The sequence below is a fragment of the Vibrio sp. 1069 genome (assembly GCF_033340555.1).
In genome coordinates this window covers 1-230,686 of the sequence record NZ_JAWOWP010000004.1, presented here as the reverse complement: position 1 = coordinate 230,686, position 230,686 = coordinate 1, and the positions used below count along the sequence as shown (strand labels likewise).

General features: G+C 44.8%; 226 protein-coding genes and 2 pseudogenes (1 of these 228 cut by a window edge). 108 read left to right on the top strand and 120 right to left on the bottom strand.

Going from position 1 to position 230,686, the window contains the following annotated elements; all coding sequences use genetic code 11:
- From secY to rpmE, 23 genes are all read right to left on the bottom strand, one after another.
- A protein-coding gene (gene secY, locus R7040_RS09085) for a preprotein translocase subunit SecY (RefSeq protein WP_005379562.1) crosses the window boundary here: on the bottom strand, nucleotides 1-606 show its 5' end (the start). The gene continues 729 nt to the left of window position 1, outside the view; 606 of the gene's 1,335 nt are visible here — the first part of the coding sequence; the start codon lies at nucleotides 604-606; its stop codon lies beyond the left edge, outside the window.
- 20 nt (nucleotides 607-626) lie between these two features.
- Entirely contained in the window at nucleotides 627-1,061 is a 435-nt protein-coding gene (gene rplO, locus R7040_RS09080; protein WP_005383155.1) for a 50S ribosomal protein L15, read from the bottom strand.
- Between the two features lie 5 nt (nucleotides 1,062-1,066).
- On the bottom strand, nucleotides 1,067-1,243 hold the full coding sequence (gene rpmD, locus R7040_RS09075; protein WP_005379565.1) for a 50S ribosomal protein L30: 177 nt from the start codon (nucleotides 1,241-1,243) through the stop codon (nucleotides 1,067-1,069).
- Nucleotides 1,244-1,250: 7 nt separating this feature from the next.
- Entirely contained in the window at nucleotides 1,251-1,754 is a 504-nt protein-coding gene (gene rpsE / locus R7040_RS09070) for a 30S ribosomal protein S5 (protein ID WP_004745894.1), read from the bottom strand.
- A 14-nt stretch (nucleotides 1,755-1,768) separates the two neighbouring features.
- On the bottom strand, nucleotides 1,769-2,122 hold the full coding sequence (rplR, locus tag R7040_RS09065; RefSeq protein ID WP_005379568.1) for a 50S ribosomal protein L18: 354 nt from the start codon (nucleotides 2,120-2,122) through the stop codon (nucleotides 1,769-1,771).
- A 9-nt stretch (nucleotides 2,123-2,131) separates the two neighbouring features.
- On the bottom strand, nucleotides 2,132-2,665 hold the full coding sequence (gene rplF, locus R7040_RS09060) for a 50S ribosomal protein L6 (protein WP_005379570.1): 534 nt from the start codon (nucleotides 2,663-2,665) through the stop codon (nucleotides 2,132-2,134).
- 13 nt (nucleotides 2,666-2,678) lie between these two features.
- Nucleotides 2,679-3,071, bottom strand: coding sequence for a 30S ribosomal protein S8 (gene rpsH, locus R7040_RS09055; RefSeq protein ID WP_005379572.1), 393 nt, complete (start codon nucleotides 3,069-3,071; stop codon nucleotides 2,679-2,681).
- 29 nt (nucleotides 3,072-3,100) lie between these two features.
- Nucleotides 3,101-3,406 (bottom strand): 30S ribosomal protein S14, encoded by a 306-nt coding sequence (gene rpsN / locus R7040_RS09050; RefSeq protein WP_004410442.1) that lies wholly within the window; start codon nucleotides 3,404-3,406, stop codon nucleotides 3,101-3,103.
- Nucleotides 3,407-3,423: 17 nt separating this feature from the next.
- Nucleotides 3,424-3,963, bottom strand: coding sequence for a 50S ribosomal protein L5 (rplE, locus tag R7040_RS09045; protein ID WP_005379573.1), 540 nt, complete (start codon nucleotides 3,961-3,963; stop codon nucleotides 3,424-3,426).
- Nucleotides 3,964-3,986: 23 nt separating this feature from the next.
- Nucleotides 3,987-4,304 (bottom strand): 50S ribosomal protein L24, encoded by a 318-nt coding sequence (rplX, locus tag R7040_RS09040; RefSeq protein ID WP_005379574.1) that lies wholly within the window; start codon nucleotides 4,302-4,304, stop codon nucleotides 3,987-3,989.
- A gap of 13 nt (nucleotides 4,305-4,317) precedes the next feature.
- Complete coding sequence (gene rplN / locus R7040_RS09035) at nucleotides 4,318-4,689, bottom strand: 50S ribosomal protein L14 (protein ID WP_004410450.1); 372 nt, start codon at nucleotides 4,687-4,689, stop codon at nucleotides 4,318-4,320.
- Nucleotides 4,690-4,851: 162 nt separating this feature from the next.
- A complete protein-coding gene (gene rpsQ / locus R7040_RS09030; RefSeq protein WP_140367210.1) occupies nucleotides 4,852-5,106 on the bottom strand; it encodes a 30S ribosomal protein S17 in 255 nt (84 codons plus the stop codon).
- Nucleotides 5,106-5,297 carry a 50S ribosomal protein L29 gene (gene rpmC, locus R7040_RS09025; protein ID WP_005379576.1) on the bottom strand — a complete coding sequence of 64 codons (192 nt, stop codon included), beginning with the start codon at nucleotides 5,295-5,297 and terminating at the stop codon, nucleotides 5,106-5,108. Before rpmC ends, rpsQ begins: the two co-directional genes overlap by 1 nt.
- Nucleotides 5,297-5,707 carry a 50S ribosomal protein L16 gene (gene rplP, locus R7040_RS09020; protein WP_005379577.1) on the bottom strand — a complete coding sequence of 137 codons (411 nt, stop codon included), beginning with the start codon at nucleotides 5,705-5,707 and terminating at the stop codon, nucleotides 5,297-5,299. The genes rpmC and rplP overlap by 1 nt, the downstream gene beginning before the upstream one ends.
- An 11-nt stretch (nucleotides 5,708-5,718) precedes the next feature.
- Nucleotides 5,719-6,417, bottom strand: coding sequence for a 30S ribosomal protein S3 (gene rpsC, locus R7040_RS09015; protein ID WP_005383161.1), 699 nt, complete (start codon nucleotides 6,415-6,417; stop codon nucleotides 5,719-5,721).
- A gap of 18 nt (nucleotides 6,418-6,435) precedes the next feature.
- Entirely contained in the window at nucleotides 6,436-6,768 is a 333-nt protein-coding gene (gene rplV, locus R7040_RS09010) for a 50S ribosomal protein L22 (protein WP_005383164.1), read from the bottom strand.
- A gap of 10 nt (nucleotides 6,769-6,778) precedes the next feature.
- Nucleotides 6,779-7,057, bottom strand: coding sequence for a 30S ribosomal protein S19 (rpsS, locus tag R7040_RS09005; protein WP_004394525.1), 279 nt, complete (start codon nucleotides 7,055-7,057; stop codon nucleotides 6,779-6,781).
- Nucleotides 7,058-7,078: 21 nt separating this feature from the next.
- A complete protein-coding gene (gene rplB, locus R7040_RS09000; protein ID WP_005383168.1) occupies nucleotides 7,079-7,903 on the bottom strand; it encodes a 50S ribosomal protein L2 in 825 nt (274 codons plus the stop codon).
- A 15-nt stretch (nucleotides 7,904-7,918) separates the two neighbouring features.
- On the bottom strand, nucleotides 7,919-8,221 hold the full coding sequence (gene rplW / locus R7040_RS08995) for a 50S ribosomal protein L23 (RefSeq protein WP_004398471.1): 303 nt from the start codon (nucleotides 8,219-8,221) through the stop codon (nucleotides 7,919-7,921).
- Nucleotides 8,218-8,820: a 50S ribosomal protein L4 gene (gene rplD / locus R7040_RS08990; RefSeq protein WP_005379556.1), complete on the bottom strand. Its 603-nt coding sequence runs from the start codon at nucleotides 8,818-8,820 to the stop codon at nucleotides 8,218-8,220. The genes rplW and rplD overlap by 4 nt, the downstream gene beginning before the upstream one ends.
- 17 nt (nucleotides 8,821-8,837) lie before the next feature.
- Nucleotides 8,838-9,467, bottom strand: coding sequence for a 50S ribosomal protein L3 (gene rplC / locus R7040_RS08985; protein WP_005379555.1), 630 nt, complete (start codon nucleotides 9,465-9,467; stop codon nucleotides 8,838-8,840).
- 14 nt (nucleotides 9,468-9,481) lie between these two features.
- Nucleotides 9,482-9,793, bottom strand: coding sequence for a 30S ribosomal protein S10 (rpsJ, locus tag R7040_RS08980; protein WP_004410492.1), 312 nt, complete (start codon nucleotides 9,791-9,793; stop codon nucleotides 9,482-9,484).
- A gap of 455 nt (nucleotides 9,794-10,248) precedes the next feature.
- A complete protein-coding gene (gene rpmE / locus R7040_RS08975; protein ID WP_005379546.1) occupies nucleotides 10,249-10,470 on the bottom strand; it encodes a 50S ribosomal protein L31 in 222 nt (73 codons plus the stop codon).
- A gap of 296 nt (nucleotides 10,471-10,766) precedes the next feature.
- Between rpmE and priA the strand changes: the two genes are divergently transcribed.
- The 5 genes from priA to hslU all read left to right on the top strand — a co-directional run bounded on the left by priA (nucleotide 10,767) and on the right by hslU (nucleotide 17,095).
- Entirely contained in the window at nucleotides 10,767-12,971 is a 2,205-nt protein-coding gene (gene priA, locus R7040_RS08970) for a primosomal protein N' (RefSeq protein WP_140367211.1), read from the top strand.
- 302 nt (nucleotides 12,972-13,273) lie between these two features.
- A complete protein-coding gene (gene cytR / locus R7040_RS08965; RefSeq protein ID WP_257978021.1) occupies nucleotides 13,274-14,302 on the top strand; it encodes a DNA-binding transcriptional regulator CytR in 1,029 nt (342 codons plus the stop codon).
- Between the two features lie 222 nt (nucleotides 14,303-14,524).
- Complete coding sequence (ftsN, locus tag R7040_RS08960; RefSeq protein WP_025998522.1) at nucleotides 14,525-15,073, top strand: cell division protein FtsN; 549 nt, start codon at nucleotides 14,525-14,527, stop codon at nucleotides 15,071-15,073.
- 115 nt (nucleotides 15,074-15,188) lie between these two features.
- Nucleotides 15,189-15,740: an ATP-dependent protease subunit HslV gene (gene hslV / locus R7040_RS08955; protein ID WP_005383176.1), complete on the top strand. Its 552-nt coding sequence runs from the start codon at nucleotides 15,189-15,191 to the stop codon at nucleotides 15,738-15,740.
- 23 nt (nucleotides 15,741-15,763) lie between these two features.
- Nucleotides 15,764-17,095 carry an HslU--HslV peptidase ATPase subunit gene (hslU, locus tag R7040_RS08950; protein ID WP_017633435.1) on the top strand — a complete coding sequence of 444 codons (1,332 nt, stop codon included), beginning with the start codon at nucleotides 15,764-15,766 and terminating at the stop codon, nucleotides 17,093-17,095.
- Nucleotides 17,096-17,258: 163 nt separating this feature from the next.
- Here the strand turns inward: hslU and R7040_RS08945 are convergent, their stop codons facing one another.
- Entirely contained in the window at nucleotides 17,259-17,483 is a 225-nt protein-coding gene (locus R7040_RS08945) for a hypothetical protein (protein WP_064353571.1), read from the bottom strand.
- Nucleotides 17,484-17,886: 403 nt separating this feature from the next.
- Here R7040_RS08945 and radC (R7040_RS08940) point away from each other — a divergent pair, with 403 nt between their 5' ends.
- The 4 genes from radC (R7040_RS08940) to R7040_RS08925 all read left to right on the top strand — a co-directional run bounded on the left by radC (R7040_RS08940) (nucleotide 17,887) and on the right by R7040_RS08925 (nucleotide 20,881).
- A complete protein-coding gene (gene radC, locus R7040_RS08940; RefSeq protein ID WP_064353570.1) occupies nucleotides 17,887-18,360 on the top strand; it encodes a RadC family protein in 474 nt (157 codons plus the stop codon).
- Nucleotides 18,357-18,788 (top strand): DUF2787 family protein, encoded by a 432-nt coding sequence (locus R7040_RS08935; protein ID WP_017633432.1) that lies wholly within the window; start codon nucleotides 18,357-18,359, stop codon nucleotides 18,786-18,788. Before radC (R7040_RS08940) ends, R7040_RS08935 begins: the two co-directional genes overlap by 4 nt.
- Nucleotides 18,789-18,902: 114 nt before the next feature.
- The gene (locus tag R7040_RS08930; RefSeq protein ID WP_318096856.1) at nucleotides 18,903-19,727 is read left to right on the top strand and encodes a helix-turn-helix transcriptional regulator; all 825 of its coding nucleotides are present in this window, start codon (nucleotides 18,903-18,905) and stop codon (nucleotides 19,725-19,727) included.
- The gene (locus R7040_RS08925) at nucleotides 19,724-20,881 is read left to right on the top strand and encodes a hypothetical protein (RefSeq protein WP_046874061.1); all 1,158 of its coding nucleotides are present in this window, start codon (nucleotides 19,724-19,726) and stop codon (nucleotides 20,879-20,881) included. Before R7040_RS08930 ends, R7040_RS08925 begins: the two co-directional genes overlap by 4 nt.
- 375 nt (nucleotides 20,882-21,256) lie before the next feature.
- Here R7040_RS08925 and R7040_RS08920 read toward each other — a convergent pair whose 3' ends face one another.
- A complete protein-coding gene (locus R7040_RS08920) occupies nucleotides 21,257-21,913 on the bottom strand; it encodes an inovirus Gp2 family protein (RefSeq protein WP_198039096.1) in 657 nt (218 codons plus the stop codon).
- A 419-nt stretch (nucleotides 21,914-22,332) separates the two neighbouring features.
- Here R7040_RS08920 and R7040_RS08915 point away from each other — a divergent pair, with 419 nt between their 5' ends.
- The 3 genes from R7040_RS08915 (at nucleotide 22,333) to rraA (ending at nucleotide 24,765) form a co-directional block, all read left to right on the top strand.
- On the top strand, nucleotides 22,333-23,136 hold the full coding sequence (locus R7040_RS08915) for a hypothetical protein (protein WP_258646860.1): 804 nt from the start codon (nucleotides 22,333-22,335) through the stop codon (nucleotides 23,134-23,136).
- Between the two features lie 128 nt (nucleotides 23,137-23,264).
- Nucleotides 23,265-24,182 carry a 1,4-dihydroxy-2-naphthoate polyprenyltransferase gene (locus tag R7040_RS08910; protein WP_262647146.1) on the top strand — a complete coding sequence of 306 codons (918 nt, stop codon included), beginning with the start codon at nucleotides 23,265-23,267 and terminating at the stop codon, nucleotides 24,180-24,182.
- A gap of 76 nt (nucleotides 24,183-24,258) precedes the next feature.
- Complete coding sequence (gene rraA, locus R7040_RS08905; protein ID WP_213972383.1) at nucleotides 24,259-24,765, top strand: ribonuclease E activity regulator RraA; 507 nt, start codon at nucleotides 24,259-24,261, stop codon at nucleotides 24,763-24,765.
- Nucleotides 24,766-24,900: 135 nt separating this feature from the next.
- Here the strand turns inward: rraA and zapB are convergent, their stop codons facing one another.
- Nucleotides 24,901-25,143 (bottom strand): cell division protein ZapB, encoded by a 243-nt coding sequence (gene zapB, locus R7040_RS08900; protein WP_005379536.1) that lies wholly within the window; start codon nucleotides 25,141-25,143, stop codon nucleotides 24,901-24,903.
- 348 nt (nucleotides 25,144-25,491) lie between these two features.
- On the opposite strand from zapB, the gene glpX reads away from it, so the two are divergent.
- The 3 genes from glpX to R7040_RS08885 all read left to right on the top strand — a co-directional run bounded on the left by glpX (nucleotide 25,492) and on the right by R7040_RS08885 (nucleotide 27,849).
- Nucleotides 25,492-26,499, top strand: a complete 1,008-nt coding sequence (gene glpX, locus R7040_RS08895; protein WP_318095607.1) for a class II fructose-bisphosphatase — start codon at nucleotides 25,492-25,494, stop codon at nucleotides 26,497-26,499.
- Between the two features lie 218 nt (nucleotides 26,500-26,717).
- Complete coding sequence (locus R7040_RS08890; RefSeq protein ID WP_262647144.1) at nucleotides 26,718-27,338, top strand: helix-turn-helix transcriptional regulator; 621 nt, start codon at nucleotides 26,718-26,720, stop codon at nucleotides 27,336-27,338.
- Between the two features lie 160 nt (nucleotides 27,339-27,498).
- Complete coding sequence (locus R7040_RS08885) at nucleotides 27,499-27,849, top strand: DUF3135 domain-containing protein (RefSeq protein ID WP_005379531.1); 351 nt, start codon at nucleotides 27,499-27,501, stop codon at nucleotides 27,847-27,849.
- A 56-nt stretch (nucleotides 27,850-27,905) separates the two neighbouring features.
- On the opposite strand, the gene R7040_RS08880 is transcribed toward R7040_RS08885, so the two are convergent.
- Together R7040_RS08880 and R7040_RS08875 are read right to left on the bottom strand one after the other, a co-directional pair.
- A complete protein-coding gene (locus R7040_RS08880; protein WP_262647143.1) occupies nucleotides 27,906-28,328 on the bottom strand; it encodes a DUF805 domain-containing protein in 423 nt (140 codons plus the stop codon).
- Between the two features lie 160 nt (nucleotides 28,329-28,488).
- Complete coding sequence (locus tag R7040_RS08875) at nucleotides 28,489-28,836, bottom strand: 5-carboxymethyl-2-hydroxymuconate Delta-isomerase (protein WP_262647142.1); 348 nt, start codon at nucleotides 28,834-28,836, stop codon at nucleotides 28,489-28,491.
- Nucleotides 28,837-29,106: 270 nt separating this feature from the next.
- Here R7040_RS08875 and tpiA point away from each other — a divergent pair, with 270 nt between their 5' ends.
- Nucleotides 29,107-29,877 carry a triose-phosphate isomerase gene (gene tpiA, locus R7040_RS08870; protein WP_262647141.1) on the top strand — a complete coding sequence of 257 codons (771 nt, stop codon included), beginning with the start codon at nucleotides 29,107-29,109 and terminating at the stop codon, nucleotides 29,875-29,877.
- 432 nt (nucleotides 29,878-30,309) lie between these two features.
- On the opposite strand, the gene R7040_RS08865 is transcribed toward tpiA, so the two are convergent.
- Nucleotides 30,310-31,476 (bottom strand): nucleotide sugar dehydrogenase, encoded by a 1,167-nt coding sequence (locus tag R7040_RS08865; protein ID WP_262647140.1) that lies wholly within the window; start codon nucleotides 31,474-31,476, stop codon nucleotides 30,310-30,312.
- 639 nt (nucleotides 31,477-32,115) lie between these two features.
- On the opposite strand from R7040_RS08865, the gene R7040_RS08860 reads away from it, so the two are divergent.
- The 13 genes from R7040_RS08860 to R7040_RS08800 all read left to right on the top strand — a co-directional run bounded on the left by R7040_RS08860 (nucleotide 32,116) and on the right by R7040_RS08800 (nucleotide 47,593).
- Nucleotides 32,116-32,508: a hypothetical protein gene (locus R7040_RS08860; protein ID WP_205390678.1), complete on the top strand. Its 393-nt coding sequence runs from the start codon at nucleotides 32,116-32,118 to the stop codon at nucleotides 32,506-32,508.
- 12 nt (nucleotides 32,509-32,520) lie between these two features.
- On the top strand, nucleotides 32,521-34,248 hold the full coding sequence (locus R7040_RS08855; RefSeq protein ID WP_318095603.1) for a polysaccharide biosynthesis/export family protein: 1,728 nt from the start codon (nucleotides 32,521-32,523) through the stop codon (nucleotides 34,246-34,248).
- A gap of 77 nt (nucleotides 34,249-34,325) precedes the next feature.
- A complete protein-coding gene (locus tag R7040_RS08850) occupies nucleotides 34,326-35,111 on the top strand; it encodes an ABC transporter permease (protein ID WP_206971382.1) in 786 nt (261 codons plus the stop codon).
- Between the two features lie 63 nt (nucleotides 35,112-35,174).
- Nucleotides 35,175-36,728, top strand: a complete 1,554-nt coding sequence (locus tag R7040_RS08845) for a lipopolysaccharide biosynthesis protein (protein WP_240199923.1) — start codon at nucleotides 35,175-35,177, stop codon at nucleotides 36,726-36,728.
- 53 nt (nucleotides 36,729-36,781) lie between these two features.
- Nucleotides 36,782-37,675, top strand: a complete 894-nt coding sequence (gene rfbA / locus R7040_RS08840) for a glucose-1-phosphate thymidylyltransferase RfbA (protein WP_205390675.1) — start codon at nucleotides 36,782-36,784, stop codon at nucleotides 37,673-37,675.
- A gap of 85 nt (nucleotides 37,676-37,760) precedes the next feature.
- Nucleotides 37,761-38,306 (top strand): dTDP-4-dehydrorhamnose 3,5-epimerase, encoded by a 546-nt coding sequence (gene rfbC / locus R7040_RS08835; protein WP_205390674.1) that lies wholly within the window; start codon nucleotides 37,761-37,763, stop codon nucleotides 38,304-38,306.
- Between the two features lie 93 nt (nucleotides 38,307-38,399).
- Nucleotides 38,400-39,170 carry a glycosyltransferase family 2 protein gene (locus tag R7040_RS08830; RefSeq protein WP_318095599.1) on the top strand — a complete coding sequence of 257 codons (771 nt, stop codon included), beginning with the start codon at nucleotides 38,400-38,402 and terminating at the stop codon, nucleotides 39,168-39,170.
- Between the two features lie 8 nt (nucleotides 39,171-39,178).
- The gene (locus R7040_RS08825; protein WP_205390672.1) at nucleotides 39,179-40,084 is read left to right on the top strand and encodes a glycosyltransferase family 2 protein; all 906 of its coding nucleotides are present in this window, start codon (nucleotides 39,179-39,181) and stop codon (nucleotides 40,082-40,084) included.
- Nucleotides 40,062-40,958, top strand: coding sequence for a dTDP-4-dehydrorhamnose reductase (gene rfbD / locus R7040_RS08820; RefSeq protein ID WP_205390671.1), 897 nt, complete (start codon nucleotides 40,062-40,064; stop codon nucleotides 40,956-40,958). The genes R7040_RS08825 and rfbD overlap by 23 nt, the downstream gene beginning before the upstream one ends.
- A gap of 80 nt (nucleotides 40,959-41,038) precedes the next feature.
- On the top strand, nucleotides 41,039-42,142 hold the full coding sequence (rfbB, locus tag R7040_RS08815) for a dTDP-glucose 4,6-dehydratase (protein ID WP_318095598.1): 1,104 nt from the start codon (nucleotides 41,039-41,041) through the stop codon (nucleotides 42,140-42,142).
- 19 nt (nucleotides 42,143-42,161) lie between these two features.
- The gene (locus tag R7040_RS08810) at nucleotides 42,162-43,058 is read left to right on the top strand and encodes an NAD-dependent epimerase/dehydratase family protein (RefSeq protein WP_206971379.1); all 897 of its coding nucleotides are present in this window, start codon (nucleotides 42,162-42,164) and stop codon (nucleotides 43,056-43,058) included.
- Nucleotides 43,059-43,078: 20 nt separating this feature from the next.
- Nucleotides 43,079-46,168, top strand: coding sequence for a rhamnan synthesis F family protein (locus R7040_RS08805; protein ID WP_318095597.1), 3,090 nt, complete (start codon nucleotides 43,079-43,081; stop codon nucleotides 46,166-46,168).
- A gap of 102 nt (nucleotides 46,169-46,270) precedes the next feature.
- A complete protein-coding gene (locus R7040_RS08800) occupies nucleotides 46,271-47,593 on the top strand; it encodes a hypothetical protein (RefSeq protein WP_206971377.1) in 1,323 nt (440 codons plus the stop codon).
- Between the two features lie 233 nt (nucleotides 47,594-47,826).
- Here the strand turns inward: R7040_RS08800 and R7040_RS08795 are convergent.
- From R7040_RS08795 to R7040_RS08785, 3 genes and pseudogenes are all read right to left on the bottom strand, one after another.
- A pseudogene (locus R7040_RS08795) lies at nucleotides 47,827-48,155 on the bottom strand (hypothetical protein).
- Nucleotides 48,156-48,299: 144 nt separating this feature from the next.
- Complete coding sequence (locus R7040_RS30605; protein ID WP_206971376.1) at nucleotides 48,300-48,530, bottom strand: N-acetylmuramoyl-L-alanine amidase; 231 nt, start codon at nucleotides 48,528-48,530, stop codon at nucleotides 48,300-48,302.
- Between the two features lie 175 nt (nucleotides 48,531-48,705).
- Nucleotides 48,706-49,044 carry a hypothetical protein gene (locus R7040_RS08785; protein WP_206971375.1) on the bottom strand — a complete coding sequence of 113 codons (339 nt, stop codon included), beginning with the start codon at nucleotides 49,042-49,044 and terminating at the stop codon, nucleotides 48,706-48,708.
- Between the two features lie 404 nt (nucleotides 49,045-49,448).
- Between R7040_RS08785 and R7040_RS08780 the strand changes: the two genes are divergently transcribed.
- From R7040_RS08780 to R7040_RS08655, 26 genes are all read left to right on the top strand, one after another.
- Entirely contained in the window at nucleotides 49,449-50,192 is a 744-nt protein-coding gene (locus R7040_RS08780; RefSeq protein WP_206971374.1) for a helix-turn-helix domain-containing protein, read from the top strand.
- A 6-nt stretch (nucleotides 50,193-50,198) separates the two neighbouring features.
- Nucleotides 50,199-50,516, top strand: a complete 318-nt coding sequence (locus R7040_RS08775; RefSeq protein WP_206971373.1) for a hypothetical protein — start codon at nucleotides 50,199-50,201, stop codon at nucleotides 50,514-50,516.
- Nucleotides 50,517-50,631: 115 nt separating this feature from the next.
- Entirely contained in the window at nucleotides 50,632-52,269 is a 1,638-nt protein-coding gene (locus tag R7040_RS08770) for a hypothetical protein (RefSeq protein WP_206971372.1), read from the top strand.
- 112 nt (nucleotides 52,270-52,381) lie between these two features.
- Complete coding sequence (locus tag R7040_RS08765; protein ID WP_206971371.1) at nucleotides 52,382-53,194, top strand: sugar phosphate isomerase/epimerase family protein; 813 nt, start codon at nucleotides 52,382-52,384, stop codon at nucleotides 53,192-53,194.
- A gap of 299 nt (nucleotides 53,195-53,493) precedes the next feature.
- Nucleotides 53,494-53,916, top strand: a complete 423-nt coding sequence (locus tag R7040_RS08760; protein WP_206971370.1) for a hypothetical protein — start codon at nucleotides 53,494-53,496, stop codon at nucleotides 53,914-53,916.
- Between the two features lie 560 nt (nucleotides 53,917-54,476).
- A complete protein-coding gene (locus R7040_RS08755; protein ID WP_206971369.1) occupies nucleotides 54,477-55,520 on the top strand; it encodes a hypothetical protein in 1,044 nt (347 codons plus the stop codon).
- Complete coding sequence (locus R7040_RS08750) at nucleotides 55,517-57,550, top strand: HAD-IA family hydrolase (protein ID WP_206971368.1); 2,034 nt, start codon at nucleotides 55,517-55,519, stop codon at nucleotides 57,548-57,550. Before R7040_RS08755 ends, R7040_RS08750 begins: the two co-directional genes overlap by 4 nt.
- Before the next feature lie 6 nt (nucleotides 57,551-57,556).
- Entirely contained in the window at nucleotides 57,557-58,546 is a 990-nt protein-coding gene (locus R7040_RS08745) for a hypothetical protein (protein WP_206971367.1), read from the top strand.
- 1 nt (nucleotide 58,547) lies between these two features.
- Complete coding sequence (locus tag R7040_RS08740; RefSeq protein ID WP_206971366.1) at nucleotides 58,548-59,186, top strand: hypothetical protein; 639 nt, start codon at nucleotides 58,548-58,550, stop codon at nucleotides 59,184-59,186.
- A complete protein-coding gene (locus tag R7040_RS08735) occupies nucleotides 59,179-59,829 on the top strand; it encodes an ABC transporter ATP-binding protein (protein ID WP_206971365.1) in 651 nt (216 codons plus the stop codon). Before R7040_RS08740 ends, R7040_RS08735 begins: the two co-directional genes overlap by 8 nt.
- Nucleotides 59,830-59,885: 56 nt before the next feature.
- The gene (locus R7040_RS08730) at nucleotides 59,886-61,616 is read left to right on the top strand and encodes an SLC13 family permease (RefSeq protein WP_205390656.1); all 1,731 of its coding nucleotides are present in this window, start codon (nucleotides 59,886-59,888) and stop codon (nucleotides 61,614-61,616) included.
- Between the two features lie 46 nt (nucleotides 61,617-61,662).
- Nucleotides 61,663-62,577 (top strand): sulfate adenylyltransferase subunit CysD, encoded by a 915-nt coding sequence (gene cysD, locus R7040_RS08725; protein ID WP_242533377.1) that lies wholly within the window; start codon nucleotides 61,663-61,665, stop codon nucleotides 62,575-62,577.
- Between the two features lie 82 nt (nucleotides 62,578-62,659).
- Entirely contained in the window at nucleotides 62,660-63,313 is a 654-nt protein-coding gene (gene cysC / locus R7040_RS08720) for an adenylyl-sulfate kinase (protein WP_205390655.1), read from the top strand.
- Entirely contained in the window at nucleotides 63,303-64,265 is a 963-nt protein-coding gene (locus R7040_RS08715) for a DHH family phosphoesterase (protein WP_318095590.1), read from the top strand. The genes cysC and R7040_RS08715 overlap by 11 nt, the downstream gene beginning before the upstream one ends.
- Before the next feature lie 46 nt (nucleotides 64,266-64,311).
- Nucleotides 64,312-65,721: a sulfate adenylyltransferase subunit CysN gene (cysN, locus tag R7040_RS08710; RefSeq protein WP_205390653.1), complete on the top strand. Its 1,410-nt coding sequence runs from the start codon at nucleotides 64,312-64,314 to the stop codon at nucleotides 65,719-65,721.
- Between the two features lie 115 nt (nucleotides 65,722-65,836).
- Nucleotides 65,837-66,925: a UDP-N-acetylglucosamine--undecaprenyl-phosphate N-acetylglucosaminephosphotransferase gene (wecA, locus tag R7040_RS08705; protein WP_205390652.1), complete on the top strand. Its 1,089-nt coding sequence runs from the start codon at nucleotides 65,837-65,839 to the stop codon at nucleotides 66,923-66,925.
- Between the two features lie 463 nt (nucleotides 66,926-67,388).
- A complete protein-coding gene (locus R7040_RS08700; protein WP_205390651.1) occupies nucleotides 67,389-67,607 on the top strand; it encodes a hypothetical protein in 219 nt (72 codons plus the stop codon).
- Nucleotides 67,608-67,680: 73 nt separating this feature from the next.
- Nucleotides 67,681-68,355 (top strand): YjbF family lipoprotein, encoded by a 675-nt coding sequence (locus R7040_RS08695; protein WP_262647171.1) that lies wholly within the window; start codon nucleotides 67,681-67,683, stop codon nucleotides 68,353-68,355.
- Nucleotides 68,352-69,113: a capsule biosynthesis GfcC family protein gene (locus R7040_RS08690; protein WP_205390649.1), complete on the top strand. Its 762-nt coding sequence runs from the start codon at nucleotides 68,352-68,354 to the stop codon at nucleotides 69,111-69,113. The genes R7040_RS08695 and R7040_RS08690 overlap by 4 nt, the downstream gene beginning before the upstream one ends.
- A 2-nt stretch (nucleotides 69,114-69,115) precedes the next feature.
- Complete coding sequence (locus R7040_RS08685; protein WP_205390648.1) at nucleotides 69,116-71,314, top strand: YjbH domain-containing protein; 2,199 nt, start codon at nucleotides 69,116-69,118, stop codon at nucleotides 71,312-71,314.
- A gap of 141 nt (nucleotides 71,315-71,455) precedes the next feature.
- Nucleotides 71,456-72,397 (top strand): ADP-glyceromanno-heptose 6-epimerase, encoded by a 942-nt coding sequence (gene rfaD / locus R7040_RS08680; protein ID WP_046874091.1) that lies wholly within the window; start codon nucleotides 71,456-71,458, stop codon nucleotides 72,395-72,397.
- Between the two features lie 126 nt (nucleotides 72,398-72,523).
- Nucleotides 72,524-73,507 carry a lauroyl-Kdo(2)-lipid IV(A) myristoyltransferase gene (gene lpxM / locus R7040_RS08675; RefSeq protein WP_064377035.1) on the top strand — a complete coding sequence of 328 codons (984 nt, stop codon included), beginning with the start codon at nucleotides 72,524-72,526 and terminating at the stop codon, nucleotides 73,505-73,507.
- Nucleotides 73,507-74,226 carry a glycosyltransferase family 25 protein gene (locus R7040_RS08670; protein ID WP_043035972.1) on the top strand — a complete coding sequence of 240 codons (720 nt, stop codon included), beginning with the start codon at nucleotides 73,507-73,509 and terminating at the stop codon, nucleotides 74,224-74,226. The genes lpxM and R7040_RS08670 overlap by 1 nt, the downstream gene beginning before the upstream one ends.
- Nucleotides 74,227-74,229: 3 nt before the next feature.
- Nucleotides 74,230-75,285 (top strand): lipopolysaccharide heptosyltransferase II, encoded by a 1,056-nt coding sequence (gene waaF / locus R7040_RS08665; protein ID WP_064377034.1) that lies wholly within the window; start codon nucleotides 74,230-74,232, stop codon nucleotides 75,283-75,285.
- Nucleotides 75,279-76,556, top strand: coding sequence for a lipid IV(A) 3-deoxy-D-manno-octulosonic acid transferase (waaA, locus tag R7040_RS08660; protein ID WP_064377033.1), 1,278 nt, complete (start codon nucleotides 75,279-75,281; stop codon nucleotides 76,554-76,556). Before waaF ends, waaA begins: the two co-directional genes overlap by 7 nt.
- Before the next feature lie 120 nt (nucleotides 76,557-76,676).
- A complete protein-coding gene (locus R7040_RS08655; protein WP_064377032.1) occupies nucleotides 76,677-77,876 on the top strand; it encodes an O-antigen ligase family protein in 1,200 nt (399 codons plus the stop codon).
- A gap of 106 nt (nucleotides 77,877-77,982) precedes the next feature.
- On the opposite strand, the gene R7040_RS08650 is transcribed toward R7040_RS08655, so the two are convergent.
- The 9 genes from R7040_RS08650 to R7040_RS08610 all read right to left on the bottom strand — a co-directional run bounded on the left by R7040_RS08650 (nucleotide 77,983) and on the right by R7040_RS08610 (nucleotide 88,005).
- Nucleotides 77,983-79,902 (bottom strand): polysaccharide biosynthesis protein, encoded by a 1,920-nt coding sequence (locus tag R7040_RS08650; RefSeq protein WP_064377031.1) that lies wholly within the window; start codon nucleotides 79,900-79,902, stop codon nucleotides 77,983-77,985.
- 64 nt (nucleotides 79,903-79,966) lie between these two features.
- Complete coding sequence (gene asnB, locus R7040_RS08645; protein ID WP_064377030.1) at nucleotides 79,967-81,736, bottom strand: asparagine synthase (glutamine-hydrolyzing); 1,770 nt, start codon at nucleotides 81,734-81,736, stop codon at nucleotides 79,967-79,969.
- Between the two features lies 1 nt (nucleotide 81,737).
- On the bottom strand, nucleotides 81,738-82,292 hold the full coding sequence (locus R7040_RS08640; protein WP_043035978.1) for a sugar transferase: 555 nt from the start codon (nucleotides 82,290-82,292) through the stop codon (nucleotides 81,738-81,740).
- Nucleotides 82,289-83,104: an aldolase/citrate lyase family protein gene (locus R7040_RS08635; RefSeq protein WP_046874098.1), complete on the bottom strand. Its 816-nt coding sequence runs from the start codon at nucleotides 83,102-83,104 to the stop codon at nucleotides 82,289-82,291. The genes R7040_RS08640 and R7040_RS08635 overlap by 4 nt, the downstream gene beginning before the upstream one ends.
- A gap of 1 nt (nucleotide 83,105) precedes the next feature.
- The gene (gene murJ / locus R7040_RS08630) at nucleotides 83,106-84,575 is read right to left on the bottom strand and encodes a murein biosynthesis integral membrane protein MurJ (protein ID WP_046874099.1); all 1,470 of its coding nucleotides are present in this window, start codon (nucleotides 84,573-84,575) and stop codon (nucleotides 83,106-83,108) included.
- Between the two features lie 8 nt (nucleotides 84,576-84,583).
- A complete protein-coding gene (locus R7040_RS08625; protein ID WP_206953559.1) occupies nucleotides 84,584-85,774 on the bottom strand; it encodes a hypothetical protein in 1,191 nt (396 codons plus the stop codon).
- A gap of 261 nt (nucleotides 85,775-86,035) precedes the next feature.
- Complete coding sequence (locus R7040_RS08620; RefSeq protein WP_052499839.1) at nucleotides 86,036-86,710, bottom strand: cytidylyltransferase domain-containing protein; 675 nt, start codon at nucleotides 86,708-86,710, stop codon at nucleotides 86,036-86,038.
- 159 nt (nucleotides 86,711-86,869) lie between these two features.
- Nucleotides 86,870-87,586: a 3-deoxy-D-manno-octulosonic acid kinase gene (locus R7040_RS08615; RefSeq protein ID WP_206953558.1), complete on the bottom strand. Its 717-nt coding sequence runs from the start codon at nucleotides 87,584-87,586 to the stop codon at nucleotides 86,870-86,872.
- An 11-nt stretch (nucleotides 87,587-87,597) separates the two neighbouring features.
- The gene (locus R7040_RS08610; RefSeq protein ID WP_206953557.1) at nucleotides 87,598-88,005 is read right to left on the bottom strand and encodes a diacylglycerol kinase; all 408 of its coding nucleotides are present in this window, start codon (nucleotides 88,003-88,005) and stop codon (nucleotides 87,598-87,600) included.
- A 107-nt stretch (nucleotides 88,006-88,112) separates the two neighbouring features.
- Here R7040_RS08610 and R7040_RS08605 point away from each other — a divergent pair, with 107 nt between their 5' ends.
- The 3 genes from R7040_RS08605 to R7040_RS08595 are packed head-to-tail and all read left to right on the top strand — an operon-like array spanning nucleotide 88,113 to nucleotide 90,756.
- Nucleotides 88,113-89,168, top strand: a complete 1,056-nt coding sequence (locus tag R7040_RS08605; protein ID WP_064377028.1) for a glycosyltransferase family 9 protein — start codon at nucleotides 88,113-88,115, stop codon at nucleotides 89,166-89,168.
- Between the two features lie 35 nt (nucleotides 89,169-89,203).
- Nucleotides 89,204-89,971 carry a glycosyltransferase family 2 protein gene (locus R7040_RS08600; RefSeq protein WP_047103887.1) on the top strand — a complete coding sequence of 256 codons (768 nt, stop codon included), beginning with the start codon at nucleotides 89,204-89,206 and terminating at the stop codon, nucleotides 89,969-89,971.
- Nucleotides 89,968-90,756 carry a glycosyltransferase family 2 protein gene (locus R7040_RS08595; RefSeq protein WP_064377027.1) on the top strand — a complete coding sequence of 263 codons (789 nt, stop codon included), beginning with the start codon at nucleotides 89,968-89,970 and terminating at the stop codon, nucleotides 90,754-90,756. Before R7040_RS08600 ends, R7040_RS08595 begins: the two co-directional genes overlap by 4 nt.
- 30 nt (nucleotides 90,757-90,786) lie before the next feature.
- Here the strand turns inward: R7040_RS08595 and R7040_RS08590 are convergent, their stop codons facing one another.
- From R7040_RS08590 to R7040_RS08550, 9 genes are all read right to left on the bottom strand, one after another.
- Entirely contained in the window at nucleotides 90,787-91,722 is a 936-nt protein-coding gene (locus tag R7040_RS08590) for a glycosyl transferase family 90 (RefSeq protein WP_213869615.1), read from the bottom strand.
- A complete protein-coding gene (coaD, locus tag R7040_RS08585) occupies nucleotides 91,709-92,191 on the bottom strand; it encodes a pantetheine-phosphate adenylyltransferase (RefSeq protein ID WP_064377025.1) in 483 nt (160 codons plus the stop codon). Before coaD ends, R7040_RS08590 begins: the two co-directional genes overlap by 14 nt.
- An 86-nt stretch (nucleotides 92,192-92,277) precedes the next feature.
- Nucleotides 92,278-93,087 carry a bifunctional DNA-formamidopyrimidine glycosylase/DNA-(apurinic or apyrimidinic site) lyase gene (gene mutM / locus R7040_RS08580; RefSeq protein WP_046874104.1) on the bottom strand — a complete coding sequence of 270 codons (810 nt, stop codon included), beginning with the start codon at nucleotides 93,085-93,087 and terminating at the stop codon, nucleotides 92,278-92,280.
- 103 nt (nucleotides 93,088-93,190) lie between these two features.
- Nucleotides 93,191-93,664, bottom strand: coding sequence for a hypothetical protein (locus R7040_RS08575; protein WP_213869613.1), 474 nt, complete (start codon nucleotides 93,662-93,664; stop codon nucleotides 93,191-93,193).
- Nucleotides 93,665-93,734: 70 nt separating this feature from the next.
- Entirely contained in the window at nucleotides 93,735-95,267 is a 1,533-nt protein-coding gene (locus R7040_RS08570; protein ID WP_046874106.1) for a phosphoethanolamine transferase, read from the bottom strand.
- 88 nt (nucleotides 95,268-95,355) lie between these two features.
- Nucleotides 95,356-95,526, bottom strand: coding sequence for a 50S ribosomal protein L33 (rpmG, locus tag R7040_RS08565; RefSeq protein WP_004410866.1), 171 nt, complete (start codon nucleotides 95,524-95,526; stop codon nucleotides 95,356-95,358).
- A 13-nt stretch (nucleotides 95,527-95,539) separates the two neighbouring features.
- A complete protein-coding gene (rpmB, locus tag R7040_RS08560; RefSeq protein ID WP_005384783.1) occupies nucleotides 95,540-95,776 on the bottom strand; it encodes a 50S ribosomal protein L28 in 237 nt (78 codons plus the stop codon).
- Nucleotides 95,777-96,078: 302 nt separating this feature from the next.
- Nucleotides 96,079-96,753 (bottom strand): RadC family protein, encoded by a 675-nt coding sequence (gene radC / locus R7040_RS08555; RefSeq protein ID WP_017820707.1) that lies wholly within the window; start codon nucleotides 96,751-96,753, stop codon nucleotides 96,079-96,081.
- Between the two features lie 114 nt (nucleotides 96,754-96,867).
- Nucleotides 96,868-98,541, bottom strand: a complete 1,674-nt coding sequence (locus R7040_RS08550; RefSeq protein ID WP_033905951.1) for a methyl-accepting chemotaxis protein — start codon at nucleotides 98,539-98,541, stop codon at nucleotides 96,868-96,870.
- A gap of 193 nt (nucleotides 98,542-98,734) precedes the next feature.
- On the opposite strand from R7040_RS08550, the gene coaBC reads away from it, so the two are divergent.
- The 3 genes from coaBC (at nucleotide 98,735) to R7040_RS08535 (ending at nucleotide 101,653) form a co-directional block, all read left to right on the top strand.
- Complete coding sequence (coaBC, locus tag R7040_RS08545) at nucleotides 98,735-99,934, top strand: bifunctional phosphopantothenoylcysteine decarboxylase/phosphopantothenate--cysteine ligase CoaBC (protein WP_262647110.1); 1,200 nt, start codon at nucleotides 98,735-98,737, stop codon at nucleotides 99,932-99,934.
- 171 nt (nucleotides 99,935-100,105) lie between these two features.
- The gene (gene slmA, locus R7040_RS08540; RefSeq protein WP_005379386.1) at nucleotides 100,106-100,696 is read left to right on the top strand and encodes a nucleoid occlusion factor SlmA; all 591 of its coding nucleotides are present in this window, start codon (nucleotides 100,106-100,108) and stop codon (nucleotides 100,694-100,696) included.
- A gap of 6 nt (nucleotides 100,697-100,702) precedes the next feature.
- Nucleotides 100,703-101,653 carry a Kdo(2)-lipid IV(A) acyltransferase gene (locus R7040_RS08535; RefSeq protein ID WP_033905948.1) on the top strand — a complete coding sequence of 317 codons (951 nt, stop codon included), beginning with the start codon at nucleotides 100,703-100,705 and terminating at the stop codon, nucleotides 101,651-101,653.
- An 84-nt stretch (nucleotides 101,654-101,737) separates the two neighbouring features.
- Here R7040_RS08535 and pyrE read toward each other — a convergent pair whose 3' ends face one another.
- The gene (pyrE, locus tag R7040_RS08530) at nucleotides 101,738-102,379 is read right to left on the bottom strand and encodes an orotate phosphoribosyltransferase (RefSeq protein WP_005379384.1); all 642 of its coding nucleotides are present in this window, start codon (nucleotides 102,377-102,379) and stop codon (nucleotides 101,738-101,740) included.
- Between the two features lie 104 nt (nucleotides 102,380-102,483).
- On the bottom strand, nucleotides 102,484-103,200 hold the full coding sequence (gene rph, locus R7040_RS08525) for a ribonuclease PH (RefSeq protein ID WP_031780917.1): 717 nt from the start codon (nucleotides 103,198-103,200) through the stop codon (nucleotides 102,484-102,486).
- A gap of 184 nt (nucleotides 103,201-103,384) precedes the next feature.
- Here rph and R7040_RS08520 point away from each other — a divergent pair, with 184 nt between their 5' ends.
- Nucleotides 103,385-104,251: a YicC/YloC family endoribonuclease gene (locus R7040_RS08520; RefSeq protein ID WP_047103771.1), complete on the top strand. Its 867-nt coding sequence runs from the start codon at nucleotides 103,385-103,387 to the stop codon at nucleotides 104,249-104,251.
- 55 nt (nucleotides 104,252-104,306) lie between these two features.
- Here R7040_RS08520 and R7040_RS08515 read toward each other — a convergent pair whose 3' ends face one another.
- The 6 genes from R7040_RS08515 to R7040_RS08490 form a co-directional block, all read right to left on the bottom strand.
- The gene (locus tag R7040_RS08515; protein ID WP_136976541.1) at nucleotides 104,307-104,732 is read right to left on the bottom strand and encodes a phosphate-starvation-inducible protein PsiE; all 426 of its coding nucleotides are present in this window, start codon (nucleotides 104,730-104,732) and stop codon (nucleotides 104,307-104,309) included.
- 168 nt (nucleotides 104,733-104,900) lie between these two features.
- Nucleotides 104,901-105,740 carry an ABC transporter ATP-binding protein gene (locus tag R7040_RS08510; RefSeq protein ID WP_262603045.1) on the bottom strand — a complete coding sequence of 280 codons (840 nt, stop codon included), beginning with the start codon at nucleotides 105,738-105,740 and terminating at the stop codon, nucleotides 104,901-104,903.
- Between the two features lie 35 nt (nucleotides 105,741-105,775).
- Nucleotides 105,776-106,633, bottom strand: a complete 858-nt coding sequence (locus R7040_RS08505) for an ABC transporter ATP-binding protein (RefSeq protein ID WP_005379371.1) — start codon at nucleotides 106,631-106,633, stop codon at nucleotides 105,776-105,778.
- Nucleotides 106,634-106,642: 9 nt separating this feature from the next.
- A complete protein-coding gene (locus R7040_RS08500; RefSeq protein ID WP_262603046.1) occupies nucleotides 106,643-108,469 on the bottom strand; it encodes an extracellular solute-binding protein in 1,827 nt (608 codons plus the stop codon).
- 37 nt (nucleotides 108,470-108,506) lie between these two features.
- A complete protein-coding gene (locus R7040_RS08495; protein ID WP_005379369.1) occupies nucleotides 108,507-109,550 on the bottom strand; it encodes an ABC transporter permease in 1,044 nt (347 codons plus the stop codon).
- Between the two features lies 1 nt (nucleotide 109,551).
- Entirely contained in the window at nucleotides 109,552-110,577 is a 1,026-nt protein-coding gene (locus R7040_RS08490) for an ABC transporter permease subunit (RefSeq protein ID WP_005384771.1), read from the bottom strand.
- Between the two features lie 820 nt (nucleotides 110,578-111,397).
- Between R7040_RS08490 and R7040_RS08485 the strand changes: the two genes are divergently transcribed.
- From R7040_RS08485 to R7040_RS08425, 13 genes are all read left to right on the top strand, one after another.
- Nucleotides 111,398-113,998, top strand: coding sequence for a TonB-dependent receptor plug domain-containing protein (locus R7040_RS08485; protein WP_017634998.1), 2,601 nt, complete (start codon nucleotides 111,398-111,400; stop codon nucleotides 113,996-113,998).
- Between the two features lie 65 nt (nucleotides 113,999-114,063).
- Entirely contained in the window at nucleotides 114,064-114,828 is a 765-nt protein-coding gene (locus R7040_RS08480; RefSeq protein ID WP_005379365.1) for a DUF3450 domain-containing protein, read from the top strand.
- Between the two features lie 3 nt (nucleotides 114,829-114,831).
- The gene (locus tag R7040_RS08475; protein WP_182038434.1) at nucleotides 114,832-116,193 is read left to right on the top strand and encodes a MotA/TolQ/ExbB proton channel family protein; all 1,362 of its coding nucleotides are present in this window, start codon (nucleotides 114,832-114,834) and stop codon (nucleotides 116,191-116,193) included.
- Between the two features lie 9 nt (nucleotides 116,194-116,202).
- Complete coding sequence (locus R7040_RS08470; protein ID WP_005379363.1) at nucleotides 116,203-116,730, top strand: MotA/TolQ/ExbB proton channel family protein; 528 nt, start codon at nucleotides 116,203-116,205, stop codon at nucleotides 116,728-116,730.
- Between the two features lie 25 nt (nucleotides 116,731-116,755).
- Nucleotides 116,756-117,163, top strand: coding sequence for an ExbD/TolR family protein (locus R7040_RS08465; protein ID WP_005379359.1), 408 nt, complete (start codon nucleotides 116,756-116,758; stop codon nucleotides 117,161-117,163).
- A gap of 4 nt (nucleotides 117,164-117,167) precedes the next feature.
- Nucleotides 117,168-117,800 (top strand): energy transducer TonB, encoded by a 633-nt coding sequence (locus tag R7040_RS08460; protein WP_005379353.1) that lies wholly within the window; start codon nucleotides 117,168-117,170, stop codon nucleotides 117,798-117,800.
- A gap of 9 nt (nucleotides 117,801-117,809) precedes the next feature.
- The gene (locus tag R7040_RS08455) at nucleotides 117,810-119,033 is read left to right on the top strand and encodes a tetratricopeptide repeat protein (RefSeq protein ID WP_054579406.1); all 1,224 of its coding nucleotides are present in this window, start codon (nucleotides 117,810-117,812) and stop codon (nucleotides 119,031-119,033) included.
- A 448-nt stretch (nucleotides 119,034-119,481) separates the two neighbouring features.
- Nucleotides 119,482-120,105: a guanylate kinase gene (gene gmk / locus R7040_RS08450; RefSeq protein ID WP_005379347.1), complete on the top strand. Its 624-nt coding sequence runs from the start codon at nucleotides 119,482-119,484 to the stop codon at nucleotides 120,103-120,105.
- A 181-nt stretch (nucleotides 120,106-120,286) separates the two neighbouring features.
- On the top strand, nucleotides 120,287-120,559 hold the full coding sequence (rpoZ, locus tag R7040_RS08445; protein ID WP_005379346.1) for a DNA-directed RNA polymerase subunit omega: 273 nt from the start codon (nucleotides 120,287-120,289) through the stop codon (nucleotides 120,557-120,559).
- 39 nt (nucleotides 120,560-120,598) lie between these two features.
- Complete coding sequence (gene spoT / locus R7040_RS08440; RefSeq protein WP_005379340.1) at nucleotides 120,599-122,719, top strand: bifunctional GTP diphosphokinase/guanosine-3',5'-bis pyrophosphate 3'-pyrophosphohydrolase; 2,121 nt, start codon at nucleotides 120,599-120,601, stop codon at nucleotides 122,717-122,719.
- A 52-nt stretch (nucleotides 122,720-122,771) separates the two neighbouring features.
- A complete protein-coding gene (gene trmH, locus R7040_RS08435; RefSeq protein ID WP_017635001.1) occupies nucleotides 122,772-123,455 on the top strand; it encodes a tRNA (guanosine(18)-2'-O)-methyltransferase TrmH in 684 nt (227 codons plus the stop codon).
- Nucleotides 123,456-123,708: 253 nt separating this feature from the next.
- Nucleotides 123,709-125,790, top strand: coding sequence for an ATP-dependent DNA helicase RecG (recG, locus tag R7040_RS08430; protein WP_262603047.1), 2,082 nt, complete (start codon nucleotides 123,709-123,711; stop codon nucleotides 125,788-125,790).
- A 232-nt stretch (nucleotides 125,791-126,022) separates the two neighbouring features.
- A complete protein-coding gene (locus tag R7040_RS08425) occupies nucleotides 126,023-127,411 on the top strand; it encodes a uracil-xanthine permease family protein (protein WP_262603048.1) in 1,389 nt (462 codons plus the stop codon).
- A gap of 72 nt (nucleotides 127,412-127,483) precedes the next feature.
- Here R7040_RS08425 and envZ read toward each other — a convergent pair whose 3' ends face one another.
- The 5 genes from envZ to R7040_RS08400 all read right to left on the bottom strand — a co-directional run bounded on the left by envZ (nucleotide 127,484) and on the right by R7040_RS08400 (nucleotide 132,718).
- Nucleotides 127,484-128,776 carry a two-component system sensor histidine kinase EnvZ gene (envZ, locus tag R7040_RS08420; RefSeq protein ID WP_017820700.1) on the bottom strand — a complete coding sequence of 431 codons (1,293 nt, stop codon included), beginning with the start codon at nucleotides 128,774-128,776 and terminating at the stop codon, nucleotides 127,484-127,486.
- Nucleotides 128,777-128,878: 102 nt separating this feature from the next.
- Nucleotides 128,879-129,598, bottom strand: a complete 720-nt coding sequence (gene ompR, locus R7040_RS08415) for a two-component system response regulator OmpR (RefSeq protein ID WP_005379333.1) — start codon at nucleotides 129,596-129,598, stop codon at nucleotides 128,879-128,881.
- 129 nt (nucleotides 129,599-129,727) lie between these two features.
- Complete coding sequence (locus R7040_RS08410; RefSeq protein WP_005379332.1) at nucleotides 129,728-130,123, bottom strand: DUF1090 domain-containing protein; 396 nt, start codon at nucleotides 130,121-130,123, stop codon at nucleotides 129,728-129,730.
- Between the two features lie 105 nt (nucleotides 130,124-130,228).
- Nucleotides 130,229-130,720, bottom strand: coding sequence for a transcription elongation factor GreB (gene greB, locus R7040_RS08405; protein WP_053307281.1), 492 nt, complete (start codon nucleotides 130,718-130,720; stop codon nucleotides 130,229-130,231).
- Nucleotides 130,721-130,837: 117 nt separating this feature from the next.
- Nucleotides 130,838-132,718, bottom strand: coding sequence for an ATP-dependent zinc protease (locus R7040_RS08400; protein ID WP_086013892.1), 1,881 nt, complete (start codon nucleotides 132,716-132,718; stop codon nucleotides 130,838-130,840).
- Between the two features lie 229 nt (nucleotides 132,719-132,947).
- Here R7040_RS08400 and R7040_RS08395 point away from each other — a divergent pair, with 229 nt between their 5' ends.
- The gene (locus R7040_RS08395) at nucleotides 132,948-135,269 is read left to right on the top strand and encodes a Tex family protein (RefSeq protein WP_262603049.1); all 2,322 of its coding nucleotides are present in this window, start codon (nucleotides 132,948-132,950) and stop codon (nucleotides 135,267-135,269) included.
- 104 nt (nucleotides 135,270-135,373) lie between these two features.
- Here the strand turns inward: R7040_RS08395 and R7040_RS08390 are convergent, their stop codons facing one another.
- The gene (locus tag R7040_RS08390) at nucleotides 135,374-135,838 is read right to left on the bottom strand and encodes a hypothetical protein (protein ID WP_005379316.1); all 465 of its coding nucleotides are present in this window, start codon (nucleotides 135,836-135,838) and stop codon (nucleotides 135,374-135,376) included.
- 124 nt (nucleotides 135,839-135,962) lie between these two features.
- Nucleotides 135,963-136,730 (bottom strand): pimeloyl-ACP methyl ester esterase BioH, encoded by a 768-nt coding sequence (gene bioH, locus R7040_RS08385; protein WP_005384724.1) that lies wholly within the window; start codon nucleotides 136,728-136,730, stop codon nucleotides 135,963-135,965.
- Nucleotides 136,731-136,814: 84 nt separating this feature from the next.
- On the opposite strand from bioH, the gene R7040_RS08380 reads away from it, so the two are divergent.
- The 4 genes from R7040_RS08380 to cysQ all read left to right on the top strand — a co-directional run bounded on the left by R7040_RS08380 (nucleotide 136,815) and on the right by cysQ (nucleotide 139,840).
- On the top strand, nucleotides 136,815-137,540 hold the full coding sequence (locus R7040_RS08380; protein WP_042522603.1) for an amidophosphoribosyltransferase: 726 nt from the start codon (nucleotides 136,815-136,817) through the stop codon (nucleotides 137,538-137,540).
- Nucleotides 137,541-137,637: 97 nt separating this feature from the next.
- Nucleotides 137,638-138,222, top strand: a complete 585-nt coding sequence (gene nfuA / locus R7040_RS08375; protein WP_005379313.1) for a Fe-S biogenesis protein NfuA — start codon at nucleotides 137,638-137,640, stop codon at nucleotides 138,220-138,222.
- Between the two features lie 176 nt (nucleotides 138,223-138,398).
- Nucleotides 138,399-138,968, top strand: a complete 570-nt coding sequence (gene nudE, locus R7040_RS08370) for an ADP compounds hydrolase NudE (RefSeq protein ID WP_042522602.1) — start codon at nucleotides 138,399-138,401, stop codon at nucleotides 138,966-138,968.
- 44 nt (nucleotides 138,969-139,012) lie between these two features.
- On the top strand, nucleotides 139,013-139,840 hold the full coding sequence (gene cysQ, locus R7040_RS08365) for a 3'(2'),5'-bisphosphate nucleotidase CysQ (protein ID WP_005379308.1): 828 nt from the start codon (nucleotides 139,013-139,015) through the stop codon (nucleotides 139,838-139,840).
- Between the two features lie 302 nt (nucleotides 139,841-140,142).
- Here the strand turns inward: cysQ and R7040_RS08360 are convergent, their stop codons facing one another.
- Genes R7040_RS08360 through gspC form a run of 12 tightly spaced genes read right to left on the bottom strand, consistent with a single transcriptional unit; the run spans nucleotide 140,143 to nucleotide 151,451 of the window.
- The gene (locus R7040_RS08360) at nucleotides 140,143-140,904 is read right to left on the bottom strand and encodes a type II secretion system protein N (RefSeq protein ID WP_017635007.1); all 762 of its coding nucleotides are present in this window, start codon (nucleotides 140,902-140,904) and stop codon (nucleotides 140,143-140,145) included.
- Nucleotide 140,905: 1 nt separating this feature from the next.
- Nucleotides 140,906-141,397: a type II secretion system protein M gene (locus R7040_RS08355; RefSeq protein ID WP_005383002.1), complete on the bottom strand. Its 492-nt coding sequence runs from the start codon at nucleotides 141,395-141,397 to the stop codon at nucleotides 140,906-140,908.
- A 7-nt stretch (nucleotides 141,398-141,404) separates the two neighbouring features.
- The gene (gene gspL / locus R7040_RS08350; protein WP_025768306.1) at nucleotides 141,405-142,607 is read right to left on the bottom strand and encodes a type II secretion system protein GspL; all 1,203 of its coding nucleotides are present in this window, start codon (nucleotides 142,605-142,607) and stop codon (nucleotides 141,405-141,407) included.
- Nucleotides 142,576-143,586: a type II secretion system minor pseudopilin GspK gene (gspK, locus tag R7040_RS08345; RefSeq protein WP_005379302.1), complete on the bottom strand. Its 1,011-nt coding sequence runs from the start codon at nucleotides 143,584-143,586 to the stop codon at nucleotides 142,576-142,578. Before gspK ends, gspL begins: the two co-directional genes overlap by 32 nt.
- The gene (gspJ, locus tag R7040_RS08340) at nucleotides 143,579-144,256 is read right to left on the bottom strand and encodes a type II secretion system minor pseudopilin GspJ (protein WP_025768305.1); all 678 of its coding nucleotides are present in this window, start codon (nucleotides 144,254-144,256) and stop codon (nucleotides 143,579-143,581) included. The genes gspK and gspJ overlap by 8 nt, the downstream gene beginning before the upstream one ends.
- The gene (gene gspI, locus R7040_RS08335) at nucleotides 144,243-144,632 is read right to left on the bottom strand and encodes a type II secretion system minor pseudopilin GspI (protein ID WP_017635009.1); all 390 of its coding nucleotides are present in this window, start codon (nucleotides 144,630-144,632) and stop codon (nucleotides 144,243-144,245) included. Before gspI ends, gspJ begins: the two co-directional genes overlap by 14 nt.
- Nucleotides 144,619-145,218 carry a type II secretion system minor pseudopilin GspH gene (gspH, locus tag R7040_RS08330; RefSeq protein ID WP_044129564.1) on the bottom strand — a complete coding sequence of 200 codons (600 nt, stop codon included), beginning with the start codon at nucleotides 145,216-145,218 and terminating at the stop codon, nucleotides 144,619-144,621. Before gspH ends, gspI begins: the two co-directional genes overlap by 14 nt.
- A gap of 29 nt (nucleotides 145,219-145,247) precedes the next feature.
- Nucleotides 145,248-145,691, bottom strand: a complete 444-nt coding sequence (gene gspG / locus R7040_RS08325) for a type II secretion system major pseudopilin GspG (RefSeq protein ID WP_005379298.1) — start codon at nucleotides 145,689-145,691, stop codon at nucleotides 145,248-145,250.
- A gap of 59 nt (nucleotides 145,692-145,750) precedes the next feature.
- Complete coding sequence (gspF, locus tag R7040_RS08320; RefSeq protein ID WP_025768303.1) at nucleotides 145,751-146,968, bottom strand: type II secretion system inner membrane protein GspF; 1,218 nt, start codon at nucleotides 146,966-146,968, stop codon at nucleotides 145,751-145,753.
- On the bottom strand, nucleotides 146,968-148,470 hold the full coding sequence (gene gspE, locus R7040_RS08315; protein ID WP_005379296.1) for a type II secretion system ATPase GspE: 1,503 nt from the start codon (nucleotides 148,468-148,470) through the stop codon (nucleotides 146,968-146,970). The genes gspF and gspE overlap by 1 nt, the downstream gene beginning before the upstream one ends.
- Nucleotides 148,470-150,488 (bottom strand): type II secretion system secretin GspD, encoded by a 2,019-nt coding sequence (gspD, locus tag R7040_RS08310; RefSeq protein ID WP_005379295.1) that lies wholly within the window; start codon nucleotides 150,486-150,488, stop codon nucleotides 148,470-148,472. The genes gspE and gspD overlap by 1 nt, the downstream gene beginning before the upstream one ends.
- A gap of 36 nt (nucleotides 150,489-150,524) precedes the next feature.
- Complete coding sequence (gspC, locus tag R7040_RS08305; protein ID WP_005379294.1) at nucleotides 150,525-151,451, bottom strand: type II secretion system protein GspC; 927 nt, start codon at nucleotides 151,449-151,451, stop codon at nucleotides 150,525-150,527.
- A gap of 253 nt (nucleotides 151,452-151,704) precedes the next feature.
- Here gspC and hslR point away from each other — a divergent pair, with 253 nt between their 5' ends.
- The 4 genes from hslR to R7040_RS08285 all read left to right on the top strand — a co-directional run bounded on the left by hslR (nucleotide 151,705) and on the right by R7040_RS08285 (nucleotide 157,274).
- Nucleotides 151,705-152,091 carry a ribosome-associated heat shock protein Hsp15 gene (hslR, locus tag R7040_RS08300; RefSeq protein WP_005379292.1) on the top strand — a complete coding sequence of 129 codons (387 nt, stop codon included), beginning with the start codon at nucleotides 151,705-151,707 and terminating at the stop codon, nucleotides 152,089-152,091.
- Nucleotides 152,092-152,122: 31 nt separating this feature from the next.
- Nucleotides 152,123-152,998: an Hsp33 family molecular chaperone HslO gene (gene hslO, locus R7040_RS08295; protein ID WP_005379290.1), complete on the top strand. Its 876-nt coding sequence runs from the start codon at nucleotides 152,123-152,125 to the stop codon at nucleotides 152,996-152,998.
- Between the two features lie 336 nt (nucleotides 152,999-153,334).
- Nucleotides 153,335-154,963, top strand: coding sequence for a phosphoenolpyruvate carboxykinase (ATP) (gene pckA / locus R7040_RS08290; protein ID WP_005379288.1), 1,629 nt, complete (start codon nucleotides 153,335-153,337; stop codon nucleotides 154,961-154,963).
- A 190-nt stretch (nucleotides 154,964-155,153) separates the two neighbouring features.
- Nucleotides 155,154-157,274, top strand: a complete 2,121-nt coding sequence (locus R7040_RS08285) for an AsmA family protein (protein WP_064353519.1) — start codon at nucleotides 155,154-155,156, stop codon at nucleotides 157,272-157,274.
- On the opposite strand, the gene R7040_RS08280 is transcribed toward R7040_RS08285, so the two are convergent.
- The 3 genes from R7040_RS08280 to R7040_RS08270 all read right to left on the bottom strand — a co-directional run bounded on the left by R7040_RS08280 (nucleotide 157,260) and on the right by R7040_RS08270 (nucleotide 159,634).
- Nucleotides 157,260-158,177 (bottom strand): bifunctional GNAT family N-acetyltransferase/hotdog fold thioesterase, encoded by a 918-nt coding sequence (locus tag R7040_RS08280; protein WP_005379283.1) that lies wholly within the window; start codon nucleotides 158,175-158,177, stop codon nucleotides 157,260-157,262. The genes R7040_RS08285 and R7040_RS08280 overlap by 15 nt on opposite strands.
- Before the next feature lie 106 nt (nucleotides 158,178-158,283).
- Complete coding sequence (gene dtd / locus R7040_RS08275) at nucleotides 158,284-158,718, bottom strand: D-aminoacyl-tRNA deacylase (RefSeq protein WP_005379282.1); 435 nt, start codon at nucleotides 158,716-158,718, stop codon at nucleotides 158,284-158,286.
- On the bottom strand, nucleotides 158,690-159,634 hold the full coding sequence (locus R7040_RS08270) for a virulence factor BrkB family protein (protein WP_005379281.1): 945 nt from the start codon (nucleotides 159,632-159,634) through the stop codon (nucleotides 158,690-158,692). Before R7040_RS08270 ends, dtd begins: the two co-directional genes overlap by 29 nt.
- A 34-nt stretch (nucleotides 159,635-159,668) precedes the next feature.
- On the opposite strand from R7040_RS08270, the gene R7040_RS08265 reads away from it, so the two are divergent.
- Nucleotides 159,669-160,310 carry a DUF2959 domain-containing protein gene (locus R7040_RS08265; protein ID WP_005382972.1) on the top strand — a complete coding sequence of 214 codons (642 nt, stop codon included), beginning with the start codon at nucleotides 159,669-159,671 and terminating at the stop codon, nucleotides 160,308-160,310.
- A 31-nt stretch (nucleotides 160,311-160,341) separates the two neighbouring features.
- Here R7040_RS08265 and R7040_RS08260 read toward each other — a convergent pair whose 3' ends face one another.
- Both R7040_RS08260 and typA read right to left on the bottom strand, forming a co-directional pair.
- The gene (locus tag R7040_RS08260) at nucleotides 160,342-160,884 is read right to left on the bottom strand and encodes an AAA family ATPase (protein WP_005382971.1); all 543 of its coding nucleotides are present in this window, start codon (nucleotides 160,882-160,884) and stop codon (nucleotides 160,342-160,344) included.
- Between the two features lie 72 nt (nucleotides 160,885-160,956).
- Nucleotides 160,957-162,786 (bottom strand): translational GTPase TypA, encoded by a 1,830-nt coding sequence (typA, locus tag R7040_RS08255; RefSeq protein WP_005379276.1) that lies wholly within the window; start codon nucleotides 162,784-162,786, stop codon nucleotides 160,957-160,959.
- Between the two features lie 530 nt (nucleotides 162,787-163,316).
- Here typA and glnA point away from each other — a divergent pair.
- From glnA to add, 6 genes are all read left to right on the top strand, one after another.
- Nucleotides 163,317-164,726, top strand: coding sequence for a glutamate--ammonia ligase (gene glnA / locus R7040_RS08250; protein ID WP_005379275.1), 1,410 nt, complete (start codon nucleotides 163,317-163,319; stop codon nucleotides 164,724-164,726).
- Between the two features lie 195 nt (nucleotides 164,727-164,921).
- On the top strand, nucleotides 164,922-165,503 hold the full coding sequence (locus R7040_RS08245) for a DUF4124 domain-containing protein (protein ID WP_064353518.1): 582 nt from the start codon (nucleotides 164,922-164,924) through the stop codon (nucleotides 165,501-165,503).
- Nucleotides 165,504-165,635: 132 nt separating this feature from the next.
- Entirely contained in the window at nucleotides 165,636-166,682 is a 1,047-nt protein-coding gene (gene glnL, locus R7040_RS08240) for a nitrogen regulation protein NR(II) (RefSeq protein ID WP_017821940.1), read from the top strand.
- A 57-nt stretch (nucleotides 166,683-166,739) separates the two neighbouring features.
- Complete coding sequence (gene glnG / locus R7040_RS08235; RefSeq protein ID WP_017821941.1) at nucleotides 166,740-168,143, top strand: nitrogen regulation protein NR(I); 1,404 nt, start codon at nucleotides 166,740-166,742, stop codon at nucleotides 168,141-168,143.
- 102 nt (nucleotides 168,144-168,245) lie between these two features.
- Complete coding sequence (locus tag R7040_RS08230) at nucleotides 168,246-170,792, top strand: EAL domain-containing protein (RefSeq protein ID WP_258469712.1); 2,547 nt, start codon at nucleotides 168,246-168,248, stop codon at nucleotides 170,790-170,792.
- Between the two features lie 146 nt (nucleotides 170,793-170,938).
- On the top strand, nucleotides 170,939-171,943 hold the full coding sequence (add, locus tag R7040_RS08225; protein WP_005379257.1) for an adenosine deaminase: 1,005 nt from the start codon (nucleotides 170,939-170,941) through the stop codon (nucleotides 171,941-171,943).
- 68 nt (nucleotides 171,944-172,011) lie between these two features.
- Here the strand turns inward: add and hemN are convergent, their stop codons facing one another.
- The 5 genes from hemN to R7040_RS08200 form a co-directional block, all read right to left on the bottom strand.
- A complete protein-coding gene (gene hemN, locus R7040_RS08220; RefSeq protein WP_158159536.1) occupies nucleotides 172,012-173,403 on the bottom strand; it encodes an oxygen-independent coproporphyrinogen III oxidase in 1,392 nt (463 codons plus the stop codon).
- 184 nt (nucleotides 173,404-173,587) lie between these two features.
- The gene (locus tag R7040_RS08215; RefSeq protein WP_005379254.1) at nucleotides 173,588-174,076 is read right to left on the bottom strand and encodes a DUF2489 domain-containing protein; all 489 of its coding nucleotides are present in this window, start codon (nucleotides 174,074-174,076) and stop codon (nucleotides 173,588-173,590) included.
- Between the two features lie 7 nt (nucleotides 174,077-174,083).
- Nucleotides 174,084-174,626, bottom strand: coding sequence for a Der GTPase-activating protein YihI (gene yihI, locus R7040_RS08210; protein WP_025768295.1), 543 nt, complete (start codon nucleotides 174,624-174,626; stop codon nucleotides 174,084-174,086).
- The gene (locus R7040_RS08205) at nucleotides 174,626-175,264 is read right to left on the bottom strand and encodes a class I SAM-dependent methyltransferase (RefSeq protein ID WP_005379250.1); all 639 of its coding nucleotides are present in this window, start codon (nucleotides 175,262-175,264) and stop codon (nucleotides 174,626-174,628) included. Before R7040_RS08205 ends, yihI begins: the two co-directional genes overlap by 1 nt.
- An 839-nt stretch (nucleotides 175,265-176,103) precedes the next feature.
- Complete coding sequence (locus R7040_RS08200) at nucleotides 176,104-176,721, bottom strand: c-type cytochrome (RefSeq protein ID WP_005379248.1); 618 nt, start codon at nucleotides 176,719-176,721, stop codon at nucleotides 176,104-176,106.
- Between the two features lie 159 nt (nucleotides 176,722-176,880).
- Between R7040_RS08200 and yihA the strand changes: the two genes are divergently transcribed.
- Entirely contained in the window at nucleotides 176,881-177,540 is a 660-nt protein-coding gene (gene yihA, locus R7040_RS08195; RefSeq protein WP_064353516.1) for a ribosome biogenesis GTP-binding protein YihA/YsxC, read from the top strand.
- 747 nt (nucleotides 177,541-178,287) lie between these two features.
- On the opposite strand, the gene polA is transcribed toward yihA, so the two are convergent.
- From polA to hemB, 3 genes are all read right to left on the bottom strand, one after another.
- A complete protein-coding gene (gene polA / locus R7040_RS08190; RefSeq protein WP_318081298.1) occupies nucleotides 178,288-181,074 on the bottom strand; it encodes a DNA polymerase I in 2,787 nt (928 codons plus the stop codon).
- Nucleotides 181,075-181,693: 619 nt separating this feature from the next.
- The gene (locus R7040_RS08185; protein ID WP_005379245.1) at nucleotides 181,694-182,128 is read right to left on the bottom strand and encodes a GNAT family N-acetyltransferase; all 435 of its coding nucleotides are present in this window, start codon (nucleotides 182,126-182,128) and stop codon (nucleotides 181,694-181,696) included.
- Between the two features lie 127 nt (nucleotides 182,129-182,255).
- Entirely contained in the window at nucleotides 182,256-183,317 is a 1,062-nt protein-coding gene (hemB, locus tag R7040_RS08180; RefSeq protein ID WP_031777176.1) for a porphobilinogen synthase, read from the bottom strand.
- A 184-nt stretch (nucleotides 183,318-183,501) separates the two neighbouring features.
- On the opposite strand from hemB, the gene R7040_RS08175 reads away from it, so the two are divergent.
- A complete protein-coding gene (locus tag R7040_RS08175; RefSeq protein WP_017635020.1) occupies nucleotides 183,502-184,263 on the top strand; it encodes a TatD family hydrolase in 762 nt (253 codons plus the stop codon).
- Between the two features lie 460 nt (nucleotides 184,264-184,723).
- Here the strand turns inward: R7040_RS08175 and tatC are convergent, their stop codons facing one another.
- The 7 genes from tatC to rmuC form a co-directional block, all read right to left on the bottom strand.
- Nucleotides 184,724-185,476, bottom strand: a complete 753-nt coding sequence (gene tatC, locus R7040_RS08170) for a twin-arginine translocase subunit TatC (protein WP_005379234.1) — start codon at nucleotides 185,474-185,476, stop codon at nucleotides 184,724-184,726.
- A gap of 68 nt (nucleotides 185,477-185,544) precedes the next feature.
- Nucleotides 185,545-185,943: a Sec-independent protein translocase protein TatB gene (tatB, locus tag R7040_RS08165; RefSeq protein WP_258635047.1), complete on the bottom strand. Its 399-nt coding sequence runs from the start codon at nucleotides 185,941-185,943 to the stop codon at nucleotides 185,545-185,547.
- Nucleotides 185,944-185,946: 3 nt separating this feature from the next.
- Entirely contained in the window at nucleotides 185,947-186,192 is a 246-nt protein-coding gene (gene tatA, locus R7040_RS08160) for a Sec-independent protein translocase subunit TatA (RefSeq protein ID WP_005382958.1), read from the bottom strand.
- 52 nt (nucleotides 186,193-186,244) lie between these two features.
- Nucleotides 186,245-187,879, bottom strand: coding sequence for a ubiquinone biosynthesis regulatory protein kinase UbiB (gene ubiB, locus R7040_RS08155; protein ID WP_033905891.1), 1,635 nt, complete (start codon nucleotides 187,877-187,879; stop codon nucleotides 186,245-186,247).
- Complete coding sequence (locus R7040_RS08150; RefSeq protein WP_137281627.1) at nucleotides 187,876-188,511, bottom strand: SCP2 domain-containing protein; 636 nt, start codon at nucleotides 188,509-188,511, stop codon at nucleotides 187,876-187,878. Before R7040_RS08150 ends, ubiB begins: the two co-directional genes overlap by 4 nt.
- An 11-nt stretch (nucleotides 188,512-188,522) precedes the next feature.
- Nucleotides 188,523-189,302, bottom strand: a complete 780-nt coding sequence (gene ubiE / locus R7040_RS08145) for a bifunctional demethylmenaquinone methyltransferase/2-methoxy-6-polyprenyl-1,4-benzoquinol methylase UbiE (protein ID WP_005379210.1) — start codon at nucleotides 189,300-189,302, stop codon at nucleotides 188,523-188,525.
- Nucleotides 189,303-189,379: 77 nt separating this feature from the next.
- The gene (rmuC, locus tag R7040_RS08140; protein ID WP_005379209.1) at nucleotides 189,380-190,912 is read right to left on the bottom strand and encodes a DNA recombination protein RmuC; all 1,533 of its coding nucleotides are present in this window, start codon (nucleotides 190,910-190,912) and stop codon (nucleotides 189,380-189,382) included.
- Nucleotides 190,913-191,080: 168 nt separating this feature from the next.
- On the opposite strand from rmuC, the gene R7040_RS08135 reads away from it, so the two are divergent.
- Together R7040_RS08135 and R7040_RS08130 are read left to right on the top strand one after the other, a co-directional pair.
- Nucleotides 191,081-191,986, top strand: a complete 906-nt coding sequence (locus R7040_RS08135; RefSeq protein ID WP_005379208.1) for a DMT family transporter — start codon at nucleotides 191,081-191,083, stop codon at nucleotides 191,984-191,986.
- A 194-nt stretch (nucleotides 191,987-192,180) separates the two neighbouring features.
- A complete protein-coding gene (locus tag R7040_RS08130) occupies nucleotides 192,181-194,628 on the top strand; it encodes an EAL domain-containing protein (protein WP_205391073.1) in 2,448 nt (815 codons plus the stop codon).
- 18 nt (nucleotides 194,629-194,646) lie between these two features.
- Here R7040_RS08130 and R7040_RS08125 read toward each other — a convergent pair whose 3' ends face one another.
- Genes R7040_RS08125 through R7040_RS08110 form a run of 4 tightly spaced genes read right to left on the bottom strand, consistent with a single transcriptional unit; the run spans nucleotide 194,647 to nucleotide 196,888 of the window.
- Nucleotides 194,647-195,717, bottom strand: coding sequence for an AI-2E family transporter (locus R7040_RS08125; protein WP_158173551.1), 1,071 nt, complete (start codon nucleotides 195,715-195,717; stop codon nucleotides 194,647-194,649).
- A gap of 45 nt (nucleotides 195,718-195,762) precedes the next feature.
- A complete protein-coding gene (locus tag R7040_RS08120) occupies nucleotides 195,763-196,089 on the bottom strand; it encodes a hypothetical protein (protein ID WP_005379200.1) in 327 nt (108 codons plus the stop codon).
- Nucleotides 196,079-196,591 carry a phage holin family protein gene (locus tag R7040_RS08115; RefSeq protein WP_005379198.1) on the bottom strand — a complete coding sequence of 171 codons (513 nt, stop codon included), beginning with the start codon at nucleotides 196,589-196,591 and terminating at the stop codon, nucleotides 196,079-196,081. Before R7040_RS08115 ends, R7040_RS08120 begins: the two co-directional genes overlap by 11 nt.
- 48 nt (nucleotides 196,592-196,639) lie before the next feature.
- Nucleotides 196,640-196,888 carry a hypothetical protein gene (locus tag R7040_RS08110; protein WP_005379196.1) on the bottom strand — a complete coding sequence of 83 codons (249 nt, stop codon included), beginning with the start codon at nucleotides 196,886-196,888 and terminating at the stop codon, nucleotides 196,640-196,642.
- Between the two features lie 361 nt (nucleotides 196,889-197,249).
- Here R7040_RS08110 and R7040_RS08105 point away from each other — a divergent pair, with 361 nt between their 5' ends.
- Both R7040_RS08105 and R7040_RS08100 read left to right on the top strand, forming a co-directional pair.
- Entirely contained in the window at nucleotides 197,250-197,687 is a 438-nt protein-coding gene (locus R7040_RS08105; RefSeq protein ID WP_005379194.1) for a DUF2383 domain-containing protein, read from the top strand.
- Between the two features lie 148 nt (nucleotides 197,688-197,835).
- Nucleotides 197,836-198,234, top strand: coding sequence for a hypothetical protein (locus R7040_RS08100; RefSeq protein WP_005379193.1), 399 nt, complete (start codon nucleotides 197,836-197,838; stop codon nucleotides 198,232-198,234).
- A 202-nt stretch (nucleotides 198,235-198,436) separates the two neighbouring features.
- Here R7040_RS08100 and R7040_RS08095 read toward each other — a convergent pair whose 3' ends face one another.
- From R7040_RS08095 to R7040_RS08075, 5 genes are all read right to left on the bottom strand, one after another.
- Nucleotides 198,437-200,101 (bottom strand): diacylglycerol kinase family protein, encoded by a 1,665-nt coding sequence (locus R7040_RS08095; RefSeq protein WP_053307270.1) that lies wholly within the window; start codon nucleotides 200,099-200,101, stop codon nucleotides 198,437-198,439.
- A gap of 144 nt (nucleotides 200,102-200,245) precedes the next feature.
- Complete coding sequence (locus tag R7040_RS08090) at nucleotides 200,246-200,677, bottom strand: hemerythrin domain-containing protein (RefSeq protein ID WP_017821107.1); 432 nt, start codon at nucleotides 200,675-200,677, stop codon at nucleotides 200,246-200,248.
- 104 nt (nucleotides 200,678-200,781) lie between these two features.
- Nucleotides 200,782-200,979, bottom strand: coding sequence for a hypothetical protein (locus R7040_RS08085; protein ID WP_017821108.1), 198 nt, complete (start codon nucleotides 200,977-200,979; stop codon nucleotides 200,782-200,784).
- An 8-nt stretch (nucleotides 200,980-200,987) separates the two neighbouring features.
- Nucleotides 200,988-201,164, bottom strand: a complete 177-nt coding sequence (locus R7040_RS08080) for a DUF1328 family protein (RefSeq protein ID WP_005379177.1) — start codon at nucleotides 201,162-201,164, stop codon at nucleotides 200,988-200,990.
- A 45-nt stretch (nucleotides 201,165-201,209) separates the two neighbouring features.
- Nucleotides 201,210-201,761, bottom strand: a complete 552-nt coding sequence (locus tag R7040_RS08075; RefSeq protein ID WP_005379174.1) for a BON domain-containing protein — start codon at nucleotides 201,759-201,761, stop codon at nucleotides 201,210-201,212.
- Between the two features lie 436 nt (nucleotides 201,762-202,197).
- On the opposite strand from R7040_RS08075, the gene R7040_RS08070 reads away from it, so the two are divergent.
- Entirely contained in the window at nucleotides 202,198-203,541 is a 1,344-nt protein-coding gene (locus R7040_RS08070) for a sigma-54 interaction domain-containing protein (RefSeq protein WP_005382945.1), read from the top strand.
- A 93-nt stretch (nucleotides 203,542-203,634) separates the two neighbouring features.
- Here the strand turns inward: R7040_RS08070 and R7040_RS08065 are convergent, their stop codons facing one another.
- From R7040_RS08065 to ftnA, 3 genes are all read right to left on the bottom strand, one after another.
- The gene (locus R7040_RS08065) at nucleotides 203,635-204,828 is read right to left on the bottom strand and encodes an NAD(P)/FAD-dependent oxidoreductase (RefSeq protein ID WP_205391072.1); all 1,194 of its coding nucleotides are present in this window, start codon (nucleotides 204,826-204,828) and stop codon (nucleotides 203,635-203,637) included.
- 179 nt (nucleotides 204,829-205,007) lie between these two features.
- Nucleotides 205,008-205,331, bottom strand: a complete 324-nt coding sequence (gene uspB, locus R7040_RS08060; RefSeq protein ID WP_005379169.1) for a universal stress protein UspB — start codon at nucleotides 205,329-205,331, stop codon at nucleotides 205,008-205,010.
- A 91-nt stretch (nucleotides 205,332-205,422) separates the two neighbouring features.
- Nucleotides 205,423-205,950 carry a non-heme ferritin gene (gene ftnA, locus R7040_RS08055; protein WP_005379167.1) on the bottom strand — a complete coding sequence of 176 codons (528 nt, stop codon included), beginning with the start codon at nucleotides 205,948-205,950 and terminating at the stop codon, nucleotides 205,423-205,425.
- Between the two features lie 282 nt (nucleotides 205,951-206,232).
- Here ftnA and uspA point away from each other — a divergent pair, with 282 nt between their 5' ends.
- Both uspA and R7040_RS08045 read left to right on the top strand, forming a co-directional pair.
- A complete protein-coding gene (gene uspA / locus R7040_RS08050; RefSeq protein WP_005379165.1) occupies nucleotides 206,233-206,658 on the top strand; it encodes a universal stress protein UspA in 426 nt (141 codons plus the stop codon).
- 64 nt (nucleotides 206,659-206,722) lie between these two features.
- The gene (locus R7040_RS08045; protein ID WP_025768287.1) at nucleotides 206,723-207,601 is read left to right on the top strand and encodes a carboxylate/amino acid/amine transporter; all 879 of its coding nucleotides are present in this window, start codon (nucleotides 206,723-206,725) and stop codon (nucleotides 207,599-207,601) included.
- Nucleotides 207,602-207,670: 69 nt separating this feature from the next.
- On the opposite strand, the gene R7040_RS08040 is transcribed toward R7040_RS08045, so the two are convergent.
- The 3 genes from R7040_RS08040 to R7040_RS08030 form a co-directional block, all read right to left on the bottom strand.
- Entirely contained in the window at nucleotides 207,671-208,243 is a 573-nt protein-coding gene (locus R7040_RS08040; protein WP_171343024.1) for a hypothetical protein, read from the bottom strand.
- A gap of 186 nt (nucleotides 208,244-208,429) precedes the next feature.
- Nucleotides 208,430-209,209 carry a class I SAM-dependent methyltransferase gene (locus R7040_RS08035; protein ID WP_005379162.1) on the bottom strand — a complete coding sequence of 260 codons (780 nt, stop codon included), beginning with the start codon at nucleotides 209,207-209,209 and terminating at the stop codon, nucleotides 208,430-208,432.
- Between the two features lie 89 nt (nucleotides 209,210-209,298).
- Nucleotides 209,299-212,424 (bottom strand): EAL domain-containing protein, encoded by a 3,126-nt coding sequence (locus tag R7040_RS08030; protein WP_205391071.1) that lies wholly within the window; start codon nucleotides 212,422-212,424, stop codon nucleotides 209,299-209,301.
- A 113-nt stretch (nucleotides 212,425-212,537) separates the two neighbouring features.
- Between R7040_RS08030 and asnC the strand changes: the two genes are divergently transcribed.
- Nucleotides 212,538-213,002 carry a transcriptional regulator AsnC gene (gene asnC, locus R7040_RS08025; RefSeq protein ID WP_005389595.1) on the top strand — a complete coding sequence of 155 codons (465 nt, stop codon included), beginning with the start codon at nucleotides 212,538-212,540 and terminating at the stop codon, nucleotides 213,000-213,002.
- A gap of 66 nt (nucleotides 213,003-213,068) precedes the next feature.
- On the opposite strand, the gene prlC is transcribed toward asnC, so the two are convergent.
- Entirely contained in the window at nucleotides 213,069-215,111 is a 2,043-nt protein-coding gene (gene prlC, locus R7040_RS08020; protein WP_017635033.1) for an oligopeptidase A, read from the bottom strand.
- A 399-nt stretch (nucleotides 215,112-215,510) separates the two neighbouring features.
- Here prlC and R7040_RS08015 point away from each other — a divergent pair, with 399 nt between their 5' ends.
- Nucleotides 215,511-216,350 (top strand): 23S rRNA (adenine(2030)-N(6))-methyltransferase RlmJ, encoded by an 840-nt coding sequence (locus tag R7040_RS08015; RefSeq protein WP_205391070.1) that lies wholly within the window; start codon nucleotides 215,511-215,513, stop codon nucleotides 216,348-216,350.
- Nucleotides 216,351-216,609: 259 nt separating this feature from the next.
- Nucleotides 216,610-217,965, top strand: a complete 1,356-nt coding sequence (gene gorA / locus R7040_RS08010) for a glutathione-disulfide reductase (RefSeq protein ID WP_054579538.1) — start codon at nucleotides 216,610-216,612, stop codon at nucleotides 217,963-217,965.
- A gap of 81 nt (nucleotides 217,966-218,046) precedes the next feature.
- Here gorA and R7040_RS08005 read toward each other — a convergent pair whose 3' ends face one another.
- A complete protein-coding gene (locus R7040_RS08005) occupies nucleotides 218,047-218,952 on the bottom strand; it encodes a LysR family transcriptional regulator (protein ID WP_005379156.1) in 906 nt (301 codons plus the stop codon).
- A 121-nt stretch (nucleotides 218,953-219,073) separates the two neighbouring features.
- Between R7040_RS08005 and xapA the strand changes: the two genes are divergently transcribed.
- The gene (gene xapA, locus R7040_RS08000; RefSeq protein ID WP_005379149.1) at nucleotides 219,074-219,898 is read left to right on the top strand and encodes a xanthosine phosphorylase; all 825 of its coding nucleotides are present in this window, start codon (nucleotides 219,074-219,076) and stop codon (nucleotides 219,896-219,898) included.
- Between the two features lie 105 nt (nucleotides 219,899-220,003).
- Here xapA and R7040_RS07995 read toward each other — a convergent pair whose 3' ends face one another.
- Nucleotides 220,004-220,615 (bottom strand): bifunctional 4-hydroxy-2-oxoglutarate aldolase/2-dehydro-3-deoxy-phosphogluconate aldolase, encoded by a 612-nt coding sequence (locus R7040_RS07995; RefSeq protein ID WP_005394384.1) that lies wholly within the window; start codon nucleotides 220,613-220,615, stop codon nucleotides 220,004-220,006.
- 9 nt (nucleotides 220,616-220,624) lie between these two features.
- On the bottom strand, nucleotides 220,625-222,001 hold the full coding sequence (locus tag R7040_RS07990) for a GntP family permease (RefSeq protein WP_012841240.1): 1,377 nt from the start codon (nucleotides 221,999-222,001) through the stop codon (nucleotides 220,625-220,627).
- Between the two features lie 153 nt (nucleotides 222,002-222,154).
- Here R7040_RS07990 and R7040_RS07985 point away from each other — a divergent pair, with 153 nt between their 5' ends.
- Together R7040_RS07985 and edd are read left to right on the top strand one after the other, a co-directional pair.
- Entirely contained in the window at nucleotides 222,155-222,679 is a 525-nt protein-coding gene (locus R7040_RS07985) for a gluconokinase (protein WP_318081297.1), read from the top strand.
- Nucleotides 222,679-224,475, top strand: a complete 1,797-nt coding sequence (edd, locus tag R7040_RS07980; RefSeq protein WP_213912312.1) for a phosphogluconate dehydratase — start codon at nucleotides 222,679-222,681, stop codon at nucleotides 224,473-224,475. Before R7040_RS07985 ends, edd begins: the two co-directional genes overlap by 1 nt.
- Before the next feature lie 1,243 nt (nucleotides 224,476-225,718).
- Here the strand turns inward: edd and R7040_RS07975 are convergent.
- From R7040_RS07975 to R7040_RS07960, 4 genes are all read right to left on the bottom strand, one after another.
- Nucleotides 225,719-226,048 (bottom strand): SMR family transporter, encoded by a 330-nt coding sequence (locus tag R7040_RS07975; protein WP_005478614.1) that lies wholly within the window; start codon nucleotides 226,046-226,048, stop codon nucleotides 225,719-225,721.
- Nucleotides 226,045-226,449, bottom strand: a complete 405-nt coding sequence (locus tag R7040_RS07970) for an SMR family transporter (RefSeq protein ID WP_005379135.1) — start codon at nucleotides 226,447-226,449, stop codon at nucleotides 226,045-226,047. Before R7040_RS07970 ends, R7040_RS07975 begins: the two co-directional genes overlap by 4 nt.
- A gap of 269 nt (nucleotides 226,450-226,718) precedes the next feature.
- Nucleotides 226,719-227,654: a LysR family transcriptional regulator gene (locus R7040_RS07965; RefSeq protein WP_005379132.1), complete on the bottom strand. Its 936-nt coding sequence runs from the start codon at nucleotides 227,652-227,654 to the stop codon at nucleotides 226,719-226,721.
- 55 nt (nucleotides 227,655-227,709) lie between these two features.
- Nucleotides 227,710-228,717 carry a substrate-binding domain-containing protein gene (locus tag R7040_RS07960; protein ID WP_017636149.1) on the bottom strand — a complete coding sequence of 336 codons (1,008 nt, stop codon included), beginning with the start codon at nucleotides 228,715-228,717 and terminating at the stop codon, nucleotides 227,710-227,712.
- A gap of 219 nt (nucleotides 228,718-228,936) precedes the next feature.
- Here R7040_RS07960 and R7040_RS07955 point away from each other — a divergent pair, with 219 nt between their 5' ends.
- Together R7040_RS07955 and R7040_RS07950 are read left to right on the top strand one after the other, a co-directional pair.
- Nucleotides 228,937-230,289 carry a serine/threonine-protein kinase gene (locus R7040_RS07955; protein WP_064353506.1) on the top strand — a complete coding sequence of 451 codons (1,353 nt, stop codon included), beginning with the start codon at nucleotides 228,937-228,939 and terminating at the stop codon, nucleotides 230,287-230,289.
- A gap of 13 nt (nucleotides 230,290-230,302) precedes the next feature.
- Nucleotides 230,303-230,686 (top strand): annotated as a pseudogene (locus tag R7040_RS07950) (chromosome partitioning protein ParA); the annotation flags it as partial.

Here is a 230,686-nt window from a genome sequence, read left to right as displayed (position 1 = left end):
ACCGATTGCAGAAGGCAATCCAGCAACAATACCTGCAAAAATTAGTATCGAAATACCATTACCAATTCCGCGCTCTGTAATTTGTTCACCTAACCACATCAAGAACATGGTACCGGTTACTAAACTTACGGTAGCAATTAGCGTAAACATGGTTTGGTTGATAACAACCAGATTGTCGACCATGTTTGGTAGGCCAGTTGCAATACCTATAGCTTGGAAGGTTGCAAGTACAAGCGTGCCGTAGCGTGTGTATTGGCTTATCTTACGACGGCCTGCTTCACCCTCTTTTTTGAGTTCAGCTAACGCTGGATGAACTACAGTTAGCAATTGGACAACAATAGATGCCGAAATATACGGCATGATGCCCAATGCTAATATAGATGCACGCTCAAGAGCACCACCGGAGAACATGTTAAACATTTCAACGATGGTACCTTTTTGCTGTTCGAACAAATCGGCAAGTACAGCAGCGTCAATACCAGGAATCGGCACAAAAGAGCCGGCTCGGAATACTAAAAGTGCACCAATTACGAATAACAAGCGCGACTTTAGTTCACTTAAGCCGCTCTGAGCACTACGAAAATCTTGTCCTGGTTTCTTAGCCATCTGTACCTCGTTCCTCGAGATTATTCCTCGATTTTACCGCCTGCAGCTTCGATTGCAGCTTTAGCGCCTTTAGTCACACGTAGACCTTTAACAGTCACTGCTTTGTTGATTTCACCAGAAAGAACAACTTTTACAAATTCGATGTTCTTAGTGATGATGTTAGCAGCTTTAAGACTGTTTAGATCAACTACGTCACCAGAAACTTTCGCTAGCTCAGCTAGACGAACTTCAGCAGACACTAGGCTCTTACGAGAAGTGAAACCGAATTTTGGTAGACGTTGTTTCAGAGGCATCTGACCGCCTTCGAAACCTGGACGAACACTGCCGCCAGAACGTGATTTTTGACCTTTGTGACCACGGCCACCAGTTTTACCTAGGCCTGAACCGATACCACGACCTACTCGCTTCGCAGAAGTTTTCGCGCCAGCAGCCGGTGCTAGAGTATTCAAACGCATTCTGATTACTCCTCAACTTTAACCATGTAGTAAACCTTGTTGATCATACCGCGAATACACGGAGTATCTTCAAGTTCTACTGTGTGGTTGATTTTACGAAGACCTAGACCGCGCAAAGTAGCTTTGTGCTTTGGCAGACGACCAATTGAGCTTTTAGTTTGAGTTACTTTAATAGTTGCCATGGTGTTCTTACTCCGAAATAGATTCAACAGTTAGACCACGTTTAGCAGCAACCATTTCTGGTGACTTCATGCTACCTAGTGCATCGATCGTTGCACGAACGATGTTGATAGGGTTCGTAGAACCGTACGCTTTAGATAGTACGTTGTGTACACCAGCAACTTCTAGTACTGCACGCATCGCACCACCTGCGATAACACCAGTACCTTCTGCAGCAGGCTGCATGTAAACTTTAGAGCCCGAATGGCGACCTTTCACTGGGTGGTGAAGAGTGCCTTCGTTTAGAGCGATCGTAGTCATGTTACGACGCGCTTTTTCCATTGCTTTTTGAATCGCTGCAGGTACTTCACGAGCTTTGCCGTAACCGAAACCTACACGACCGTTACCGTCACCAACTACTGTTAGTGCAGTGAAGCTCATGATTCGACCACCTTTAACCGTTTTAGAAACACGGTTAACTGCGATTAGCTTTTCTTGCAAATCATTCGCTTGAACTTGTTGTTCTTTAGCCATCTTCCAACCCTACCTTAGAATTTCAGACCAGCTTCGCGAGCAGATTCTGCTAGCGCCGCTACTCGACCGTGGTATTGGAAACCAGAACGATCAAATGCAACTGCAGTTACGCCCTTCTCTAGAGCGCGCTCAGCAATAGCTTTACCCACTGCTTTAGCTGCATCAACGTTACCAGTGTATTTCACTTGCTCACGGATCGCTTTTTCTACAGTAGAAGCTGCTGCGATAACCTCAGAGCCGTTAGCCGCGATAACCTGTGCGTACACGTGACGAGGAGTACGGTGTACAACTAGGCGAGTCGCACCCAGTTCTGCAATCTTACGACGTGCACGTGTAGCACGACGGATGCGAGATGCTTTCTTATCCATAGTGTTACCTTACTTCTTCTTAGCTTCTTTAGTACGCACATTTTCATCTGCGTAACGAACACCTTTGCCTTTGTATGGCTCAGGCTCACGGTAAGAACGAATGTCAGCCGCAACTTGACCAACTAGTTGCTTGTCAGCACCAGTGATCACGATTTCAGTTTGGCTTGGACATTCAGCTTTAATACCCGCTGGCAACTCGTGCTCAACTGGGTGTGAGAAGCCTAGTGTTAGACCTACAGCGTTGCCTTTGATAGCAGCACGGTAACCTACACCTTTAAGAGTTAGCTTCTTAGTAAAGCCTTCAGTAACACCAACAACCATGTTGTTAACTAGAGCGCGAGCAGTACCTGCTTGAGCCCATGCGTTAGCAACACCTTCTTTAGGACCGAAAGTCAGGTTATTTTCTTCCTGAGCGATTACAACTGCGTTGTTAAGAACGCGAGTTAGTTCGCCTTTCGCACCTTTTACAGTGATTTCTTGGCCGTTTAGTTTCACCTCTACGCCAGCTGGAATAGCGACAGGTGCTTTTGCAACACGAGACATAGTCTACTCCTTATTAAGCTACGTAAGCGATGATTTCACCACCAAGACCTGCTTTACGTGCAGCGCGGTCTGACATAAGACCCTTGGAAGTAGAAACGATAGCAATACCAAGACCACCCATTACAGAAGGAAGTTCATCTTTCTTCTTGTAAACACGTAGACCTGGACGAGAAACACGTTTAAGTTGCTCGATTACTGGTTTAGCTTGGAAGTACTTAAGTGTAACTTCTAGCTCAGGTTTTGCTTCGCCTTCAACAGCGAAGTCAACGATGTAACCTTCAGCTTTTAGTAGTGCAGCAATTGCAACTTTAAGCTTTGAAGAAGGCATTTTTACAGCAACTTTGTTTGCTGCCTGACCGTTACGAACGCGGGTCAGCATATCCGAAATCGGATCTTGCATGCTCATATGATTTACTCCAAATGATTAAGTGGCAATTACCAGCTAGCCTTACGAAGACCCGGAATCTCGCCTTTCATGCAAGCTTCACGAACCTTAATACGGCTTAGACCGAACTTACGTAGGTAACCGTGTGGACGACCAGTTTGGTTGCAACGGTTGCGCTGACGTGATGCACTTGAATCACGTGGAAGAGATTGCAGTGTAAGAACCGCGTTCCAACGATCTTCTTCAGATGCGTTTACATCGCTGATGATAGCTTTTAGCGCTGCACGCTTTTCAGCGAACTTAGCTACTAGCTTCGCACGTTTTGCTTCACGTGCTTTCATTGAATTTTTAGCCATAACAGTAACCCTTCACCTTACTTACGGAATGGGAAGTTAAAGGCAGCCAGCAGAGCACGGCCTTCCTCATCAGTACCAGCAGACGTCGTAATAGTGATGTCTAGACCGCGTACTCGATCAACTTTATCAAAGTCGATTTCCGGGAAGATGATTTGCTCGCGAACGCCCATGCTGTAGTTACCGCGACCGTCAAAAGACTTAGCGCTAACACCACGGAAGTCACGTACACGTGGAAGAGCGATGTTAATTAAACGCTCAAGAAAATCCCACATACGTTCGCCACGCAAGGTTACTTTACAACCGATAGGGTAGCCTTCACGGATTTTGAAACCTGCAACAGATTTGCGCGCTTTTGTGATAAGTGGCTTTTGACCAGAGATCGTTGCCATATCAGACGCTGCGTTTTCTAGCAGTTTCTTATCGTTGATTGCTTCACCAACACCCATGTTTAGGGTGATTTTCTCGATTCTAGGGACTTGCATGACGCTTGTGTAACCGAACTGTTTGGTCAGTTCAGCGACTACAGACGACTTGTAGTAATCATGCAGTTTCGCCATAGTAGAACTCCAAATTACTTCTATTAGTTAGAAACGGTTTCGCCGTTAGACTTGAAGAAACGAACTTTTTTGCCGTCTTCAAAACGGAAACCGATACGGTCAGCTTTACCAGTAGCTGCGTTAAAGATAGCCACGTTAGAAACGTCGATAGCTGCTTCTTGCTCTACGATACCGCCTTGGATACCCATAGCTGGAACAGGTTTCTGATGTTTCTTAACTAGGTTGATACCTTCAACGATAACTTTACCAGTTGCTAGAACCTTAGTTACTTTACCTTTCTTGCCTTTGTCTTTACCAGCAAGAACGATTACTTCGTCATTACGACGGATTTTAGCTGCCATTTCTACGTGCTCCTTACAGAACTTCTGGAGCCAGTGAAACGATCTTCATGAACTTATCGCCACGAAGTTCGCGTGTCACAGGACCAAAGATACGTGTACCGATTGGTTGCTCAGTATTGTCGTTTAGCAATACGCAAGCATTTCGGTCGAAGCGAATGACAGAACCGTCAGGACGACGTACGCCTTTACGGGTGCGCACTACCACCGCCTTCAGAACATCACCTTTTTTAACTTTACCGCGAGGGATTGCTTCCTTCACAGTAACTTTGATGACGTCACCGATATGTGCATAACGGCGGTGAGAGCCACCCAGAACCTTAATACACATTACGCTGCGTGCGCCTGAGTTATCAGCTGCGTCCAGCATACTTTGCATTTGGATCATGTTAGTGCTCCGCTAAATATTAATAACTAGACCCATCACGGGTCGGGCTGCCTCTTTAAAAGGGACGCGAATTGTACCACCCTTTTTTGTGATTGGGTAGTCAAAAAATAAACGGCTCCAAAAATATTTTGGAGCCGCTTTAGTTTCATAGAATTAACGAGATTAAATCTTCGCCTTTTCTAGAACTTTTACCAAAGTCCAAGACTTAGTCTTAGACAGTGGACGACACTCTGCGATTTCAACTGTGTCGCCTAGGCCACACTCGTTGTTCTCGTCATGTGCGTGTACTTTAGTCGTACGTTTTACGTATTTACCGTAGATTGGGTGTTTTACGAAACGTTCGATAGCAACAGTGATAGACTTGTCCATCTTGTCGCTGATTACACGACCTTGTTGAGTACGTTTTACTTCGCTCATTATGCGCCTGCCTTCTCAGTCAAAACAGTTTTCACACGTGCGATATCACGGCGTACAGCTTTCAGAGTATGAGTTTGCTGTAGCTGACCAGTCGCAGCTTGCATGCGCAAGTTGAACTGTTCACGTAGCAAATTCATTAGCTCAGCGTTAAGCTCTTCAACGCTTTTCTCGCGTAGATCTTGTGCTTTCATCACATCACCTGCTTAGTTACAAATGTAGTTTTGAAAGGCAGTTTACGTGCCGCAAGACGGAACGCTTCACGTGCCAATTCTTCAGGTACACCACCCATTTCGTACATAACCTTACCAGGTTGGATTTGGGCTACCCAGTACTCAACGTTACCTTTACCCTTACCTTGACGAACTTCAAGTGGTTTTTCTGTGATTGGTTTGTCTGGGAACACACGGATCCAGATTTTACCTTGACGCTTAACGTGACGTGTCATTGCACGACGTGCCGCTTCGATTTGACGAGCAGTTAGACGACCACGGCCAACAGCTTTAAGACCGAATTCGCCGAAGCTTACATCAGTACCTTTAGCTAGACCACGGTTACGACCAGTCTGAACCTTACGGAACTTAGTACGTTTAGGTTGTAGCATCTGTCGACTCCTTACTTACGGCCTTTACGCTGCTTCTTAGGCTTGTCGCCTTTAGGCTCTACAGCGTTAGCTGCTGGCATACCACCTAGGATTTCACCTTTGAAGATCCAAGTTTTAATGCCGATCACACCGTATTGAGTGTGAGCCGAAGAAGTTGCGTAATCAATGTCAGCACGTAGAGTGTGTAGAGGCACACGGCCTTCACGGTACCACTCTGAACGTGCGATTTCAGCGCCGCCTAGACGACCGCTTACTTCCACTTTGATACCTTTAGCGCCTAGGCGCATTGCGTTTTGTACTGCGCGCTTCATAGCACGGCGGAACATAACACGACGCTCTAGCTGAGACGCGATGCTGTCACCAACAAGTTGCGCATCTAGTTCAGGCTTACGTACTTCAGCGATGTTAATTTGCGCTGGTACACCTGCAATTTTAGCTACAGCTGCGCGTAGCTTCTCAACGTCTTCACCTTTCTTACCGATAACAACGCCTGGACGAGCAGTGTGAATAGTCACACGGATGCTCTTAGCAGGACGCTCGATAACGATACGTGATAGAGACGCTTTTTTCAGTTCACTTGTAAGGAACTGACGTACCTTGAAGTCGCCGTCTAGGTTGTCAGCGAAATCTTTGGTGTTAGCAAACCATGTAGCATTCCAAGGCTTAACGATGCCTAGACGAATACCATTTGGATGTACTTTTTGACCCATTGCTTACTCTCCTAGTCTCTAGCGATCTGCTACAACAACAGTGATGTGGCTTGAACGCTTCAAGATACGATCCGCACGACCTTTAGCACGAGGCATAATACGCTTCATGGTTGGGCCTTCATCTACAAAGATTTTTGCGACATTCAGATCGTCAATATCTGCACCTTCGTTGTGCTCCGCGTTAGCGATAGCAGACTCTAGAACTTTCTTAACTAGTGCAGCAGCTTTTTTGTTGCTGAACGTTAGGATTTCTAGAGCTTGGTCAACAGATTTACCACGGATTAGATCCGCAACTAAGCGAGCTTTCTGAGGCGAAATGCGAGCAAAGTTATGTTTAGCAATTGCTTCCATTATCTACTCCTTAGCGCTTCTTAGCTTTCTTATCCGCAGCGTGACCGCGGTAAGTGCGTGTTGGTGCGAATTCACCCAGTTTGTGACCGATCATTTCATCAGTTACAAATACTGGTACGTGCTGACGACCATTATGGACAGCGATGGTCAAACCGATCATCGTAGGGATGATCATTGAACGACGGGACCAAGTCTTAATAGGCTTTTTGTCTCCGCTTTCCACCGCTTTCTCTACCTTCTTCAGCAAGTGTAGGTCAATAAAAGGACCTTTCTTGAGAGAACGTGGCATGGCGATTCCTCTTTATATAGATTACTTGTTACGACGACGTACGATGTACTTGTCAGTGCGTTTGTTCTTACGAGTCTTGAAGCCTTTAGTAGGCATACCCCAAGGAGATACTGGGTGACGACCACCAGAAGTACGGCCTTCACCACCACCATGTGGGTGGTCAATCGGGTTCATTACAACACCACGAACCGTTGGACGGATACCGCGATGACGTGATGCACCTGCTTTACCAAGTTCACGTAGCATGTGCTCAGAGTTACCAACTTCACCGATTGTTGCACGGCCTTCAGAAAGAACTTTGCGCATCTCGCCAGAACGTAGACGGATAGTTACGTACGCACCGTCGCGAGCAACGATTTGAGCGTAAGCACCAGCCGAACGAGCTAGCTGACCACCTTTACCAGGCTTAAGTTCAACGTTATGTACTGTTGAACCTACTGGGATATTACGCATTGGTAGAGTGTTACCAGCTTTGATTGGTGCATCAACACCAGACTGAATAACATCACCAGCTACAACACCTTTAGGTGCTAGGATGTAGCGACGCTCACCGTCTTTGTAAAGAACTAGAGCAATGTTTGCGCTACGGTTTGGATCGTATTCAAGACGCTCAACTGTCGCTGGAATACCATCTTTAGTACGTTTGAAGTCAACTACACGGTAGTGATGCTTGTGACCACCGCCGATGTGACGTACTGTGATACGACCCTTGTTGTTACGACCACCGTTCTTAGAGTTTTTCTCTAGAAGAGGTGCGTATGGCTTGCCCTTGTGTAGGTCAGCGTTAACAACTTTAACAACGTGACGACGACCAGGGGAAGTCGGCTTACATTTAACAATAGCCATTTTTAACTACTCCTGTTATTCCGCGCCGCCAACGAAGTCAAGATCTTGACCTTCTTTCAAAGTAACGTACGCTTTCTTAACGTCGCTGCGGCGACCTTGGCGTAGACCTTGACGTTTGGTCTTACCCTTAGTGATAAGAGTATTTACAGACTTAACTTCAACTTCAAATAGCTTTTCTACAGCTGCTTTGATCTCTTTTTTAGTCGCATCTTTAGCTACTTTGAAAACGATAGTGTTCGCTTTCTCAGCTGCCATAGTTGCTTTTTCAGAGATGTGCGGTGCACGTAGAACTTTTAGGATACGCTCTTCAGTGATCATGCTAGCATTTCCTCTACTTGCTTAACTGCTTCTGCAGTCATTACAACTTTGTCAAACGCGATTAGAGATACTGGATCGATACCAGCAACATCACGTGCGTCAACTTTGTATAGGTTACGAGCAGCTAGGAATAGATTCTCATCTACTTCGCTAGTCACGATTAGAGCGTCAGTTAGCTCAAGCTCTTTAAGCTTAGCAACTAGCTCTTTAGTCTTTGGTGCTTCAACTGAGAAGTTATCAACAACGATTAGACGCTCTTGACGAACAAGCTCAGAAAGAATGCTCTTCATAGCACCACGGTACATTTTTTTGTTTACTTTTTGGCTGTGATCTTGTGGTTTCGCAGCAAAAGTAACACCACCTGTACGCCAGATTGGGCTACGGATTGTACCAGCACGCGCACGGCCAGTACCTTTTTGACGCCATGGCTTAGCGCCACCGCCAGAAACTTCTGAACGTGTTTTTTGAGCACGAGTACCTTGACGAGCACCTGCTGCGTACGCAACAACTACTTGGTGTACAAGAGCTTCGTTAAACTCACGTCCGAAAGTAGTTTCGGAAACAGTTAGTGCATCGGCACCTTTAACCATTAGTTCCATTACTTACTCCTGAGACGTTATGCTTTAACAGCTGGTTTAACGATCACGTTGCCGCCAGTTGCGCCTGGGACTGCACCTTTAATAAGAAGCAGGTTGCGCTCAGCGTCAACACGTACGATCTCTAGGTTTTGAGTCGTTACACGCTCAGCACCCATGTGACCTGCCATTTTCTTGCCTTTAAATACGCGACCTGGAGTCTGACATTGACCGATAGAACCAGGAGCACGGTGAGACAATGAGTTACCGTGAGTCATATCTTGAGTACGGAAGTTCCAACGCTTAACAGCGCCTTGGAAACCTTTACCCTTAGATGTACCAGTAACGTCTACTTTCTTAGTTTCGTTGAATAGTTCAACAGTTAGTTCTGAACCAACTTCGAACTCTTCGCCGTTTTCTAAACGGAATTCCCAAAGACCGCGACCAGCTTCAACGCCAGCTTTAGCAAAGTGACCTGCTTCAGCTTTGTTTACACGGTTAGCTTTCTTAGAACCAGCTGTAACCTGGATTGCTGCGTAGCCGTCAGTTTCAAGAGTTTTCACTTGAGAAACACGGTTAGCTTCAACCTCAACAACTGTTACTGGGATAGAAACGCCTTCTTCAGTAAATACGCGGGTCATGCCCACTTTACGACCGATTAGACCAATCATACTTCTAATCTCCCTTAACCTAGGCTAATTTGAACGTCAACGCCCGCAGCAAGGTCTAGACGCATTAGAGCATCAACAGTCTTGTCTGTTGGCTCAACGATGTCGATTAGACGCTTGTGAGTACGGATTTCGTACTGGTCACGTGCTTTCTTGTTAACGTGTGGAGAGATAAGAACTGTGAAACGCTCTTTACGAGTTGGCAGTGGGATTGGACCACGAACCTGTGCGCCAGTGCGCTTAGCTGTTTCAACGATTTCCGCTGTAGAAGCATCGATTAGTTTGTAATCGAAAGCTTTTAGGCGGATACGGATACGTTGGTTCTGCATGAGACAGAGCTCCAAATTCAATAAATTACACAAACAATATCGCCACTCAAACTCGTCAAGACGAGAGAATGCCGATTGATTTATGTGAAACCGTAGCATCCAAGATTAGGACGCATTGTCAGTTAATTTTCGATTAACTATCCCTATATGCCAAAGTCACCTTTGAGGATAGTTTTTCCGAAGAAAAGATAGCTAATTGTATTAACCGCGAACATAAGCTGAGTATACATTACCTTGCAAATCCTTAGATTTGCTCGCTCCTCACTGCTCATTGGTTCACAACTGGCTTAACCAGTGCGCTGCATTATACAGATCACACTTTAGGTTGCAAGCGCTGAGTGAAAAATAATCGGGAATATTCCAAACCCCATACATCCCTCTTCGCTTGGTAGCCATTAAACAAAAAGGACGCCGAAGCGCCCTTTTCTAAACTGTAATCGTAATAGCGGCTGCTATTATTTCTTACCGCTTGATAGTGCACCGAAACGCTTGTTGAAGCGATCAACACGGCCGCCTGTATCAACGATACGTTGCTTACCAGTGTAGAATGGGTGACACTTGTCACATACGTCTAGGTGGATAGACTCTTTACCTAGAGTAGAGTTGAACTCAAAAGAGTTGCCGCAAGAACAAGTCGCTTTTACTGCTTTGTATTCTGGGTGGATACCAGCTTTCATGGGATAACCTCAATAGTAGGCCGTGTCGCTATACGAATCTAAGCCGCACACCACACGCAATTAATAATAAAATGGGATACCGCATCAACTAATTGCCGAAGCCATATCTCAAGGCGCGATATAGTAAAGAATCACATTGCTCGGATCAACACATTTGGCAACTTTTTCGCCACTTTTTTAGCCAGACTAATCATAGAGGCACGATTCACGCTGAATCATATTGCTTTACTCGAATTTCCATACCGATTTTAATAGACTCTCATTTCCTTTCCCTCTTTTTTAATAGCTAAGAATTTATGCGTCCAACCATTGCTAGAGTGGCATTACCCGTTCCGCTCGACAAACAATTTGATTACGCCATTCCGGGGCACCTGTTTCCGATCATTGGTGGACGCGTTTCCGTACCTTTTGGACGCCAAACGTTAGTTGGCATCGTCACCGCGATGGTTAATCACTCGGACTTTCCCAAAGATCAACTCAAGCCAATCAAAGCAGTTCTTGATTCTCAGCCGATATGGTCTGAAAAGCTTTATTCGTTGCTGACTTGGTGCAGCCAGTTCTACCAATACCCACTTGGAGATACGCTACACAATGCGATGCCAGCAGCTCTACGTAAAGGAAAGCCTGCAGATTTTGCGACGCTACAAGAGTGGCAAATTACCGAATCCGGTAAAGACAAGCTGATGCAAGGGCTTGATCGTCGAGCGGTCAAACAACAGAAGGTCTTGCAAATGTTGGTTAACGGCGCTTTGCCTCACCAGGAATTTGTCGACCAAGAGATAGCCTCAACAGTACTAAAGTCTTTAGAAGAGAAAGGCTGGATTGAACGTATCGAGAAGAAGCCTGCAATCATCCAGTGGGGACAGCACGTTGAATGCGACGTCGAGAAGCCAAAGCTCAACCACGAACAAGCGCTGGCTATTGCGAGTGTAAATAGCCAAACAGGTTTTGCTTGCTATTTATTAGAGGGAGTAACTGGCTCTGGTAAAACAGAAGTTTACTTAAACCTTATCAAGCCAGTTTTAGAGCAAGGGAAACAAGCATTAGTTTTAGTACCTGAGATCGGTCTAACGCCCCAAACCATCAACCGCTTTAAACGCCGTTTTAATGTGCCAGTTGACGTCATCCACTCCGGGTTAAACGAGACGGAGCGTCTGAATGCGTGGCTTTCTGCACGCGACAAAGCGGCCGGAATCATTATCGGCACACGCTCTGCCCTACTCACTCCCTTTGCGGATCTGGGCATCATTATTGTCGATGAAGAACACGACTCCTCATATAAGCAACAAGACAGCTTGCGCTACCACGCTCGTGATGTCGCGGTCATGCGTGCGCACAAGGAGCAAGTGCCTATTGTTCTGGGCTCAGCCACACCTGCACTGGAGACATTGCACAATGCCTTGTCAGGCAAGTATCACCATTTAACACTAACCCAACGAGCTGGCTCTGCCGTACCAACCACCAATAAAGTGTTAGATGTAAAAGGTCAGTATTTAGAAAGTGGCTTATCTGCCCAACTGATTGCCGAAATGCGCAAGCATTTAAAAGCTGGCAATCAAGTAATGTTGTTTCTTAACCGCCGAGGCTTTTCGCCCGCTTTGATGTGCCATGAATGCGGTTGGATTGCAGAATGTAAACGCTGTGATGCGTACTATACGTTCCACCATTACAGCAACGAAATACGCTGCCATCACTGCGGCTCACAACAACCGGTAATTCATCAGTGTCAGGGGTGTGGTTCAACTCAACTGGTTACCGTCGGCGTAGGAACGGAACAACTCGAACAACAATTGGCTCAGTTATTTCCAGAATACAACGCTATTCGCATCGACAGAGACAGCACACGTCGCAAAGGTAGTTTGGAAGATGCCCTTGAATCAATTCGTAAAGGTGAACATCAAATTCTGATTGGCACCCAAATGCTGGCTAAGGGGCACCATTTTCCAAATGTAACGCTCGTTGCTCTTTTGGATGTTGATGGCTCTCTCTATAGTAGCGACTTCCGCGCTTCCGAGAGACTAGCGCAGTTGTTTATTCAAGTCGCAGGTCGTGCCGGCCGCGCAAGTAAACCTGGCGAGGTTATCCTACAAACCCACCATCCTGAGCACAGCTTGCTGCAGGCCCTGCTTCAAAAAGACTATCGCCACTTTGCTATGACTGCTCTGGAAGAACGCAAACTGGCTCAGCTTCCGCCTTATAGTTTCTTGACTCTGTTCAAAGCAGAGGCAAACCAAAGTGAGGTAGTTGAAGACTTCCTGCGTCAGGTTCGTTTTACGTTAGAGTCACACCCTCTGTTCGATGGTTCTTGTATGGTATTAGGCCCAACTCCTTCACCTTTGGCTAAGCGGGCTGGTAAATACCGCTGGCAACTATTACTACAAACTCAACATCGTTCATTGATGCAAAAGTTATTAACCAGTGCCAAACCTGCTATTGAGTTGTTGCCAAATGCTAAGAAAGTACGCTGGAATTTAGACATAGAACCACAAGATCTCAGCTAGCAAACGTTTAACTATGTAATGAATTACCATTTAATGTGACCAAAATCACACCGAGATTGCAATTTTTGTTAAACAGACCGTAACTTTCACTTTAGAAATGAATAGACTATCCAAATTAGAAAAGTCTAAAGTGACTTGTTTGCACAGGCTTAAATTAAAACAATGACTATTCCCATAAATTGATATCGCGGTGAAGAATCCATTTTCCCACTCGTTAACACGAACTGAGCGAAGAGCAAACACAGCTCTAACTCGGTTGATTACTCTGATTTCAAACCGGAATAACGTCACCTTGGCAAAAAATAAATGAGAGGTTAAAAACTATGGCGACAATGAAGGATGTTGCCCAGCTTGCGGGAGTGTCTACGGCTACGGTATCTCGAGCCTTAATGAATCCAGAGAAGGTCTCTTCTTCTACAAGAAAGAGAGTAGAAGAAGCCGTACTTGAAGCGGGTTATTCTCCAAACTCATTAGCGCGTAACTTACGTAGAAACGAATCAAAAACCATTGTTACTATCGTTCCCGACATCTGTGATCCTTATTTTTCTGAAATTATTCGCGGTATTGAAGATGCAGCCATGGAACATGGCTATCTAGTCCTTCTGGGCGATAGCGGACAACAGAAGAAACGCGAAAGCTCTTTCGTTAATCTCGTATTTACTAAGCAGGCAGATGGAATGCTACTGCTTGGTACAGATCTACCATTCGATGTCAGTAAGCCAGAACAAAAGAACTTACCTCCGATGGTAATGGCGTGTGAATTTGCGCCTGAACTCGAGCTTCCGACAGTACATATTGACAACCTGACCTCAGCATTTGAAGCGGTGAATTACCTGACCCAATTAGGTCATAAAAGCATTGCTCAAATCTCTGGACCAGATACAGCAATATTGTGTCAGTTCCGCCAACAAGGCTACCAACAAGCCCTGCGCCGTGCCGGCATCAATAAAGATCCACAATATAGTGTCATTACTGAATTCTCTTTTGATGGCGGAGCAAAAGCCGTTCGTAAACTGCTCGAATTGCCAGAGCCACCAACGGCTATTTTCTGTCACTGTGACACAATGGCCATCGGCGCAATTCAAGAAGCGAAAAAGCTTGGCTTACGAGTCCCGCAAGATCTCTCTGTTGTGGGCTTTGATGACATTAACTTCGCTCAGTACTGCGATCCACCGTTGACCACTATCTCTCAGCCTCGCTATGAGATTGGTCGACAAGCAATGCTAATGATGCTCGAGATGTTAAAAGGCCACGACGTGCATTCAGGCTCGCGTCTGCTTGAAACTAATCTCGTCATTCGCGGAAGTGCAGCGCCACCACAGCGCCCTTAACCTAAAGATTAGTATTCATCCCTAAAGCGGTGCTAAGGCGCCGCTTTTTATTTACCCTCCTGCTTTTTGTGTATCCCTGAATAAATATAAGCGAGAACTGAAACACACCCCTATACTCGGGCGTTGTCGCGCTTTAGCTATCAAGATTCTATCAATAGGGTGTTTTCTCAACTCGTTCTGGATTAACATATTTGCAAGAATCCTTGATGACCAGAAATAACCGTGGCAAATAGAGATTATGTAAGACGGGGGCGAGGCGCCCCAAAAAAGTCGACAAAAAAACAGCCGCCGATAAGAAAAAAGCCTTGGCGTAGTGGTCTGCTCGCTATCTTGCTAGTGGGTAGTTTTGGCTATGGTCTTTACCTTTTGAGTAGCGATCCAGAACCTAAACAGCCTGTAGTGAAACAGCCAACAACCACTGTAAGTAAACCAAAACCGAAAAAAGATTTGCCGCCACCACCAGAAGAAAAATGGGAATATGTTGAGTCACTACCGAAACGTGAAGTTGAAGTTGTGGCCAAAGAAATTGAAGTTTCTAAAATTCCTTACATCATGCAGTGTGGCGCGTACAAAACCCAGGCACAAGCAGAAGAGCGCAAGCTTGCAATCGCATTCCAAGGGATGTCGAGCAAGATTCGTAAGAAAGAAGGCAGTTCATGGTATCGCGTGGTACTAGGTCCGTATAAGTTCAAACGTGATGCAGAACGTGACCGTCATAAACTGCAACGCGCGAAAATCGAGCCGTGCGCGATTTGGAAAGAAAATCTTTAAACTCAGGCCCTAGGAGCTAAGATCCTAGGGCCTTTCTTTTTGCCCCCTTGAATCCCCATTTCTCCTCCCCCATATACTGAATTAAATCCAAAGAGAAATAATCAAGAGGTCGACTGTGACTACCATTGTATCTGTACGTCGAAATAATAAAGTCGTCATCGCGGGTGATGGCCAAGTATCTCTAGGCAATACCGTAATGAAAGGTAATGCGCGCAAAGTTCGCCGCCTATACAACAACCAAGTACTAGCGGGCTTTGCCGGCGGTACTGCGGATGCCTTCACCCTTTTTGAGCGCTTCGAAAGCAAACTGCAAATGCACCAAGGTCACCTAACCAAAGCAGCAGTTGAGCTAGCCAAAGACTGGCGTAGCGATCGTGCTCTGCGCAAGCTCGAAGCCTTACTTGCCGTTGCCGACGAAACCGCATCGTTAATCATTACCGGTAATGGTGATGTCGTACAGCCAGAACACGACCTGATTGCGATTGGCTCTGGTGGTGCTTACGCACAAGCAGCAGCAACCGCCCTACTAGAAAACACAGATCTAGATGCTCGTGAGATCGCGGAAAAAGCTCTCAATATCGCGGGTGATATTTGTGTCTTCACTAACCATCACCACACGGTAGAAGAGCTAGACTCAACAGTAGAGCCTGAAAAACCAACCGCGTAATCGTAACGAAGTAAGGAAAGAATATGTCTGAAATGACGCCTCGCGAAATCGTTCATGAATTGAACCGCCACATTATCGGTCAAGAAAAAGCCAAGCGTTCGGTTGCGATTGCACTTCGTAACCGCTGGCGCCGCATGCAGCTTGAAGAAAACTTGCGTGCCGAAGTGACGCCCAAAAACATCTTGATGATTGGTCCTACTGGTGTTGGTAAGACCGAAATCGCACGACGCCTCGCAAAACTGGCAAATGCCCCTTTCATCAAAGTTGAAGCGACAAAATTCACCGAAGTGGGTTACGTTGGTAAAGAAGTTGAAACCATCATCCGTGATCTAACAGATGTCGCGGTAAAAATGACGCATCAACAAGCGATGGAAAAAGTGAAGTTCCGCGCAGAAGAGCAAGCGGAAGAACGTATTCTTGATGCGCTACTGCCACCGGCACGTGATAGCTGGGGTCAAGCAGAGCAAACGGAAGAGTCTTCTAACACTCGCCAGATCTTCCGTAAGAAACTGCGTGAGGGCCAACTAGACGATAAAGAAATTGAACTCGACGTAGCCGCACCACAAATGGGCGTAGAGATCATGGCGCCTCCTGGTATGGAAGAGATGACTAACCAGCTGCAAGGCATGTTCCAAAACCTCGCTGGCGACACAAAGAAAAAACGTAAGCTGAAAATCAAAGACGCAATGAAAGCGTTAGCGGAAGAAGAAGCGGCGAAACTGGTAAACCAAGAAGAGCTAAAAGAAGCAGCGATTTTCAACGTTGAAAACAACGGCATCGTATTTATCGATGAGATCGACAAGATCTGTAAACGCGGTGAGAGCTCAGGCCCAGACGTTTCACGCGAAGGTGTTCAGCGCGACCTACTTCCATTAATTGAAGGCAGCACAGTATCAACCAAGCACGGCATGGTAAAAACAGACCACATTCTGTTCGTTGCATCTGGTGCATTCCAAGTGGCAAAACCGTCTGACTTGATCCCAGAGTTGCAAGGTCGTCTACCAATTCGTGTTGAGCTAGAAGCACTAAGCAGCAACGACTTCAAACGTATTCTAACAGAGCCGAAAGCCTCTCTAACAGAGCAGTACGTTGCGTTGATGAAAACGGAAGATGTGGACATCGAGTTCACAGAAGACGGCATCACGCAAATCGCGGAAGCGGCATGGACGGTCAACGAAAGCACAGAAAACATCGGTGCTCGTCGCTTACACACCGTAATGGAACGCTTGATGGATGAAATCTCTTACGACGCAGCGGAGCAATCTGGCGCTAAATTCGTTATTGATTCCGCTTACGTGAAAGCGCGCCTAGGCGATACGATTGAAGATGAAGATCTAAGCCGATTTATCCTATAAATAGTAAGATTCAATTAGCCTAGTGAATTACATTGTGTAAATGTGCACACTTGGAAACTTTCATTTGGTTAATGTAAGTTCATTTAAGCCATTACCGTCACGCCACTTTTAATAGGGATGACACTGTGTAATGGCTTTCTTTATCTACCTAAGATTTTGTAGCTTATAGTTCGTCACAATGCTCGTTAGGTTTGACAGTAAGGTCTTGCAAAGATGTGGATTGCACTGTTTGGTCAAGCAATGCTGCTGATGTTCCAACCAAAACAGACACAACAACACCACTAGATGTAATAGTTCCTTTCGGACCAAATACTGGCGCAGAAGCGATCACACCTGCAACACTCGCTGTTCCAGTAATAGCCCTACCAAGCGTTTGATACAAAGACATAAAAACTCCATTATTAATAAGTAGAAAAAGGGTTGCCGTCGGCAACCCTTTTTATGGAAAAACAAACTTTGCAACGTCTCGTTATCTAACAAGAGCACCGTATGCATCAAATGATATATATTTATAAATTTCCAACATCCGTACTCTTATTAGGTGAACTTAATTCTATCGTTCACTTCACAACTTTTATCTCTCCATTATTGAACAGTCTCCTAAGTCAAAGTAGGTAACAGCAATTTCAACATAGCCAGAACTAAATAGTCTAAGCTCAAAATTAAATGTTCTCTGAAAACTTACTTAGTTGTTAAACATTTAGAATTCTTTCCAACTTCCCTTGGAATCAATTATTTTCAGATATATGTCCTCTTAGTGAAGTTCCTATCGTTTCACTCTTGGAGGACCTATGCCGACCGATAACCTTCACTACCATAAACAAAAGAAACACCAAGAAAATGAAATCCTAGAGCATGCTGCTGAAATCCTAGCTAACCGCTACGTTCGAGGTAATGCCCTTTGTAACCCTGAAGCAACCAAAGAGTATGTTAGATTCAAACTAGCCAGCGCGGAGCACGAGGTTTTCGCTCTGCTACTACTTGATAACCAGCACCGTGTCATCGAGTTTAAATCACTCTTTAAAGGCACCATTGACTCCGCCAGCGTTTATCCGCGCGAGGTCGTCAAAAGCGTCTTGGAAGTGAATGCAGCGGCAGTCATTCTGGCGCATAACCACCCTTCTGGTGACCCTTCCCCATCTCAAGCGGATAGGCGTATCACACGCAAGCTTATCGACGCTTTAGCGTTAGTGGATGTAAGGGTGCTTGACCATATCGTTGTGGGAGAAAGTAGTGTCTCGTTTGCAGAAAAGGGGTGGATATGATCAACACTATTTATGGTGGTGTTTCTTTAGCGCCACAATTGCGTCAGCAGTTGGAGAAGCTATTGAAGGGGTACTCTTTACCTGACAATGCCAAACAGTTGCTCTTGACTTGCCGCCAATTAAGCTACTACCGCCATGGCCGAGGCATTCACCCTGTTGAAGTGCAGTTCCAACGCACTGCAAATTCAGAGCCCTGGCAGATTGTCTTCTTTATCAGCTTTTCTTACCCATTTGAGAGCGCGCTCAACGTTCAGCCTGAACTGTACTTTCATCTTGCCAAGGGATGGTGTTATCAGCCCGATACAGGGGCGGTAAACCTTGAACATCCAGAAGTAATCGACCTTCTTCAGGTATGGATGAAAACGTTCGCTCGGCATCTTTCAAGCATGGATTTTGACGAAATCGATTTATCCATCGTTGGAAAGTAAGCCTCTGCCCCCTTAATCACGACACTTCATGACGTAGGTGTGACAAATTTCGTCGTATCATTTTTGCTTAAGGCATTGATACGACAAGCTTTGTCGCGCCTTTTTGATATTGTCATACCCAACAAAACGAACCTTGTTGAACTGACCATGACGCCACCTAACCAAACTCAGTATCACCTTGAGCTTATCTTGGCGATTTACAACCTTATTCCTTACAATAAGAAAGTCACCGCCAGGCAAATTCAAGCTCAACTTTCCCCGCTTGGTTTAGAGCGCTCCTTGCGTACTATCCAACGTAATCTGTCCGCTATCTGTGCCATGTTTCCCAATGTAATGGTGGATGATAGAGACAAACCCTTTGGTTACCAAAAAACCGAAACTCTGAAGATGAGCACGACGGCTCACGAAGCGGTATTGATCTATTGGCTCATCGAGTCAACCAAGCATCATCTGCCTAGCAGCCTTGCTCCACTCTTAGATGACCTCCTTTCGAACATAACTCCTGAAGACATCAATAACATTCAAAATCATTGGTCATCCAAAGTTCCTATCACAGCCCCAACCCCATTGAGTAAACACGCTCAAGTCGATATCCAAATTTTTCAGATTGTATGTCTAGCGACACTTCAACAACGTCTTATCTCATTAAAGATAAACAAAGGAGACGGCACTCTACACCTAACTAACGTTCAACCAATAAGTCTCGTACTCCATCACGGCTGCCCTTATCTCGTTTGGCGTACACACACGCATACCAAGTTGAACACCTTACTTCTTAGCAACATCCAGGAGGCCACCATGTCGAGCTTTCGCTTTGAGCTTCAAACAGATGCGACTCTGCTCTCGTCTGAAGTTAAAGAGCTGTTTGATATCGCTGACTCTCATCTTGAATTAAACAAAATAGTACCGTCTAAAACTTATTATGGAGAAATAGAATGAACCTATCTAAACCCCTGCTTACCATCGCTCTCTTTACGGTTCCTTTAGCCTTAATCGGATGTGGCGGCTCTTCTGGCGGGCGTGACAATAACGACTCAGGGCAATCATATCAATTTGGTGGTGCAGTACAGAAAGGTCCTCTACAGCCTGGTTCAGTCGTCACCACATATGAACTTAACCAAGACTTAGAAAAGACCGACATCTCTTACACCACTCAAATAGAGGACTATGAAGGTAATTACAACATGAATGAGCGATTCAATACGCCTTATGTCGAGCTCGTTGCACAGGGGAATTACTTTAATGAGCTGACAGGAAAAAGTGATGAGCAGATGCGCATGAGCGCTTTTGTCGATATGAACGCAACGACACAAGTGAACTTCAATGTTGCTACAGCGGCCATGAAAGCAAGTATCATGGCAAAGGTACAAGCCGGACAGACCTTTGAGGAGGCGGTGCATGAGGCGACCGCTGAGCTGCTAAGCCTTTACAGTTATGATCCTGAGCAATGGGCAGATGGCATTAACTTCTATAACGTCAACCTTTCTAACGCTGGCGATACCAGCACTGTGCTACTCGTGATCTCTGCAAGTACTTTAACTATGGCAACCGAAAACGGACTCACGTTAGAGCAACAAATCGAGAAAATTGGTCAGGTATTGTTAGAGCCTAACTCCGTTCAGTTTGAAGAAATGAAACAAGCTCTGACCAAGTACAGCCTAGCACTGTACAAAACAGCAGCTTACGAGAACACTCAGAAGTACTACGCAGACAACGGTCTAGACTTTGATATTCCACACGTAGATTACTTTATCGATGTTGATGGTGACGGCGTGCTACCTAACAAAGACTTGCCTGTGTTTGCTTACACTGGCGGTGTTAATATCGGCTCTGATGAAATCGGAGGACTACGTCCAGCTGGTGCATGGGCTATCGACTACCAAGGTCGTCCTATGACGTTCGAAGTTATTGGTGAATTCCAGCACGGTGAAATCGCATCAATTGAATACACTGATACTGGCGTTAGTATTTGGTATCGTCTAACGGATGTAGACTTTGAAGGTCAGTCATTCGAAGACTGCGTTACGGTTAATACAGTAAAGCCTGCACCTGCTAACTTTCCATGGAAGGCATGTGTAACTCTAACCAAATAGTAATCTTCAGCAGATCGAAAAAATAGGAGGCCTAGCTTCCTATTTTTTTGTCAGACTCCCAATGTCATTATAGAGCACAACGAAGCGTACTCAGAAATAATACATGAATAACTAAGTACGTGAGACGGCATTTACACTGACACAGACGTAGGGGCCTGAGAACGGATACCATTAACACTACTGATGTTATCGAGGCCAATCTACCAACAGTGCATGACCGTACCACCGAATGCTGCGTGCTTATTTAGCATACCCCGAATGGCAAGTTGAACCTAAGAGACCATATGCTTCTCCAGTTATCTCTACACTTATAATCAATCTATAGAGCAATCACGTTTCGAAATACTAAACAGATGAGCAGATTAATATTAGCTATCATCCCTGACTAGTTCCAAAGCAACGTTTTCCTTCACCATAATGCTTCGTTCTATTTTTGGCAAAGTAACTGAGTCTTGTAAAGAGGGCCTGGTATTTGTTCTCGAAGTCGTATTTATTTTGTTCTAAATAATGCGTACCTTTATAAACAAGTTGAACCAACCTATCTGCATTATCAACACACTCTCCTAGTGCGCTATTCCATGCATCCATAATGAGTCTTGCTAAACTTTCTTCATTATCTCTATAACCGCTACTCCAATATCTATCTTTATTAAAAAACAGGACAAGGTGATAGTGGTCATTTGTAGATTTATTCCTTTCCCTACACCAAACATACCGTAGGTGACATGGATATACCCTTTTACCACTCGCTTTCATTCTTTTTTCTTGCGCTTTTATTTTTGCCTTCAAGGATTCAAAGAATCGTTTAATGATATTTTTTTGATTAAATGTATTGTTCAAAATCTCATCTCTGAAAAGTATGTCTTTTTCACTGTCAGAAACAGGAAGTCTCAGATCCAGTCTTAACGCATGAACTCTCTTATAGTCTTTTAATACTTTAGACATGGTTAATATAATACGATCTAGATAGTGTTTATTGAGTTGATCGACCGGATAAAGAACCTCTAAACCTTTGTAAGTATAAGTCATCATTCATTCTCTTTGGTATTCATCCAAAGATATGAATTACTGTGTTATTTAATACATGGTATTTAAGGAGAGCATACCAATTCTACTGAGGTAGAGTGTATAGGATATAAGTACTTAGTTAAGTGAGTATGTATGGTTAACTATATATTTAATTATGTATGTATTTATGTATTTATGTATGTATATTAACCATACCAACATATCTAGTAAGCGTTAATTCTAAGCCCCCTGTACAACACATGCGAAAGAGCGACTCTGAAGTTAGCTACAACCATGAATGATTAGTGACAATCAACTTTTAACTTACATCACTGAAAAAACTACATTGTAGTTTGAAAGATAAAGGTTGAGCAGATTGAAACTACATTGTAGTAAATGTAAGATACTGGCTGATAAAAATTACTATTTAAGAGGGTTTAATTATGGAAGATTACGATGTAATGATTAAAGATGAAAACATGGGAAAGTTCTATACTAATCAGCTATCAACACATGGTATTAGAGTAGTATGGGACGAATCATTAAGTATTAAAGAAAATGAAAACATAATAAATACTACTCTTAAATCATACTCATTTGAAGATTGCAAAAGGATTGTCGGGAAAATAGAAGAAAAATACAATTCAATTTTATACATAAAAAATGAAATACGAAAAAATGAAAGATTTTGTAATTTTTCATGGTTTTACATTCAAAAGAAACTATCCGGAAAACTATCATTAAATCCAAATGGAAGCAGTTTTAAAGAAAGAGTAGACTGGGTAGTATCATATATAAGAAAGGTAAATAGAAGCAAGCATAGCCATATTGAACTAGAGAGGGGGATTGTAAGAAAGTGGTATTTATCACTTGATAAAACTGAGATCATTTCATGGTTGAAAGATGATGAAGAAAAAATAAAGTGGGCATGGAGCTACATACTTAAACATGAGCCTTTGGTTATTAAATACATTTGGAATAATAAAAGCTCAACGCAAGACCTGAAAGATTTCATTATCGCTTTTTTTGATGCAATTGAAGAGAACAAAAGAGAAATCACTATTAAGAGGATAAAAAAGGCATGGGATCAAAAGAAGTTTAGAGATAAAGTTCAATCTAAAAAGCAATATTGTATAAACTTATCTGAAAGCAGCAATGAAAAACTTAAAGCTATATCAATTTCAAAAAACATGAAAAGAAATAAAGTTATAGAATCACTCATAAGTAATGAATACTTAAGGCTATAGGAACCTCGCTGTATTGCTTTTAATACTCATATTAGTTTACTTAATCGTCTCCTATTTGATTTAAGTTAATAGTGTACATAAAAATTTATGTCTATACTGGGCACATTGGTTACTAGCACGAAATCTCCATGAAACAATCTCTACAGATCTGGCTTGAAGCCGCTCGTCCAAAAACATTACCTCTGGCATTGGTCTCTATCTTAACAGGTAGCGTGCTCGCGTACTCGGCGGGTCATTTCTCACTGACGATTGCCATCATGGCTTTCGTAACCGCGACATTGCTGCAAATTCTGTCCAACCTGGCAAACGACTATGGCGATACCGTTCAAGGTACAGATAACGACAAACGCCTCGGCCCATTACGAGCGATGCAGTCTGGCGCGGTAAGTGCGAAACAAATGAAACAAGCAATTATCTTTAACATCGTTCTGACCGCTATCTCAGGCTTGGTGTTAGTTTTCTATTCACTAAGTTCATTGGAAAGCATTGTCACTTTTATCGGGCTGGGAATTTTGGCCATTCTCGCAGCCATTGCTTATACCATGGGTAGCAAACCATACGGTTACGTGGGGCTTGGCGATATATCAGTGTTCTTGTTTTTTGGTCTACTCGGCGTATCCGGTACCTACTTCTTGCATACTGGTCACGTAGACACCACGCTATTCTTACCTGCTTTAGGCTGCGGTTTAATCGCCGTTGCAGTACTCAATATCAACAATATGCGTGATATAGAGAACGACCGAGAGTGTGGTAAACGCACGGTGGCGGTACGCTTAGGTCAACGTAAAGCCAAACAGTACCACTTTATTTTACTTGGCGGAGCTATACTTGCCTTTGCAGCTTACTTGTTAATTCAAGACAAACCCGTTTGGATTAGCTTGCCATTTTTACTTAGTATTTATTTCGTGGCCGATCATGGTAAAGCAGTTTGGCATACACAAAAGCCCGCACAGATAGCACCAATGATGCCAGTCATCGTGAAATGTTCTCTAGTCACCAACGTTTTGTTTGCAACAATTGTGGTAGCTCAAACTCTAGTAAGTTAAAAAAGGATTGTCATTGCATTGACTTAATGCCTAGATATACTCAAAGACAACCAATTTCTGTTTAGAAAGGTACGCTATGGAATACAATACCTCAGCACTCTGTGATATCTACCTCGATCAGGTAGATGTGGTTGAACCAATGTTCAGTAACTTTGGCGGCCGCGCTTCATTTGCCGGGCAAATCACCACCATCAAGTGTTTTGAAGATAATTCATTGATCCGCGAGACATTAGAGCAAGATGGACTTGGTCGCGTTTTGTTAATTGACGGTGGCGGTTCCCTACGTAAAGCCCTTATCGATGCAGAAATCGCGACCATTGCGGAAGAAAACGAGTGGGAAGGCATTGTCGTTTACGGTTGTGTTCGTGAAGTCAATGAACTTGAAGATATGAATTTAGGCATTCAAGCCCTCGCTTCTATTCCTGTAGGAGCGACCAGCCAGGGTATTGGTGAATTGGATGTACCAGTCAACTTTGGCGGCGTCAGCTTCTTACCTGAAGATTATATTTATGCCGATAGCACCGGAATTATCCTGTCGCCAGAACCATTGAATATTGATTTAGAGTTGGATGAGGAAGCATAGCGAGTCTTAGACGTCTAAGTTATAGGGCCTTCTCTTGGCTATCAGGCATAGAGCTTGTCCAAAGATTTCCTACTCCCCCAAAACACAAACACCCGCTTAGCGCGGGTGTTTTTAATTTGGAATGAAGAAGCCGAATTATTCCACTTCATCCATTTTGCCAAGCAGTGCACGAATGCGCTCTTGCCATTGTGCGTGCTCTTGCTGTGCTTGTTGTGCTTTTTGCTCTAGCTCTTCACGTTGAGAGCGAAGCTCGTTCGCTTCTTCCGCAAGTTTAGCTTTATCTTCTTTCAGCTCTTCGACTTCCATCTGAAGAAGAGTGATTGTGTCAACTGCAGTTTGAATTTTAGATTCTAGTTGTTCTAGTACTTCAAAAGACATCTTGGCCTACCTATGTTATTCCGTTGGGACGATGTGCGAGATTGATGCACACCTAACCTATATAAGGTTCATTCTACTCAGCGTCGCGATGAGAAACACTCACTATATTCGATATTTTGCATCATTCGGTCAAAAAATCAGCGCAATCTCACTAAACGCTGACTTTTCTTGTCGCCGAAGCATTTTTGAGCAAGGATTTTGCGTCCCACTACGCTGAAAATCGCTCTAAGTATTGATCAAATTCAAGTTAGATAAAGTAAAAGCCTCGCAAAAAGGCAAACGTTTACTCGACCTTGTGATAGAATCGCCGCGCAAATTCTTCTTCCCTCTTGCTTACTTGGAGACATCATGAAACGCGATTTAGCAATGGCATTTTCCCGTGTGACTGACGGTGCAGCCCTGGCTGGTTACAAATGGCTTGGCCGTGGCGATAAAAACGCAGCCGATGGCGCAGCTGTTGAAGTTATGCGCACGCTACTGAACAAAACAGATATCAGTGGTGAAATTGTCATTGGTGAAGGTGAAATAGATGATGCGCCAATGCTGTACATTGGTGAGCAAGTTGGTATTGGTGGTGATGAAGTAGATATTGCAGTCGACCCAATTGAAGGGACGCGTATGACGGCAATGGGACAATCGAACGCACTAGCCGTACTTGCCGCAGGTGAGAAAGGCAGCTTTCTTAAAGCGCCAGATATGTACATGGAAAAACTGGTTGTTGGCCCTGGTGCAAAAGGCGTAATTGACTTAGAAAAGCCGTTAAAAGAAAACCTAGAGAACGTAGCAAAGGCCCTGAACAAGCCACTTGATACCCTAGTCGTTATTACCCTTGCGAAACCTCGCCACGATAACGTTATTGCAGAAATGCAAGCAATGGGCGTGCGTGTCTTTGCGGTGCCTGATGGTGACGTGGCTGCCTCTATTCTGACTTGTATGCCAGACAGTGAAGTGGACATGATGTACTGTATTGGCGGCGCGCCAGAAGGGGTTGTATCAGCAGCGGTAATTCGAGCGCTAGACGGTGACATGCACGGTCGTCTGCTTCCTCGTCACGAAGTAAAAGGCGATACTGAAGAAAACCGCATTTACGGCGCAGATGAACTAAAACGCTGCGATGAAATGGGCGTAAAAGCGAATGTTGTCCTCAAAATGGAAGACATGGCTCGTAGCGACAATGTGGTATTTTCAGCTACAGGCATCACTAAAGGTGACTTGCTGGAAGGTATCTCTCGTCAAGGCAATATGGCGACCACAGAAACGCTGCTCGTGCGCGGTCGATGCCGTACTATTCGTCGCATTAAGTCGACTCACTACCTAGATCGTAAAGATCCAGAAGTACGCGATATTATTCTTTAAGCATTTCTCGAGGCTCTCGCTCAGTCTGAGCTTGAGCCTTTCTTTCCGCACAGCCGGACAGTAGATTCTGAATCACCTCGTTCCTCGCTGTTCAGAATGACGACATATATTGACTCATATGAACATAGCGCCTACAAATCCACACTCAAATTAAGTCAACACTTTTCTTTACTAACCCTATCGCGCATAATATGTACTGACGTATAAATGGTGGGTATATGAAGACCGTAGATAGGATATTGCAAATCGTTAAGCGTGATGGCTCCGTCACTGCAAAACAACTCTCTTCTGAGCTAGGGATGACAACCATGGGGGCTCGTCAGCACCTGCAAAGTTTAGAAGATGATGGCATTCTTTCTATCCATGACGTAAAAGTAAAAGTCGGTCGCCCTGCTCGTCATTGGTCTCTCACTCAAAAAGGTCATGAGCAATTTGCTGACCGTCACGGTGAGTTGACTATTCAGTTTATAGAAGCTGTCGAACATATCTTTGGCAAAGATGGACTGGAAAAAGTCACATCAGAAAGGGAAAAACTCACGTTACAAAGTTATCGTCAGCATCTTGAGCAATGCGACTCTCTGCAAAGCAAACTAGAAACACTCGTCACATTAAGAGAGCAAGAAGGCTATATGGCAGAGCTCGAGAAAGATGAGAACGGATTCATCTTTATCGAAAATCACTGTCCGATTTGTAAAGCCGCAACTCGCTGCCCAAGCTTGTGCCAATCAGAATTAAGTGTCTTTCAGTCTTTACTTGGACGTGACACCAAAGTAGAGCGTACCGAACACATCATTAGTGGCCAAAGACGCTGCGTTTACCGCATCCAACAACTGCAGTAACCACCACAACCAAGCATCGACATGCCGCACTTATTCAATCTCAAGCTTGAAAGCTTCTCTTATAAGTGAGACGGCTGAAGAATTCATCCTCTCTCCTCTTTCTAGTGGTATAGGCTTTTAGTAACTAAAGGCAATTTCCATAAGGATTTGGAGAGCATCGATGTCTACTCTACGTCATATCCCATCCCAAACGCTTCCTCCATTCGATGAAATGGTTCAAATGGCAGAGCGAGACCCAGAAGCTTTTGAGCAATTTCGTCATGAGATGGCGAAAGAGATGATCGAAAGCGCATCAGAAGATATGAAAGAAAGATTGTGGGCTCAACAAAGCCACATTGATAGAGTCATCAGCACGTGTAAAAACCCTCATCACACCAATGTGGTATTGATGAACGAGTTGCAAAAACAGGTCGTAAAGTTCAAAGCAGCGCTAGAAGGGGAAGCGACACCGACACAAAAAGCGGATGTGGTTAGCTTAAATGCGTTTAAAGATAGGGATGATTTTTACTAAAAGGCAGGAATAGACTCTAGAACCCTAGAGTCTTATTCCAAAACATAGAGCTATACTTATTCCGGCTCAGGGCCATATTGGTTTGGTCCTGATGTTCCCTTTAAGAAACCACATTCAATTAGAATCCATAAACCACAAATCAGAGAAATGGAAGCAACGAACACCTGTGGGGTCGACGGCTCTTGCGCGGCAGGGCTGGTCATTGGCGTGGCAATTCGTCCGATAATCAACGGAATATTCAGTGCTAGCCAACAGATCGATTTGTTGCGGTCGTGCCAACGCTTGGTGGTGATCGCCAAATCAGGGATCAACAGAACCACCAAGAAAATAGGAAGAAGCACATAGGAGAGAGTAGGAAGCAGTTGGCTGATACCGGCACCAAAGCCTAGAATGGACACATAGTAAATGACGTTCCAAATCCAGTAGGTTTTACGGTCTATACGTCCTTGAAAAGAAAACAGTAACTCTTTAGTCGACATCAAATTTTACCCCAAAGTAGAAAGGTTATAGATTAGCCGAGTCGATATAGTTTGGAAAGGACACCGAAAGCTTAGATGCCCACAACGCCCTTATAACTAAGAGCGAGGCTGAGAATTCGTAACAATAACCCCTCGCTATTCTCGGGCAATTCAGCGCAACCTAGTTCACTACCTTTTGGAAGCTATCTATATCCATGTCTCGGATATTGACCGTTAAACTGTGTACGTGACTGGCTTGCTCTTGAAGTGTCGCCATCAAGGCTCGTGACAGTTCTCGCTTTTGTTCTTGGGAGCGGCCAGATAACAAATCAAAGTTGATATGGATAAAGTCGAGGCTATCTCCCTCCTCCCCTATTAACCAATTGTGGCACCGGCGCGTTCTAGATTTCACAGACGCGAGTTCAAAAAGGCCACTATCTAACGCAGCTTTATGTAAGTCTTCCAGCAAACCTTGTACATTGACTCGTTCTTCCACTGAGTTCGAATACTCTAAAACTAAGTTTGGCATTTTGATTCCTTTCTACAACATAATAAATTCAGTGCGTAGTAATACCAATCTAGCCAGTAATTTCCGAGGAATGAACTATCATTCTGTCTACACGATCACCAATCGATTGCTTTTGATAAAAATAATAGAACAACTTCGACTCCAGAAGGAGAAAGAAAGCCACATAAGACATGATACCAATCATGATCTGTTCCTATTATTCTGTTATATTCCTACGTAGATTTTTTACATTAATAGACTATTTACATTAAAAATAAGGGAGATATTCCTATGCGTCGTCCTGTAGTGATGGGTAACTGGAAACTAAACGGCAGCAAAGCAATGGTAACTGAGCTGCTAACTGGTCTTAACGCTGAGCTTGAAGGCGTTGAAGGTGTTGACGTAGCAGTAGCTCCACCTGCACTTTACCTAGATCTGGCTGAGCGTCTAATTGTTGAAGGCGGTAACAAGATCATCCTAGGTGCTCAAAACACTGACCTAAATAACAGCGGTGCTTTCACTGGCGACATGTCTCCAGAAATGCTGAAAGACTTCGGTGCTTCTCACATAATCATCGGTCACTCAGAGCGTCGTGAATACCACAACGAATCTGACGAGTTCATCGCTAAGAAATTCAACTTCCTAAAAGAAAACGGTCTAACTCCTGTTTTCTGTATCGGTGAATCTGAAGCTCAAAACGAAGCTGGCGAAACTGAAGCTGTATGTGCACGTCAAATCAACGCAGTTATCGACACTTACGGTGTTGAAGCTCTAAACGGCGCAATCATCGCTTACGAACCAATCTGGGCTATAGGTACTGGTAAAGCAGCAACAGCTGGAGACGCACAACGCATCCACGCTTCTATCCGCGCACTAATCGCAGCTAAAGACGAAGCAGTTGCAGCACAAGTAATCATCCAATACGGCGGTTCTGTTAAGCCAGAAAACGCAGAAGCTTACTTCTCACAGCCAGACATCGACGGCGCTCTAGTTGGCGGTGCTTCTCTGGATGCGAAGAGCTTTGCAGCCATCGCTAAAGCAGCGGCAGCAGCTAAAGCTTAATTTCGCTTTTAATAAGCAGAAATAACAAAGGGATGCTTAGGCATCCCTTTTTGTTTTTCTTCATTCACCGACGAGTCCTTGCGAGTTTCTGACACCTGCTCACCGCGCACTCGGCCAGCCAACCTGTCCCTGACGCCTTCCGAGCGACTTCAGAATACAGCCAGAGTAATGCAAAAAAGGGAAGCCAAAGCCTCCCTGCAGAACCAGCCAAATGGATTTATGCTGATTCAGATACTTTCATGGTCGGCTTTTTAGCCAGTTCGGCACTCGACTGCTTTTGGTACAGGTTTTCATAGCAGTAGTTGGGCGCAAGCAGGAAACGGATCCCATTACCCGCGGCAGGACATAAGCATTGTTAATTATTATCATCACCAACTACAAAGAGGCTCCTTAATAGGAGCCTCAAAAACATTAAAGAGAGAAACCTCAGGTTTAATCGCTGCCAAACAGATCTCGGGTATAAACTTTGTCTGCCACATCTGCCAACTCATCCACCATACGGTTGGACACAATCACATCCGCAGCCCGCTTGAACTCGGTTAAATCACTAATCACGCGAGAGTTGTAAAACTCTTCCTCTTTCAATACTGGCTCATATACCACCACTTCAATCCCTTTGGCCTTGATACGTTTCATGATGCCCTGGATGGACGAAGCGCGGAAGTTATCGGAGCCAGCCTTCATGATCAAACGGTAAATGCCGACCACTTTCGGGTTACGCTTCATGATAGACTCAGCGACAAAATCTTTCCGCGTACGGTTGGCTTCTACAATTGCACCAATGATGTTGTTCGGCACATCCTGATAGTTAGCCAGCAACTGTTTGGTATCCTTCGGCAGACAGTAACCACCATAACCAAATGAAGGGTTGTTGTAGTGATTGCCGATACGCGGATCCAGGCCCACACCTTCAATGATCTGGCGAGCATCCAGACCGTGTGCTTCGGCGTACGAGTCCAGTTCATTAAAGTATGCTACGCGCATCGCCAGATAGGTGTTAGAGAACAACTTAACCGCTTCGGCTTCCGTCGAATCGGTAAACAGCACCTGAATGTCTTGCTTCTCTGCACCTTCCACCAGTAAGGCAGCAAAAGTTTCCGCACGCTCGCTACGCTCACCGACGATAATGCGTGATGGATGCAGGTTATCGTAAAGCGCTTTGCCTTCACGCAAGAATTCTGGTGAAAACAATATATTGGTACAACCTAACTCTTGTTTAACCCGCTCGGTATAACCCACAGGTACGGTCGACTTAATCACCATCACCGCCTCTGGGTTTATCGCCATCACATCTTTGACCACCGCTTCCACGGAAGAAGTGTTAAAGTAATTGGTGATTGGATCATAATCCGTCGGGGTCGCAATGATGACAAAATCAGCACCTTGATACGCCTCTTCTTTATCCAGTGTGGCCTTAAAGTTCAACGCTTTATTTGCCAGAAAGTGTTCAATTTCTGCATCAACAATCGGTGACTGCTTTTTATTCAGCAAATCGATTTTGTCTTGAATAATATCAACCGCAACCACTTGATGATGTTGTGCCAACAGCATGGCGTTAGATAAGCCTACGTAGCCAGTACCTGCAACTGCTATTTTCATTCTGTTATCCCGAAGATTTAAAACTGGCCATAGCATAACAAAACATCAAACTACGCGGTAGAGAAGGTATTGGCAATACTCTCTTTTCATTGGCAGCGTAACCACAAAATTTATTATTTTAACCATTGAAAACAAAAAGGGCGGCTTATTCTACCGCTCCTTTGATTACTACAATTGTGATTCTAAGTAACGCCAACAGGCTTTACGCATACGAATTTTATTGACTTCAAAATAGTCGCTGCCATATGCCCCGGTGAAAGTAACTACGGAACATAGTGTAATCCATCGAGTTAACCTCTGGTTAGCCAAATGACCGGCACCTGTGAGCCAGAGACAGTTATAGCCTTCGCCACATTCATAACAATAAATCAATCAGATCGACACATATAGAACGCATAATCAACAAAAATCGCCCTTTGACACTATTTACTTCTCTCAGTCCCAATCTCCCCTCTTGCTGAGGCAAGGACTTTCATAGTAATCTACGTCGCTGTATCAAAGCATTTCTTCTTACGGAAGAGCAAATTTCTGCACCTTCGATAGCTGAAGAACAGTCATTGTTTTATTCAAGGAAGATAAAAATGGACGCCCGGCGTGTTATGGAAAACGCAAAACCGTAGGGCGGTAGCGTGTCAAAAGATGAAATATAAGATTCCTCTTTCCAAATTGATATCGATAGTATCAATCGCATTTGTGTTGACTGCCTGTACCAGTAAACCCAGAGAAGTAAACGCAAAAATACCTTTAGTAAGCCAATCTTCGATTGAAGTTAGTGGAAAAATTATTTCCGAAAAATACTGGCCAATATTATCAAATCCGTCAGCTTCTTATCTGCAGCATTCCTCCGCTTCTATTTATCTTGGTAAACCATATACATCTGCTCTAGGTAATCAATGCCGTACACTGGATGTCACTCAGGCCGACCAAAAAAGTGTTCATATCGCCTGTTTGTTTACGACAATGGATGATCAAGCAGGTCAGTGGTACATCACTCCAGATATTGTTGAAGACGCTTCGCTTTTGAACCTATAAGTACAATATATTATGAGTAATACGTTCAATAAATGGTTAGGTTTAACAACTATTTTTTCACTATTTTCTTTTCCAGTCAGCTCCAACGAACTGACTCTCAATCAAGCTTCTACTGCCGTTCCAGGGCAACTTGAACAGGTCTCCGCCGCACCAAATCAACAGTTAGAAGCTGGCACGTTTTCTAAAGAAAATAGACGCAACTTATTATTACCGGGAGAAACCGACGTTCGGCAACTATTACCCTCTTCCGGTGAATCGCTTCCTCCGCCATACGGTGCAAATCTATTCGCCGGTGGCTATGAAACAGAAAGGACAGATGGGCTAAACGACAACTACCTGATTGCTCCGGGTGATAAAATTAACATCTGGCTTTGGGGCGCTGTTAACTTTAGTAATGTCTTAACCGTCGACAATCAGGGCAACATTTTTATTCCCGAAGTCGGCCCGATCAAAGTGCTAGATGTTCGAGCCAGCGAGGTCAACTCGCTTGTGTCCTCAAAGATTAAGAGCGTCTATACCAGAGACGTCAATGTTTATGTCAACTTGCTCACCTCGACCCCTGTAAGTATTTTTCTTTCTGGCCCGGTCATCCGTCCCGGACAATATGCAGGCATGGCTTCTGACAGCTTGCTTTATTACCTCAAGCGTGCTGGAGGCATTGATCCTGAACGCGGCAGCTATCGTGCAATTGACGTTCTAAGAGATGGTGAAATCGTCACAACCGTGGATCTGTATGACTTTATTCGTTCCGGAACTTTACCAAAAGTAAACTTTAAAGATGGTGACGTCATTTTAGTAAAACCACAGCAATCAGCTGTCACGGTATCCGGAAGTGTACGCAACCCGTTCAGATTTGAACTGGAACACCTCAAAACTCCGGGCTCTAAGCTCGTTGAGTACTCCAGACCTTTGGCAAAAATCAGCCATGTAGGTGTGATCGGCAACCGCGAGGACGGCCCGTTCTCTTTGTACATGACCTACAAAGACTTTCAGTCATTTATACTTCAGGACGGTGATAAGGTTATCTTTAATGATGACCTTCATGCACAGGTTATTGATATCCAGGTATCCGGTAGCTATTTGGGACCGTCTTATTTTGCGGTCAAAAAACGCGCCAAACTGCATGACTTACTGAATCACATCCCTATCGATCCGCAGTTAGCGGACCATGACTCCATCTATATCTTGCGTAAAAGTGTTGCTGAGCGCCAGAAACAGATGATCGAAGAGTCTCTCAATCGTCTTGAGCGTAGCGTGTTTACCGCACCAGTCTCTTCAGACGGTGAAGCGGCCATTCGGGCCAAAGAAGCCCAAATGGTATTGCAGTTCACTGAACGTGCAAGGCGTGTACAACCTCTAGGTAAAGTCGTTGTCTCTGATAGCAGTCGCATAGCAAATATTTTGCTGGAGCAAGGAGATACCATCGTTATTCCATACAAGACCGACCTCATTCAAATTGGAGGCGAAGTCTTGATGCCACAGGCCGTAGTGTATAACCCCGATGCGTCAATTGATGATTATATTGCTTGGGCTGGCGGCTTCACTGAACGAGCAGAAGACTCTCGCATAGCGATTGTTCGCGCCAATGGACTTGTTGAGTTTGACAGTCCGAACCCGCTGAAAAAGGGCGATCAAATCCTTGTACTGCCGAAAGCTGATGAGAAAACGATGCAGGCGGTGAAAGATATCACCCAAATTATCTATCAGATCGCAGTGGCCGCTAACGTTGCAATAAACTAATTGCAATATACTAACGGCATAAAACCAACACACAGTGGAGATAGGCAAGTAGTCAAACTCCACTTCAATGAATCAATATGGCACAAGTAAGCAAACGTAGTACGCTAAAAGTTTGGGGAGATGTCATCTTCGCCATTTTTTTACGAGAGATTAAAAGCTCTTTTAACGATAAGTTTGGATTGAGCTGGGCACTAATTTCGCCAATGATCATGGTGGTGGTGCTGGTTGGCATTAGAGGTTCCCTAGACAGTGGACAAACCCATGGTATGCCAACCGTCTTCTTCGTGACATTCGGCGTTGTCCTGGTTCAGTTTTTTTTAGGCGTGCTAGAAAAATCTTCTGCTGCGATCAATAAAAACAAACCGTTATACGCATTCAGACAAGTCCAGCCAATAAGCTCGGTACTGGCCTTGGCTGGATTTGAGCTGCTGGTAAAAGCTTTTCTCGTACTACTGCTTATCACTATCGGCTATTTTTTGCAGTTAAAGTCAAATATTCAGGATCCTCTGGAACTGATACTGATTGTATTAAGAGTATGGCTTATTGCGACCTCTGTTGGCTTACTGCTTGGGTTAGCCAAGTGTTACGTTCCGGAAATGGACAAGCTACAAGCTCTGATAACCCGACCGATATTTTTTATCTCTGGCATCTTTTTCAGTTTGCAGGATGTCCCTCAGGACTACTGGCTATTTCTGACCTGGAACCCTCTTTTGCACGCCGTTGAATTGTCTCGTTACGCGGCATATCCAAATTACGGTGAGACCGGGATAAGTTACTTTTATCTCGACGCAGCAACCATCACCTGCGTGTTTTTCGCGCTCGCTTGCTATCAAATAAGCTGGAAACAGGCCATCAGTCGATGATGATTGTTCTCCATGCTCTACACAATCATGGATAGCCAAAGCAGCAACAATGAATTGAGAAATATGAACCAGAAACAAATTGAACAAAAGTTTGAGCAATTCAAAAAAAGCATAAGCCAAGCAGAATTTGATGACCTCGGCTTCTTAGCCGCCAAAGCGGATGAACTATCAAGTACGGAGCCTCTCCTTGCACAACGCATTCAGCTGCGAATAACTCGTGTTAAGCAAGAAAAACTGAATAAACGCTTTAACGCTTTCAAGACTTCGCACACTCAGGCACAGCTAAGCAACACAGCCTTTTTAAGCGCTAAAGCAGAACAACTTGAATCAAGTGATCCAGAGTTGTCTAAACGTATTTACGAAAGAGTAGAGAACCTGAAAATTCTGGAAGCTCGCTCTAATCAGACTCACCCCATCACAAGCCGAGTAGATGCCCCCGACACGACCATCGCAGAAGAAAAGACCAGCGACCAGAAACCAGACTCTGAAGCATTGGAAAACAACAAGCGCCTTACCCAAAAACTGAAAGTGTGGCTAAAAACACCATTTTCTCTTTTTGTACTTGTTCCAACATTGGTCTTCGCTTTTTACCAAACCATTTGGGCTTCCGAGCGATATGAAAGTCAAGCCAAGGTCATTGTTCAGCAACCTGATGCCACGGCAACGATGGACGCTTCCATGGCGATTCTGAGTGGTCTGGGTGTGTCGACCAAAGGCGGTTCGGATACAGAATTAGTCAAAGCATACATCTACTCGAATGATATGCTGCTGTACCTTGAAGATGCGCTGTCTTTGCGAGCTCACTTTAGCTCCAGTGATATAGACTACTTCAGTCGAATACATGACAGTGACACTAAAGAGGACGTAATTGAATACTACAGAAAGCGCGTTAAGGCAGAGATAGAAGATAAATCCGGTGTCATCAGTGTCCACGCGCAAGGCTTTACCCCTGAGTTCGCGCAAAAACTGGCGAATACCATTGTAGACCGTTCGGAATGGTACATTAACTCAATTGGGCACCAACTTGCCGAAGCTCAACTCAAGTTCATCCAAGGTGAACATGCCCTTGTCGAGGATAAACTCCAACAAGCTCAAACAAAGTTACTCAATTTCCAGCAAAAGTATAATCTGTTGGATCCCACAGCAGAAGGCATGGCAGTTCAACAGATTGCTTACGAGTTAGAGGGTAAGATAACGCAAAAAGAAGCAGAGCTGAAGGGGTTAAGATCGATTATGAGTGTCAAAGCCCCCCGAGTCGTCGCGCTGAATAATGAACTGTCGGCTTTACGTGCACAGCTTGATAGTGAGAGAAGCAAACTAGTTCAAAATGGAGACGAAAAAACGTCTGTAAGCGAAATTCTGGCCCAGTTTACCGATTTAAAAATCACAACTGAATTAGCGCTTAAGGCTTATACGTCTTCACAGGTATCGCTTGAAAAATCTCGGATAGAAGCCTACCGCAAGCTGAAATATCTTATTGTAGTCGAAGCTGCCACGGTTCCCGAAGATAGTAAATATCCGGACACCTTTTATAATATAACCCTTTTCGCAATTCTTGCCTCAATGCTCTTTGCTATTGGCAAAATAATTATCTCCACCATTCACGAACTAAAATAAGGTAGCCTATTTTTTCAAGGCTATCGCACCACAACACAAGGCTTAAAGTAACAATGCTAAATCCATTAAATAGAAAAGGAATCATCCTTGCCGGTGGCTCCGGCACCCGTCTCTACCCACTAACCAAGGTAGTAAGTAAACAGCTAATGCCCGTTTACGATAAACCGATGATCTATTATCCAGTATCCAACTTGATGATGGCTGGCATCACTGAAATCTTGATCATCGCAACACCAGAAGAAGTTCACCGCTTTGAGCGTCTGTTAGGCGACGGTTCTAATTGGGGTGTGAAGTTTGAATATGTTGTTCAACATTCTCCTGATGGCCTAGCTCAAGCGTTTATTCTCGCGGAAGAGTTTTTAGCAGGCTCACCAGCCGCACTTGTCCTGGGTGACAACCTGTTTTATGGCCACGATCTTGCGGCATCACTGCGAAATGCCAATCAGCAGCAAAGCGGTGCGACTGTTTTTGGTTACCACGTTTCAAATCCAACTTCTTATGGTGTCGTCGAGTTCGATGACGATGGGAAAGCGATCTCAATCGAAGAGAAGCCTGCACAGCCTAAATCCAATTACGCGGTTCCTGGCCTGTATTTCTTTGATAATAAAGTCGTTGAATTTGCAAAGAACGTTAAGCCATCTCCTCGTGGTGAGCTAGAAATTACCGATGTTATCGATCAATACCTTCAGGCAGAAGAACTACAGGTCGAAGTCATGGGTCGGGGGACTGCATGGTTAGATACCGGCACATTAGACGATTTGCTGGACGCTGCGTTATTTATTCGGGCAATTGAAAAGCGTCAGGGTTTGAAAGTGAGTTGTCCGGAAGAAATCGCTTACCGTATGGGGTATATAGAAGATGCTCAGCTGCGTGACATTGCACAGCCTCTGGTCAAATCTGGTTACGGTAGGTACTTACTTGATCTTCTTGAGCACAAAGTATTTTAACCCCCCCCCCCCGTAAAGAGGCAGAGTATCCTTTATTCAACCACGACTATAAGTCATTGACAATCCAATCAGAAATCAAAAAATCATGAAATTTATAGACACCACTATTCCAGACGTCAAAATCATCGAACCCCAAGTTTTTGGTGATGATCGGGGCTTCTTTATGGAAACCTTCCGTACCACACTGTTTAATGAGCAGTGCGGTGAGCGTGAGTTTGTTCAGGAGAACCACAGCAAATCTGCGCATGGCATCTTACGCGGTCTGCACTATCAAACAGAGAACACCCAAGGAAAACTGGTGCGCGTCGTAAAAGGCGAAGTTTACGATGTCGCCGTGGATATGCGCCAGGACTCACCAACCTTTGGCCAGTGGGTTGGTGTACTGCTTTCTGCTGAAAATAAGCGTCAACTTTGGGTTCCTGAAGGCTTCGCACACGGATTTTATGTTACTTCTGACGAAGCAGAATTTGTCTACAAGTGCACCGATTATTACAACCCGAGTGCAGAGGTGTCAGTGAAGTGGGATGACGAAAGTCTAAACGTTGAGTGGCCACTTGTTGATGGACAACCACCAAAACTGTCTGCAAAAGATGAAGCGGGCCTGAGCTTTGTAGAAGCACCAAAATTTTAACCCGGTAGACGTGCTTTATTGATTAAGGCGCCAAGAGGCTCTATGAAGTTTTATTTTTCCGTCGTATCACATCAACATCACAATGTGATTTTCATGCTCAACACGATTCGTCGCCTAGCATCACATGAAAAAGTGACGGTAATTTGCCGCGACAATAAAAACAACAGTCAACTCGAAGAATATTGTAGGAAACACAATGTTGTTTACTTAAGCAATGATCGGGAATTTGGTTTTTCAACCAATAACAACCGCAATTTCCTGCATGCCATAGAGTTAGGAATGCAAGCTGATGATTACTTTATCCTGCTGAACCCTGATGTGTTTATCGACGAGGAAAATCTCAACAAACTTATTGAGACTTTGCGCCAAAAGCAGCCCAAGATAGCGGCTCCTAACCTTTATTTAGATCATAAACTTTCGCTTTATGACGATAATTTGCGCCGCTATCCAACGTTAATCAATTTTGTAAAAAACTATCTTTTTAACGACCGTAGTACCGTTATCGATAAATCGGCACCAGAGCACATTCAAGGGAAGTTTTGGGCAAGTGGTGCATTTATCATCGTCAAGGCAGGTACTTATCTTGAGCTACAAGGATTTGATGAAAGCTACTATATGTATTGTGAAGATGTGGACTTTTGTCGAAGAGCAAATCTGAAAGGAGAAGATATATCCTTTTTTTACCACGTCACTGCCGTGCATTTTCGCCATCGATGTAGCCATAAATTTTTGTCTCGTGCTTTCTTTCGCCATGTAAATAGTGTTATTAAGTACAACTTAGCTTTACTTAACCTACATAAGAGCCGCAGTTGTTTGCATAGCAAACAAGATAAACTCTTCCCAAAAGTTAAAAAAAGCCAATAGTAGAAACCATGGAGCAAAAATCATCCTTTGCAGCGGTAGTGGTCTACTACCACCCTGACCAAGATGCTCTGGCCAATACAGAGAGGCTTGCACGTTACTTGCCAGTGGTAGTGATTGACAATAGTGAACACCCTAACAAACCAAAATGGCGCAGTAGCAACATTGTCTATATTGCCAATGGTAACAACTTAGGTGTCGCTGTCGCCCTTAATCAAGGTATTGATTATTGGCAGCAACACAATATACAGTGGTGCTTTTTGTTTGACCAAGATAGCCAAATCGACGAAGCCTTTATTCAGTCGATGCAAAAAGCCTCTGAAACGTTGAAGCATCAAAACACCGCTGGCATTGTACCGATCTATTATGCGAATAACTTAGGAAACTACGGCGCTCTTATTCAATTAAACAGATGGCAGATCAAGCGAACGTTACCTCAAAATTTGCACAAAGATAAACTCTACCCTGTCTCTTATGCCATTACTTCAGGTAGCCTCATTAACTTAGCGAACTACGCTGCGATTGGCCCACATGAAGAGTCACTGTTTATTGATTTTGTGGATATTGAATGGGGGCTTAGAGCCAACAGTTTGGGCTACCAATTGCTCACGAATCCAAATGCTGAGCTTCAACATCATTTGGGAGTAGAACCTTTATCTCTTTTGGGGCGGCGAATTGTAAACCACTCGCCACTACGACACTATTACTACTGTCGCAACCTAGTGGCGATGCTTCGAAAAGCTCACGTGCCACTCATTTGGAAAACTTACGAACTATTAAAATTGCCAATTAGGCTCACACTATATAGCCTATTCAACAACAATGGCTTAAACCATTTCACAGCAATGACCACAGGCTTATGGGATGGAATAACAAGCAAAAAAGGTAAAAAAGATGAAAGTATTGATCACCGGTAAAGGCGGTCAGTTAGCTTGGGAGCTTGAGCGAACTCACCCAGAAAACGTAGATATCTTGTCACTGGGATTCGACGAGCTTGACATTAGCAATGCTGCCCAGGTAAACCAGCAACTTATTGCGTTTTCGCCAGACATTGTGATTAACGCCGCCGCCTACACCGCCGTAGACAAAGCTGAAACCGATCAAACCACGGCCTATGCCGTTAACGATACCGGCTCAGCAAACCTGGCCAATATCTGTAAAGAGATTGATGCTCAACTCATCCATGTTTCAACCGATTTTGTTTTTGATGGCACAAAAAACACCCCTTACCAAACCAAAGACCAGCCCAACCCGATTAACGTCTATGGCGCATCAAAACTGGCGGGGGATGAGAAAATCGCCCAGGTTCTTGGCGGCAATGCCACCATTATTCGCACCGCTTGGGTCTACTCGGTGAATGGCAACAACTTTGTCAAAACTATGCTGCGCTTAATGAGTGAAAAAGAACAACTTGGCATCGTTTATGACCAAGTGGGTACCCCCACTTGGGCTAAAGGACTGGCCGAGATGATCTGGTGTTTGATTGAACAAAAAGGCATCAACCAAAATACCAGTGATGAAACCACCCTGCTTCATTGGACTGATGCAGGCGTTGCCTCTTGGTACGACTTCGCTGTTGCGATTCAAGACCTTGCCGTTGAAAAAGGCATGTTGGAGAAGAAAATTCCAGTACGTCCGATCCCAGCAAGCAACTACCCGACCCCAGCCAGAAGGCCCAGCTTTAGCGTGATTGACAAATTCAGCACAGAAAAAGCCAGCGGAAAAGAAACCATTCATTGGCGTACACAGCTCTCAGCGATGATGGACGAATTAGCAGCAATTCAAGGCTAAACACCAACTCAGAACACAAGATGCCAGATAAACGCATCTCGCATTTTTAAGTTACAACCAATACAAAACAGTAAGAAACTATGAAACAACGTAATCTATTAGTCACTGGCGGCGCAGGTTTTATTGGCGCTAACTATGCACTTTATTGGCTAGCGAATCATCCACAAGACAAAGTCGTAGTTTTGGATGCTCTCACTTATGCTGGCAACCGAGCCAATTTAAGCTCTGTAGAAGACCACCCAAACTTCACCTTTGTTCACGGCGACATTTGCGACACTAACCTCATTGAAGAGCTATTAAAAGCACATCAGTTAGATACTATTGTCCATTTTGCAGCGGAATCACACGTCGACCGCTCCATCACCGGACCAGATGCGTTTATTGAAACCAACATCCTTGGCACCTACAGCCTACTGAAAGCAGCCAAAAAAGTATGGATCGATGAACCAAAGGCACAAGGTTCAGCGCCGCTGCCACACCGTTTCCACCATGTTTCGACTGATGAAGTATACGGCACACTAGAGCCTAACGACCCAGCGTTTACCGAAGAGACAGCCTACGCGCCTAATTCACCATATTCGGCATCAAAGGCCGCGTCAGACCACCTGGTGCGTGCCTACCACCACACTTACGGCCTGGAAGTGACCACTTCAAACTGCTCTAACAACTATGGTCCTTATCACTTCCCAGAGAAGCTGATTCCGCTGATCATCACCAATATTTTGCACGACAAGCCTCTGCCAATTTATGGCGACGGCCAACAAATTCGTGATTGGCTATACGTAGAAGATCACGCTCGCGGCATTGAGCTGGTACTGGAAAAAGGCCGCATTGGTGAAAACTACAACATTGGTGGCCACAACGAGTGGGCGAACATCGATATTGTTAAAGTCATCTGTCAATTGATGAACCAATACTTTACCGGTGAAGCAGAACTGCCTGCTCTTTCTCACCTTGAATTACAAGCCAAATACCCACTTGCGACAAAAGTAGCCGCAGGTGACGCGCAAGCGCTAATTACCTTTGTTACCGACCGCGCTGGGCACGATCGCCGTTATGCCATTGACGCCACAAAAACCAATCAAGAGTTAGGTTATAAACCTGCCGAATCGTTTGAAACGGGTATCCAAAAAACCGTGGAATGGTATTTAACCAACGATGCTTGGTGGAAGGCATTAATCTAACGTTATTGGCTAATAATCTATGTATAACTCAACTTCGAAAGGCATTACTTTACTAGGCGCTACTGGATTCTTAGGTTCAGCTATTGCTAATGAGTTAGACAGACTAGAGATACCTTGGATAGGTATCTCTATTGAACCGTCTAACAGAAAAAATATAGTAACTGTAGAGCCGACAGATCAAGATACTTTAGTGTCGATTATCAACGAATATCCGACGGTTATTAATGCAGCAGGATCTCTTAAACCTAAAGATTTTGAAGAAAATACAAAAGACTCTTTAGAAAAATTTTGGAAAACTGTAGAACATTTTACCCAAGTATTTGAACGGAGTAATATTAGAAAACTCGTTCATTTATCTTCTGCAGGAACCGTGTACGGTGACTCCGAGTCAGCAATACTTCATCCGGAAGAATCTATACTTAAACCGATATCATGGTACGGTAAAGCAAAAATGTTCGAAGAAATTCATTACGGACATTGCTCCAACGTATTAGATTACGATTACCTCTGCTTACGAATAACAAATCCTTATGGAAACAAAGAAAAAACACAGCATGGATTTGTAGATGTATTAATAAAGTCAGTAATAGAAGGCAGCGATTTTAATTATTATTTTGATTGCGACCCATGCAGGGATTTCATTTACGCCCCAGACATGTCTGAAATAATATTGAAACTAGTGACAGAGAATAAAACTGGAACTTATAATGTTGGCTCAGGTGAAATTTTACATCTTTCGGAAATTGTCAATTACGTAACTAGTAAACATCCCTCTACTCTCATCAAGAGAGAGTTAAAAAGACCTTCCTATGATGTAATAAATAGCTGTGTGAGTATAGATAAAATAAGAAGCAATAATTTTCATAAAAACAGCTTGAGCGTATTTGACTATATAGATGGCCGTCTAAATAAATAAAATTAATTCCGGAAGAAAAAATGCCTATTTTTAAAGCGTCAGAAATCAAAGAGTATGCCATACTAAAAGGATACGATATAGACTTTAAAGACTATATTTTTATTAATGGAATGCTAGAGCAGAAAACAAACCCTCTGTTACATTACATATTAAACTGGAGAAATGGAAATCTCATCATCCCAGGCGAATTTAACACTTTCGAATATCTAGTACAATATAGAGATGTTCTTCTTTCTGGAAAAAACCCTTTATTGCATTATTTAAGCCTAGGAATATATGAGCAGCGTGAACCTTATTTAAAGGAAGGTTCAATTAGCGAAGAAGACTATCAGAAGTTATTACTTTCCGTTAAAATTTCCGACACTTGGAACCAAGATGAAGAAACTCATGATTTAACTGAAAATGAGTTGGAGTTAGTAACGGAAATTTTCCAATCAAATGTGAATTGGGAAAAAATTAAGAATCATATTGGAGAAAGCATTTCAGAAAAAGATGATTTTTCTTTGATAATAGAATCAGCAAAGAAAATTAGTCTAAATCATAAGAAAATTAAACAAAGTGAAATAGAAGAACTTTTGTTTAATTCCCTTAAGACTGACGACAAAATAATCATCAACCTAAATGAATTTGCGCAAAGACAATACGACAAATTAATTATTGATGAGTATTATAGGATAGAAAAACTTGATTTACCTTGGGATAATTTCTTTTCATATAATCAAGTAACACCCAATGAATATTTTGATCCCATTGAGTACTATCTAGAAAACTGGCAGGAACAAAATCTCGTCATCAAAGATATATTTGATACTGAGTTTTATCTTGAAACCTATCCAGATATAAAATCGATTGGCATTAATCCACTTCTTCATTTCTTTGAACATGGCTGCAAAGAAGGAAGAATAGGTATTTTGAAAGTCGATTTCGAAAATCACATTCATTCTGGTAATTTGCCTTTTGATAGCAGCAAGAAAACTATTGCGATTGTTTGCCACGAATCCTCCGCAACTGGCGCGCCATTAGTTGGACTCAATATTGGAAACCAACTTCTAGAAACTCATAATATCATTCATGTTGCAATGCATGAATCTACAATTCATGCTTCATATAGAGACAACTGTGTTGAATTGATTGATAACCTTCGTGGGCAGGCAAAAGGAATCATTCGTGAAATCATTGCCAATATTTCTTCACGCTATCCAATCGAAGCTTTCATTTGTAACTCTGTAGAAACTTATCCAGTATTAGAAGTCGCGAGTGAGTTTAAAATTCCCACAGTATCTTTAGTGCATGAGTTTAGTGAATACACGCGACCAAAAGGAAAAATTGCTGCTACTGTAGTGCAGGCAGATAAGGTTGTCGTTCCTGCTCAATTACTAAAAAACTCTATGTTGCGCGATTTGAAAAATAACATGGGTTGCAAAATAGAACCGAACAACATTTCCATTTTGCCACAAGGAAAGCTTCCTTATATGCCAGAAGGCAATGGCAAAAACTACACCGTTGATGCGTTAAAGCGAAAATTAAAAATTGATTCTGAAACCAAAGTGATTATTGGTGCCGGATACACACAAATTCGCAAAGGTGTCGATCTTTTCGTTTCTGTCGCATCTAAAATTAAAAGAACTTATCATGGAAAATGTAAATTTGTTTGGGTTGGCGCTGGTTATGAACCAGGCAAAGACTTACAATACTCAGTATGGATAGAGAACCAAATTGAAGCATCTGGACTATCTGATGATTTTATATTCTTAGAGCATCAAAAAGACTTAGATAATATTCTATCCATCACGGATTGTTTTGTTCTTACATCTCGTTTAGATCCTTTTCCAAATGTCGTCATCGACGCTTTGGAAGCGGATGTTCACGTTGCTTGCTTCGATAAAAGTACCGGATGTGCGGAATTTTTATTTGAAAACAATGCCAACGCAAGCATTGCAACCTATTTAGATAGCGAAGAGTTAGGGCAAAAGGTTAGTGATTATTTAACTTTACCTGAGCACGAGCTAGATGCTTTTGCTAATGTAAATTCTTCTATCGTTAAAGAAAACTTGTGCTTTGAAAATTATACTTCATCTCTACTGAATTATATTGAAGAGGCTAAAACGTTAGTCGATGAGCGTGCAAAAGTTGAGCAAGTTATTTCTCAAAGCAATTTATTCGACAGTGATTACACGTCTTTATGTAGTAAAAAAGAACTCGAACTTGAACTCTACATTAAAATGTCGTTAAAAGGCATTCATAGAGTTAATCCTAAACCAGGTTTTTCTCAAGCCGAATGGATTAATAAATCAAATAACCCATATCAAGTACCTTTGTATCAAGCAATAATCGAAAATAATGGTATAGATACCCACTCTTGCCAAATCATTACCGGCTCGTGCTCAAGAAAGCCGGCAATAAAATCAGCAGTGCACTTACACCTATACTATCCTGATTTGGCTGATGAGTTTGCTTTATATTTTAACTGCCTACCACCAGGTTTTGACCTTTATGTGACCTCCTGTGATACGCAATCTGATGACAATATCGCTAAGGCTTTTTCATCGTGTGGTGTAAACAAACTAACCATTAAGCATGTCTCAAATATTGGGCGAGATGTGGCACCAATGTTTATTGACCTTAAGGAAGAGTTGACTCAATCTGGATATGATGTGATTGGTCATTTCCATAGTAAGAAATCTATTGAGACTGATGGAAATATGGGTAATCGTTGGAGAACCTATTTATTGCAAAATCTTATAGGCTCTCCAAATGCTGCAAATGAGATCCTAAGTTTATTCGAAGATAAACAAGTCGGTTTGGTTTTTGCTGAAGATCGTCATGTGGTTGACTTTGCAACTAACAAACCTTTTGCTGATGAGCTTTGTGATGCGATGAACATCCCTCGGATGGGTCACGCCCATATCTATCCGCTCGGCACTATGTTTTGGGCAAGGCCGGATGCTCTCGAACCACTATTTAACCTAGATTTAACTCCATTTATACAAGAGGAACCTCTTCCTTATGATGGGTCTTATATGCATGCCATCGAGAGATTAATTCCTCATATTGCGTCTACCATGAAATCCTCTGTAGTAACAGTCTACAGCGGCAATACTAAGTGGTAGTGATTGTCCAATTAATAGATTAAGCATCATCATTATTGACAGAAGGCAATATGATAATAATGCCTTCTGTTTATTATCAATATAATAGAAAGAAATCAAATTATGAAGAAAGCTATATTACATATTGGAATGCATAAAACAGGCTCCTCTTCCATTCAAGATTATTTGCAAGAAAATCAGACACCAACTAAAGCAAAAGACATTATTTATGCAGATTTAAAAACTGCAAACCATAGTGGACCTTTATTATACGCTCTTCTAGATACCCCAGAAGAAGATAATGAGCTTATCGCTAATAGTAAAGATCGAGAAGATATCTTAGAAAAGGCTCTTTTCTACAAAAACAGATTAAATCACTGTCTCTCATTGGATTTCAATACGATTATATTATCCTCAGAAGCTCTTATTAAACTAAATCATCAAGAATTAAGTAATTTCAAAAAAAAATTACTCGATCACGTTGATGAGGTTAAAGTAATGGCATATGTAAGACCTCCAGTTGAATATATTAATAGCGCTTTTCAACAAATAGCGAAAACAAGTTATGTAGAATTAGATTCACCTCTATCTCTACCAAACTATCAATCTAGATTTGAAAAGTTTGAAGAAGTTTTTGACAAAATTGATTATTATTTGTTCACAAAAGACTCTCTCATCAATGGAAATGTAGTTGAGGATTTTTGTACTAGAGTGGGAATTGATTACATCGGCAACGCAAACTCCAATGAGTCCTTGTCTCCTCTAGGGGTAAAAACCATTTTGGCCATACAAAAAAATAAAAAAACCTTGAATCAGATAGATGATATTGTGGACCAAATAGCCCTAACAACCGAGAGTGATGAAAAGTTCTCTTTACCAAGAAGCACCATAGAAAATTTAATTAACGCCGCCAAACCAGACATTTCATGGATGGAAAAAAAACTAGGAAAAGAGTTAAATATCATTAATTCAAACAAAATCGCAACAAATGAAGATGAATTAAAAACCATAAGTAAGAGTGACATAAATAAGCTATTGCCACTAATTTTAGATAGAAGATTCAATGAGAAAGTAAAAGAACACACCAATCTAAGTATGTTAGAATGTTTAGAGCACTACTCATCAAAAAAAATAGAATTTAATAACTCCCTTAGATTCAATGTGGAAGCCTTTAACACTTCTTATATTTCAGGATGGATGGCAGACATAGACTGCCTTCAAGAAAAATTAAATTATGAAGTTTATCTAAATGGTCAACTAGCCTCTATAAACACCGCCAACTTACCAAGAGAAGATTTAAAGAACGCTAACCTACACGATGGTAACTTTGGGTTTTATATAGACTTAGAAGGACGTATAACCAACCATAAGACAATTGTAAAAATAAAAATTAAAGACACCATCACATTCAAAAAAATGTTAATTAACCAGAAGTCGCACCATTAAACCAAAACAAGCCAACACAAGCCAACACAAGCCAACACAAGCCAACACAAGCCAACACTCAATTAAAGCTGACTTTAAGCAACACTTAAAGTCAGCCAAGGAAATAACAGCACTACTAGTTAAAACTCAAACAATCAGTTTAATAAATTTGAGACGATCGAAAAATAAATAGTGTCTACTTCGAAGGTTATTAAAGCTGTATCCAACAGAGCTATATAAATTTATTAATCCTATCACTTCGGCAATACCCCTCCTGTTAAATAAAGCCCCACAGCTGCGAGCACTGGGTAGCCAAAGGCCTCGTTAATCACCTCACTGATGGGTTGCCAGTCTAAACCATGCATACACCAAGTATCACCATGGTTTGCAAACTCACATACGGCACGGTAAACAATAACACAATGCAGCGCTGCACCAGTTTAAATGGCTCGTAGGCTTTTAAGAGCGCTAGGGTGTGTTTAGCTTTCTCTTCATCAGTAAAAAACATCGCATCTCCGGCTTGGCTTAAAGTGGTTAGGCTTTGCTTGAGTAGCTCTTGGCTGCCAAAAATTCGCTGCCACATCGCATGTCTCTTTGTCAAGTTTGTTCATGATTAGGATTGCCTCTAAGTTTAGGGGCGACAAGCGCCAAGGATACGCGCTTGACTTTGCCACCAGCGCTGTACATCAAAGCAGGGACACGCTTTGTGATGGCCGGTTGGCCAATCTCAATGGCCGAGGATGTGCACATCGGCAATTGGGTAACTGCGTTGCAAGCGTTCGATAAGCGCACGCAAAGTCCGCCATTGCGCCTCGGTGTAATTGCATTCCGCTTGCTGCTGCACATTCACCCCGCCAACTAAACAAATGCCGATGTTGCCTTGGTTATGGCCGCGAACATGCGCGCCTTGCTGCGTCATCGGGCGCCTCGCTTGCAGCTCGCCTTCACGGGTTATCACCCAATGGTAACCAATATCCCGCCACCCCTTAGCTCGGTGCCAAGTGCGGACATCGCGAGCGCCTATGTTCTGCTCCGGTTACGTCGCCGAGCAATGAATAGTGATGTATTTCAAGTATTCTCCTCTCTTTTTTCTTGGTGGTTTTCCTTTCTCTCTGCTCTCTTGCTTTCCTTCTCTACGTTTCTTCATGGGCCCCCTCTGCCCACCAGTATTCCTCAAAGCGCTGACAAAAGTGAGCAAGTTCCTGCTCCGCGTATTGCCCAACTTGCGTCATGCTCTCTCCCTTGGTTAGGTAGTGGTGACAAAACGCCAACAACCGCTGATAACTGGCGGCACTGTATCCAAGGTAACGCAATTCAAACAGCGCAAAACCCAGCGGGTGAACACGCTCAGCATGGCGAACCATGTCCATCAATGCGTCTGGTTCAGGCATGGCGGGCGAATGTTGCGTTTCTTGACTGGCGGTTTTTGCGTGGTATAGCTGAATCAATGCCTCTAATGGTGCTGAGTGCATGCGGCTCCTTATTGATGGCTACTGGCCTCGTCTCTCCTCCCCTCCTCTTCGAAAATGACGAGATGCACCTAGGGGAAATCATGTGGTTGAGAATGGAGTTAAGAGCGTGTTGTATTTGATGAGGCGAGAGAAAAGTGGAATCAGGTTTTAGACAGTTGCATCTCAGGGAGTAAGTTAGCGGGTTCTTGCCGAAATGGGATAACGCTGATGCAGTTTATTTTCCATAAAATCATTTTATTAGATTTGCTTCGCACATTAGTAGTAACTAAAGTATGAGTGGTTTTTTATAAAACGCTAAGTGGGTAGAAACGCGCGTAATAATTCTGCAGATTTGTGTTATACACACGTCCCATTTCACCGTTTGGCTGGTTGGATAGAGCTCCGGTTATCATAAGGAGCGAATCATGAGCCAAACTTACCTCCATCATGCCCTCTCTGTTCACACGGGCTCCCCTATCAATAAACTGCTGTTGATCTCTCTAGCGGATCTCGCCGATTCGCACGGGTGTTGCTTCCCCTCGTACGACTATTTAGCCAAGAGTTGTCATGTGTCGGTTCGATCAATCAAAACTCATATCAAGGTATTAATACAGCAAGGTCACGTGCAAAAGCAGCCTCGCTTTGCCAATGGCCGGCAACGGAGCAACATTTTTCAGTTGCAGTTTTCATCCCAGAGCAACGGGCCTTGCTCGTTGGCCCCACCCTCCACTCCTGCCCTCAATGAGGAACTAACTGCACCCATAACCAATAAACAAAATAAACATGATCTTGAGCAGGGCAACTCGCAACCTCCGGTCATCACCTTACTCGCCCTGGAGGGAGAACCCCCTATCGACCAAGAGTTTTATCAGCTGCTGGTCGCAACGTATCCGGCGCTGGATGTACAGCAAGAATTGCAAGCATATCTCAATGAAAAAAAGCGCAGATCACGAGAAACCATCAAGTATTTTATCAACAGTTGGCTGCGAGGTGCGGCGAAAAGTCATGCCAATCGTGTTCATATAAAACAGCGTGTGGCTCTCCCAGATCATCATGGCAAACGGCCAGAGATTCTCGAACGCTGTTTTGCTGACTACCAAAATCGAGAAAACAAACACCCAATAGAGGCCCGCATCCAAGCCATTGTTGCGCAAAAACAAGAGAGGTGAGCGGCGATGGATTGGTATCTTTCACTGGATGAACAGCGGAAAATCTTGACAAAATATGTAGATCGAGGATCAGGCCGGCCACATGATTTGTTGCGTGTGTGCCTGAACGCATTCCCTTACCCGATCAGCCAACAAAAACTAATGAACGCACTGGACATTCACAATCAAAAAACATTTATCTCTTTGCTGCGGAATGCCAACTTAGTAATTGAAATTACCCGCACCATAAGTGCTGACGGTGAGTATTATTACCGGTTAGGTGGTCAAGATTTTAAGCAGAGCTTAATATCGCGCTGGGTGGGGAAGAAAATGTCTCCAGAGTAAGAGAAATCGCATTCAATACCTTTTAATTATCTGACAGAAATGGATAATTGAGTATACATTCTCAAATTTTCAATCCGCCACCCTCAATAACTTTCCATGCGAGAAAGGAGTACTCATGCATAAAACGCTCATTTGCGCCGGATTTCACCGCAGCGCCACATCGGCGACAGCCAGTTACCTTTACCATGCTGGTCTCAATATGGGCTATGAGTTGATGGGAAACACAGTGGGGAATGTGCGCGGCCACTATGAAGATTGGCCTGCGGTGCGCTTACATGATGAGCAATTAGCAAACGCTGGCACCTCTTGGCAGTTCCACGACGAGGTAGCTTTGCATTCTCACTCTCGTTTTCTCGATGAGTATATCGAACTGCGCCATTCCAAAAATACCCATTGGGGAGTCAAAGACCCGCGTGCCTGCTTATTTTTGCCCCAGTGGCAACAAGCGTTGGGAGAGAATGGCTACTTTTTGCTGGTTCTTCGCCACTGGAGCAGTTGCTTAGAGTCGCTATTACACCGCGAAAGCCGAGATCTTGCACATAATTTATCTCCAGCAGTTGCAGCCTCTTTTTGGCAACAGCCTGAACTAGCGGCCAAAATGTGGCTGGCCTACAATCGTCGCTTGCTCTCCTTTGCCAAGCAGCACCGAGCACGTTGTTTGATAGCCACACAACGCGGGTTGTTTCAAGGTGCACCACTGATTGATACTCTGAACGAACGCTTTGGCTTTACATTAGATACCTCAACAGTAAGCCCTTTTGACCAAACTTTATTGCGAGACAAGGCTTGCATGAGTGTGAAAGAATCACTCTCTTTCTCGCTGCAAGCAGAGTTAGAAGCCGTTTGGCAACAGCTTTTGGCCTTAACAGATTTTCGCGCCGAAGAAGAAGCGCCTATATATTACCCAGCGGCTTCGCTATCAGAGACATTTGTTGGTTCCTATCAAAGCGCCTGCAAACAACAAGCCGAGCACGATGGTGTCCAGAATGAGCAAAACACATTTCAGCAACCCGCCGATATATCGGAGTTGTCGCAACTTGATGAAGACAGCTTGTTGGCTAAACTCGCAGGGCAGGCCTTTACCCCGACTGTCGCTCATTCTCTGGAACAACTGCTTCAACAGCGCTTTCCGCTCAGCGGCAAGTTATACGCTGAGTTAGCAAGGCTATATCAGCAAGATGGCGCTTATCAGAAAGCCATTGAACACTACAGTCACGCTAAGCTACTCGGGTTCTATTTTCCTTTTGTTAGCATGCAAATAGGGCTTTGTTATCAGGCACTCGGGGCAGATACACAAGCTCAGCATTTTTTAGATAAAGCGCTCGAAGAAAACCCGAACAACCCGCACTTTTATATTAGTAAAGCGCGTTGGCACATGGCCAAAGCAGAGCCCGAAGCAGCATTAACGGTTTATCACCACGCTATAGAACAACTTGGTCCGCAAATCCCGCTCATTCAACATTATGTAGAATGCCTGCTAAGCCAACAACAGATCGAGCAAGCGCAAGTGATACTCAACCAGGCCGATCAAAGCCACTCGGCGATCATTGCATTACAAAGCCGCATAACCTTGTTGAACGATGTGCAAGCGGGGCTGGATGCTTACTTGCAAAGTGTCGCGTTGAAATTGGCTGATAAAGATAGATTTGCCTGGTTGGCATCTGTCACGCACACTATCCCCACCGCCGCCGCAGAGTCAGATTTACTAATACGCTGTGAGCAACACTGGCATCCAGTTTTTGAGCAGTGTTAAAGAAATAGCCGACTTTAATGAGATTCGTTCATGACCGTAGCACCAGCACAAATGGATTTGATTAGAGACACGGCTTTAAAACTAGAAACTGTGGAATAATTCTTAGATCACGATGAAAAATATAAAAAGCAGACTAAGTGTTAGTAATTTTGCTTGGCCAGCAGAGAATGCAGACTGGTGCTATAACGCCTTAGCCGAGCACAATATAGGTGCGATAGAAGTCGCACCAACTAAAGCTTTTGGCGATTGGAAAAACATCACCGCCAAAAATATCAGTGGATTCCAGCGTCATATTGAAGCATATGGCCTTAGGGTAAGCTCACTGCAGGGCATTACCTTTGGCGTTCCTTCGCTATCTCTGCATCCTGAGCAAAGCCGCATATTTCTTCAGCATTGCTCAACAGTGGCGTCATTATTAGTTGATCTCGATGCGGATTACGCTGTATTCGGAGCAGCTAAATTGCGCTCAGCGCCAGTCCCTGAACAACAGGAATTAGAAGCGTTGTTTGCTAAAGTCGCCGAAATATTTGCAGAAAAAGGCAAGGCCTTAGCCCTGGAACCAATCCCAAAAGCTTACGGTGCTGATTGCCTGCACAACCTAACTCAATGTAAGCATCTGGTTGAACAGGTAAATTCGAGAAGTTTGGTATTGCAGTTTGATACCGCGAACCAATTCCTTGCCAGCGACCTGATATCCGCAAACTATCGCCACTCCCTAGCCTTTGCTAAGCACCTACATATTTCAGAGCCAGATTTGCGCTTTTTTTTTCAGCCCTCTGGCTTTAATGTCGTCCTCAGTCACGAAATTCAACAGCTCTACAATGGCAAGTGGATCGTTCTCGAAATGGGAGAAAAGAATTTTTCGCCATTTGGACTTCTCTCTTCACTGAAGGCCTTTACCCAGTTGTACAGAAATAGCGTTTAAACCACTGAACGCACTAACGATGCTAAAAAAGCGAGAATCAAGCACAAAAGAGCGATGTGTACGACGGATTTAGAGTACCTTGTGACGGTTCTGAGAGGCCTTTGTTGGCGAGCGTGTTCATGATTCATCGGTGATAGCTGAATCGATTAACGGCAACAAAATCAACCGCATCAAGCATATGATTTTGTGAATAAATATCACATAATGCTAATGTTCATTTTGTTTGTTTAGTAAATAGTGCCATGCTAACACCATACGGTTTGCTGCTGGCGCAGATTAAGATAAACAGGGCAACATACATGTCGATAAAAAAACTATTCTCACCAACAAAGGCTAAAGTTTCTGCTGATGATACACAAGTTGAACATCACTTTGTTTTCCATTTGGATACCAGTTGCAATCATGTAGTCCGTGGTTGGGCTTATGATGAAGCTAACCCCTCAGCACCTGTACATATAGCGTTTAAAGAGGGAGACAGGCTGTTTTGTGAGGTCATGGCGGATCAACCAAGAGAAGATCTAGCTCAAGCAGGTCTTCCTACCTCAAACTGTGCTTTCGAAACCTGCCCAGACCTACCACAACACACTCTTGCTCCCACCCTAGCGGATATGTACATCAACGACGTAAAAGTGAATACAACACCTGTCACTTTTGCCATGAGTATTGACGTATTGGTTGAAGTTATTAAAACTGAATTGTTGAAAAAGACACGTGTGCGTTGAGCAAGCTTCCGTACCCAATGGTCCCAATGGTATGGGCACATCTCATCTGCTGTAACTTGCCGTTCAACAAAAATTGCTTGCGATAATTGATACCAACAAGGACAAAGTGAGCTTTATAAGCACAATGAGTTGGGAGAGGTGTTGATTTAGAAAAACATGTTTCCCGCATTCATTCAGTTGATGGGCTATATCAAACGTTCCTGCAAGGAAAATACATGCTGAGACATGGATACCGGCCATGATTAAGCGCATACCACCTCATACTGGAATTCCTTTCGCTAGCATGCGTTTTGCTCACCTTCAGGCAAGAAATTGAGTTGTCCATGGTTGTTAAGATAATATTAAAAGCAGATCGCTTTGAATGAGTTATCTTGAAACAACGATACGCATCAGGTATTGTTCCAAGCAGTAAAATTGGAAACTTATTAGATCTCGGCTGCGCCTCGGATTTTGCGTGTTATGGAAAACGCTAAATATCATAGGGCGGTAGCGTTTTTGCGTTATGAGAAATCCAGTCAGAGCAAAAAAATAAATAATTGATTAATTAGGCGTTTAGTTTAATGGCTACCCAATCTCTGCGACAGCTCGGAGCTGTATTTCTTGCACCCACTCTCACTTTTTTCAACCACCAACTCCTTAAACAATCGACAGAACGCCCCTTGTACTTTCTTGCGCGAGAAGGGTATTGGTTAGAACAATCTTTCCAGCAGTTTGCCCACGCTCAGGGCCAACAACGCAACTCTCATTATTTACTGGTGTCTCGAGCCTTTCTGTTTAAAATTGGCCTTTTAAATCCAGAGACTTATCCATATTCCCTGAATTTTAAGTTCTCCGGCACTCTCTATGAACTCATGAGAACACGATTTATGCTGAGTGATGTCAGTATTAATCGCGCATTTTCTTCGAAACAACAGCAGCAAAAAGTCTTACTGCCTGCCGATCTAAAGAAAGTCGCTACAGTTTTAGAAGCCAAACAACCAGTATTAGAACCTATCGTCAGCCCCTCTCATGACGCATACGTCAGTTACCTTGAGGGGATTGATTTTTTTAAACAGGACATACTGAATATTGTTGACCTCGGCTACAGCGGGACAATACAAACCCTGCTAAGCATTATGTTTCACAAAAACACGCTAGGCCATTACCTGATTGCCTCTAAGCCGGGAACAAAAACGCTGGGTACGGTAACTGCAACGATGAAGGGCTACTTACAAGAAGGGCCTAAAATGGGCGATGGTTACTTGCCACTTGACCGTTCAATGTTTCTCGAAGCGCTGTTAACAGCCCCCGTCGGTCAATTTCAGGACATCCGGCATAGCCCTTTGCCACACCGAAAATTCGACTATTACTATGGCAGAAAAGTAGACAGCCAGCATCAGTTTCACCTTATCGAGAAGATAATGGAAGGTGCACTGGAGCAACTTCGTGAGTTCTCTCAGCAAGGGAGCGAGTTTACTGCGCAGGAGATAGAACAGCTTTACACCGCCTTTGTTATGAAGAAAGGAATGCTTCCCCGCAATAGCTGGCCCTTATTCACGATAGATGATGATATTACAAGCGAAGGCACGGTAAACGGATTAGACTTTTTTGGCTTAAAAATATGAACTACAGAGCAATAATAAAACAGCGTTTTCCATTAGTAGAAAACGCACTCAGACGCAATCCTAAAATGATGCAAATGGCGTTCAAAGTAGAATCTGCACTATTACGCCGCCAACTGAAAAAAGCAACCAAGGGATTAAATAGCTCTATTGCTACCCTGGATAATAATGAAACCGAGCTTCTCAAAGAAGCTAAACAACATGGTTTGTTTGATTGTCAGTGGTACAGTGATGTGCAGAACCGAAGATTTGACTCTGAAGCGTTGGCTTTTCGGGACTACCTACACAAAAGTACCTTTTCTGCCGTCAGTCCTTCTCCGAGCTTTGATAACTTGGCCTATCAAAAGCACAACCTGGATGTCTATCATGCAAGCGTGAGCCCACTGGCTCATTACCTGACAACGGGTAAGAATGAAGGGCGCGTTGTCACACCTTTCGCACCGAAATGGACTCCCACAGATAAACTGGCCATCAAACCCGATGTCAAAAACATTCAACATCTGAATATTGCCATCTGCTTACATATCTTTTACGCAGATTTCATTGATTACTACGCGCAATGTTTGGAGCACTTTCCGGTCAATGTTGATCTGTTTATCAGCGTGAGTGACATTCAATATCAAGATGAAATAGCACGTAAACTTGAAAGCCTGAGCTGTGTAAATAAAGTTCTGGTTCGCGAGGTTCCTAACCGTGGACGTAATTTCGGCCCCATGTTGGTTGAGTTTGGCCAAGAGCTGTTAAAATATGACTTGTTCTGCCATTTACACTCCAAAAAATCGCTCTACTCCGGTCGACCACAAACACAATGGGCTGATTACTTAGGTGAATACCTACTCAATGACCATTGTGTGATTGCCAAGATGCTGACTTATATGGTGGAAAATGAAGAGTGTGGCATTTACTACCCTACTTCTTTTAACATGATGCCGGATTGGGTCAACCACTGGCTCAAGAACAAACCGTTTCGTCAGCAGTTTTATCTGGACTGGGGCTTAGATGCCCATTCGGAATTTTTACCCTACCCGGTCGGCGGGATGTTTTGGGCCAAGCCTAAGGCCCTGAAACAGCTGTTAGAAAAGCCTTACCAATATGACGACTTTCCAGCAGAGCCGCTGCCTAACGACGGCTCAGAGCTGCATGCCCTGGAACGCTGCATCGGTCTGTTGGCGGAAAAAAACAATTACTCTCAACTGTTTTACTACCCTGAACTGGGCAGCTTTACTCACGACCAAAGCTATATTTTTGCCAGCTACGTCAACTCGCAACAGGATCTATTTTATAAGCTGCTGCCGTTTGACATTATCTCTTTCGACGTATTTGATACGCTGGTAAGAAGAAGTCATCACGTACCAGATTATGCCAAACTGAAACTTGGCCAATACCTGACAGAGCAAGGGTTCTTCCCTTCCCCACTCGATTTTGTAAAAGCACGCAACAAGGCAGAATTTAGCGTTCGCCAGGCGAAGCAGTTCCAGGGAGATGTGACCATCTTTGAAACCTACGCTTTGCTGGGCAAAGAATATGGCTGGGATGAAGATCGGGCTAGTCGTTTTGCAGAGCTAGAGTTCTCATACGATCTCGATATGATTGAGTCAAAAGATGAGATGGTGGACATCCTCAACAACCTGATTGGCCACGGAAAGCAAGTTTACATTATATCAGACACTTACTATACCGAGCACCAGATTGTTTTGATGCTGCGTAAAGCCGGCGTCACCAATGGTTATAAGCTGTTTGTCTCTTCTGAGCGAGGCTTAAGGAAAGATAACGGTACCATGTGGTCATACATGAGTGACCGCTTACAAGATAAAAGCCGCTTTGTTCATGTGGGTGATAACGCCGTCGCTGATGCCCAAATTCCCGGCGATTTTGGGTTGGCCAACTTGCACATATTAAATCCCGCTGACAAATGGCAAGCCGCCGGCTGGAGTAATCCCCTTGTCGGTGAAAATGAACTGAACGAACAAGATATAAAAAAATGGGGGCCGCTTATTAGTCAATTTGGCCGCTACCCATTTTTAGGTGAGTAGTAATTCATGCATAAAAATACATTATTCGTCCATGTCGGACCGCATAAAACAGGAACCACTCTGTTTCAGAAATCTTGCCTGCAAAACAAAGAGACGTTGTTGGAAAACGGCGTCTATTACCCAACCGAGCAATTTTCTCACTTTGGTCATCACCCACTCATTGACACGATTCGCGAGCGCTGTGTTGACGAGCAAGTGGTAAACCAAATCATAAAGCCCGGCTTAAACACTCTGATTTCAAGTGAGAACTTCATTCACTTAAACGCATCGGATTGGGAGTACTTCAAGCAGAGCCTGGCTGAGCTTGTTGATTTTAAGATTATTATTGCGTGGCGAAGAACAAGTGAGAAGCTCTATTCCAACTGGCAAGAGTCCATTAAGCAAGGTGACGTCTGCACCTTCTCTGATTTTTACTTTGAAGACTTTATCAGGCCATTTGGTAGTGAAGCTCTCAATCCATCCTTAAAAATCAAGATGTTAGCCAGCACATTTGGCAAAGAAAACCTATGCATCGTTGATTTCAACGCCTCCAAACATAATAACTCCCTCATGGAAGACTTATATCAGCTCGTTAATCTGGAGCACTCTAAGCTGTCTCCGGTGCAAGATAACACCATAAAAAACACTTCAATGTCACCTGAAATCATTGAGGTTATTCGCAGTCTAAATGTAGTATTTCAAAAAAATCATAACCTTCATGGCCCGTTATGCCGTGAGCTATTTCTGTCCAACCACCCTTACCTTGAGCCACAACTTGCCGTCATCTTAGATAGCATGAAAGGCTGCAAGACGTTTTACAGCATTGGAAACTACTTGATTGACAGAGCTACTGAGCAGGAAATAAGGAATGTATTCTCGGACCAATTGTATAACTACTCAGAGTTCAATCAGGCTAAAAACATCTATACGATTAACTCAAGCTGGATGTTAGACAGAAAAGCTCAGCAAGCATTTGAACAAATTTACCAATACCTGCTTACAAAGCTAAACGACTAGTATGATTCTCCGCTTTATAAAATTGGCCTTAAGAGCACTGCCTTCCGGAAAAAAGCTGGATTACTGTTTACGTGCGTTTAACAAAACATCCCATGCTTTCAATCAGACTACCAGGGGCATGACCTTTTATTTGATGGTTTCTGAATTAAACGAAAGTTATTGTGTACATAACAATGGTAACGCTTTTCAACCGGGTAAGCTCGATAAAGCATCTCATCCCGACGCTTCTATTCAGGTGTCTTTGAAGTTACTAGCTCAGCCATTAACGAAGGATACTCTGGAGCAAAATATCTCCGTTAACACAGACTCTCATCATTTGGGGACCTGTATTAAAAAAGAGATCGTTTCTGGATTTGAAAAACTTAGCGCTAACAATGCACTCGATAACATTTATCAGCTTCTTGGCATAAGAAACCTTAAACCTGGAAAAATTAACATCCACAATGTTACTTATCAGGATCTTCGCCAACCAGAGGATGTCGATTACATCCGAGACCAGGCAATAAAGCTTGAAAAAACCAATCTATCTCTCTCTTTAAAACTGATGGAGCTAGCACTTCAAGCGAGACCAAATGGAACACTGATTAACCAAAAAGTTAACCAGTATCGACAAACTTTAGGTATCTGTTCTTATGATTAAGCTAGCGAACCTAACCAAGTACTATCCGTCAGATTTAGGCAATCAGTATATTTTCAGAGATCTTAATTTCTCTTTTCCTGAGAACCGCAATGTTGCTTTGTTAGGCTCCAACGGCGCAGGTAAATCAACGCTTTTTCGTATTCTGGCAGGGAGCGAGTACCCCAACCGAGGAAAAGTACTGACTGACAAATCGTTGTCATGGCCAGTCGCGCTTGCGACTGGCATTCATCCTCAAATGACCGGCAGAGAGAACACCCGCTTCATCGGACGTGTCAATGGAGTAGCCGATCTGGATGTCTATGAAGAAAAGGTCAAAGCCTTCGCCGAGCTTGGGGTAAAATACGATTTGCCCGTGAAGAACTACTCAAGCGGTATGCGCTCCCGGTTGACCTTTGGTTGCTGTATCTCTATTGATTTCGATATTTACCTGATTGACGAAGCAACATCAGTCGGCGACCAAAGCTTTCGACTCAAGGCCCGCCAAGCTCTGTTGGATAAGAGCCGCTCCGCTAACGTCATCATGGTCAGTCATGACCCAAAAGAAATCCGTGATTTTTGTGATAGCGCGATCATTCTCCATCAAGGGAAACTGAGTTACTTTGATGATCTCGAGCAAGCTCTCCGAATTTACCGAGAACTATAACTACACTGACGGTTACTCTGGCACACACGATGTCAATAAACCGATGAATACGTTAAATGGCTAATTACCCTGCACTCTTTGTTATCTTTCTTTTCTTCTCCGCCATCGTCGGGTTAATACGCTTTCAAAATCAACCCGAGAAAGTCTTTGGAGTCATCATGCTCGTACTCTATGGTACGAACTTAGTCACAACCGAGCAGGTGATCGCAAGTTTTGCCAATAAAGGCTTGTTGACTCTGATACTCCTCATGGTTTGTTCGCTGGCACTAGAGAAAACCAAACTATTACGCCTGATTACCACATTCGTCGTAAAACCATCCTATAAACTGACCTGGCTACGCTTATATGGCTTAACAGCGTTATCTTCCGGTTTTTTGAACAACACTGCGGTCGTTTCTACGATGCTGTCTCCGATACGGAATAACCCACATCATGCTGCTAGCAAACTGCTGTTGCCTTTATCTTATGCCGCGATTCTTGGTGGTACACTGACGTTGGTAGGTACGTCGACCAACCTGATTGTTAACAGCATGGTTCTCGACACTGGTTTACCTCCACTGCGATTCTTTGATTTCACACTCATCGGCTCTTTGCTAGTGCTTGGTTGCGGCGCGTTGCTGTATTTTTTGTCTCGCTGGCTTCCTTATCATCCCAAGTCGGAGAACACTGCAACTGACTATTTTATTGACGCAAAAGTGCTCCCCGACTCAACGCTAATCGGCAAAACCATTGAGGCCAACGGTTTACGCAATTTAGAATCGCTTTTCTTAGTCGAAATCGTCCGCCAGGGTCGGCTGATTTCACCGGTATCTCCTTATGAGACCATCCAAGAGGATGATCGCTTGCTGTTCAGTGGTGATATTAAAAAGGTAACCCTACTCAATCACTTTGATGGATTAAGCTTATTCGCCCACGAAAATGGCTTGCCATTGAGCAATCTCACGGAAGTAGTGATCCGTCCGGAAAGCATTCTCGCAGGGAAAACACTCAAAAAAGCCGGCTTTCGAGCCCTGTTTGATGCAGCCGTGGTTGCAATGAAGCGAGATGGCGAATCAGTCTCAGGAAAACTTGGCGAAACTGAGCTAAAGCCCGGAGACTATTTAGTCCTTGCCGTTGGTGAAGACTTTAAATCCCGTCATAATCTTGCAAAGAATTTCTTTTTTATCAGCGGGGTTGAAACCGAACATCTGCTGAATGGAAAAAAAGAGCTACTGGCTACTGCAGGCTTTTTTGCCGCTATTCTACTCGCCGCTTTTGATGTCATCCCGCTGTTTCAGGGCATGCTGCTACTGTTGGGAGCACTACTAATGACCAAGTGCCTATATGCGGGAGAGATACTTTCACGCTTACCACGTCAAATCTGGTTGATTATATCGGCAGCGCTGCTGCTTTCTCAGGCTCTGATGAATACCAATGCTCTCGACTTCCTGAATGTGTTTATCGCCAATCATCAACAAACTTTTACACCTTTAATTGGACTCATCACCGTTTACCTTTTAACGTGGTTGTTAACAGAGCTAGTGACCAATAATGCGGCTGCCGCTTTGATTTTTCCGATTGCATATGGTCTGGCAGTGAGCCTGGACAGTAATCCTCACAGTTTTATCATGGCGGTCGCTTTTGGGGCGAGCGCAAGTTTTGTCAGCCCTTATGGCTATCAAACTAACTTGATGGTTTATAATGCCGGTCAATATCGAATCAATGATTTTATAAAAATTGGCCTCCCTATGAGCGTGCTCTATGGGGGCATAGTAATAAACGCAATTCTATTCTTCTATGGTGTGTAAAACTTTCGTGTTCTCACATCACATTATTAAAAAAGGGAAATCATAAATGACTATTTCTCCAGAGCGTATGACGCACTTGAAACAGCTTGAAGCTGAGTCGATTCACATCATGCGTGAAGTAGCGGCTGAGTTCGATAACCCAGTCATGCTTTATTCAGTTGGTAAAGATTCGTCAGTAATGCTTCACTTGGCTAAAAAGGCTTTCGCTCCGGCAACACCGCCTTTTCCGCTGATGCATGTAGACACAACGTGGAAGTTCAAAGAGATGATCCAATTCCGCGACTACATGGCAGAAAAACTGGGAATGAAATTGATTGTTCACCAAAACCCGGAAGGTTTGGCCATGAACATCAACCCATTTGTACATGGCAGCTCTCAACACACTGACATCATGAAAACCCAAGGCCTGAAACAAGCCCTGGACAAGTACGGTTTCGATGCTGCTTTTGGTGGAGCGCGTCGTGATGAAGAGAAGTCCCGAGCCAAAGAGCGAGTGTATTCATTCCGTGATGAGCACCATCGCTGGGATCCCAAAAACCAACGCCCAGAGCTGTGGAACATCTACAACGGTAAAGTGAACAAGGGCGAAAGTATCCGAGTGTTCCCGCTTTCAAACTGGACAGAACTCGATATTTGGCAATATATCTATCTGGAAAACATTGAGATTCCTGGCCTGTACCTGGCGAAGAAGCGTCCGGTCATTGAGCGCGATGGTATGCTAATCATGGTCGATGATGAACGCATGGAACTGAAAGATGGTGAACAAGTTGAGGAAAAAATGGTCCGCTTCCGTACGCTTGGTTGTTATCCGCTCACTGGTGCTGTTGAATCTGAAGCGATGACTCTCCCAGAAATCATTCAGGAAATGCTACTGACTACTACTTCTGAGCGTCAAGGGCGAGCGATCGACCATGATAGCTCGGGCTCTATGGAGAAGAAGAAGCGAGAAGGCTACTTCTAATTTAGATGAAAACTAAAGGCTCCGTTCTATCAATATTAAAATGAAGCGGAACTTTAACTCTCAGATTTTTTAGGCTTTATCTATGACTCCGTATATTAGAAAGGAAAATGATTCGGTCAGCGATGATGTTGTGTGGCACAACACTACCGTTACACCTCAAGACCGTATCAAACTAAAACATCAAAGACCCGCTGTGTTATGGTTTACGGGCCTAAGCGGCTCGGGGAAATCTACCATAGCCAATGCTGTAGAAAGCAAACTCTTAAGCTTGGGTAAGCATAGTTACTTACTCGATGGCGATAATGTCCGCCACGGCTTGAATAAAGATCTCGGCTTCAGCGATCAAGACAGGATTGAAAACATTCGCCGCATCGGTGAGGTCGCCAAACTCTTTGTTGATTCTGGCACTATCGTACTAACAGCATTTATTTCGCCATTCATTTCAGATCGCGAACAGGCTCGCCAGCTCATGGCAGAGAGCGAGTTTCTCGAAGTGTTTATCGATACTCCGCTGGAAATTTGCGAACAGCGGGATCCAAAAGGGTTATACAAGAAAGCCCGAGCAGGCGAAATCAAGAACTTTACTGGGATTGATTCTTCTTATGAGGCTCCATTGAACCCAGAGATCCACGTGAAAACCGCCAATAAAACGGTCGAAGAGTGTGCTGAGTTTGTTGTAAAGCACTTGTTGGAGAAAGGGTATTTGACTTCACAAGAGGTGGACCATGCATTATGACGTTTTTAACGGTGATGCAGATGGCATTATCGCTCTGATTCAGCTTCGGTTAGCACACCCCAAAGAATCCATCTTAGTGACTGGGGTAAAACGCGATATCAAGTTACTCAGTAAGATTGTCGATAAGGGTGATGTCACATCGGTCACCACACTCGATATATCAATGGAAAAAAATCTTCCGTCTCTTACTGCGTTGCTGGAACAAGGGGTTGAGGTTTTTTACTGCGATCATCATCGTTCAGGTGAGATTCCACAATCCAGTAAGCTCACCACTCTGATCGATCTAGACGCTGAAGTCTGTACCAGTTTACTGATCAACAACAAGCTAAATGGCAAGCATGCTAAATGGGCGGTAGCCGGTGCATTTGGTGACAATTTGTTTACCAGCGCTGAAAAACTGGCCTCAGAGATAGGGCTATCCCCAGAAGACACCGACTTTCTGAAACAGCTCGGTACGTTGATCAACTACAACGGCTATGGTGCCGATCTGGATGACTTGCACATACCACCAGCAGAGCTATACAAAATGTTGGTTGAGTACCCATGCCCACTTCAGTTGCGTGATGATCTGTCCTCTCCGTTCTATACACTACAGAAAGGTTATGAGTCTGATCATGCGAAAGTCGAAAAACTAGTTGCGATTAGTGATAGCAATGCTGCCCGTGTCTTTGAATTACCTGCAGAAGCTTGGGCTCGACGCATCAGTGGGGTGTTTGGTAATGAGCTTGCCAATCAATCTCCTGATATTGCTCATGCAGTACTAACGCTTAATCCGGGTGAACAAGACTATACGGTGAGTGTTCGGGCCCCGCTCAGTAATCGTGTTGGTGCTGATGAAATCTGCTCCTCGTTTCCTACGGGAGGTGGCCGTAAAGCCGCAGCGGGTATCAATAAACTACCCACAGCAGAAAAAGTCGAATTTATTGAAGCACTTAATAACTTCTACCAGTAAATTTCTAAAGAGTGGCCTAGACGCTCTTTACTAAAAGGATATTGAAATGTCTCATTCTTCCGAATTGATCGCTACAGATATTGAAGCGTATCTGAAAGTTCATGAAAACAAGGACCTCCTGCGTTTTCTAACCTGCGGTAACGTTGACGATGGTAAGTCAACCCTCATCGGTCGCCTGTTGTTTGATAGCAAACTCATTTATGAAGACCAGATGGCGGCAATCGAAAAAGATTCGCAAAAATTCAACACCACTGACGAAGCCTTTGATCTGGCGCTACTGGTTGACGGACTTCAGTCAGAAAGAGAGCAAGGTATTACCATCGATGTCGCGTACCGCTATTTCTCAACTGACAAACGCAAGTTCATCATCGCAGATACTCCTGGACATGAACAATACACTCGCAACATGGTAACTGGGGCATCGACCTGTGAACTGGCTATTGTAATGGTTGATGCTCGACACGGTATTCAAACTCAAACGCGCCGTCATAGTTACATATGCAGTCTACTGGGTATTAAGCACATTATTGTCGCCATCAACAAAATGGATCTAATGGATTACAACCAAGAAGTGTACCAAAAGATCAAAGCAGACTATCGCGAAATGGCGAAGAATTTTAATATCGATGATATTCGTTTTGTGCCCATTTCGGCATTAAAAGGGGATAATGTCGTTACACCAAGCGAAAACATGGACTGGTACCCTGGTGCAACGCTGATGAAGCTATTGGAAACCGTTAAGGTCGCTCAAGACAAAGACATGGAACATATGCGTTTCCCAGTCCAATATGTCAATCGACCGAATCTGAACTTCCGCGGCTTCTGTGGCACACTGGCTTCAGGTATTGTTCAAGTTGGCGATGAGGTAACCGCACTGCCTTCTGGTAAAACATCTCGCATCCAGTCGATCTACACGTTTGACGGCGAGTGGCAACAAGCTCAACCAGGACAGGCGATTACCATTACCCTCGAAGATGAAATTGATGTCTCACGTGGGGATATGCTGGTACACACAGGCCATGAGCCCGAAGTAACCAACAAACTCAAAGCTCATGTCGTTTGGATGGACGAAACACCAATGCGTTCCCACAAAGAGTACGCCTTCAAATTTGCCACCAAAACATGCTTTGGTCGAGTGAGCGACATCAATCACAAGATCGATGTCAATACGCTCAACAAACACGCGGGAAATGCCGAGACGTTAGAGCTGAACGAAATCGCCCTTGCTGACGTTTCACTAACGGATAAAGTCGCAGTCGACAAATACCAAGTTTTGCCTCAAACCGGTGCGTTTATTATCATCGACAGACATACTAACGTGACGGTCGGTGCTGGTATGGTGAACGCGATTCCATCAGAACAAGATGCAGCAAAACGTGTGTACTCTTCTTCTGAGAAAGAACTCAATGCCTATATACGGAAACACTTCCCTGAATGGGGTTGTATTGAGATCTAACGGTTTATATGCCTAACAAAAGAGCAAGTGTAGGTTTACACTTGCTCTTTTTTGACTATAGTTTTTATGTCAGTGGTTTCTCAGAAACACCAATAAACATAACAGGTAAAAAAGTGTGTTAATTCTCGTAGCAGCAACGTTGGCGATTTCCATTTTCAGCTTGCTCTCTATGCGCAAAGTCGCCTTGAACTATGGTTTAGTCGACAAACCCAGCTATCGTAAGCGGCACAAGGGAGATGTCCCATTTATTGGTGGCATCGCGTTATATATAACGCTATTTTGTGTCTCTTTGCTATACCCCAACCTGATCCCGAACAGAGACCACTATTTGGTTTGTGGTTTTATCTTAACACTGATTGGAACCTTGGATGACAAGCTAGACATTAGTGCGACCGCGCGTATACTGGTACTAACTACTCTTTCTGTTTGGCTCGTTCAATCAAAGAATATATCCATAAGTAATCTTGGCGATTTATTTGCTCACGGTGACATAATCGTTCGCCATGGTGACACTTTATTAACAGCAGCCGCCGTTATCGGTTGTATATCAGCTTTTAACATGGTTGATGGTATTGACGGCCTTCTAGGAGCTTTAGCCTCTGTTACTTTTGGAGCTCTGTCTTACTTATTTTATCTTGCAGGAGAAGAGCAGCTCGCCTCATTTTGTTTGATATTTGTCATTTCTCTACTGCCCTACATCCTTTGCAATCTAGAACTCATTCCACGACGCTCATTCAAAGTGTTTATGGGCGACTCTGGCAGCTTCTTAATTGGATTTACTATCATTTGGCTGCTTATTCATAGTTCCCAAACTATTGAAGGCGGCACCTCTTCACGCGTTATGAAACCAGTAACAGCGTTGTGGATTATTGCTATCCCACTGATGGATATGGCGATGGTTATGATGAGGAGAATGAAAAAAGGTAAATCCCCTTTAAAACCAGATCGCTTACACCTTCATCATATTTGCATGAGATTAGGCCTATCTTCACGACAAACATTACTCCTTTTATTTCTTCTTGGTGTCTTTTTATCAACACTAGGTATTCTCGGACAAGTGTATAATGTTAATGACAGCCTAATGCTTTTATTGTTTGTCACAATCTTTGTAGGTTACATGCTCATAATGAAATATATTTGGCGCATTACTTCCACATTAAGAAAATACAGAAACTCGACTTCAAAAACATGCCAGGAGATTTAGTTTACTTTGTTTAATGAAACTTCACTGAAATCCTTCGTAGACTTTATAGCACTGGAAGCATCTCGTGCACGCTCAACGTCTCAAGCTAAAGAACTAATTGCGAATATACTATCGGAATCCGATGTATTTTGCTTTCCATTATTTGGCCTGTCTGAAATTTCTGAACCAAAGCTATCAGTTTGTGAACAAGATGTTTACTGGGTAATTATAGAATCTGATGAACAACTTCGCTTAGAGCTCCGCTGCTCTAAAAATGGCATATTGATCACTGCGCCTCTTAACATTGTGCATACCGAACTATAAGTGTCTTTGCTTAGAATCATGCCTATATTTTGTGAATTAGACAAGATGAGTTGAAAATTTCTCTTATTTACAAAGACTCATTTTCTAGCCTAAAATATATTCAGGAGTATTTTAATACTCCTAACATCGATGTTTAATAACCGGATTATAGGAATAAATAATGAAGAACACAGCTCTAGCTATTCTTATGGCTTTAAGCGCATCAACTGCATTTGCAGCGACTGAAGCTGGTACTACTAGTACAGCAGCAGCATCTGCAACTGGTACAACTGCAGTAGCAGTAGGTGCAGCAGCAGCAGTAACTGTAGTAGCAGTTGCAGCGTCAGACAGCGATTCAACTTCAACGTCTACTTCTACTTCTACTTCAGTAACTAAATAATTTTTTAGTTTTGTAGATGTTGAAACAATCGCCCTGATCTATTCAGGGCGATTTTATTTGTAATGAGGGAATGATGAACACTCTTCTATCGCAAAAATGGATGCGCTTACTTATTGTCCTACCATTACTGAGCTCGATCTTTGGCTGTACACAAAAATTCAATGACGTATCCGCTACCGTCCAAGAAGCTTATGGTAACTACATCGATGTTGAACTAACGCCAGAAGAAATTGAAGCAGTACCTTATGCCAGTGCTTACTTAAAAATTGGTAACCAAAAACAGGTTTTTGTAGTGTTAGCTTTCGCCGAACCAAATCCATTAACCGGCAATACACAACTAAAGTGGGTCAGTGCAGACAAAGCAATGGTAGTAACAGAGAACGGACATATTGTTAGAACCATTGGTTTACAAACGACCAATCTAGCGGGTATTTATGGCAACGTTCCTGCCTACTCAGCGCTCTCTGTGCAATATTTTCTTTCTTACGATTGGGCTGACAAATACCGTTATGGGTTCCCGGCTAAAGTCCAACGTTCTCGTCAAGGTAAAGAAACCGTCATAACCCCTATTTCATCTACCTCTACTGATGTTTATACCGAGGTTGTAACGTTTACCAGCTTAGAAAAAAGTGTAGAGAACCAATACTGGGTAAACGGTAAAGGTGAAGTAGTGAAAACACGTCAACACTTAGGTCCAAACATGGTGCCTGTTGAATTGACGATTCTGAAAGGGTATAGCAAATCATGAATAAGCGACTGCTATCTTTATTAAGCCTAACTTTAACGGCAACGATTCTGGCGACACCGACTACCGTTCAAGCTCAAAATCACACCTCACCACCGCTCAATATAGAACTTGTCGGAACGGGCAAAGCATTGCAATTCCAACAAGCGGCACGTTTAGAGAGCGTACTTAAGCATGCACAAGAACAACAAATCGCCCTGCAATACCCTTTAGCTGTGACTCTATTTGATAATTCCGAATCAGCAGTGCAAAGAAGTACTGCCTTAAAGAGTTCGGTGTTAAACCAAATGATTCAACATAATTTAGTTGCGCACCCATTTTACAAGTTTATCCAACGAAGCCAGTTTGCACCTCGCGTGCTGTCGGCCATTGATGTTGATCGCATCCGTCTGGATAAATTTGATAACCCTCTTTTACAAGGTCAACTTGCGTTAAGTGCACCAAAACGCAAAGAGAAAGTGTTGTATGTGGGTAACTTAGAAAAAGTCTACGCAGTAGAAAACCAAGCGGGTATCGCTCTGCATGAACAGGTCGATAATCTACGTTCAGGTGATATTGGTGAGCTCGCCTATCCGCCAATTCTAATTTACCCGGATGGCAAGGTTATTCATCCTCACCATGGCAGTTGGTTAACCACTCAATATTACTTGCCGCCACTTACCATTGTGTATATCCCATTTGATGAGTTCGAAAAATCACAAATGGATAAAGACATTGTCGCTCTGCTTGCACAACGTAAACCAACCTCATCGAAGAACTAGACATGAACCTGATCAGAACCAGTTTATCCCTTTCTTTAATGGGTCCAGCGTTGGTGTGGGCTCAAGACATACCTTTTGAAGTGCCGCCATTGCAACCATCACAAATGGACTTTGGTGGTGTCGGCTTAATGCAGATGCCTACAGGTCGTATGGCACCTGAAGGCGAGTTTAACTTTGCTATTACCGGTAGCGACGAGTACCTATTTTACAATGTGACTTTGCAAGTGATGCCATGGCTAGAAACGACCATTCGTTACACCATGGTGAACGATCTTTTCTACAGCAACGATCCGAGCTTTTCGGGTGATACCAAGTACACCGACAAGGGAATCGACTTTAAAGTTCGCTTGTTAGAAGAATCCGAGTACCTGCCAGAGCTTTCGGTTGGTGTGCGTGACTTTGCAGGCACCGGTCTTTTTGATGGTGAGTTTGTTGCTGCGACAAAGCGTTACTCTAACCCAAACCTTGGTACCTTTGATTTCACTTTGGGTATGGGCTGGGGCTACTTAGGTACGCGCGACAACATCAGCAACCCTGCATGTAAGCTGTCCGATAGTTTCTGTGAACGCCCTTCTGATTACAAAGGTAATGGTGGTAGTGTGGATTTTGAACGTTGGTTCAAAGGTTCTGCTGCACTCTTTGGTGGTGTCGAGTATCAAACTTTGCACGCGCCACTGCGATTTAAGCTTGAATACGACAGCAACGATTACAGCGAAGATTTCCCAGTGGTACGTGGTGGTGTAGACATGACACCTCATACGCCTTGGAACTTTGGTGTTCTATATCGTTTAGGACATATGGCAGATTTGCGCTTGAGCTACGAGCGCGGAGATACGTTAGTTGCTGGCGTGAGTCTTTACACTAACTTCAATGATATGCCGTCTTTCTGGCGTGATACACCAACACCAGAAGTTGAAGACAAGCAACCAGAACAACTGTCTGATGTAGATTGGGAACGTGTTACCGAGGAGCTGGATAAAATTGCTGGCTACCAAAATACCCAACTCTATGTTGAAGATAATACCGTTTCGGTTGTTGGCGAGCAGAAAAAGTATCGTGATCGCAATGAAGCTCATGAAAAAGCGGCGGCAGTCCTTTATAACGAAATGCCAGACAACATTGATACCTTTACTATCAATGAACGCAGTCGTGGTCTGATCGGCGATCAAACGGTTATCTCCAAAGAGAAATACCGTGACTTTGCAGAAGTTAACTACATCAATCCAAATATCGAAGATGCAACATCGACCTCAAGCGATAAACCGCAAGGTAAACCTGCTTACGATGGTTTTGAGCGCTTTGATTGGGGCTTTTCACCAAAACTGGCTCAGACCTTAGGCAACCCAGAAGAGTTCTATCTGTTCAGTGTCGGTTTAAGTGGTAGCGCGTCTTACTGGCTGACAGATAACCTAGAAATTGGTGGCTCGCTATACTGGGATTGGTACAACAACTACGACAAGTTTAACTACGTCACCCCACCAGACGGCACTTCGATTCCTCGTGTACGTACCATGTTCCGTGCTTATCAAAATGAACACGCGGTAACCATGTCCAACCTACAGTTAACTTGGTTCCAAGAGTATTCAGATACCATGGACCAGCAATTCTACGCGGGCTATCTGGAGAGCATGTTTGCCGGAGTCGGTACCGAGTTTCTTTACCGACCACAAGGAGCTAACTGGGCGATTGGCGCTGACGTTAACTTAATTTCTCAACGTGATCCACAAAGTTACTTCGGTGTTTACGATGAGAAATGGCAAAATGTGCCAGAATATGGACGTCCGTTCCAAGTTGTAGATAAAGGCTTTACTGGTTTTGTGTCGGGTTATTACTACCCTCAATGGGATTTCCTACAAGATTTGATGATTCAAGTTGATGTTGGTCAGTTCCTAGCGGGTGATATCGGTACACAAGTGAATGTATCTAAACAGTTCAAGAGTGGTGTCATTGCAGGTGCATTCGCATCAATCAGTGATTTGTCGGCTGACGAATTCGGTGAAGGTAGCTTTACTAAAGGCTTCTACATTTCGATTCCATTCGACATCATGACCGTTAAGCCAAGCAACAACCGTGCGTTCTTTAGCTGGCAACCATTGACTCGCGATGGCGGTCAGAAGCTAGGTCGTAAGTACAGCTTGATTGAGCTGACGGATGAGCGTAATCCTTGGTATCAACGCCCAAATACGTCAAACGCTAAATAACAGCCTACTTGAGGGAGCTTCGGCTCCCTTTTGTTTATTCCTCCCCCAAGTGCTCTATACCTTTCCTTTTCCTTCCAATAGCGCTAATTTCTGTTTCTTGCTAGAATTCCTGAGAAAATTTTAATCTATGGTGGAAGTCTTATGATCATCGTAACTGGTGGTGCTGGCATGATCGGCAGCAACATTGTTAAAGCACTAAACGAAACTGGTATTAACGATATCCTGGTTGTCGACAACCTAAAAAATGGCAAAAAGTTTAAGAACTTAGTTGATCTGGACATCACAGATTACATGGATCGTGACGACTTTCTGACCCAAATTATGGCGGGCGATGATTTTGGTCCGATTGAGGCAATTTTCCACGAAGGTGCTTGTTCTGCAACGACTGAGTGGGATGGTAAGTACATGATGCTAAACAATTACGAGTACTCTAAAGAGCTGCTGCATTACTGTTTAGATCGCGAGATTCCATTCCTATACGCTTCTTCAGCAGCCACTTACGGCGATACAGAGACTTTCGTTGAAGAACGCGAATACGAAGGCGCACTGAATGTATACGGTTACTCGAAACAGCAGTTTGATAACTACGTTCGTCGCCTATGGCAAGACGCTGAAGAACATGGTGAGACCCTTTCTCAAATCACTGGCTTCCGCTACTTCAACGTATATGGCCCACGTGAAGACCACAAAGGTAGCATGGCATCAGTTGCGTTCCACCTAAACAACCAACTTAACGCAGGTGAAAATCCTAAATTGTTCGCGGGCAGCGAATCATTCAAACGCGACTTCGTTTACGTTGGTGATGTATGTAAAGTTAACCTGTGGTTCTTAGAAAACGGCGTATCAGGCATTTTTAACTGTGGTACTGGCCGTGCTGAATCTTTTGAAGAGGTAGCAAAAGCAGTTATCAAGCATCATGGCAAAGGCCAAATTGAAACCATCCCATTCCCTGAGCACCTAAAAGGCGCTTACCAAGAATTCACACAAGCGGATCTGACCAAACTGCGCACCGCAGGTTGTGATGTTGAATTCAAGACAGTTGCAGAAGGCGTTGCCGAATACTTAACTATCCAAAACAGTTAAGCACCACAAGGTGGTAGAACCATAACCTGCCACCTTTACTCAAGTGCAATAGCCTGTATCATTCCTAACTATCTTTTTCTCATTTAAACCACTTCGCCCGTACACGAATAGGTAACTAGACACGCCATGACCATAAAACGTGATGACTTCGACCCCAAAGCATATAACCCTGAGTTTAAGCGCCACTTTCTGTCGCCTAAGTACTGGGGCACGTGGTTAGGTGTTATCTTATTTTCACCTTTATCATTAATGCCACTGGGTTTACAAAAGTGGTTGGCGAAAACCATAGCCAAAAAACTGTCTAAATCCCACAAAGGTCCAGCTCACCGAGCGAGGGTGAACTTTGAGCTGTGTTTTCCGGAAAAGTCGTTCCAAGAACGTGAAGCTTTGATAGAAAAAACACTCTACACAGCAGCCATGTTCTTTTTTCGCTTCGGGTTACTAAGTTTACGCTCACCAAAGTGGCTTCAGAACCGTTGCCAAATTCGCGGCCTAGACATTTTACGACAGCACATTGATAACAACGAAAATGTGATTTTAATGGTTCCCCACTCTTGGGCAATTGATGTGCCTGCTATCTTGCTCGCTTCAATGGGAATGCCAGTGTCTGCAATGGCGAAGAAACAAAAGAATGATGTTGCTGACTGGCTGATGCACAAGCAAAGAGTCCAATACGGTGGTCGTGTTTATGAACGCTCAGGTGGCATTAAGCCTTTTCTGAAATCCATTCGAGATGGCTATGTAGGGTATTATCTACCCGATCAAGATCACGGCCCAGAGCATAGTGTGTTTGTAGATTTTTTTGCTACACGTAAAGCAACACTACCTGGTTTAGGCAAAATTGCGAAACTATCACGCTCAAAAGTACTGCCTCTATTTGCGTCGATGAACACTGAAGATGGTACGTTTGATATTGAGATTTTACCGGCGTTTGAGCTGGATAAAGGCGAAGAGCAAGACGCTCGTACCTGTAATGAAGCCATTGAATACTTTGTCGGTGATAAACCCGAACAATATATGTGGGTATTGCAGTTGCTGCACTCTCAAGAAGACGGCAGTAACTATTACAATTTGTTTAAACCAAGATATAACAGCGACTGGAAAGTGTAATGAAAGTCATAGTTATCAGTTTAAAGCGCTCTGTCGAACGAAGAGAGCGTATTGCATCACAATTAGAAGCGTCAGGAATAGAGTTTAGCTTTTTGGATGCCGCTGACGCTCAACAAGGAAACTTCCCTTTATCTGAACGTAGAAACGATCAACTAACAAAAAAAAGATTTGGTTATAAACTTGTTGATAGCGAAGTTGCTTGTTTTTCCAGCCACCTTCAAGCTTGGCAGATCGCAGCTGAATCCAGTGCTCCTTTGTTGATATTAGAAGATAACTGTGATCTTACTGATGAATTTTTTGAGTACTTTAAACATCTGCCAAAGATCGCGGTTGAGTTCGATTTTTTAAAGCTATGCGCAACAAGCCCAAAGAAGTATAAAAACATCAAAGCTTTTGATTCAAAAATAAAAATCATCCGTTATTACAGAAGAACGTGTGGAATTATGGGCTATATCATTTCACCAAAAGCTGCACAATCATTCATTCACAATGCTGCTCAGTTTATCGAGCCTGTCGATGATTATATGGAAAAACCATATAAACACGGTATTTTCACATACTGTCTCAAACCTGATTTAGTTGTTCGAGCAAAAATAGACTCAACTATTGGCAGCTCAAGGAAGAACAAACAAGGTATAACTCTTATCGACAAGCTTTATATTGAGTCTTTTAGGCTTTATGAACAAATAAAAGACTTTTCTATGAGAGCACCGGATTAAACCATGAAAATACTCATTATTGGCCCTTCATGGGTTGGCGATATGGTGATGTCACAATCACTATACAAAGTCATTAAACACCAACACCCAAACTGCACTATCGATGTCATTGCTCCTGGATGGTGTAAACCGATTCTTGAGCGTATGCCAGAAATCCACCAAGCGATTGAAATGCCTATCGGTCATGGTGAATTTAACTTATTAGGCCGCAGGGAAATTGGTAAATCATTACGTGAAAAGCAATATGACCACGCCTATATCTTGCCTAAATCAGCGAAATCAGCACTGATCCCATGGTTTGCCAACATTCCTCTTCGTACTGGCTGGAAAGGAGAAATGCGCTATGGTTTATTGAATGACTTACGCCCTAACATGAAGTCTTTTCAGTACATGGTAGAGCGCTATGTAGCGTTAGCTTATCCAAAAGCAGAAATGGTGGACTCTAATTCTCTTGGCGGGCTTGAAACCTTACCTCGCCCTCGCCTTGCAATCAACGCGGCAGAGCAACAAGCCACGCTCAAAAAGTTCAACTTAGCCCAAGACCAACCAACCATTGGACTATGCCCAGGAGCAGAGTTTGGTCCCGCCAAAAAATGGCCCGAAACACACTACGCTGAAGTTGCGACGCAAATGGCTCGATCTGGGCATCAAATCTGGTTGTTTGGTTCTCAAAAGGACTTAGAGACTTGTAACAATATTCGCGCACTTGTTCCGACGCAATTCCATGAGCACATTCATGTTCTAGCAGGCCAAACCAGCTTAATTGAAGCAGTCGATCTCCTTGCTGCATGTAAGACTGTTGTCGCGAATGACTCAGGCTTAATGCATGTGGCAGCTGCGGTTGGTTGTAATGTTGTTGCCGTGTATGGCTCAACTTCACCGAAGTACACCCCCCCACTCGCAGAAAAAGTGGAGATTGTTCATACCGATATTGATTGTCGCCCTTGTTTCCAGCGTGAATGTCAATACGAACACCTCAAGTGCTTGACAGAACTTTCGCCTAAGCAAGTGCTAGATAGTATCCAAAAACTTGACGCCATTACGATAAGCTCATGTTAGTTCGTATTGTTTATACCTTACTACTCGCTCTAGCGTCACCGCTGCTTTTATTTGGTTTGTACAAGAGCAAACCAAATAAGCCTAAGTTCGGCTCTCGCTGGAAAGAGCACTTTGGTATCACTCCCAAGCTAAAAAGCAACGACAAACCTATTTGGATACATGCCGTATCTGTTGGTGAAAGCATAGCAGCAACACCTTTAATTAAAGCCCTTAAGGAACAAAACCCCGAACAATCTATTCTAGTTACTACAACAACAAGTACCGGAGCTGAACAGATTGCTAAGTTGGGTGATTTAATTGAACACCGCTATATGCCAATTGACTTTGGGTTTGCTATCAAAGGCTTTCTTAAAGCAGTGCAACCAAAACAGATGTTGATCATTGAGACTGAGCTGTGGCCAAACACACTTCACAATATTCACAAAGCGGGTATCCCTATAACTGTCGTGAATGCGCGCCTATCTGAAAAATCATGTCAGAACTACGCCAAAATACAGCGGCTTTTTAACCAGCTTCATCCATGCCTAACTCAAGTACTCTGCCAAACAGATTCAGATGCAGAGCACTTCGAACGCTTAGGCGTTGAGAAAAAGAAACTATCCGTTACTGGCTCGATTAAGTTCGATATTCAAATATCAGAGCAAGTGAAACAACAAGGACAACAGCTTCGAGCCCAGCTTGGAAACGATCGTCCGATTTGGATTGCAGCTAGCACCCACAAAGGCGAGGACGAACAGGTATTAGATGCACATAGACAAGTTTTAAAATCTCATCCAAATGCTTTACTCGTTTTGGTTCCTCGCCATCCAGAACGATTTGATGATGTCTTCACGCTTTGCCAACAGCAAGGCTTTAACACTGTGCGTCGTACTTCAACACATTCAGTAGAGACTAATACTCAAGTATATCTCGGCGATACTATGGGCGAGATGCTAACTTTGATGGGCGCTGCGGACATCTGCTTTATGGGTGGCAGTCTAATCGGAGATAAAGTCGGTGGACACAATGTGTTAGAGCCAGCGGTTTTGGGCGTTCCAACCATAACCGGACCTAGTTTTTTCAACTTTGAAGATATTGTCGTCACCATGAAGAAAGAAGGTGTTATAGATATTGCCCAAAATTCTCAGGAAATTGCACTTTATACAGCACTCTATATGAGTAACAAAAATCAACGGAATGAAATAAGTAGCAAGTTAAAAGCATTTACGTCTAAAAGATGTGGGGCTTTAAAATCCACAATCCAGAAGCTTAACGCTATAAATGGTCAGTAAATTTTATAATATAAAATTAACATTTAAGCCAAGCATTGAGCATACACATAAAGCTTAGTAATAAAGTGGTGCCTTGATAACAAATAAGCCATCACATTGAGTTCTCAAAGAGCTGTCAAAATGAAATTTATTGATAAAGTAAGTATAAGCAAGATATCCCTACACGAATGGCTAATATCCACACCAGTAATATGGGTTTTTTCGAGTCAACTAGTAAACTCTGATTCTTACAAAGCGATGATCGTACTGTCAGTAATTTCTCTAATTAGTTCAGTTTGGAACTATGGTTGCAAAACAATCATCCATAACATCACCAAGAATAGGTGGACTCAAGTTATTGGCATAATGTTATTATCAACTATATTTTATAAAGAATACAATAGTTCAATCTCCAACGACTCCTTGCGTGCTTATGCAATCATGTTTGTCTTCCTTGTTTCTTTTCCAGATAAACTATCGGACAAACTATTTCACAATCTTCACTGGCTTTTGCTTATTTCCAGTTTATTCATGTTAACGTACACCACTCTTAACATGTATATTTGGAACAATCCTAGAGCACTATGGGATATAAACCCTATACCATACACAACAATTTCCGCAGCTGTGGCAACTGCCTCGATATGTTACTTTTTAACTACTAAAACAAAAGAAATTCGAAATATAAGTCTAATAGCTTTTATATTTAGCTTTAATTCATTGGTAATAAGCCTTTCAAGAGGACCATTTTTAGCTTTACTCTGCTCTTTATTTATTGTTGTTATTTTCACTCAAAGACAGAAATGCCTTAAATATGGTAGGTTGCTATCTATTATTACTGTCGCTATTTTATCTTTCACAATTCATTCTTCTCTTGTTTCCGAGAGAGTAAAAAGCACCGAAAATGCGATTGAAACAATCAAACAAGGTGGAACAGACACATCGATTGGAGCAAGAATAAAGTTATGGCATTCAAGTGTCTATTCGATATTTGAGAAACCGATATTCGGTTTGGGCAGTAAAGAGAAATCATTTCGAGAAACGTTAGCTAATAAAGGCATTATTGAGCAAGATACAGCTCAATGGGGGCACTACCACAATCAATACATCAATACTCTTGTAAAACAAGGCCTAGTAGGGCTGGCACTACTTATCGTATTATTTTTCTTCCCTTTATCACAGGTACGAAAATTAGACACACTGCCGGCAAGCATTGTGCTTGGTGTATTAACTATTTTCTGGGTTTCAGCTTTTACGGACATACCTATAAATCATGCTCAGCCACTCATAATGTTCATCGCACTCATATCTTTATGTTGGATACAAAGTAAAGAAGAATAGAGTGAACACTAAGAGAAAGTTTATAAAACGCTACGTTCTAAATTTTTTACCTAAAAACGGCCCATGAGATACTCGAAGGCCGCTTTCATTTTTAACCTACGAGCCTCTACAGGTTAGCTTTCCAAACAAGATCGCATATTCCATCAGTCGGCTTAAAACCTGTTGGAGCTTCAAGCAATATGCTCCGAATTTTATCATGCTCAAAGTTATGACAAGCTTCATCTAACTTGCAGAGTATGTCTTGGTACTGATCAAGCGGTAAGTAGGTCTCATGAGCGGTCATAATACGCTCATGGCTAGTTTTCTTGACATTATCTCCAATCAATAGCTCCTCATAGAGCTTTTCACCAGGTCTTAAGCCTGTACAGCGTATTTCGATATCACCATCAGGATTCTCATCATCTCTTACCTCCAGCCCCGAAAGATTAATGAGGTTTTTAGCTAAGTCGATGATCTTCACAGACTCTCCCATATCAAGTACGAATACGTCCCCTCCTTTACCCATTGCTCCAGCTTGAATAACCAACTGTGCAGCTTCTGGAATGGTCATAAAGTATCGAGTGATCTCTGGGTGAGTCAGAGTGATCGGGCCTCCATGCTCAATTTGCTGCTTGAACAAAGGCACAACAGAGCCGGATGAACCGAGAACATTGCCGAAGCGAACCATACAGAACCTTGTACCTTTAGCGTCATGAAGTTGCTGCTCAGCGAGTGCCTGTAAGCCTAGCTCAGCTAAACGTTTCGTGGCTCCCATAACATTTGTCGGCCTCACAGCTTTATCGGTTGATATCAATACAAAAGACTCGACACCACTCTCGATTGCGGCCATGGCGGTGTAGTACGTACCAAAAACGTTGTTTCTAACGCCCTCTACAACGTTGTGCTCAACTAATGGAACATGTTTGTATGCTGCAGCATGGTACACCGTGTTTACTTTAAACGCGTTCATCACAGCCGATAAACGATTTTGGCGTTGGATGGAGCCAAGCAAAGGTATCACCTCTGAATCTAATCCTTCATTCGCAATGTAACTATTTAACTCTTTATCTATCTGATACAACGCAAACTCTGAAAGCTCATAAAGAACCAGCTTTCTTGGTTTATTCTTAATAATCTGGCGACATAACTCAGAACCAATAGAGCCTCCCGCCCCAGTCACCATTACAACTTTACCTTTAATATTCGCTTCTAACAGTTTCTGGGTTGGTGCGACTGGTATACGACCAAGCAAATCCTCTATCGCTACCTCTTTTAACTCGTCTATCTTTACAATGCCTAAGACAAGATCATCCAAGTTTGGAATTGTCAAAACATCAATCCCCATTGTAGACAGCAGAGAAGCAGCTTCCGCTTTCTGTTTTTTCGGCGCTGAAGGAATGGATAAGATCGCTTTTTGAATACCGTACTTACGCTTTAAGCCTGCAATATTCTTGGGTGAGTAAACTTTAACGCCAACAATCGTTCTTCCAACTAGAGTTGGGTTATCATCAATAAATGCTTTAGCATTGTACAACTCACCTTTTTGCAACATTACAACCAATTGCCGTCCGGCTTTTCCTGCACCATAAACAATGATGTTTTCTTTACCTTTCGATGAAGCCCCTTCAATAAGACTTACAACAACAAACCTCGAAAAGAAGGTTAAAATGAAAGAAAAACAAAAGAATAATATTGGTAATGTTCGCGGCAGCATTACCTGATTAAAATAAGAGGTAAAACCTAAAAAAAGTACGACAATACATAATGAGCTTACAATTAACTTTGCAATACTATTCATCGCATGTCTTAGCACGTGTTTGTAAACACCTCGAATCCAACAGATAAAGACAAAGAGAGTAGCGGATGAAATAGATAGGTATAAGTAGCTAGAGTAATCTATCAAGTACTCTAGCTGATAAAACCTTGTGAAAACTGCCATCCAAAAGGACAGTAATATAAAGTTAAAATCGGAGAGGGCTACTAACGTATCCTTCACTCTACGTCTCAAAAAAAACTCTTTCATTACGACCAACTTGAGCTTACTCATGCATTTCGTACATGAGAATACATATTGTTAATCAGTCATGAGCATAAACCCATGACTGAATACACTAATCAATAAACTCTCTAAACCAAAGTTCAACTGCCATTAAAGCTCGAATCTCTCGAGTATTATTTGAGGTGCCTTTACAATGATTTTCATAAAGCTCTTGGACAAAATCATGGTTGAAAATTCCTCTTGATTTGGCTTTTTCGCTAAATAAGAGATCGGAGACCATGTCCTTTAAGTCCGTTTTGAGCCATTCGCCAATTGGAACTGTGAACATTTGCTTTTTACGGTAAGCTAACTCCTCGCCTATCAGGTTAGATACAGTCTTTTTGAAAATGTACTTCGTCTCACCATCGTGTAGTTTTAATTCACCTGGAATTGAAAAAGCTAGCTCAATCATTCTAAAGTCTAGAAATGGAGCACGGTTTTCAATAGAGACCGCCATTCCCATTCGGTCCGGTTTAACCAAGTTATTTCCAGGCAGTAATAGCTTGGTGTCTATATATAAGGCTTGGTTTACTCTGTCCTGATGCTTTACTTTCTTAAATGCTTGTTTCGCAAAGTAGTGACTGTCTACCCCAGCCAAAGCTTCCATCATAGAATCGCTGTATAGCTTACTCTTCGATGTTTGTTGGAATAGCGAAATACTTTCCAAAAACTTAATCTGAAACTCTTCGTCACTTAGCGAGTCAGTGTCTGAATCAAAAAAGTTTTTGTATTTATCATATCCCGCAAACAGTTCATCAGCCCCATCGCCTGTTAAAACCATTTTCACTTCTTTTGAAGCAAGTTCTGCGACTTTATACGTCGGCATAAATGAAACATCACCATGCGGTTGATCGCAATGATATGTTGATTTCCCCCACAAGTTCAGGAGGTTTGCTTCTACTTTTTCGCAAACATGCTCAGTATTGAACCTGTTGGCCGCAGCCTCTGCGTAGGGGGATTCATCGTACTTTTTATCATGAAACCCAATCGAAAATGTTTTGACTGGTTGTTCTAAATGCTTCGCCATATACCCAACAACGGAGCTTGAATCTACTCCTCCAGATAAGAACGCACCAAACGGGACATCAGCTCTTAAACGAAGTCGAACTGCATCATCTAAAGTCGTGTCCAATTGCTCAATCCAGGCCGCTTCACTTGCTTCTTCTGGATTGACATCAGCGACATCCCACCAAGAGACTTCTTCAATGCCTGAATTAGAAATAGAGAGGTAGCTTCCCGGCATGACATGCTCCACACCAGAAAACATTGTCATGGGTGGTACCACATAATTGTAAGAGATATAACTATCTAATGCTTTCTTGTTTAGTTCTCTTGGAATACCTACCTTCAAGATTGATTTTATTTCCGAACCAAAGGCCAACATTCCGTTGTGATTTGCATAATATAGTGGCTTTTCTCCAACGCGATCACGAATGAGAAACATAGTGTCTATGCGCTTATCGTAAATACTGATTGCAAACATACCGTTTAGCATTGAAATGAAGTCAATACCGTACTTTTGGTAAAGTCTTAACAATACTTCTGTGTCACATGTTGTTTTACACTCGAAAGGGGTCCCAGCAAGTTTTTGAGCAAGTTCAACATGGTTAAATATTTCACCATTTTGAACTACAACAATATCGTGCTCATCAGAATAAAAAGGCTGTTGTCCGTGCTCTAAATCTAAGATTGCTAATCTCTGGTTTCCGAGTGCTCTACCTTCCCGGTGGTAATACCCCATGCCATCAGGTCCTCGATATACAATCGCCTCCCCCATGGCACGCACCGTTTCTTCGCTTAAAGAACGATTAGAAAAGTCGAAGTAACCGAAAATACCGCACATATTAATTCCCACCTTTTCTAATAACTTGCTTCACTGTCATCGCTATAATTTTAAGATCGAGATAAATGCTATGAGTCTTTACATATTCTAGATCTAATCGGGTTCTCTCTTCTGGTGTCGTATTTGAACGCACCGTAGCTTGAGCCAAACCCGTGATTCCCGGTTTGACGCTATTACGTAATTGCCACTCATCTGGCGTATAGTTTTTTTCTTGGACGGGGACGTCAGGACGAGGGCCAACGATGCTCATATCACCCAATAGCACGTTTATAAGTTGCGGTAATTCATCAATACTTGTTCTTCTGATCACTCGTCCAACTCTAGTGATTCTTGGATCATTTTGTTGAGTGAAATAAGGACCTACTTCGGATGCATTGCATTTCATACTACGAAATTTATACATCCCAAACTCTCTCCCTCCTAACCCCACTCTTTTTTGTTTAAAAAATGGTGAACCTGGATCATCGACGAAGATGATGATCGCAACAACAAACAAAAGTGGCGCGAGTAAAATCAATGCCAACGCCGAAACTAAACAATCAAAAATAGTTTTCACATCTCACCTTCTACAATGCCGTCCACAATTCTTTTTAGTTCGTTTTTATCATGTTGAATCTGCTCATAAGTCCTATTTTTCAATCTCTCTATCTCGGAATACAAGCGCGATACTTCTAGCTCTAGATCGAGTTTACTCTTTAGTTCCTCAAGGTTTTTAGAACGCTGATGAAATGCTCTGGACAATATAACCGCACTTGAACCAAGACGAGCATGTTCTCCCAAAATCAAACTAGCAGGTAATGTCCCTTCGCCGACTCTAGCCACGCCCCCAAAGCCAAATGGCTTTCCAGAAGTTTTTATTGCCGCAACTAATTGATCCAAGTATCCCGTTGAAATGATCTCGAACATAAAACGAAAGCCTAACTCTCTATGCAAGTCATTCAACCCTATATAGAACTCTGATACATACGGGCTATCAACATAAGTTTCTAGAGACTCGGCTGCAGATTTTGTCTCAATAAGAGGAATGAATTTGGCTCTGCCATTTATCATCTTACCAACACTGTTCACCTCTTCTTTTGAGTGAAACATTGGTAACATAATGATATCAGCACCCTCGGCAATAGCTCGATCGACTTCTTTGCTAATGTTTTTATTGAAAGGGTTGATGCGAACTAATACTTCAGATGAACCTGATGCCGTTTTAACCTTATTGATATCTTCTTCAGAATGATTACTTATTACAGTATCTAAATGCCCTTGACGCTCATATTTACCAAGAACTTCCAGGTCAACAAAAATACGACTAATACCACAACTGTTAGCATAAGAAGCAATCTCTGGATTATTAGTTATATACATTAAATTCATACTAACTCCTACTAGTCATAAACCTAAACATTAAAACAAACACTAATAAAACTGATGTTACGTATACTCCTATAGTAAAGGTTCCAATAATAGGTTCTAATGTAATAACAAAGTTCTTTGCAGAGTACAAAATAACAAACGTCATCAATAGCAAGGAAATACCAAGCACAAGTATTCTCATATCTACATAGAATGGAAAAATCTTATGACCGGCTCGAAGAGCAATCAAAAAACATATTGCTGTAGAGGCGTAAAAAGTTATTAGAGAATAAAGCAAATCTTCAATTGGTGGTTTTACCAATATTAAAAAAGAAAAGACGACAATACCCAATAGGGTAGTAACTATGAAAGGTCGCTTAGTATCCCTTCTTGATGAAAAAACAGCTAGAATAATGCCGTTCACGCACTGAAACGGTAAACTTATGGCATACGTTTTCAAATATTCAGAAATATTCATCAACTGATGGTGACTTAACGCCCCCCAACCATAAATAGTTTCAACTATAGTATCCGCATAAAGAACCATTGCTGTCGTCACAAGTATGGACATAAAAAGACTAAAACATAATATATTGGATGCTAGTTTTAAGAACTTACCTTCATTACCATTCGAGTATATTCCCGATAATTTAGGAAGAAATATTATACTAAATACCGTCGATAGGATAATTAAAGGCAGCTCTACCAACTTAATTGTGTAGTTCACTAAAGACAACGACCCTCCCCCATCAATGGAAGCGACGGTACGGACAATTATTGGTAAAAGGAAGATAACACCACCTGCAGCCAAAGCATAAAAATATCTAGATAATAAATCTCTGCTTATTAAATTTCTTTCATGTTTGATAAAAAATGGGGGTAACCCTATAGCAAGTACTTGTGACAGCCACCTCATTAAAGACGCTAACACCAAGCCAATCGATATTAAGATAAACCCACTATCTAAAAAGGCTGTTAAGCAAACAAATACAATAATAGTAAGATTAACTATTAACGTACTCAAAGAAGTAATTGTGAACCTTTCTTTGGAATTTAGATAAGCTAACGAAGCACCAGTTGCCAATGAAAAAGGCAATGCAATTAAGCTAAAGAAGAAGTAATCTTGATTGGTTTCTATAAATGTCTCATTCATTCCCAAAGCAAGAAATGATATTAAGTCACTCCTAAGTGGATAAGAAAGCAAGCAAACTGTTAAACCAAAAAGAAACATTACTGAAGTTACTTGTTTGTAAAGTAACTGACTATCTTCTTCATTTAATTTCTTAAACTCAGGAACTAGTGCCATACTCATGGCACCGCCCATGAGTAAGTTAACTAAAAAGTCTGGAGTTGTAAGCAATAAAACAATAAAATCACTGTTTTCTGTTGCCCCAAAATTATTTGCGATTATTATTTCACGAAGAAAGCCACTAAAACGACCGATAAACAGTCCTAGCGAAACAATTAATGCACTAAGGAAGATTTTCTTCATGGGTATAGCTAGGAACCTAGATATCTAGAAATTTCACGTGAAATATTTTCTGTAGCTAAGCCTTCATATAGACTTATGCAGTGAGTGGCTCTTTCAAGCTCTTCAATAATGGCATTGTACAGCTCACTTTCATGAAATACGGGGGTGGATAAACCAGCCTTATAGAATGAATTGTAGCGGTTGAAAACAGTTCCTTCTAATGTAACTAATCCCAACCCCATGGCTTTGCCCTCTAAGCCAACGGTACTCATATTAGTCAAAACAATATCTGACTGAGCTAACTGCTCATGAAGTGAATCATTCTTACCTGAGACATGCAAGTTACTGTAGTCTGAATAATCAATAACTTGATTTGGATGCGGCCTTACAATAACTTTCCAATCATGTTCTTGAGCAAGAACATTGAGCTTTTCTCGGACTCTAAATGCAAACTCCGGGTCACCTACAATATCAGGATATAAATGAAAATGTTTAGGCAGGTGGCAGTCAGCGAACAAAAGCGTTAACTGATTTGTTTTTTTTCTTCTTTCTGTCAATTTGATACTGTCAAAAACTGGCGTACCGGTGGCAACAATTCGAGCTGAGCGACTTTTTCTTGATGCTTCCAAGTTAGATTTAACTTCACTGGAAAGGACGCAAATAATATCAGCTAACTCGTCATTAGCGATATCTAAAACTCCTGAAAGCCCACCTTCAATCCATAACCCATCGTTGATACAAAGCGTCGGTACACCACACTTCTTCGCCGCAGACAAAGACGCTCGTTCTGCTCTGATTGCATTCGTTGTGATAAGCATATCAGGAGAAAGAGATTGAATAATTTTTATTAACGTGGGCTCTGGATAAAAAGCAGCTCTTCCTTTGCTTTCATACAATGACTTTGCCTCCTCCAGACCTACGCTCTCGACAAGATCATAGTATGAGCAACCCATGTAATATAAGCTATCTTCATATTGTACTTCACCATTATGCTCGAGGTTCGCAAGGAGGCCTTCACCAGTAGTAACGACTTCCGGATCGAAGAGTTCTTTGAAAGATCGGAATGTCACATAAGGTACGCCCCGAGCAGCTAAGTAAGGAGCGGCCAAAGTCAAAGCTAGGACCGTTATCTCGTATTTATCTTTGAGCTGCTGGTAAAGGGGCTCAATGATCGTTACGTGCCCACCACCGTAACATACCATTAGCAGTTTTTTTTTCATTTCCTGACCTTAAAACTAAGATTTTACAGCGTTGCTTATATTCTTTAACTGCACTTTTAATCTATGTCGCAATAACTTAATAATTATTTAATAATATATAAACTATAGGTAGCTAAAGACACTAATATGCAAACAATGTATTATTAGATAAAACGAAAGAACAAATAGCATTACTAGATAGTAATAATCGAAAGTCGTTGTGATAATAGCCTTATTGCCTACTAGCTTCATATTTTTTGTATTCAATAGCTTTGTAGTTAACTATTCATCTTCACACCGAGATAGTAATATCTCAGCGATTTTGAACTCTACAGGGAAATTGATATCAAAAACTTCTTCTACTGGCATTATAAAGTGCTTAGGCTTAGCACCGAAGAAGTAACTATTTTTCAACATATTTTTGTGCCTTTGAATAAAAATAGCACCATCTTGTGCATAAAGCGGCTCCAGCTCTGATGCTAGCGTATGCCTTTCCGCATATGGGTTATAATTTAAAACTTGAAAATTAGAGTCCCATAAGTGCTCTTTCAATTCATACACCGATAACAAAGAGTCATACCCTTCTTGTTCAGCCTCAAAAAAAGCGTTAACAGCACTCTCATAAGTATCGACAGATACTAATGGGTTTGTACAGTGAGCCCAAACAACAACATCTGCGGAAATCAAACTACACATGTTTCCTATCATATCATTGGCACTAGCTCGTGCTTCATCACAGTAGTAGTCTGGTCTCTTTACTACTTCTGCACCTCTTGCTTTTGCTAGTTCTAAAATCGTTACGTCTTCAGAACCGACAACAACACGGCTAATAGAGGGACATTGCTTTAGAGTATCAATTTTCCGCTCTAAGAGGCTAACGCCATTGATTGGAAGAATATTTTTATTCGGAATTCTTTTGCTTCCACCGCGAGCAACTATTACTGCTACAACATCCACATTAATCACCTGTATAAATATTAGATTGGTATTAAGGATTATACCTCGTCAAGCATCGCACAATCCTAAAGTTTCTTAAACTAATCAAGTTTACACTGACTATAACAAGTTAACCACACAATCAAAGATTTGTTGGTAGCGTTAGGTGGACACTTCAAATTATTGCGTAGTGTTTTGGTTATAACCATCTCGTAAGGCTTCAAAGTTAATTTCTTGCCACTTTATCCGGCGTTTATCTAACTCCTTCAAAAATGAACGCTTCAGTCGCGATAAATTGGCACTTTGCCACTCAGAGCTTCGCTCAAAACGGCACTTATCAAAATCGATAATCCATACCTTATCTTTGTCGTCGATCAAGATATTGTGGATATTCAAATCGGTATGGTTAACGCCAACCTGATGCATCTTGGCAATTTCTTGCCCTATTTTCTGATACATTTCTACCGATAAAGACTGTTCTTGCAAGATACTAACCAGATCTCTGGCGTTTGGGATTCGCTCACTTAATAAATCAGCTTGATAGAAGAGTCCTGACTTTACGGCTCTTGCTGCAATAGGACGAGGAACGTGCACCCCAGCCTCAATTAGCGCCAACAAAAGCTGAAACTCTTGCGCACAACGGGTATTATCCCAGCCAGAGAACCAATAATAATCGTTAACTAACTTCCCAAACAAACCGCCACGACGGTAATGACGTAGTGCCGCTTGCATGTTCTCTAGTTGGATAAACCATGTCGTACCTCGCCCCGTCGCACTGCCAACCACCTTGTCGGAGGACTGCCAGTATTCCGCATCAAATATCGGTTGGCTAGGGTCTGTAATGACCTCGTCATCAAACCAGATCACTTGGTTGTTGTTTTTATACTGTTGAGTCATACGCTCACCCTCTAGCCTAAATACCGGCTGGCTAATATATACAACCAAGTAAATGCAGCAAACGCCAAAGCAACCATAACGGCAGCAGAGCCTATATCTTTAGCTCGACCACTGAGTTCATGCCGTTCAATACCGATACGATCCACTACCGCCTCAATCGCTGAGTTTACAAGCTCTACAATCAAGACTAATACCACGACTCCGATCATTAAGATACGCTCAACTATGCCGACATCCATTAGCCAAGCCAAAATCACGGCGATACTCAACAAAGCCAACTCTTGTCGAATGGCAGCTTCATGCTTAAAAGCCGCTTTTAATCCTTGGATCGAATAACCCGTCGCTTTAACGATGCGCTTTAGTCCGGTATTACCCGGCTTACCAGATTCTTGCGATTGATGTGGTGTTGTCTTTGACATTGCAGAACACTTATCAGTACTTAGCTATATTCGAGCCGTGTATTTTACATTTATTGGGGATGTCTGCATAATTTACCTGCCTCTATTCATCGAATCAGACAATAATTATGTTCACTTCTGCCCCATCGTCACTATGCGTCTTGCGTTTGTCCGCTATTGGAGACGTTTGCAACACTATCGCCACCGTTCAAGCTATTCAGAAACACTGGCCTTCGACCCAGATTACTTGGATAACGGGTAAACTTGAAGCCCAGTTATTAGCCGCCATCGATGGTGTAGAAGTGATTGTTTTTGATAAAAAAGCGGGACTTGATGGCTACAAGTCGCTTTGGCGACAGCTGAAAGGCAGAGAGTTTGATGCGCTATTGCATATGCAGTACGCGATTCGAGCTAGTGTCGCAACGTTAGGTATTAAAGCAAAATACAAACTTGGTTTCTCTTCTGATAGAAGCCAGGACTTTCAAACGCTATTTACCAATGTCAAAGTGCCTTCCCCACAATCTCTGCATGTTGCAGATGGCTTAATGGCCTTTGCCCATCAAATTGGGATACCAAAGGCTGAACTAGACTGGGTACTTTCTTATTCAGACCACGACCAAGCTTGGGCAGAGTCTCATATTTCTCGTAGTAAACCTAACCTGCTGATTGTGCCTGGTGCGAGCAAAGCTTATAAAAACTGGAACGCGGAAGGTTATGTGGATGTGATTCATCACGCCAGAGCAAAAGGCTGGAACGTGATTCTGGCAGGCAGCCCTGCTCAGGTAGAATTGGATCTGGCAGAGGCCATTCAATCTCGCTTGGAAGAACCGTGCCTAAATTTAGTGGGACAAAGTTCAATTCTGCAAATGCTTGCGTTAATAGATAAGGTTGAAATGGTCATCGCCCCCGATACCGGACCAGCACACATGGCGAATGCAATGAAAACGCCAATCATCGGGCTCTATGCACACCATAATCCGCTGCGAGTGGGACCTTACCGTTATCTAAAATACGTTGTCTCGGTGTATGAAGAAACGATCTTTGCGGAAACAGGTAAAAACAGTAACGAGTTAAGCTGGCGAACTCGCGCTAAAGATGAAACGGCAATGAACCGCATTACTAACACTCAAGTAATGAGCATGTTCGATCAAGTCTTAGAAGATTTGTATCCTCAATACCAGTAAACTTACTGTCTTGATTTGTTAAGAAGGAAATGACCTTGTCCAAACCAACCTTAGCCGTTGCCTTAATTGTAAAAAATGAAGAGAAGCACTTACAAGCTTGTCTAGACACAGTAAAAGATTGGGTCGATGAGATTGTCCTTCTAGACTCGGGCAGCACTGATCGCACTGAAGAAATCGCCCGACAATACACAGATAAGTTTTACACCAACCTAGATTGGCCAGGATTCGGTAAACAGCGCCAACTGGCGCAGCAATACGTTACGGCAGACTACGTTTTGTGGCTTGATGCGGACGAACAAGTCACTCCAGAGCTAAAAGAAAGTATCTTACACGCGGTATCAGCCAATAAGCCGAACGTTTTATACAAACTTAATCGACTAAGCTCAGCGTTTGGTAAGTTCATCTACCATTCTGGTTGGTCTCCAGACTGGATTGTGCGCTTATATCGCACCGAATATACACAATATAATGATTCGCTCGTTCATGAAAAAGTTGATGAGAAAAACTATCAAACTGAAAAACTGGATGGTCGACTGCATCACTACACTTACGAGCACCTTCATCATTACATCAATAAAACCACTGGCTACCTCAAGGCCTGGACGGATGAACGTGAAGGTAAAAAGAAAGCGGGTTTAACGACCGCTATCGTTCACGCTCTTGCTAGCTTTTTGAAGATGTATGTTCTCAAACGAGGCTTCCTTGATGGCAAACATGGCTTCATTCTAGCTTGGCTAAGCATGCACTCTACTTTTGTAAAATATATCGATCTCTACTTACGTGAACAGGCAAGAAAATCATGAAAACGACTTTAATTATCACCACTTACAACTGGAAAGAAGCATTAAAAGCGGTGTTAGAAAGCGTGAAACGTCAAACCGTTTTGCCTGACGAAGTCATTGTTGCAGATGACGGTTCTCGAGACGATACCAAAGCAATGATCGACCAACTGCGTGACGGCTTTCCAGTACCACTTATTCATAGCTGGCACGAAGATAATGGCTTTCAACTTTCAATGAGCCGCAACCGTGCGATCGCAAAAGCATCAGGTGACTACCTCATCATGATTGATGGCGACATGGTGTTGTCTCAAACGTTTATTGAATCACATAAGCAAGTCGCAAAGCCAAATTGGTTTGTGCAGGGTGGGCGTGTGTTAACGGATGAAAACTGCAGCAAGGCCATCATGGAAAACGGCTTAGTGCCTTCCATTTTCAGCAAAGGCATTCGCAATCGTAAAAACTGCATCACCAACGCCTTGCTATCGAAATGGTTCTCTTACGAGCGGAATAACGATAAAGCCACTCGCGGTTGCAACATGGCATTTTGGCGACAAGATGTCATCGAGGTGAATGGCTTCAACCAAGATTTTGTTGGATGGGGACGCGAAGACAGCGAGTTTGTTCATCGCATGTTGAATGCGGGTAAGTCACGTCTTTACCTAAAATTTGCAGGTGTAGGCTACCACTTGTACCACGTAGAAAACTCTCGCGCGTCACTCGGAAAAAATGACGAGATTTTAGAAAACACCATTAAAAACAAGCTTAAACGCTGTGAGAATGGTGTTGATCAATTTCTAGAAGCTTAAGATTATAAAAAGGGGCGTTTCGCCCCTTTTTTATTGTTGCTGAGATAAAGCGAAGTACTTATCGGCAACCATCAATGAGATCAAACGCTCTTTACGTTTATCTTTGAACTGCTCAACCCACTGGTGCGCATTTTCAATGATCGCTAATGCTTCTTGCTCATTCGCTAGGTAATAATCCATCTTTTCGGGCAAATCCGAATAGTCATCCTTCACTTCAACATAGTGGACGCCTGCCTTTAACTTACCTTCCATAAACCAAGTCTCATATTTTGGCTTTGACATAATAACCAAGGAGTTAGACGACATAGCCCACTTAAGGTTGGTGGCTACATCATTGCCTTCTATACAGAGCAAAAACTTATACTGCAGTTGCTCTTCAATACTCATAAAGCCCTTTTCCCATGGTTTCCCTTCTACCGGGCGGGTCTGGCCAATATTGCATTGCGGATGGTTATAAAACGCATGAATCACCTTTTTACGATGCGGCTGAAAACCCACGCCGCGCCACGCTACCATGTCCTTTTTATCTTGATAGCGAACAGGATCATCAATAAATTTAAAATGACGAACTTGATTAAGTTTCAACACCACTGAATTTTGGTTGTTACCAAAAATAGGGCGGCTTTTTATAAAGCTCGGTACATTGGGGATGTGTGTAACATCGCCGTTGATGTAGTTAAACGCAAAACTGGAAGGGAAATAGCGTACAACTTGGCGAAGATCGAAAAAATACGTCCAACCTTTCGTTTTTTTGAATGTATCGACAGTAGCGTAACTTTGTTCTCGGCTATCGACTGAAAACGGCGTTTCACACTTGTTGTAATAGTTCACCCGCTCAAGGCAGCGTTGCTTCTCGGCTTCAGTTAAATTCGAAAGTAAACGCTTTGCTTGTGCTCGATATACAAAACGAGGGATAAGTATCGAGAGAGCGTTTGAGAAATAATAAGGGAACTTACTGTCTTTCATTCAGTTTTTCCCCAATCGCGATGGCTACTGGCTTGGGAACGAACTGATCGATACTTCCGCCATGAATCGCTACTTCTCTCACGATAGTCGACGATAGAAATGCAAACTCTTCTTCAGGAGTCAAAAATACACTTTCGATACCTGGTAATAGCTTTCGGTACATGTTGGTTAGTCCAAACTCGTATTCAAAGTCTACCGTTGTTCGTAAACCACGAATAAGAACCTTAGCTTTCTCATTTCTCGCGAAATCCACTAATAACCCGGAGAACCCCTTTACCGTCACACCAGGTAAATGCGCTACAACGTCCTGCATCAGCGCAACGCGCTCTTCCAATGAAAACATGGTGTTCTTCGATGGGCTTGCGGCTACGCCAATTACTACCTCATCAAACATTTCGTGAGTACGCTCTATTAGATTGAGGTGACCATTAGTCACTGGATCAAAAGTGCCCGGATAAATGACTTTCATATAATTTACTAAGTTATTCGAAACTGATTGAATTATTGAGGCTCGAGCGCAAGATTACAACAACTTAAGCTCGATAATAGCTCGACTTACTTCTGACACTCACCACAAAAGAAGGTATTACGTTGGCCAATCTTTAGCTCTTGAAGTCGTTCACCGCACTCTGGGCATGGCTCTCCGGCTTTTCCGTAAACCAATAACTCTTGTGCAAAGTAACCCGGCTTTCCATCGGCTTGCGCAAAGTCTTTCAGCGTAGTCCCACCTTGCTGAATCGCGATTTCTAACGTGGCTTTGATGTTCTCCACCAGTAATCGCCACTCTTTCTTAGTTAGTTTTCCTGCTGGGCGAGTTGGGTGAATGCGGGTTTTGAACAAAGACTCATTGGCGTAGATATTCCCAACGCCAACCACCACTTTATTGTCCATAATGAACTGTTTAACCGCAACACGCTTACCTTTGGCTTTGTCTGCCATATATACAGCGTTGAACTCCTCGGTTAAAGGCTCAGGTCCCATATGATCTAACACGGTGTGAGACTCATTAGGAGCGCTCCAAAGCCAAGCACCAAAACGACGCGGGTCGTTGTAGCGTAACACTTTGCCATTGGTGAGTTTAAGGTCAACATGATCGTGCTTTGCCGCAGGGAAGTCAGCGTCGAGTACACGCAATGATCCAGACATGCCAAGGTGAACAATCGCTGTACCTTGGTCAGTATCAATCAATAAGTACTTGGCACGACGACGAATATTACGAATAACCTGCCCTTCCAAAAGCTTAAGCTCTTGAGGAATATCCCAACGTAGCTTCGGAGTACGAAAAACAAATGCCTTGATCGTCTGCCCAATCATATGAGGGCTGATCCCCATTCTGCTTACTTCAACTTCTGGTAATTCAGGCATTTGACTCTCCTTAACAGCGTCAGAAACAACATTAGTGAGCGCTTAGCATAATTGAAAAGCAGTATGACAAACACAGTTTCAGCGAAAGGTTATTACGCAACTTTTACTTAGGCATGATGTAGTTACCATCAACAGAAATCGCGATCCACTTGTCTTGCCAATTTTTAAATAGCCAAAAATCGTCAAGGCGGTAAAAAGTGATACGTTGTGGCTCTTCCAAACCTTGATACCAGACTTCGATGCTTTCCGGCGGTGAAAGGCGAGGCTTTAACTGTTCATACTGCTGAGAGTTCAGTTCTGTGCCTTCAAGTGATTGCCAGCGAGTCACTATTTCTTGTACGGGGATATTGGCTTTAATGTTGGATTGCCACTGTCCATTTTGCTTGTCTAATTCCCAACCAGCATAGTAAATGGCACTGACATTATGATCGGAGCGTAACAAGTTTGGATACGGATCCACTTGTTCATCGATAAGATAGTTTTTGATCCAAGTTGGCGCATTAAGGATCACCATGAACACGATGATGCCTAAGATTAGAATATTGTTCCAACGGCGGCGGTATACCTTTTTAGACATAATTCACCTCATCGCTTAAATCAGCAGCAGCTTAACCAAGCTGCTGCTGATTTAGAAAATCTACATTAAATTATGATTGAATCGGATCATCTTTTAACGTATTTAGCGGAACCAATTTACCTTCTCCATTATTCACTTCCGGCACATCCGCATGTGAAGAGAAGAAAGAAGGTAATGCATCCAACCTCTGACTAGAGACACCCATCAATTCAGAGATTGCTTTGATCATTGTGAAGCCATTACGTGGATAATCAACTACTTTTCGTTCATTGAAATCCGAACCAATGACAAACAAAGGCACTTCGTAGGATTGTTTTACCGATGGATCATGACGCAAGTTTTCACCACTATTACGATGCCCAAGTCCGTGATCGGAAACATAAATCAAGTTGTATGGCAGCGACTGCTTCCCTGCAAGTTGGGTAATTTTCTCTAGCATTGTGTCTGTTTGCTTTATCGACTCAATGTAACAAGAGATCTTGCTGCCATTGAAGTTAAACTCAACATCACCTTCCACACGATCACAGAAACCTGGGTGTGAGCCAATTAAGTGGATCACAATCAATTTTGATTTATCGTCACTCGACAGCGCTTTTTGAATGCTTGGCAGCAGTGTGCTGTCATAAACGTTCGAGTCTCTAAAGCTACCGCTGCGTGTAAAGGAAACATGCTCAGCATAGTTAGCAATTGAACTGATTCCGGTATCGAATTCTCCCATTCGACCTTGGTTAGAAACCCAATAGGTTTCCACACCAGCCATTTGCGCTAAGGTGTTGATGTTGTTATTCAGCTCAATATCAATACCATCATTCATTGTGACGTAGCGCATTACCGAGGTGAACGTGTTCGGACCTGGGGACAAAAAGTTTGTCCAAAGCTGCCCTTTGGCCGTCGACATAAACGGCGTATTTTCCATCGGCAGACCATACGCATTCATGTAGTCTTTTCGTACGCTTTCACCAATCACAAAAATGGTGTTCTTAGCCTCGCTTGGTGTTTTGGTGATTTTCCAAGAGGCTGGGATTTTACGCTGAGCCATGATCTCTGCGTTGTACTGATAGTACATGTTGTACGAATCAAACCAATCAAAAATAAATCGAATCGGCGGATAACGCATGTAAGAGAGCAATGCATGTATGTAGTCACTATTAACATTGCGATCTTTAATGGTGCGAATAGGTTTATCCAGGAGTAAAAACGAAAACAAGATTAAACAGAATACTGATGCTTTACGACCTTTAAGTTGTGGTACATATTTGAACAGATAAAAGGACACTACAGCGAAAAGTGCCGCGACTGCCAACGTTCTGAGCTCCAAATCATTAAAGAACTCAAGCGCTTCTGAAGGGTTGGTCTCAATCAATGAAGAAATGATGGTCAAATTAGGATGACCATAATTCCAAGAAATAGGAATATAGAAAGTCGCAATCACAGCTAACAGGGCATATACCCAGTGACCAATACGATGAGCTTTAAGAAAAGCGAGCGTAATCGACATTAAGATAAGACAGTCCGCTTTTATTTCATAACCCAACGCGGCACTAAACATCACAGCTAAGATAATTAATGCAACAAACTTTAAGGCTTGTAACCCTAAATGCATCCTTTTTTGGCTCCTATAACTAAAGCAAATAATAAAAAACCCAACTCGAAAGTTGGGTTTTTCAATTCATCAAAGAGACTGAAACCAATTATTTGATTTTTGCTTCTTTGTACATAACGTGCTGGCGAACTACTGGATCAAACTTTTTGATCTCAAATTTGCCTGGCATGTTACGCTTGTTCTTATCAGTTGTGTAGAAGTGGCCTGTACCTGCAGAAGATACTAGACGGATTTTCTCACGAACGCCTTTCTTTGCCATTGCTTATTTCCTCTTAAACGTTTTCGCCACGTGCACGCATGTCTGCAAGAACAGTATCAATACCTTTCTTGTCGATGATGCGCATACCTTTAGCAGATAGACGTAGTTTAACAAAACGTTTTTCGCTCTCTACCCAGAAACGATGAGTTTGTAGGTTCGGCAGAAAACGACGCTTAGTAGCATTTCGTGCGTGTGAACGGTTGTTACCCGTTACTGGACGCTTACCAGTTACTTGGCATACTCGTGACATGAATGTCTTCTCCAAAATCGTTTCAGCTCGATATCAACCTTGGTGGCCGAACCTCTCTATCTCTCGAAAAGAAGTTAGAGGTTAAGAACCGCTATGGAAAATCCATACAAGGCTATCAAAGGTCGCGCATTATACTAACTTGATATGCATTGCTCAAGACCCGAACAGATCCTTTTTACAGGTTTTCGTGATCTTTTTTTAGACAGCAGATTTTTTTAGCAGTCCAAGCTGAATTCAGTTAAAAATTTAGTGGCGTGGATGATAGCAGATTTTTAGCAACTAACAACCTAAAAAACGCACAGTTATATCCAGCCTCTTTCAGCAAAAGAGACACTTTCCCCATCTCCGATGACGAAATGGTCCAAAATACGAATATCCACCAATGCTAATGCGTCAATGAGACGCCTTGTAATCCTTCTGTCAGCTTGGCTCGGCTCAGCAACCCCTGAAGGATGATTGTGCGCCAAAATCAAAGCCGCCGCGTTATGATGCAGAGCACGCTTAACAACTTCTCTCGGATACACCGACGCTGCATCCAACGTTCCTTCAAATAAAATTTCATCTTTTATCACTCGGTGCTGGTTATCGAGAAAAAGAATATAAAAAGCCTCTCTTTGCCGATCCCTCAAAATAGAAGACAGATATAACTTAGTTTGGTCGGGGCTGGTTAAGGCATCACCACGCTTTAGCGTCTCCGCCAAGTAACGTTGTGTCATTTCTAGTACAGCTTGCAATTGAACATACTTGGCTTGCCCTAATCCTTTGTGACGACAAAACTCTTCTTCTGATGCTGAAAATAGTTGTCTGAGCGAACCAAAGTCTTGAATAAGGAAGTCTGCAAGCTCAATCACGTTCATTCCGCGGGTGCCTGTGCGCAAGAAGATGGCCAGTAGCTCAGCATCGGTCAAAGCTTGCGGCCCTCGTTGCAGTAGCTTCTCTCTGGGCATGGACTCATTTGGCAAAGCTTTCAGTATCATCTGATGTCTCTTTATATGGAAAGTGTCCCTATTCCACAAAACAAAAAGCGAAAGTCGAGTATGACTTTCGCTTTCTTCGTACTATCAGTGTTTTCCATGCAACTTAACAGTTCATCAGAGTTTAAAGTTGCCAACCAAGCCGTGAATTTCTGTTCCAGACTGTGATAGCTGCGTGCTGATTGACTCGGCATGCTGCAACGTCTCATTAATGTTGTTCACGATCTGTTGAATAGCCACTAAGTTTTGGTTGATGTCTTCTGCAACCGCGCTTTGTTCTTCTGCGGCAGACGCGGTTTGAATACCCATATCTCGAATTGTTCCGATAGAATGATGAACACCAGAAAGAGATTGCTGAATGAGCGCAGATTCTTCCGCCGTTTTGACACCTCGTTTTTGGCTCACCGACATCGTACTGACCGCTCTTGATACACCATTTTGTAGCTGCTTGAGCATGTCGCCAATTTCATGAGTACTATTTTGCGTACGACTGGCTAACGAGCGCACTTCATCCGCAACGACGGCAAACCCTCGACCTTGCTCACCGGCTCTAGCCGCTTCAATCGCCGCATTTAGGGCCAACAAATTCGTTTGCTCGGCTATCTCGCCAATCACATCCAGCACTTTGGTTATTTTTTCGGTCTGTAAACTCAACTCAGAAATTGCATCTGACGTGCTGTCTATCTCCGTCACGAGTTCGGTAATGCCTTCTATTGCTTGCTCGACCTCATGCTGAGCGGCGGTGACTTGACTGTTGGCATCGTCAATTGCCTGCGCGGTCGCATTAGTATTGCTGGCTACTTCTTTGGCAGTCATGCTCATTTGTGTCACCGCAGTCACGACTTTGTCCGTCTCTAAACAGTGGTCCTGCATTTGGCCGCTCGCTTGGCTGGTCTGAGTGTTCAGGCTTTGGGAAACGGTTTGTACTGTCGTCGCAGAGCGGTGGATATCCTGCATCAGTGGGTGCAGCTTATCCATAAACTCATTAAACGCCGCTGCCACTTCACCGACTTCATCCTGACTTTCGACTTTTAAACGAGCCGTTAAGTCACCGCCGCCTGCGGCAACATCTTTTAATGAAGCCGCGACATGTTGTAATGGCTGAATGCCTTTAGACACCACGATACTGGTGAGAACACTGGTAATGATCAATCCAATAGCGGAAATCAACACGGCAGATAATGTATGCTCTTTTAGCTCTTGAGTCTTTAACTCTCTGTGCATCGCAACTTGCTGGTCGATGTCATCAATATAAACGCCAGTACCTAAAACCCAGTCCCATTTCGATAGATATTCTGCATAGCCCAACTTAGGCGCTTGTGCGTCAATGGTCGGTTTGTGCCACGAGAAATAGAGGAACCCATCCCCTTTTTGAGAAGCGTCAATCAAGCCCGCAATAACTGCGACCCCATTTTCATCTTTTAAGTCGTAAAGGTTTTTACCCTCTAATGCAGGTTTGATGGCGTGCAACGTATTCACACCTTGAGAGTCGTAGGCAAAAAAGTAACCATCGCTTTCAAAGCGCATGGCTTTCAGAATTTCTTTTGCTGCCTCTTTATTACTTCCATTTACATCCGTGTCGTATAACGGTTTTATCGCCGTCACGCCCATCATCATATAGGCTTGTAACTCTTTCTTTTTCGTTTCGATGAGCTCTTGCCTGTCTCTTGCCAGCTCTGCTTCCAAACTTTTACTGCTGTTGATGTAATACACCACTGAGATCAACGTGGTGATCAACAACAGCGGAATTAGGGTTATCAGCAGCAATTTGTTTCGACTTTTCAACACCATGGTTTCCACTACCTCTTTTTCTTTTCAGACTTGCAAACTCCGCGCAACTTGTCTGTGAGGTAGGCGAGAATTTTCCCTTCCTCGGTCAGATTAATACTCTGGAGTTTGATGTGAATTATCTTCTCGTTATATATGCTCGGGCGGTCAGACTTTGAATTGTGTTAAAATCCGGTCATCAAATTGGAGATCTCACATGCAAACACTAGCAGGAAAGAAAATTCTACTCGGCATCAGTGGCGGTATTGCCGCGTATAAATGTGCGGAGCTAACCCGTCGCCTCATAGAGAGAGGAGCGCAAGTTCAAGTTGTAATGACGAAAGCCGCAAAAGAGTTCATTACCCCTTTAACCATGCAAGCCGTTTCGGGCCGTTCTGTCTCGGACAGTTTACTAGACCCAGCAGCGGAAGCCTCTATGGGCCATATTGAATTGGCCAAATGGGCAGATTTAGTGCTATTAGCGCCCGCGACCGCGGACTTAATCGCGCGCATGTCCGCAGGCATGGGGAACGATTTACTTACTACGCTCGTGCTCGCGACGGATTCCCCTGTTGCTGTTTCTCCTGCGATGAATCAACAGATGTATCGCAATATCGCAACCCAAGAGAACATCGCTACGTTAGCGCGTCGTGGTATGCACATCTGGGGCCCTGCGGCAGGAGAGCAAGCCTGTGGTGATGTAGGACCAGGTCGAATGCTGGAACCAATGCAGCTAGTACATCTATGTGAACAGTTCTTTCAACCAAAATTGCTAGAAGGTAAGTCGATACTCATTACCGCCGGACCAACTCGCGAAGCGATTGATCCAGTGCGTTACATTACGAACCATAGCTCCGGGAAAATGGGCTATGCATTGGCGAGCGCCGCAGCGCAGATGGGAGCAAAAGTCACCCTCGTGAGCGGTCCTGTCAGTTTAAATACGCCCGTAGGTGTTGAGCGCATAAATGTTTCCAGTGCACAAGAGATGCACGAAGCCGTTATGACACATGCAAACAGGCATGATGCGTTTATTAGCTGCGCTGCCGTTGCCGACTACCGCCCACAAACGATCGCGTCTCAAAAGTTGAAAAAGACAGAAGACAACGACGAAATGGTCATTAATATGGTTAAAAATCCTGATATTGTTGCATCTGTGGCAGCAATGACTGAGAAGCGTCCGTTTACCGTCGGTTTTGCGGCTGAAACCAATGATGTAGAGACCTATGCTCGAGGCAAGTTAACAAAGAAAAACCTCGATATGATCTGTGCAAACGACGTTTCGGTTGCAGGGCAAGGATTTAACAGCAACGACAACGCAATTACCCTTTACTGGCCTGAAGGTGAACTTGCGCTCGCTTTAGAATCAAAAGAAGCATTGAGCTTTAAAATTCTCGAAAAAATGCATCAATTGATGTAACTAACGTTTGAAAACCCTGCCAATTTTTTACAAAAGCTGGCATAAATTTGGTACAAAAATGACAACTAAGGGTGTTAAATCTCCCATTCCACCCTTAGTGGTCTAGTTTGAGGCGAAATAGCGTCTTATAATCCCCTCCGCTCAACTTTGTATTTTGAAAGGAAGTAACTAATGGCCGGCAGTAAAAAATCCAACCGTCGTGAAGAGATCTTACAAGCATTGGCAGAAATGCTTGAATCAACAGATGGCGCTTCACGCATTACTACGGCAAAACTGGCCAAGCAAGTCGGCGTTTCAGAAGCCGCGCTGTATCGTCATTTCCCAAGTAAAGCGCGCATGTTCGAAGGGTTGATTGAGTTCATTGAAGAAGCCTTGATGACACGTATCAACCGTATTCTAGACGACGAAAAAGATACACTAGAGCGTATTCGTATGGTGATGCACCTTATTTTGGCGTTCTCTGAACGTAATCCAGGTCTGACACGCATTTTGTCGGGTCATGCTCTAATGTTTGAAAATGAACGCCTACGTGAACGCATCAATCAACTCTTTGAGCGTATAGAAACACAATTGCGCCAAATCCTGCGTGAACGTAAGATTCGTGAAGGGAAGTCTTTCCCTGTCGAAGAGCGCATCCTAGCCGCGCAAATTCTGGGACAAGTTGAGGGGAGCCTAAACCGCTTTGTGCGTAGCGACTTTAAATACCAGCCGACTGCAAACTTTGACGAGTACTGGGCGCTTTTGAGTGCACAAATAAAGTAAAAGACTATGAGTAAAGACAAATACACGCAGCCCGAGTTTTCTCTTTCACTTCTTCACCCTCGTAACTGGGGCGTATGGCTTGGTTTTGGTCTGTTGGCCATCCTCGTCAATATTCTTCCTTATCGGCTGCTGCTTTCATTAGGTCGTTCACTCGGTAAACTTGGCATGCGCTACGGTAAAAAGCGTGTCCACGTTGCTCAGCGTAACTTAGAATTGGCCTTTCCAGACAAAACACCTGAAGAGATTCAACATATTGTTGAAGAGAACTTCAAAAATACCGGTATGGCACTGATAGAAACCGGAATCACTTGGTTCTGGCCGACTTGGCGCTTTAAAAACCTGATCGTCGAGAAAGATCTCGGCGCACTGCGTGAAAAAGCCAAAGAAGGTAAAGGCGTCCTACTTTGTTGTGTCCACGCTCTTAATCTAGAGATCACTGCGCGTGCTTTCGCCGTGTTAGGCGTGGCCGGGTACGGCGCGTTTCGTCCGCATAATAATCCTGCTTATAACTTTATCCAGTATTGGGGACGGACACATAACGGCAATAAACTGATTGATCGTAAAGATGTAAAAAAGATGATTCGTGTATTACGCAGTGGTGAGCGTCTGTTCTATTTACCGGATCACGATTACGGTCGCAAAAAATCAGTATTTGTGCCCTTCTTTGCCGTAGACGATGCGTGTACAACAACAGGCACGAGCATTCTGGCGTATACCTCAAAATGTGCGATCATCCCAGGCTCAGGGTTTCGCAATGACGAAGGAAAATACGACATCATCGCCGATAAGTGCATTGAAGCCGACTATCCACAAAAAGACGAAGTCGCCGCTGCCGCTTATATGAACAAGTATGTGGAAGAAGTCATTCTACGCGCTCCAGAGCAATGGATGTGGCTCCATAAACGCTATAAAACCATGCAAGATGAGCATGTCGAGAAAGGCATTCGCTATAAGTAAGTGGTCAAGGCGATGAATCCAAAAACAAAAAAGGGCAGATGAATATCCATCTGCCCTTTTTACTTTTTCAGAAAAAGTAACCAATTAAATGCCGTATTCTGCGCGGTACGCTTTGACTGCTTCTAGATGCTCTTTGTCTGTGCCTTTCTCTTCAAGGAAAGTCACAAGGTCAGTCAAGCTAACGATCGAGATGATTGCACAACCAAAGTCACGCTCCACTTCTTGAATCGCAGACAACTCACCTTTGCCTTTTTCTTGGCGGTCAATCGCAACCAACACACCAGCAAGGTCTGCGCCATTTGCTTGAATGATTTCCATCGATTCACGAATCGCAGTACCTGCTGTGATTACGTCATCTACTAGCATGATACGACCTTCAAGCGCAGAGCCTACAAGGTTACCGCCTTCGCCGTGATCTTTCGCTTCTTTACGGTTGAAGCAGTAAGGCGTGTCGATATCGTGGTGATCCGCCAGCGCGACTGCTGTTGTCGTCGCGATTGGGATACCTTTGTACGCCGGGCCAAACAGTACATCAAACTCAATGCCAGAATCAGCGAGCGCGGCTGCGTAAAAACGACCAAGACGCGCTAGGTCACGACCAGTATTGAAAAGACCAGCGTTAAAGAAGTACGGGCTTTTACGGCCAGATTTCAAAGTAAACTCACCAAACTTAAGAACTTCTTTCTCAAGTGCAAACTCAATAAATTCACGCTGGTATGCTTTCATTATTTTCTCTCTATGTCCTTGGTTTCTTGTGTCTCTTCTCGACAATCATTCATTTCTCTATTGTCGAGATAAAAAAATAGCCCCCATAATGGGAGCTATCTAAATCAATTGGCTAACGCCGCCTTCTGCGCTGCGACAATTTCCGTAATGCCGACTTTCGCCGACTCGAGCAATGCCATCAGCTGTTCGTGACTGAACGGTTCACCTTCTGCGGTGCCCTGAATTTCAATCATCTTGCCTTCTTCGGTCATTACTACGTTCATGTCTGTGTCTGCCGCTGAATCTTCAACGTATTCAAGATCACACAATACTTCATCGCCTAGCAAGCCGACAGAAACTGCCGCTACGTGGCCTTTCATTGGATTCGCTTTTAGCTTACCGCTATCCACTAGGTGTTGGAATGCATCGGCCATTGCAACACTTGCGCCGCTGATGGATGCAGTACGCGTACCACCGTCTGCTTGGATAACGTCACAGTCAACGGTGATCATGAACTCACCCATGGCTTTTAGATCGACAACAGCACGTAGGCTTCGCGCGATAAGACGCTGAATTTCCATCGTACGGCCGCCTTGTTTGCCACTTGCCGCTTCACGACGAGTACGAGAATGTGTTGCTCGAGGTAGCATGCCGTATTCAGCTGTAACCCAGCCTTTACCTTGACCTTTTAGCCAACGTGGCACAGATTCTTCGACGGTCGCATTACACAACACTTTGGTGTTACCGAACTCAACTAGCACTGACCCTTCAGCGTAAGCTGTGTAGTTACGAGTAATTTTGATAGGGCGAACTTGATCCGCCTTGCGATCGTTTGGACGCATGGGCATCTACCTTAAATATGAGGAGAAGACGATTTGGTTGGGCGAAGATTATAACGGAATCGATTCCGGATTCATAGGTTACGCATCTGGCACAACATAAACAATCCATGCATCCCGCGCACCTATCGACGCAGCGTGATACACTCTTGAAGTAATTTTCAAAAAATGAATACAGGAAAATTCGATGATTTACAGTATGACAGCGTATGCACGCAAAGAAGTAAAAGGCGATTGGGGTTCTGCGGTATGGGAAATCCGCAGCGTGAACCAGCGTTATTTAGAAACATACTTCCGCATGCCAGAACAATTTCGCGGATTAGAGCCCGTTTTACGCGAGCGTTTTCGTAAGCGCTTAGCGCGAGGAAAAGTAGAATGTAATCTACGTTTTGAAGCAAACCCTGCCGCAAAAGGTGAGCTTAGCATCAATGAAGCGCTTGCTAGCCAGGTAATTAAAGCCGCTGAACAAGTCATGCACATGACTGGTGAACTGAGCCGAATCAATCCATTTCAAGTCATGCAATGGCCGGGGGTAATGGAAACGCCAGAGCAAGACATGGATGCGGTAAATAAAGTGCTACTAGAAGCGTTTGATGGCGCAATGGATGAATTTATTGAAGCGCGCGCTCGTGAAGGCGAGAACATGAAGGCGCTGATTGAACAGCGTTTGAACGCCATTTCTGCAGAAGTCGTAAAAGTGCGTGCGCGCATGCCAGAAATTTTAGAATGGCAACGTGAGCGTCTGTTCTCTAAATTTGAAGATGCGAAAGTAGAGCTAGACCCATCTCGCGTTGAGCAAGAGCTTATCCTTCTGGCACAGAAATCAGACGTAGCAGAAGAGCTAGACCGTCTTGATTCTCACGTAAAAGAAACCACAAACATTCTGAAGAAAGGTGGCGCAGTCGGTCGTCGTCTAGACTTCATGATGCAAGAGTTCAACCGTGAATCGAACACGCTAGCGTCGAAATCCATCAGCACCGACATCACCGCATCGGGCGTTGAACTGAAAGTTCTAATTGAACAGATGCGTGAGCAGATCCAAAACATTGAATGATCTAAAAGTCATCGAGTATTGAAACAAAAAAGCCCCGCTAATACGGGGCTTTCTTTTATTCGTCTTTTTCCAAGGTACTGTTATCAACGTAGGGCCAATAATGGTGCCCAATTCTGATCAGCAAAGTAGCCGCAGCCAAAATAAACGCAGCCAGAGATAACCACACAACCAAAACCGCATCCAGCTCTTTCATTCCGAGTGTGATGTAGCGGGCGATCGCCATCATCGCGATATAGATAGGATAGCGTACCGGAATTTTACCATTCATCACGAACTGCTGCACCATGGCGAGCACTTCCAGATAGATAAACATCAAAAGAATATCTGTGAGTAAGACACGCTTCTCTACAAATACGTGCACAAACTCTTGCATCATGGCGTACAACGTCGCCAAGGTAATAGAGACTAATAACACCGCCTCCAAAATATGGAAGATTCTCAGGAAAGGTCGACTAAAGGATTTCGGTAAATTCGACGGCATGGTCCATTATCCAAACAAAGAAAATAGGTCTTGAGTTTAGCATGCAACGATCTTCAATCAATCAGAATAAACATCAGTGCGAATCGACTCCAAGTTCTGGTATTTACTCATAAAAACGCTCCGCTTATTTGGCGGAGCGTTTTTGTGTTATAGGACCTGTGGCATCACTTACGCCACTTGCTGCTTTTTTTCAGCTACGCGCTTTTTCTTCCGATACTTAGGGTGAGTGATCGGAATCGCAGATAGGAGTTTTTTGGTGTATTCGTTTTGCGGGTTTGCATAAATTTCTTTAGCGCTGCCCCCTTCTACCACTTTACCAAAATACATCACGGCAACTTTGTCAGAGACATGTTTCACCACAGAGAGATCATGAGAGATAAATATGATCGCCAAGTTCATTTCTTGTTGCAGTTGTAGTAATAGGTTCAGGATTTGCGCCTGTACCGACACATCTAACGCAGATACCGATTCATCACAAATCAGCAGTTTAGGCTTCAATGCAATCGCGCGAGCGATACCGATACGCTGCCGTTGTCCGCCTGAAAATTCATGTGGATAACGGTTTACTGCCGTTTCTGGTAATCCCACTTTGATTAAAAGCTCTTTTACCCATTGTTTACGCTCTGTTGGCGTGCCAATTTTATGAATAACAAACGGTTCTTCCAGAATCATACCGATGGTATGACGCTGATTGAGTGACTCCATTGGGTCTTGAAAGACGATTTGCATGTCTTTACGCAGCGAGCGCATCTCTTTCACAGACAATTTTGTGATGTCTTTACCTTCAAAGAAAATCTTACCTTCCGTTGGCTCGTATAACTTTAAGATCGTGCGACCAAGGGTGCTTTTACCACAACCTGACTCACCAACTAGCCCCAGTGTTTCACCTTCAGAAACAGACAGTGAAACTCCGTCTACCGCTTTGATGGTGTAGCCTTTCTTGAACAGCCCTTTACCAGAAACAAAGTGCTGCTTAAGATTTTCAATTCTTAATACTTCTTTTGCCATAACATCCTCTTTTATGACTGGTTCACTTTGCTCAGTTAACTGGCAAACATACTGGCATCAATAGGCTTGATATCGATCATCTGCTTTGGCTCATTATCTAAGCTCGGCATCAGCCCCATCAAACGCTCTGTATATGGGTGTTGTGGGTTATCAAACAACTCAAAAATTTCTGCTTTTTCGACAATACGCCCGCCATACATCACGGCAACATCATCACACACTTCTGCCACAACCCCGAGATCGTGAGTGATGAATATCATCGCCATGCCCGTTTCTTCCTGAAGCTCGTTCATCAGTTCAAGGATAGACGCCTGAACCGTAACATCCAACGCTGTAGTCGGTTCATCACAAATCAGAATATCCGGCTTACAGGCCAATGCCATCGCGATCATGACACGCTGGCGCATACCACCAGATAGGTTATGGGGATACTCATTCAATCGCTTCTCTGGCATTGGAATTTTTACTTTTGCCAGCATTTCAATCGAGTACGCCTCCCGCTCCTTTTTGTCGAGCTCAGGTCGATGGAGCTCAAGCACTTCACATATTTGACGACCAATGGTGTGCACTGGGTTGAGCGCAGTCATCGGGTCTTGGAAGATGATCGAAATGCGATCGCCACGCATGGCGTACATCTCTTCCGCAGGCAAATCAACTAGGTTGGTGCCGCGATAATTCACTTCACCTTTGATAATGTTGCCATATGGCTTAGGTAATAGCCCCATGATCGACATTGAGGTTACGCTCTTGCCACTACCTGACTCTCCCACCAGGCCGAGTGTACGTCCAGCTCTCACATCAAAGTTCACACCATGCAGAACCTTCACTGGCCCGTCATCGGTGGTAAATTCAACTTCGAGATCTTTAACACTTAGGATTACATCGTTTTCCATAACCAATCCTTACAGCTTATAAGTGTCATCTACGACAACAACAGGTTCAAAAGCTTTGCCTGATTTCATCGCTTGTTTCGTTTCTTTTTTGATATCACTATCAATCCAGTAAGTGCCATCGCCTATGATTGAACCACTGAACAGCGCCTCTGTCATGCGATTCATTGGCTTATCTGGAAACTTTAACCAGCGCCAGTGACCATAGCGGACATAAGGAACCATGTAGCCTGGGACGATAACGTGAGCATCAATGATGTCACGCTGAATCTCATGACCTAGCTGGATCTTTTTATCCATATCCATGCCAAAACGATACTCGATGATCTTTTCATCCAGTTCTGGCGTGCTGTAGTTTGTGAAAGAGTTAGTTTGCGGCTTGTTCGCATTGACTGAATGGAAGTACTCCCAATACGTTGGGATCTCAGACGTACCCATATCTAAGAAAGCCAAATCGTGCTTTTTCTCACGTACGTATTTGAACATGGATGAGCCATCAACTAACTTGAGCTCAATATCCAGCCCTGCTAGCTTGGCTTGCTCACGCAAAAAGGCAATACGAGGAGTATGAACAGGTGTTCCGTAGGTCAGCTCGAAGCTTAAGCGCTCACCTTTATCATTGACACGAATACCATCAGAACCAATTTTGTTAAAGCCTGCGGCTTCGAATGCCTCGGCCGCTTTTGCGGGATCAAACTTCGGTGCCTTAGCATCTGGTAGGGTGTATTTACCATGACCATAACCGGTCGGGTTCGGTTTACGGGAGTAGTCGCCACGCATGACATTCTCTATCATGCCATCAAAGTCAATCGCGTAAGTAATGCCCTTGCGAATGTTTAAATCATCCAGCAAAGGCATCGCGGTGTTCATCCATACACCACCAGCCCCAACTGGGAATTGGTTGTAACCCCAGAACTTTTGAATGTATCCCTTTTGGTAAGGTTCCGTATTCGATTTATCATGCCATAAGCTTGGTAAAACAAGACCAAATGCATCCAGCTTCCCTTTCTCAAAGTGCTTCATCGCGATATCACTGTCGCGAATCACTGTGATGCGGATTTTGTCGACATTATAGCGATGTTGATAATACTTATTGCTGTAACCCCACCAGTCTTCACCGACATGTTTGAAGGTCACACTTTTACCTTTTTTAATGTCATCTAGGTAGTATGCACTGGTCGTTGGTTCACTTTTAAAATTGTAGTAGCGGACAAAGTTGTCATGTATACCGTCACCATTTTCATCTTTTGAAGGGTTAGCATAAAAATGTGCGGGACGTGGGCGCAGAGCCCCCATTCGTAACAGCAATTCTTCCGGATTGAACTCTTTCGCCGCCTTAACAGCAAACGTGTGAGTGTCGTACTTGATAACATCCGCAATCGTTTTGTTGTAGTAATCGTTGTACCAAGGCTCCAAGATGTCCTTGGAACGATAAAACTTAAGCATGAATACAAAATCGTCGGCAGTCACAGGTTTGCCGTCCGACCATTTGGCTTCAGGGTTGAGTTTGAAATAGACCGTTTTGTTGTCACCTGCTAACGCCCACTCGTTAGCAAGCTCAGGGATAAACTCTAAAGTATCTGGGTGGCGGACCACCAAGCCTGGTGTTTCATCTAAGATAAAAGAACGTAGCCCTGCATTAGCGTCTGGGCCAACACTACGTAACGTCTGCGGGAAACTTGACATAAAGGTGCGATAAGTCCCTCCACGTTTCGCTTCTGGCGAACCATATTGAGGCTCATCCCAGTTTGTTTGCCAGTTTAAGTCAGTCGGAAGCGTTGCTGACATTGCACCAAAACTCAGGGCGCTCAGCGTGGACGCTAAAAATATTTTCTTCATAAAACTTCCCTTTTTATGTTTTGCTCACAATGCTCGCTTAAACATAGCGTGTGAATTTTTTCGGGTCGAAAGCCGCTCGAATGGCTTCACCAATAAAGGTCACCATTACCAGAACCAGAACAATAGAAGTCACTACTGACGCAACAATCCATGGCGAATCTAAGTTTGACTTACCTTGTTGCAGTAGTTCACCCCAACTTGGCGTTGGTGGCATCAAGCCTAAGCCTAGGTAATCGAGAGCAGTCAGTGCTGTGATGTTAGCTGCAATAGTGAAAGGCGCTAGGGTTACAATCATCACCATCGTATTTGGCAAGATGTGATTAAACAAGATACGTCCGGTCGATGCCCCTAAAGCACGAGCCGCCATTACATATTCTCGTGCCGCTTCTTTATAGGTCATGGTCCGCATGTACCATGTCATACCCATCCAAGTGAAAAGCACGTTAATAGCGACAAAGAGAGCAAACGTCGGTTGAACGATTGAGACAAGAATCATAATGACGTACAAAAACGGGACCATTGACCAGATTTCGATAAGTCGCTGTACAAACAAGTCAAATTTACCGCCCCAAAAACCCATAGCACAACCGACTGCAGTACCGATCGCGTAGGAAATTGCCATCGTAAGCAACGCAAATCCCATCGCCGTTCTGAATCCGTAGACGAGTCGCGCCAAAATATCGCGACCTATCACATCTGTACCTAAATAATGCTTATTTTCGGCACTAGGTGCTGTTGGCGGGAAATCACCACTAAAATCTTGTTCGTATGGGTTCCACGGCACAAGCGGCAAAATAACAAAGTTGTCGCCCCCTTCAGCCTCAAACGCTTTTTGCAGTACACGATAATCGGCTTCACTGGATGACTCTTGGCCGAATTCGCTACCTAAACGTACGTCACTGACAACAGGAAAATAGTAGCTACCATCGTACTTGACGACTAGCGCTTTACTGTTGATCAAAAGTTCGGCGAATAGAGAAAGGATCAACATGATAGAAAGAGCAACAAACGACCAATAGCCTCGTTTGATCTCTTTAAAGTGACGAATTTTCTTTTGAGTTAATGGACTAACTTTAATCATGTTACGCTCCAAACTTCACACGTGGGTCGACTAAAGCAACACAAATATCTGAAATGATGTTACCAATGAGCAGTAACAACGCATTAATGGCGACAATACCCATAACAACAGGGTAATCACGCTCCATGATTGATTCGTAACCCAATAAGCCAATGCCATCAATATTGAAGATAACTTCAATCAGGAAGGCACCGGTCATGAAGAACAACAAAGAGTTACCAAAGTGACTCGCGATTGGAATTAAGCTGTTACGCAACGCGTGCTTACGAACTGCTTTTTTGAAAGGTAATCCTTTCGCAATTGCGGTGCGTATGTAATCTGAGGAAAGGTTTTCCATCAGGTTATTTTTCATTGTCATCGTCAGCGTGGCAAAATCACCAATGAGGTAACAGATCAAAGGCAACACCGCATGCCACATAATGTCTTTAGCGCGTTCAAAGAAGGTTTCGTAATCGTCGAAGTCATCGCCGACAAAACCTCCCATCGGAAACCATTCCAAGTGATAACTAAATAACGTGATCAGCAATACACCCACCACATAACCTGGTAGCGCGTAGCCTACGAAAATGAGTACTGAAGAAGCGGAATCAAACACAGAACCGTGCTTGAGTGCCTTATAGTAACCAAGAGGAATCGAGATAAAATAACTAATAAAGAAGGTCATGCCGCCATAAAACAACGACACTGGCAAACGCTCTGCGATCATGTCCGAGACAGGCTCGTAGTAACGCGTCGACTCGCCAAGATCTAGCATTACCAAACGACTTAACCACTCGACGTACGCTTCCGTTACTGGTTTATCCAGGCCATAAAACGCATTCAGCTCCGCGATTTGATCGTCAGAAAGGGCCGTATTACCACCCGCAGACGTCATTGATGCGGCGCCGTCCCCCTGGGACTGCATTTGTGACAACATGCGTTCAACAGGTCCGCCAGGCACGAAACGAGTGATAGCAAAGATGAGAATAGTTATCCCGAGAAACGTTGGGATAACCAACGCCAAACGGCGTAAAAAGTACGACAGCATATACAACTTGCTCCTTGTCTACTGTCCAGTTCAAACGGAGTGAAAGAGGATATTTTCCGCCCAAAATGGTGCATATTTATCTCGTAGTAACTAAAACTGTTGAAGCACACTCCCTGCGCCTCAAGAGCTAGACTTTTCTACTACTGCAATAATTTCAGCGTCATATTTATCTTGAATCCACATCAGCTTCAAGTGTTTGAAACCAAAACATGACAAACTTCCTTCGATGTCGAAAAACAGAAATGTTTTTGTAAAAAATTATAAAAAACCACAAAAATAATTCATACAGAATATCAATCTAGGCTGTTTAGAGCCAAAACCCTACATAAAAATGCACCCTACACACATAAATAGACACATAATCCAAGGTTATATTTGACCTAAAAATACGAGTGAGCCCTTTAACCGCAATGGGTATCATATTTTGATACCACCTAATAAGTTCGAGCTAACAAAGTATGGATTCGATATAAAACTCATCTCAGAACAATTCACTGGAAAAATATCTTTTTCCAGATTCAATTACCCACTAAAAAACCATAGGCAAGATAAGTCATTAAAGTTTATAAGAAACACAAAATACGGTGTTTTATTGAAATTTAATATCGATCCATAAACATTATTCGGTTTTTTATTCCGCCTTTTAAATAAAGCCTGGTTATTTACATCTTTTTTACATTTAAGCATCCCCGTTTACCACTGGTTTGACTTCCTTTTTTCATCTCGGTTATACATTGGCCGAACGTTAACGAAATATTAACGTCACATTTGGCCGCTATGCGGCCAGACATAGGAAATAATAATAATCGGAGCAACAAGGATGTATAAAAACACAACCGCTTTATCTGTTGCGATAAGCCTTGCTTTGGGGACAGCAGCAGTTGCAGCCCCAGCAACAGCACTGGCAGAAGAGCAACAAGTTGAAAAACTTCAAAAGATGAAAGTTACTGGTTCGCGTATCTCCACGACGGATATGGAAGGTCCTTCACCAGTTACTGTTATTAATAGTAAAGACATTGAGTCTAAAGGCTTTAACAGCGCGCAAGACGTATTGAACAGTTTGACCCAAAACACAGGTGGTGTAATGGCTCAAACAGACTCTTTCTCGTTTACACCAGCAGCGCAGTCAGTCAACTTACGTGGCCTTGGCGCGTCACGCACATTGATTCTTATTGATGGCCGTCGTCTTCCTCAATACCCGCTAGCACAAGATGGTACATCTAACTTCCAAGATATCGGCCAAATCCCTGTCGCCGCTATTGAGCGTGTTGAAGTAATGACCGACTCAGGTTCTGCTATCTACGGCTCCGACGCAATCGGTGGTGTCGTAAACTTCATTTTAAAGAAAGACTTTGATGGCGTTTCTGTAAAAGTACGCGCGGGTGACGCGACGGATGGTGGTTACCAAAATGGTCGTTTAGACGTTGTAGCTGGCAAAAACTTTGACGACAAACGTATTCTCTTCGTTGGCCAATTTGCGGGCAACGAAATGCTAAAGCAATCTGACCGAGATGATTGGGCTGGCGATGACGGTTCTAGCCGTTCTCAGCTAAGTGGCTACTCTAGCTACGGTGCAAACTTTGAAGGCGCCAACGGAACACTTCTAACACCAGCTGATGCTGGTTCTTCATGTAAAGAAGTCGTTGGTGATGCCGCGATTGAACGAGCGGATGGAAAGTGTGGTGTTAACCGCTCTGCATACCGAACATTAAAACCAGAAAACAAACAAGTAGACCTACTTTTACGTGGTGAAATGGACATTAACGACAATGTCACTGCCATGGCAGAAGCCCGTTTTGGCTACAAGTCTACAGAATCTGAATTCGAACCTAACCCTTACAGCGTTGAAGTTGATGCCACTCACTTCCGCGGCGAAGGCGAATACACTCGACGTATGGTCGAATTTGGACCACGCGAAAGTAACACTGAAGCCGATTCTTTTGGCTTAACCTTAGGCTTGAACGGCCTGCTTGCTGATACGTATGATTGGGACCTATCCGCTGGTTACTCTGAGCAAAGCGTTGAAACAAGCAACCCAGCAATCTTCCTAACTCTCGACCAAGCTGTACAAAATGGTGATGTCGATCTTCTAGGGCCTATCTCACAAGACGTTGTAGACAAATACAGCGGCACTTCAAGCAAAGAAGCTTACTCAAAGCTTTACTCTGTTAACGGCTCACTGGCTGGTGATTTGGTTGAACTTCCTGCAGGTATGTCTGGCTTTGCTGTTTATGGTGAATGGAACCGTACTGACTACAATGAGACGATTGATGCTACAACAGCAGCTGGTGGTTTCTCTGGTCTAGGTGGAACATCAGGCGGCGGTGACCGCGATCAGATTGGTCTTGGTGTTGAAGCTCTTATTCCTATCATTGAAGATTTAGAAATGACTGTCGCTGGTCGTTACGACCACTACTTCGACGACTCGGCAACTGGCGGCGCATTCACTCCTAAAGTAGCCCTAGCATACCGTCCTACTGACACCCTATTGCTACGTGGTAGCTACGGTCTAGGCTTCCGAGCTCCAGACTTGAAGCGACTATTTGGTGATCAAACTCGAGGCTTTGGTTCTGGTTTTGACCCTGTGCTTTGTGCCAACGCTGGTGGTAGCGGCCCACAAGATAAAGATAAGTACCCAGAGTGTGATACTCAGTACTTCGATACGCTTAATGGCCCTAACTCTGAGCTGAAAGAAGAAACAAGTACAAACATTAACTTGGGCCTAGCGTGGGAGCCTGTGGATGATCTTGGTGTAACCGTTGACTGGTACCACATCAAAATGGAAGACGTCGTAACTGCACCAACTTACCAAGATGTAATTAACGATCCAGGTAAATACCCAGGTACTGAAGTCGTTCGTAACCCAGATGGCACCATCAAGTCGGTATCCTATGGTCCAGTGAACCAGTCGTATGAAGAGCGTTCTGGTATTGACCTAGCGATCAAATACGCATACGACACTAATGAGTTCGGTTCATTTAACACGCGTGTTGCTGTAACGAAGATCTTGATTGCTGAATATCAAGAAAACGACAGCGAACCTGTAACGGATGAAAGAGATTTCATGCCTGAATACACCGCAACGTTAAATCTTGGCTGGGCATATGAAGATGTCGCTATCAACCTATTTGGTAAATACCGCGACCGTATGTGTTCAAGCTACGCAAACCGTTACTACTTTGATGACTGTGATTCTGCTAAAAAAGCGGGTTACAAAGCAGAAATCGCTAGTATGACAACGTGGAACCTAACGGCTTCTTACCAATTCAACGAGAGTGGTCGTGTAACTCTTGGTGCTATCAACATGTTTGACAAAGTACCGCCTGCAGATCCTCTAAGCGATACCTCTCCATTCTATGCAACTGGGTATGACGATCCAATCGGACGTCAGCTATACGTCGAGGCATCATACGACTTCTAAAAAATATTTGGCGCGGGTTTTCCGCGCCCTTTTCGACTGACTAAAACACTGACAAGGATGCAACCATGAAATTCAAGGAATTTGGTCTCAGTGCCATAGCTGCAGCATTGCTTACTATCAGTAGTAGCTCTATAGCGGCCAACTCTGGTGCTGTCGTTTCCACACAAGCAAAAGCAAATCAATCTTCAGAAGCTTCGCAACAAAAAATCGACAATTATGCCGAAAGTACTGAAGGCATGTTGGCAGAATACAAAGGCTTACTACGTCAAATCGACAGCATGAAAGTCTACAACGAGCAAATTAATCGTATGGTTCAATCACAGCAAGGTGAATTGGACTCATTAAATAACCAAATTGCTCAGATCGATCAAACGGCAACAGAAGTAGTGCCACTAACACTTAAAATGATCGATGCACTCGATGAGTTTGTGACTCTCGATCTGCCTTTCCAGAAAAAAGAACGTAATAAACGTGTCCAAGAACTGCGTCGTCTCATGGATCGCGCCGACGTAACGACTTCTGAGAAATTCCGTAAAGTGATGGAAGCCTACCAAATTGAAGAAGGCTTCTCTCGCTCAATTGAATCTTACAAAGCTAGCCTAGATAGAAATGGGGAAACCGTGACTTACGATTTCCTACGTATTGGTCGCACGGCGCTTTTATTCCAATCTCCAGACGGTGGTGAGACAGGTATGTGGAACCAACAAACACGTCAATGGGAAACATTACCGGAAAGCTACCGCATAGCGGTACAGCAAGGCCTTCGTATCGCGAAGAAGCAAGCGCCACCAGCGCTAATCAAATTGCCTGTATATGCTGGGGAGGAATAAGAGATGAAAGGATTCAAAACTCTAGCCGCTGGCCTACTAGCGAGCTTATTTATGGTTTCTGGCGTACAAGCAGAAGCGCCTAAAAACTTATCTGAACTACTTAAAAACGTAAAATCAGAAAGCATCGTTGAGTCGAAAGAGAACAAAGCCCGTGAAGCTGAGTTCAAGAACAATCGCGATAAGCAAGCGGTATTATTGCAACAAGCTCGCGAAGAGTTAGCTGCGCAGCAAGCACTAGGCGATCAACTTAAAGCAACATTTGATGAAAACGATAAGCAGCTAACTGAACTAACAGAAACCCTACGTGTTCGCTCTGGTACTTTGGGCGAAATGTTTGGTGTGGTCCGCCAGTATGCGGGAGAGTTTAAGGGCTTATTTGCAGCCTCTCAAAACGCTGTTCAGTTCCCAGAGCGTGACGCTCTACTAACGAAACTGGCTGAAAGCAAAGAACTGCCATCAACACAAGAGCTAGAAGCATTCTGGCATACCATTCTTCAACAAGTGGTTGCCTCAGGCGAGACAGCAACAACCCAAGCAACGGTTGTTTATGGCGAAGGTAAAGAAGCGGTTCGCGATGTTACTCTTGTCGGTGAATTTAACGCGATTGCCGATGGTAAGTACGTTACTTATGTACCTCAAACAGGTAAGTTCGAAGAACTCTCTCGACAACCTCGCACCAATATTACACGTCATGTTGCGGGCTTTGAGTCAGCGTCAAACAGCTATGAGCCACTGTTTATTGACCCATCCCGTGGTGTAATTCTGTCTCTACTTGTACAAAGCCCTACCGTTCAAGAACGTATTGATCAAGGTGGCATTGTAGGTTACGTCATCCTTGGTATGGGTGCAGTTGGCGCTATCATTGCTCTAGTTTGCTTCCTACGCCTTCAAGTGATTGGCGGTAAAATGCGTAAGCAAGCGAAATCAGAAACCGTGATTCCTGGTAACCCTCTGGGTGAAGTTATCCAAGCTTACCAAGAACACAAAGGTGACAACCTTGAAGATCTGGAAGCGAAACTGGACGAAATCATCCTACGTAACGCACCGAGCATTGAACGCTTTATCAGCTCAATCAAACTGTTCGCTTCTGTAGCACCACTTCTAGGTCTACTGGGTACGGTTATGGGTATGATCGGTACGTTCCAAGCAATCACACTATTTGGTACAGGTGATCCTAAGCTAATGGCTGGCGGTATCTCTGAAGCACTTGTTACTACGATGCTTGGTCTGGTTGTCGCAATTCCTCTACTGTTCCTGTACACCATCGTACACAGTAAAGGTCGTCGTTTGGTTCAAACTCTTGAAGAACAGAGTGCAGGCTTCATCGCTCGCTATCAGGAAAAACTACATAAAGCCGAAAGCTAAGGAGGCGTTATGTGGTGGTTAGTTGGAGAACTTGAATCAATTAGGCGCTTCTTGGGAATGGGTGGCGATGTACTCGTCGCCATCTTCATCCTCAGCTTTATGCTTTGGGCAGTATTGTTAGAACGTTGGTTCTATTTTGCTGCCGTCGCTCCAAAAGCCATGAAAAAAGCCGTTGGCTCATGGCAGGGGCGATCAGAGCACCAGAGCTGGAACGCTAAGATGATCCGACAAGAAATTGTTTCTCGTCAGGACATTGAGAATAAAAAGGGCCTGCCAATCGTGAAAGTGTTGATTGCGCTTTGTCCCTTACTGGGTTTGCTCGGCACCGTTGTTGGCATGATTCAAGTATTCGACATCTTAGCGGTAACAGGAACAGGAAGCCCTCGAGCAATGGCCTCGGGGATCTCAAAGGCAACAATCCCAACGTTAGCCGGGATGGTGGCTTCTCTATCAGGACTGTTCTTTAGTTCACGTCTTGATCATTTAGCCAAAGTAACAACGCAAAAGCTGGAAGATAAGCTAAAGCATATTGCCTGAGTAAATGGAATTAGAGGTATAGGTCATGAAAAGACGCTATAGCAGTGATAGCAGTGATGAAACCGCTATCGATATGACACCGATGCTCGACATCGTATTCATCATGTTGATCTTCTTTATCGTAACAACATCGTTCGTAAAAGAAGCTGGTCTAGAAGTAAACCGCCCGACGGCAAGCTCTGCGCAAACCGTGAAAAAAGGTAACATCATGGTCGCAGTTGGTGCGGCGGGTGATGTTTGGGTTGATAAACGCCGCATCGAAGTGGACGCGGTTCGCGCGAATATTGAACGTCTTCGTGCAGAAAGCCCTGATGGCGCAGTTGTTATCCAAGCCGACACAGAAGCAAATGCTGGCGTAGTCGTGAAGGTTATGGACCAGATCAAAATGGCAGGTGTAGAAAGCATCTCCATTGCCGCAACCAATAAGGATTAAGCTTATGCGGTATCTGGCCTCAATTGCACTGGCGCTCATTGTCTCCCTCGGGTTGTTCTGGGGGATGGACAAGCTAGTAAACAAAGAGCGCCACGAGTTAGTGTCGAATGATGACCTGCGTATGGTCGAGTTTATTCGCATTAAACCAGACGAAAAAATACAGGAGAAAAAACGCGAACTTCCAAAGCCACCACCGCCTAAGCGTCCGCCGCCGCCGCCAGAAATGAAAGTGACAGCGACAGTAAAACCGGTGATGGAGCAGACCCCAATGGATATGCCAAAGCTTGACCTACCCGTAAATGTTACAGGTGGTTCGGTGCTTGGACATTATAGCCAGGGTGGAGGTGCGCAACTCGCGGGTAGCGGAGGTCCAACACCTCTAGCGACATTCCAACCTCAAATGCCTAGGAAAGCTGCGAAAGCAGGAATAGAAAAAGGGGTCGTCTTATTAGAGTTTACTGTCAACGCACGTGGTGCCGTAGAGGACATCAAAGTTCTTAAAGAGCAACCACGACGCTTAGGCCTCGGTCGAGCGGCAAGAAAAACAGTCTCTAAATGGACATTTAAACCAAAATTGGTTGACGGGAAACCTGTTAGCTCGCGCCTATCGCAAGAAATAGAGTTCTCAACCAATTAAGGAGTCACGATGAAAAGTTTATGGAAAAGCAAAGTGGCTTCTTTAATTCTCTTCGTAGGAGTGGCAATGGCCGCTCCTACGATGGCAAAAGAAGCTCCTCAGTTATCAGATCGGACATTTCGAACCGTTAACAAAGTGCAAGAGTTGATCGCAACTGAAAAATATTCAGCAGCGAAAGAAAAACTAGCAAGCGCTTTAGAAAGCACAAGTTCGAAAAAATACGACCGAGCAGTTTTACTTCAGCAGACTGGCTTTTTGTATTCGCTACAAGACAATTATGTGCAAGCAGCAAAATACTTTGCCGAAGCATTACAGCTCGACGCACTTCCCGTTCCTGTTGCTCAACAAGTTCGCTACAGCTTGGCTCAGCTTTACCTAGCTGAAGAAAAGTATACGTTATCTGTAAAAACGATGAAGGAATGGTTCAAGGTTGCAGAAACAACCAAAGAGAAGCCTCAAGCTCATGCTTATATCACGTTAGCGAGCGCCTATGTTCAGTTGGAAGATTACAGAAATGCAATCCCGCCAACCAAAAAAGCCATCGCGATGAGCAAGAGCCCAAGTGAGTCTTGGTACTTAATTCTCGTTGCATCTCACTACGAGTTAGGCCAGCTGAAAAGCGTTGCCAGTGTACTCAAAACTCTGACTTCAAAGTACCCTCAGAAAAAGCGTTACTGGATGCAACTTTCTGGTGTCTACATGGAGCTAGGTCAAGAGCGAAACTCTCTAGCCACCCTAGAAATGGTTTACAAAATGGGGAAACTAGAAGGAGAGAAGGAATATTTACGCTTTGTAAACTTCTTGGCTTATCAAGGTATTCCATATAAAGCAGCCAAAACTCTTGAAAAGGAAATGGCAGCTGGAAACATTGAAAAGACGAAGGAAAACTATGACCGCCTAGCCAGTTTCTGGCAGCAAGCTAAAGAGCTAGATAAATCAATTCTCGCTTATAAAAAGTCATATAACCTCGCTCCTTCTGCTAAAACGCAAATTCAGATTGCTCGCTTAATGATACAAGACAAGCAGTATTCTGAAGCAACTCGTTTTGTAGAAAGCGCGGCATCCAGTGCCTCTAAAGAGCAAAAGGCAGAACTTGAATACATTCGCGGGATGGCCTATTTCGAGCTTAAGCAACCACAAAAGGCCTTGCAGGCAATGAAAGGTGCGGCTCAATCGCCAAAATTCAGGTCAACCGTTAGCCCTTGGATAAATTTCCTAGAGTCTCAAGGATAATTCGAAGATTAAGTGTGAGTCAGTCGCACGCCTGGGGAAGTGAAAGCTTCCCCTTTTTTCCGTTTTATCTTTATTAACCCCTATTTTTAACCAGAGTCACTCACGCAAGCCAAATCGGGACTCTAAACCTAAAATCAGCACACTAAACGGTTGTAGAAATGGTTTTAATAACAGAGTGCGCGGATGGTAAGTCCTGTACCACGCTCCTTCTTCGCTGTTTAGGAACACTCTGGCGTAAGTAACTATTTCATCTGGGACGATCACAGACAGAAAGATCAACTGGTAACAAAATAGAGATCATGATACTCTTCGCCTCCATTTTTCTGGCGGGATTATCACCAATATCCACCCCTTTGGTGGTTGATTTCTCAATGCCAGTGCTATCGTTATAAGAATGTCGAACTTTCCTTCGGCACTCAATCAATCCAATCAAAAGTGGAACAGTACAATGGGCAAAGGTACTCTCTATATCGTATCTGCACCTAGCGGCGCAGGTAAATCTAGCTTGATCTCAGCGATGTTGGAACGCAACCCAACCTACGCAATGAAAGTGTCTGTGTCTCACACCACGCGCAACATGCGACCTGGTGAAGAAAATGGTGTCCACTACCATTTTGTAGCGAAAGATGAGTTTGAAGCCCTGATCGCTAAAGGTGACTTCCTAGAATACGCAGAAGTGTTTGGTAATTATTACGGCACATCTCGTGTATGGATTGAAGAAACACTAAATAAAGGTATCGACGTTTTTCTAGATATCGACTGGCAAGGCGCACGCCAAATCCGTGAACAAATGCCAGAAGCCAAAAGCATCTTCATCCTGCCACCATCAAACGGTGAGTTAGAGCGCCGCTTGAACACTCGTGGTCAAGATAGCGATGAAGTGATCGCAAAGCGTATGGCTGAAGCCAAGTCGGAAATCTCTCATTACAACGAGTACGACTACGTGATCGTAAACGACGATTTTGATACCGCTTTGATGGATTTTAAAGCTATCTTGCGTGCTGAAAGATTGAAGGAAGAAAAGCAAGCTGCTAAATATAAAGGTATGCTTGACGCGTTGTTAGCAGAGTAACTTCAAAAAAGTCACGCTGTAAAACATAAAGAATTTCCCGTTTTTTGCCCAGTGCGAAAAACACGATAAACTACCTGAGAAAGTCCACAAACGGTGGCTTGTCTAATTGCTAGTAAATAAAGTAGTTAGGTTGTATACTTTCTCGTCATTCTAAAATTTTAGTTAACTATTTGGAGTCCTCATGGCACGCGTAACTGTTCAAGACGCTGTTGAAAAAGTTGGCAACCGTTTCGACCTAGTACTGATTGCGGCTCGCCGCGCTCGTCAAATGCAAACTGGCGGTAAAGATGCACTAGTGCCAGAAGAGAACGATAAGCCAACGGTTATCGCTCTACGCGAAATCGAAGAAGGTTTAATTACTAAAGAAGTTCTAGACGCTCGTGAACGTCAAGAACAGCAAGAGCAAGAAGCGGCAGAGCTAGCGGCAGTAAGCAGCATCGCTCACAACCGTTAATTCTGACTTTAGAATTCAACAACCTCCCGGGCCTATAATTTGTATCTATTCGATAGCCTCAAAGACGTTGCCCAAGAATACCTAACAGAGCCTCAGATTGAGGCTCTGCGTCAATCTTATGTGGTAGCGAGAGATGCCCATGAAGGGCAAACCCGCTCTAGCGGTGAACCATACATCATCCACCCTGTCGCTGTGGCTCGTATCTTGGCCGAAATGCGCCTTGATATCGAAACCCTCCAAGCTGCTTTGCTGCATGACGTCATTGAAGACTGTGATGTAACTAAAGAAGATCTCGAAGAGAAATTCGGCAACACTGTCGCAGAATTGGTTGATGGTGTATCTAAACTGGACAAACTCAAATTCCGCGATAGGAAAGAGGCTCAGGCTGAGAACTTTCGTAAGATGGTTCTGGCCATGGTGCAAGATATCCGCGTCATTCTGATCAAACTGGCTGACCGCACGCATAACATGCGTACGCTTGGCGCGCTTCGACCAGATAAAAAGCGTCGTATTGCTCGTGAAACGTTAGAAATTTACGCGCCCCTCGCTCATCGTCTTGGTATTCACAATATCAAAACCGAACTCGAAGAGTTGGGCTTTGAGGCGCTATATCCCAACCGCTACCGCGTACTGAAAGAAGTGGTTAAAGCCGCACGTGGTAATCGTAAAGAGATGATCCAACGCATTCACAGCGAAATAGAAGGCCGTCTGCAAGATTTTGGCTTGAATGCTCGCGTCGTTGGTCGTGAGAAAAACCTGTTCTCTATCTACAACAAGATGAAAACCAAAGAACAGCGCTTTCACACCATCATGGATATCTATGCGTTCCGAGTCGTTGTTGATACCGCTGATACTTGTTATCGCGTTTTAGGCCAAGTACACAGCTTGTATAAGCCACGTCCTGGTCGCATGAAAGATTACATCGCGGTACCAAAGGCGAACGGCTATCAATCGCTACACACTTCCATGGTTGGCCCACACGGCGTACCTGTTGAAGTTCAGATCCGTACTGAAGATATGGATCAAATGGCGGACAAAGGTGTCGCGGCACACTGGTCTTACAAAGACAAAGGCGACAAGTCTGGTACCACTGCGCAAGTGAAAGCTCAGCGTTGGATGCAAAGCCTGTTAGAGCTACAACAAAGCGCGGGTAACTCATTCGAATTCATTGAAAACGTAAAATCCGATCTTTTCCCAGATGAGATTTACGTCTTCACACCAAAAGGTCGTATCGTTGAACTACCTTTAGGCGCAACGGCTGTCGACTTTGCCTATGCCGTACATACCGATGTAGGCAACTCTTGTGTTGGTGCTCGTGTTGATCGTAACCCTTACCCATTGAGTAAGGCATTGAAAAACGGTCAGACAGTGGAAATTATCAGTGCCCCTGGTGCGCGTCCGAATGCGGCATGGCTGAACTATGTCGTGACTTCTCGTGCCCGCACTAAGATTCGACAAGTACTGAAAACGATGCGTCGTGAAGAGTCGATTACTTTAGGTCGTCGCCTACTTAATCACGCACTTGGCCGTCACTCGATTGATTCAATTTATCCAGAAAATATCCAAGAAGTCTTGAATGATCTTCGCCTAGAAAGCATCGATGATTTATTGGCTGCTATTGGATTGGGTGAGTTGATGAGCATTGTGATCGCACGTCGTCTCCTTGGTGACACCGAAGAGCTCACGACAACAAGTTCAATCCCAACGGACTCGAAGAAGAAGCTTCCGATTCGTGGCGCAGAAGGCTTATTGCTGACGTTTGCAAATTGTTGTCATCCTATCCCAGATGATCACATTATTGCTCACGTATCGCCTGGTCGTGGTTTGGTTGTTCACCGAGAAACATGTCCGAACGTTCGTGGTTATCAGAAAGAGCCAGACCGTTATATGGCTGTCGCTTGGTCTGAAGACTACGATAAAGAGTTCATTGCTGAACTTAAAGTCGACATGCTTAACAACCAAGGTGCTCTTGCAGAACTTACCAACGTGATCTCGAAAACAGGATCAAACATTCATGGCCTTTCAACGGAAGAACGTGATGGTCGTCTATACACTGTGACTGTGCTGTTGACGACGAAAGATCGTGTCCACCTTGCTGGTATCATGCGTAAGATTAAGGCAATGCCTCAAGCAACCCGAGTCAGACGCAGAAAGAACTAACCTCTATCGCCACCTACTCTGTTAGGTGGCGATTTTTTATACCTCAATAAATATGAACCTAGAACGTTACAACCGTATTCACCAAGTCCTAAAAACTCGCCAAACTGATCTGACACTTTGTCTCGAAGAAGTACATAAGCCAAACAACGTCTCTGCTGTGATCCGCACCGCTGACGCGACAGGCTTACACAAAGTTCACGCAATTTGGCCAGACAAAATGCGTACGCTGAGCCATACCTCAGCTGGCGCGCGTAACTGGGTTGAAGTGGATACTCACGATTCGATTGAAACTGCGATTACCGAACTCAAAGCGCAAGGTATGCAGGTTTTGGTGACCAATCTTTCGGACACCGCCGTCGATTTTCGCGAGATCGACTACACCAGACCAACGGCAATCATTTTAGGCAGTGAAAAAGTTGGCGCTTCGGAGCAAGCCAAACAGCTTGCCGATCAAGACATTATTATCCCAATGGTGGGCATGGTGCAGTCACTAAACGTATCGGTTGCCAGTGCCGTAATTTTGTATGAAGCGCAACGTCAACGTGAAGCCGCAGGCATGTACGACCGAGAAGAAAGCGCTCTGCCTAAAGAGACAATCAACCGTATTCTCTTTGAACGTGGTCACCCAGTGCTGGCAAAGGTCGCGAAACGAAAAGGGCTCGTTTACCCACCACTCGATGAAGAAGGTCAAATCATCGCCGATGACGCGTGGTGGCAAGAGATGCAAAGCAAGTAACAGACTTTCGTCATCCTGAACGGCGGCGAAGGAGCGTGGTTCAGGATCTAATTCTCAAATATACAGATGCTGATAGTGTTAACTTCAGCGACATACTTGTTGGAAATAGAATCCTGATGTCGCTAAAGCTCCTCGGAATGATAGGTTATCAGTCAAATCATGACACTAACTAAAGCATGACTATTTTTTCCTGTACAAAAACACAGCTCCATGGTTAACATACTGCTATGTTAACCATTTTCTTAAGCCCTCTATGTCCGCCCAAATGTTATCTGCCGTCCCATTAACCTCCCTTTCTGGAGTTGGCGCGAAAGTCGCAGAAAAACTCGCCAAAGTTGGCTTACATAGCGTTCAAGATTTGCTGTTTCACCTTCCGTTACGCTACGAAGATCGTACTCGTATTTACCCAATTGCCAAACTGCATGCTGGCCTTTGGGCGGCCGTGCAAGGTAAGGTCATGGCAGTCGACACTATCTTCGGTAAGCGCAAAATGCTAACGGTAAAAATCAGCGACGGTAATGGCACTATCACGCTGCGCTTTTTCAACTTTACCGCAGCCATGAAGAACAATTTCACGCAAGGTAAGTTAGTGCATGCTTACGGTGAAATTAAGCGCGGTGGCATGGGTTTGGAAATTGTTCATCCTGACTACAAGTTTTACGTCAGCGAGCAAAAGCCCGATGTAGAACAGAGCTTAACCCCTGTTTATCCCACCACCGATGGATTGCGTCAAATCACATTACGCAACCTTACCGAACAAGCTTTAGCCCTGCTTGATAAAACCGCAGTGCAGGAATTACTTCCAGCGGGGTTGTATGACCATCAAATCACGATGTCGCAAGCGCTGCACACCATTCATCGCCCACCACCAACCATTAATTTAGATGAGTTTGACGAAGGCAAACATCCTGCCCAAATCCGCTTGATCATGGAAGAATTGCTCGCACAAAACTTATCGATGCTGGCGGTGCGTAGCAAAGGTCAGAAGGATTCAGCGCTACCTCTCGGTCCTTGTCATAAACTAAAAACGCAGCTTTTAGCCCAACTGCCTTTCTCTCCTACAAACGCTCAAACCCGAGTAGTACAAGAGATTGAAGCCGATCTAGAAAAACCGCACCCAATGATGCGATTAGTGCAAGGCGATGTTGGTTCGGGAAAAACATTGGTTGCCGCTTTGGCCGCTGTTAGAGCCATTGAGCATGGCCATCAGGTGGCACTCATGGCGCCAACCGAACTATTGGCCGAGCAACACGCTATCAACTTCGCAAACTGGTTTGAAACAATGGGCATTCAAGTCGGTTGGTTAGCGGGTAAACTCAAAGGTAAGGCAAAGGAAGCCGAGTTGGCTCGTATTGCCAGTGGTGAAGCGAAAATGGTAGTGGGTACTCACGCGCTATTCCAAGAGCACGTTGAATTTCATCACCTTGCTTTGGTCATCATTGATGAACAGCACCGCTTCGGTGTCCATCAGCGATTAGAATTGCGTGAAAAAGGCGCAAAACAAGGCGCCTACCCACATCAGTTGATCATGACGGCGACGCCTATTCCTCGGACCTTAGCGATGACCGCTTACGCCGATCTGGAAACTTCCGTGATTGACGAGCTACCACCGGGTCGAACGCCGATTCAAACCGTTGCCATTCCAGATACAAAACGTGACGACATCGTCGAGCGTGTCCGAAATGCCTGCTTAAACGAAGGCAAGCAGGCATATTGGGTGTGTACCCTGATTGATGAGTCGGAAGTATTAGAAGCGCAAGCCGCGGCAGATACCGCAGAAGAACTTCAACGTAAGCTGCCGGACGTAAAAATTGGTCTAGTACACGGACGAATGAAGCCGGCAGAGAAACAAGCGGTGATGCAAGATTTCAAAGACAGTAAACTGCATTTGCTGGTCGCAACGACAGTGATTGAAGTTGGTGTGGATGTGCCAAACTCTAGCTTGATGATCATAGAAAACCCTGAACGTCTTGGTTTGGCACAATTACACCAGTTAAGAGGTCGCGTGGGCCGAGGTTCCGTTGCTAGCCATTGTGTGCTGCTGTACCACTCTCCGCTGTCAAAAACCGCGCAAAAACGTCTCGGAGTACTACGTGAAAGTAACGATGGCTTCGTCATTGCGCAGAAAGACCTAGAAATTCGTGGCCCTGGAGAACTATTGGGTACAAAGCAGACAGGTCTTGCTGATTTCAAAATCGCAGACTTAGTTCGAGATCAACGCCTGATTCCCGAAGTTCAGCGTATTGCGCGTCATATTCATGACAATTACCCGACTAACGCAACAGCGATTATCGATCGCTGGTTGGGTGAGCGGGATATTTACTCCAAAGCGTAATGATTGAAAGCGAGCCAAATGGCTCGTTTTTTAATACGCCAAAAACAAAGCAAACGTTTGCTTTTTGAGTGAATCTCTCTATAATCGCGCACAAATTTTTAAGTGTGTTAGATCACACTCCACCAACCTGAGTTGACTCTGATTAACAGCAATCACAGGTAACGACGTCGACTCCACCCTGCTCTCCCATTCAGCGAGAACTAGGGAAATATTGCGACTAGCGAGACAAACAATGACAACTTCAAACCGATCTTCGGAACTGGTCTATCAACTCAACGATCGACCACCTTTGCCTCAAACCATTTTTGCCGCACTTCAGCACTTATTGGCGATGTTCGTCGCGGTTATCACTCCTTCACTGATCATCTGTCAGTCTTTGGGTGTACCAGCAGACCAAACGAATACCATCATCAGCATGTCTTTGTTTGCGTCAGGCGTGTCTTCGTTTATTCAAATTCGCACCATTGGCCCAATTGGCTCTGGTTTGCTCTCTATTCAAGGTACCAGCTTTAACTTTTTAGGCCCTATTATTGGTGCAGGCCTATCGCTGAAAGCCGGTGGAGCAGACATCAGCACCATGATGGCTGCCATTTTTGGTACGATTTTAGTCGCATCATTTGCAGAAATTTTCCTATCTCGCGTATTGGAGCATGCCCGCCGAATCATCACTCCGCTCGTTTCAGGCATCGTCGTCACTCTTATCGGTCTCACACTGATTCAAGTCGGCTTAGTATCAATGGGCGGCGGCTACGCAGCATTAAATGAAGGAACCTTCGGCAGCTTAGACAAACTTGCTCTGGCTGGAACGGTACTTGGATTAATTGTGATTTTAAACCGCTCGAAAAACCCATACATCCGTGTGGCTTCAATCGTGATTGCGATGCTAGTGGGCTACATCATGGCGTATTTTATGGGGATGGTAGATACATCTCAGCTAGGCGCAACCGAGATCGTAGCACTGCCCGTACCAATGCAATATGGCTTATCGTTTGACTGGTCTCTGTTCATTCCGCTGGTACTGATTTTCTTTATTACCGCACTAGAAGCCATCGGTGATATTACCGCAACATCTGAAGTGTCTGGTGAGCCAGTAAAAGGCCCAGTGTACATGAAACGCATTAAGGGCGGTGTGTTAGCAGACGGCTTAAACTCTGCAATCGCAGCCGTTTTTAACAGCTTCCCGAACTCAACGTTTAGCCAGAATAACGGCATCATCATGCTAACAGGAGTCGCGAGCCGCTACGTGGGTTACTTTATTTCTGGCATGTTAGTGATTCTTGGCTTGTTTCCTGGCGTCGCTAGCTTTGTTCAGCTGATTCCTGAGCCAGTACTTGGCGGCGCAACGATTGTCATGTTTGGTACGATTGCTGCCGCTGGTGTGCGTATTATCTCTCGTGTTGAGCTCGATCGCCGCGCAATTCTGATCATGGCCTTATCCTTCTCAATGGGACTTGGTATCGCGCAAAAACCAGAGATCCTGCAATTTATGCCAGAATTTATTAAGAGTATTTTCTCAACTGGTGTTGCAGCAGGTGGCATCACAGCGATCATTTTAAATCTACTTCTGCCAGAGAAACTGGAAGACGAAGATGAACTTCCTCAGGAAGTGAAAGAGTCTTAAGATTATTGAGAATAAGAAAAGCCCAACCTATTTAGGTTGGGCTTTTTGTTTTAAAGGGTGCGGGCCATCGACTTACTTGGTAGGAAAGCTGATTTGAGCGATTAAACCGCCTTCACTGCGATTACGCATCACCACAGAACCTGAATGCTGGCTGATTATACGCTTCACAATCGCCAACCCTAGCCCAGTGCCTTCACTACCGCGAGCGGTGTCACCACGCGTAAAGGGTTCAAATAACCTCGCGATTTGAGAATGCTCAATACCCGGTCCGTTGTCCTCTACTGAAATCCACACTAGCTGCTTATCTGCTGTCACACCAGTGCTGATTTTGACCCAGCCATTGCCATAACGTAGCGCATTCACAACTAAGTTACTGATCGCCCGCTTAATCGCAATCGCGCTTCCTTTGGCTGGCGGCAAGTTAAGATTAAGATCTGTTTCAATTTCAACCTCATAACCACCTTCAGAACTGGCGACGTCACTGGCAATCGTACTGATATCAACCGCTTCAAACGATTCTTGGTTCACCGGTTTGAGATAATCCATAAACTGACTGATGATCTCATTACATTCTTCCGTATCGCTAATGATCCCCTCCGCAAGATAGCTGTCCTCAGGAGACATCATTTCTGTTGCTAGGCGAATACGCGTCAGAGGTGTTCGTAAGTCATGGCTAATCCCCGCCATTAATAAGGCTCGGTCTTCTTCTAGCTCTTGAATACCTTTCGACATTTGATTAAAGGCTCGAGTTACAGAGCGAATCTCCGATGCGCCTTTCTCTGCTAAGGGGGGCGGGATCTCACCTCGACCGACGTCTTTCGCGGCTCTCTCTAAAGCCAAAAGTGGACGGTTTTGCAAACGAATAAACAACCAACCACCAGCAATGATCAGCAGCGCCATAATCAAACTGTTACGAAACAGCGGTGCAAAATCTTCTTCTTGCAGCTCAGATAACGGAATACGAATGATGGAGTTCGGCAACTTTTCGATGTGCATCCACAAAATGTAACTTTCATCGCCAAGCAATAAGCGTACTTCTGTAGGCGAACCCAGCTCTTGGCTCATTTCTTCAGACATCAAATCAATCGACATTGCGTGATGAAATTCAATCGCCTTATCGCTGTCAAGGCTGTGAACCGTCACCCCTAATCTTTCTAATAATTGACGCCTTAACGGTGCATCAGACTTTAAAGGTCCTTCATCATCAAGCACCAAATTGAGCTCATGGGCGAGAATTTTATTGAACTGCTGCAAACTCGGCATCAACGCGTAGTTAAAAACGGCGTAGTAAGAGAAAACTTGGCTCGCGAGAAGCAAAGAGATGAACAGCAGAATAGATTGTGTCAGTGAACTTCGGATGCGCATGGAACGTTCCTAGTGGTCCTAATCGCGAAATTTCAGCCTTCAAAGGGAAGGTAATGAAGGCTGAAGTTGCTATAGCCAAGTGCTGGCTATGGAGTGAAGAGATTACACCTCTTTGCCGTCTGGGACGAAAACATAACCTAGGCCCCACACGGTTTGAATGTAGCGCGGCTTGCTCGGATCGTCTTCTAACATGCGACGTAAGCGTGAGATTTGTACGTCAATAGAGCGTTCCATTGCAGAATATTCACGGCCACGCGCCATGTTCATCAATTTATCTCGTGACATTGGCTCACGCGCATTCATCACGAGCGCCTTTAGGACAGCAAACTCTCCAGAGGTGAGTGGCATTGCCTCGTCACCGCGGAACATCTCGCGAGTGCCTAAATTGAGTCGGAACTCCCCGAACTCCACCACTTTTTCTTCCGTGCTTGGTGCACCCGGCAACTCTACAGTTTGGCGGCGTAATACTGCCTTGATGCGAGCCAACAATTCGCGTGGGTTAAACGGTTTTGGCAAATAATCATCCGCCCCTACCTCAAGACCTACGATGCGGTCCACTTCATCACCTTTCGCGGTGAGCATTAAGATTGGCAACATATTGTTCGCGTGGCGTAGACGACGACAAATTGACAAACCGTCTTCACCTGGCAACATTAGGTCCAGCACCATTAAGTGAAAGTTTTCGCGCGTTAGTAGGCGATCCATCTGTTCGCCATTGGCGACACTTCGTACCTGAAAACCTTGCTCAGAAAGGTAACGCTCCAATAGAGCACGTAAACGAGCATCGTCATCAACCACTAAAATTTTATGATTTTCTTGCATTGAAACATCCTTTCAGAAGCGTCTATTGTCGAAAATGTATCACTGTTTTTCCTAACGTGCTCAAGCAAATTGTTACTCTTTTTATCTTAAGCGCTTTATTCTCTCTCTAGCAGGTATTTTCAGCACCTACTATTGACCATAATTCCATTCCAGTTCACGTTTGGCCTCAAGCAGCTCTTGCTGTGCCTCAGCCAGCTTGTGACGTTTTTTCTCAATTTTGTCTGCTTTCCCTGAATGCTGAGCTTCGACTAATTCTTCCTCTCGCTCCTCAACTTCTTTAGTCTTTTCTTCCACTTCTGTTTGCAGCTCTTGGCGCAGCTCACCTTCCGAGCATTCATTCTGGATAGCGGAAAGTGCTTGCTCCAAGCCTTTAATGCGATGCTCATTACCTTGCGCTTTTGCATACTCGAGCTGCTGCTCTACCGCTAACTCTTTAGCGTCACAGCCTTTCACTTCATCTTGAGCAAAAACTGAAAGTGAGAAACCTATTGTTAGTGCAGCACTACACATGACTGCTTTGTTCATTTTACTTCTCCGAGAAAGGCACCATGCCTTTATACCAAATATTCTGACGTTGAGACCCAAGTCACTCCTAGTGAACTTCATGAGACTTGAATCGGTGATAAAGCCTCAGTCTTCCGAGGCCGGTTGAATATATTCAATTGAGTTGATGAACCACTCTTTTTCACCTTCTGGGGTGCGTACCGTGAACTCTTCATCCACTTGTTTTTTCAACATCGCTCGCGCCATAGGTGAATCGATAGAGATGTAGTCTTTCGCATCGCCATAAATCTCTTCAGGCCCGACAATACGAAACTTTTTCACTTCTCCTGCCTCATTTTCTATTTCCACCCATGCACCAAAAAAGACTTTGCCTTCTTGTTGCGGAGAATAGTCAACGATCGTGACTTCTGGCAGGAATTTACGAAGGAAGCGGACACGACGGTCGATCTGACGGAGTAAACGTTTATTGAAGGTGTAATCCGCATTTTCTGAGCGATCGCCCAGGCTCGCCGCCCAAGTGACGATCTTGGTGATTTCCGGGCGCTTTTCATTCCAAAGGTAATCATGCTCTTGTTTGAGTTTGTTGTAACCTTCTCGTGTAATCAGCTTAGTTTTCAAATTAACTCCTATCTCAACTAAAAAATGCTGCTCTTTGGCAGCATTAAGGAGATGATATACCCAAAGATCCAATGTTGTTCAGGCTTTGGGTATCAAGGTGATAAGGCGGCCAGAGTGTTACTTTTCGTAATCCGGTTTTTGCGTCACGATGTAATTCGTATCACTCGAAACAACCGCGCCATGTTTTAGGAAGTTTTTACCTAAAATCATGCTGTAATGGAAGCGACCTCGGTCCTGTAAGTTGACTCGGATCTTCTTCTCTAATTCGCCAAGCTTAACATGCATTTCAACCACAGGGCGTACGTTCGCTTTCTCGCCTTTCTTAGCTTTAATACGCATGACATCAACAACAGGCTTGGTAAACGCCTGTTTCATGCCAAGATCGTTCTCATAGGTAAAGCTCACCATGTCTTTGCCGTCTTTCTTAAACTGCTTGATGTTCTTAGCATTGATTGAGCTTACATCTGCACCCGTGTCTAACTTCACAGGGAAAGACATCCCCTCAACTTCAGCCACTTCGATATGGCCAGCTTTGAAAAGTGGTCTTGCATCTAGTAGATGGTCTGCGCGAGTGTTCAGCAACACACCACCCTTGGCTATGTCATGACCAAACACGAAAAAGGGTTGAGTGTCACCCTCATCAAGCACATCGAGCGCAAACTTCATTGATGTGTCTTTCCTACCGAGAAGAAAGTCTCCTTCAACAACAGGGCGCACCGCGCTGCCAACCTTGAGCTTTTTCAACACTGGTTTGGTGATTTTTTCTTCTTTTCCCTCATCGTTCATTAAATAAAACGTGACGGACTCATCCTTACCTTTTTCTGTTACTTCAAACCCATTTACACGCAGTAATGGCGTTTTCACAGTAAAAGTGGGGTAAGCAGGGACGGTATAACCATCAATGGTGACCTGTTCTTCTGGTGAAACGACAAGAGGTTTTGATTTGAGTGCGCTTTTGAACGTTTTTTCTACGCCACCCAATAGATTTTCTCTGTCCGTATCAATAACAAAGTGCTGACTCGCGACGTCCCGACCTAAGCGAATTTGCGAACTGAACTTACTGCGATCACGCAGATACACCAACCAACGTTGAGTTTCATTTTCGCCGACTTTGACGGGTAAATAGACTAAAGGGCGCTCGCTTTTGGTCGTTTTCAGCATTCGTACCAAGGGTAATGTCATTGGATGACGCTTGCCATTCTCGCCCTCTAACATAAAAGAGACTTCGTTATGCTTTTTGTCTACCTTGATGTCCAGTGCATGGACGTTGGTATAACGGCTAGAAGTTGAGATGCTGATCTTATATGGCACACCTTCGACTTCAACCGTCTCTTTTTTGCCAATCATTTTTGCGCGTGGCTGTTCTTGAAGGTAATCGTAACCAGCGAAGACCCATGCGTTATCATCGAGATAGGTTTTACCAATCAAGATAGGAGAAGAGAATTGCGTACGCTTGGTCAGGTTCACTTCCGTATCAACGGTGTGACCAGCGATTGTCATCGGCATTTTTATTGTCGGGCGTAGGATGGGCTTTTTGCTTGTTCGACTGCGAATCGCGCTCACTCTTTCCAGATCATCGGTAATCTGTATTTCCTTCCCTGTATAAGGGTGAGGAACCGTAAAGCTAACCTTTACTTGATATGGCTTAAAGCTGTCGGCGTCCCACTTTGCCTTCGTACCACCTAAGTCATCGACAATCGCCCAAAGTAACTCGTTATCTTTCAAATCTTGGTAATCTGGGTGTGAGCTACTGACATGGATATTCTCCGCATGCATCGATGTCGTATCTGCACCAGTATCAATCTTGCCAATAAATGGCACCGCTTTTAGTTCCGGAATGTCACTGTAGTAGACGCTCTCCACACGCCCTAGTACCAATTTGTTATCGAGCTGATAAACGGGAGCTTGTGTGGTTCCTGAGATAGACTGCGCCCAACTAAGCGGGGCGACAAGTAAGGCACTCGTAAGCGCTAACGCCAAAGACATTTTTTTCATCATGATTATCCGTATAAGCCGAGTTACATTTAGTGATATCAACAACCGTGGAATTAGGTTAGTCGATAACTGCGGATATAAGTTCTCAATTTAATTACAGTTTTGACATAAATCTGACTGATGTCCACCAGCGCCCGGTAAATTTTTGCCTCGTTAATTTAAAACATTGCAAATTCTTCGAACGACCCCAATGTTCTATACAACCAAAACCGAATTAAAAGAGAAAACACGGATGAGCCAAGCTATCTGTCGCATGATTGCTCAAGAACTGAATGTTCGCCCAGAGCAAGTCAACGCCGCTGTCACCCTAATTGATGATGGCAACACTGTCCCTTTTATTGCACGTTACCGCAAAGAGGTGACGGGGGGCCTTGATGATACCCAGCTTCGTACTTTGGACAGCCGTCTGTCTTACCTTCGTGAAATGGATGATCGCCGTCAAACCATCCTCAAATCAATCCAAGAGCAAGGCAAACTGACGCCAGAGCTAGAACAAGAGATCGCGCAGGCAGACAGCAAAACTCGTCTTGAAGACTTATACCTACCTTACAAACCCAAGCGTCGTACGAAAGGTCAGATCGCGATTGAAGCTGGTCTTGAACCACTCGCAGATCAGCTTTGGAATCATCCACAAACCGAGCCAGAAAGCGAGGCAAGCAAATACCTTGATGCAGACAAAGGCATCGCAGACACCAAAGCTGCATTGGATGGCGCTCGCGCGATCATCATGGAGCGCATCGCAGAAGACGCAAACTTACTGGAAAAAATTCGCAACCACTTAAATCGCAATGCGGAACTGGTCTCACGAGTCGTTGAAGGCAAAGAGCAAGAAGGCGAGAAGTTTAAAGATTACTTCAACCACAACGAGCCCCTAAGCAAAGTGCCATCGCACCGCGCACTGGCGATGCTACGCGGCCGTAACGAAGGCTTCCTGACATTGGCAATGAATGCTGATCCAGAACAGAAAGAAGGCGCTCGTCAGTCTTACTGCGAAACGATTATCGCCGACCATTATGGAGTGACACTTAGCAGCGCACCGGCGGATACCTGGCGTAAGCAAGTGATCAGCTGGGCATGGCGCATCAAAGTATCGATGCACATGGAAACCGAGCTAATGGGCGCAATGAAAGAGCGCGCAGAAATCGAAGCGATTGAAGTATTCGCCACTAACCTAAAAGACTTGTTGATGGCAGCACCGGCTGGCCCTCGTGCAACACTTGGTCTAGATCCGGGTCTGCGTACAGGTTCAAAAATCGCGGTTGTCGACTCAACAGGTAAAGTGCTTGCAACCGAAACCATCTACCCTCACCCACCACAAAAACAATACGACAAGTCAGCACAAATCGTTGATCAGTTGGTGCGTAAGTACAACGTGGATTTGATTGCGATTGGTAACGGTACGGCTTCACGTGAAACCGACAGCTTTGTCGCAGACGTCATCAAACGTGGCAACCTGAAAGTTCAGAAGATCATCGTAAGTGAAGCGGGTGCATCGGTTTACTCAGCGTCTGAGCTTGCAGCAAAAGAGTTCCCGAATATGGACGTGTCTCTGCGTGGTGCGGTGTCAATTGCTCGTCGTTTGCAAGATCCATTGGCTGAACTCGTGAAAATTGATCCGAAATCTATTGGTGTGGGTCAATACCAGCACGATGTAAGCCAATCTATGTTGGCAAAACGCCTAGATGCGATTGTGGAAGACTGTGTAAACGCGGTTGGTGTTGATGTGAACACTGCTTCTGCAGCGCTACTGACGCGCGTAGCAGGCTTATCAAGCACCATCGCGCAGAACATTGTCGACTTCCGCGATGAAAACGGTCGCTTCGAAGCACGTACAACCTTGAAGAAAGTATCTCGCTTAGGTCCTAAGGCGTTCGAACAGTGTGCGGGCTTCCTGCGTATTATGGATGGTAAGAACCCACTTGATGCGTCTGCGGTTCACCCAGAAGCGTACCCAGTGGTCAAAGCGATTTCTGAAAAGAACAACAAAGATATCAAAGCGCTAATTGGTGATTCTAGCTTCCTAAAAGGTCTGCATGCGGTCGATTACACCGACGATAACTTCGGCGTTCCAACCATTACAGACATCATCAAAGAGCTGGATAAGCCGGGTCGTGACCCACGTCCAGAATTCAAAACGGCGACGTTTGCAGAAGGTGTAAACTCGGTATCTGACTTGGAACCGGGCATGATTCTAGAAGGCGTGGTGTCTAACGTAGCCAACTTCGGTGCCTTCGTTGATATCGGCGTTCACCAAGATGGTCTTGTGCATATTTCTGCACTGACAGATCGTTATGTGTCTGACCCACGTGAAGTGGTGAAAGCGGGCGACATCGTCAAAGTGAAAGTGATGGAAGTTGACGTGCAGCGTAAGCGTATTGGTCTATCGATGCGTATGAACGACGAACCGGGTCAAGACAACCGCAGCCAACGCTCATCAGCAGCGCCACGTCGTAATGACCAACCGCAGCGTCGTCAGCCTCGCCGTGATGATTCGTCATCGAACAGCGCGATGGGCGGTGCGTTTGCTGCTGCGTTTGCTAAAGCGAAAAAGTAACCTTACCTAGGCTTCACCGCTAACGAGCTTTCATAACTAAAAAGAAAACGCTCCAATCAGTCAACCTGCTTGGAGCGTTTTTGTTTGAGTAGGATATTGAGTCGTCATAATACTGCTATCACTTCTGACGGGGTATGGGGAGCGACTGCATGACCATAATGAAACTTGATCACCTTCCTGCGCTTTTCCATTAATCCTTCATTGATCGCAGCATCCAAAATGCGCTTTGGTAAGCGAAAGCGGATCGCGTAGCCTTTCCCCTGGTCTTCACTATACGATTTGAGCGCAAGCAAACTAAAAAGCCGTTCTAGTGTATCTTCCGGCTCTTCTTGATAACGCGTGTCGACTTCCGTTTCCATATCATAATCAGGATGCTCTGAAGGATCCCAAGAAGACTGACGTCGGCGCTTGTCGTCACCTTTTACTTTTCGCTCTGCATTGGTTTTGGCCAATGCGACCGTTGGCGTTACAGGCTCTCGGACTTTATTGTCGCGAGCTGCTTGTTCCGTCTGCACATTCACGGATGGGGCGATCAGTGGCACACTTACGTTGGTCGGTGACACAATCATTGCGAACCCTCCTCAGAGTCGCCCAACTCGTCAATATGGCTTAGCTTTATTGGCTAATAAAACCTCACCAGCCTTTATATCGACCACTTTTTAAACAACTTGAGGTATTTCCGCTCGTACTTGCTCAATCGTGAGCAAACTCTCGGATTTGAACACAAAATTCGTCATGTTCGGTGATAAAAGGCGCATGAGAGGACTGATTAAAAACAAACTGCTGGGTATGAGGCAACTGTTCACTTAAATCGTTAGCTACTTTAATTGGCACCAACCCATCTAAACGGCCATAAAGACGCAACATTGGAACAGAAAGAGACGTCAACGCATCGCGCAGATCCACATCAGCAAGGATGTTTAGCCCAACCAACAGCGATTCAGGGTTTGGCTGAGGGCGCGATAGTACCGCTTGCTTGAGCTGTTTAACGTCTTTACGCGCTGATGGGCTGCCCATCGCTTGCAACGCCATAAAGCGCTCAATGGTCAGTGAGAAATCTTCTAGCAACTGAGAGGTGAACGCACTCAGTACATTCGGTTGAATGCCACGCCAAGGTTTTTCTGCGGCAAATTTAGGTGAGCTGGCAACCGTAATCAACTTAGCCACGCGCTCGGGCATATTTAATGCCACATGCGTCGCCACTAAACCTCCGAGGGACCAACCAAGCCAAATCGCTTTCTCTGGCGCACCTTGCACCACCAAGTTAGCAATATGGTCTAAATCTTCAGCATGAGATTCGGCGCTATGTCCGTACCCCGGAAGGTCAACCACATGAACTCGGAAATAAGGTTGAAGAGACTCGACTGTCTGCTGCCATACCGCACCATTCATGCCCCAACCATGAAGTAACACCAAATCTGGTCCCTGACCAAATGACTGCCAGTGTAATTTCGTGCTCATGCTCTCAATCTCTCCCACTTATTTTATTCCCTACGGCTTCAGCCAAGCGTTAGGCTGAGTAAAATATCACCATGAATAAACGCTATGTTATCTCATCACTGGCAAAACATCATGCATCGCGTATTGAGCAGTCAATGCGGCCTGTGTCGGTTCCCTATTCAAACACCAAGCCACACAAATACTCTGCGCTGGTGCGAGCACTGTTTAAAATACCTAACTCCGGTAAAACGATGTCAACGCTGCGGTTTATCATTACAGAAAGAAGAAATGAGTACGGATAGTATTTGTGGTGAATGTCTTTCAAAGCCACCGCCATGGCAAAGGCTATACACGTTAGGCGATTACGACTTTCCCCTTTCACGGGAAGTACAACGCTTTAAAGATCACGGAGAGTCTTGGCATGTAAAAGCATTAACCGAGCAACTGGCACAGCGCATCACCACGCCAGCTCCAATCATTACCAGTGTGCCATTGCACTGGCAGCGTTACCTGCGCCGGGGTTTTAATCAAAGTGATGTTTTAGCCCGACACCTCGCCAAGCAATTGCAGACTAATTTTGATGCGAAGGTCTTTCGTCGAGTAAAGCTCGCCCAATCACAGCGTGGTAATACCAAAACAAGCCGTGAACAAAACTTAAAAGGCGCGTTTATTCTCAATAAGCAACCTCACTCTTCCCATGTTGCCATCGTCGATGATGTAGTCACCACAGGCAGTACCGTCCGACAATTATGTCATTTACTACTTGAAGTTGGCGTAGAAAGCATCGATATTTACTGCATCTGCAGAACACCTGCTCCTCGTTCTCTCTAGATCGCTTCGCCATGCCTTAGCATCAAAAAGACTAGACCCATACGTCAACAAGAGTAGAATAGCAGCAGTAACCTACAAATTTACTCGGGTATTCGTCGTGTCAAATATTACTATTACAGAAACTGCGCAAACGCATTTCGCTAACCTTTTAGGTCAACAACCTGAAGGCACTAACATTCGTATTTTCGTTGTGAACCCAGGTACACAAAACGCTGAGTGTGGCGTGTCTTACTGTCCACCAGAAGCAGTAGAATCGACCGACACTGAACTCTCTTACAGCGGTTTTTCAGCTTACGTGGATGAGCTAAGCCTGCCATTCCTTGAAGACGCTGAAATCGATTTTGTTACCGATAAAATGGGCTCTCAGCTAACGCTAAAAGCACCTAACGCTAAAATGCGTAAAGTTGCGGACGACGCACCACTGGTTGAGCGCGTTGAGTACGTTATCCAAACTCAAGTGAACCCACAGCTTGCTGGCCACGGTGGTCACGTAAACTTGGTTGAGATCACTGAAGACGGTGTTGCGATTGTTGCATTTGGTGGCGGTTGTAATGGCTGTTCTATGGTTGACGTAACACTAAAAGAAGGCATCGAGAAAGAACTGCTAAACCAGTTCATTGGTGAACTAACCGCTGTTCGTGATGCAACAGAACATGACCGTGGTGATCACTCTTACTACTAAGAGTAAACACTGTCAGAAAATGGGAGGCTTCGGTCTCCCATTTTTGTATCGATACTGAGGTGATGCTGAGATGCTTAGCTCGACTCGTAAAATCCGCTAGAAACTCAGGCGGAGTTCTCATATATTAAGAATCTTACGCATCTCGTAAACGCCAACGACACCAAGGAGCCAGCGTCATGCCGAAACGAACCCCACCAGAGATACTCTCATGCCAGACGGTTGCAAAATCCAAACTGTTTGCTGTGGAAGCGCTCGACCTTCGTTTTTCCAATGGTGAGCATCGTACTTATGAGCGTATGAAGCCAAGTGGACGAGATGCTGTAATGGTGGTTCCTGTAACAGAACATGGCGATTTATTACTGGTGCGTGAATACGCCGCTGGAACTGAACGTTACGAGCTAGGTTTCCCAAAAGGGCTGATTGACCCAGGAGAAACACCACACCAAGCTGCGGATCGTGAGTTAAAAGAAGAAATCGGCTTTGGCTGCAATCAGTTAACCCCGTTGAAACAAGTTATCCTCGCGCCATCTTACTTTTCGAGCAAAATGACTCTATTTTTAGGACAGGCGCTTTATCCAGAGAAGCAAGAAGGCGATGAGCCTGAACCACTGGAAATTGTGCGTTGGCCACTTGCGCAAGCCGAAGAGTTATTAACTCACATGGATTTCTGTGAAGCACGAAGCATCACAGCGCTAATGTTGGCACTGAAACACTTACCAAACACCACTCACAAGCATAACCAATAACGGTCATTAGAACCGAATAACACTGTGAGTAAGGACTATCACTTATGCCAATGACAAAAGATCTATCTCACCTACTTCCTCAAGTCATCGAGATTGCCCGCAGTGCTGGGCAAATGATCCTCGAAATATATGAAAAGAAGCAATACGAGGCCTACACCAAAAGTGACGAAACTCCCGTAACAAGTGCAGATATTGCAGCTCACAAGTTCATCACTGAACGCTTGAGTGATCTGACGCCTGACATTCCCGTGTTGTCAGAAGAAGACGCAGACATAAGCTTAGAGCAACGCGCTCAGTGGGAACGTTATTGGTTAGTCGACCCTCTTGATGGTACTCAAGAATTCATCGCTCGCAGTGGTGACTTTGCCACTATTATTGCGTTGGTCGACAACAATCGACCAACCATGGGCGTCGTTTACGGTCCTGTATCTGGCGTGACTTACTACGCTTATAATGGCAAAGGCGCCTGGAAAATTCCCGACATGTCGGACAGCGTCAAAATCCATACACACAAACACGAACAGCCAGAGCAAAGCATCGCAATTGCTATTAGTCGTCGCCAAGACATCAATCGTATTACTAACCGTATGAGCAGCGCCTGGAATTACGACTTAATACCGCTCGGTTCTGCGGCATTGAAAGCATGCCTCGTCGCGGAAGGGGCGGTAGATTGCTATCTCCGACTAGGTCCAACAGGTGAGTGGGACACCGCTGCGACACAATGCATTGTTGAAGAAGCTGGCGGACGTATTCTCAGCACGCAATTAGAACCGCTGTCATATAACGAGCGGGAAACACTAGAAAACCCGAATTTTATTGTTCTTGGTGATGCGGATTTACCTTGGAATGAGATTTTACAACGCAAAGATTAAGCGCCCTATCGGTAAAATTTAGAGCACAAAATTCTAGCAATAGAAAGGCCACGAATATCTTCGTGGCCTTTTCTTTTTGACCTTCTGTACAGCACTTAGAGTATCTGGCCTGCTATGTTCCAATTACTTGCAAAGCTGAACAAAAGAAACAAATCGATTAAAAATCATGGCTTTAAACTTTCACTCATTCCCAATCAAGATCGAATGTACAGCGAATAGAGGTTTTAGCTTACGATGATCCAAAAGCAAAAAGAGCTGCACAATAGCAGCTCTTTTAAGATATTGGATTTTGTCACGATAGGTTAGAAGCGCCCTTGGTAATTAAACTCATATTGACCTTGAGCATTCGGCTTACCCAACCATTTCAGTTGCTCCCCCATGCTGGATGGGAACTCTGCACCAGGTTTGAACCACGCTTTGGTTGAGTACCGTTGATTAGGCATCAGTTCAGCGGAAAACGCCGCAGAGACTTGTTTGCTGCTCTGCTCACCAGTTGCCGTCAATACACTATCCTGACAGTTTATATCGGCAATCACAGGACCGAGATCTAAGCTGCCAACGGGGCTTTGAATACCACTGGCATTCCATACTAAAGTGCCTTCACCGTTCTTACACCAAGGCGCAGCATAAGTCGCATGACGAATATTCAGCTCAAGTTGCCCATCAACACCAACAGGCACAGGGAGGCGCGCTTGCTCAACAACTTTTACCGCCGGAATCGAGGCAACTAAGTTTTTGGCATAAGGGCCATCACTTAAGCTATAACCGACAAAACCGCGCCCACGAACGTCCATTTCACTACCACGACCAAAGCGCACAGCAAACTCAGCTTTACCTGTCAGTAGACTCGACCATTGGAAATCCCAATTAACTTCTCCAAGGTTCTGGCGCTGCCAACGAATACTAGCAGCTTGACCTTGCCATACCGAACCGTTGGCTCCTTGAATGTCAAGGCCTCTCACTGTTGGTGCTTGTTGTAACACCCAAGAGACTGGTAATCCCATTAAAAGACTGACTGAAAAAAAGACGATAAAGATAACAACGTAAAGTACTGCTCGCTTCACCTTAACCTCGCTTAAACTGAAGGCGGTTTACATCGATCATGCCCGCTTGCTCTGTTCGGTCGATATCTAAAAATTCGACTTCAATACCCTGTTGCTCTTTCAAGTAACGTAACCAATCCACTAGTTGATTAAACGCGAGTGGTTTGATCCACACTTGAACGCTCTCATTACGAGGTTGTACGCGAATCAACTCAACTTTATAACGACGAGCTGAAGAAGAAACCAACTGATTCAACGGTTGACTAGAGTAGCTCACACCGCTGCTTTTTCGCAGTGCAGTGATGCCATCCGCTTTATCTTGTACCCAAGCTAGCAACTGCTTTTCACTTTGAATACGTGACTGAGCTAGCTCCGCACGTTGACTCATTGGTTGTAATAAACCCCAATAAATAATACCGATAACGGCAATAGCGCCACATCCCATGACCAAACGCTGCTCACGCTGCGAGATGCTGCTCCACCAAACCTGAGCTTGAGAAATTAAATTTTTCATCATCACCTCACAAACGCTTCAAAACAAAGCTGCCAACCACAACGTTATCGCTACGGTTCAACTGACCTTGCTCAACATTAAACTTCTCTGCCAATTTCACACGAGCCTGCTCAAAAGGTTGGAAGTCTGAACTACGAGCCTGAATACGTACTTCGCCACGTTGTCCGTCGTATTTAAAGCTAGTGATCTCCAAGTCGCTGACCTGACCAAGCGTCGCGGGTAATGCCGCCAACCATGACAACATTGCCTGCTGACCACTTCCACCAGATAAGCGGCGCTCTTCATCATCCATTTGTCGTTTGAGGTAACTAACGGTAGGAATGCGTCGTTTATTTGGGAACACCTGGCGGAAAATACGCTCACTCTCCTCACGATACGCTTGAGCTTGTGCTTCGTACTTGTGGACCACGAGCAACTGCTGCGCAACCATGACGACAATAAGCACCCCCGCAGCAATGGTGGCTTTTTGCCAGAGCTTCCAGTATTTACCCCAAGAAGATTTCGGCTTGAAGATCCCAGTCAGCAAATTGACTTTGCTTTCTGTCACCCCCTTCGCCAGTAAAGCCATCGTCATTTCTTCTGGTTGCGGCTCCCATATTTCAGGTAACGCAGATTCCGGGACCGAGCTATAGCAATCGAGCTTCCAACCTTCATGATTTTGTAGATAAGAAGAGAGGTAAAGGTCTAACCAAGAAGCGTCGACAACCGCGCCCTCTGTCGCAGAGTGACGAATTAGCCATTGCTCGCCAATCATTGCAGCACTGCTGTGATCTCCACGAACCGGTAACGCAAGCACATCGGGTAAAATGCGTTTAATGGCGATACCTTGGCTTGAGAAACGTTGCAGTACAGTCTGAATCCAAGCACGTTCAACTGCGCAAATCTGCGCTTTATCCGCTTGTTTACCCAACACGCTAAAGTGCAGGCCATCAACGTCCTGAGCAACTTCGTCTTCCACTAAGTACGGTAACATCGCCTCGAATTGGCGTGTTGCACCAGGTGGTATATCCACTTGCGTCAGGACCACATCATTACTCGCCAACAGCGCCACAACTTGGCGCTGACCAGCATATGAGACCAATTCATCTAAGTGTTCCCACCCGGCGATTTCACCGCTAGCAATCACTTCCTGTTGATCTGTCGACCACACCACCCAAGGAATGGTACTTTGTTGTTCGCTACTCAGCCGAACGGTCAGAAACTCGCTCACTGATCCCTCCAAAACGACGGCGAACTACGGTCACCGTTTCTCTATTTGTACTTTGCAAAAGGCTTCGGATACGTACACGTGATTCATCCACCAACACTTGTGCATCCAATTCAAAAAAGGCGCTATCCACACCCAAATAGCCTTTGGCGTTTTTCTTTACATCTTCACTTAAGCCAGCCATTTCTGACTCTGCTAAAAATTCATCAATGCTATCCCACCCATCAAATGGGCGTTTTTCAATTAGCTGAATCGCATCACTACTGCTTAAGTTTGGTGAGAACATTGCCACCAAAATCGGAGCTTGCTCAACATCAATCGTATTCACGTTTAAACGCCAGTCATCACTTGGTAATGCACAGACCAGCGGCTCCAATTTTTGGAAAATTTCACCGCTCACCTGATAGACAGCCCGTAACTCGGAAGCATCTGCCATCCAACCATTTGATGCCAAATAGGAAGGTTTCATCGCTTCATATGTGCTGTCTTCAACCCCAGTAGTCGAACGGACAGAGTCATCAGCATCAATGTATTCCCAAGTAGAGTCTGCAATGATTTCTGCTTGATATGGCTCGACATCCAACTCTTCTAATAGGCGCTGCAATACATTCACTAAATATGGTCTTGTAATTTGCTGACCCGTTGGTTGCACACGACTCAATACATTTAGATTAAAGCACGCTTGCTTGTCTCTAATTCGTCCCGCCGCTTGACCATAATCTAACGGATAGACTTGCTCTTTTATCGCCCACGGTTGACTCATATTAATCGTGTCGGTGTCTTTATAACTTTGTTCGATACCCACTTTTGCTAGCGCCTCGACGCCAAGGCTGTACCAGTACGCTTGCTGGTAATTGATTTGATTAGCGCCTCGCTGAAACTGCAAGAACAAACGTTCCGACATACTGGCAGCAACCGTCGCCATAATCGCCAGCAACATCAACACTATAATCAAAGCAACACCGCGTTGACGGTTAACCATTATTGCTGTCTCCTGAACTTTCATCTTTCTGACTCAATGTGCCATCAGGAGTGAGATAAGTGCGGGCAATTTCTCCATAGTCTTTGAGAGTGAGAACAACAGAAACCGCTTTCGGCAGCGCTTTTTCTTCAGCCCACTCTTTTTTCCATTGCTTACCATCATAGAAACGCATATCAAATGACTCGACCTGCGTTAGCAATGGAGTAACAGTACCTTGTTGCCCAACCGGCGTATCAGGATAGCGCCACCATACTCGCTGCAGTGTTTCTTCTTTTAAGCGATAGCCAACCTTGGTTACTTCTCCACGAGGGAACTGCTGCTGAGGGTTGTGCCAACCTAAACGGGCAAACATCAGCCCTTTAGTATCGGAGTCCAACAGGTAATCGGACCAAAAAATTAGCCGGCTAGCAGGCTCTTCACCATTAGTACGTGTTTGACGCATCGCCATTTGACGAAAATCGTTATCCATCATCACCATGGCACGCTGAATTTCGTTTAAGCGTTGGGTTCGTTCTTGTGATAGCGCATTGCTACGCTGTACTTGCGATACCACTTGGTACGCAGCGACACTTAAACTGGCAAAGATGGCAATCGATACCAACACTTCAATAAGTGTAAAACCTTTTACCCTTTGGCGCGTATTTGCGCGGAGATGATTATTGCGCCACATAGCTTCGTACCGTTACTACAGGGCTCGCGCTTTTCTCTACCGAGACGCTCACATCAAATGCTTTCAGCAATGGCTGCGTCGTGGCGACTGGCGTGACTTTCCAGAACCAAGTGCGTCCTGCCAGCTCTTCTGTGCCGTTTTTCGCTTTGAGTTCTCCGGTATTCAACATCACATTTGCCATCTGATTATCCACAACCATGGCTGCAAACATTTTTTCTTCTAAATAACTGATTGTATTAATATGCTGGCTCACGGAGCGAATAACACTGATGGCAGCGGTGGCGAAAATTGCCAGTGCGACCAATACTTCCAGTAAGGTCATGCCTCTCGTCCGGCGATGACTCAAATTTGGGCGAGCTTGCTTAAAATTGCGCATTCTCATCCTCTTTCACTTCTTCGCCCGGAGCTAATAACAAAATTTGTCCACTTTCTTTGCCAATGACTCGCCAACCGTCATTAAAGGCATCACCATTTTGCGGAAAAAAAGACAGGGTAAATGGCGTGACTTCGGCGCTGGAAAAGATAAACACTTGCGGTGGCTCAATTTTCTTTTCGTCCTCTTCTTCTGCGAACATGTCTTCATCAAAAAGAGAACCTGGTTTGAATAAGCGCTCATCATTATCCCAAGCACCACCTCCGAGCTCGAGTTGTAGCGTAACATCTTCTTCTAGCTTGGTTTTGCTCGGAATCTGCTTTAATTTCAGAGGCTGCCAACCTTCTGAGGTTAAACTCAGTAGAGCGTAGGTCGATTTGGCATCATCCACTCGAACGCCAAAATCTTTACCGCTCAGCACAGCTTCTTCATTGAGCAGCTGTAAACGCTGAAAAAAGCTTTGAGCATACTGTTTGGAAAGATCTTTTTGGCTAGTCGGTAACGTCGAGATCACGGCCACAGCCGTAAGAGATAGCAAAACCAGCACCAATAGAATTTCTATCAATGTAAAACCGTTATGTTTTCGCATTTGTTTCATTAGTGCTGGCTTAGGCTCAATTATTGGAAGTCTTGCATGTTCCAGTTGCCAATATCTGCAGCTGGACCTTCTCCACCCTCTTGGCCATCTGCGCCTAGAGTGAAGATATCGATTGTACCGTTATCACCTGGGCTTAAGTATTGGTACTGGTTGCCCCAAGGGTCATTAGGAAGACGTTTGATGTAACCACCATCACGGTAATTGCGTGGCTCTGGGTTAGATGGCTTGCTAACCAATGCTTCTAGACCTTGGTCCGTTGTTGGGTAAACGCTGTTATCCAACTTGTACATATCTAGGGCATTTTCCAGCGCTACGATGTCCGTAATCGCTTTTTGTTGGTCAGCCTTCTCTTTGTTACCCAATAGGTTTGGAACAACGAAACTTGCCAAAATACCAAGGATAACGACAACAACCATCACTTCTAAAAGTGTAAAACCCTGTTGTTTACTACGCTTAAACTTCATTTTTTTCTCCGAAAGTTAGATTAAAGCCATGCCGTTAGTAGACACGTCTTAATTCGAAATTATCCGCTCATCAAATTATTCATTTCTAGCATTGGCATCAAGGTCGCCATCACAATGAACAACACTAATCCAGCCATTAATGCAATCAGCGCAGGAGTAAACACCCCCAGAGCAATATTGACTGTTGATTCAAAGTTTTGATCTTGGTTATCGGCAGCCCGCGTCAACATGCTCTCTAATTCACCACTTTGCTCACCACTGGCGATCATGTGTAGCATCATTGGTGGAAACAAGCGGGTTTGGTCCAACGCCTTACGCAAACTAGCGCCCTCTCGAACGTTATCCGCTGCAAGCAACACTTGCTGCTTCACATAACGGTTAGACATAACATCTACCGCAACGCGCATACCCTCGAGAATTGGAATCGCACTGGAAGTACAGATCGAAAGTGTTCGCGCGAATCGTGCGGTATTCAAACCTCGAGAGATCTTACCTATTAGCGGTAAGCTCAAGATTTTTCTGTCCCAAGCTAAGCGAAAGTCTGGCTTTTGCAACGCCAGTTTGAGGCCATAGAAAAGCGCCACCAGCACAACGAAAATAATCAGCCCCCAACCTTGCACAAACTCACTGGCTGCCAGTAAAAATTGCGTCGATTGAGGTAACTCTTGGCCCATCTGAATGATGGGTTCAATGATTTTAGGAACCACTGTCGCCAATAAGAACGAAACGATGACAACCGCGAATACCACCAAAACTACAGGATAAATCATTGCTTGAAGCAATTTAGATCGCATCTTTTGGCGGTTTTCGACATAGTCTGCCAAACGCTCTAATACGGTATCGAGGTGACCTGATTTTTCGCCCGCCGCAACCATGGAGCGGTACAGTTCATCAAACACGTGTGGGTAATCGGCAAAACTGTCGGCGAGCGGATAACCCTCGGTTACTTTCGAGCGAACCGCAGCCAACATAGAACGAATCCTCGGCTTTTCAGCCTGCTCAGAGACCGCACGCAAACACTCTTCCAAAGGCATTCCTGATTGGACTAGCGTAGACAATTGCCGTGTGATGAGTGCCAGCTCAGATGTCGAGATGCCGCGCTTAAAGCTGACTGAACCTGAAGACTTAGCCGATTTAGCTTTCGTCTCGACCACTTCAATCGGGATCATCCCTTGCTCTTTGAGTCGCTGGCGCACTTGTCGGGCGTTGTCCCCTTCTATCGTGCCTTTTTTATGCTTGCCTTTTGCATCTAGCGCTTTGTACTCAAATGCCGCCATTAGGTTTCCTTCGTCACTCGCATCACTTCTTCAAGTGACGTAATACCACGACGTACTTTGCTTAAACCATCACTGCGAATACTTGGCGTATGGGCGCGAACGGCTCTCTCAATTTCTTGTTCACCAGACTCTCGATGAATCAACTCTTGCACTTGCTCATCGACCATAATGAGCTCGTGGATACCTGTTCGACCTCGGTAGCCTTTTTGGTTACACGCTTCACAGCCTTTTGCTCGGTGCAGTTCTAACGGTTCATGCGCTTCCATACCAAACAGTTTTTTCTGTTCCGCATCGGCTTCATACGGCTCTTTACAGCTTGGACAAAGCGTTCGAACTAAGCGCTGCGCTAGCACCCCTAATAACGAAGAAGAAATAAGGAATGGCTCAATACCCATATCACGTAGACGCGTAATCGCACCCACTGCGGTGTTGGTGTGGAGAGTCGACATTACCAAGTGACCCGTTAAGGACGCTTGCACTGCAATTTGTGCGGTTTCTAAGTCACGGATCTCACCGACCATCACCACATCCGGGTCCTGACGCAGAATGGCACGCAAGCCGCGCGCAAACGTCATGTCGACCTTTGGGTTCACCTGAGTTTGACCGATGCCATCAATATCAAATTCGATCGGGTCTTCAACCGTTAGAATGTTGCGTTCGTTGCTATTGATCTCTTGCAAGCCAGCGTACAAGGTGGTGGATTTACCAGAACCTGTCGGGCCCGTCACCAAGATGATACCGTGAGGGCGGCCAATCAAGTGACGGAAGTTGTCATGCACTGAAGGGGTCATGCCCAAACTATGTAAATCAAGACGAGTCGCGTTTTTATCCAACAGACGCATTACCACGCGCTCCCCATGAGAGGACGGCATCGTCGATACACGCACGTCCACCGCACGACCACCGATACGCAACGAAATACGGCCATCTTGAGGCACACGCTTTTCTGCGATATCTAGTTTAGCCATAACCTTCACACGAGAAACCAGCAAAGGCGCTAGCTTACGACTTGGGGTCAGAACTTCACGCAATACGCCATCGACACGGAAACGAATCGAAAGGGTTTTCTCGAACGTCTCAATATGAATATCCGACGCACCTTCTTTGATCGCTTCGCCCAACATGGCGTTGATCAATTTGATGATTGGCGCATCGTCTTCCGATTCTAATAAGTCTTCATCATGCGGCAGTTCTTCAGCCAAAGAGAAGAAATCATCGCTATCAGCACCAATATCTTCCATCAACTGACGCGCTTCAGACGAGTCGCGTTGATATGCTTCAGTCAGCTTTTTATCAAAGGCTTCTTTATCGATAGGTTGCGGTACGAAGCTTTTCTTTAATACACGACGGACTTCAACCAGAGCCGCAGGGTTAAGCGGCTCGACATAGTAAAGAATAGGTGGACGCTCAGGATGCTCTGTCTCCAGCACCAGTTTAAAGCGGTTGGCAAAACTGAATGGCAGACGACGCATACTTGGCGCTGTGTCTAACATATCAACCATTAGTTGTTTTCCATTTGATCAATAAACGCTTGAATCTCTGTTGGGTGCTGACGCTCCTGGCCAAAGGCAGGCATAACCGGGATCTTCTCGTCAGCCATCAACTTCAAACCTTGATCCGCTTTGTAAAGCTGTTCTGCGCGAATAAAGTTGTATTTACGCTGCGTAATACCGTCGGCCGTCACACCATCGCGAATAATCGTCGGCTTGATGAACACCATCAAGTTACGTTTTTCTGTTTGCGTGCTAGTTGACTTGAACAGATGGCCAAGTACCGGAATGTCACCCAATAGCGGCACTTTAGACTCACTTTCAAGTGCGCGTTCATCGACCAAACCACCAAGAACCAACATCTGACCATCTTGGATCATGACAGAGGTGTTTAACTGTCGTTTAGCAAAGCGAACGTCAACCGCACCGTTTGCGCCTAATACGTTGGAAACTTCTTGTTCAATGTTTAACTGTACAGAGTCACCTTCGTTAATTTGTGGCACTACTTTGAGTTTGATACCGACTTCTTTACGGTCAACCGTTTGGAATGGGTTGTCGTTGTTTGAGCCAGCCGTAGAGCCCGTAATAACCGGAACCTCTTCACCCACAATAAATGATGCTTCGCCATTATCCATTACGGTAATACTCGGAGAAGATAGAATGTTTGAGTTGGAGTCAGAAGCAACAGCACTAATTAGCGCTGTCCAGTCACCCATGACAATACTCATTGCCGCACCATTTACTCCGCTAAGTGCTGACGCTAGCGTAGAGTAGTCACCTGATTCAGTAACATCATATGGCGTTCGTTCGCCATTAGAGTTGGTATAGTATTCAGTTCGGGTTTGATCTTTTGCTTCTTCTAGACCAACCATCACCTGACCAATCGGGGCTCCTGAGTTACCGTACTGAATTACAGCACCCGTTTCTAACGAACCCCACTGAACACCTAGGTTAATACCATCACCTTCAGACATTTCGACAATTAACGCTTCAATAAGAACCTGAGCACGACGAATATCGAGTTGAGAAATGACGTCTTGTAATGCCATCATAATATCTGGCGGCGCTGTTAAAACTAACGAGTTAGTTGCAGCGTGAGCAGCAATGACGACCTCACCACGCGATGCACCTGATGTTTTCTGACCGGCTTGCTTTTCAGCTTGCAGGTTATCGGAAACACCTTTCAATACATCCACCAAGTCTTCAGCTTTCGCATTTTTCAGGTACACAACTCGGTTGTTACCTTTTGTCGCCATTTCAACATCAAGTTGACGAATCAAACGTTTCAAGCGGGCTCTTACTTTTGGATCACCAGAAATTAAAATCGCGTTAGTACGTTCATCGGCCACAATTTTAGGTTCAAGGAACTCTGGCGTGCTTTTCTGATTCGCACTTTTATTCAGTGCTTCGACAATGCGTACCATTTCAGCAGCAGATGCATTACGCAGCTCCACCAATTCAATTTCTTTATCACCGGCTTGGTCAACACGCTTGATGATCTCTGCTAAGCGATTCACTACTGCCGCACGACCAGTAATCAAGATAATATTCGCTGGATCATAATGAACCACGTTACCGGCACCGGCGTTATCAATCAGCTGACGAAGTAGAGGAGACAACTCTCGAACCGACACATTACGCACCGCGACAACTCGAGTGATAACACTATCGCCTTGCGCGCTGCCATCACCTAACACAGGGATTGCTGAGGTTTTTGAGTCTTTTGCTTTGATAACCTTAAGTACCCCATTGTCCATTTCTACGACTGCGTAACCGTATACTTCAAGGACATTAAGGAAAAAGCTGTAGTATTGCTCTTCGTTAAGAACGTCATAGCTGCGGACATCGATTTTACCGCGTACTGAAGGATCAACAATGATGGTCTTTTCGAGGTTACGACCAACTATGTTGATGAATTCTTGAATATCAGTGCCTTTAAAGCTCGCACTAAATTCGTTTGCCATTGCACCTGGTACGCAGAGTAAACTTCCTGCTAGTAGCCAAGCACTTTTGCTGAACCAATGTTTCACGTATGTCTCCCTGAACTTACGCCGGTTGCCTAAGTCTTACAATTGGATATAGATATCGTACTGTTGGCCGTCTCGCTCAACAGTTAAATTTAATTCTTGCGGATCGCTCATCACTTGCATCAGTTGTACTGAAGAAGACGGGTCACTTAAATCGATCCCGTTCAGTTGAACCGCAATATCGCCAGGTTGTAGCCCTACATCATTAAATAATGCGGCATCACGACCAGGTGATACTCGATAACCAACAATGTCTCCGTCTTTTTTGACGGGTGAAATGGTGATGTATTTAAAAACGCTTTGTGGATCTTTCGCAATTTCCTCGCGGATTTGCTCTAATTTCTCTCCAACGTCAGACGTCGCTGCTTCTGCTCGCTGAGCTTGCGCCCTAGCTACCTGCGGCGATTCAGATAGCTTCTTATATTCTATACCTTCCATCATTAAGGTCTCGTCTCGACCTTGGTTATCAATGATGACGCGATCCACCAATACCGCTTTTAGTGTCGCACGTGTCCCTTCGATTTCTTCACCCAAACCGTACGTAGCTTGCTTACCTCGGTTAGCAATAACAGCAAGGCTGGTGTTGGCATCACTACTTGCAACCGCACCGACCAGCGTAAGGTTAAGGCGCGTCTTAGGGGCGTCTTTAACAATAGGCTGTTCTACAACCGCCGCTTTTTGCTCAGTGTATTTACCGAATAGGTTGGCATTCTGAAGGGCATTAAAATCTATCGCGTCGCCTTTATTGCTCGCAGCAACGCTACTCGCCGATGGACGCCATTGCGGCACTTCCGACGATTGAGGTATGGCTAACCACACAATTTTGCCAAGTATCCATCCGGTTATCGCAATAAACAGACAGGTAAGCAACAAGCTAAGTTTGGCTTGAATGGTATAATGATTGGACTTGATCTGAGCCAGTAGCGGTCTGCTTGATAATCCTGCACTTAGCTCTAAACGTTTCACTGAATGGATTCCTTTATTCTAACGTCCGTCATTTAAGCTATAACGATAGCTATCGACTTTAAATTGCTAAATTTGCAATAAAATTATTACTCAACAAAGAGCAGTGAACTATATCACAAGTTGTCTTTCATACCTTTTTCTTATGCAGTTTTTGCCAACTCCCTTGAAAAAAATACGCCTTGACTCCATCTGTAGGTGAATAATCCATCACTCATTGCCGTATTCGGGCAGTGATTAGATAGCGTAGTGTTCTATGAGTTCCCTAAATGAAGCCGTTAGGCTAGATAAATGGCTATGGGCCGCAAGATTTTACAAAACCCGCTCCATCGCACGTAACATGGTCGATGGCGGTAAAGTCCACTATAATGGCCAACGAAGCAAGCCGAGTAAAATCGTTGAAGTGGGCGCTGAAGTCAGACTTCGTCAAGGCAACGAAGAAAAAATCGTGATCATCGAACAAATCTCAGATCAACGCCGAGGCGCTCCCATCGCACAAACCTTATATCGCGAAACCAATGAGAGTATCGCGAAACGTGAGGAACACGCGACTCAACGTAAGCTTAATGCCCACAACCCAAGTCCGGAACGCCGCCCAGATAAAAAGCAGCGCCGAGACATCATTAAGTTCAAACACCAATAAAAGCCGGAATTACCAACGAGGAAAGCACTCCATGGCAAATAATGTTTTAAACCGCTACCTATTCGAAGATCTTTCAGTACGTGGCGAGTTGGTACAATTGGATGAAGCGTACCAACGTGTTATCTCCAGCAAGGAATATCCGGCAGCAATAGAGAAACTGCTGGGTGAGCTACTCGTTTCAACTACTCTTTTAACTGCCACTCTTAAGTTCGAAGGTTCGATCACCATCCAGCTACAAGGCGACGGTCCTGTGTCTCTTGCCGTTATCAACGGTGACCATAACCAACGTGTTCGTGGCGTAGCTCGCTGGGAAGGCGATGTTGCCGATGACGCAAACATTCACGATCTAATGGGTAAGGGCTACCTTGTGATCACCATCGAACCGAAAAACGGCGAGCGTTACCAAGGCGTCGTTGGACTAGAAGGTGACACTTTAGCAGAAGTGCTAGAAGGCTACTTTGCAAACTCAGAGCAGTTAAAAACGCGCCTATGGATCCGCACTGGTGAGCATGAAGGCAAAGCACACGCAGCAGGTATGTTGATTCAAGTGATCCCTGACGGCACTGGCTCTCCAGATGATTTCGAACATCTAGAGCAGCTCACTGACACAGTAAAAGATGAAGAATTGTTTGGTTTAGAAGCGAACGAGTTATTGTATCGACTATATAACCAAGACAAAGTACGTCTGTACGAGCCGCAACCTGTCGAGTTCCATTGTGGCTGTTCTCGTGAGCGTAGCGGTGCCGCAATCATCACCGTTGAGAAAGCTGAAATTTATGACATTTTGGCAGAAGTTGGATCAGTTTCTTTACATTGTGATTACTGTGGCACAACTTATACGTTCGACGAATCTGAAGTCACTGAACTGTATGCACAAGCTTCTACGGACAAGAAAACCCTGCATTAATTTACATAGCTTATCAAGCACGTAATTTACCCTACAAAAGGCCAGCTTAATGCTGGCCTTTTTGTGATCAACCCCTCGTAATAACTAGCCTCAAGCGTAATAAAACAACTGCTTAATTTTAAACAATTAATAATGATTTTGCCCTAGCGCAAAGGATTGCGTGCACGATAGACTATTCCCACCAATATGTGACGGGTTACCTAAAACCTTATTGAAATCATGGGTAAATTTTGAGCTATCTCCCTGTTTTCTCCCCGCCCCGTTGCTAGCATGGTGAGCAGATTAAAATTAAAACATTCTTACAAAATCCCTACAAAATCCTTATAAGGAGCACCTATGACCGTTATGGAACATACTAAGGCTGCAACACTTGATCTAACCAAGCACGGACTGCATAACGTAAAAGAGGTTATTCGCAACCCAAGCTACGAAATGTTGTTTGAGGAAGAAACGCGTGAAGACCTAACCGGTTATGAGCGCGGCGTGGTTACTGAACTAGGTGCGGTTGCCGTTGACACTGGCATCTTTACTGGTCGCTCACCAAAAGATAAATACATCGTCAAAGACGCTACGACAGAAGAACATATGTGGTGGACGTCTGATCAAGTGAAAAATGATAACAAGCCAATCACTCCTGAAGTGTGGGACGAGCTAAAAGAACTGGTCACAAACCAGCTTTCTAACAAACGCTTGTTTGTTGTTGACGGTTACTGTGGTGCAAACCCAGATACACGTTTGAGCATTCGTGTTATCACAGAAGTCGCATGGCAAGCGCACTTCGTTAAAAACATGTTTATTCGCCCGACAGAAGAAGAGTTAGCGACATTTGAACCAGACTTCGTGGTAATGAATGGCGCAAAATGCACTAATCCAAAATGGGAAGAGCAAGGCCTGAACTCAGAAAACTTCACCGTATTTAACCTAACTGAGCGCATGCAACTTATCGGTGGTACTTGGTACGGCGGTGAAATGAAGAAAGGTATGTTCGCCATGATGAACTACTTCCTTCCACTAAAAGACATCGCATCAATGCACTGTAGCGCTAACATGGGCAAAGATGGCGATGTAGCGGTATTCTTCGGTCTATCTGGTACGGGTAAAACGACCCTGTCGACTGATCCTAAACGTGCGCTAATTGGTGATGATGAGCACGGCTGGGATGATGACGGTGTCTTCAACTTCGAAGGTGGTTGTTACGCAAAAACGATCAAACTTTCGAAAGAAGCGGAGCCGGACATCTACAATGCAATTCGTCGTGATGCACTGCTAGAAAACGTAACAGTACGTGGCGATGGCTCTATCGACTTTGATGATGGTTCGAAAACAGAAAACACACGTGTTTCTTACCCTATCTACCATATCGATAATATCGTTAAGCCAGTATCAAAAGGCGGTCACGCGAATAAAGTGATCTTCCTATCAGCCGATGCATTTGGCGTACTGCCTCCAGTATCTAAATTGACACCCGAGCAAACTAAGTACCACTTCCTGTCTGGCTTTACCGCCAAACTAGCGGGAACAGAGCGCGGTATTACTGAGCCAACACCAACTTTCTCTGCTTGTTTCGGCGCGGCGTTCCTAACGCTTCACCCAACTAAATACGCAGAAGTACTGGTTAAACGCATGGAAGCAGCAGGCGCTGAGGCTTACCTAGTGAATACTGGTTGGAACGGCACTGGCAAACGTATCTCTATTCAAGATACACGCGGAATTATTGATGCCATTCTTGATGGTTCGATTGAAGAAGCACCAACTAAGCACATTCCAATCTTCAACCTTGAAGTACCAACGTCACTACCAGGTGTGGATCCTAGCATTCTAGACCCTCGCGACACGTACGTTGACCCACTTCAGTGGGAAAGCAAAGCGAAAGATTTAGCAGCGCGCTTTATCAATAACTTTGATAAGTACACAGACAACGCTGAAGGTAAATCTCTGGTTGCGGCTGGTCCTCAGATTGATTAAATCGAGTAACAGCGACGTCGCGTAAACGCAGTGAAAAGTTGGCATTAACTTATCACCTTTACGTAGGCCAAGTTACAAAAATTGCTTCAAGCCCCTCTTTTGAGGGGCTTTTTATTGAATACCACAGAATATTGATACAAGCTAAAGCCTATCTAGTTTTATTTCATAACACACGTAGGTTCTAGCAAAGATGAAAACAGCGCGTCGAGTTCTACTTCTGTTACTGGTTATCTTAGTTGCCATTCCAGCCGCTACGATTGCGCTGCTAACAACATCTTACGCGGACGCAACCTGGCGCTTGCTGTCAAACACCTTTTCTCTTCCCTTCCGGGCCGAAAGCGTGCGTTATGGCTTTCCCTATCACCTAACTTTACAACGCGTGAACACCAGCGGAGACGATGCGTCTTACATCGAGCAAGTCGATTTATGGATGAATCCCGATGTTTATCGCGATGGTAAATGGATCGTTGATAGTTTATTGATTGATGGTATGAGCTTGCAGTATGGCGCACCAAAGCTCCCACCTTTAGATAACGTTTTATTCCATCAAATCGCGCTCAAAAATATTGATTACGCCGACGAGCAGTTCTCTGCCAATGGCATTGACCTTCAAATTCAATCACCACAATGGAATGGTCAATTAATACCATATGGCGAAGTTCAACTTGCAGCTGACCAACTCTATTGGAATGGCGAAGCCTTTAATCAAGTCTTAGTCGATATAGACTACAAACCGCAAGACAGTACGCTTTATGGCACCTCTTTTAACTGGCGTAACAGTCAAATATCTGGGCAAGGGGAGCAGTATCCTCAAGGCTGGTCTTTAGTAAATGTGACCATCAACAAGCTGAAACTGAGTAATACGCAGCGCCAGTCACTGCTTGCAAAACCTTGGCACGATCTACCATTTAACATTAATCATATTAATAGCTTAGATTTGCTTAACGCCGATATTGAATGGGGCGACTGGCACTGGCAGAACTTGGATCTTTCTGTGGAAAACGCCACACTGCCACTGTCTCTCTGGAAGACAAAAGCTCAAGTGTCATTGCAGGCGGATAGCGTTCGATTCCAGCAGCAAACCGCAATAGAGCCACGTTTGAGTGCCGCTATCGAGCCAGGAGTAATCCAGCTCAACGAGCTCAGTTTAGATTGGCAGCAAGGTCGAGTGCAAGTTTCTGGATTGTTCACGCCAACACAATGGAAGCTCAAAGAAGCCTCTATTCAAGGCCTCAAGTGGGCAACACAGCCAGAAGACAACCTAAATTGGTGGCACGCCGCCACCAGCGAGTTAGAGCATGTTGCAATCGAACGACTCGACATTGAGCGCAGCCAAATTATCCAGCTATCTCACGAACCTTATTGGCAACTTTCCGGTTTAAATATCGAAGGACAACAGCTTGATATTAAACAGTCGGCTCAACGTTGGGGCCTTTGGCAAGGCGAATTGGAAGTCAGCGTTGTCAACGCCAGCTATGACCAAATACTCACGTCTCACGCAGCACTTGCCATGCAAAGCAAAGATGGCTTTTGGCAATTGACTCGCCTTTTTGCGCCACTCGATCAAGGCTACGTAGAAGGCATCGGACAGATAGATTTGAGTACCCCAAGCCAACCTTGGGCGCTCAACGTCAATGCTGATGGTATTCCCTTATCGCTCTTCCACGATTATTTTTTACCCGACACACTGGCTATTGATGGTTTTTCCGATCTCAGCCTCGATCTACAAGGGTTATCAGGTGATCGCAACATGCTGGCCTACAGCTTATCGGGTGAAGTGGAAGCCAATCTCCGAGATACCCGCTTGAAGTCCCAAGCGGATCATTCGCTCAAAGCCATTACCTTAAGTCCACTGCGTTTAAGCGCGCAACGAGGGGAAGTTGCCATAAAGCCGGTCACCATCTCAGGAAAAGCCATAAGTGGTAAGGTTTGGGGAACATTTGATATGGCCAACAACCCGCTAAGTGGCATTACTTATCAATTGGAAGAGTCGTGCGGAAACATTGAAGGCGATCTACTAAGTGGTGAAACCCACCGTAATGAGTGCGTGAACGCATCAAAACTGGCCGAGCCTACTGATATTGAGACTCCACAGAAAAATGATCCTTCCATCAAGCAGCCAATCGTGATTGATAACATCAATTTGGAGACTCAAGAGGAAGAGCTTTACGAAGAAATTATCGAAGAAGATGAAGTACCCAACACGCATTCCGCAGCAGAAGAACAAATCCTCTCACCGACAGAGCAAGAAGGTGAAACAGATAAGCGCCCAGCAGGTCAGTCGGCGCTTAACCCATCAGCAACTGAGTAACTGCGAGTAGTTCGGTATCAGCATATAGGTACCGACAAAATCCACAGCTGGCGTGTCACCACTATAAATCACTACGTGAATAACGATGCGTGCTTTGCGTCCCGACTCCAATCGGTCTAGGTCACCACTGATCCCATCCAACGAAGTACTCGCCACGGGGTTTTGTTCGACTGGTTGACGATAACGAATCGAGCTGTCGGCCAACACAATATCACCGTGCAGCCCACGCTCTTTAAGCAGCAGCCACGTCATCCCCCACCCTGTCAGGGTTGCTAAGGTAAAAGCTGACCCGGCGAACATGGTGTTATGCGGATTAAGGTTAGGATTAAGCTGCGCACAGCATTCAAACTGGTAACCCGTGTACTGGTTAATTTTGATCCCCATTTTGTCGCTAATTGGGATTTGTTGCTCCCAGCGCTGTTGAAGCTCAGTACACCATTCAGGGCGACGTAACACATTGGCCATCGGATCCAGTTGCTTCACCATTTGCTGATGGCGCACAGGGCCACGCTCATCGGTTAGCTCGCCTCGACGCTCAAAGCCATTTTTTTCATAAAAGGCGATGGCATCTTCACGGGCATTACACACCAAGCGTTTCGCTCCTTCTTGGCGCGCTAACGACTCTAGTGCAACCAAAACCAGCGAACCCATTCCTTTGCTACGGCGATTATTTTTAACCGCCATATAGCGGATCTGGCCATCATTGTCCGGCGTAATGTATAAACGGCCAATCGCCATAGGACGACCTCGACCATCAACAATCATGCGGTGATGACTCATTTCGTCGTATTCATCGCGCTCTGAGCCGATCGGCATACGCCATGGCTCACGAAGCAGTTGCCAGCGAAACTGATAATACTTGTTTATCTGATTATCGGTTTTGGGAGTAATGAGTTTGAACATATCAATCCTTTGAAAGCACAACACTAATCAGTGTCGGAAAAATTACTCCAAGCCAATTCCATGAGCTTGGAGTTAAAGCTTAGACTATGGCGCCTGTGTTACCAGATTAGACCTGCAACCAAAACGTCACTGGACCGTCATTCACCAAGGACACTTTCATATCGGCAGCGAAGCGGCCACGCTGTGTGGGTAAGACTTCTTCACACAAGTCAGAAAAGTAATCATACAAGCGCTCTGCATCAACAGGATGCGCACCGCGAGAAAAGCCAGCTCGCGTGCCTTTTTTTGTATCCGCAGGCAGCGTAAATTGAGAAACCACCAGCACTTTACCTTCCACCTGTTTAACGTTCAGGTTCATCTTGCCTTCGTCATCTTCGAACACACGGTAGGTTGTAACACGCTCCATTAAACGCTTTGCTTTAGCTTCATCGTCGTCCTTCTCTACGCCCAATAAGACCAGCAGACCACGATCAATTTCTCCTACGACTTCACCATCCACACGGACGGCTGCTTCACTGACTCGTTGAATTAGCGCTATCACTACTCTCGCTTCCTTCATCTGTTAACTGAGATTCAGCGGTCGAGTGTATCATGTCTAAATCTTCACTCCAGTGCTCTCGCTCACCAAGCGCAGCTGTAACTTCCGCCCCCAATAACACGATCATCCAGCATAAATACACCCAAACAAATAAGATAGGAATCGCCGCTAACGCGCCGTAGATGAGCTGATAAGACGGAAACTGAGTGATGTAGAGTGCAAAGCCTTTTTTACTCAACTCGAACAGTATCGCGGCGACTGCTGCCCCCATGGCACCATGAGCGAGATGTACTTTTTTATTCGGCACTAGAATATACAAGCCAAGAAAAGCAAAAAAGGACAGCAACAACGGTAGCCAACGCAGAAATAAATTAAACGCACCAGATAATGTCTCGTTCTCTAAAATTTGCAGCGAAGTCACGTACGACGTCGCCGCAATACTCGCACCGACCATGATCGGCCCTAACGTGAGTACCATCCAATACATAGAGAATGAAAAGACTAAACGGCGCTTGTCTTTAACTCGCCAAATGTAGTTTAAGTTCTTATCAATGTTGGAAATCAGCATGACCGCTGCGATGAATAAAAACCCACCGCCAACCGCGCTCATTTTGCCCGTATTCGCCACAAATTCCTGTAATGCCGTATGTACAGCTTCTCCAGAAGCTGGCACAAAATTCTCAATAATGTAGCCTTGCAGCACCTCACCAACGTTCGCAAAAACGGGAAATTTCGACAATATTGATAACAATACCGTCAGCATTGGCACGATGGATAACAAGGTAATGTAGGCAAGATAGCCCGCGTTCACATTCACACGGTCATGCGTTAATCGCTTAAGAAGATACTTAAAAAACGCGACGCAACTTGGCAGTAGATTGATTAATCTCGCCTTGTAACTCTCTGATAACTGGTTCATAGTTCATCCCATAATTAGCGCCGAGGACATAAGAATGCCTTATTTATTAGCAATTGTACTATCAATTTTCACTTTAACAGGGTGTCAATCTGCTTATTACTCAGCAATGGAGCAGGTTGGGTATCATAAACGAGATATTATGGTCGACCGCGTCGAAGATGCCAAAGAATCTCAACAAGATGCACAAGAAGAATTCACCAGTGCACTTGAAGCCTTGTCTGCGATCACCAACTTTGATGGTGGTGAGCTAGAAAATGTCTACAACAACATCAATGACAAATACGAAGATAGCGAAAAAGCGGCTCAAGACGTACGTGACCGTATTGCTGCGATTGAAGACGTATCCGGCGCACTGTTTGATGAGTGGCAAGATGAGCTAGAGCTGTACTCGAGTGCGAAACTGCGTCGTTCAAGCGAGCAAAAGCTACGTGAAACCAAAGCCTCGTACAAAACCATGCTTAGCGCTATGAAGCGTGCAGAGAAAAAGATGACACCGGTACTGGATACGCTACGTGACAACACGCTGTACTTAAAACACAACCTTAACGCCAGTGCGATTGGTTCTTTGCAAGGTGAGTTCTCTAGCTTAGAGAAGGACATTCAGTTTGCGATCAAACAAATGAACGAAGCGATTGCAGAGTCCGATAAATTCCTACAAAAGCTCAATCAAAAGTAAATGATTCAGACCTCCTCCTAGCGAGGAGGTTTTAGTCGGCGACCTTACCGAGTAAACCGATGACTCTTCGAACAAAGCCTACCCTCTCTGGCACAGTTCCCCATGGTACTTCTATCACTTCATAACCCAACTCAGTATAGACACTCACTAACGACTGATGAATCTCCAATGCTTCTTCAAAGCTGTGCGGACGCACTTCATCTTGTACGTAAATGGATGCTTCAGGTCGACAAGTAAACACCTGACTATGGTACCCAGCGCTTTCGGTTAAGAAAGCTTGGTCAACCTTACAGCCGCCCACTTGTAGGTATGCAATGATGTCGGGGATGGCGCGATCAACAAACGCAACATCATGACAACGCGCATCACTCTTTTGTTTGTCCATCAACCCAAGGCATAACTTGGCAAACTCAGGTAAATTCGTCCACGGCAAAATACCATTTTCTAACTGGCTTTGCTGCTCAATCAAGTCGCGAGACCCTTCAGGAAACGTGGCGTAACCACACGCGTCTAGCGCATTCAGCAGTGTTGTTTTTCCCGCACCAGGCCCACCGGTGATAATAATCGGGTTCATATTCAACTCCAGAAAACAAAAAGCCCCGAGCATAACTCGAGGCTTCTTCTTAATTGAATCGCTTAACGAAAATTATTTCGCGCCACGAGAAGCACGCTTACGGTCGCTTTCCGTTAGGAACTTCTTACGGATACGGATGCTTTCAGGCGTTACTTCTACTAGCTCGTCGTCATCGATGAATTCTAGTGCTTGCTCAAGAGTCATCTTGATTGGCGGAGTAAGAACCTGTGCGTCATCGGTACCTGATGCACGAACGTTGGTTAGCTGCTTACCTTTCAGTGCGTTTACCGTTAGGTCGTTGTCACGGCTGTGAATACCGATAACCATACCTTCGTAAACTTCAACACCGTGACCGATAAATAGACGACCACGCTCTTGAAGGTTGAACAGTGCGTTAGTTAGCGCTTTACCCATCGCGTTCGCGATTAGTACACCGTTTACACGTTGACCGATGTTACCGCCTTTGTGAGGGCCGTAGTGATCAAACGTATGGTAAAGAAGACCTGAACCTGAAGTCAGTGTCATGAATTCCGTTTGGAAACCGATCAGACCACGTGATGGCATAACGAAGTCCATACGCACACGACCTTTACCGTCTGGAGACATGTCTTTCAGCTCACCTTTACGTAAGCCGATGTTCTCCATGATGCCGCCTTGGTGCTCTTCCATTACGTCGATAGTTACCGTTTCGAACGGTTCCATCAACTGACCATCTTCTTCTTTGATGATTACTTCTGGACGAGATACTGCTAGCTCGAAGCCTTCACGACGCATGTTTTCGATCAGGATAGAAAGGTGAAGTTCACCACGACCTGATACGCGGAATTTATCTGGATCGTCTGTTTGCTCAACGCGTAGTGCAACGTTGTGTACCAGTTCCTTCTCAAGACGCTCAAGGATGTTACGTGACGTTACGAACTTACCTTCTTTACCCGCGAATGGAGACGTGTTTACTTGGAACGTCATTGTTACTGTTGGTTCATCAACAGACAATGGTGGTAATGCTTCTACTGCGTTTTGTGCACAGATAGTGTCAGAAATTTTCAGCTCGCCAAGACCAGTGATTGCGATGATATCACCCGCGTTAGCTTGTTCCACTTCGTGACGCTCTAGGCCAAGGTAGCCCATTACTGTACCCACTTTACCGTTGCGAGTTTTACCGTCAGCACCAATAATGGTTACCTGCTGGTTTGGTTTAACGCTACCACGAGTTACGCGAGCCACGCCGATAACACCAACGTAAGAGCTGTAGTCTAGCTGAGAAACTTGCATCTGTAGTGGACCATCAAGGTCAACATTTGGCGCGTCAACAACATCAACGATAGTTTGGAATAGTGGTTCCATGTTCTCGCCAGTTTCGCCTTCTTCTAGAGAAGCCCAACCGTTAAGTGCAGATGCGTAAACTACTTTAAAGTCTAGCTGGTCATCAGTTGCACCTAGGTTGTCAAATAGATCGAACACTTGGTCCATAACCCAATCAGGACGTGCACCAGGGCGGTCAATCTTGTTGATTACAACGATTGGTTTTAAACCGTGAGCAAATGCTTTTTGTGTTACGAAACGCGTTTGAGGCATTGGACCATCAACTGCGTCAACGATAAGTAGTACAGAGTCTACCATCGACATGATACGCTCAACTTCACCACCGAAGTCCGCGTGTCCCGGAGTATCTACGATGTTGATACGGTAATCGTTCCAGTCGATTGCTGTGTTTTTAGCAAGAATGGTAATACCGCGCTCTTTCTCGATGTCGTTCGAGTCCATGACTCGCTCTTCAGCTTCACCGCGAGACTCAAGCGTGCCTGATTGTTGTAGCAGCTTGTCAACCAACGTGGTTTTACCGTGGTCAACGTGCGCGATGATCGCGATATTTCTTAATTTATCAATCTGTGGAGTAGCCATGGATATTGATTCACTTAGATAGATGAAATGCCCCCACGCTGAGAACGGGTGCTCTCTGGCGACATTTGCTGATTAAAAAAACGGCCATAATGTACCAGATTTTAGCAAAAAGCCTAGAAATATGTGATCTACTCCCGAGCATTTCTGCGATTTTTACGCTTAATGCCCATTTTCTTCCTCAGAACGAATTGATTAAACGCAACTTTATTCTAATCGATGCATAATTCAAATTGACTCTTGCTCAAAAACTGGGCTGAATACGCAATGTACCTGTCACATTATGGTGCAACAATGATTTTTAGCACCATAATAGTGCAATCAAAGATCATTTTGGTGCAAGCAACTGCACCAAACTAGCATTCAAAAACACAATTGCTTGAAATTAATGGAATATTTTTTTTGGCACGGTTTTGGCTTTAGTTAAAACAGCATCGATTAATGAAAAGTCAAATTGATTAATCAATGCCAGGTTTCATGAATAATTCATAAATCGAGCTTTTACCGCTTATTAACACTGGAGGTTATCCAAGATGTCAGTAGAAAACGTTCTATCGCTGATCCAAGAAAACGAAGTTAAGTTTGTTGACCTACGCTTCACTGATACAAAAGGTAAAGAGCAGCACATTTCGATCCCTGCTCACCAAATCGACGCAGACTTCTTCGAAGAAGGTAAAATGTTCGATGGTTCATCAGTTGCTGGCTGGAAAGGTATCAACGAATCAGACATGGTAATGATGCCTGACGCATCTTCTGCTGTGCTTGACCCATTCACGGAAGACGCAACACTAAATATCCGTTGTGACATCTTAGAGCCTGCAACAATGCAAGGCTACGACCGTGACCCACGCTCTATCGCAAAACGCGCTGAAGACTTCATGCGTTCTACTGGTGTTGCAGATACTGTACTTATCGGTCCTGAGCCAGAATTCTTCCTATTTGATGACGTGAAGTTCTCGACAGACATGTCAGGCTCTTTCTTCAAAATCGACGACGTAGAAGCGGCATGGAACACAGGTTCTGACTACGAAGAAGGTAACAAAGGTCACCGTCCAGGCGTTAAAGGTGGTTACTTCCCAGTAGCTCCAGTAGATTCATCTCAAGACATCCGTTCTGCTATGTGTCTAGTAATGGAAGAAATGGGTCTTGTTGTTGAAGCGCACCACCACGAAGTGGCAACGGCGGGTCAAAACGAAATCGCAACTCGTTTCAACACGCTAACAACCAAAGCTGACGAAATCCAAATCTACAAGTACGTTGTACACAACGTTGCTCACGCGTTTGGTAAAACAGCGACGTTTATGCCTAAACCACTTGTTGGCGACAACGGCAGCGGTATGCACGTTCACCAGTCTCTAGCAAAAGATGGCGTAAACCTATTTGCTGGTGACAAGTACGGCGGTCTATCTGAAATGGCGCTTTACTACATCGGTGGTATCATCAAACACGCTCGTGCAATCAACGCATTCGCTAACCCATCAACCAACTCGTACAAACGTCTTGTACCAGGCTTCGAAGCACCAGTAATGCTAGCTTACTCAGCGCGTAACCGCTCTGCTTCAATCCGTATCCCAGTGGTACCAAGCCCGAAAGCACGTCGTATCGAAGTTCGTTTCGGTGACCCAGCGGCGAACCCATACCTATGTTTCGCAGCAATGCTTATGGCTGGTCTTGACGGTATCAAGAATAAGATCCACCCAGGCGAAGCGATGGATAAAGACCTTTACGATCTTCCAGCTGAAGAAGCAGCAGAAATCCCAACTGTTGCATACTCACTAAAAGACGCGCTAGCAGAGCTAGATGCTGATCGTGAGTTCTTAACAGCGGGCGGCGTATTCTCTGACGACTTCATCGATTCATACATCGACCTTAAGTCTCAGGACGTAGAGCGTGTGAACATGACAACTCACCCTGTTGAGTTCGAACTTTACTACTCTGTGTAAGGTCGACACTGTGTAAAATGTAAACACAGCAATAAAATATTAGGCTCGCCTCGCAGGCGGGCCTTTTTTGTATTCGCCAGTCAAGCTTCGACGTTTAACATGAGAGGATAATAAAAATACACTTAGAATTTTTCCTTACAGGTCAAAGAGCTAAGCCATTGAAACGTGAAATCATCGAACAAGAGAAGGTGAGCAATGAAAGTTCAGCTTATTCCATCACTGTGTGCACTCAGCGGATTGTTAATCGCCTCTATCGCCTTCGCGCAGGTCGCGTATACGTGGGTAGATGAAAATGGCGTGGTTCACTTTAGTGATACGCCAAACAAAGGAGCAAAAGCGATCGCACTGCCAAACCTTGAAGCCAGCGCACCAGCTCCTGAGGTAGAAAGTACTGAATCGCTCGCACCTCAGACTACGCCATCTACTGCATCACAAAACAAGCCAGAGAAAACAACCGAGAAGCCTCTCCCATTACAACTCTCGATGCTGACTCCCAAGCACAACGAGACCATCCGCAGCAATCGAGGCATCATCAATATTCAATTAGAAACCAATCGCAAGCTTGGTATCGGTGAGCAATTGCAATTGTTACTCGATGGAAAACCTTATGGTGCACCACAAAACCATATAGTGTGGCAGTTAAACAATATTGACCGAGGCACTCACACACTTGCTGTGCACGCGAAAAGAAGCGGCAAGCTTATTGCATCTACTAGCCCTATAACGGTGCATTTACATAGAGCAAGTGTTAAGCCGACCGTAAAAGGGGCAAAATAGAATATCTGGTGAAAAAAATCACATCACAGCGATGCTTTTCACTTTTTCTTCTAAGATTTATTCGCCATACTTAACGTTCAATTGCACCATTATTGTGCATCGCACAATCTTAAAGCAAAACAAGGACGTAATGTGGATACCAGTCTTCCTAGTGCCATTCTCAACAATATGGTGACAGCAACGCTGATTCTTGATGATGGATTGGCCATCCGTTATGCCAATCCGGCTGCCGAATTGCTGTTTTCTCAAAGCGCCAAACGAATTATTGAACAATCACTTTCTCAATTGATTCAGCATGCGTCGCTGGATCTCGCGCTGCTCACTCAACCGTTGCAAAGTGGCCAAAGCATCACCGACAGTGACGTCACTTTCGTTGTTGATGGCCGCCCTTTAATGCTAGAGGTGACGGTTAGCCCTATCACTTGGCAAAAGCAGTTGATGCTTCTGGTCGAGATGCGCAAAATTGATCAGCAGCGCCGACTCTCTCAAGAACTGAACCAACACGCCCAACAACAAGCAGCGAAGCTGTTAGTCCGAGGGCTTGCACATGAGATTAAAAATCCGCTTGGCGGCTTACGCGGTGCGGCGCAATTGCTAGAAAAAATGCTGCCAGAGCCCTCTCTCACCGAATATACACACATCATCATTGAGCAAGCAGACCGTTTAAGGGCGCTCGTGGATCGATTACTAGGACCGCAAAAGCCAGGTAAGAAGACACAAGAGAATCTGCACCAAATTCTTGAAAAGGTTCGTCAACTGGTTGAATTAGAGTCACAACGCTCAATCATCATTGAACGAGATTATGACCCAAGCTTGCCAGAGATTTTGATGGATACAGACCAAATCGAGCAGGCAATGCTTAATATCGTCAGCAACGCCGCACAAATTCTTAGCCATCAAGAGCACGGGAAAATAACCATTCGCACCAGAACGGTGCATCAAGCCAATATTCACGGCAAACGCTGTAAACTCGCTGCTCGTGTCGAAATCACAGACAACGGCCCAGGTATTCCACCGGAACTACAAGACACGCTGTTCTATCCCATGGTCAGTGGCCGCGAGGGAGGAACTGGATTAGGGCTATCTATTTCGCAAAATTTGATCGACCAGCACAATGGAAAAATAGACGTAGAAAGCTGGCCTGGTCACACAACATTTACTATTTATCTGCCGATCTGAGTGCGCTAATGGACTTCAAGTCGCGTCAGTTTTTCGGTTTGCTGCAAGGATTACTACATGAGTAAAGGATATGTTTGGGTCGTTGATGACGACAGTTCAATTCGCTGGGTAATGGAGAAAACACTCTCCTCTGCCAACATCAAATGTGAAACCTATGCCGATGGAGAAAGCGTGTTAATGGCGCTCGAACGCGAAGTGCCGGATGTTCTAGTATCAGACATTCGCATGCCAGGTATTGATGGGTTGGAGCTACTAAAGCAAGTACAGCGCGATTACCCAGACCTTCCCGTGATTATCATGACCGCGCATTCAGATTTAGATGCGGCAGTGAATGCGTACCAAAAAGGTGCTTTTGAATATTTACCAAAACCTTTTGATATTGATGAAACTTTAACTCTGGTTGAACGAGCCATTGCACACAGCCACGAAAACAAACGCGAGCAGCTCTCTCCAGAAGACATTCCAGCAGAAACGCCTGAAATTATCGGTGAAGCACCAGCGATGCAAGAGGTGTTTCGCGCCATTGGTCGTCTTTCTCGCTCCTCTATTTCAGTCTTGATTAACGGTGAATCGGGCACGGGTAAAGAACTCGTTGCTCATGCACTGCACCGTCACAGTCCACGTGCTAACAAACCTTTCATTGCGCTCAATATGGCGGCAATTCCCAAAGACTTGATTGAATCAGAACTGTTTGGCCACGAAAAAGGCGCGTTTACGGGGGCAAACAATGTTCGTCAAGGACGATTCGAACAAGCCAATGGCGGCACTCTATTTTTAGACGAAATCGGCGACATGCCATTGGACATTCAAACTCGTTTGCTACGCGTTCTAGCTGACGGGCAGTTTTATCGAGTGGGCGGTCACTCTCCGATCAGTGTCGATGTACGAATTGTCGCGGCAACACACCAGAACTTAGAAAAGCTGGTGCAAGAAGGTGACTTCCGTGAGGACCTCTTTCATCGCTTAAACGTGATTCGCGTGCAGATCCCGGCACTGCGTGAGCGTAAGCAAGACATTGAAAAGCTTACACAGCATTTTCTTATCCGTGCGGCTGATGAGCTTGGTGTGGAAACAAAAACTCTCCACCCATCGACCGTGGAGATTCTTAACCGCCTTGATTGGCCTGGCAACGTTCGTCAATTAGAGAATATTTGCCGTTGGTTAACCGTTATGGCCAGTGGTAGCGAAGTGTTACCAAATGACTTGCCAAGCGAACTACTCGAAGAGAAAAAATCCATTTCAGACTCTGCACATGGTAGTTGGCAAGAACAATTGGCGGATTGGGCACGGCATTCACTCGCAGCAGGAGATAAAGAACTACTTTCTTACGCTTTACCAGAATTTGAACGCATTTTATTAGAAGCAGCCTTAGAGCACACTAAAGGTCATAAGCAAGATGCCGCTAAAGTATTAGGCTGGGGGCGAAATACACTCACCAGAAAATTAAAAGAATTGTACTGACAATCACTTACGTGGTGCGTTAACAACGAGCGTCGTTTGTCACTCGATATTAATAAAAACATCAGTACAATTGTGGCGCACCACCATCTATGTGATTAGGCGATGTCTACTGCTACGACTCAAATTACACTGCGTACTGCTGTTCTGATTCCATTTGTCATGATCTTCTTACTGGCGATCGGTGTCATTGTCTACGTCCAAAAACAAAGTTACGAAGAAGTGGTCACGGATATCAGTGACAAGCAACTTTCCGTGTTAACCGAAAGTGTCCACGACCACCTCAATAGCTATCTACGTAAGCCTTTTACTGCGGTTATGGCTCTCGCGCACAACGTCAGCTATCACAACCTTTATCGCCCTCACGATACCTCAGACATTCAAAACTACCTGCTAAGTGCATTCAAAAATCTTTACCAATCGATACCGCAGTTGGATGTAATCGCATTTGGTTCAGAAAACGGCGACTTTGCAGGCTTTCGCCGCGAACTTTCCGACGATTACACCTTAATGGTGCAAGATCGCCACACCGATGGTGATCTGGTTATTTATGGAACCAACCATGTGAGTAACAACATTCGAACGGTTATCTCCCAATACGATCCTCGCACTCGCCCATGGTATAAGCCCGTTGCAGAGAGCCAAAACGCCACTTGGTCTGAAATTTATACCAACGCTGATGAACGCCAGGATATTACGCTATCAGCCATGACGCCGGTGTACAAACACGACCAATTTGCTGGTGTTTTGGTGACAGACATTCGTATCAATACATTCAACGAATTCCTGCGCGAGTTAAAATACAACACTAAAGCGTCGGTCTACATCATGGACCCAGATCATCGTTTAATCGCTCACTCAGGCCCGGGAAGCGTCATCTCATGGGGCACAAAATTTTCGGATAAAGGGCAGCGTTTGCTTGCCGCTGAAAACGCAGACCCGATCATCAAAATCAGTGCGAGCCGCGTCCGGTCTTTCGATCTCAACAACACCAAGCAACCTTATACTTTTTCATTTGAACATGATGGACAACGTATTTTCAGTCGGCTAACCCCGTATCGAGACCAAGATGGCTTAACATGGTTTATTGGCACCTCCATTTCGGAGTCCGAGCTTCTCGGCCTGTTACCAAAAAGCCAGCAAGAGAGTTGGCTCGTTGGCATTATTGTAAGCCTATTTGGGATCGCCATCAGTTGGATCATTTTCAACCGAGTTACCAGACCAATTAACGCGACGGCCGCCGCCGCTCAGCACCTGGCAAATGGGGATTGGGATAGCGGCATGCCAAAGCCTGGTTATGTGTATGAGACAACCGTACTGGTTCATGCTTTTAATGAAATGGCGAACAATCTAAGAGCTTCATTCAAAGCATTGCGTGAACAGTTAGTTTATGACTCTCTAACACGCTTATATAGCCGTCAGGGTTTGGTCGAAATCTGTGAAAATCAGTCTCATCTTTGTCACGGCAGTTTATTTTTACTTGGTATCAACAAATTTAGAGATATCAACGACAGTGTGGGTCATCACAACGGCGACCAGTTGTTGGTCAGCATCGCTGAAAGGCTAAAACAGCAGTTTCGTGACAACGCATTATTGGCTCGGATTGGTGGTGATGAGTTCGCGGTGTTTCTCTCAAATGTCGACACTGAAACCAAAATTAAACAAACCGAGCGTCGATTACAGCAACTCTTTTCCACCCCATTTATGGTGGAAGGCGAGAATGTAGTGATGAAGATTTCACTTGGTATTGTACAAACCCAGCCAAACGAAACCATGCCTTTATGGTTACGCAACGCCAGCATCGCATTAAGTTACGCTAAACAAGACTCACTGACTGGTGTTTGTCACTACAGCCCAGAACTAGCGAGCGCTTCAAAGTTTCGTACGCAAATGCTGACCAAGATCCAAACTGGCATTGAAAACCGAGAGTTTATTCCTCATTACCAACCGATTGTGGATCTCGTCAGTGGCACAGTGTGTGGCGCCGAAGCACTTGCGCGTTGGCATAGTGACTCAGGTATGGTGTCACCATTAGATTTTATCCCAATCGCGGAAGAAAGCGGCATGATCAAAGCCATCGGCCAACAGATTCTGTTACAAGCTTGTCGCGACACTTACCAAGCGATCGAAAGCAAACAGTGGCCGTCGGACTTCCAACTGCATGTGAATATCTCCGTTAATCAACTATCTTGCCCAAGTTTTGTTGATACGGTGATAAGCGTATTGGATATCACGAAATTACCAGCAAGTAACCTCACACTAGAGATCACAGAATCACGTATCATTGATAGCGCACCGACCACACTAGAAAATATGACTAAACTGCGTGAAATGGGTATTGGTATCGCGATAGATGACTTTGGCACCGGCTACTCATCACTGGGTTACCTCCACTCTCTGCCGTTTACCTGCTTGAAGATTGATCGCACCTTCATCAATCAACTCACACAAGAAAACTTAAACAGTTCAGTCGTCGCTGCCGTCATCAATATCACAGCAGGTCTCAAAACTAATGTCGTCGCGGAAGGTGTCGAGGATAGCAATCAAGCACAATTACTGCGCTCTTTAGGCTGTAATCAGGTGCAAGGCTTCTACTACAGCCGCCCTATGCCACTAGAAGAATGGCCAACACATGTGGTGAACATGAAGTAGAAAAGAGCGAGAATCGTTGATTTCCTAGTCATCCTCTACTGACAATCTACCCAACTGTTATTTATACTTAACTGCAAATCTTACCCATGTATTGTCACAGATGATGTTTGGGCCCTGTTCCAGTTCATAACTATCGGATCGACAAAATGATAACGAAGAACCTTCCTCTTACTGATTTGCACCGTCACCTCGACGGTAACATTCGTACTAAAACGATTCTTGAGCTAGGCCAAAAGTTTGGCATTGCCCTACCAGCGTACGATATTGAGTCTCTCACTCCTCACGTTCAAATTGTCGAAGCGGAACCCTCTCTTGTTGCTTTCCTTTCTAAGCTCGACTGGGGTGTTGCTGTACTGGGCGATCTAGATGCGTGTCGTCGTGTCGCGTACGAAAACGTAGAAGACGCGCTAAACGCACAAATCGATTACGCAGAGCTGCGTTTCTCTCCTTACTACATGGCGATGAAACACAAACTACCAGTAGCGGGGGTTGTTGAAGCCGTCGTGGACGGTGTGCAAGCGGGTATGCGCGATTTTGGCGTGAAAGCCAACCTGATCGGTATCATGAGTCGCACATTTGGCACTGACGCATGTCAACAAGAACTGGACGGCATTCTGAGCCAGAAAGATCACATCGTTGCCGTCGACCTTGCGGGGGACGAGCTAGGCCAACCGGGTGATCGCTTTGTGTCTCACTTCAAGCAAGTACGCGATGCTGGCCTTGGGGTAACGGTCCATGCTGGTGAAGCAGCAGGTGCAGAGAGCATGTGGCAAGCAATCAATGAGCTGGGCGCAACTCGTATCGGTCACGGCGTAAAAGCGATTCACGATCCAAAACTGATGGATTACCTAGCAGAAAACCGCATTGGTATTGAATCTTGCCTGACGTCAAACTACCAAACAAGTACAGTAGAAACGCTAGAAAACCACCCTCTCAAGCAGTTCCTAGAGCATGGCGTTCTTGCGTGTCTGAACACTGACGATCCAGCGGTTGAAGGCATCGAACTGCCATACGAATACGAAGTAGCAGCACCAGCCGCTGGTCTGAGCCAAGACCAGATTCGCCAAGCGCAAATCAATGGCCTTGAGATTGCGTTCCTTTCAGAAGCAGAAAAAGCGGAACTGAGAGAAAAAGTAAAAGATCGCGCTTAAATCCAGCGAAAACATAAAAAATGCCAGCATCTGCTGGCATTTTTTATATCTTGAATCTGTATCTCTGATTAAATAACACGAGAGAATTGTTGCTGACGCGCCTTCGCTCGCAGGTACTTATCGAAGCTCATACAAATATTACGGATCAGCAAACGACCTCGCAGCGTCACACGAATTTCATTGTCATCCACTTCCACCAGCTCATCGTTAATAAAGGTCTGAAGTAGCTGTAAGTCTTCTTTAAAGTACTGATCAAACTTCACTTTAAACTCAGACTCAATGGCTTTCTTGTCTAACTTGAAGTTACAAATCAGCTGCTTAATCACTTCACGACGGAGCAAATCATCGGAGTCCAGCGAGACCCCTTTCCATAGAGCGTGACGAAGTTCGTTGACTTGAGCGTAGTATTTCTTCAGCTCTTTCTGGTTTTGCGCGTAAGCATCGCCGATCATCGAGATTGCAGAAACACCAAAGCCAACCAAGTCACATTCACCTTGTGTGGTGTAGCCTTGGAAATTGCGATGCAAAATACCTTCGCGCTGGGCAACAGCAAGTTCATCGTCCGGCAAAGCAAAGTGGTCCATACCGATAAATTGGTAGCCAGCACCGGTCAGTGTCGCGATGGTGTCTTGCAGAATCGCCATCTTCTCTTCTGCCTTTGGCAGGTCTTCGTCTTTAATCTTACGCTGCGCTGCAAATAGCTGTGGCATGTGCGCGTAGTTAAACACGGATAGACGGCCCGGCTGCATCTCTAGCACTTGTTCTAGAGTCTTGGCAAAAGATTCTTTGGTCTGCTTCGGTAAACCGTAAATCAAATCTAGGTTCGTCGAACGAAAGCCTAACTCTTTTGCGCGCGCAACCATCGCAACGATGAACTCTTCATCTTGCTCACGATTCACCAGTTTTTGCACTTCTTTGTTGAAGTCCTGAACACCGATGCTCAAGCGATTGAAGCCTTCACTACGCAGATGATCCAGCATGATCAGCTCGATTTCACGCGGGTCAACCTCGATACTGATTTCAGCATCGCTACTAAAAGTAAACTCTTGGCGTAGCAGGCTCATTACACGCGTGATTTGCTTTTCAGAGAGAAACGTCGGTGTACCACCACCAAAATGCAATTGCGTCACGGTGCGACCCACAAGTAATGCAGCACGTTGACGAATTTCGTGTTCAAGCACGTCGAGGTATTCATCCGCTTTGTGCGAGTGGCGCGTAATGACTTTATTACATCCACAGTAGTAACAAAGCTTGTGACAGAACGGAATGTGTACGTACAGCGATAATGGGCGTTCTGGGTATTGAGTGCATGCCATATCATAATCAGAAATGGTGAACGCTTCATGAAACTCCAGCGCCGTTGGGTACGACGTATAACGAGGCCCGGAATAGTTGTACTTATCCAATACCGCTTGATCCCAGACGATTTGCTGTTTCGATTCAGTGTGTTGATTCGACATGGTGGTACTTTCCGTTAAATGCTAGGGCAACGAAAGCCGTCACCCGATATTCAGAGCCGCTATTTTGCCATACGACGATGACAAGCGTGGCAACGCCGACTGGCTTTTTAAGTATAAAACTAAAGAAGTGCTAGCGTGATCACGATACCCCCATTAGCCATAAGGAAACTATTAGGGGTCGCGCTTAAATCATCTGAATATTGATTTGATTATTCAGTGGCTGGACGTTTTTCTGCAACACTTTGAGCTCCTCAATAATCGCATCAGTGAGGCGGCTTTCCGCTTTATGACGCGTCAAGTTCTGTTGCATACGCTCTTTCTTGGCAAGTTGTTGGCGTTCTTCGCCACGCGCCATATCTTTCACGATGTGGTAAAGCTCAGAAATCGCAGGGTACGTTTTATCGAAATCAACGCGGTCTTCACCTTGTACATAATCCATGATGTTATACACACGGATACTGATTTCAGATAAATCGCACTGGCCTTGAATGCCCGCCTGACACAAGGTATGCACATTCTCAAAAATGTTGGCGTTACGTTTGTCTATCGCCAATTTTTGATGCTTCAGCTGCAATTCCTTTTGCTTTTTCAATTGAAGCAGAAGGTAACCTGCATAAGAAGCGAGTGCGATGATAATCACAACACCAGCAATAGCTAATAAGGTTACATTCATAGCTTAATTATCCTTTATAGTCGTCGAAATTAATGTCGTCGAAATCTGCCAGCAAGTCATCATCGTTGCGCGTGCTTTTCTTAGCAGGTGCAGTGAAATCTTCCTCTTCTTCAGGTTCCAACAAGCCTAGTTGGTCCATTAGCTTCTCAATGCGATCGAGTTTCTCATCGACGAATTTCTGTAGACCTGTGCCCAGGTTTTCACCCGCTTCAATACGGTCTAGCAACACGTTCAATTGCGCGTCATTTTCTAGCATCTCTAGTTCTTGCTCTGCCGACAAACGACGCTCTTGCTTCGTCATTTTCTTCGCAGGTTCAACAATCAGAGGTATTTTCTTTTTGCTGCCTAAGCGCGGGTCGCGATTTTGTGCAGCAGCTTGCTTTTTCTGCTCGTTAACTTCTGAGTTACGGTTACCCGTTTTCAGACCTTTACGCTTTTTAGCACGCTTGCGTAAGCGGCCTTCCACATCAGATTCTGTACGGTTACGAGTTACAACAAACTCAGGTGCACCAGCGGCACCCGGTTTTCTAGATTTTTTACTACGGCTCATTACTGGGGTTTCCTCAGTAAAATTACATCATTACCAATAAATTCGAGTTCGAGCTTATCCCGCTCTGCTAGGAACTGGAACGTGTCACGACTAAAGAACACTACGTGAGTGAGATCGTTCTTATAATGCCATGATTTGAAAGCCTCCACGTCGATGACCATTTTCGTCATCAGGCCTATCCAGCCCCCTGGCTTAACTAAATTCAACCATTGCTTCCACACCAAATCTGGGTGGTAGAGGTGCTCTATCACCTCTGTTGCTGTCATGAAGTCGTACGTTTTTTCTAAAACCGACGTATCAGGGTGGTAGTAGAGATCGTACAACGCCATGTTGTGCCCCGCCTCTTCCAGCATCAAGGAGAGCGTTGGGCCAGGACCACAACCAAAGTCGATACCATTTGATTGTGGAGAAATTCGCTCTGTGATCGGGTCAGCAATACGCGACAAAAAGCGTCGGTAACCCAAATCATCGGGGTTGTTCTCATGCAAATCATAGTGAGCTTTTTCGCTTTCCGCATCCAAACGTTGGTCTGGATTTACGAATACCAAGCTGCACTGCTCACATTGAAGATATTCACGACGCTTATCTTCAAAATAATGGTGAGTGCGCTGATTTTGGCATAAAGGACAGGTATGCATGCTGACTTCCTCAAACAGGGATGCGAAACATACCAGAAAGTGAACTCGGATTGGAGTGTTGTTGAGTATTTTTTCAGCAATTTTTGTTAAAAAACTTTGTTTACAACCTATAAAGCTAAAGTAAGTGCTGTAATCTCAATTCAAGTTACGACTGAGCAAGTCAACGGATATAAAAAAAGCGACAGTCAGACTGTCGCTTTCTAAGTGCCATCAATTGGCGAAACTGTGTTGCACACATTTGGTGCACCAATGATCCCTTTGTTTTTAGAGCTTTCCCTGCCAAAAAGAGTTGTTTTTCATCTTCCTGATGAGTTTTGGCTATCCGTTTACTTCCTGTCTACTGAGCAACTTCCTGTGCCTGATCCGTTTCACTGTCTTAACCGTCAGACGAGATGACCATCCTTATCTGATAGGCTCCCTACCTATCTAAATCCCTTTCTAAATCACCAAGCATCCGAGCTACATCCTTGGAGACCTAAACCGTGGTCTTAAATCCTTACATTCACTCCCTGTGAACGACTTCTACTTTACGCCATCCCGTTATGCTCACAAGTAATGGGTTGAAAAAATAATCCGCCTATTTTTCTAAAAAATCAAAATTATCATTTAATCAAAAACTTAAAAACACTAACAAGAAAAAGCCAACATCAAGTATGGCAAATGTCTCACAAACTGCCGAGCCAACTATCGCTTTCGTATCCAAACTCGACTGTGATATCTGTCACGAACAAAAATGCCCTAGTGGATTCACTAGGGCATTTTTGTACAAGTTGCTCGAACGATGTAGGGACATCTACCCAACCAGCTCAAGATGCAGGATCTTGAGCGATTTAGGTATATTAGTGCAGACCGCCAACGTATTTAGACAGCACTTCGATATCTTCGTCTGTCATTTTCTTCGCGATGTCGCGCATCATGGCATTCATATCATTACCACGGTCACCATCACGGAATTTTTCTAGCTGAGCTTTGATGTAGTCAGCATGCTGACCAGAAATTTTCGGGAAACCTGAAAGCTCAGTACCATTGCCACGAGGACCATGACATGCAATACATGCGGTTAGGCCACGCTCGGCATCACCAGCGGTATAAAGCGTTTTGCCTTTTGCTACTACATCTTCAGGTGTTGAGTTTTCTGAAACTGGTAGCGAAGCGTAGTAAGCAGATAGGTCTGCGATATCTTCATCGCTCAGTGGCATTGCCATACCACTCATTACAGGATCGTAACGACCTTGTTTACCACCACTTGTCATGCCTAGCTTAAGTTCTTTTAACTGCTTCTCAAGATACTTAGCGTGTTGGCCTGCGAGTTTCGGGTACGTTGTTATTGCACTGTTGCCATCTGCTCCGTGACAGGCGACACAGGTTTGTGATTTTGCTTTACCAGCCTCAATATTACCTTGGGCCCATACTGAGCAACTGGCTAAAAGACTCAAAATTAGCGCTAATTTCTTCATGACATTCCATTATAATTATCAAGCTTCCAGTACCACGGAATGTGAACATACCGCGTACACTCATGGTACAATAGGCGACCTTATGCCGAGCACGGTTATTTTACACATTTTCACAAAAAAGTAATCAATCGACTACACAAAGTCGAGATGGAGTTAACAGTGAGCGTAAAAATTCATTACCAAAATACGCATTTCATCACCAGCGCACCCGATATTCGTCACCTGCCGGAAGACGAAGGTGTCGAAATTGCGTTTGCAGGACGCTCAAACGCTGGTAAATCGAGTGCACTTAACCGTCTAACTAATCAAAAAAGCTTAGCCAAGACATCAAAGACACCTGGTCGTACGCAATTAATCAACCTTTTCAAAGTAGAAGAAGGTTGTCACATTGTCGATCTGCCTGGATACGGTTTTGCTCAAGTACCGGTAGAAATGAAAAACAAATGGCAGAAATCTTTGGGTGAATACCTACAGAAACGCGAGTGCCTAAAAGGCTTAGTGGTTCTAATGGACATTCGTCATCCAATGAAAGATCTCGACCAACAAATGATTTTCTGGGCCATCGATAGCCACATTCCTGTGCAAGTTTTGCTAACCAAAGCAGATAAACTAAAAAGTGGTGCACGCAAACAAACTCTACTGAAAGTTCGTAAGCAAGTAGAAACTTTCGGTGGTGACGTTTCTGTTGATGTGTTCTCTTCACTGAAAGGATTAGGTGTCGATCAGCTACGTGCAAAACTGGATACCTGGTTTGCACCAGCACTAGCACACCTGATAGAAGAAGACGAACAAGAGACACCAGCGAGCGATGAAGAATAATTAACAATATTTGTTAAATTTCTTCGACACGGCCCTGCCATTTGGTGGGGCTTTTGTTTATCTGAACTAAATAACAGGCAATAAAAATCCCCGCCTTCCTGGCAGGGATAACGGGAGAGAAAAATTGGTAATTATTGTTATGTGACGAAGCATTGCTGAACTGAGATTCGATTTCAATAGGTTAAAAAGCGCTCTTGTTTCCTGTTTATCACCAAACATTCACTCCCAAAACACCCAATAGCATTACAATTCAGACAGTTAAGCCAAGCAAAGCTTCAAAAAGATGTAACTTAGTTTCCTTCAAGAAAAAATAATAGTGTGACTGGCGTAAATTTACAGGATGAATAACGCAATAAATTTGAAGGAAAAATCGAGATTTTGCAGTGACTTAGAAAGGTCAAAAAAGAAGGTTTTTAAAGGCTTACTTTAAGCTACTGATCTAAAAGAATAATTTTCTTTCGCCCAATAAAAAACGCCCCAGTCAAAAACTGACTGGGGCGGCTGAATCAGCCTAATCCAATAACGTGAAACAAAAGGTCTGAAAGATAGAACATCTTACCTCTGTACCCTACGAGTATTAATGTACAACAATTGGTCAGAATTGCAAAGAATTTTTGTAGTTTTTTTTCATGAAATTTTTATTAAGCAACATCAAAGTTAACTTTGCGCTAGCTTTTTTAATCTCAAAAAAAAGCCAGCGTTTGTGCGCTGGCTCATAATTAATTGGTTATTTTGGTCTAAAAGTGACTAATGAGCTTGATCCCAGTTATCACCATGACCTGCTTCTGCAACCAACGGTACTTTTAGCTCTGCTGCAGATTCCATCAATTTCTGTACTTTACTTTCAATTTCGGACAATGATGACTCTTCAACTTCAAAGACCAATTCATCGTGTACTTGCATTAATAACTTCACACGACCATTGCCTTCTTCCTGAATCCACTGATCAACCAACAGCATCGCTTTCTTAATGATGTCCGCTGCCGTACCTTGCATTGGTGCGTTGATTGCCGCACGTTCAGCAGCTTTACGACGCATCCCGTTGCGCGATTTGATTTCTGGCAAATGCAAACGTCGACCAAAAATCGTTTCAACATACCCTTTATCTGCTGCTGTGCTGCGTGTGTCTTCCATGTACTGCATCACGCCTGGGTAACGTTCAAAGTATGTATCCATGTACGCTTGAGCCTCACCACGAGGAATGCCTAATTGCTTCGCCAAACCAAACGCACTCATGCCGTAAATAAGACCGAAGTTAACCGCTTTCGCACGACGACGTTGCTCACTTGAAACGTCCTCAATAGAAACACCCATGATTTCTGCTGCGGTTGCCGCGTGGATATCTTTGCCATCACGGAATGCATTCAATAAAGCTTGGTCGCCAGAAAGGTGCGCCATGATGCGAAGTTCGATTTGCGAGTAGTCGACCGCTAAGATTTTATGCCCTGATGGCGTGACAAACGCTTGACGAATACGACGGCCAGCTTCGTTACGAATTGGAATGTTCTGTAAGTTCGGATCAGTAGAAGATAGACGACCCGTTGCAGTCACTGCTTGGTGGTAAGAAGTATGCACGCGCCCCGTTGATGGGTTGATCATCTTCGGCAGTTTGTCGGTGTAAGTTGATTTTAGCTTCGCCAAACCACGGTATTCCAAAATCAGTTTTGGTAGTGGGTAGTCTAGCGCGAGTTCTTGCAGAACTTCTTCATTCGTCGATGGTGTGCCTGATGGCGTTTTCTTCACAACCGGTAAACCCATTTTTTCAAATAGGATGGCTTGTAATTGCTTTGGCGAGTTCATGTTAAACTCTTGCTCTGCAATTTCGTACGCTTTCTTTTCAAGCTCATCAAGGCGAGCGGTAATCTCGACCGACTGCGCACTCAGCTTCATTTCATCGATAAAGACCCCAGTGCGTTCAATGCGCGAAAGAACTGGCACCAACGGCATTTCAATCTCTTCGTAAACTGTCTTCAGGCTTTCATCCTGCTCGATATTAGCAAACAAGCGATTGTGCAGACGAAGGGTCACATCCGCATCTTCTGCCGCGTATGGCGATGCTTGTTCCAGTTCGATTTGGTTAAACGTAAGCTGATTTTTGCCTTTACCTGCAATTTGCTCAAAAGAAATGCAGCTGTGCTGTAGGAAGCGAAGCGCCAAGCTGTCCATATCGTGTTTACCGCCGACACTGTTGTAGATATACGATTCCAACATCGTGTCGTGCTTAATACCTTTTAGCTCAATGTCGTAACGAGCGAGTACAGACGCATCATACTTTAAGTTTTGACCGACTTTTGCTTTCGCTGCATCTTCAAGAATTGGCTTCAGCTGTTCTAGTACCCAATCACGATCAAGCTGTTCAGGCGCATCTAAATAGTCATGTGCAACTGGCACATAAGCCGCAATACCTTCATCGACAGCGAATGACAAACCAACTAGATTCGCTAGCATGTAATCTAGGTTATCGGTCTCCGTATCAAATGCAAACAGCTCAGCCGTTTGAAGTTTATCTAGCCAAGCATTGAAGGTTTCTTTATCCAGAATTGTTTCATATTGGCTGCGATCGATTGTTACCGCAGAAGTTTCCATCTCGGCTTGAGAAGAAGAAGCTTGTGAAGATCCTGCAAGCTCTACGGCCTCCACAGATCCAGAACCGCCTTCAAGTAGTTCATTCAACCAAGATTTAAACGTCAGTTGGCCATACAGCTTCACTAATTCGTCTTTATTTGGTTCCGCTTTCAGCAATGATTCTGGCGTTTCCTCAAGCTCAACATCCAATTTGATGGTCGCGAGCTCATACGAAAGCATGGCATTTTCTTTGTTGTCGATGAGCTTTTTCGCCATGGTTTTAGAACCACGGAAACCAAGCCCTGCAATATCATCGAGGTTTTCATACAACTTCGTCAGACCACCAATACCTTGCAGTAGTGCGGTCGCTGTTTTATCACCGACACCCGGTACACCAGGAATGTTATCTACTTTATCGCCCATCAGTGCTAAGTAGTCGATGATCAACTCAGGTGGAATGCCAAACTTTTCAACCACACCTTCACGATCCATTACGACGTTCGTCATGGTGTTGATCAAGGTAATGTTATCATCCACTAGCTGCGCCATGTCTTTATCACCAGTACTGATCAATACAGGCATGCCCTTTTGTGATGCTTGGTATGCTAACGTACCGATGACGTCATCCGCCTCGACGCCAGGAACACAGATCAGCGGCAAACCCATTGCACGAATAACATTGTGTAATGGTTCAATTTGACAACGCAGGTCATCCGGCATTGGCGGACGATTCGCTTTGTATTCTGCATACATATCATCACGAAAGGTTTTTCCCTTTGCATCGAAAACCACCGCGATGCGCTCAGACGCAAACTGACGCATCATGCTGCGTAACATGTTCACGACGCCGTAAACGGCATTAGTTGGAATTTCACCATTGCTCATGGTGCCCGGGTAGGCGTGAAAAGCGCGATATAGGTAAGAAGAGCCGTCGATAAGGATCAACGGATTTTCAGGAATACTTGCCATAATTGTCTGTATCCAATTCAGTACTTGAGAGATCTGCCTAGGATGCCATGACTGCTGATCTGAATCTATCTTGTTCGCTCGATCTAGGTCGCGTAAATTTTTCCGACTTTATTCACGAAAACACCACCTCCTGTGGATAACTCTGTTTATAGAAATTATCCACTGGTTATCCAATAACAAAAAACACAAGAAAACACCAACCCAAACCATTGATTAATAACAACAAATTCGCATAACGGCGAGAAGATCAACGATCCTAAAATGATCATCGCATGTGGAAAAGATATTAATAGTGACGTCAAATAGAAATCGTAGAAAAGAAAAAAGCGACCCGAATGGGGTCGCCTAGCAGAAGTGGTAAAGCAAATTCTGTAAATAGAGCAGCTTAACCAAGAAGCTATAAATTACACTGGAAGCAATGTGAGCAATGTCGTGTCAAAAAGAATTCGTGCAAGTTCTCGGAAAAATGTTTCATCACTTCTCAACTTTCAGTTAATTAACTTCTGTTAATAAGTCACTCAACGTCCTTGTGAACTTTCCTCATTCCCTAAGACAGGTTTAATAATAATGATTCTCATTTCGTAGTCAACAGTTAAATGAGAAAAAATCTCATTTATTTTCACATTGCTTTAATGAAATGCACTCGAGATTCTCGAAGATTTACTTTTTCTTCAAACTTTTCAATTATATAGCCATTTCTCAATAACAAGCGAAGCATAGCCGGAAACTGGTTTCGAGATTTCACTTTTAATGTGTTGTAGCCTTGTTCTGCCACCCAATCCTCTTGAGCTTCCAAAAGCAGTTGTGCCACGCCTTCATTTCGAGCTTCAGGGACAACACCACCTAACCAGCTATAGAAAACACCATCCTCTAATTCGTAACCTATTTTGAAGCCGACAATCGTGCCATTTTTTTCTGCAACGAGGATTAAACTGTTTTTCTCTTCTAAACGTTGAGTCATGGAGTCTACCGTTTCTCCTTTCGAAAACTCGGTAACACGCGCCACAACTTGAAGTGCTTCTTCCAATGTGCCTTCACGAATCAGCATTGTCATTGTTCTCTTCTCCAAAATAAAAATACCCAAGCACCTTGGATTGTTACTGTTGTAATCCGCCTGAGGTTACTTGGGTATATACAGACGAACAACTCTTGTTGGTCTGGTATTTCTCACTGAGCGATAATTACTCTTCTGTCGCTTCCGGAGTACGATTTAGGTGTTGAGCAGTTTGTGCATTCTCTTCTGCCAACCACTCAGCAACGTCTTTCGCAAAGTACGTTAAGATGCCATCTGCACCTGCACGTTTGAAGCACAATAGTGATTCCATCACAATTTCACGCTCTTTGAGCCAGCCATTCATGATCGCCGCTTTATGCATCGCGTACTCGCCAGAGACTTGATAAGCAAATGTCGGTACTTGAAGTTCAGTTTTTACTCGGCGAACTACATCTAAGTATGGCATACCAGGTTTAACCATCACCATGTCCGCACCTTCATTGATGTCTAGCGCCACTTCGTGAATCGCTTCATCAATGTTTGCTGGGTCCATTTGGTAGTTTTTCTTGTTGCCGCCTTTTAGATTTGAAGAAGAGCCAACCGCATCACGGAATGGTCCGTAGTAGTTCGATGCGTACTTAGCCGAGTAAGCCATGATTTGAGTATGAATGTAGCCCGCGTTTTCTAATGCTTCGCGGATCTTACCAATTCGGCCATCCATCATGTCTGAAGGCGCGACTACGTCAGCACCCGCTTCTGCATGAGACAAAGCCTGCTTAACCAATACTTCTGTGGTTTCATCATTCATTACGTAGCCATCTTCATCGATGATGCCGTCTTGGCCATGTGTCGTGAATGGGTCAAGTGCCACGTCTGTGATTACACCAATTTGAGGAATGTGTTCTTTAAGCGCTCGTACTGCTCGCTGAACCAAACCTTCTGGGTTGTAGGCTTCAGTAGCACATAGGCTTTTAGCGTCTTGGTTTACGACAGGGAAAAGCGCGATTGCTGGAACGCCTAGATTTGCAAGGTATTGCGCTTCTTCTAGCATTAAATCAATCGACAAACGCTCTACACCCGGCATGGACTCCACGCTCTCACGACGATCTTTACCCATAAGAATGAACATTGGGTAAATCAGATCATTAACAGAAAGTTGGTTCTCAGCCATCAAACGACGACTAAAATCGTGCTTACGTAAACGACGCATACGGCGTGCAGGGAATGGACCTTGAATTGATACAGACACCATTTTCTCCTTGTCTGGACGGTTATGATGATCAAATCATCTGGTGAACAAAATCATATCACTCTTGATGCATGTTGCGAGTGACAATCTGGAAAAAGGTAATGAAAAAAACTGAAAATGACCCAGCACTCACACTCAAGTATACTTCGAATACGAAACCAACCATGAAGCACAGAGAGTAACGATGATCGATACCCACGCGCACATCTATGCTAGCGAATTTGATAACGACCGCGATGAAGTAGTACAACGCGCCTTAACGCAAGGCATTAATAAAATCCTGTTGCCAAACATCGATCTGGACTCAATTGAGCCCATGCTAAAAACCGAAGCGGCATATCCTGACGTATGCCACTCAATGATGGGGCTGCACCCTTGCTATGTGGATAACAACGTTGAGCAAACGTTGGAGATCATCCGCGGCTGGTTTGAGAAACACAAGTTTATTGCGGTGGGCGAAATCGGTATCGACCTGTATTGGGACAAAACCTATCGTGCTGAGCAAGAAATGGCGTTCGTAGCTCAACTTGACTGGGCAAAAGAGATGGATTTGCCGGTCGTTATCCACACTCGTGATTCGATTGAAGAAACACTCACTTTGCTACGACAAGAGCAAGATGGTCGTCTGCGTGGTGTATTCCACTGTTTTGGAGGCAGCTTAGAAGAAGCACAAGCAATCAATGAGCTAGGCTTCCACTTAGGCTTAGGTGGCGTATCAACCTTTAAGAATGGCGGGATGGATAAAGTCATTCCACATTTGGATATGCAGTGGGTCATTTTAGAAACCGACTGTCCATATTTAGCGCCTGTGCCACACCGTGGTAAACGTAATGAACCAGCCTACACTTCTCTCGTTGCACAACGTGTTGCCGACTTGCGTGATGTCGACATCGCAACCATCGATGCCATAACGACTGAGAATGCCAAAACGCTGTTTAATATTTAATTCACGAGAATTGAAAAAAGCGACGAAATCAACGTCGCTTTTTTATCACCTAAACTATTGAATGAACGATTCAACCCGTTGAAATAGTAGAACAATCCATACAAAATTATTGATAAACATAATAATTAACTAGCAACTCTACTTACTTCTCATATCGTCACTTTACTTCGTCCGCTTTGCAAAACTGTCGACAACTCGACACATTATTTTTCTATACTGATTTACGCCCATTAATTAGCACAAATGTAAAACAGCATGAATATGGAAGTTGAAGTGTGTACACATGGTGCTTACTTACAACGCGTACCGCGCAGTTTTTTTCAAAAGCTGCTGGGCATCAAGGAAGTATACGTATGCACAAAATGTGGTTACGTCATGAAAGTTAAGTAATTAGCCCAAGAAAAAACCAACCGCAAAAAAAAGCGGCTCAATTGAGCCGCTTTTCACATCTAGATTAGCCTTATTCTTCGGTTTCCGCTTCTACTTCTTCGCTTCGACGAGTATAAAAACGCGCGAAGAACAAACCGACTTCAAACAGTAAACACATCGGAATAGCGAGTAAGGTTTGCGAGATCATGTCTGGTGGCGTTAACACCATACCTACGACAAACGCAGCCACTATAATATAAGGACGTTTCTGTCTTAAATCTTCTGGTGTAGTGGCCCCAGTCCAACACAACAAAATAATCGCAACAGGCACCTCGAATGCGATACCAAACGCCATAAATAGCGCCAGCACAAAGTCGAGATAACTCGAGATATCAGTTGCAAACTCTACTCCACCAAGAGAGATGGCGGTAAAGAAGCCAAACACCAATGGAAATACCACGAAGTAGGCAAATGCCACTCCACAGTAGAACAATAGCGAACTAGAGAACAGCAGTGGCATGATCAATCGACGTTCATGCTTGTACAAACCTGGCGCTACAAATGCCCACACTTGATACAAGATAAACGGCACCGCAATAAATACCGAAGCAATTAACGTCAGCTTAAGTGGCGTAAAAAAAGGTGACGCTACATCCGTAGCAATCATGGTCGCGCCTTCAGGTAGACGTTCTACTAAAGGTGCGGAAACAAACTCGTAAATGTGGTTAGAGAAATAAATTAGTCCGACAAACACGACCAACACTGCGAGGATTGAGCGCAGTAGTCGGTTGCGAAGCTCCAACAAATGACTAATTAAAGGTTGTGTCTGCTCGACGGTAGACATGGCAAACCTCTTATTAAAAACCAGATCAAAAAGGAGCTACCAATCACTAGTAGCTCCTCCTAATGAGACTATTCGGCTTTCTTATCTGCCGCTGTAACCTTGCTCTCTTCCGCTCTCTCTACCTTTTCTGCTGCTGGCTCTGTTTTTACAGGCTCAGCCTCTGAATCGGTGTTCTTTGCGTAAGGACGATTTACAGATTGCGCTGCCTTCTTCAATTCTTCGACTGAAGATTTCAACTCAGGGGACAAATCATCCATCCCCATTTGTTCTGCTTTGCGCAAGTTTTCTTGCAGCTCTTGGACTTTCAGCTCGTGTGACAATTCGTCTTTGACGCTATTTGCCATACTCTTAGCGGCACCGATAAAGCGAGACACGCTGCGAATAGCATGAGGCAAACGCTCCGGCCCAAGAACGACCAGACCAACAACAGATATTAATACCAGTTCCCAAAAACCGATATCAAACACGTTTTACGCCTGCTCTTTGTCTTTTTTCGTTTCAGGAGCAGCTTCTTTTTTCTGCTGCTCTTCTAGACTTTTTGGTTCGAAGTCTGCGTCTTTGTCATTTTTCGCAGGTTCATCTTCGCTCATCGCTTTTTTGAAGCCCTTAACGGCACCACCCAGATCGCCACCGATACCGCGTAGTTTCTTTGTTCCGAATAGCAATACAACAATTACAGCAATGATTAGAAGTTGCCAAACACTGATACCACCCATTCTCTTTACCTCGGGTCTTTAAACAAACAAAAATATTTCAAGAGTTTAACGTCTATTGACGATAAGCTCGCCAACTAAGCAGCCAAAATGTGACACCTGCGATACCGCAGGCCAACGAAAGCTGCTCAAAAGCATCGTTCACCAATATTGCCGAGCATACGACTAAAGTCGCGCCAACGCCAAACAAAAACTTTCCTGTCGCCTGCTGGCGCTTGCTCTGGCGATACCCTTGATAAAGCTGATCCATACGTTGATTCATCGCTTTACCTTGTTTCAGGCTATCGTAAAGTAGCTCTGGCAGTTCAGGTAATTTCTCTGCCCAAAATGGTGCGCGGTCTTTAATCGCATTCACTAGAGCTTGCGGCCCAACTTGATTCATCATCCATTCCTCCAGGAATGGTTTTGCGGTCTCCCACAAATCGAGTTGAGGATATAGCTGCCTACCAAGCCCTTCCACGTACAATAGCGTTTTTTGCAACAGTACAAGCTGTGGCTGAACCTCCATATTGAATCGACGTGCCGTGTTGAACAAATTCAACAACACATGACCAAAGGAGATTTCGCACAATGGCTTAGCAAAAATAGGCTCACACACAATGCGAATCGCGAACTCAAACTCATCGACATTGGTATCCGCAGGCACCCACCCTGAATCCACATGTAACTCCGCCACTCGGCGGTAGTCACGATTGAAAAACGCCAGGAAGTTTTCCGCCAGATAACGCTTGTCTTCGCTATTAAGTGTACCAACGATTCCGCAATCTAGCCCTATCCACATTGGGTTCTCTGGATGTTCGGGGTTGACGAACACATTACCCGGATGCATATCGGCATGGAAAAAGCTGTCTCGGAACACCTGAGTGAAGAACACACTCACACCGCGTTCCGCGAGCAATTTCATATTGGTGCCATTTGCTTTCAAGCCTTCAATATCAGAGACTTGAATGCCATATATTCGCTCAGAAACCATGACAGTTTCATTACTGAAGTCGGGAAAAACTTCAGGAACATACAATTCTTCGCTGCCCTCAAAGTTGCGGCGCAACTGAATGGCATTCGCCGCCTCACGTCGCAAGTCGAGTTCATCAAGCAGGGTTTTCTCGTACTCACGCACGACTTCAACTGGTTTTAAACGACGTGCTTCAGGCATCGCTCCGGCGACTATACGCGCCATTCGGTGCATCAGTTTTAGATCTGAATCAATGACTGGGCGAATATCTGGGCGGATAACCTTTAATACCACTTCTTGGTTAGTGTCTTTTATGCGCGCAGTATGTACTTGAGCAATCGACGCAGACGCCAGTGGTTTGATATCAAACTCGGTAAACCATTTTTCTAACGGACCACCTAATGCTTGCTCCATCTGCTTTTTTGCCAACTCGCCATCAAAAGGCGCGACTTGGTCTTGAAGTAAAGCTAGGGGATCAGCGATATGCGGAGGAAATAAGTCACGGCGCGTCGACATCATCTGACCGAACTTAATCCAAACCGGCCCCAGCTCTTGCAGTGCTAAACGCAGACGTTCACCGAGTGGTTTTTCTGGGTGCTTGTTCTTAATCCAAAACAAGCTTTTGCGCAGTAAAAGCGGCGCTTTGGTCAGTTGGTGATCGGGAAGCAGCTCATCTAAGCCGTATTCCAGTTGTACTTTGGCGATGTGGTATAAGCGCTTTAGTTCTGCTGGCGTCATGGTTTCTCCAATGCAGGCTTATCTGCATCCAGCTTATTCAGCAAAGCCGTTAAACGAGCTTCAATGCGAGAAGCCTGGCTGCGAACCTCATCAACTTGGTCGCAGAAATAGGCCACTTCTAACGGAGCGGGAGCCAGTTTCCATTCTTCAGTCACTACTTGCGCCAGATGACGCTGGTGTTTTTCTGCTTGAGACGCAAGAAAGTTGCCGATGTTTTTTGAACCTTGCACAAAGGTATGTGCGGCGACATCGCCAGTCACGCGAGACAACCACTCTTCAACATCTGGTTTGCAATCCACCATCAACTGAGAGAATTTCTGCGCCAATTGAATATCGCCTTCAAGTTCAAGTTTATCTTGTTTAATAAGACGAGTGATGTTGGCCTGATCGCGCAGCTCTGGTAACACACTCAAGTTGAGCGATAGGTAGCAGTTAGGCTGCCCTTCGTAATAACCAAGCACATCAATTTGCTGACTAAAAACGAATGTCAGTGTTTTATTGATCTCTTTCAGGTGAACTTGAATAACTTGACCTTTTAGACGCGCTAAACGACGGCCCAATGCAGGGTCGTCTTTGATCAGTGTATTCAGTGACGTTTCAATCACAGCGGTGATAAGTGGTTCAAATGGCATGCCGTTAACCCTTAGAATTTATAACCGCGATGCAAAGCCACAATACCACCAGTTAAGTTGTAGTATTTGGTGTTTTCAAAACCTGCGTCTTGCATCATGCCTTCCAGCGTTTCTTGGTCTGGATGCATACGGATTGACTCCGCTAGGTAGCGGTAACTCTCTGAGTCATTCGCAACTAGCTCACCGATTCTCGGCAACAAGTGGAATGAATATGCGTCGTATACTTTCGATAACGGCTCTAGCACTGGTTTTGAAAATTCCAACACCAATAGACGGCCGCCTGGCTTCAGTACGCGGAACATTGAACGAAGCGCTTTGTCTTTGTCAGTCACATTACGCAAACAAAAACTGATGGTGATCACATCAAAATAATCATCTGGGAACGGCAGTTCTTCTGCGTTGGCTTGAACGTAGTGCACGTTACCCACAATACCGTTATCACGCAGTTTATCGCGACCAACGTTAAGCATTGAGTTATTGATATCGGCAAGGATGACATGGCCTTCATCGCCAACAATGCGCGAGAATTTCGCCGTCAAATCACCCGTACCACCACCTAGGTCAAGAATACGTTGGCCAGGGCGAGCACCACTACAATCGATAGTGAAGCGCTTCCAAAGGCGGTGAATACCACCAGACATCAGGTCATTCATGATGTCGTATTTTGTTGCCACGGAGTGGAATACTTCGGCAACCTTAGTCACTTTTTCGTCTTTTGCCACTGTAGAGAAACCAAAGTGAGTGGTTTCATTCTCTAACGCTGTATTGGATTGCAAACTTGTGTCCGTCATTCTAATTCCTCTTAGGCAGCGCTTTCCTCTACGGGGCGTTTGTTGACAAATAAAATCGCCCACTGCACTGCGGGCGATTAGTTTACTTTATCCTCAGCCGGATGTCTTTCTACTAACGGGTCATTTTCTGAAAATGCATCACTCTGCGCTAACTGCGCGAGGTCGGAAGAAATCGGTCGTTTAATTTCAACTCCCAAGTGTTTAAAGCTTTCGGCTTGGCGAATCACATTTCCGCGCCCTGTGGCAAGCTTGTTCATCGCACCTTGATAGCTTTGATTCGCCTTATCCAGCGCACCGCCGAGCCCCTCCATGTCGTCTACAAACAATCGTAATTTGTCGTAGAGTTTTGTCGCACGCTGCGCAATCATTTTGGCGTTTTCATTTTGGCGTTCATTGCGCCATAGATTATCAATGGTGCGCAATGCCACCAGCAACGTTGTTGGGCTCACCAAAATGATGTTTTGCTCCATCGCGTCTTTAATCAAGCTCGGATCGGCTTGAATCGCGACTTGGAACGCCGGCTCAACCGGGATAAACATCAGAACATAGTCCAAACTCTGAATACCTTTGAGTTTGTGGTAGTCCTTCATGCTTAACCCTTTGATATGTGCACGTAGAGCAGCTAAGTGCGCATTCAAAGCCTGATCGCGCTCAGCATCAGTTTCGGCGTTGAAGTAGCGCTCATAGGCAACCAGCGCCATTTTAGAATCCACAACCACTTGTTTGTTTTGTGGGAGATGCACAATGACATCAGGTTGGTAACGCTTGCCTGCTTCATTTTGTAAGTTCACCTGAGTCTGATATTCGTGCCCTTCACGCAAGCCAGATTCGGCAAGTACCCTAGCGAGCACCACTTCGCCCCAGTTACCTTGCTGTTTGTTGTCCCCTTTCAACGCTTGGGTCAAATTAACCGCTTCGCGCGTCATTTGCTCGTTCAAACGTTGCAGGTTTTTCAGCTCATGCACTAAGGTATGGCGCTCTTTAGCTTCTTGGCTAAAGCTGTCATTAACGTGCTTTTTGAACCCTTCTAACTGTTCTCTAAGCGGTGACAACAAGCCTTCTAAACTCTGACGGTTTTGCAAATCGACCTTCGCGGTTTTTTCTTCAAACAATTGGTTGGCCAAGTGCTCAAATTGTTGTTTCAAGCGTGCTTCCGCTTGTTCTAAAATTTGCAGTTTTTCGGCATTAGCTTGGTTAATTTGCTCATGGCGAGCTTGCTGTTCACGCAGCTGCGTTTCTAGACGTGATTTGTGTTCACGCATTTGACCAAGCTCATCAAAGTATTGCTGGCGCTCTTGCTTTACAGCCTCGAAGTAACGCAGTTTTTCCATAGCTGCCATCAGCTTTCCGTGCGTTTGACGCACTTCAAACGCGGCTTTATCGCGCTCATCATCTAACTCATCCAACTCTTGCTGAGCATCGGCAAGGCTTTGCTTGACCTGTTCAAGTTGCTGTTGATGAAGCTGTTTTTCTGAAACAAGTTGTTGCTCGAGAAGCTGAGTTTGGGTGATAAAACGCTGTTTCACCCACCAACCGGCAGCGACACCACTAAGCGTGGCAGCACAAAGAGAAGAGAGAATGAGAGATTGGTACTCAAGAATCCATTGCATAATAGCGAGTTAGCCTGTGTTTTGTATCTATAACAATGGTATTTAGACACTGGATAAATGTCCAGTTTGTTGGATGAAAAATCCTCGCATACACTAGGCCTTCCTATAATATTCTTTCTTCCGCTCAAATTATCCAAACCGAGCGGCACATCATCACGCAGAGGCATCATGAACGAGCGTCGCGCCCTAGGATTTGGGCTCTCAGCAGTATTACTTTGGTCTACCGTTGCAACCGCATTTAAACTCACGCTGGCAGAATTTACGCCGATTCAAATGCTATGCATTGCCAGCATCGTCTCTGCGATTGCACTAACAGTAATCTGTGGTGTGCAAGGTAAACTGGGCCAGTTAAGCGCTACATTTTTCTCAAACCCTTGGTATTACCTACTGCTTGGGTTGATTAACCCTTTGGCGTATTACGTTATTCTGTTCAAAGCATATGACTTGCTGCCCGCATCTCAGGCTCAAGCGATCAACTACAGCTGGGCCATCACCTTAACGCTAATGGCCGCTGTTTTCTTAGGACAAAAGATCCGTGGTAAGGACTGGCTGGCTTGCGGTTTTAGTTATGTCGGCGTGATAGTGATTGCCACACAAGGCAATCTTTTAGGCATGGAATTTGAGAGCCCGTTGGGTGTTGGTCTTGCGCTGCTATCAACACTGCTGTGGGCCGGTTACTGGATTTTAAATACCAAAAATAAGGCCGACCCTGTGGTTGGCGTTCTGCTCGGCTTTTTGGTCGCTATTCCATTCGCCATTGGTTTAAGTCTTTATGAAGGTGCTGACTGGCAGATGATCTCAGCTAAAGGCTGGGCAGCGGTGACGTATGTCGGACTGTTTGAAATGGGGATCACTTTCGTTTTGTGGCTGAGCGCACTCAAATCAACGCAAAACACCGCGCGTATCAGTAATCTGATCTTTGCTTCTCCATTTATCTCACTCATGTTGTTAGCTACCATCATCGGCGAAGAAATTCATCCTTCAACCTTGATTGGCCTGGTATTGATCATCAGTGGCTTAGTCATTCAGCAAGTCTCATGGGGCAAGAAAACCAAAGCGGTAAACGCTTCTTAATCACCTATCAAAAGCCCTAAAAAACGATGCAATAAGTTGGATAAAAAAGAGATATAGATAACATTTTAATGATAGAAAGCACTTTACGCTGCTAGGATTTAGCTACGCGTTGGATACGATACTCACAAAGCCCAATAGCTTACGCTAGATTCTAATATAATTACCTTTGGGCGATTTAGGACTCGTTATTAATTATGTTTCGCTTCGCTATTCCTTCGCCTTTGATGGCAGACTGGCAACACGTTCTGCGACAATGCTGTGATGTAACTCAAGCTCAGGGACAGCTTTATACTCTGAGCGATACTCAGCAGTGGCTATCGACTGAGGTGTCCACCTCAACCCAAAATCATCGTGCTATCATCGATGTGATAACGCAAGTTGTCGATCACTTTACGCCGACAGATTTTACAGTTAGCCATACCCCCTTTGAAGAGCAAACCTTGAGCATTGGACCGATTTGGCTACCTAATGGCGAATTGCTTGCCGTACTGACACTGACTCACCCTAATGATCAATCAACGGTTGTTTCGGCATGGCTAAGCGCAATGGCGGGGCGGATCAGCTTTGATATCAACTTGCACTGGCAGCAAGAACAAACGCGACATCAAAGCGCGGAAATAAAGCCAACACCAACACTACAAGAGTTTATCGACTGCCTTGAAGACCACGTATGGATAAAAGGCATGGATGGCCTTTATTCGATGACCAACCGAAGCGTAGAAAATGCGTGGCAAAAAACCAACAGTGAAATCATTGGAAAAGACGATTTTGCTCTGTTTAGCCATGAACGTGCGGAAAAATTCATTGATGCCGATAAATTGGTGGTAGCCACGGGCACGCAAAATATTGTTGAAGAATGCCGTCAAATTGATGAAAACAATAACCCCACTTGGCTAGAAACCATTAAGTCTCCTGTCCGTGATCATGCGGGAAACTTAATCGGCATTCTGGGGATGACACGTAACATCACCCGCCGAAAAATGGTAGAAACGCAGCTCTCCTTAGCGTCCCAAATTTTCAACAATTCGCAAGAAGGCATGGTCATTACAGACCGCAATGCCAACATCATTGATGTAAACACGGCTTTTACCCAAATTACAGGCTACCGCTCTGAAGAGGTGATAGGAAAAAACCCACGAATTCTGCGCTCAGGCCATCATGATCAAGGTTTCTATCAACAGTTGTGGCATCAACTCGAAAACAAAGGCCAATGGAAAGGCGAATTCATCAACAGAAAGAAAGATGGCAGCATTTATCCGCAATTAGCGACCATTAGCGCCGTAATGGACGATAAAAACCACCTTATTAACTACATTTGTGTGTTTGAAGATATCTCTGTGCGTAAGGCACACGAAGAAAAGCTGCAGCGCATGGCTTTTTACGATCCATTAACCAATCTACCTAATCGCACCCATTTACTCAGCTTACTCGAACAACACATCGAAACCGGACACAAAAACCAGCAGACGTTTGCCACCCTATTCTTAGATATCGACCATTTCAAACACATCAACGATAGCATGGGCCACTTCTGTGGTGACCAATTGCTGTCTAAGTTAGCGATTCGTCTGCAAGATGTGCTTCACCTCAATGCGCATGTGGCTCGTATTGGCGGCGATGAATTTGTGATTATTTTGCCAGACATCCATAGTGATGTTGCCTTACTGGAAACCGTCGGCGATATTCTAAGCGTATTCCAGCAACCATTCGACTTAGCAAATCACGACTCACTTCGTGTCTCGACCAGTATTGGTATTGCCTTGTACCCAAGAGATGGTCAAGACAGTGAAACCTTACTGAAAAACGCAGACACTGCGATGTACTTAGCGAAGAAAAATGGACGCAACGGCTACGCGTTTTACTCACCGGATTTGACCGATAAATCCGTATCCCATGTACGCATTCAATCCGCTTTGCATCAAGCAATAGAAAAACAACAACTCCGGTTAGAATTCCAACCGCAATACAATTTGGAACAAAATACGATTGTCGGCGTGGAAGCTTTATTACGCTGGCAGCATCCAGAGTTTGGCCTTGTACCACCAGCAGACTTTATTCCAATTGCAGAAAAAACAGGGCTGATTCAAAGCATTGGTGAGTGGGTGTTACAACAAGCTTGTTTGCAAGGTAATGCTTGGCTGGACCAAGGCATCGAGTTTGGCAAAATCGCCGTCAATGTTTCTGCGTTGCAGCTTCAGCAGTCAAATTTCATTCAGCGATTAAGTACTATCCTCGATAACACCGGATACCCTGCCCAACGGTTAGATTTGGAGATCACAGAGAGCTTTTTACTGATCGACCCTCAACAAGCCATTGCATCGTTAAATCAATTACGAGAACTGGGTATTGAGATTTCTCTGGATGACTTTGGAACTGGCTATTCGTCTTTGTCTTACTTGAAAGGTTTGCCAATCAACAAACTGAAAATTGACCGCTCATTTGTCAGTGATGTCCCAAGTAATAGCGACAGCAACGCGATTGTGAATGCCATTATTGCCATGGGAAAAACGCTGTCGTTGAAAGTCGTCGCGGAAGGGATAGAAACTCGGGAACAAGCCGATTATTTATTCGAAAAAGGCTGTATTTATGGTCAGGGATATTTGTTTAGTCAGCCAGTGAGCGCTGAAAAACTGTTTCGTTGAACCAGCTTGATCCTCAAGTCACTCTCGCGGTGCCACGTCCGCGGAGGTGATTTGTTTTGCTTGATTTTGGGTTGATTGGCATAGCTCTAGACGATCAACCAAAATATTGATACAAACCAGCAACGGCACACCGATCAATAGTCCCATTCCGCCCCAAAGCCAGCCCCAAAAAACAAGCCAAACAAAAATCACTAACGGGTTTAAGTTAAACCTTTTCCCCAATAGTGTTGGTGTAACAAACTGACTTTCAATCAAATTGAGCAGTAAATAGATAGACACCACCGTCAGCATAAAACTGACCGACTCCAACTGAAGATAAGCAACAAAGCCAAAGCTCACCATGGATATGACAGGGCCGAGGTACGGCGCAAAATTCATCACGCCTGCAAATGCGCCCCATAGAAATGGATCTTCAAGGCCTAGAACAAAAAACACGGCCCCAACACTCAACCCCAGCCCCGCATTCACTAAAGTGATGGTGCCAATGTATCGAGATAGGTCTTTCTGTAGCGCTTTGACCAACTCAATCGCTTGGCGCTGTTTGGCGAACCCATGTAGGTAAGACACTGACTTTCGAAATAAGCTTCGTCCATGATTGAGCATAAAGTAAACCATAAACAGCACGATCATCGCTTGTGTCAAAATCGTCGGCGTAGTGGTCGCGAGCGTTTTTACCAAAGAAAATACGGTGTTGTTCCCGACCTCATCCATACTCATATCGTTGGCGATATTCAATGGAGTATTAAGGTGATCAGCCGAAACTTTAGTAACTTCGCTTACTTCTTGCGACACATTTTTCACGATACTGGGCAGCTCAGACCACCATTGCTTGGCGGGCTCCGACATGGCGGCAAGACCAATAATTGAAGCGCCAACGAGGAATGACAGCGTCAACACGACGGTAATAGCACGTGGTAAGCCTTTGTCTTCAAGATAATTAATGAAAGGGCTGCACAGCAGAGAAATAAAGGTGCTAAGCACAATAGGTAACAATATTGGCTTGGCAAAATACAGCCCTGGGACGAGTAACAGGACGAGAAGCGTTGCACCAATCGCAGTGTTGGCAGGAATGTTCAATTTCGCTGTCATAATAAGCTCAGAATCGGTAAGAAAATTTTGCGGTGAAATCCGCTATTAGAGTGGTTCGCCCTCTGTCGTCGCAGCGTTGCTTACTTGTGTTGCTGCATTTCCATTTTGCTCCGCATCTGACTCATCCAGAGAAGCTGCCGCGACCGGCTTTGTGAGCGAATCGGTAATATCAGACACGCTGCTAACCAATAGCCCCATTGACGAAATAGAAGAAGTCAGTCGAGACAATCGACCTGCTTTTGCTGCGGTAACGGCAACGACAGCACTAATGCCTAATGTCGTCCAAGGGTTTTCTCTCACAAACTTCTTGGTGGTAAACGTGAACATTTCCATCGACAAACAGCATTGCTCTAGAGACGCTTTACCTTCCATCCGCTTGATCCGCATGGCTCGATTGAGCTTTTGTAGCGAGCGCATCCCACCCCTCCTGTAATTGTTCTGTCGTATTTTTGAATCCAAGAAATCCAACTAAACGCTTCTGCCACCAGGCTAAAGCAAATAATGCCAAGCCTAATGATGTGATAAATACACCCACGGCAACATATACGTTGGCAGTTAACTGATAAGCCACCACCCCAGAGGCAAGGCACAAACTGAATACGAACAATACCGACAATAGGGTAAAAACAACGGTACACAGCAAAATCTGACGCACTGCGGACACGTTAACTTTCATCTCCAAGAGGAACAAATCCAACGTTGAACCTGACCATGCTTTTAGCGATTTCGTCAGTTGGTCCAATTGCGCAAGAATGCTGCTCAAACCATTAATGGTTTGTTGGATATCCTGTTCTTCTGCCCCATCAGGGGCTCGGCCGCTGTCTGAAGCCGCCGAGCCTGATTGCTGATTGGTAACTTGCCCTGAGTTATTCATGTGAAGCCTCGCCTTTCTGTTGTGTGGCTTAATCCTTGGTAACCACTATTATTTGATCAGCTTCGAAACCGCCCAACCAGCAAGGAAGGCACAGCCTATGCTCAGCAATGGGCGCTCCTTGATTACATTTTCTGCCGACTTAGTCGCCTGCTGAACTTGCTGTGCACCGACATCCAGCTTCTCTTTGGCTTGGTCTTTCATCGCGCCAACGGCTTCCGTCGTGGCTTGTTCCGCTAAGTGATATGCTTCTTCTAACTGCTCTTGAGGTTTTACTGTGCTTTCTTTTGTAGTAGCCATAACTAGCCTCCATTAATGAGTTGAATAGTGAATCAAGTGAAACAATGTTTGACCTCACTTACTCCCTACAAAGCCATATCCATGCCAGAATTTTAAGCTATTGTTTTTTATTGATTTTATTTTTATTTCGATAAAAAGCCGTATCTGTACGTGTAATTCTTTCCAGGCTTTCCCCGCCATTCTTGTAATTTTTTCTTAGCGCCTTACCGACTGTTAGCAAGTTATTGCAAAACAAGATATTAAGTCACTGATTAATAAGACTTAAAGTTCATTGGCATACAACCTGCAACTGAAGACGAAACATCGTGTTTGTATTCCATACACTCAAACACCCCTATCACCAGTAAATAAGGAGTGGCATATGAAAAATGAAAACATCGCCTCAATCATTGAGCTTATCGAAAGCGGAAATGAAATTTACAACAAGGCCATCGAGAACATCGACAACACTTCCTTGAATAATGTGTTGGTAGAACTGCTCAGAGTACGTGAGCGTGCAGTCATTGAGCTCACTCCCTACTCTCTAGCAAGTAACAATGAAGAATCTGCCGACGACACTCCGGTTTCCTACACCATCAAGGCGCGTGAGGTCTACAGCGACGTGATGAAGGAAGTGTCCTCTGACAAAGAGTCAATGTATTTAGAACAGCTTGAAGGTGTCGAAAGCAAGGTACTCAAAGAGATTGAGAATTTGATTACTTCCCACCCAGAGCAGGCGGATAACTCGGTTCTGCTGAAAGTTCGTAGCGATATAAAAAGTTGCAAAGAAAAACTCAGCAGCATCAGCCTTATTAGCTAAAACCTGGTGGTCGCCCTTGCAATAAAGCTCGGTATTGAGCAAAGAAATGGCCAACTTGCTTTGGCCATTTCTGACAAGCCCACAGGCGCATTAACATAACCGTCACGAGAAATGTCCCACGACAATAATCACAAATAAAGAGGTCACTATGACATTGGATAACAATCGAGTAAGGGAGCTACTCGTAAAAATGACACACCATCGCCAAACGTGTTTGCCTCTCGTTAACCCGCAATCACATATGACACTCGCAAGAGCGGCATATCGATTCGTGAAAATAGAAAAAGTGATGATCAAAAAGATGGCGAAGCTGTTTTTCGACCAAGATGGTGAACAATTCATTGCAGAAAATGCCACCGAATACGGCGTTGCCGAGCTAGGTAATTACAAAGAAATGCATTTTATGAATAAATTACTGTTAGATGATTTAAAAGCCCTGCTTAGAGCCATTGACGACACCAACTTAACCGCACTTGTTTCTTATTGGTTAGCTGCTTTACAAGTTGAAAACGATGAAATTGAAAAGCACTTACCTCAGGGTGAGTAATTATACTCGCCCTTCTTTCTTCACTTTGTTTAACCCTCATCCCCAATCAACCTAATAAAAAGGTGCAGATAGACAAAAGCCGCTGCATCTACGCAGCGACCTTGATAGCCTTTTTACGACGCACACCAAATCATCAAACAGCACAGAAAAAGCGCCATGTAGAATACGAAGCAAATGGCGCGTTATCCGCGGATTATCTGTGTTAAAGCGAAGCTGATTTACGTCTCTGGCTTGGAACAAATACGTTCAATGACTTTGGACGCAGCTTGATTGCCAGTTGCTCATCAGAATACAGTTCACCATCAATCACATATTCAATCGGTTTATTCGCAGAAATAGTGACGCTCTGAGCCGTCGCGTATTGAAAATGTGTCGATTCTTCCTGTGCGCCTACGCTCGTTAATGTCAGATCCGACAAGGCGATAAGACGTCCGCCTAAAGACTCGGTGTTATCTAAATATGTGATATGCAGCTTGCCATCATCAGGCTGCGGCGCATCACCACCTTGGGCAAGCAACGTACTAAATGGAGCGATATTCGCAACGACAAAACTATGGACGTCAAGCGTTTGTGTATTCTTGTCGTGGTTTCCATCTTCAGTTGGAGCGTCTAACGATACGGTTAAAGCTTGCGTTTCTTCCGCCACTACAGCATTAAAAAAGCCGGTGAGGTAAGCGAGTTGTCCAAAAACATTTTTCTCTTCTCGCTGAGCGTGCTCGATCATTTTCTGTTCTAGCCCAATGCCTAAGACCAATAAAATAAGCCGCTGATTACATTCCGCAGTATCAATACGTTGGCAGTGTCCGCCAAGCAACGCTTCACACGCTTTTTCGACCGGTGAGAATTTTGCGCCAACGCCATAGAGCACATGACATAACGCATTGGCAGTTCCGAGCGGAACAATACCGAGTTTTAGGTCGGTATCCACCAATTGGCTCGCCACCTCTGTTACTGTGCCATCGCCACCAGCTACGATGATTTGCTTAGCTCCACTTTCTTTTGCCTGTTGTGTTAGCTGCTCGGCGCTGAGGTTTGTGGTGGTTTGATGAATACTCAAGCGATATTTTTTGGTTAGTTCACGAATCAGGTGCTGTTCGTTTTCCTCCCATTTTCCGCCACCTGCAACAGGGTTAACCACCATCCAAGTGGATTGATCCAGCCCTAGTACGCCTTTTTCACTGATCGCTCGTAACGTTCTAATCTGTAATTTATTCAATCTCGCGGTACTGCGTACGTCATTGATTTTTTTCATCACGGATTCAACCGTCAGTGACGGGTCTTTGCTCAGTAAATACGCCGCCACAACAAACACTGAACGACCACGCCCTAACGCACAATGCACAACCACTGCCCGCGAGCACGAGATTTGAGTATCAATCCAGTTAATCGCATGGCGAAGGCGCTCTAGCGTTGGGGCTTTGTGGTCGAGTACCGGAATCGAAAGGTAATGAAACTGCTTGTCGGTCATCGCACTTTCAAGGCCTGCAAATTCTGCGGTGACATCGACAATACAAGAGATTTCATTGGATTCGAGAAAATCTAAGTCACTCTGAAACAAACGGCGAGATAGGTATAAATTGTCGCTGACTTTTTGGATTGGAGGCACTGTATCACGCCGTCTTTCCCAGGCGTTATACGCTCTAGCCCCCAATAGAAATGGGATGAATGCCCAGCGAATCCACCTGACAATCTTGCCATCTTGGTTTTTTCTAAAAATAGAGGGAATGTCGAATACGTAGGCTACGCTGACCAACGCTAAAGAAAGCGATATCCATAAGAACAGCAAACTAACGATAATTTGAGGCGTATAGATAGCGGCCAATAAACTGATCAGAGCGCCAAGAATATAATATTTGATGATAAACATTCGCTCTCCTTGCCTTCAGCGAGTGCACTTTTTAGTGGAAGTTAGAATACGCGGGGGATTGAGCTTGGATACATGAACTTTAGTAAACGCCTTGATTGAGTGCCTTCCCGTGCCGAAATGGCACGAAAAGGTCCAACACTCTACCTAGCTTACCATCTCTTCAACATAACCATCCGCTAGTTTCATTTTCTGCTTATCGGTCATTACCTTACCGGCTAACTGGAAGAAACGCTGCTCTTCTTCCTCAAGATGGTGCAACACTTTGTGACGCAAGGTTTTCATTAGGTTGAGCCACGCTGGCGAGCTCATATCGGTTGCATCAAGCTGTGCAATCACTTTATCAATTTCATGATGCTCTGCGATGCCATGGCGAGTGAGATCAATGGTCTTATCACTATCTATTAAAGGCGCGTAGAAAAACCGCTCTTCTGCCGCTGCGTGCTGTTCGAGTTCCTCTTTAAGGTTGTGATAAAACTCTTCACGAGCGGGGGAATCTCCAGACGTTTCCATCAGAGCATCGAGTAAAAGGCGTTGCTTTTCATGACTCTCTTTCAGTACATCAAATATGTTTTTCATCTTTGACTCCTTATCTGATTGTAAACAATTGGGACAAAAGGAAGGGCGGTTATTGACCGCCCCTCTCTTACATAGCTATGCGTAAAAAACCTAACCTGATTCGGCTAACAGTCTTGGTCTTCAGCGTTTAGATTTTCTTTAATGTTTTCACATTCATCTTCAATCGCATTTTGGGTTTCTTCGGCGGCTTCATCTATCTTTTTGCCGGCCTGTTCCATTGGCCCTTCTTCACTACAAGCTGCCAACGCAAACACCAAACCGAATACTGCGGCGATACGGTAAACAAATGACGTAAGTCGCATGGAATCTCCTATCTATTTACGTTTTTTCTTCCCAGCAGAACAATCACTATTGATACAATTAATGACAATAGGAATAGGTAAAATATCACTTGCGCGATAGAGGCAGCAGCTCCTGCAATACCGGTAAAGCCTAATAGTGCAGAAATTAGTGCCAGTGCCAGAAAAATAAACATCCAACGAACCATAGTGTTACCTCCTAATAAAAGTGGGTTAAATCACTCGGCTCGCTATTATTGAACCACTTCTAGCTTATCAATCACCTTATTTACGTCATTGGTGTTATTTGCAATTGAAATTGCAAGATCATGCTCCGCATCTGAATTAACTTTACCTGCCAACGTTACCGTTTTGCGTTCTGTCGTTACATCAATATCCGTACCACTCACATTGGTATCCATTAGTAGGCGCGTTTTAACTATAGTCGTGATTTTAGAATCGGTCAGTGTAGCTAAAGCTTCTGAATCAGTTTCTTTCTTGCCTTCATTCACTACTGACAATTCGTTGTTTACTTTTTTCACACCATCAAGACCAGTAACAAGCTCTTCGGCAAGTGATTTTTCAAGATCATTGTTTACCGAACCAGAAAGGGTAACGACCTGATTCTCTACATCGGTATTGATATCAAAAGAGTTGAGATTGCTGTTTAGCAGTAGTGTGGTTTCAGCTTTACCATCTAGCCAAGCGTCCATGGATTCTTTTTCCCATTTATCACTCGCTAAGACTGCTGTAGATGAAGTAGCAAGAACTGACGTAAGTACAATTTTAGCTGCGATGTTATTCATGGTAATTCTCCTTTATTGACGTTGCACTTCCCTAGGAGCAAACCATGTGCCAACTTTATAACTCATTGTTTTTAATTGACTAATAAAGGAAAGAGGTAAAAATGAGATGAGCAATAAAGTATAAGCATGAATTATTTACACGTAAAAAATGTAATTTTTAATCGGTGATAAAGCCTCCGTCACTTGTGCCTAAATAACCTGATAAAACAGAAAGGCTATTTCCCCAGAATCAATTAATAGCAAACTTATTATTTTAAAAATAAAAATCTGAACAAAAGGAAATATCTACTGATGGCTCTCACCGATATATATCAAAAAGGGGCTAACAACATAAAAATACCGAACAAATCCTTAAATCTATGCTGACAATATTTTGTCTTGTGAAGTGAGAATAATCCACGTACATTGTTTCTGTCATAGTAAAGAGGACATTTCTATGTCGATGCCAAGCCTGTTTCTAAGAATACAAGATCCATCACTTAAAAATGCCATCGCTTCTTGCCAGGAACTGAACAAATTTCGTCTGCATGACATCGATGCCGCAGACCAATGGATTGAAGATTTCCTACAACTCAAACCGGAAGTTGCGATTGTTGAAGTCGCCCACTTTACTAGTGCAGATTATCAACGTCTTTCTAATATCGAAGACATCTACGATATGGACTTGATCATCATTAGCTCTGGCGCTCCAAACGAGAACTTGGATAAGCTGATGAACTTGGGTGCTATTTTTCACTACAGAAAGCCCGTTGATATTGCCATTCTGACGGACACCCTGAGTGAAGTCAGCCAGTACTATCAACACAAACAAGATCAAGGGCGTAAAGTGTCCACCAGCGATCTTGACCAATTTGGTCTTTTGGTCGGCTCTTCCTCTCCGATGCATCAGCTCTATCGTATGATCAGGCGCGTTGCTAAAACAGAAGCCAACGTCCTTATTGTCGGTGAAAGTGGATCAGGCAAAGAACTGGTGGCGCAGACCATCCACTTAGCGAGTGAGCGTAAACAACAGCCCTTTATAGCGATTAACTGTGGTGCCATTAGCCCTGAATTAGTTGATAGCGAACTGTTTGGCCATGAGAAAGGCGCTTTTACCGGAGCAAATAAAACTCACCAAGGTGTATTTAAGCAGGCAGAGGGCGGCACCCTATTTTTAGATGAAATCACCGAGATGCCTATCGAGCATCAAGTGAAGCTATTGCGTGTTTTGGAAACCGGAGAGTATCGCCCAGTTGGCAGTAATACGGTTCATATCGCTAATACTCGCATCATTGCTGCTACAAACCGTGATCCTAAAATCGCCATTGAGGAGCAGTTCCTGCGTGAAGATCTGTTTTTCCGCTTATCGCATTTCCCATTAACGATACCGCCACTGCGAGAACGAGGCGGTGATATCGTCGGTCTGGCCAAGCACTTTATCGCGCACCGCAACGCCAATGAGGCAAAAACCAAAACGATTCTTGACTCTGCGATCCAAAAAATCGCTGCACACGACTGGCCAGGTAATGTCCGTGAGCTCAAACACACGATCGAGCGTGCATTTATTTTGGCTGATGACACCATCCGAGATGAACACCTTATCTTCGACACACCACCATTGGAGACAGGCACCAGCATCGAAGACCTTGTTCCGGCGGGCGTTTCGCTAGAAGAGCTAGAAAAAGCCGCCATTCTCAATACCCTTGAAGAGAATCAAGGCAATAAAACGGAATCAGCGCAGGAGTTAGGCATTAGCGTGAAAACGCTCTATAACAAACTCGAAAAGTATCAAGACGAGTAACTCGCTATGGGAATACAAAAAGAGCACTGACTTTTATTCAGTGCTCTTTTTGTATCTTATCTTTTATGCAGTTAGGCTGCGTTTGGTGTTTGATTAAACCCACTGCCCCGCAACAAAGCCGCTCGACCAGCACCACTGAAAATTGTAGCCCCCTAGCCAACCAGTCACATCCATCACTTCACCAATAAAATAAAGCCCTTTAATGTCTTTGCATTCCATGGTTTTCGAGGATAAGTGATCAGTATCGACACCGCCGAGTGTCACTTCCGCAGTTCGGTAGCCTTCAGTGCCATTCGGGGCGATATCCCAATGCTCTAGACGCTCCACAATCGCCGCAAGCTCCTTTTGATTGAACTGTTTTAGCGGTTTATCGACTAGCTCTTTACGTTCAATTAAGACTTCAACCAGACGCTTAGGCAGCACTTTGGCAAGCGTATTCTTGAGTGACTGATTTGGATGCTTCTCACGACTGCGTTCTAATAACTCAGCAACATCATCGTTTGGCACAAGATTGATCAACACCTTTTGTCCGGCCCGCCAGAATGAAGAAATCTGTAACACTGCTGGACCAGATAACCCACGATGTGTGAACAACAGGGCTTCTTTGAACATGGTGCCATCTTCAGCCGTAATTTCCGCAGGTACCGCGATACCAGATAACTCAGCAAAGTCTTCTTTGTCTTCTTTATGCAGAGTAAATGGTACAAGCCCTGCCGTGGTTGGGATAACTCGAAGACCAAATTGTTCCGCGACTTTATAACCAAATGGTGTCGCCCCCAGTTTTGGCATCGACAAGCCACCTGTTGCGATAACTAAAGACTCACATTCGACAATCTCAGTGCCAGCATGCAAACGAAAGCCTTCATCAATTTTTTCAATCGAATGAACATCGCATTGGTAACGCTGTTCGATGTTCGGCATGTCACACTCAGCTAACAACATCTTCACGATATCTTTGGCCGTAAATGCATCGACACAAAACAACTGGCCGTGATCACGCTCTTCGAACTCAATGCCATGTTTACACACCATCGAGATGAAATCCCAGTTAGTGTATTGGGAGAGCGCCGACTTAACAAAGTGCGGGTTTTGACACAAATAGTGATTAGCTGAAACGTCGTAGTTAGTGAAGTTACAACGACCACCGCCCGAGATAAGGATTTTACGTCCTGGCTTTTTAGCATGATCGAGCACCAAAACACAGCGGCCTCGCTTGCCTGCTTCTGCAGCACACATTAAACCTGCTGCGCCTGCGCCAATTACAACAACATCAAATTTCTTACTCATCGGTAGCTCTTAGACTGATTGGTATCGAATCAAAATAAAAAAGGATGTGCACATTGCACATCCTTGCTTTCTAGGCGCGACATTCTACCGACAAATACCGAAAGGGAAAAGCGCTTAAACTCTAAGCGCTCTGTATGTCCGCAAAATCTCAGACAGAACAACTTCTGGATTATTGACTCTTAGAGAATGAAGGCCGCAAGTAGCGTCACGCCGAGCAACGCGGTCGATAGAACAAACAATTCACGCACTCTTTCACACTTACCAGTAAAAATTTCATCGTGGTGATGATGATATTCTTTACTTTTAATGTAGTGATACAACCTCACCTGCTTGGTGACATTTCCATGAGTGGTAAAAAAACCATTACCATCAACTTGCTGATATAACAGCGGATGCGCTTCACGCATGATATAAATTAGAGAACGAAGAGCGGTGAGATACCGGACCATATTAACTCCAGTTACCACCATTAGCGCAAATAAGATTGTGTCTCCACTGATCATCTTTTCCTCCCTACATCTTCAACAATGCTCAAGAGAAAAAGACGACCAACACTTCGTCTTTACCCGCTACTTACAACGTCCCAAAACGCGTTTACGCAGCTGGAGCATCCATGATTGAAGATGAACCTTCTTTCGCCATTTGTGCTAGATCTTTGTCAATGAAGAACAACGCTTTACCGTCTTCACCTACCAGTTCGATCTTATCTAAAATCCCTTTAAACAACTTCTCTTCTTCGTGCTGTTCTGACACGTACCACTGTAGGAAGTTAAACGTTGAGTAGTCTTGGCTAGTAAATGCAACGTGCGCCAGTTTGTTGATTTTTTCCGTGATCATTTGCTCATGTTCAAATGTCTCGCGGAAAACGTCACCTAGGCTCGCAAAGTCATGCTTTGGCGCATCAATAGCGCCTAAGATTGGCATTGAGCCAGTTTCACTCACGTAAGTGAATAGGCGTTGCATGTGCTCCATTTCTTCTACGGCGTGAGCGCGTAAAAATTCAGCCGCACCTTCAAAACCTTTGTCTTCACACCAAGCACTCATTTGTAAGTATAGATTGGATGAGAAAAATTCTAGGTTAATTTGCTCATTCAATTGTTCGACCATAGTTTGAGACAGCATGTTAACTCCTATTATTGTGCATGCAATATACCCAAGTAACCTCGAAATAAGTGACGCTGCGAGAATAGCTTGGTCCGGCAGACACGGCGAAGTTTCACTTCAACTCTAGTCAGTAACACTACGCTTATTTCAGCATATCAAAGTCACTTGGGTACAACGCCACTATAACATGATTACTGAGACAAGACTTTGTACCTACGGCACCGATATGAGATCACTTCAGCAAATTTTTTTTGGGGTTGGTGCTAATCTAAAACTATGACCTTACAAGGAGATAGCAATATGAGTTACAAACACATACTTGTGGCAGTCGACCTTTCAGACGACAGTAAAGTGTTGATTAAGAAAGCCGTATCACTGGCTAAACCTCTGGATGCGAAAGTCTCTTTTATTCACATCGACGTGAACTACGCAGAACTCTACACCGGGCTTATCGATATCAATATGGCAGAAGCGCAACATCAAGCAATGGAAGCATCGCGCACACAATTGGCAAACTTCGCTGAATATGCGCAATACCCAATTGCCCATACTTTAGTCGGTAGTGGCGATTTGAGTAATGAGCTGTGCGATACCATTCAAGACTACAGTATCGATTTGGTGGTTTGTGGTCATCACCAAGATTTCTGGAGCAAGATTCTATCTTCGACTCGACAGCTGATTAACTGCTCACCAGTCGATATGCTGGTCGTACCGCTAAAAGACTGATTGGCGCAACGATAAAACTTGGTTAGACTGCGGGCACATTTGTTGTTGATAAAGATTCTCATCCATGGCTTATCTATCCGCAGTTACCCTACTTTGGGCATTCTCATTTAGCCTGATCGGCGTTTACCTCGCCGGTCAGGTTGATTCTTGGTTCTCGGTGTTCATGCGCGTGGCACTGGCGAGCCTGGTTTTCATTCCCTTTTTGAAATTCCGTGGCGTTAGCAAATCCCTAATCGCGAAACTGATGACCGTCGGTGGCTTCCAGCTCGGTTTGATGTATTGCTTCTACTACCAATCTTTTTTGCTCCTTTCCGTGCCAGAAGTATTGCTGTTCACCGTATTCACACCCATTTACGTCACGCTAATCTATGACTTCTTGAAAGGTCGCTTTTCACCTTGGTACTTAGTTACCGCTGCAATAGCCGTATTTGGTGCCGCCTGGATTAAATTTGCAGGCATTAATGAAGATTTCCTACTGGGCTTTTTGGTCGTACAAGGAGCAAACCTCTGCTTTGCCATCGGTCAGGTGGGCTACAAATATATCATGGAGAGTGAACCCGTCGATTTGCCACAACACACCGTGTTTGGCTACTTCTACTTAGGTGCACTTTGTGTAGCAACCGTGGCTTTCGCGCTCATGGGTAACCTCGACAAACTACCAACCACTACAACGCAATGGGGCATTCTGACATACCTTGGGTTGATTGCTTCTGGTTTTGGTTACTTTGCTTGGAACAAAGGCGCGACTATGGTGAACGCAGGTGCACTGGCAGTAATGAACAATGCATTGGTTCCGGCGGGCTTGATTGTAAACATTGTGATTTGGAACCGCGATGTTGATGTCATGCGACTCGCCATTGGCGGTGCGATCATCATGCTATCCCTATGGATTAACGAAACCTGGGTGAAAAAGCGCGTCGAAATGAGCTACGCCAATAAGTAACGCCATCGCTACTAACAAATATTCCAGCAATAAAAAACGCTCTCCGACTGGAGAGCGTTTTTTGTTTGATTAATGCACTTTGGCTTGTGAGATTGCGTTTATCAAAGCATTAGGTGGCGTTGGCAGCAACACTTCTAGTTTCGCATTGCGCGCTTCAAGCTTGCGCTGACGCTTAAGTAACTTTTGTTGTTTTTTCGCCACTTTTAGCAACTTCTTTTGCTGCTTATAGTGCTTTTTCAGTGTTTTTTTCGCTTTCTTGAGCGATTTTTTATCCGCTAAATCAAACCATACTGGTGCGTCGGCTCTTACTGGCTCCGGAGATTTTTCGGCTTGTTTTTTCTCTTTCACACGCTCAACAACACGCCTCACAATCGCGGCTTTTTCGTTGCTTTGTTTAGTGATCACTGGAATCGCTTGTGCTGGCAGAGCTTCAACCAATAAGCCACATGCTTGTTGCTCACTCAATGGCTTGTCTTGGCATTTTTGTGGAGGAATTGCGGCTGGCTTACAAAGGGTATCTTTGGCCGATGAAGAGCGTGCGCAAGAACGACAAACGAATTTTGGTGCGACAACTAAACGATGGATATCACCAAGTTCTGCCGCGATCTGTTTGCGACTCATTTTACATAAACGTTTAGCCATTCTACTACTCCAGCTTCCCAGTTATCGACCGCATCACAACAAGTGAAATAATAATAATTCTTAGTTAGATATACAGTCAGGGAAGGGAATTAGCAAGAGAAAACTATCAATAGAGACGAGGAAAGAGAGGCTGAGTCACAGCACGACACACCGTACTGTGACAAGAAAAGTTGAGCCGTCAGGAAGTTATGCCATCGATGCTTTAACGTAGACATCGAAGCGATTTTTTTTCGTTTCAATCGCCATGGTCGGTTTTTTCTCGTTCAGCCAGTTAGCATAGTCTGGGCGTTTAACTACTACACGCTTTGTGGCTAACGCCATGGCTGGTTCTAGCAGACCATCGGCGTCCAAATCGGCGCCAACCAACGATTGGAAAACGCGCATTTCTTTTTTTACGAGCGCCGACTTCTTTTTATTTTCTGGGTGCGGATACATCGGGTCAAGATACACCACATCTGGCTGGACAAAGTCTTTATCTTGCGCCAATTGTTCCAGCGCATCATGGCTAGAAGCATGGATTAGCGACATGCGCTCAGATACCCAGGTGCCGATTTCTGGGTCTTGTTTCGCTCGATCCAAGCCATCATCTAACAAAGCCGCTACGACTGGATGACGCTCGACCATCTGCACTTTACAACCTAGCGAGGCGAGCACAAACGCATCACGACCAAGACCTGCCGTGCCGTCTAACACGGTTGGCGTTGCCCCTTTGTTCAACCCCGCAGCTTTCGCAATTGCTTGGCCTTTACCACCACCGAACTTGCGACGATGACCTACCGCACCACCAATCAAATCCACAAAGATTGCACCCAGCTTTGGCTCATCCACTTTACGTAGCTCCAAACGCTCGGTGGTTAGCACCAAAGCAAAATCGCTATCGTCAGTGTGTGACAGCTGCCAACGCGCAGCGAGTTCATCAAGATGAGATTGTTGAGACGGGTTTTCACAGATCAATTGCAGTTGCAAAAGGAGGCTCCAATAAAAATCGAGGTAACTGGCGCTGAGTGTATACCTAAGTTACCTATTAATGCTAGGTTGAGCTTGCTACGCAGAGGTTATACAACCGTCAGTTGCTCCACTAGCTCAGAAAGCGGCTTAGGATGACCAATACCGTAGCCTTGACCGTAGTCCACACCGAGGTCTATCAAATGCTGCATAACCTGGTCATTTTCGACAAACTCCGCCACCGTCACTTTACCTAGTTGCTTCGCCAAGTCATTGATTGAACGAACCATCACGCGGTCCATTTCATTTACGTTGATATCTTGCACGAAAAGACCATCAATTTTCACGATATCGACAGGAAGTTTCTTTAAGTAGCCAAATGAAGACAATCCAGATCCGAAATCATCCAATGCAATCATACAACCCAAAGCCTTTAGCTTGGTAAACAGCTCAATGGCTTGATCCAGATTGCTCATCGCCGCTGTCTCGGTGATTTCTAAGCAGATTTTTTCACACGGCAGAGTCGAACTTTCCAATCGCTCCAATAAGAAGTCAATAAACTCTTGATTCCCCATAGATTGACCTGAAAGGTTTATCGAACAGCGACCAAGCTGTTCAACCACCTCAGGACGCTGTTCAAACCACTCTAGCGTTTGAGTAATAACCTGCTTATCAATCCAATGGGCAATGTTGTAGCGCTCGGAAGCAGGGATAAACAGCGCAGGAGAAACATAATCACCGTACCCATTGCGAATACGCACCAAAATCTCAAAATACATTTGAGTCTCGTGCTTTTGTAAGCTTTTTATCGGTTGAGCAAACAGTTCTAAACGTTGATTCGACAATGCCTCATGCACCAAATTGACGCTCTGCATTTCCATCTGACGACGCTGCAACTCTTCGTTATCTAAGCTGAATAGATTATAGCGGTTACGGCCTTGCTCTTTAGCGGCGTGACAAGCAGAGTCTGCTTGAGCATGCACCATTTGTGGCGTATCAGCGGTATGATCGATGATACGGATACCAATTGAGCAACTGATGAACAGGCGTGTGTCTTCCCAAATAAAGAGGTGTTCGCTTAGTGTCGAGATGATCAGTTTGGCAATATTGATGGCGCCATATTCGTCACAGTCTTTGAGTAACACCGCAAACTCATCGCCTCCCATTCGAGCCAAGATGGAATTGTACGGCAGAACGCCTTCCAGCATACTGGCGCAGAATTGAATCGCCGCATCACCTGCATCATGCCCAACCGTATCATTGAGGACTTTTAGTTGATCTAAGTCGAGGTACAACATGGCGTGGACTCGACGATGGCTGTCCACTTCGCACAGTGCGGTCTTAAGCTCTAGTTCAAAATGGTTTCTGTTGTAAGTCCCCGTCAGTAAGTCATAGCGAGCTTGGTATTCCAATTTCTCGGAGAGCAGTTTGGTTTCGGTAATATCTTCGCCCACAATCAGCAGTTGCTCAGATTCACTCAGCGGACGAATATTCTCGCGCACCCAAACACGATGACCATTTGCATGACGATACTCGACTTCACGTCGCCAAACACCATGCACTTGCTGGTTGGGTTGCAATAACACTTGGCGAGGGAACAGCACTTTGTCATCAAAATAGAACTCCCTCAGGCGATGTCCGAGCATGTCCATCGGTTTGTAGCCAAGAAGTAGTTGAGCAAATCGATTCACTTCTTGAATTCGGTTATTACTATCAAGCGTCACCATCATCACAGGCTGCTGCTCGTAATAGTTGCGTAGAGTTGACTCACGTTGGTAGAGCTTGTCCTCCATCAATTTACGACTGGTAATATCGCGCGCTTCAAACAAGTATTGCTTATGATTCCCTACTTGCTGAGAAAAAGGCTTGAGCGAAACTTCTAATACCAAGGCGCCGTGTTCTTTACTCCAAATTTCAGCTTCAAACGTCGACACTTGATGGTGAGGCGCATGGAAATACTCCTCTAGCAGCGCTTGGGCTTTCTCACTCCAGTTGGGATGAAACCAAAGTGGTCGGTCTAAACGCAGTCCTTTGTGATAAAGTAAGGATTGAAGGTGATCGTTGCCCGATTTAAGCACACCGTTGGCATCCAAAATGCCCATATACTGCATGCTCTGATCGAAAATCGATTCTAGAATAGCCTGGCTTTCTCGCGCAGCGCTCTCACTTCGACGCATCCGCTGTAAATAATAACCCATCAGCAAAATGACCACCGACATCACCACAAACAGGCTACCAAACAGGCGAATTTCCTTGGCAAAACGTTCAGAAAGCTTCATTGGCTTATTAAAAAATACCGCAGAAACCTCTTGTTCAGCCCCCAATCCCCAACGCGCTACCGCTTGGTAATCGAGCTTTATTTCAGAATCACTTTTTTTCACGGCAGGCAGAGGCTGATCAGGGTTATCCAAAACGAACTCAAGCATCTCTGCGCTCTCAATACCATGCCGATAACCACTTTGAATAACCCCTCCAACTGCGCCATGACCCAAACCAATGTCATGCACCATAAACAGCGGCGCGTTTGAGACTTTGTTGACACCAACCCAGTCACGCTCGCTGCCAACCATACCTTGTTTATCTCGGTAATAGGTCCAGAACAAGACGACTTTATCGGAACTCAGTTTTGCGACTTGTTGTTTTAGATCGATGATGCTGTCTGGGACAAGTTGTACGATTTTGTCTCGATATTGCGGGAACTTGAGGACAAAATTGTCGATTTGATAACGCAACACCTCACCGGTCACCGAGTGGTCACTGACGATGAGAACTTGTGTGTAGTTCGGATGTAAGCGCTCAATAAGAGCGAGATTCGCTTCCAAATCGACATCTTCCATGACTCCGGTTGCATTCAGAGAACGATGTAAAGAAGGATGGTAGTTATTAATGCCGTTAAATATAACTGGGGTGTCTTTGATGATTGGGGCTAAACGCTGCATGAGTTCAAGCGCATTGTTATCGCTCACTAAAATGGCATCGAATCGCTCTTTGCGTAATTTCGTAAGATATAAGGATTTTAGTTGTGCAAAAAACTGCTCACTCTGGTTACGTTTCGAGTCTAGATAGAGCACACGCATGTCCAGCGCTCGATCGCCCAGCTGTTGCTCGATGCCTCGCTGTATGGAGTCCGTCCAGAAAAAACCCTGATGATAGGAGTGCACGACCAACACCTTCGGATCTGAGGCCGTAGCAAACGCGCTCCAACATAGCGCGGCAATAACCAGAAAACGCTGCACATTATCTCCATAGCTCGGAGTTAACCCGCAGTTACTCCTGCCAAACCTTGTGAATCCTATCCGCTATGAGTATAAAAGGGAGGTAAAACTCTATCCCTAACGGAAATCATAGTATGAATGCGAGCCTACCGAAACTCGACGACCTTGACCGCGCAATATTAAAAACACTGATGGCTGACGCCAGAACGCCCTACGCAGAAATGGCAAAGCAGTTCGATGTCAGCCCTGCCACTATCCATGTGCGTATCGAGAAGATGAAGTCGGCGGACATCATCGAAGGAACGGAGGTGATCATCAATACTAAAAAGCTTGGCTATGATGTGTGCTGCTTTATTGGTATTAACCTCAATGCAGCTCGTGATTACCACTCCGCGTTAGAAAAACTCAACGCGCTCGACGAAGTCGTTGAAGCTTACTACACCACGGGCGCGTATAACATATTCGTCAAATTGATGTGCAAATCGATTGAAGAGCTGCAATTTGTACTGATCGACAAGCTGCAAGCCATTGATGAGGTTCAGTCCACGGAGACATTGATATCGTTGCAGAACCCGATCAACCGAAACGTAAATCCGTAAAATTTTTTATAAAAAATGTACAAAAAAGGCCAACCGTTCGGTTGGCCTTGATGTTTTTTGCTCAATTTACGCCGCAATACCCGAATGGCGCAACAGTGCATCGATTTGTGGCTCGCGGCCACGGAAGCGCTTAAACAGCTCCATTGGCTCTTCACTGCCCCCCATTTCTAGGATGTTGTTCAGGAAGCTTAGGCCCGTCTCTTTGTTGAAGATGCCTTCTTCTTCAAAGCGAGAATACGCGTCTGACGACAGCACTTCAGCCCACAGGTAGCTGTAGTAACCCGCACTGTAGCCACCAGCAAAAATATGGCCGAAGCTGTGTGAGAAACGCGCCCACTCAACCGCAGGAACTACCGCGACTTTCTCTTTCACTTTCGCCAGAGTTTCCAGTACACGCGCACCCACTTCTGGGTCATATTCGGTGTGAAGCGTGAAGTCGAACAAGCCGAATTCTAGCTGACGCAAAATACCCATCGCAGATTGGAAGTTTTTCGCTGCGAGCATTTTGTCTAGCATCGCTTTAGGTAGCGGCTCACCTGTCTCATAGTGACCAGAAATGAACGCCAGCGCATCCTCTTCCCAACACCAGTTTTCTAGGAACTGACTTGGTAGCTCAACCGCATCCCAAGGCACGCCATTAATACCTGAAACAGCACCTGTATCAACTTGCGTCAACATGTGGTGGATTCCATGACCAAACTCATGGAATAGCGTCACGACTTCATCGTGCGTGAACAGTGCTGGTTTGTCGCCCACTGGACGGTTGAAGTTACACGTTAGATACGCAACCGGCGTTTGCAGCTCGCCAGATAGCGTAACGCGACGACCACGACAATCATCCATCCACGCGCCGCCACGTTTGTGTTCACGAGCGTAGAGATCTAGGTAGAAACTGCCACGGAGTGTGCCTTCAGCATCAAAGATATCGAAAAAGCGCACGGACTCATGCCAAGTGTCTACGCCTTCGCGCTCAGTAACGGTCATGCCAAACACGCGGTTTAGCACTTCAAACAGACCGCTCACGACTTTTGACTCTGGGAAGTATGGGCGCAGTTCTTCATCCGAAATTTGGAACAGGTGCTGCTTTTGTTTCTCGCTGTAGTAAGCGATATCCCAAACGTTCAGCTCTTCAACACCAAACTCACTTTTCGCAAACTGACGTAACTCTTCGACTTCACGTTCACCTTGCGGTTTCGCTCGTGTCGCTAGGTCATTCAGGAAGCCCAGCACTTGATCAGGCGTTTCAGCCATCTTTGTTGCTAACGACTTTTCACTGTAAGTATTGAAACCTAGCATACGTGAAATTTCATGGCGCAGTTTTAGCTGCTCAGTAATGATTTCTGAGTTATCCCATTTGCCTGCGTTTGGACCTCGATCAGAAGCGCGCGTCACGTACGCTTCGTACACTTCTTTACGCAACTCTTGGTTATCGCAGTACGTCATGACAGGTAGGTAAGATGGGATATCTAGCGTAATGAGGTAACCATCTAACTCTTTTGCTTCTGCGGCAGCTTTCGCTGCTGCCAGCGCCGATTCTGGCATACCTGCTAGGTCTTTCTCGTCTGTGATGTGCTTGGTCCAACCCATGGTGGCATCCAGCACATTGTTAGAGAATTTAGAGCTCAGCTCAGACATACGTTTGCTGATCTCGCCGTAACGGTGCTGCTCATCGGATGGCAAACCAATGCCTGATAACTCGAAATCACGCAGTGCATCAGTGATGGTTTTCTGCTGGGCACGAGTTAACGTTGCAAATTCTTCGCTCGCTTTGATGGTTTTGTACGCTTCGTACAACCCTTTATGCTGACCAACCCAAGTGCCGTACTCTGACAAAATTGGTAGGCAACTTTCGTAAGCTTCACGTAGCTCTTCGCTGTTCACTACCGAGTTCATGTGACCCACTGGCGACCAGATGCGGCTTAAGCGATCATCCGCTTCTTCAATTGGCGCAATCACACTGTCCCAAGTTGGGTGAGCGTTGTCTTGTAGAACTTCATCGATTTTTGCTCGGCAGTCAGCAATCGCTTGCTCAACGGCTGGCTTGATGTGTTCTGGTTTAATTTGAGAAAACGGAGGTAGGTCCGTAAACGTCAGAAGAGGATTAGACATGAATAATTCCTTTTGTGTTTTGACTCTGTGATTGCCTGTCTATTTTGTGTAGATAGGCCAACTCAATGTACAGACGAGCCAGCAACATGGATTGGGGGAGCTCCGTTCCCTTTCTCTATGCCGCGATGACCATCATATAGTCAACCAGCGCTACTCTGTCCTTGAGTCTTGTTATACCTAAATGAAATTTCACACCCTTTTGAGTGCGAGAAACTCACCTAGTTCAATTCGATTACCAATAGTAAGTGTGGGTGACTTAAAGAAATTTCAATAGCGTCCCCTTATCAGAGGAACAGATTTGATTGGAAGTTCTACATCTTTAAGTTACTTGAGTATAATACCGCCATAGAGTGAAAATCACAGACCACACTCAGCCAAAGAGTGTTTCGAGAGTTTAATTTGTTAAGTTACCGCCACAGCTTCCACGCTGGCAACCATGCCGACGTGGTCAAACACATCGTTCAAAGCCTCATTCTTGATGCGCTGAAACAAAAAGATAAGCCATTCGTTTATCACGATACCCACTCGGGTGTGGGCCGTTACGATCTGACTCACGAATGGTCTGAAAAAACGGGCGAATACAAACAAGGCATCGCACGTATTTGGGATAACCCAAGCACTCCTGAAGACATCAAAAGCTACATCGATGCCATTAAAGTGCTCAACAACGGCGAGAAGCTGCGTTACTACCCAGGCTCACCACGTGTAGCGCGCGCGCAAATCCGCCCACAAGATCGCATGGTGCTGACCGAGTTGCACCCGGCCGATCACCCATTGTTAGAGCAAGAATTCCATCGTGATCGCCAAGTGAGCATCTTCAAAGAAGACGGATTCCAACGCCTCAAAGCAAGCTTACCGCCACAAGAGCGTCGTGGTTTGGTGCTGATTGACCCACCATACGAACTCGCGAAAGAGTACCGCGATGTGGTACGAGCGATTCATCAGAGCCATAAACGTTGGGCAACCGGTATCTACGCGATTTGGTACCCAGTGGTAAACCGTCACGACATCGAAGATATGATCGAAGGCTTGGAAGCACTGGGCATTCGTAAAATTCTGCAAATCGAGTTAGGTGTTGCACCAGATACCAACGAGCGCGGCATGACGGCATCCGGCATGATTGTGATTAACCCGCCATGGAAACTGGAAAGCCAGATGAAAGAGATTCTGCCATTCCTGCAAGACGCGATTGCACCAGCAACTGGCCACTGGAAAGTGGACTGGATTGTGCCAGAGTAAGCACTTCAGTACCGATATCTTCAAGCGCAACGATATTCTCGTTGCGCTTTTTTATGCTCTCACCTTCTCCCTCCAGTCGTGCTTATTCTTCTTTTTGTGCCTCTCATCGCTATTTGTCATAAGTATTGTCGCTTTTTCCCATTTAGGAATTAGTCGAATTCGATTTATGATAGTGGGATAACGGTGGCATTGAGTTCGGACAAGGTCATCCCAATCTATCTATGTACCAGATAAAATTTATAAGCTCTTGGAGAAAGTAATGGCGACTCATTTTGACTATATCTGTATCGGTGGCGGCAGTGGCGGCATCGCATCTGCAAACCGTGCGGCGATGTACGGCGCGAAAGTTGCGCTAATCGAAGCTCAAGACCTTGGCGGTACCTGTGTAAACGTAGGTTGTGTACCGAAAAAAGTGATGTGGCATGGCGCGCAAATCGCAGAAGCAATGAACCTGTACGCAGAAGATTACGGTTTTGATGTCGACGTCAAAGGTTTCAACTGGAGCAAACTGGTTGAGAGCCGTCAGGCGTACATTGGTCGTATTCACCAATCTTACGATCGCGTTCTTGGCAACAATAAAGTAAACGTGATTAAAGGCTTTGCTAAGTTTGTTGACGAAAAAACTGTCGAAGTAAACGGTGAACACTACACAGCAGATCACATCCTGATCGCGGTTGGTGGTCGTCCTACTATTCCAAACATTCCAGGCGCTGAATACGGCATCGATTCAAACGGCTTCTTCGACCTAGCAGAGCAACCAAAACGCGTTGCGGTTGTGGGCGCAGGCTACATCGCAGTTGAAATTGCTGGCGTACTGCACGCGCTAGGTACAGAAACACACCTGTTCGTACGTAAAGAGTCACCACTACGTAGCTTCGATCCAATGATCATCGATACGTTGGTTGAAGTGATGGACGCAGAAGGTCCAAAACTGCACACCCACTCTGTACCAAAAGAAGTGGTAAAAGAAGCCGATGGCAGCCTAACTCTGCACCTAGAAAACGGTGAAAGCCAAAACGTTGACCAACTGATTTGGGCAATCGGTCGTCACCCTGCGACAGATGCAATCAACCTAGCGTCAACCGGTGTGGCAACGAACGAAAAAGGCTACATCAAGGTAGACGAATACCAAGAAACCAACGTGAAAGGCATCTACTGTGTGGGTGACATCATGGAAGGCGGTATCGAGCTAACGCCAGTAGCAGTGAAAGCGGGTCGTCAACTTTCTGAGCGTTTGTTCAACAACAAACCAAACGCGAAGATGGACTACGATTTGGTACCAACTGTGGTATTTAGCCACCCACCAATCGGCACTATCGGTCTTACAACGCAAGAAGCAGAAGAGAAGTACGGCAAAGACAACATCAAAGTCTACACATCTGGCTTTACTGCGATGTACACCGCTGTTACTAAGCACCGTCAACCATGTAAGATGAAGCTTGTATGTGCGGGCGAAGAAGAAACGGTTGTTGGCCTACACGGCATCGGTTTCACGGTAGATGAAATGATCCAAGGCTTCGGCGTAGCAATGAAGATGGGCGCAACCAAAGCAGACTTCGACTCTGTTGTGGCTATCCACCCAACGGGCTCTGAAGAGTTCGTAACGATGCGTTAATTACGCTCTAATCGCATTGCTGATTTCAGTGAATCATTTGAAAAGGTCATCTTAGGATGACCTTTTTTTGTTATCCCATGCTTAACTCGCATTCTCTAATAATGTGCGAATAAACTCGGCTTTAATAGCACTCTCCTGCTTACCATCATGAATCAGACACAAGTCTGCACGCAGTGACTCTTTCAGCTTGATAAAACGAATCCCATGCCAATGATGCTGAGAAAACGTCGACGGAACCAACGTCACGGTATTGCTGTTTGCTACATATGCCATCAAGGTGCTTGGCTCCACCACTTGTTTGCCAATATGGGGTGAAAAGCCTTCTTGCAGACAGGCATTGATGATGAAGTTTGCCGAGGCAGAATTCGCCAAACTCATAAACGCAAACTCACACGTCTTTAAATCTTGGAGCCGCAGCAAAGATTTGCTGGCTAACTCATGTTGCTCCGACACCGCCACCACAAACACATCTTTGCCCAAAGATACCGACTGATACGGATAAATGTTGAGTGCATCAGCAAAACGCACAATGCCCACATCGATTTTCTTCTCGCTCAGATGCTTCTTTTGCGTCTCTGGGTTAAGGTCAAAAATGTCGGCGTGATAAGTGTCATGCTCAGCATGGAAGCGCTGTAACAGACGATCAAATCCGCCCCAAAATGCGCTACTTACCACACCAACTCGCAGGATATTTCTCTGGTTCAACCCCACTTGCTGCACTTGATTGAGCGAGACATCCAAGGTCTGAAAAATCAGTTGGCATTTGGACTCCAACAATCGCCCGGCCTCCGTCAGCATGACATTTCTTGAATCGCGCTCAAACAGTTTGACGTTAAGCACCTCTTCCAACTCTTTGATGCGATTGCTCAACGGCGAATTGGTGATATTGAGATTCTCAGCCGCCTTAGTGAAATGCTTGGTTTGTGCGACCTCGTAAAAGTAACGCAGCATCTTCAGCGTCACGCGCTCAAATGGTTCTGACTTCATGCATTGAGTCCTAGCGAATTTCATCATCCTCTTTTTAAGGATGATAGTAGCGAATAAAGCAAAGATAACCAGCGCAGAAAGTCACACAATGGAATCAACACACAACCAGAAGGTGACTAACATGAATCACGATCCAGTAATCGGCGCGCTACAAACCATTCGCGAACGCAAACCAAACTTCCAACCTAAAGCGGCGTTTATTTTAGGCTCTGGCTTAGGCGTATTGGCAGACGAACTACAAGACAAAGTGGTCATTCCATACGAAGAGCTCGAAGGCTTTCCGGTTAGTACCGTGCAAGGCCACTCTGGTGAGTTGGTGCTTGGTACCATGGGCGGCGTAGACGTAGTGTGCATGAAAGGTCGCGGTCACTACTACGAACACGGCTCAATGAAGGTCATGACCACGCCCGTGCGCACCTTTAAAAAGCTGGGCTGTGAGTTTCTGCTCGTCACCAACGCGGCAGGCTCACTTCGCCCTGAACGCATCGACGTCGGTTCTCTGGTGGTATTTCATGACCACATCAATACCATGCCTGAATCGCCAATGATCGGTCCGAATGATGAAGAGTACGGCCCGAGGTTCTTCAGCCTCGCCAATGCGTACGACAAAGACCTGCGCGCAGAAGCGTTTGAAGTCGGCAAAGCCAATGGCATTCACCTGAATGAAGGTGTGTTTGTCTCTTACACAGGCCCCAACTTTGAGACCGCAGCCGAAATCCGCATGATGCAAATCATCGGTGGTGATGTAGTGGGCATGTCGGTCGTGCCAGAAGTGATTTCTGCGGCGCATTGCGGCTTACCCGTATTGGCAGTGTGTGCGATCACCAACATGGCAGAAGGTTTGGGTGATGTAGAACTGTCTCACGCCCAAACATTGAAGTGCGCGAAGCTAGCCGAAGCCGATTTCATTCGCTTTATTAAGCGCTTTATGAAGCATCACTTCTAAAGCTGTTTCATTCCCAAAAGCAAAAGGGTCATCAAGTAACTTGATGACCCTTTTTTGTGTCACGTTTTCTAACGTTCGGGGGTATTTCGGAGCCGTTTGTGCGTTTTACTTAACTGCACGAACCAATTCAGCAATGCCTTCCCAATCGCCGTTGTCCATCATTGCGGTTGGCACCATCCAAGTACCGCCACAAGCTACAACCGATTTCAGCGCTAGGTAATCTTCCACGTTGGATGGGCTTACGCCACCTGTTGGCATGAATTCCACTGGGTAAACCGCCGTCAGTGCTTTCAGCATGTTTACGCCGCCTGATGGCTCAGCAGGGAAGAACTTCAACGTACGCAAACCCATTTCCATCGCTTGCTCAACCAAGCTTGGGTTGTTTACACCCGGTACGATAGTCACGCCACGTTGCTGACAGTATTTCACTGTGGTTGGGTTGAAGCCTGGGCTAACGATAAAGTCCACGCCTGCTTCGATCGCGATATCCACTTGTTCTGTGGTCAGAACGGTGCCCGCGCCAATCAACAGTTCTGGGTACGCTTCACGCATGATGCGAATCGACTCCGCCGCCGCTTCGGTGCGGAATGTCACTTCCGCACATGGTAAACCGTTTTCTACCAACACTTTTGCCAGTGGCAGAGCGTGTGCTACGTCGTTGATTGCGATAACTGGGACGATTTTGATTTCTCTTAATCGTTGTTCAAGTGTTGTCATGGGGAACCTCTAAAGAATAAAGCTTAATGTTGCGACGATAATAAACGCGATACCACCAAGTAACGTTTCCATTACCGTCCAAGTTTTTAATGTGGTTTTCTCATCCATCTCAAGCAGACGAGATACCAACCAGAAACCAGAGTCATTGAAGTGAGACAATACCGTTGCACCACCCGCAATCGCGATTACGATAAAGCAAAGGTCGAGTTCACTCAAACCTGTTGATGCTGCCACAACTGGCGCGATAAGAGCCGCCGTCGTGGTTAGCGCGACGGTTGCCGAGCCTTGAGCAACACGCAAACAGGTTGAAATCACAAACGCCGCCACAATCACAGGCATACCTGTGTCTGTAAGAACGTCAGCCAGTGCATCACCAATACCGCTTGAGCGCAGTACGCCGCCAAACATGCCACCTGCACCCGTTACTAGGATAACACCACAGATAGGAGCCAATGACTCACCACATAATTTTTCTAGTTTTGCCATGCCGTAGTCTTTGGCAAACACAGCCAGACAGACAATCAAAGTGATCAGCAACGCAACTGGGGTTTTACCTAGCATGCGTAGGAACTCAACCAGTGCCGTTTTGCCATCAATCACACCCGCAACCGCCAGTGTGTTCAATACCGTATCCAAACAGATTAGCAAGACTGGCAGCACAAGGATGGTCATAACCGTGCCAAATTTTGGTGCGTTGCGCTCATCCACCATCGCTTCGCCATTAAAGAAGGCTTTAGATAGTGGGATATCGAATTTTTTGCCCGCGTACAAACCAAATAGGTAAGCGCCAAGGTACCAAGTTGGAATAGCCACCAGAATACCCACCACCAATAGCAGACCGATGTTTGCGCCAAGGAATTCTGCCGCTGCAACCGGACCTGGATGTGGTGGAACAAACGCGTGCATAACCGCAAAAGCACCGGCTGCTGGCAACGCGTATTTAATTGGTGAGCCACCAAAACGAGCCGCCACACTTAGGATGATTGGCATCATCACTACAAGGCCAGCATCGAAGAAGATTGGGAAGCCAAACAGTAATGAAGCGACGCCCAAAGCAAATGGTGCGCGCTCTTTACCAAAGCGACCAATCAAAGTGTCTGCCAGCACTTTCGCACCGCCAGTCACTTCAAGAATTTTACCGATCATCGCACCAAGACCAACCAGCAATGCTACGGAAGCCAGTGTGCCGCCGAAGCCGCCCATCATGGTCGATACGACTTTCTCTGAAGGAACGCCAGTGGCGATTGCCGTACCTAAACTCACCATAGTAAGGGAAGCAAAAGCATGGACTTTCAGTTTAATGATCAGAACGAGTAACGCTGCAATGGCAAGGCCTGCAATCGTCAGTAGGAACGTAGGATCTGGGGCTTGGGTTAATTGCTCCATAGGTTCACCTTTAAGAATTATTGTTTGTGTTATGGTTCACATTTATTTCAGTTACCGGTAACATGTTACCGATAACATGAATAAGATAAACCCATATTTTAAAGTGAATTCAAAAATTGAGATCACGCGCAAATTTGGTTATGAGGATAAGTTATGGCTGGTAGTAGTGTCATCGTTATGGGCGTTTGTGCTAGTGGTAAAAGCACAATTGGTGAGCATCTAGCGAAAAAGCTAGGGCGTAAATTCATTGATGGTGATGATCTTCATCCACGAGCGAACATTCAGAAAATGGCTTCGGGCCATCCTCTGAACGATGATGATCGCAAGCCATGGCTAGAACGCATTCGTGATGCGGCGTACAGCCTAGAAAGCAAAAACGAACACGGCATTATTGTCTGTTCAGCACTGAAAAAGATTTACCGCGATCAGATCCGCGAAGGCAACAACAACGTGACCTTCCTGTTCCTTGATGGCGATAGGGAGTTGATCCTTAATCGCATGCGTATGCGCAAAGGCCACTTCATGAAAGAAAACATGGTGAAGAGCCAATTCGAGACACTAGAGCGCCCAGACAACGAGCCTCAAACTCTGATCGTCAGTATCGACGGAGACATCAGCGACGTGGTGGAACGCTCTGCCGCTGAGCTAATCAAAATGCAAGCGATCGAGGTGGCGTAATGACTCACTCTGTTGTTCTTGAGGTCACACAACGCTTGACCGAGCGCAGCCGTGAAGCGCGCGCTGCCTTTCTTGCTCGCACCGAAGTGCAAGCCGAAGCTGGCAAAGGCCGTGTTGGTTTATCTTGTGGTAACTTAGCCCATGCAGTCGCCGCTTCTTGCTCTTCTGAAAAGAAAAATATTCTCGATTTTACTCATGCCAATGTCGCGCTGATCAGCGCCTACAACGACATGTTGAGCGCCCACCAGCCGTACCAAGACTACCCAGCACAAATCAAAAAAGTGCTGGCGGACTACGGCCATACGGCGCAAGTCGCAGGTTGTGTGCCAGCGATGTGCGATGGGGTGACTCAAGGTCAAGCAGGCATGGATATGTCGCTGTTTTCGCGTGACTTAATTGCGCAATCAACGGCATTGTCTTTGAGTCACAATGTCTTTGATGCCACATTACTGCTTGGCATCTGTGACAAAATCGCACCGGGGCAACTGATGGGCGCACTGTCTTACGCGCACCTGCCGACTGCGTTTGTACCAGCGGGTCTGATGGCTACGGGCATCAGCAACGAAGAGAAAGTCGACGTGCGCCAAAAATACGCAGCGGGTGAAGTCGGCAAAGACGCTCTGCTGGATATGGAGTGTCGCGCTTACCACTCTGCGGGGACGTGTACGTTTTACGGCACAGCCAACACCAACCAGTTGGTGTTCGAAGCCATGGGCTTGATGCTGCCAGGTTCGGCATTCATCCATCCCCATACCCAACTGCGTAAAGCGTTAACCGATCACGCGGCTCTGAAAATCGCCTCAATGACGGCGGGTTCTGCACACTTCCGTCCGTTGGCAGAAGTGGTCACAGAAAAGAGCTTGGTCAACGGCATCATCGCTCTACTCGCATCTGGCGGCAGTACCAATCACACCATTCATATGATCGCCGTGGCGCGTGCTGCTGGCATCTTGCTCACGTGGCAAGACATCAGCGATCTGTCGGATGTGGTTCCTTTGTTAGCTCGCGTTTACCCGAACGGCCCAGCCGATATGAACGCGTTCCAAGACGCGGGTGGCGTGCCTGCGTTATTGCACCGCTTGAACGAATCCGAGCTTTTGCATCGCGATGTGAAACCCGTGTTTGGTGAATTTGAAGACCAAATGACGCTACCGAGCCTTGTCGATGGCCAACTGACCTGGACATCGTGCCAAGGCAGCCAAGACGGTGACGTGATCGCCAAACCAGACGCCACATTCCAAAATACTGGCGGCACTCGCGTATTGACTGGCAACTTAGGCAAAGCCGTGGTGAAAGTGTCTGCGGTGAAAGAAGAGCAACGCGTGATTGTGGCACCAGCGATCGTATTCCAATGCCAACACGAAGTGGAGGCCGCGTACAAACGTGGCGACCTGAACAAAGACTGCATCGTTGTGGTCACACACAACGGCCCAGCGGCAAACGGCATGCCTGAACTGCACAAGCTGATGCCAATTTTAGGGAACGTGCAAAAAGCGGGCTTTAAAGTCGCGCTAGTGACGGACGGTCGTTTATCTGGTGCATCCGGTAAAATTCCGTCTGCGATTCACGTTTCTCCAGAAGCCATTCGTGGTGGCGCGATTGGTTTGGTGCGCAACGGTGATTTGATTCGTCTGGATTGCCAAACGGGTGAACTGAACAACTTAAGCGACACCACTGGTCGCGAGTTGATTCATTTCGATACCGAATCGACCCAACAAACTTGGGGACGAGGTCTGTTTAGCGTGATCCGCCAAAACGTATCGAGTGCAGAAGAAGGCGCAAGCTTTATTGTTTAAGGCGAGAAGAAAGACCTCGTCGTTCCGACGAGCCCAAGCAAGATCAGGAATTTAATATCAACGTGCTGTGAAGCCAGAGAAAACTCCTCTGCCACAGCACTTTTTGTTGGTAGATTCTGAATCACGCTCGTCCCTCGCTGTTCAGAATGACGAGCGTTGGGATTGGCCTCGGTTATTTTTAAAAATGAATGAGTCCGTCATTCCGACGAGCCTAAGCAAGATTAGGAATCTACTATCAACGTGCTGTGAAGCAAGAGAAAATCCCCCTCTGTTACAGCACTTTTTGTTGGTAGATTCTGAATCACACTCGTCCCTCACTATTCAGAATGACGAGCTTTGAGATTGGCCACCGCTATTTCTAAAAACGAATGAATCCGTCATTCCGACGAGCCTAGGCGAGATCAGGAATCTAATATCGACATGCTATGACGTCAGAGAAAACTCCTCTGCCACAGCACTTTTTTGTTAGTAGATTCTGAATCACGCTCGTCCCTCGCAGTTCAGAATGACGAGCTTTGGGATTGGCCACCGCTCTTTCTAAAAACGAATGAATCCGTCATTCCGACGAGCCTAAGCGAGATCGGGAATCTAATATCAACGAGCTGTGAAGCCAGAGAAAACACCTCTGCCACAGCACTTTTTGTTGGTAGATTCTGAATCACGACCGTCCCTCGCAGTTCAGAATGGCAAGCTTTAGGATTGGCCTCGGTTCTTTTTAAACGAATGAATCCGTCATTCCGACGAGCCTAGGCGAGATCAGGAATCTACTATCAACGTGTTGTGAAGCTAGAGAAAACTCCTCTGCCACTGCACTTTTTGTTGGTAGATTCTGACTCTTGCTCGTCCTTCGCTGTTCAGAATGACGAGTTTTGAGATTGGCCTCGGTTCTTTTTAAAAATGAATGAGTCCGTCATTCCGACGAGCCTAGGCGAGATCAGGAATTTAATATCAGCGTGCTGTGAAGCCAGAGAAAACCCCTCTACCACAGCACTTTTTGTTGGTAGATTCTGAATCACACTCGTCCCTCGCTGTTCAGAATGACGAGCTTTAGGATTGGTCACTGCTCTTTCTAAAAAAATGAATCCGTCATTCCGACGAGCCTAGGCGAGATCAGGAATCTAATATCAAGGTGCTGTGAAGCCAGAGAAAACCCCTCTTCCACAGCACTTTTTGTTGGTAGATTCTGAATCACGCTCGTCTCTTGCTGCTCAGAATGACGATATCTAGCATTCAGTAAATTACATCAAGCGGTCTTCATCACCACGACGGCAGCAATCACCACAAAGATACCAAACCAGCCGATTGGTTTGAGTTTCTGCTTAAACAGCAAGGCTCCACCTACTGCGGTACCCAAGATACCGATCGCACCCCAAGAGGCATAAGCAATGGCTAAGTCGATCTCTTTCACCGCTTGTGCCAACAGCGTGAATGCTGTCAGTACCAACACAATCGCCGCAATGCCCCAGCCTTTATATTTAAAACCTTTTGAGCGTGTCAGCGCCATATTGGCCATGATATCGACCAAGGCAGCCATCACGACAAATCCAAATGACATCGTAAAAAATTGACTCATGATTCGCACCTTGTACTAGTAGAAAATGAACGTTCTTTTGCCGGTTTATCGGCATTTTTCTTGGCGTTAGGTTGACCATGTGATTCCCCTAAGGTCACACACACAATGCCAACAACGGCTAACATCAAACCAAACAACTCTTGATGGTTTAAGTTGGCATCAAAGGCGATGATCGACACCACGGTGATCAACGAGATACCTAACCCTTCCCAGACAGCGTATGCCACACCGATAGATATTTTCTTCGCGGCAAACGCAAGAAAGTAGTAAGAGATTGCGATCAGCACATACATTACGATGTAGCCCCACCACCCGTGCCCTTGTCCGATAAGAGACATAGTGCTGGTGCCAGCTACTTCGGCAACGATGGCGAGCAATAAAAATAGACGTGCAACTAGCATGATTAATCCTCCATCAGAAATTAAAAAAATGCATAACGGAGAATGGTGAATGTCGCGTACCTATATCGACATTCAAAAAGTTAAAAAGATAAAAATGAGCCACTTCTCCTGACTATTTGAGATAAGGTTAGCGCTGGGTAGGAAAAAGAGACAGGTAATTGAGATATTCATTTTTGAATATCTTAAGAAATAAGTTGTCTATGTAATCACACAACACTGATAAGGTTAAAGCATCTGCTCTCTCATTCAGCTGATGCCATCAGGTGACGTCACTGCGTAAAAATCAGCGGCGTATTGAGGGTTTGTCGCACCACTTTATGTAGGTGTCTGTGCAAAGGATGGTTGCGGTTGGTTTGAAGGAAACCGCCAGAGACCACAAACTGACTGAACTCACGATTAACGGGTGGCATTGCGTAAGAGGCGAGTTCTGGCATCAACAATGCCGAGCTTTGACTGGCATACATAATCGCGTCGGTTTCTTGCAACATTTGGCAAGCCAAACGCAAATTATAGGACTTCAGTAACACTACTGGCTCATAACCCATGCGTCGATACTCGGACTCCACGGTACAAAGCGGCTTATATGACGCGGGCGCAGGCAAAGAGACAAGTGGTAGTTTGGACACCGTGTCCCAATCATTGCTGACTTTCGACAACGTTGGGTGATTTTTGCGCGCCAAAATCACCCGTTTTTCAACGAATAACGGGCGCATGTAAATGTCTTTCGACAGCTCGGTCTCTTGGTCAAGAATGCAGTAATCGTGCTCGCCTTCTAACATTTCATCGTGCGAGTAAGTATTCCAGCTGGAAAAAGCAAAGTGCGCTTTGGGAAAGGCTCGATGACAACCAGTGAGCAGTCGCTGCCCTTGTTCATCCATCAAATAAGGATCAGTTACAATCGCAATCTGCCCTTGGTATTGCAGTGGGTCGAACACTTCAAATTCTTGCACCACTTTTTCCAGTGGCGCAACCATATTGTCGAACTCGGCGGCGAGACGAATCGCCATGGGTGATGGCTCTACCCCATGTGCTTTACGCACAAAAAGCGGGTCATCAAACACTTGCTTCAACTTCATCACGCCGCGGCTGGCGCTCGGTTGAGAAATGCCAAGCTGCATTGCGGCCAGCTTGATGCTGCGGTTTTCCACCACGGCTTTTAATAAACGCATTAAGTTGAGATCCAATGCATCCAGCTGATGTGCCATACCCTAACCTACCAATACCATTGATGAGCGAATACAAAGAGCAGTTAACAATTAGTTAAACACTCTCTCCCGACGTGATCTGATAACCCATATCGAAGACTTTTTCTTCTTGCGTTTCGCCTTTCAGGCGCGCAATTAATAGCTCTGCGCTCTTTACACCAATTTGGAAACGCGGCGTATCAACGCTGGTCAGTTTCGGACTGATGGTTTGACCGATATCCAGCGCGTTATAGCCCGCCACTGCCAATTGCTGTGGAACTTGAATGCCACGTTGCTGCGCACTCAGCATGGTGCCAATTGCGATGTCATCGTTGGTACAGAACACCCCATCGAGCGTTGGGTGCGTTTCCAGTGCACGTTCGAGCAAATCATGCGCTAAAGAAAAACTAGAATGATCACCAGTTAATACATGTTTGGGTTCTAGCCCTGCTTCTGTCATCGCGCGATCGTAACCTTGCATCCGCAATTTGGTTCGCGTATCCAGACGCGCGCCAAAATAGACGATTGTACGCTTCCCCGTATCTAGCATCTGCTTAACCACGGTGTACGACGCATCTTCATGATCGAGTCCAACCGCCATATCAATCGGCTCCGATGGCAGTTCCATGGTTTCGACCACCGGAATGCCCGCATTTTTGATCATCTGTAATGTACGCGGCGTGTGATGGCTTTCAGTTAGAATAAGCCCATCGACTTGATAAGAGAGTAATGACGCGATCTTGCGCTCTTCTTCAAGCTCATCGTAGCTAAAATGCGCTAAAAGCGTCTCATAGCCATTGGCTTTGGTCACCATCTCTATGCCCTGAACAAAGGAAGCAAAAATTTGGTTGGACAAAGACGGCAGTAAAATACCAATGGCTTTACTGGAGGACTTTGACAACATCGCCGGTGCACGGTTTTCGATGTAACCCATCTCTTCAATCGCAGTCGCAATCTTGGCCCGAGTCTTTTCTGCCACCGATTCAGGGTTACGCATATAGCGTGAAACGGTCATCTTCGTGACGCCAACCTGGTCTGCGACATCCTGTAATGTCGTACGAGTTTTCTTATTCTGTTGAGCCATAAATATGTGATTTATCAGTAATGTTACAAGTAACATTATGACGAATAGACTCTCTGCCGACAAGTTCAGTGAAAATAATTCGCAAAATCATGACGTTATTACTCCATTAGCCATCAAATTGCGTTTCATGGATTGTGAATCAAAACCGAATAAATAAATGACATTTATATCAAAGTTCTTATAAAATGCCGTACCTAAAAGAATAAGACATTAGTCACAGTGCAGTTAGGCTCTAGCGAAACCCAGATTTACTACCACCTGCTTGATCTGGACGACTCCCAAAAGCAGCAATACCTCCAAGCATTGCAACGAAGTCAACCTGAGCTGTATCGACAACTCGTTCCTCTTTTAGCCAACGAGACACCGGAAGAACAACTAACGCAGTTACTTTATTTTGGTGCTCATCAGGCTACGAACCAAGACGTCGATCTAAGCGGAGAAATCATCAGTAAGTACCGCCTAACTCATGAGTTGGGGCGTGGTGGCATGGGTGTCGTATACGCCGCTCTACGTGCAGATGAAACGTTCGAGCAAGATCTGGCTATCAAGTTTATTCAAAGCAATTTGAGCAATGTGTTAGGGCAACGCGCACTCTTCGATGAAGCTCAACTTCTCGCGCGTCTAAACCATCCTTACATCGCGAAAGTGTTTGACGGCGGTCTCCATCAAGATTCGGTTTACATCGTGATGGAACGGGTGTTTGGTCAAACTTTGGATGAGTATCTATCTGAAAATAAGCTAGAAAAAACGGAGAAGCTGCTGTTGTTTAAGCAGATCTGCCAGGCGATGGAGCACGCCCACCAGCACCAGGTTTTGCATGCCGATCTAAAACCAGAAAATATACTGATTGATCGTAGCAAGCGTCCCAAGCTGCTTGACTTCAACTTGACTCAAAAAGCGCACTCCAACCGAGAAGATTCACCCTCAGCGCTGATTGCGTTTAGCCAAAATTTTGCCAGCCCAGAGCAGCAAGCAGGACAGGTTCTAACAGAGCAAAGCGACGTGTACTCCTTAGGCAAAATTCTCGCTTTGATGTTTCCATCACCAACAATTTGGTCTGATGTTTACTGGGTGATAAGACGCGCAACGCGTCCTGCCACTCAAATGCGATATATCAATGTTCGAGCATTGCGCATTGATATCGAACGAATTATCGAACGCCGTCCAATCGAGCAGAAAAAAAACTGGCCATTGTATAGCGCCTTTCGCTTGGTACAACGACGTCCCCTTGCTTCGGTATTGTCAGGCATCATTGTGCTCTCTGGTGTGTTATTTGGCAGCGCCATGATGCAAAAGAATATCCAGCTGCAACAAGAGAAGAAGATTGCAGAAGATATGATGTACGAAATGACTCGCCTCATCTTCCACGCGAAGGGGCAAAATGTCGAACATCTCTCAGTGAACTCCATGATGGAGTTAACACGAAGGCGGATACTCTCTAACCCAGATATCCCCAAACATATAAAACAAAAAATGTTGTTGGCGATGATGACACCGGTGCCAGAGAAGCACCTAACTACACCAATGAGTTGTCAGCCAAATTGTGCGTCTAAGAACAGCACCAACCAATAAGGCTTAAAACAAGATGTATACACGTTCAGTGGTATTTTGGCTGTCTGCATTGACGGCTACGTCCACGTTGGCAGCAGACGTTTCAGCTGCCACTTCACACCCACCAGCTTCAACCTTGAAGCAAGGCTACTTTATCGACGCCCCAGTGACTGGCCTGTATTACAAAACCAGTTCCAATATCACTGGCGTCACTCAGCAAGGAGCATTTCATTACCAACCCGGTGATGTAATTAGCTTCTTCCTTGGTAACGATGATAAAGGTTATCTGCTGACGACCTTATCAAGCCAAGAAGTGCTGACGCCGACGATGGCGACAACCAAACCTAGCCGCAGCATCAATATGACGCGTCTGCTGCTTTCTCTCGACAGCACGCCTGAGAATCGTGAGGAAATTGTC

Coding starts and splice junctions, on each gene's coding strand:
- rplO (WP_005383155.1), bottom strand. CDS start 1,061: ATGCGTTTGAATACTCTAGCACCGGCTGCTGGCGCGAAAACTTCTGCG.
- rpmD (WP_005379565.1), bottom strand. CDS start 1,243: ATGGCAACTATTAAAGTAACTCAAACTAAAAGCTCAATTGGTCGTCTG.
- rpsE (WP_004745894.1), bottom strand. CDS start 1,754: ATGGCTAAAGAACAACAAGTTCAAGCGAATGATTTGCAAGAAAAGCTA.
- rplR (WP_005379568.1), bottom strand. CDS start 2,122: ATGGATAAGAAAGCATCTCGCATCCGTCGTGCTACACGTGCACGTCGT.
- rplF (WP_005379570.1), bottom strand. CDS start 2,665: ATGTCTCGTGTTGCAAAAGCACCTGTCGCTATTCCAGCTGGCGTAGAG.
- rpsH (WP_005379572.1), bottom strand. CDS start 3,071: ATGAGCATGCAAGATCCGATTTCGGATATGCTGACCCGCGTTCGTAAC.
- rpsN (WP_004410442.1), bottom strand. CDS start 3,406: ATGGCTAAAAATTCAATGAAAGCACGTGAAGCAAAACGTGCGAAGCTA.
- rplE (WP_005379573.1), bottom strand. CDS start 3,963: ATGGCGAAACTGCATGATTACTACAAGTCGTCTGTAGTCGCTGAACTG.
- rplX (WP_005379574.1), bottom strand. CDS start 4,304: ATGGCAGCTAAAATCCGTCGTAATGACGAAGTAATCGTTCTTGCTGGT.
- rplN (WP_004410450.1), bottom strand. CDS start 4,689: ATGATCCAAATGCAAAGTATGCTGGACGCAGCTGATAACTCAGGCGCA.
- rpsQ (WP_140367210.1), bottom strand. CDS start 5,106: ATGAGCGAAGTAAAACGTACTCAACAAGGTCGTGTAATCAGCGACAAG.
- rpmC (WP_005379576.1), bottom strand. CDS start 5,297: ATGAAAGCACAAGATCTACGCGAGAAAAGCGTTGAAGAGCTTAACGCT.
- rplP (WP_005379577.1), bottom strand. CDS start 5,707: ATGCTACAACCTAAACGTACTAAGTTCCGTAAGGTTCAGACTGGTCGT.
- rpsC (WP_005383161.1), bottom strand. CDS start 6,417: ATGGGTCAAAAAGTACATCCAAATGGTATTCGTCTAGGCATCGTTAAG.
- rplV (WP_005383164.1), bottom strand. CDS start 6,768: ATGGAAGCAATTGCTAAACATAACTTTGCTCGCATTTCGCCTCAGAAA.
- rpsS (WP_004394525.1), bottom strand. CDS start 7,057: ATGCCACGTTCTCTCAAGAAAGGTCCTTTTATTGACCTACACTTGCTG.
- rplB (WP_005383168.1), bottom strand. CDS start 7,903: ATGGCTATTGTTAAATGTAAGCCGACTTCCCCTGGTCGTCGTCACGTT.
- rplW (WP_004398471.1), bottom strand. CDS start 8,221: ATGATCACTGAAGAGCGTATCCTAAAAGTTCTACGTGCACCGCACATC.
- rplD (WP_005379556.1), bottom strand. CDS start 8,820: ATGGAACTAATGGTTAAAGGTGCCGATGCACTAACTGTTTCCGAAACT.
- rplC (WP_005379555.1), bottom strand. CDS start 9,467: ATGATTGGTCTAATCGGTCGTAAAGTGGGCATGACCCGCGTATTTACT.
- rpsJ (WP_004410492.1), bottom strand. CDS start 9,793: ATGCAGAACCAACGTATCCGTATCCGCCTAAAAGCTTTCGATTACAAA.
- rpmE (WP_005379546.1), bottom strand. CDS start 10,470: ATGAAAGCTGGTATCCACCCAGAATACAAAGCAGTAAAAGCGACTTGT.
- priA (WP_140367211.1), top strand. CDS start 10,767: ATGCGTCCAACCATTGCTAGAGTGGCATTACCCGTTCCGCTCGACAAA.
- hslU (WP_017633435.1), top strand. CDS start 15,764: ATGTCTGAAATGACGCCTCGCGAAATCGTTCATGAATTGAACCGCCAC.
- R7040_RS08945 (WP_064353571.1), bottom strand. CDS start 17,483: ATGTCTTTGTATCAAACGCTTGGTAGGGCTATTACTGGAACAGCGAGT.
- radC (WP_064353570.1), top strand. CDS start 17,887: ATGCCGACCGATAACCTTCACTACCATAAACAAAAGAAACACCAAGAA.
- R7040_RS08935 (WP_017633432.1), top strand. CDS start 18,357: ATGATCAACACTATTTATGGTGGTGTTTCTTTAGCGCCACAATTGCGT.
- R7040_RS08925 (WP_046874061.1), top strand. CDS start 19,724: ATGAACCTATCTAAACCCCTGCTTACCATCGCTCTCTTTACGGTTCCT.
- R7040_RS08920 (WP_198039096.1), bottom strand. CDS start 21,913: ATGATGACTTATACTTACAAAGGTTTAGAGGTTCTTTATCCGGTCGAT.
- R7040_RS08915 (WP_258646860.1), top strand. CDS start 22,333: ATGGAAGATTACGATGTAATGATTAAAGATGAAAACATGGGAAAGTTC.
- R7040_RS08910 (WP_262647146.1), top strand. CDS start 23,265: ATGAAACAATCTCTACAGATCTGGCTTGAAGCCGCTCGTCCAAAAACA.
- rraA (WP_213972383.1), top strand. CDS start 24,259: ATGGAATACAATACCTCAGCACTCTGTGATATCTACCTCGATCAGGTA.
- zapB (WP_005379536.1), bottom strand. CDS start 25,143: ATGTCTTTTGAAGTACTAGAACAACTAGAATCTAAAATTCAAACTGCA.
- glpX (WP_318095607.1), top strand. CDS start 25,492: ATGAAACGCGATTTAGCAATGGCATTTTCCCGTGTGACTGACGGTGCA.
- R7040_RS08890 (WP_262647144.1), top strand. CDS start 26,718: ATGAAGACCGTAGATAGGATATTGCAAATCGTTAAGCGTGATGGCTCC.
- R7040_RS08885 (WP_005379531.1), top strand. CDS start 27,499: ATGTCTACTCTACGTCATATCCCATCCCAAACGCTTCCTCCATTCGAT.
- R7040_RS08880 (WP_262647143.1), bottom strand. CDS start 28,328: ATGTCGACTAAAGAGTTACTGTTTTCTTTTCAAGGACGTATAGACCGT.
- R7040_RS08875 (WP_262647142.1), bottom strand. CDS start 28,836: ATGCCAAACTTAGTTTTAGAGTATTCGAACTCAGTGGAAGAACGAGTC.
- tpiA (WP_262647141.1), top strand. CDS start 29,107: ATGCGTCGTCCTGTAGTGATGGGTAACTGGAAACTAAACGGCAGCAAA.
- R7040_RS08865 (WP_262647140.1), bottom strand. CDS start 31,476: ATGAAAATAGCAGTTGCAGGTACTGGCTACGTAGGCTTATCTAACGCC.
- R7040_RS08860 (WP_205390678.1), top strand. CDS start 32,116: ATGAAATATAAGATTCCTCTTTCCAAATTGATATCGATAGTATCAATC.
- R7040_RS08855 (WP_318095603.1), top strand. CDS start 32,521: ATGAGTAATACGTTCAATAAATGGTTAGGTTTAACAACTATTTTTTCA.
- R7040_RS08850 (WP_206971382.1), top strand. CDS start 34,326: ATGGCACAAGTAAGCAAACGTAGTACGCTAAAAGTTTGGGGAGATGTC.
- R7040_RS08845 (WP_240199923.1), top strand. CDS start 35,175: ATGAACCAGAAACAAATTGAACAAAAGTTTGAGCAATTCAAAAAAAGC.
- rfbA (WP_205390675.1), top strand. CDS start 36,782: ATGCTAAATCCATTAAATAGAAAAGGAATCATCCTTGCCGGTGGCTCC.
- rfbC (WP_205390674.1), top strand. CDS start 37,761: ATGAAATTTATAGACACCACTATTCCAGACGTCAAAATCATCGAACCC.
- R7040_RS08830 (WP_318095599.1), top strand. CDS start 38,400: ATGCTCAACACGATTCGTCGCCTAGCATCACATGAAAAAGTGACGGTA.
- R7040_RS08825 (WP_205390672.1), top strand. CDS start 39,179: ATGGAGCAAAAATCATCCTTTGCAGCGGTAGTGGTCTACTACCACCCT.
- rfbD (WP_205390671.1), top strand. CDS start 40,062: ATGAAAGTATTGATCACCGGTAAAGGCGGTCAGTTAGCTTGGGAGCTT.
- rfbB (WP_318095598.1), top strand. CDS start 41,039: ATGAAACAACGTAATCTATTAGTCACTGGCGGCGCAGGTTTTATTGGC.
- R7040_RS08810 (WP_206971379.1), top strand. CDS start 42,162: ATGTATAACTCAACTTCGAAAGGCATTACTTTACTAGGCGCTACTGGA.
- R7040_RS08805 (WP_318095597.1), top strand. CDS start 43,079: ATGCCTATTTTTAAAGCGTCAGAAATCAAAGAGTATGCCATACTAAAA.
- R7040_RS08800 (WP_206971377.1), top strand. CDS start 46,271: ATGAAGAAAGCTATATTACATATTGGAATGCATAAAACAGGCTCCTCT.
- R7040_RS08785 (WP_206971375.1), bottom strand. CDS start 49,044: ATGCACTCAGCACCATTAGAGGCATTGATTCAGCTATACCACGCAAAA.
- R7040_RS08780 (WP_206971374.1), top strand. CDS start 49,449: ATGAGCCAAACTTACCTCCATCATGCCCTCTCTGTTCACACGGGCTCC.
- R7040_RS08775 (WP_206971373.1), top strand. CDS start 50,199: ATGGATTGGTATCTTTCACTGGATGAACAGCGGAAAATCTTGACAAAA.
- R7040_RS08770 (WP_206971372.1), top strand. CDS start 50,632: ATGCATAAAACGCTCATTTGCGCCGGATTTCACCGCAGCGCCACATCG.
- R7040_RS08765 (WP_206971371.1), top strand. CDS start 52,382: ATGAAAAATATAAAAAGCAGACTAAGTGTTAGTAATTTTGCTTGGCCA.
- R7040_RS08760 (WP_206971370.1), top strand. CDS start 53,494: ATGTCGATAAAAAAACTATTCTCACCAACAAAGGCTAAAGTTTCTGCT.
- R7040_RS08755 (WP_206971369.1), top strand. CDS start 54,477: ATGGCTACCCAATCTCTGCGACAGCTCGGAGCTGTATTTCTTGCACCC.
- R7040_RS08750 (WP_206971368.1), top strand. CDS start 55,517: ATGAACTACAGAGCAATAATAAAACAGCGTTTTCCATTAGTAGAAAAC.
- R7040_RS08745 (WP_206971367.1), top strand. CDS start 57,557: ATGCATAAAAATACATTATTCGTCCATGTCGGACCGCATAAAACAGGA.
- R7040_RS08740 (WP_206971366.1), top strand. CDS start 58,548: ATGATTCTCCGCTTTATAAAATTGGCCTTAAGAGCACTGCCTTCCGGA.
- R7040_RS08735 (WP_206971365.1), top strand. CDS start 59,179: ATGATTAAGCTAGCGAACCTAACCAAGTACTATCCGTCAGATTTAGGC.
- R7040_RS08730 (WP_205390656.1), top strand. CDS start 59,886: ATGGCTAATTACCCTGCACTCTTTGTTATCTTTCTTTTCTTCTCCGCC.
- cysD (WP_242533377.1), top strand. CDS start 61,663: ATGACTATTTCTCCAGAGCGTATGACGCACTTGAAACAGCTTGAAGCT.
- cysC (WP_205390655.1), top strand. CDS start 62,660: ATGACTCCGTATATTAGAAAGGAAAATGATTCGGTCAGCGATGATGTT.
- R7040_RS08715 (WP_318095590.1), top strand. CDS start 63,303: ATGCATTATGACGTTTTTAACGGTGATGCAGATGGCATTATCGCTCTG.
- cysN (WP_205390653.1), top strand. CDS start 64,312: ATGTCTCATTCTTCCGAATTGATCGCTACAGATATTGAAGCGTATCTG.
- R7040_RS08700 (WP_205390651.1), top strand. CDS start 67,389: ATGAAGAACACAGCTCTAGCTATTCTTATGGCTTTAAGCGCATCAACT.
- R7040_RS08695 (WP_262647171.1), top strand. CDS start 67,681: ATGAACACTCTTCTATCGCAAAAATGGATGCGCTTACTTATTGTCCTA.
- R7040_RS08690 (WP_205390649.1), top strand. CDS start 68,352: ATGAATAAGCGACTGCTATCTTTATTAAGCCTAACTTTAACGGCAACG.
- R7040_RS08685 (WP_205390648.1), top strand. CDS start 69,116: ATGAACCTGATCAGAACCAGTTTATCCCTTTCTTTAATGGGTCCAGCG.
- rfaD (WP_046874091.1), top strand. CDS start 71,456: ATGATCATCGTAACTGGTGGTGCTGGCATGATCGGCAGCAACATTGTT.
- lpxM (WP_064377035.1), top strand. CDS start 72,524: ATGACCATAAAACGTGATGACTTCGACCCCAAAGCATATAACCCTGAG.
- R7040_RS08670 (WP_043035972.1), top strand. CDS start 73,507: ATGAAAGTCATAGTTATCAGTTTAAAGCGCTCTGTCGAACGAAGAGAG.
- waaF (WP_064377034.1), top strand. CDS start 74,230: ATGAAAATACTCATTATTGGCCCTTCATGGGTTGGCGATATGGTGATG.
- waaA (WP_064377033.1), top strand. CDS start 75,279: ATGTTAGTTCGTATTGTTTATACCTTACTACTCGCTCTAGCGTCACCG.
- R7040_RS08655 (WP_064377032.1), top strand. CDS start 76,677: ATGAAATTTATTGATAAAGTAAGTATAAGCAAGATATCCCTACACGAA.
- R7040_RS08650 (WP_064377031.1), bottom strand. CDS start 79,902: ATGAGTAAGCTCAAGTTGGTCGTAATGAAAGAGTTTTTTTTGAGACGT.
- asnB (WP_064377030.1), bottom strand. CDS start 81,736: ATGTGCGGTATTTTCGGTTACTTCGACTTTTCTAATCGTTCTTTAAGC.
- R7040_RS08635 (WP_046874098.1), bottom strand. CDS start 83,104: ATGAATTTAATGTATATAACTAATAATCCAGAGATTGCTTCTTATGCT.
- murJ (WP_046874099.1), bottom strand. CDS start 84,575: ATGAAGAAAATCTTCCTTAGTGCATTAATTGTTTCGCTAGGACTGTTT.
- R7040_RS08625 (WP_206953559.1), bottom strand. CDS start 85,774: ATGAAAAAAAAACTGCTAATGGTATGTTACGGTGGTGGGCACGTAACG.
- R7040_RS08615 (WP_206953558.1), bottom strand. CDS start 87,586: ATGACTCAACAGTATAAAAACAACAACCAAGTGATCTGGTTTGATGAC.
- R7040_RS08610 (WP_206953557.1), bottom strand. CDS start 88,005: ATGTCAAAGACAACACCACATCAATCGCAAGAATCTGGTAAGCCGGGT.
- R7040_RS08605 (WP_064377028.1), top strand. CDS start 88,113: ATGTTCACTTCTGCCCCATCGTCACTATGCGTCTTGCGTTTGTCCGCT.
- R7040_RS08595 (WP_064377027.1), top strand. CDS start 89,968: ATGAAAACGACTTTAATTATCACCACTTACAACTGGAAAGAAGCATTA.
- R7040_RS08590 (WP_213869615.1), bottom strand. CDS start 91,722: ATGAAAGACAGTAAGTTCCCTTATTATTTCTCAAACGCTCTCTCGATA.
- coaD (WP_064377025.1), bottom strand. CDS start 92,191: ATGAAAGTCATTTATCCGGGCACTTTTGATCCAGTGACTAATGGTCAC.
- mutM (WP_046874104.1), bottom strand. CDS start 93,087: ATGCCTGAATTACCAGAAGTTGAAGTAAGCAGAATGGGGATCAGCCCT.
- R7040_RS08575 (WP_213869613.1), bottom strand. CDS start 93,664: ATGTCTAAAAAGGTATACCGCCGCCGTTGGAACAATATTCTAATCTTA.
- R7040_RS08570 (WP_046874106.1), bottom strand. CDS start 95,267: ATGCATTTAGGGTTACAAGCCTTAAAGTTTGTTGCATTAATTATCTTA.
- rpmG (WP_004410866.1), bottom strand. CDS start 95,526: ATGGCAAAGAAAGGCGTTCGTGAGAAAATCCGTCTAGTATCTTCTGCA.
- rpmB (WP_005384783.1), bottom strand. CDS start 95,776: ATGTCACGAGTATGCCAAGTAACTGGTAAGCGTCCAGTAACGGGTAAC.
- radC (WP_017820707.1), bottom strand. CDS start 96,753: ATGATACTGAAAGCTTTGCCAAATGAGTCCATGCCCAGAGAGAAGCTA.
- R7040_RS08550 (WP_033905951.1), bottom strand. CDS start 98,541: ATGGTGTTGAAAAGTCGAAACAAATTGCTGCTGATAACCCTAATTCCG.
- coaBC (WP_262647110.1), top strand. CDS start 98,735: ATGCAAACACTAGCAGGAAAGAAAATTCTACTCGGCATCAGTGGCGGT.
- slmA (WP_005379386.1), top strand. CDS start 100,106: ATGGCCGGCAGTAAAAAATCCAACCGTCGTGAAGAGATCTTACAAGCA.
- R7040_RS08535 (WP_033905948.1), top strand. CDS start 100,703: ATGAGTAAAGACAAATACACGCAGCCCGAGTTTTCTCTTTCACTTCTT.
- pyrE (WP_005379384.1), bottom strand. CDS start 102,379: ATGAAAGCATACCAGCGTGAATTTATTGAGTTTGCACTTGAGAAAGAA.
- rph (WP_031780917.1), bottom strand. CDS start 103,200: ATGCGTCCAAACGATCGCAAGGCGGATCAAGTTCGCCCTATCAAAATT.
- R7040_RS08520 (WP_047103771.1), top strand. CDS start 103,385: ATGATTTACAGTATGACAGCGTATGCACGCAAAGAAGTAAAAGGCGAT.
- R7040_RS08515 (WP_136976541.1), bottom strand. CDS start 104,732: ATGCCGTCGAATTTACCGAAATCCTTTAGTCGACCTTTCCTGAGAATC.
- R7040_RS08510 (WP_262603045.1), bottom strand. CDS start 105,740: ATGGCAAAAGAAGTATTAAGAATTGAAAATCTTAAGCAGCACTTTGTT.
- R7040_RS08505 (WP_005379371.1), bottom strand. CDS start 106,633: ATGGAAAACGATGTAATCCTAAGTGTTAAAGATCTCGAAGTTGAATTT.
- R7040_RS08500 (WP_262603046.1), bottom strand. CDS start 108,469: ATGAAGAAAATATTTTTAGCGTCCACGCTGAGCGCCCTGAGTTTTGGT.
- R7040_RS08495 (WP_005379369.1), bottom strand. CDS start 109,550: ATGATTAAAGTTAGTCCATTAACTCAAAAGAAAATTCGTCACTTTAAA.
- R7040_RS08490 (WP_005384771.1), bottom strand. CDS start 110,577: ATGCTGTCGTACTTTTTACGCCGTTTGGCGTTGGTTATCCCAACGTTT.
- R7040_RS08485 (WP_017634998.1), top strand. CDS start 111,398: ATGTATAAAAACACAACCGCTTTATCTGTTGCGATAAGCCTTGCTTTG.
- R7040_RS08480 (WP_005379365.1), top strand. CDS start 114,064: ATGAAATTCAAGGAATTTGGTCTCAGTGCCATAGCTGCAGCATTGCTT.
- R7040_RS08475 (WP_182038434.1), top strand. CDS start 114,832: ATGAAAGGATTCAAAACTCTAGCCGCTGGCCTACTAGCGAGCTTATTT.
- R7040_RS08470 (WP_005379363.1), top strand. CDS start 116,203: ATGTGGTGGTTAGTTGGAGAACTTGAATCAATTAGGCGCTTCTTGGGA.
- R7040_RS08465 (WP_005379359.1), top strand. CDS start 116,756: ATGAAAAGACGCTATAGCAGTGATAGCAGTGATGAAACCGCTATCGAT.
- R7040_RS08460 (WP_005379353.1), top strand. CDS start 117,168: ATGCGGTATCTGGCCTCAATTGCACTGGCGCTCATTGTCTCCCTCGGG.
- R7040_RS08455 (WP_054579406.1), top strand. CDS start 117,810: ATGAAAAGTTTATGGAAAAGCAAAGTGGCTTCTTTAATTCTCTTCGTA.
- gmk (WP_005379347.1), top strand. CDS start 119,482: ATGGGCAAAGGTACTCTCTATATCGTATCTGCACCTAGCGGCGCAGGT.
- rpoZ (WP_005379346.1), top strand. CDS start 120,287: ATGGCACGCGTAACTGTTCAAGACGCTGTTGAAAAAGTTGGCAACCGT.
- trmH (WP_017635001.1), top strand. CDS start 122,772: ATGAACCTAGAACGTTACAACCGTATTCACCAAGTCCTAAAAACTCGC.
- recG (WP_262603047.1), top strand. CDS start 123,709: ATGTCCGCCCAAATGTTATCTGCCGTCCCATTAACCTCCCTTTCTGGA.
- R7040_RS08425 (WP_262603048.1), top strand. CDS start 126,023: ATGACAACTTCAAACCGATCTTCGGAACTGGTCTATCAACTCAACGAT.
- envZ (WP_017820700.1), bottom strand. CDS start 128,776: ATGCGCATCCGAAGTTCACTGACACAATCTATTCTGCTGTTCATCTCT.
- ompR (WP_005379333.1), bottom strand. CDS start 129,598: ATGCAAGAAAATCATAAAATTTTAGTGGTTGATGACGATGCTCGTTTA.
- R7040_RS08410 (WP_005379332.1), bottom strand. CDS start 130,123: ATGAACAAAGCAGTCATGTGTAGTGCTGCACTAACAATAGGTTTCTCA.
- R7040_RS08400 (WP_086013892.1), bottom strand. CDS start 132,718: ATGATGAAAAAAATGTCTTTGGCGTTAGCGCTTACGAGTGCCTTACTT.
- R7040_RS08395 (WP_262603049.1), top strand. CDS start 132,948: ATGAGCCAAGCTATCTGTCGCATGATTGCTCAAGAACTGAATGTTCGC.
- R7040_RS08390 (WP_005379316.1), bottom strand. CDS start 135,838: ATGATTGTGTCACCGACCAACGTAAGTGTGCCACTGATCGCCCCATCC.
- bioH (WP_005384724.1), bottom strand. CDS start 136,730: ATGAGCACGAAATTACACTGGCAGTCATTTGGTCAGGGACCAGATTTG.
- R7040_RS08380 (WP_042522603.1), top strand. CDS start 136,815: ATGTTATCTCATCACTGGCAAAACATCATGCATCGCGTATTGAGCAGT.
- nudE (WP_042522602.1), top strand. CDS start 138,399: ATGCCGAAACGAACCCCACCAGAGATACTCTCATGCCAGACGGTTGCA.
- cysQ (WP_005379308.1), top strand. CDS start 139,013: ATGCCAATGACAAAAGATCTATCTCACCTACTTCCTCAAGTCATCGAG.
- R7040_RS08355 (WP_005383002.1), bottom strand. CDS start 141,397: ATGAAAAATTTAATTTCTCAAGCTCAGGTTTGGTGGAGCAGCATCTCG.
- gspK (WP_005379302.1), bottom strand. CDS start 143,586: ATGGTTAACCGTCAACGCGGTGTTGCTTTGATTATAGTGTTGATGTTG.
- gspJ (WP_025768305.1), bottom strand. CDS start 144,256: ATGTGGCGCAATAATCATCTCCGCGCAAATACGCGCCAAAGGGTAAAA.
- gspI (WP_017635009.1), bottom strand. CDS start 144,632: ATGCGCAATTTTAAGCAAGCTCGCCCAAATTTGAGTCATCGCCGGACG.
- gspH (WP_044129564.1), bottom strand. CDS start 145,218: ATGCGAAAACATAACGGTTTTACATTGATAGAAATTCTATTGGTGCTG.
- gspG (WP_005379298.1), bottom strand. CDS start 145,691: ATGAAGTTTAAGCGTAGTAAACAACAGGGTTTTACACTTTTAGAAGTG.
- gspF (WP_025768303.1), bottom strand. CDS start 146,968: ATGGCGGCATTTGAGTACAAAGCGCTAGATGCAAAAGGCAAGCATAAA.
- gspE (WP_005379296.1), bottom strand. CDS start 148,470: ATGGTTGATATGTTAGACACAGCGCCAAGTATGCGTCGTCTGCCATTC.
- hslR (WP_005379292.1), top strand. CDS start 151,705: ATGAGTTCCCTAAATGAAGCCGTTAGGCTAGATAAATGGCTATGGGCC.
- hslO (WP_005379290.1), top strand. CDS start 152,123: ATGGCAAATAATGTTTTAAACCGCTACCTATTCGAAGATCTTTCAGTA.
- pckA (WP_005379288.1), top strand. CDS start 153,335: ATGACCGTTATGGAACATACTAAGGCTGCAACACTTGATCTAACCAAG.
- R7040_RS08285 (WP_064353519.1), top strand. CDS start 155,154: ATGAAAACAGCGCGTCGAGTTCTACTTCTGTTACTGGTTATCTTAGTT.
- R7040_RS08280 (WP_005379283.1), bottom strand. CDS start 158,177: ATGTTCAAACTCATTACTCCCAAAACCGATAATCAGATAAACAAGTAT.
- R7040_RS08270 (WP_005379281.1), bottom strand. CDS start 159,634: ATGAACCAGTTATCAGAGAGTTACAAGGCGAGATTAATCAATCTACTG.
- R7040_RS08265 (WP_005382972.1), top strand. CDS start 159,669: ATGCCTTATTTATTAGCAATTGTACTATCAATTTTCACTTTAACAGGG.
- R7040_RS08260 (WP_005382971.1), bottom strand. CDS start 160,884: ATGAACCCGATTATTATCACCGGTGGGCCTGGTGCGGGAAAAACAACA.
- typA (WP_005379276.1), bottom strand. CDS start 162,786: ATGGCTACTCCACAGATTGATAAATTAAGAAATATCGCGATCATCGCG.
- glnA (WP_005379275.1), top strand. CDS start 163,317: ATGTCAGTAGAAAACGTTCTATCGCTGATCCAAGAAAACGAAGTTAAG.
- R7040_RS08245 (WP_064353518.1), top strand. CDS start 164,922: ATGAAAGTTCAGCTTATTCCATCACTGTGTGCACTCAGCGGATTGTTA.
- glnG (WP_017821941.1), top strand. CDS start 166,740: ATGAGTAAAGGATATGTTTGGGTCGTTGATGACGACAGTTCAATTCGC.
- R7040_RS08230 (WP_258469712.1), top strand. CDS start 168,246: ATGTCTACTGCTACGACTCAAATTACACTGCGTACTGCTGTTCTGATT.
- add (WP_005379257.1), top strand. CDS start 170,939: ATGATAACGAAGAACCTTCCTCTTACTGATTTGCACCGTCACCTCGAC.
- hemN (WP_158159536.1), bottom strand. CDS start 173,403: ATGTCGAATCAACACACTGAATCGAAACAGCAAATCGTCTGGGATCAA.
- R7040_RS08215 (WP_005379254.1), bottom strand. CDS start 174,076: ATGAATGTAACCTTATTAGCTATTGCTGGTGTTGTGATTATCATCGCA.
- yihI (WP_025768295.1), bottom strand. CDS start 174,626: ATGAGCCGTAGTAAAAAATCTAGAAAACCGGGTGCCGCTGGTGCACCT.
- R7040_RS08205 (WP_005379250.1), bottom strand. CDS start 175,264: ATGCATACCTGTCCTTTATGCCAAAATCAGCGCACTCACCATTATTTT.
- R7040_RS08200 (WP_005379248.1), bottom strand. CDS start 176,721: ATGAAGAAATTAGCGCTAATTTTGAGTCTTTTAGCCAGTTGCTCAGTA.
- polA (WP_318081298.1), bottom strand. CDS start 181,074: ATGGCAAGTATTCCTGAAAATCCGTTGATCCTTATCGACGGCTCTTCT.
- R7040_RS08185 (WP_005379245.1), bottom strand. CDS start 182,128: ATGACAATGCTGATTCGTGAAGGCACATTGGAAGAAGCACTTCAAGTT.
- R7040_RS08175 (WP_017635020.1), top strand. CDS start 183,502: ATGATCGATACCCACGCGCACATCTATGCTAGCGAATTTGATAACGAC.
- tatC (WP_005379234.1), bottom strand. CDS start 185,476: ATGTCTACCGTCGAGCAGACACAACCTTTAATTAGTCATTTGTTGGAG.
- tatA (WP_005382958.1), bottom strand. CDS start 186,192: ATGGGTGGTATCAGTGTTTGGCAACTTCTAATCATTGCTGTAATTGTT.
- ubiB (WP_033905891.1), bottom strand. CDS start 187,879: ATGACGCCAGCAGAACTAAAGCGCTTATACCACATCGCCAAAGTACAA.
- R7040_RS08150 (WP_137281627.1), bottom strand. CDS start 188,511: ATGCCATTTGAACCACTTATCACCGCTGTGATTGAAACGTCACTGAAT.
- ubiE (WP_005379210.1), bottom strand. CDS start 189,302: ATGACGGACACAAGTTTGCAATCCAATACAGCGTTAGAGAATGAAACC.
- rmuC (WP_005379209.1), bottom strand. CDS start 190,912: ATGCAATGGATTCTTGAGTACCAATCTCTCATTCTCTCTTCTCTTTGT.
- R7040_RS08135 (WP_005379208.1), top strand. CDS start 191,081: ATGAACGAGCGTCGCGCCCTAGGATTTGGGCTCTCAGCAGTATTACTT.
- R7040_RS08130 (WP_205391073.1), top strand. CDS start 192,181: ATGTTTCGCTTCGCTATTCCTTCGCCTTTGATGGCAGACTGGCAACAC.
- R7040_RS08125 (WP_158173551.1), bottom strand. CDS start 195,717: ATGACAGCGAAATTGAACATTCCTGCCAACACTGCGATTGGTGCAACG.
- R7040_RS08120 (WP_005379200.1), bottom strand. CDS start 196,089: ATGGAAGGTAAAGCGTCTCTAGAGCAATGCTGTTTGTCGATGGAAATG.
- R7040_RS08115 (WP_005379198.1), bottom strand. CDS start 196,591: ATGAATAACTCAGGGCAAGTTACCAATCAGCAATCAGGCTCGGCGGCT.
- R7040_RS08110 (WP_005379196.1), bottom strand. CDS start 196,888: ATGGCTACTACAAAAGAAAGCACAGTAAAACCTCAAGAGCAGTTAGAA.
- R7040_RS08105 (WP_005379194.1), top strand. CDS start 197,250: ATGAAAAATGAAAACATCGCCTCAATCATTGAGCTTATCGAAAGCGGA.
- R7040_RS08100 (WP_005379193.1), top strand. CDS start 197,836: ATGACATTGGATAACAATCGAGTAAGGGAGCTACTCGTAAAAATGACA.
- R7040_RS08095 (WP_053307270.1), bottom strand. CDS start 200,101: ATGTTTATCATCAAATATTATATTCTTGGCGCTCTGATCAGTTTATTG.
- R7040_RS08090 (WP_017821107.1), bottom strand. CDS start 200,677: ATGAAAAACATATTTGATGTACTGAAAGAGAGTCATGAAAAGCAACGC.
- R7040_RS08085 (WP_017821108.1), bottom strand. CDS start 200,979: ATGCGACTTACGTCATTTGTTTACCGTATCGCCGCAGTATTCGGTTTG.
- R7040_RS08080 (WP_005379177.1), bottom strand. CDS start 201,164: ATGGTTCGTTGGATGTTTATTTTTCTGGCACTGGCACTAATTTCTGCA.
- R7040_RS08075 (WP_005379174.1), bottom strand. CDS start 201,761: ATGAATAACATCGCAGCTAAAATTGTACTTACGTCAGTTCTTGCTACT.
- R7040_RS08070 (WP_005382945.1), top strand. CDS start 202,198: ATGTCGATGCCAAGCCTGTTTCTAAGAATACAAGATCCATCACTTAAA.
- R7040_RS08065 (WP_205391072.1), bottom strand. CDS start 204,828: ATGAGTAAGAAATTTGATGTTGTTGTAATTGGCGCAGGCGCAGCAGGT.
- uspB (WP_005379169.1), bottom strand. CDS start 205,331: ATGATCAGTGGAGACACAATCTTATTTGCGCTAATGGTGGTAACTGGA.
- ftnA (WP_005379167.1), bottom strand. CDS start 205,950: ATGCTGTCTCAAACTATGGTCGAACAATTGAATGAGCAAATTAACCTA.
- uspA (WP_005379165.1), top strand. CDS start 206,233: ATGAGTTACAAACACATACTTGTGGCAGTCGACCTTTCAGACGACAGT.
- R7040_RS08045 (WP_025768287.1), top strand. CDS start 206,723: ATGGCTTATCTATCCGCAGTTACCCTACTTTGGGCATTCTCATTTAGC.
- R7040_RS08040 (WP_171343024.1), bottom strand. CDS start 208,243: ATGGCTAAACGTTTATGTAAAATGAGTCGCAAACAGATCGCGGCAGAA.
- asnC (WP_005389595.1), top strand. CDS start 212,538: ATGAATGCGAGCCTACCGAAACTCGACGACCTTGACCGCGCAATATTA.
- prlC (WP_017635033.1), bottom strand. CDS start 215,111: ATGTCTAATCCTCTTCTGACGTTTACGGACCTACCTCCGTTTTCTCAA.
- gorA (WP_054579538.1), top strand. CDS start 216,610: ATGGCGACTCATTTTGACTATATCTGTATCGGTGGCGGCAGTGGCGGC.
- R7040_RS08005 (WP_005379156.1), bottom strand. CDS start 218,952: ATGAAGTCAGAACCATTTGAGCGCGTGACGCTGAAGATGCTGCGTTAC.
- xapA (WP_005379149.1), top strand. CDS start 219,074: ATGAATCACGATCCAGTAATCGGCGCGCTACAAACCATTCGCGAACGC.
- R7040_RS07995 (WP_005394384.1), bottom strand. CDS start 220,615: ATGACAACACTTGAACAACGATTAAGAGAAATCAAAATCGTCCCAGTT.
- R7040_RS07990 (WP_012841240.1), bottom strand. CDS start 222,001: ATGGAGCAATTAACCCAAGCCCCAGATCCTACGTTCCTACTGACGATT.
- R7040_RS07985 (WP_318081297.1), top strand. CDS start 222,155: ATGGCTGGTAGTAGTGTCATCGTTATGGGCGTTTGTGCTAGTGGTAAA.
- edd (WP_213912312.1), top strand. CDS start 222,679: ATGACTCACTCTGTTGTTCTTGAGGTCACACAACGCTTGACCGAGCGC.
- R7040_RS07975 (WP_005478614.1), bottom strand. CDS start 226,048: ATGAGTCAATTTTTTACGATGTCATTTGGATTTGTCGTGATGGCTGCC.
- R7040_RS07970 (WP_005379135.1), bottom strand. CDS start 226,449: ATGCTAGTTGCACGTCTATTTTTATTGCTCGCCATCGTTGCCGAAGTA.
- R7040_RS07965 (WP_005379132.1), bottom strand. CDS start 227,654: ATGGCACATCAGCTGGATGCATTGGATCTCAACTTAATGCGTTTATTA.
- R7040_RS07960 (WP_017636149.1), bottom strand. CDS start 228,717: ATGGCTCAACAGAATAAGAAAACTCGTACGACATTACAGGATGTCGCA.